We start from the raw sequence: 225,684 nt of genomic DNA on the forward strand, positions 1-225,684 counted from the left end.
CTGGGGCCCCAGCGCACCCGCGCCCTCTTCATGTTCCTGGAACCGGGCCGGCACCCCAACTACCCGGACGGCATCGAGGACACCACGCACTTCCTACCCGAGGGCGCCATCGCCTGCGCCCGGTTCATCGCGCACTCGCTCGCGCACCGGGCGATCGTGCCGCCGCACTGGGTGACCCGCCTCGATCAGGAACGCTTCCCGGAGCAGGTGTACGGCTGGCTGGAGGACTCCGTCCACGCGTCGCTGACCAGCGCCCGCACACGAGGCAAGGGGAACACGCTGTGAGTCGGCAGCCCGTCGCCGCCGCACGTCCGCCGCAGCCGGAGCAGTTCCTCCTCGCACGGGTCAGGGTGGCCCAGCTCGACACCCCGCAGATGTGCCTGACCGTCGAGCTGACGGCGAGCGCCGACCCGGCTCTGCCGGTGCGCCCCGGACAAGAGGTCGACTTCGCCCTCGCCCTGCTGCCCGAGGGAGGCGCGCACCGCTACTACGGCTACGTGATGGCGGCTCCCTTCGCGGAGGCGGCCTCCGTGGAGCGCCTCGGAGGGATGAGCCTGGTGGCCAAGGGGGACCGGTACGCCAGCTCCGTGGAGGCGGGTGGCTCCCGCGTCGCCCGCTTCACCGCCGTCGTCCACCAGGACGTGAGCGCCGGCGCCTGCCTGATCCCGGAGGTCCGCGCGGGCATCATCGCGCACGGCGGCTCCAGCCTGACGAGCAGCACCCACTCCGTGCGCCAGTCCGGCTACCGGATCGCGCCGTTCCCGCCCCTGGGCCGCGCCCTCCATCTGGCCCCTGGCTACCTGGGTGTCGTCAAGGACCTGCTGGACGGGCTCGGTGACGCCGCGCGCCTGGTGGGTGTCGGCCCGGCCCGGTACGGCGTGACGAGTGTCGAGCCGGACGGCGTCGTCACCTACACGCCCTTCAACGGGCACCACGGGTACGACCGCTTCTCGTACGCCATCGACGACGGATCCGGTCACCTGATGTCCGGTCAGGTCACCGTGCACGTCGGAGAATTGGGCGCCCCAGGGGTTCTCGGCGGCTGACGGCCGCAGTCGCCCAGGGGCCGTCAGACGTCTCCGCGAACGGCACGCGGTCCTACGCATCGCGCGCCCAACTCCTCCACGCGCCGCCGGAGTTCACGGTCGGCGGTCACGACGGTGCACGGCTGCCCACTCAGCTCCGCCACGATCTCCACGATGCGGTCGTCCCCGCTGCCGTCCGCCGACTCCACCCGCACCCCAGGCACGGGCTCCACACCACGGGCGGCGCCTTCGACCACGAGAACCACCTCGGCGCCCCTTCGCTCCGCGTACTCGACGAGCCGATCCCGCAGCCGCTCAGCGGCGCCACGCCGGTCCCGCCACCACCCGTCGGGCACGGAGCCGACCACATTCGCGCCGTCCACCACCACCACTTCACTCATGCGGCAAGGGTCGCATGGGCGGGTGCCGGCGGGACGCATACCGAACTGTGACGGCTGCCCACGAATATCTCGTAGGCAGCCGTCACAGTCACATCAAACGCGCACCACTACGCGGGGACCGAAGCCACCCCGGCCTCCAGGAACTTCTTCCCGGTGACCCGCTCGGAGACGCCCGCCCGGTCCAGGTACGGAGTGATTCCGCCCAGGTGGAAGGGCCAGCCGGCGCCGGTGATGAGGCAGAGGTCGATGTCCTGGGCCTCGGCGACGACGTTCTCGTCGAGCATCAGGCCGATCTCCTGGGCCACCGCGTCGAGGACGCGGTCGCGGACCTGCTGCTCGGTGAGGACCGTGTCGCCCTGCTTGAGCAGCGCGGCGACCTCCGGGTCGAGCTCCGGCTTGAAGCCGTTCTCGGCGGAGTACACGTAGAAGCCGCGCTTGCCCGCCTTCACCACGGCCGCCAGGTTCGGGGACACCGTGAAGCGGTCCGGGAAGGCGGTGTGCAGGGTCTCGGACACGTGCAGGCCGATGGCCGGGCCCACCAGTTCGAGGAGGACCAGCGGGGACATCGGCAGGCCGAGCGGCTCGACCGCCTTCTCCGCGACGGCCACCGGCGTGCCCTCGTCGATGACGTTCTGGATCTCGCCCATGAAGCGGGTCAGGATGCGGTTCACGACGAACGCCGGGGCGTCCTTGACCAGGACCGCGGTCTTCTTGAGCTTCTTCGCCACGCCGAACGCCGTGGCGAGCGCCGCGTCGTCCGTCTGCTCGCCGCGGACGATCTCCAGGAGCGGGAGGATCGCCACCGGGTTGAAGAAGTGGAAGCCGACCACGCGCTCGGGGTGCTTGAGCTTCGAGGCCATCTCGGAGACCGAGAGGGAGGACGTGTTCGTCGCCAGGATGGCGTGCGCCGGGGCGACCGCCTCGACCTCCGCGAACACCTGCTGCTTGACGCCGATCTCCTCGAAGACCGCCTCGATGATGAAGTCGGCGTCGGAGAAGCCCTCCGCCTTGTCCAGGACGCCGGAGACGAGGCCCTTGAGGCGGTTCGCCTTGTCCTGGTTGACGCGGCCCTTGCCGAGCAGCTTGTCGATCTCGGCGTGGACGTAGCCGACGCCCTTGTCCACGCGTTCCTGGTCGATGTCCGTGAGGACGACCGGGACCTCCAGGCGGCGCAGGAAGAGCAGGGCGAGCTGCGAGGCCATCAGGCCCGCGCCGACCACGCCGACCTTCGTGATCGGGCGGGCCAGGTTCTTGTCCGGGGCGCCCGCCGGGCGCTTGGCACGCTTCTGGACGAGGTTGAACGCGTAGATGCCCGCGCGCAGTTCGCCGCCCATGATCAGGTCCGCGAGGGCCTGGTCCTCGGCGTCGAAGCCGGCCTGGAGGTCACCCGACTTGGCGTTCGCGATGATGTCCAGCGCGCGGTACGCGGCCGGGGCAGCGCCGTGCACCTTGCCGTCGGCGATGGACCTGCCGCGCGCGACGGCCTGGTCCCAGGCCTCGCCGCGATCGACGTCCGGGCGCTCGACCTTGATGTCGCCCTTCACCACCTGCGCGGTCCACAGGAGGGACTGCTCCAGGAAGTCGGCGCCCTCGAACAGGGCGTCCGCGATGCCGAGTTCGTGGACCTGCACGCCCTTGAGCTGCTTGTTCTGGTTGAGGCTGTTCTCGATGATGACCGAGACGGCCTTGTCCGCGCCGATCAGGTTCGGGAGCAGGGCGCAGCCGCCCCAGCCGGGAACCAGACCGAGGAAGACCTCGGGGAGCGAGAAGGCCGGGAGGGCCTTCGAGACGGTGCGGTACGAGCAGTGGAGACCCACCTCGACGCCGCCGCCCATCGCCGCGCCGTTGTAGTACGCGAAGGTGGGGACCGCGAGGGCGGAGAGGCGCTTGAAGACCTCGTGGCCGCCCTTGCCGATGGCGAGCGCGTCGTCGTGCTTCTTCAGCAGCTCGACGCCCTTGAGGTCGGCGCCGACCGCGAAGATGAACGGCTTGCCGGTGACGCCGACGCCGACGATGTCGCCCTCGGCCGCCTCCTTCTCGACCTGGTCGATCGCCGCGTTGAGGTTCGCGAGCGAGGCCGGGCCGAAGGTGGTCGGCTTGGTGTGGTCCAGGCCGTTGTCCAGCGTGATCAGGGCGAACTTGCCCGCCCCGTAGGGGAGATCGAGGTGGCGTACGTGCGCGGACGTGACGACCTCGTCCGTGAAGAGGGCCGATGCGCCCTTCAGGAGCTCAGCGGTGGTGGTGCTCACTTGTCGCCTCCGGCGTCCTTGTGGTGCGGGTTCTCCCAGATGACCGTGGCGCCCATGCCGAAGCCGACGCACATGGTCGTGAGGCCGTAACGGACCTCCGGCTGCTCCTCGAACTGGCGGGCCAGCTGCGTCATCAGACGGACGCCGGAGGAGGCGAGCGGGTGGCCGTACGCGATGGCGCCGCCGTACTGGTTGACGCGCGCGTCGTCGTCGGCGATGCCGTAGTGGTCCAGGAAGGCCAGGACCTGGACGGCGAACGCCTCGTTGATCTCGAAGAGGTTGATGTCCTCGATCGACAGGCCGGCCTTCGCGAGGGCCTTCTCCGTCGCCGGGATCGGGCCGTAGCCCATGACCTCCGGCTCCACGCCCGCGAAGGCGTAGGAGACGAGGCGCATCTTCACCGGGAGGTTGTTCTCGCGGGCGAAGTCCTCGGAGGCGATGATCGAGGCCGTCGCGCCGTCGTTGAGGCCCGCCGCGTTCCCGGCCGTGACGCGGCCGTGGGTGCGGAACGGGGTCTTGAGGCCCGCGAGGCTCTCCAGGGTCGTGCCCGGACGCATCGGCTCGTCGGCCGTGACCAGTCCCCAGCCGGTCTCGCCGACCTCGGAGTTGGTGTTGCGCACGGAGATCGGGACGAGGTCCTGCTGGATCTTGCCGTTCGCGTACGCCTTCGCCGCCTTCTCCTGCGAGCGCACGGCGTACTCGTCGGCGCGTTGCTTGGTGATGTGCGGGTAGCGGTCGTGCAGGTTCTCGGCGGTCATGCCCATGAAGAGGGCCGACTCGTCGACCAGCTTCTCCGATACGAAGCGGGGGTTGGGGTCCACGCCCTCGCCCATGGGGTGGCGGCCCATGTGCTCGACGCCGCCCGCGATGACCGCGTCGTACGCGCCGAAGGCGATGGAGCCCGCGGTGGTGGTGACGGCCGTGAGGGCGCCCGCGCACATGCGGTCGATCGAGTAGCCGGGGACCGACTGCGGCAGGCCCGCGAGGATGCCCGCGGTGCGGCCGATGGTCAGGCCCTGGTCACCGATCTGCGTGGTCGCGGCGACGGCGACCTCGTCGATCTGCGCGGGGTCCAGGTTCGGGTTGCGGCGCAGCAGCTCCCGGATGGACTTGACGACCAGGTCGTCGGCGCGGGTCTCGTGGTAGATGCCCTTCGGGCCCGCCTTGCCGAACGGGGTGCGGACGCCGTCGACGAAGACGACGTCCCTGACGGTACGAGGCACGATGGCTCTCCTCCAGGTGCGGGAATGCGCTGCGAATACCGTCATGCTACTTGCGGGTAACCAAGTCTTGAAGCCCCCCCGGCCGGAGCGGCGAAGGTCACATGTGCGGCGGGGGCTTTGTTGCGGGTGGGGCACGGCTCCGTAGCGCCGGTGCTGCTAGATCAAGCCCCTGCGGCGATTGAGCAGCGGGGTCTGGGGCAGAGCCCCAGGGCGGAGGACGGTGGGCCGCCCCCTCACGGGTCCCGTAAACGCCGTACGCCCCCCGACCGGAAGTCGAGGGGCGTACGAAAGAGGGGACGGGTCAGGCGGTCAGCGCCGGGAGCAGGACCGGGGTCACCTGCTCCACCTGCCAGCGCCGCGCACCGTGCGAGGCCAGCGCCTCCGCGACGGACTCCGCGTCCACGACCGCCGGCGGCTCCCAGCACACCCGGCGCACGGTGTCCGGCGTGATCAGGTTCTCCTGCGGCATCGAGAGCGTCTCGGCGAGGGTCGAGACCGCCGCCCGCGCGGCCGACAGGCGGGCCGCCGCGACGGGGTCCTTGTCGGCCCAGGCGCGGGGCGGGGGCGGCCCCGTCGTGGCCTGGCCCGGCTGCGGCAGCTCGGACTCCGGCAGTTCCCGCACCCGGTCGACCGCCGCCTGCCACTGCTCCAGCTGGCGCCGGCCCATGCGGTGGCCGAAGCCGGGCAGGGCGGACAGCGCGTGCACATTGGGCGGCAGCGCGAGCGCGGCCTCGACGATCGCCGAGTCACCGAGAACCTTGCCCGGCGACACGTCCCGTCGCTGCGCGACCTGGTCGCGCGCCGTCCACAGCTCGCGGACGACCGCCATCTGACGCCGGCGCCGCACCTTGTGCATGCCGGACGTGCGCCGCCACGGGTCCTTGCGCGGGGGCGGGGGCGGGGCGGAGGCGATGGCGTCGAACTCCTCGTGGGCCCACTCCAGCTTGCCCTGCCGGTCGAGCTCCTTCTCCAGCGCGTCACGCAGGTCGACGAGGAGTTCTACGTCGAGCGCGGCGTAGCGCAGCCAGGGCTCGGGCAGCGGGCGCGTCGACCAGTCGACGGCGGAGTGGCCCTTCTCCAGTACGTAGCCGAGTACGTTCTCGACCATCGCGCCGAGGCCCACCCGCGGGAAGCCGGCGAGCCGTCCGGCCAGCTCGGTGTCGAAGAGCCGCGCGGGTCGCATGCCTATGTCGCGCAGGCACGGCAGGTCCTGGGTGGCGGCGTGCAGGTCCCATTCGGCGTCGCCGATGGCCTCGCCGAGCGAGGAGAGGTCGGGGCAGGCGACCGGGTCGATGAGCGCGGTGCCCGCGCCCTCGCGGCGCAGCTGCACCAGATAGGCGCGCTGCCCGTAGCGGTAGCCGGACGCGCGCTCGGCGTCCACCGCGACGGGGCCGCTGCCCGCGGCGAAGGCCGCGACGACATCGGCGAGCGAGGCCGCGTCGGCGATCACCGGCGGGATGCCCTCGCGGGGTTCGAGGAGGGGGGTGGGCGCACCGTCGACTGAACCAACAGATCCTTCAGCAGAAGATCCGCCGTCGTCCAGAGGGGCGCCTCCGGTGGTGCGCAGTGAGCTGTCTGCTGCGGTCTCTTGGGCGTCGGTCACCTGTCAAGAGTATCTGTGAACGCACGGCGCCCGTCGACGGAACGTTACGTCGACGGGCGCCGTGCGGAAGTAAACCGGACGAATCCGGCCACGGGTCGGTCAGTGGATGATGCCGGTACGCAGCGCGACCGCCACCATGCCGGCCCGGTCACCCGTGCCGAGCTTGCGCGCGATCCGGGCGAGGTGGCTCTTCACGGTCAGGGCGGACAGACCCATGGAGACGCCGATCGCCTTGTTCGACTGGCCCTCGGCGACGAGCCGGAGCACCTCCACTTCGCGTCCGGAGAGTTCGCGGTAGCCGCCCGGGTGGCTCGGGGCACCCGGGGGGCGACGGTGCATACGGGCGGCAGCGGCGCCGATGGGGGCGGCGCCGGGCCGGTTGGGCAGGCCGATGTTCGTACGGGTGCCGGTGACGACGTAGCCCTTGACGCCGCCCGCGAGGGCGTTGCGCACGGCGCCGATGTCGTCGGCGGCGGAGAGGGCGAGGCCGTTGGGCCAGCCCGCGGCTCGGGTTTCGGAGAGGAGCGTCAGGCCGGATCCATCGGGGAGGTGGACGTCGGCGACGCAGATGTCGCGGGGGTTGCCGATGCGGGGACGAGCCTCCGCGACGGACGAGGCCTCGATCACGTCACGAACACCGAGCGCCCACAGGTGGCGGGTCACGGTGGATCGGACGCGGGGGTCGGCCACGACCACCATCGCGGTCGGCTTGTTCGGGCGGTAGGCGACCAGGCTTGAGGGCTGCTCGAGGAGAACGGACACCAGGCCTCCTGGGGTGCGGGACGGAGCCGGCTCGGGGATGAAGCCGGGATGAACCGTGCTTTCAAGGTCACTGGGTCCTTCGGCATCAAACCCGTCCGCCTTTAGAGAATGATCACGATTTGGTGAGTAACAATGCGAGCAATTCGGACGCATTAGCGATCATTCGAAAGGGTGCCGAATAGTCACGAGTCGCATCCAATCGAACCAAATCAGACCCACCGGGGCCATTCCGAAAGGACCCGAAACAGCGGAAGGCCGCGTCGGAGTGGCTCCGACGCGGCCGAAAAAAGACCCCTGTGAAACGCGCTCAGGAAGGCCGCGGCCCCCGCCGCTGCGGCAGCGTCACCACCGCACCGTCAGGACCCTGCGACCCCGCCGCCGGCGGGAGGCCCGCGATCTGGCACAGCACCTCGCACCACGCCGCGAGATGCGCCGCCGTGTCCGGTACGCCGCCCAGGCCCTCGCGCGGCGTCCACGACGCCCGGATCTCGATCTGCGAGGCGGGCGCCCGGTCGCCGAGCCCGCCGAAGTAGTGCGAACTCGCACGGGTGACCGTGCCCGAAGGCTCCCCGTAGGAGAGGCCGCGGGCCTGCAGCGCGCCCGTCAGCCAGGACCAGGAGACGTCCGGGAGCAGGGGGTCGGCCGCCATCTCGGGTTCGAGTTCGGCCCTGACCAGGGTCACGAGCCGGAACGTGCCGTTCCAGGCCTCGTGCCCCGCCGGATCGTGCAGCAGGACGAGCCGGCCGTCGGCCAGATCCTCCTCGCCGTCGACGACCGCCGCCTCGAGCGCGTACGAAAAGGGGGCCAGGCGCTGCGGCGGCCGCGTCGGATCGATCTCGATCTCCGGGCGGAGCCGCGCGGACCGCAAGGCGTCGACCGCCGTGCGGAAGGCGGGCGGGGTGGGGTCTTGCTCCTGTGCAGCGTTCATGTCCCGAGCGTTCTGCCCCTCCCGCACCGATTCACTCTTCCCGTCCGTGTCGTCGTGGTCGTCGCGCCCGTCGTCCGACCGTCGTCCCTGAGCCGCAGCCATGCCGGGAAGGTTAAGCGGAGCGGGCGCCGCGCGCGGGGAGGGACACCCCTGTCGGAGCCCCCTTCCCCAGGTCCTTCACAGGCGGCGCCGCAGGCGTGCGAAACTTTCGGGTGTGAGTGCCAACACCCAGGCCACGGGCCAGCAGCCGTCAGCGACGTACCAAGCCACGAAGGCCGCCAAGGCCACCGAGAATTCGGCCTTCCTCAAGGCGTGCAGGCGCGAGCCCGTGCCGCACACGCCGGTGTGGTTCATGCGCCAGGCAGGACGCTCGCTGCCCGAGTACCACAAGGTGCGCGAGGGCATCGCGATGCTGGACTCCTGCATGCGGCCCGACCTGGTCGCCGAGATCACCATGCAGCCGGTGCGCCGGCACGACGTCGACGCGGCGATCTACTTCAGCGACATCGTCGTGCCGCTCAAGGCCATCGGCATCGACCTCGACATCAAGCCCGGCGTCGGCCCGGTCATCGCCAACCCGATCCGCACGCGCGCCGACCTCGCCCAGCTGCGGGACCTCACCCCCGAGGACGTCTGGTACGTCACCGAGGCCATGGGTCTTCTCACCGCCGAGCTCGGCGAGAAGCCGCTGATCGGCTTCGCGGGCGCCCCGTTCACGCTCGCCAGCTACCTCGTGGAGGGCGGCCCGTCCCGCAACCACGAGCACACCAAGGCGCTCATGTACGGCGACCCGCAGCTCTGGGCCGACCTGCTCGACCGGCTCGCAGAGATCACCTCCGCGTTCCTGAAGGTGCAGATCGAGGCCGGAGCCAGCGCCGTCCAGCTGTTCGACTCGTGGGTGGGGGCGCTCGCGCCCGCCGACTACCGGCGCTCCGTGATGCCCGCCTCGGCGAAGGTCTTCCAGGCCGTCGCGGACTACGGGGTGCCCCGGATCCACTTCGGTGTCGGCACGGGCGAGCTGCTCGGGCTCATGGGCGAGGCCGGCGCGGACGTCGTCGGCGTCGACTGGCGCGTCCCGCTCGACGAGGCCGCGCGCCGCGTCGGCCCCGGCAAGGCCCTCCAGGGCAACTTCGACCCGGCCATCCTCTTCTCCACGCCCGAGGCCGTCGAGACCAAGGCCCGCGAGGTCCTCGACGCCGCCGCGGGCCTTGAGGGCCACGTCTTCAACCTCGGCCACGGCGTGCCGCCGAACACCGACCCGGACGCGCTGACCCGGCTCGTGGAGTACGTGCACACGCAGACCGCCAAGTAGTCCACGCCGTCCGCGGGGGCCCTTCGGAATCGCCGAAGGGCCCCTGCGGAAAACGGCCATTGTTCGCGCCCGCCACCTCCGATTGCCTGTGCGGTGCGCCACCCCATCCGGTGGCGCGGGACCGTGGAGGTGGACGTGACCGCGCATGCAGCGTCGCAGGCGGCGGCAGGGGCAGGGACGGCGAAGAACGCGCCCGGGTTCCGTCGGGGCGTGTCGTCGGCGGACTGGTGGATCATCGGCCTGCTGCTGGCCTTCTTCACCCTCAACTTCGCCGACAAGGCGGCCATCGGGCTCGCCGCGCCCGACCTGGAGAAGGACCTCGGGCTCACCGCCGCCCAGTACGGCCTGATGTCGAGCGCCTTCTTCTGGCTGTTCGCGGCGGGCGCGGTCGTCCTCGCGCTGTTCTTCCGGCGGATCGGCTGGCGCTGGTCCGCGGCCGGGCTGATGATCGCGTGGGTGGCGAGCATGGCGCCGCTGACCGTGCCCACCACGGTGGGCGTCGTGATCGCGTCGCGGATGGTGCTCGGCTTCTTCGAGGGACCGGCGCACGCCCTGTGCCAGTCCGTCGTGGCCGACCGCTTCCCGTCCGAGCGGCGGGCGTTCGCGGGCGCGGTCGTCAACGCGGGCTCCTCCGTCGGCCCTCTGGTCGCCACGCCTGTGCTCACCTGGGTCATTGTCACCTGGACCTGGCATGCGGCGTTCGTGGTGCTCGTCGTGACCGGCGCGCTGTGGGTGGTCGTCTGGCTGGTCGTGACGCGGCGGGAGCCGGGGATGAGGCCTCGGGGCTCTGCCCCGGACCCCGCGCCTCAAACGCCGGCGGGGCTTGAGGGTGGTGACATCGACGTACCGCTCACCTCGCTCCTGCGCACCGGCAGCTTCTGGGGACTCGCCCTGCTCTCCTTCGCCGGGTACCTCATCTCCTCGCTCAAGGTGTCCTGGCTGCCGTCCTTCCTGCACGACGGGATGGGCTACTCGCGCGGCACCGTCGGGCTCCTCGCCACCCTCCCGTACGGGCTCGCGATCGTCGTGCTGCTCTCCGCCGGGCTGATCTCGGGGCGGATGCTGAAGGCCGGGCGCTCGGCGCGGGCCGCGCGCGGATTCCTGACCATGGGCTATCTCTGCTTCGCGGGCGTCGCCATGATCGCCTTCACGCAGGTACCCCCGGGCGGGCTCCAACTAGCCCTGGTGGTGGCCGCGTTCTCCATCAACAGCGTCGCGTTCTCCGTCGCCTTCGCGGGCGCCGCGGACTTTCTGCCCCGCAGGCACCGGCCAGGCTTCTTCGGCTGCATCATCGCCGCGTACAGCGTCGCGGGAATCGTCGCGCCATGGCTGCTCGGCGTCATCGTCGACGCCGCCGACACCGTCTCGCAGGGGTACGCCGACGGGTTCCTGGTCGTCGGCGTCACCATCTGCGTCTTCGCCGTCGCGGGCGGCCTGCTGCTGAACCCGGAGCGCTCGCGGCAGGCCCTGCTCGCCGAGACCGCGAAGCGCCGCGCCACCGCAGAGGAGGCCGCCCGATGAACGCTCTCGCAGGACTGCGCGTCCTCGACTTCGGGCAGTACATCGCCGCGCCCGGAGCCGGGCAGAACCTCGCCGACCTCGGCGCCGACGTCATCAAGGTCGAACCCCTCTCCGGCGACCAGGCACGCGGCATCGGCCCCTTCGGCACCGCGATGGTCCGCGCCAACAACCGCGGCAAGCGCAGCATCGCCGTCGACCTGCGCGCGCCCGAGGGCGAGGCCGTGGTCCGCGAGCTGCTCGCCACCGCGGACGTGCTGCTGCACAACTTCCGGCACGGCGTCAGCGAACGCCTCGGCCTCGGCCCGGACGCGCTGCTCGCCCGCCACCCGCGTCTCGTCTACGGCTTCGTCACCGGGTTCGGTACGCGGGGCCCCTCGGCGTACCGGGTCGGCCTCGACATCGCGGCGCAGGCCGAGTTCGCCGTCATGGACCTCACGGGGACGGCGGACGGGGATCCGCAGCGGGTGGGCTTCGCGGTGGCGGACGTACTGGCGGCGCAGGCGCTGACGTCCGGTGTGCTCGCCGCGCTGTTGCAGCGGGCGGGCACCGGCCGGGGCGACGTCGTGGAGACTTCGCTGATGGAGGCCGTCGTGCACGCGCAGGCGTCCACCTGGGCCGAGCACGAACTGAGCGGCAGCGTGCCGCGGCGGCGAGGCAACGGACAGGCACTGGCGGCGCCCGCCGCGGACCTCGTGCGGACCCGGGACGGCGGGGCGCTGGTGCTCTCCGCCTACACGGGGGAGAAGTTCGCGGCGTTGTGCGAGGTGATCGGGCGGCCGGAGCTGGCCGGCGACCCCCGGTTCGCGTCGAACCCGGAACGGGTGGCCCACCGCGCGGCGCTGCTCGATGTCCTGCACGACACGCTGGGGCGGCTCGACCGGGCGAGCGCGCTGGAGCGGTTGCGCGGCGCGGGCATCGTGTGCGGGGCGGTGCGGAGATTCGACGAACTCGCCGACGACCCCGACGTACAGGCCTCCGGGCTGATCGCGGACTGCGGCGACGGACACACCGCCCCCACCACCGCCTTCTCACTGGGCGGGCGCCGCCCCGCGAGTACGCCGCCGGCGCCGCGGACCGGCGAGCACACGGGCCGCATCCTGACCGAACTGGGCCGGGGCGAGGCGGAGATCCGCGCGCTGGTCGACGCCGGGGTCGTCTCGGCGGCGGACGTCGCGACACCACCACACCACAAGGAGGAACCCGCATGATCGACCCCGAGGTCCATGAGCTCGGATTCGAGGCGTACTTGGAGCGCGTGGCCCGCCTCACCGACGCCGTTCTCATCCCCGCGGAACAGGAGATGGTGGAAGCGGGGGAGGTCCCCGAGCACGTGGTGGAGGCGCTCGCCCACCACGGTCTTTTCGGCATCTCGATACCGCGGCGGTTCGGCGGGCTCGACTGGTCCATGAGCCAACAGGTGCGCCTGACCATGGAGTTCACCCGGGCGTCGTGCGTGTACCGGTCGCGGTTCTCCACCGTGATCGGGCTGTGCTCGCAGGCGATCCTCGACCACGGCACCGACGCGCAGCGCGAGAGCCTGCTGCCGAAGATGGCGGCGGGGGAGCACGTCACGGCGTTCGCGCTGACCGAGCCCGGCGCGGGCTCGGACGCCGGATCGCTGAGCACCACCGCGCGCCGGGCCGACGGCGGCTGGGTCATCGACGGGCACAAGCGGTACATCACCAACGCCCACTGGGCGGACGAGCTCGTGGTGTTCGCCCGTACCGGAGAGCCCGGCGAGAAAGCCGCGGGCGTCTCCGCGTTCCTCGTGCCGCGCGACACCGAAGGCGTCACGACCCGGCTGCCCACCCGCATGAACGGGCACGCCGAGGCGCCGGTCGCCGAGATCGACCTGGTCGGGGTGCGGGTCGCGGACTCCTCGCTGCTCGGCGGCGAGCTCGGCGCCGGGTTCAAGGCCGCGCTGCGCGGCATCAACCACGCCCGGCTGCACGTCGCCGCCACCTGCGTCGGGCAGGCCACCCGGATGCTGGAGGAGACCTCGCGGCACCTGTCGGGGCGGGAGCAGTTCGGTGCGCCCCTCGCCGACCTCGGTGCCGTCCAGGCCGACCTCGGGCGCTGCTTCGCCGACCTGGAGGCCGCCCGCGCGCTGACCATGGAGGCCGCCCGCGCCTTCGACTCCGGCACCGTGCCGCGCCACCGCATCGCCGCCGCCAAGCTGTTCGCCTCCGAGACGGCGAGCCGCGTCGCGGACCGCTGCGTCCAGCTCCTCGGCGGCGAGGGCATCGTCGGCGACCACCCCGTACCGCGCATGTGGCGCGACGTACGGGCCCTGCGGATCTACGAAGGGTCCTCACCGGTGCACGAGCGCAACCTCGGCCGGGCCGTGACCAGGCAGGTCGCCGTGGACGGAACGCTTCCGGACACTTACCGTGTCACCCGCGGAGCGGCCGCAGGGGCGTAGCACTTCGAGGGAGACCCGGTGGAGCTGAGGCAGCTGGAGCAGTTTCTGGCCGTGGTGGACCACGGCGGCCTCGGGCGCGCCGCCGAGCGCCTCTACCTGTCGCAGCCCACCGTCTCCGGGTCCATCCGGGCCCTGGAGCGTGAGTTGAAGGTCGAGCTGTTCCACCGCACCGCGCGCCGCCTCGTGCCGACCTCCGCGGGCCGGCAGCTGGTGCCGCTGGCCCGGCAGGTGCTCGACGACGTGGTCGCCGTCCAGGACGCGATGCGCAGCGCCCGCGAGGTCGGCGGGGGCGTCCTCACGGTGGTGTGCACGCCCGACATGTCAGGGGAGGCGGTGGCCTCCTGGGCCGGCGGGTTCACGCGCGCGTACCCGGCGGTCCGGCTCGACATCAGCGAGGTCGGCTCGCGGCACGAACTGGTGGCGGCGGTCGCCGACGGACGCGCCGAACTGGGCTTCACGCTCGCCCCCGACGAACTCCGCGGCGACCTCGACTTCATCGAACTGGGCGTGCAGCGGCTGCTGTTGGTACGCCCGCCGGGACACGGCGGGCCCGGGGCGGGCGCGCGGCGCGTCCCCCTCGCCGCGATCGGTGACCTGCCGCTCGCCCGCCGCCAGGTCACCCGCAACGAGGAGGACGCCGTGCAGGCGGCGCTGGCCGCGCACGGCGTCGACCCGACGACCGGCGCGACCGTGCCCAGCAGGAACGCGCAGCTGACGTTCGTGCTCCGGTCCGGGTTCCAGGCCTTCCTGCCGTTGCGGATGTGCGCGGCGGCGCTCGACGCCGGGGCCGAGGTCGTCGAGACCGACCCGCTCATCGAGTCGCCGTTCGGCGTGGTGCACCGCGCCGGTGAACTCGCCCCCGCAGCGCAGCAGTTCGTGTCCGATGTCCGCTCCGCGCTACGGGCCTGGTTCGATGCCATCGCGGCGGGGAGCGAGTCCGGGCTCGGCCTGGTGGACGCGGTCGCCGCGGCGCGCGAGGCGGCGCTCTGAACCCGTGGTCCGGGCAGGCGTCAGCCCTTCCGTACCGCCGCCACCGCCTTCCGCGCCGCCACGAGCACCGGGTCCCACACCGGTGAGAACGGCGGCGCGTACCCCAGGTCAAGCGCCGTCATCTGCTCCACCGTCATGCCCGCGGTCAGCGCGACCGCCGCCACGTCGACCCGCTTCGCCGCGCCCTCACGGCCGACGATCTGCACGCCGAGCAGCCGGCCCGTGCGCCGCTCGGCCAGCATCTTCACCGTCATCAGCGCCGCGCCGGGGTAGTAACCCGCCCTGCTGGTCGACTCGATGGTGACGGTCACGTACTGAAGGCCCGCACGGCGCGCGTCCTTCTCGCGCAGGCCCGTGCGCGCGATCTCCAGGTCGCACACCTTGCTGACGGCCGTGCCGACGACGCCGGGGAACGTCGCGTAGTCCCCGCCGACGTTGGCACCGATGACCTGCCCGTGCTTGTTGGCGTGCGTGCCGAGCGCGATGTGCCGCTCGGTCCCCGACACCAGGTCCAGCACCTCGACGCAGTCGCCGCCCGACCAGATGTTCTCGTGGCCGCGCACTCGCATCGACCGGTCCGTGAGCAGCCCGCCGTACGCCCCGAGCGGCAGACCGGCGGCTCGCGCGAGGGTCGTCTCCGGTCGCACGCCGAGACCCAGCACCACCACGTCCGCCGGGTATTCCGCGTCGTCCGTGGCCACCGCGCGGGCCCGGCCCCCGCTCCCGGTGAGGATCTTCGTCACCTCGGCGTCGTCGACCATGGTGATGCCCATGCCGGTCATCGCCTCGTGCACGAGGCGCCCCATGTCCGCGTCGAGCGTCGACATCGGCTCGGCGCCGCGGTTCACCACCGTCACCTCGTACCCGCGCTGGATCAGCGCCTCCGCCATCTCCACGCCGATGTACCCGGCGCCCACGACCACGGCGTGCCGGCCCTCGGTCGCCCGCAGCGTGTCGAGCAGGGCCTGACCGTCGTCGAGCGTCTGCACGCCGTGCACGCCCGGCGCGTCGATACCCGGCAGGTCGGGGCGGACCGGCCGGGCACCCGTCGCGATCACGAGCTTGTCGTACGAGGTCCAGGACTCGGCCCCGCCGTCGAGCTCGCGGGAGCGGACGCGCCGCCCCGGCACGTCGATCTCCATGACCTCCGTCCGCGTCCGCAGGTCGATGTCCCGCGCCCGGTGCTCCTCGGGTGACCGGGCGATCAACTCGTCCCGGTCGGTGACCTGCCCGCCCACCCAGTACGGGATGCCGCACGCCGAGTACGACGTGAAGTGTCCCCGTTCGAAGGCCACGATCTCCAGGTCGGCAGGGCCCTTGAGGCGGCGGGCCTGCGAGGCGGCGGACATGCCAGTGGCGTCGCCGCCGATGATCACGAGGCGCTCACGCGTGGTGTTGTCGGTGGTCATTTGTTCACGCTAACCCGGGGTCGCGGTCGCGGGGCTCTGCCCCGGACCCCGCGCCTCAATCTCCGGAGGGGCTTGATTTGGCCGGCCGGGCCCGACGTACGAAGCGTGTCAACAGGAATGCCGCCGCCCCCAGCACCGCCGCGAACGGCAGGATCGCCGCCAGGGCGATGCCGATCCATTTCAGTCCCGTGACGAAGGCGTTCCAGCCGCCCGACAGGGCGTCGAGAACGCTGGTGTCGTCGTCCGCCACCGGCGGTGTGGCCGGAGGCGTCTCCGTCAGGCGCATGGTGATCGTCGAGAGGGACGTGCGGTCCTTGAGGGAGTCCTGCTGCGCGAGCAGCGCCTCCAGCTCCGACTGCCGCGTGCCCAGCTCGCCCTCCAGGGTCACCACATCGCTCAACTTCTCCGCCCGGTCCATGAGTTCCCGCACCCGCGCCACGCTCGCCCGCTGCGACTTGATCCGGCTGTCGACATCCACGACCTGGTCCGTGACGTCCTTCGCGTTCTTGTCCAGCTCCAACAGGCGCCCGCTTCCCGACAGTTGGTCGAGCACGTCCTCGTACGACTCCTGCGGTACGCGCAGGGTCACGCGGGAGCGTTCGTGGCCGTGGGCGTCGCGGTCGGTCGTCTCGTCGCCGACCATGCCGCCCGCGTTCTCCGCGGCGGCGCGGGCCTTGTCGAGCGCGTCCGGGACGTCCTTGACGCGCACGGAGAGGTGCGCGGTGCGGATGACGTGGACGCCGGTGAGCTTCGGCGGCTTCTTGGCCTGCTGGGAGGAGGAGTCGGACCTGCCGCCGCCCGCGCCGCCGCCCGCGCCCGCGTCGCTCTTGGAGGCCGCCTTGTCGTCGGCGTCGGCGGCGCTCCCGCCGCCCGCGTCGCCGCCCCCGCCGGAACAGCCAGTCAGCGCGAGCACCAGCGCGAACAGTGCCGCGGCGAGCAGCGCCAGCGGGCGGCGTGGCCCGGTGCGTGTCTTCGTACCGGAAAGGTGCATGGACGTACCCCCGAGGGATGTGACGGTCATCGGACGCCCCTTCGACGCGCGAGTCCCCCGAACGGTGGTTGCCGACCGGTCCCGAACGGGTCACGGTCGGGACACGTCCACACGCGTCAATCTGAAGCTGACGTTCTGACAAAGTGGGGGCATGCGTGAAGCGGACACTGTGACGAAGACGGGTCGGGGCAGGCGGGGCAGGAAAGTCCTCGTCATCGGAGGCGGAATCGCCGGTCTCTCGGCCGCCCACCGACTGCTCGACGGGAGCGAGCGGGGCGGGCCGGTCCACGTAACCGTCCTGGAGGCCGACGAACGGCTCGGCGGCAAGCTGCGCACGGGCGAGATCGCCGGCGCGCGCGTCGACCTGGGAGCCGAGTCGATGCTGGCCCGCCGCCCCGAAGCGGTCGGCCTCGCCCGCGAGGTGGGCCTCGGCGAGCGGCTGCAGCCACCGTCCACGGCGACCGCCTCCATCTGGACCCGCGGCGCCCTGCGCCCCATGCCCAAGGGCCACGTCATGGGCGTGCCCGGCACCGCCGACGCGCTCGCCGGAGTGCTCTCCGACGAGGGCCTGCGGCGCATCCGCCGGGACGACCACCTGCCGCCCAGCCACATCGGTGACGACGTCTCCGTGGGCAAGTACGTCGCCGCGCGCCTCGGCCGCGAGGTCGTCGACCGCCTCGTCGAACCGCTCCTCGGCGGCGTCTACGCGGGCGACGCCGACCTGATCTCGATGCGCAGCGCGGTGCCGCAACTGTTCGAGGAAGCGGGCCGTCATGTGTCGCTGACGGAGGCGGTCCGAGCCATCCAGGAGCGCGCCGCGGCCAACCAGCAGACCGGGCCCGTGTTCATGGGCATCGACGGCGGCATCGGTACGCTGCCGGGGGCCGTCGCCGACGCCGTACGCGCCAAGGGCGGCGAGATCCTGCTCGGCGAGCGCGCCACGACCCTCACGACCCGTGGCCACACCGAGGGCGCCTCGCAGTGGCGCCTCGGCACCGAGTCCGGCCGCGTCTTCGAGGCGGACCAGGTGATCGTCGCGCTCCCGGCCCGCGCAGCCGCGAGCCTACTGCGCACGGCGTCCCCGATGGCCTCCCAGGAGCTGCGCCGCATCGAGTACGCGTCCATGGCGCTGATCACGATGGCGTTCCGGAAGGCGGACGCCGACCTCCCGGAGGGCAGCGGCTTCCTCGTCCCGCCCGTCGACGGCCACACGATCAAGGCCGCCACCTTCGCCTCCCGCAAGTGGGGCTGGATCGCCGAGCAGAACCCCGACCTGCTCGTCGTGCGCACCTCCGTCGGCCGGTACGGCGACGAGAAGGACCTCGCCCGTGAGGACACCGACCTCGTCGACCTGTCACGCCAGGACCTGCGCGAGGCGACCGGGCTGACCGCCGCTCCCGTCGACGCGCACGTCACGCGCTGGAAGGACGGACTGCCCCAGTACCCCGTGGGGCACGCCGCCCGCGTCGACCGGATCCGCGAGCACATCGCCGCCGTGCCCGGCCTCGCCGTGTGCGGAGCCGCGTACGACGGCGTCGGCATCCCGGCGTGCATCGCCAGCGCGAACGCCGCCGTGGACATGCTCGGCGGCGACACCGCCGCGCTCGACGAGCTGAAGGCCGACCCGGTGCAGAGCATGCACGGCGGCGCAGGAGAATGAGGACATGAGCGACGACACCCCCAACACCGACGCCGCGCGCGTACCGAACAAGGGCAAGCTGGCGAAGGACCTCAACGAGGTCATCCGCTACACCCTCTGGTCCGTCTTCAAGCTGAAGGACGTGCTGCCGGAGGACCGCTCCGGGTACGCGGACGAGGTCCAGGAGCTGTTCGACCAGCTCGCCGCGAAGGACGTGACCATCCGCGGCACGTACGACGTGTCGGGCCTGCGCGCCGACGCCGACCTCATGATCTGGTGGCACGCCGAGACGGCCGACCAGCTCCAGGAGGCGTACAACCTGTTCCGCCGCACCAAGCTGGGCCGCGCGCTCGAGCCGGTGTGGTCGAACATGGCGCTGCACCGCCCCGCCGAGTTCAACCGCTCGCACATCCCGGCGTTCCTCGCCGACGAGAACGCGCGCGACTACATCTCCGTGTACCCCTTCGTGCGCTCCTACGACTGGTACCTGCTGCCCGACGACGAGCGCCGCAAGATGCTCGCCGACCACGGCAAGATGGCGCGCGGCTACCCGGACGTGCGGGCCAACACGGTCGCGTCCTTCTCCCTCGGCGACTACGAGTGGATCCTCGCGTTCGAGGCGGACGAGCTGCACCGGATCGTGGACCTGATGCGGTTGCTGCGGGCGTCCGAGGCGCGGAGGCACGTCCGTGAGGAGGTTCCGTTCTTCACGGGGCGCCGTAAGTCTGTTGCGGATTTGGTGGCGGGGCTCGCCTGATTGGTGCGCCCACCCGGGGGCGGGGTCGCGGGGCTCTGCCCCGGACCCCGCTGGCTCTCGTCCGAAGAGCGGGCTCTATGTGCCCAGCGGCTTCGGTTCCTTGTGCGGCGCGCAGGACGCCGCACCCTCCTCCGGCAGCTCTCCGCTGAGGAGATACGCGTCCAGGCGGCCGTTCACGCACTTGTTGGGGCCCGCGCCGATTCCGTGGGTGCCGGCCTTGCGTTCGGTCACCAGGGCGGAGCCCGCCAGGCGGCGGTTGAGTTCCTGCGCGCCCTTGTACGGCGTCGCCGCGTCCCGCTCGGCCGCGAGGATCAGCGTCGGCGGGAGCTCGCCGGGGGCGGTGCGTACGTCGAGCGGCTGCCGGCGGGGAGTGGACCAGTAGGCGCACGGCAGGTTCATCCACGCGTTGTCCCACGTCTCGAACGGGGCGCGCTTCGCGAGGGCCGAGTTGTCGCGGTCCCAGGTGCGGAAGTCCGTCGGCCAGGACGCGTCGTTGCACTGGACGGCCGTGTAGACGGCGTTGCTGTTCTCGTCCTCCTTGGCGGACTCCCGGACCGGCGCGGCCTGGTCGACGAGCGGCTTCGGGTCGCCCTTCACGTAGGCGGACAGCGCGTGGGCGCGCAGCGGCCAGTAGTCGTCGTAGTACCCGGTCTGGAGGAACGCGGACTGCAACTGGGCGGGCCCGACCTTCCCCCCGGCCGGCTCGCGGGACACCTCGGCGCGCACCTTCTCGTACGCGGCCAGCACCTTCTCTGGCGTATCGCCCAGGTGGTACGTCTTGTCGTGGCGGGCGACCCACGCCCTGAAGTCGGCCCAGCGGTGCTCGAAGGCGGCGGACTGTTCGAGGTTGTTGGCGTACCAGATCCCCTCCGGGGACGGGTCGACCGCCGAGTCGAAGACCATCCGCCGCACGTGCGAGGGGAACAGCTCCGCGTACACGGCCCCGATGTACGTCCCGTACGAGGCGCCCATGAACGTCAGCTTCTTCTCGCCGAGCGCGGCCCGCAGCACGTCCAGGTCGCGGGCGTTGTTGAGCGTGTTGAAGTGCTCGATGTCCGGGTTCCGCTCGGCGCACCCGCGCGCGTACTCCTTCGCCTGCGCGACGCGCTTCTTCTTGTACGCGGCCGAGGGATGGGTCGGCGACTGCGTCGGGCCCTTCCGGGACTTCTTCGGGTCCTCGCACGACAGCGGCGCCGACCGGCCCACGCCCCGCGGGGCGTAGCCGATCAGGTCGTACGCGGCGCCGATGTGCTGCCACTCCGGCTGTGTTCCGGCCATCGGGAAGTACATGCCGTTGCCGCCGGGGCCGCCGGGGTTGAAGACGAGCGGGCCCTGCCGGGCGACCTTGTGCCCCTTGCCCTTGTCGATGTTCTTGCCGGTCGCCTTCGCGCGGCTGACGGTCAGCTTGATCTGCTTGCCCATCGGATGCGCGTAGTCGAGCGGGACCGTGACGGTCCCGCACTTGATCGGCTTCGGTAGGCCCTCGGCCTTGGGGCAGGTGCCCCAGTCGATCCCCGTGTCCGCGGCCCGCAGCGCGGCGATCGTGCTGCCGGCCGTCTCGGCGGCGGGCGGAGGCGTGGGCCCGGCGGCGCTCGCGGGGGCGGGGACCAGGGCCGAGAGGATCAAGGATCCCGCGGTGGCGCAGAGGACGGGGGCTGCTCGCATCGCTTGGACGTATCCCTTCGTCGGGGCCCGCGAACCCGGGCGGCGAAGCTGTTCGCGCGGCCGTGCGGCTCGCGCGCACAAAAGGGATCCTTGGGGCGGCAGTTGACGATGTAAAGCACCAGGTCGTCGGTGTCGGAACCATGACCCTGATGCGTGGTAACTGCCCTCATCGGCGTGCGCGGCGGCTCACTCGGTGGTATGCCGCCCCGTGCCGGTCAGCGCGGCGCGCAGCTGCGGGTCGTCGACCGCCCGCACCCCGCGCACCGCGACGGCGAGCAGACTGCCGGCGCCCAGCGGCCTGCCCGCGAGCAGCCGCTGCCCGGTCGGCGAGGCCCAGCGCGTGTACGGGTGGATCTCGACGCGGGCGAGCGTCAGACAGCTCAGCGTGAGCAGCAGTGGAAGCCCGAACCACAGCGCCACCGGCCCTCCTTGACGCCCGCTCTCGCCCGGCAGCAGGACCGCGAGCGCGCCGAGCACCAGCACGGCGGCCGCCGCCTGCCGCACCTGCCGCACCACGCCCGCGAGCGACGTCCGCTCCCCGTCCGGCACCGCGAGCCCGGCCGCGACCAGCCGCTCGGCGAGCACCCGCACCGCGTCCCCGGCCGCGGCGGCGGACCGCAGCGGCGCGATCCGCGCCTGCCCCTCGGGCCCGATCGCCCGGAGCACCGAACGCTCCATCGGGTCCTCGCCGACCGGGTCGACGACGGTCGCCCAGCCGGTGTGCGCGAGCAGCAGGCGCCGGCTGCGGGCCATCGACACGAGGGTCACCTCGGCGACTCGCTCGGGGCCGCCGGACAGGAAGGCGGTCTCGTACAGGGACAGTTCCTGACCCTGGCGCACGCCGATGTGCGTATCGAGGTCCGTCGCGCGTTCGCTCTCGGCGGCGCGTACGGCCGCGAGACACAGCCGCCCACAGGAGACTCCGGCGGCGGCGCAGGCGACGAGGAGGAACAGGACCCACAACATGCGCAGTTTCTACGACAGTTGCGCCGATGCCGCTACGCCTCGCCCACGATGTGGACAGCCTGTTACGCCTTCGGCCGGGACACGGCGGGCGGCAGGGGGAACGAGGGGGTGGCCGACGGCGAGACCGGGGTCGCGGAGCCCGGTACGGAGGTGGGTCCCGGCGGGGCGGGGGAGCGGGTGGCGGGCGGCGGGCTCGCGGTGGCCCCGTCGCGGGCGAGCGCGTCGAAGTCGACGAGACCGGTGGCCTCCAGGACCTTGATGTGGTCGAGGACGGTGGTGTTGGCGTCGTCCGCGAGTTGCCGTACGAGCGCGTTGCGGGTCGAGGCGCGCACCTGGGCGACCAGGGAGAAGACCTGTCCGTGGGCGCGGCGCAGAATATTGGCGAACCTCCGCTCGTAGTCCTCACCCTTCGCGGCGGTCAACTCCCTTAGCCAGCCCTGTTGTTGTGCGTTCGGCTGGCTGGGCAGCTCCAGGTTCATCCGGGCCGCGACCTCGCGCACCCGGGCGTCCAGGAACGTGTGCCCCTCGACGAGGTGCTCGCCCGCTGTCTCGACCGCCTTGCTCGGCGCCCGCTCCTCGGCCTGCTGCCCGGCGGGCAGCTCCCACAGTCCGGCGAGCCGCACCTTGGTGATGAAGACGCGGTCGGTGGCGGACAGCGGCCCGAATCTGGTGGAGACGGACTGTGCGTTGAGCTCGTCGAGTCCGGTGCCGGAGCGGTCCGCGTACGACCAGAGGGGGAAGACGAGTGCGGCCAGCGTCGCGACGAGTCCGGTGACGATGAGTGCGGTGCCGTTGAGGCGGATGTCGGTGGGCGGGGGTAATCGCATGGTGCCTCCTGGTGCGGCCTGCACGTTAGCCTCCGGCTGGGGTGTCGCGGCGGGCATTGACCGGGAGTACGTCGCCTGCGGTAGGCGTGTGTTGCGGTCGCGGGGCGCTGCCCCGGACCCCGCGCCTCAATCGCCGGCGGGGCTTGATTTGCCCACCCGCCGCAGGGGCTTGGTTTGCTCAATCGCCGGCGGGGTTTGATTTGCTCACCCGCCGCGGGGGCTTGATTGCTCACCCGCCGCGGGGGCTTGGTTTGCTCAATCGCCGGCGGGGTTTGATTTGCTCACCCGCCGCGGGGGCTTGGTTTGCTCAATCGCCGGCAGGGCTTGATTTGCTTACCCGCCGGGCGAGCGCTGCTGTCCGCAGGGCCCTGGTCATCGGGCGGTGCGTCAGTGGTTTGGGGCCGGAGCGGTTCAGCCACCAGTGGGTCAACTCGCGGCGCGTGCCCGGGTCCTGGATGCGCTGCGCGAGCAGCAGCGTCTCCGCGAAGTCGAGTGCGTCGCGTCGGTAGCCGCTCGTCATGGGCCGGCGTCGTGCGTAGCCGAGGAAGAGTGACCGGTACGCGGATTCGCCGAGGATCAGCGGGAGTTCGGGTGCCACCTTCGCGACGACGTCGGCCCGCTTGGCCGCGAGTGCCCGGCTCTGTACGGCGAGCCGCCCGCGGTCGAAGCCCTCAGGGGCGGGAGTGCCGGCGACGAGTGCGGAGAGCAGGGCGGCCTGGTCGAGCGCGAGCCGCTGCCGCGTGGCGTCGTCGACGGCTGGGGCGGCGGGTGCGGTCGCCCGGTGGGCCGGGGGCCGCGCGCGGGGGCCGGCCCCGGCCGCGACCGTCTCCCGGATGACCTCCACCTCGCGCCCCAACTCCCCAAGGTCCTCGGGGAAGTTGTCATCGCGTTCGAGCAGCACGCCCGGCGGGGTCACGCGCGAGGCCAGCTCGGACAGTACGTCGAGCACGGCCCGCGGTACGGGGTGGGCGTGGCTGTCGTGCCAGACGCCGTCCCGCTCGAAGCCGCCGGCGACATGCACGTACGCGATGGCCTCGACCGGCAGCTCGGCCAGCGCCTTCGCCGGGTCCTCGCCGCGGTTGACGTGGTTGGTGTGCAGATTGGCCACGTCGATGAGCAGCCGTACGCCGGTCCGCTCCACCAGCTCGTACAGGAACTGGCCCTCCGTCAGTTCCTCGCCCGGCCAGCCGAACAGGGCCGCGATGTTCTCCACCGCGAGCGGCACCGGCAGCGCGTCCTGGGCGATCCGCACGTTCTCGCACAGCACGTCGAGCGCGTCGCGGGTGCGCGGCACGGGCAGCAGGTGTCCCGCCTCCAGCGGCTGCGAAGCGGTGCGCTCACCCCCGGCCCGTACGAACGCGATGTGCTCGCTGACCAGCGGCGAACCCAGTGCCTCCGCGCATGCGGCGAGGTCGGCGAGCCGCCCCTCGTCGGGCCGGTCGGCGCCGCCGAGGCCGAGCGAGACGCCGTGCGGGACGACGGTGACGCCGCGCTCGCGCAGCCGCCGCAGGGAGTCCGGCAGATGCCCCGGACACAGATTCTCGGCGACGGCCTCGACCCAGTCGATGCCCGGCATGGCCTCGACCGTCTCCGCGATCTCGGGCCGCCATCCGATCCCGGTACCCAGCTCCATGGGACTCCCCCTCCTCCGCCCGCCTTCCAGGATTCCTGACCGCGGCGGCATGGCTCGAACCCCTGACCGGGAACGTTCAGAGCAACATTTGAGGTTTCACCCACCGGCCTCCGGGTGGGGAACCGACCCGGCCCCACACGGAGTGGGGTAGCCTTTCAAGTGGCCCCGGCCGTCCGTCATCCCCCGTGCGGACGGGCGGGGTCTTCTTCGTGTCCGGGGCTCAGAGGTGGGCGAGGCCGGACAGGAAATCGCCCGTCCGTGGCCCCTCGGACACGACGGTGTCGCTGGGCGGGATCTCCGTGAACCCGGCATCCCGTACGACGGGCAGCCCGCTCGTCGTCAGCGCCGGCCAGCGCTCCGGGTCGGCGGTGCGGACCGACAGCGGGAAGCCTGCCTCGCGCCACTCCTTGCGCTCCGCGTCGGACAGCTCCCACCAGGCGAGCTGAGCCCCGTGTCCGGCCTGCGCCATGGTCTTGCCCGCCGTCATGCCGAGGTCGGGGTTGAGCCAGAGGACCGGGGCCGAGGAGGCGGGGGCGGGCGGCTCCTCCGGGTCGTCGAGGTCCGTGCCGGAGACCTGGAGGCGGGCCAGGTCCTTGGGCCAGGCGTCGAGGGGGACCGGAGGGAAGACCCGTACCTCCGCGGAGCCGGTGGTGACCGTGATCCCGTCGAGGGCCTCCGCGCGCCGCCACTCCGCGCCCCTCGCCCGCCGCACCACCTTGCGGATCCGGGCGTCCTGCCAGTCGCGCATCGCCTGCGCCCACGGTCCTTCACCGGCCGAGCGCTCGTCCGAGAGGATCACCAACACCGCGCGCGCCGCGGCCTCCAGGGCGTCCGTACGCGCCGGGGGCGCGGCCCGCTCGATGCGTACGACGAGCGGCAGCACGAACTGCGGTGCCTCGTCGCGTGCGCTGGGCTCGGAGCGGAAGGGGGTGTCGGTACGGGGAGCGTCGCTGGTCACGGGTCCAGTCTGCCAGGCGGTCGGCCGCCCTCCACGTCACGGGCTTCGCCCCGGCCCCTGCCGCTGAAGGATCGCTGCCTTGGGTACGGGAACATGACCGCATGCACGTCACGCTGCGCGGCGCGGGCCGCCGCTACGGACTCGGTGGGCCCTGGGTGCTGCGCGGGGTCGACCTGGACGTGCCCGAGGGGGCCGTGTTCCGGGTGCGGGGGCCCAACGGCGCGGGCAAGTCCACGCTGCTGCGCCTGGTCGCCGGGATCGACACGCCCACCGAGGGCCGGGTCATCGGCCGCCCGCGCACGGCCTACGTCCCCGAACGCTTCCCGGCCGCCCTGCCGTTCACCGCCCGCGCCTACCTCACGCACATGGGCCGCATCCACGGCCTCGGCCGCCCGACGGCCGCGCGGCGGGCGGGGGAGTGGCTGGAGCGGTTCGGCGCGGACGCCCACGCCGGTTCACCCCTCGCCGAGCTGTCCAAGGGCAGCAGCCAGAAGGTGGCGGTGGCCGCGGCCCTGCTCGCGGAGCCGGAGCTGCTCGTCCTCGACGAGGCCTGGACCGGGCTCGACACCGCCGCCCGCGACACACTGGACGGCGCCGTCGCCGAACGCGCCGAAGCCGGCGCCGCCGTGCTCTTCGTCGACCACGACCCGCGCCGCCTCGCCGCCACCGCCGACGCGACGTACGAGGTGGAGGGCGGGGCCGTGCTGCGGAGCACCGGAGGCGGCGGCGCGACCGTGGTCGTCGACGCCGCCGGGCCCGCCGGGCACGAGCCCGCCCTGCCGCACCCGCACACCCACGTCCGCCTCGACCCCCGCACCGTACGGATCACCACGGACGCCGCGCACTCCGACGCCGTGCTGCGCACGCTGCTCGCCGCCGACCCGCCCTGGCACATCGTCGCTGTCCGCACGCCCGAGCCCACGGAGATCAACGGATGACCACGGCCCTGCTCACCTACCAGTCGGCCCTGCTGCTGCGCTCGCAGCGCTGGCTCGCACCGGTCGTCCTCTACGCCGCGTTCGCCGCCGTCGGTGTGCAGGCCGGGCAGCCGGTGCTCGACTCCCTCGCGTACACCGCCGCCGCCCTGCTGCCCGTGGGGGCCTGGCTGGCGCGGATATGTGTCACCAACGAGCCGCCCGCGGCCCGCAGTTGCACCGCCGCGGCGACGGCGCCGTGGCGCGCCCACCTGGCGAGCCTGGCCGCCGCGCTCCTCGCCACGGTGGCCGTCGGCGTCGTGGCGAGCGTGGTCGTGGCGCTGATCAGCGACGGGGTCAGCACCGATCGCCTGGTGCGCGTGGCCAGGTGGCCGGCCGCCGGGGCCGGGCTGCTCGCCGTGCTGGTGTGCGCCCTCGTCGGTGTCGCCGTCGGGGCCGTCACCACCTGGCCCGTGGTGCGCGGCACCGGCCTCGGCGTGGCCGCCTTGGTGTTGTGCGCGCTCGTCGCGCTGATCGCCCCCGGCTCACCGGCGAAGTCGGCGGTGAGCGCCCTGGTGACCGGTTCGCAGGACGGGGCGGTGCCGGTCCTGCTGCTGCCGCTCGCGGGGGCGGTGGCCGTCGCCGGAATCTGCGCGACCGCTGCCGGCGCCCTCGCGTCCCGCCGCTGACCGGCTCCAGCGGTTGGGCGTGGATCGAATGCGCTAGGGCCTGTCTTCAAACTCCCGTCGCCGCCCGCCGGGCAGGCGGGAGTTTGAAGACAGGCCCTAGCCGCGCGCCGTCCCCACCAGCTCCGACACCCGCACGAACCGGTAGCCCTTCGCCCGCAGCTTCGGCACCACCGAGCGCACCGCCCGCTCCGTCGTCGGCGCCGCGCTGCGCGTGCAGTGCATGACGACGACCGAACCGGGCCGCACCCCGTCGAGCACCTGCTGGGCCACGGCGTCCGCGTCCGTGGCGAACGCGTCACCGCTCACCACGTCCCACTGCACCGCCGTCACCCCGGTCGGCGTCAGCGCCCGCAGCGCCTCCCGGTCGTAGCAGCCGCCGGGGAACCGGAAGTACGGCACGACGCGCTCGACCCCTGCCTTCCGGAACGCGCCGAACGCGCGGTCGACGTCGGCCCGCATGCCCCGCGCCGGGACCCTCGGCAGTCCGTAGCAGTCCCCGGTGAAGGCGTAGTGGCTGTACGAGTGGTTGGCGACCTCGAAGAGCCGGTCCCGGCCGATGTCCTTGGCCTGCGCGGGATACTCCTCGGCCCAGCGCCCGGTCATGAAGACGGTGGCGGGGACCTTCAACTTCCGCAAAGTGTCGATCAGTTGAGGATTGTCGAAGTGTTCCCCGGACCGAGCCCGCGCCCCCTGGTCGGCCGTCATGTCGGCGTCGAAGGTGAGCGCGACGGTCCGCTCCTTCGTCGCCGCGCCGCGCTCGAAGACGGGGGTGGTGCCGCCCGGCCCGGGCGCGAGGGTGGGCTTGGGGGTGGCCCTCGCTTTCGGGGAGACCTTCGCGGAGGCCTCCGCGGACGCCTTGGGGGTGGCCTTCGGTGAGCTGTCCGCCGCGGGGTCGCCGCATCCGGCGAGGCCGAGAGCGAGCGCGCCCAGGGCGCAGGCCGCAGTAACGCGCCGTACGTGTCTGATCACGCGCCAACAGTATCGTCGGATTCACCGCAAATCGTGCAAATCGGAACGCCGGGGCGTGATCTCGTTCTGTGGGGTACTCGGCACCCATGACGACACCAATGGCTTTCCCCGACCTCTCGACCGCGATCGTCCCGTTCGTCGCCGGTCTGGTGATCGCGCTGGCCCTGATCTGGGCGGTCTGGATGGGCATCAGGTTCCGCCGCCGGGAACCGGGCCCTCCCGACCCGGCCGACCAGCCGAAACTCCCCCGTACGGGCCCGGTCCACGAGGTCCGCGAGGTGCGGGAGCCCGAAGAGATGCCGCACACGGACGACGGCGGCGCCCGTCTGACCCCGCACGAGCTGAACGGCTTCCGCAACGCGGGCAGCAAGCGCAGCAAGGACCAGCGGCCGCGCCGCTGGAGCCGGGGCAACAGCGGCTCGTTCGGCAGCGGCGGCCCGGGCAGCACGTGACGCTCTCGGCGCTACGGAGCGTGACGTCCCGGGCAGTCGTGCTGTCGGGCGTCACGCCGTCAGCGTGCGGCCTCGGCCCGCGCGCGTCGGCGCTCGGCGCGGAGCAGCCCGGCCCGCTCACTCTCGGAGGTGCCGCCCCAGACCCCCGTCGTCTGTCCTGTGGCGACGGCCCACCGCAGGCACTCCGCGATCACCGGGCAGCGTCGGCAGACTTCCTTGGCGGCCTCTACGTCGTCCATGGCGGGCCCGGTCGTGCCGACGGGAAAGAAGACCTCCGGGTCCTCCTCGGCACACGCCGCGCTGTCCAGCCACTCCATCTCCGTGGTCCTCACTGGTAACGGCATGCGGCGGCGGGTGCCCTCAACACCCGCACGGAAACGCGGAGTTTGAGCGGGGTGGCCGCGGGGACCCGGATCGCGGCCGGGTGGCCAGGGGAGTCGAAGGGAAGCCGGGGCGGGGGGATACGCACCCCCCGGCCCCGGCCTCGCTCTGCGACATGGGGCGGGAGGGGCTAGAACGGAACGGAAGCGAAGGGAGAGCCGCCATGCCGAGCGGATCGAATGCCAAGCGTGAGCGCCAGTACGAGAAGATCAAGGAGAGTGCCCAGGACCGGGGCGAGAGCACGTCGCGGGCCAAGGAGATCGCCGCCCGCACGGTGAACAAGGAACGCGCGAGGAGCGGCGAGTCCAAGCAGGCGAGCCGCACGTCGACGCAGGACATCTCCTCCAGCAGGCGCGGCGGTCTGCGTTCCCACCAGGGCTCCGGCGGTCCGACGAGGGACCAGCTCTACGAGGAGGCCAAGGACCGGGGCGTCGAGGGCCGCTCGAAGATGAACAAGTCCCAGCTCGCCAAGGCATTGGGGCGCTGATCACCCCATGGACAGGGAACCGGACGCCGTCCCGAGGGACCTCCCCGACCAGCAGGCCGACGCCGACGACACCGAAACCGCCGAGCCGCAGACCGGGGCCGCCGCTGAGGATGCCCCGGCGGACGAGACCGCGACCGACGTCTCCGTCCCCGACTCGGACGTGGCGGGCACCGGCCGCACCGGCGCACCCCACGCCCCGGGCACCCACCCGGACCAGCCCGTCCCGGACGAACCCGCCGACTAGGTCGACAGGGCCTCCCCGTACGTAGCCCTAACGCCCCCGCAGCGCTCCCGCCATCTGGTCGAAGAGTGCCGCGTGGGCGCGGGCGCTGGCGGGGACCTCCGGGTTCCACGGCAGTACCGGGGCCCGTTCGGCGACGGACGCCCAGTGCGGGTCGGCCGCGTACTGTTCGCGCGGCGCCGCGTTGGCGCGCGCGTCCGACAGGATGACGTCCGGGGCGAGTTCGGCGACATCCCGCCACGTCCCCGTGTACCAGTTGGCGCCGGGCCCCTCGGGCGGCGCCACCATGCCCACCCCCAGCCCGCCGAGCGCGCTCAGGTCGGGCCACTTAGTGGGTCGGGCCAGATGTACCGCGTCCGCCCCTGCGGCCGAGAGGGCCAGCACCCTGACGTTCCGCGCCCCGCGGGCCGCGACCCCCAACTGCCGCTCGGCGCGTGCCAGTTCCTCCCGCGCCGCCGTCGGCTCCGAGGCCCCGAGCGAGCGCCCGAGCTCCGCGAAGCGCTCCCGTACGCCGCCCAACGTGCGGCCCTGCCCCACGTCGATCACGGCGACGGGGACGTGCTCCTCCAGATGCTTCGCCGTATCGGGCTCGACCCCGTACACCTGCCCGCCGCCGTACGTGAGCGCCACGACCAGGTCGGGGCCGGCCGCGAGTACGTCGTCCAGGCCGAGGCCGGCTCCCGCGCCCAGATACGCGAGGTCGTCCAGCGGCAGCGCGCCGGACTTGGCGTGATCGGGCTCGTCGCCGTCATGGAACGAGCCGAAGATCCCCACCGGGCGTAAGCCCAGATCCCACAGGCTCGCCGCGGCCTGTATATAGGCGACGACGCGCCGTGGCGTCTCGCTCGCGGACGTCAGGTGTCCGCGGTCGTCGGTGAACTCCCAGGCTGTGGTTGACCGTTCTTCCATGGGGGGACCTTGCCCAGGGCACTCGCCCGGCACGCGGCACGCCACCCGTGAAAACCGGCCACGCGAACGGCCGTCCCCTCGAACGAGGGAACGGCCGACCGGTCATGCGCGAGCGGACCAGCGCGCTAGGCCACGGTCCCTAGTGCCACGGTCCCGTCACCGCGAACGTGGTCCCCGGCGTATAGCAGTTCACGAACATCGTCTCGCCGTCCGGTGAGAACGTGACCCCGGCGAACTCGCCCCACTCGGGCTCGTCGGCCGTCCCGATGTTCTGCCGGCCGCGCGCCATGGCGTACACCTCGCCCTTGCGCGTCACGCCGTACACGTGCTGCGCGCCCTCGCCGTCCTCGCACACCATCAGGCCACCGCTGGGTGCGAGGCAGATGTTGTCGGGCTCCTCGCCCGGGAGCTGGACGTCCGTGTCGGGGCCGAAGACGATGACCAGCGTCAGACGGCGCGACGACGGGTCGTAGCGCCAGATCTGCCCGAAGTGGTCGGCGGCCGAGCCCTCGCGGCTGCGGGCGTACGACGAGACGAAGTAGACGCTCGACCCGCCCCAGTAGCAGCCCTCCAGCTTCTGCGCGTGGGTGATGCCCTTCGGGCCGAAGTCCTGGTTGCGGATGGGTGTCTGGGCGGCCAGCGGGTCCGGCACGTCGACCCATTCGATGCCGCTGAACGTGGCGCCGGTCTCCTGGACCGCCGACAGGTCCGGCACGCCGGGCACCCGCATAGCCTGCAGCTTCCCGCCCGCGCGCAGTGAACCGAGGCCGCCCTTCGTGTTCTTGGGCAGGAAGCGGTAGAAGAGGCCGAAGGGCTTGTCGAAGGCGTCCTCCGTCTCGTAGACGACACCGCGCTTCGGATCGACGGCGATCGCCTCGTGCTGGAAGCGGCCCATCGCGGTGAGCGGGACGGCGCCCGAGCGGTGCGGGTCGACCGGGTCGACCTCGAAGATGAAGCCGTGGTCCTTGGTGTAGCCGTTCGTACCGGCCTTGTCCTCGGTCTCCTCGCAGGTCAGCCAGGTACCCCACGGCGTGGGCCCGCCCGCGCAGTTGACCGCCGTGCCGGCGATGCCGACCCGCTCGGACACGACGTTGTTCTTCCGGTCGACGGTGAGCGCGGTACAGCCGCCCTTGCCCATCGGGTCGTACGTCAGACCCTCGACGGTCGGTACGCCGATCTTCCCGGTGACCCGGTTCTCGTGGTTGCGTACGAGGTGTACGCGGCCCTGTCTGCCGGCGAAGGCCGCCATGCCGTCGTGGTTCGACGGCACCTTGCCCTCGCCGGAGCGCAGTGGCTCCCCCTCCCGCGACAGGACCTTGTAGCGGAATCCCTTCGGGAGGTCGAGAAGACCGGCCGGGTCGGGCACCAACGGGCCGTATCCGGCGCGTCCTTGGGCGGCGGCCGAGCCGGCGAACAGCTCGGAGAGGTTCCCCGCGAACGCGATGCCCACTCCCAGGGCGCCGGTACGGGCGAGGACCTGACGCCGGGTCGCCGGCTGTCGTGCGTCTGCTGCGTCTGTGGTGCCTGCTGCGTCTGTGGTGTCTGCGGTGCGTGACATGGGTGCAACCTCCTGCTGGCGGACAGGAACTGTGACCCGGCTGTGTTTATCACGTGCCTTTCGCCGCGGGAACCACGCGCGTAGCGCCCGCGTTTCGTGCACCCACCCACGTAACGCCTCACCTGGGGGTTACTCGTGCACGAGACCCTTCGCGTCACGCGCGAGCGCGGTCAGCCGGGAGATCGCCCGGAAGTACTTCTTCTTGTAGCCGCCGTTCAGCATCTCCTCGCTGAACAACTGGTCGAACGGGAGCCCGGACGTGAGCACGGGTATCTCCCGGTCGTAGAGCCGGTCCGCCAGGACGACGAGCCGCAGCGCGGTCGACTGGTCGGGCACCGCCGCCACATCGGTGAGGCAGACGGCCTTCAGGTCGTCCGTCAGTGCCCCGTACCGGCTCGGGTGCACGCGCGCGAGGTGCTCCAGAAGGTGCGGGAAGTCGTCGAGCGAGGCGCCCTCGGTGGCGTACGCCGCCTTGGTGACCTGCTCGTCGGTGAACGGCGAGGGGGCCTCGGGGAGGCCGCGGTGCCGGTAGTCCTCGCCGTCGATGCGCAGCGGCCTGAAGTGGGCCGACAGGCCCTGGATCTCGCGCAGGAAGTCGGCGGAGGCGAACCGGCCCTCGCCGAGCTTGCCCGGCAGCGTGTTCGACGTCGCGGCGAGCGCGACACCCGCCTCGACCAGCTTCCCCAGGAGGGACGACACGAGCACCGTGTCCCCCGGATCGTCCAGCTCGAACTCGTCGATGCACAGCAGCCGGTGCCCGCTGAGCGTCCTGACGGTCTGCTGGAAGCCGAGCGCGCCGACGAGGTTCGTCAGCTCCACGAACGTGCCGAAGGCCTTGTACTCGGGCTCCGCGGGCGTCGCGTGCCAGAGGGAGGCGAGGAGGTGGGTCTTGCCGACGCCGTAGCCGCCGTCGAGGTAGACGCCGAGCGGTCCGGTCGGGGCGGCGGGCTTCTTGCTGAACCAGCGGCGCTTGCCCGCGCCGGACGCGTGCGCCCCGCCGAGGCCGGCCGCGAACGAGCTCAGGACCTGCACGGCCTCGGGCTGGCTGGGCTGCTTCGGGTCCGGTATGTACGTGTCGAAGCGAACGGAGTCGAAGCGGGGCGGCGGCACCATCTCGGCGACCAGGCGCTCCGCGGGGACATGCGGCTCGCGGGCGCACAGGGACAGCGGCGACGGGTCGGGTATGGGGCTGATGCCCATCTGGCTGGACTCCCGGGAGTCGGTGGCTTCGAGGGATGACGACACAGCCACCCAGCTTAGTCGCCGTGCCACACTGCACGTCATGCGACGCCTGTTCCCTGTGACGTACGAAACAGCAGATGGCAAGGGGTACGAGGGGAGGGAGGCGAGCCCCGAGGGGCATGAGTGGAGCCTCGACGAGCTCGCCGACGCCTACGCCTACCCGCCCGAGGCCGGGCACGCGCCGTGGCTGCGGGCCAACATGGTCTCCACGCTCGACGGCGCGGCCCAGCACGACGGCCGCTCCCAGCCCATCTCCAACGCCACCGACATGCGGGTCTTCGGCATGCTGCGCGGCCTCGCCGACGTCGTCGTGGTCGGCGCGGAGACGGTCCGCCTGGAGGGCTACCGCCCGGCCCGCGCGCGCGAGGCGTTCGCGGCGCGCAGAGAGGCGGCCGGGCAGGGCCCCGCCCCGCAGATCGCCGTGATCAGCGCCAGCCTCGACCTCGACTTCGGCCTGCCCCTGTTCACCGACCCGCTGGTGCCGACGCTGCTGCTCACCGGCGCGGGCGCATCGGCCGACCGGATCGCGGCGGCGCGCGGAGCGGGCGTGGAGGTGCTGATCGCCGGCGACGGCGCGGCGGTCGAGCCGGACCGCGCTGTGGCGGCGCTCGGCGAGCGGGGCCTCAAGCGCCTGCTCACCGAGGGCGGGCCGAGGATGCTCGGCCAGTTCGTGGCGGGCCGGGCACTCGACGAGCTGTGCCTGACCGTGTCCCCGGTGCTCACCGCGGGCGACGCCCAGCGGATCGCGGGCGGCTCGACCCTGGCCGTGCCGGAGCGGTTCGAACTGACGTCCCTGCTGGAGGAGGACGGATTCCTCTTCAGCCGTTACGCCAGGCCGCGGGGCGCACAGTAGCCGCTGTCGCCGAAAGCACGGCGACATTCGGCGGAATGAGTCGTTCCGTTTAGCTTTGGCTGGGCACACTAAATCTCGCAGACCCCGTGCGAATGCGGGGCAGGATGGTTTCCGCAGGTCCGCTGGTCCACCCGGAGGGTCGTCGTCAGTCGGCCCACGGTAGGAGAAGAAGGGCGCCCGTCGTGTTCACGAGCGTATTGATGATCGAGAAGGCTCTGACCTCCGCCGACGTGGAGTTCGTCACCACCTTGCACGGTGAGGAGGACGTCTCCTTCCACGTGCTGCTCCAGCCCCGCGGGGACCAGGCGGACCGCCTGCTGCGGGCCATCGACGACGTCGCGATGGGAGAGTTCGACGAGGCGGGCAGGGAGAGCGAGGTGCCCGAGGGCGACGAGGCCAAGGGCCCGGCGGAGAAGGCCCTCGCCGTCTCCCTCGCCGCGCTGCACCAGGCGGGCAGCGAGGCGGTCGGCCGCCTCATCGAGGACCACCCGCTGAGCGCCCTCAAGGCCCTCGTCGACGAGGTGCGGGCGGACGAGGTCATCGTGCTGACCGATCCGCACTACGTCGAGGAGTTCTTCCACCGGGACTGGGCCTCGCGCGCCCGCCACCAGGTCGGCGTACCGGTCCTGAAGCTGTTCTCGCACAGCAAGGCGTAACAGCAAGGCGTAACAGGGAGAGGTGCGGGGCGGCACAGGCCGAGGCAATAGGCTGGGGCCCGTGCCGTGGTCGTCGTGATCACGGATCAGGACATCCGAGAACCCCAGGGGAGACCACGCATGGCACCCGGCCTGCCGCAATCCGTCGCCGACATGGACCGACCGCACTTCATCGGCATCGGCGGCGCCGGCATGTCGGGCATCGCCAAGATCCTCGCCCAGCGCGGCGCGCGGGTGGCGGGCAGCGACGCCCGTGAGTCCGCGACGGCGCAGGCGCTGCGCGAGCTCGGCGTGAGCGTGCACATCGGTCACGACGCCGCGCACCTCGCCTCGGACGCGACCTGTGTGGTCGTCTCCTCGGCCATCCGCGAGGACAACCCGGAGCTGGCCCGTGCCAAGGAGCTCGGCGTTCCGGTCGTGCACCGCTCCGACGCCCTCGCCTCCTTGATGGACGGCCTGCGCCCGATCGCGGTGGCGGGCACGCACGGCAAGACGACCACGACGTCGATGCTCGCGGTGTCCCTGAAGTCCCTCGGCCTTCAGCCCTCCTACGCCATCGGCGGCGACCTGGACGTCCCCGGCTCCAACGCCGATCACGGCGAGGGCGAGATCTTCGTCGCCGAGGCCGACGAATCGGACCGCAGCTTCCACAAGTACGCGCCGGAAGTCGCGATCATCCTCAACGTCGAACTCGACCACCACGCGAACTACGCGTCCATGGACGAGATCTACGAGTCCTTCGAGACGTTCACCGGGAAGATCACCCCCGGCGGCACCCTCGTCATCGCCGCGGACCAGGCGGGCGCGGCCGAGCTGACCCGCCGGGTCCGGGACACGACGTCCCTCAAGGTCGTCACGTACGGCGAGTCCGAGGGCGCGGACATCCGCATCCACAAGATCACCCCGCGCGGCCTGGCCAGCGAGGTGACCGTCCTCCTCGACGGCAAGCTGCTGACCTTCACGGTCTCCGTCCCCGGCCGCCACTACGCGCAGAACGCGGTGGCCGCGCTCGCGGCGGGCGTCGCGATGGGCATCCCGGCCCGGAACCTGGCCTCGGCGCTCAAGTCGTACACGGGCGTCAAGCGCCGCCTCCAGCTCAAGGGCGAGGAGAGCGACGTGCAGGTCATCGACTCCTACGCCCACCACCCCACGGAGATGGCGGCCGACCTGGAAGCCATGCGCTCGGCGGCCGCCGACACCCGCAGCGGCCGTGTCCTCGTCCTCTTCCAGCCCCACCTCTTCTCCCGCACCCAGGAGCTGGGCAAGGAGATGGGCGCCGCCCTCGCGCTCGCGGACGCCTCGGTCGTCCTCGACATCTACCCGGCCCGCGAGGACCCGATCCCCGGCATCACCAGCGCCCTGATCATCGACGCCGCGGTCGAGGCGGGCGCCGAGGTGCAGGCCGCCGCCGACAAGGACACGGCGGTCGCGGCGATCGCGGGAATGGCCAAGCCCGGCGATCTCGTTCTCACCATGGGAGCGGGCGACGTCACGGAGCTCGGCCCGCGGATCCTGGACCAGCTGAGGGGTTGAGAGACATGTCGTACGACGTCGAGAAGCCGGACGAGCAGTGGCGCACGGAGCTGACTCCGGCGGAGTACGCGGTGCTCCGCCAGGCCGGCACGGAGCCCGCGTTCCGCGGTGAGTACACCGACACGAAGACGAAGGGCGTCTACGGCTGCCGGGCCTGCGGCGCCGAGCTCTTCACGTCCACCGAGAAGTTCGAGTCGCACTGCGGCTGGCCGTCCTTCTACGACCCGAAGAACACCGACGCCGTGGAACTCATCGAGGACCGCTCCCACGGCATGCTCCGCACCGAGGTGCGCTGCGCGCGCTGCGGCTCGCACCTCGGCCACGTCTTCGAGGGCGAGGGCTATGCGACGCCCACGGATCAGCGGTACTGCATCAACTCGATCTCGCTCACGCTGGCGTCGGACGAGGACTGACCGCGACCGGCCCACCCCTGAACGCATGCTGCCCACACAGATATTTCTGTGTGGGCAGCATGCGCCGCGCGGTGAAAGTCGAACGGCGCGATGCTGTCCGTGAGATCGAGATCCACCGTGGGGAAGCGCTGCTTGAGAGGGCGTGGGACGGCGATGATGTCCCCGTGACCGCACACGTGCTCTGTGACTCCATGGCGGGCCACCTCACGGCAGAACCGAGTGATCGGGATGTACGGCATTGACGGGTCGAGCTTCAGAGCCCCGGAGGCGAAACCGCTGAGTATCTCGCCGACGGCGATACTCAGCCGGCCGTCATAGGCACTCTGATCGGAGTGGCAGGCTGCGATCACCCAGACGCGACGGCGTTCCGGCCGGACCAGCGACCGCAGGTGCTCCGTCACCACCGACCCGGAGTGACACAGGTCGAGGATCAGCAGGACGGCAGGATCGCCGGTGCCGTCCGCTGCCTGGGCCTCTGCCATGGTGACCCAGCGGGTGAGCGGCTCGGCGAGGTGGTGAAGTCGGCCTTGCTCTTGACCGCCTGCGTGAGAGCGTCCTCCAGCGGAACGTAGCTGTTGCCATTGCGGGGGCGAATCCTCGGCGGAGTCCACGGCGGGTCCTTTGACCCCGACCACCAACACCTGATGCCGCATTGCACATCCCGTCCCCGTCAACTCGGGCGACGGCCGGCTCGGAACGTGACTTGAACCCTCGTAATACGCGTCATACGATGACGGTATGGCGAAGACGCGGATCAGTATCAGCCTCGATCAACGGCAGGCCGAACGCATCAAGGAGCACGCGGAGCGGGCGGGCATGGATGTTTCGGCCTACCTGGTGCATGCCGCGACACGGCAGATGGCCGAGAGCGACGCCATAGAGGAGCAGTTCGCCGGGGTGGACGCTCTGATCGCCAAGGCGGAGCGGGAGGCCGGTGGGATGACCGGTGAGTCGGCCGCGGAGTCGGTGGAGCTGACGGAGCAGGAGCGCCGGGAGGTCGAGGAGGCGCTCGGCCTCGTTCACGGCCAGGGTCGGCAGGGACACAATCCGGGGTATGCCGCGTGAGTGCTCGGGTGCCGGTCTACGACTCCGGCATGCTCATCGCGCTCGCCGACCGAAAGGCGAAGGCGGTGGCGCTGCACGAAGGGGTGCGGTCGGCTCCGCATCGGGCGCTGGTGCTGGGGCCGGTCCTCGCACAGGTGTGGCGCCCACGTCCGGCGCTGGTGCACTCCCTGTCAGGGGTGCTCAAGGGCTGCACGATCCCACAAGCCCGTACCTCGGAGCCCGCGATGCGTGAGACGAAGGTGGGCCGCCCGGAGTGCCTGGCGTGTGCGGCTGGCCCCGATCTGGCCGACTGGCGGCGTGTCGGTACGGCCCTGGGGCAGGCGGCGCTGCCCGTGAAGAAGCGGCCCGACGCGGTGGACGCGTGGGTGGCGCTCGCCGCCGCCAGGCACGGCAGCGCGGTGATCTTCACCAGTGATCCGGACGACATCCGTGCGTACTTGGCGGTTCTGGCACCGCCGGACGTGCATGTGGTGGCCGTCTGAGAGCGGAACTCACGTGAGTCCGTGTGCTCCGGACGCATCGAGGCCGCTCTCTCGGCGGGATCCGTTTACCGCACCGTCACGGGCCGGAAGCCCGGGTTGCTCACGCAGTCCGACATGCTCTCGGTGTTGGTCTCCTTGTTGATCGGGCAGGCGCCGATGACGAAGCGCGACGCGACACCGCCGGGGAAGGCGACCTCGACCTGGTCGGCGAACTTGTGCGTGTCGCCGATCGTCTCGTTGACGTCGATGCCGTTCGGGGCGTCGATGTAGTAGTTGTACGCGCCGCCCTTCATCCACTTGGTCCACTTCTTAAAGAGGTCGTGGTCACGCGTGGTGGAGACGAACGGCGACGGCTGGTTCTTGAGGACGTAGCTCTCCAGGTCGTACTGCCCGTACTTGACGTCCTTCGGGGCGAAGCCCTCCTTGAAGATGACCGCTGGCGCGCGGCCGTCCGCCCGGTACAGCGTCTGGCAGTCGTTCCGGTACTCCGGTTCCGGCGAGATCTTGTCGAGGGGGACGCGGTCGACGGCCGCGTAGAGGCGGTCCGGGACGACGGGGCAGGAGGCGGGCGCGGCCTTCGCCACGGAGGCGGCGGACTTCGCGGTGTCGGCGTCCGGGGCACTGGCCGTGGCCGACGGAGCGGACGCGAGGGCCAGTACGGACACCGCGGCGGCGGGCAGCGTGGCGAGGCGGCGTGCGGTGCGGGGGATCTTGTTGATCATCATGAGCAGAACCATCGGGGGCCGCGATCAAGATCCCCGCCAATCACCGGATCGTGGGCGTGTGCGGGTGCGTGTCCGGGTGCATCCGTAGTTCCTTGATCCCGTTGATGAAGTTCGACACGAGGCGCTTCGGCGGGGCCGCGAGCGTCAGGGCCGGGAGCGTGCGGCCCACCTCCTCGTACAGCGCCCGGAGTTGAAGACGGGCGAAGTGGGCGCCCAGGCAGACGTGCGGACCGTCTCCGAAGGAGACGTGGGGGTTGGGGGCGCGGGCCAGGTCCAGGGTGAACGGCGCGGGGAAGACGCGTTCGTCGTGGTTGGCGGAGGCGTGGAAGACGACCACCTTGTCGCCGCGCTTGATGGGGGCGCCCGCCAGGGTCGTGTCCTCGGTCGCCGTGCGGCGGAAGGTCAGGACCGGTGGGTGGCGGCGCAGGAGTTCGTCGAGTGCGGGCGCCCATTCGGCTTTCCCTGTGCGGAGTTGCTCGTACGCGGGCGGGGAACCGGCCAGCAGCGCCAGGCCGCCCGGGGCCGCGCTGCGGACCGTGTCGTTGCCGGCGATCGTCAGCAGGAAGAAGAACATCTGGCGTTCGGGCGGAGTGAGATCGGGATCCGTGGCGAGCGTCGACATGATGTCGTCGGCCGGGTGGGCGCGCTTGTGGGCCGTCAGTTCGTCGGCGTACGCGAACATGTCGGCCAGCGCGGAGGGGGAGCGCGGGTTCACCGGTGGGCCGGTGGGCACCGTGGTCTCGTCCGGGTCCTGGTAACCGATGACGCGGCGGGTCCAGTGCAGGAGCAGCGCGCGGTCGGACTCCGGCACGCCCAGGAGGTCGGCGAGGTTCAGGAGGGCGTAGTCGTCGGTGACCGTGGCGACGAGGTCCACCGTGTCCGTGTCCGTGTCCGTGTCCGCGTTCTCGTTCTCGTTCTCGTGAAGTGCCTTGTGCAGCAGGGTTCTTGCCCGGTTGCGTACCGACTCCTCGAACGCCTCCACGCGGCGCGGCGTGAACGCCCGGCTCACCAGGCGGCGCAGCCTGCCGTGGGCCGGCGGATCCTGGTTGAGCATCATGCCGCGGATGAACGGGAGGTCCGCCGGGTCCGGATCACGGATCTGGGTCGCGCCCAGGTACGAGGAGTACACCGACGCGTCCTTGAGGACCCGGACCACGTCCGCGTGCCGGGTGACCGCCCAGAAGCCGGGGCCCTCCGGCCAGCCCAGGACCGCGGGCTCCGGCTGCCAGGCCACCGGGTGGTGGTCGCGCAGCGCCTGGTAGCGGTCGTGCGGGACACCACGCGCGTACACGCGCGGGTCGAAGACGTCGGGAACGGCAGGGGTCACGAACCGTCCGCCCGCAGGAAGTCCTCCATGACGCGGATCAGTGCGAGCGGCGCCTCGTCCATCGCGTAGTGACCGCACACCGGGAGGTCGACGAGCTCACCGCGGGTGAACCAGGTCAGCCACGTCGAGCGGATCAGGGGCGCGGCCAGCGCCGGGTCGAGCTGTCCGGTGACCGCGAGCGCGGGGATCGTACAGGGCTCCAGGTCCGTGTGGAAGTCGTCGCCGGTCCACGAGTCGAGCCACGCCCGGAACGCCTTGGCGTCACTGCACGCGAGCGAGCGCTCCACCATGCGGTCCAGCCACGCGGCGGGGCGTACGCCGCCCGTCGTGACGTCGATGATCGCGCGGCGGTTGGCGGGCGAGGCGTCGGCCGTCGCGAACAGCTCCCACTGCTCGGGCGTCATGGGCAGACCGGACGCCGGAACCGGGGACACCCCCACGATGCGCCGCACCCGCCGCGGCGCGTTCGCCACCACGCGCTGTGCCACGCTGCCACCCATGGAGTGTCCTATCAGCGAGAACCGCTCCCAGCCGAGCCGGTCCGCGAGGTCGAGCACGTCCGCGGCGGCCTCGGCCGTCGTGTACGCGCCCGCCGTCTGCTTCGCCTCCCCGTAGCCGCGCAGGTCCACGAGCGCGTACTGGAAGGTGGTGCGATCCAGGTCGGGCACGATCGGCGCGTAGGCGGCGCGGTCGGCGAACCAGCCGTGCACCGCGATCACCTTGTGCGGGCCGTCACCGTGCAGTTCGTACGGCAGGACGAAGGACGAGGCCACGTCGACTCCCCAGGGTGTGGAACTTCAGGCGGTGCCGGACGTCTCCAAGGTGGCGCGGGGCCGGGCCCGGCCACAAGGGGGCGCACGCGCGCGTGACCGCGTGCGCTGTGTCCCATCGGCGACAATGTACGGGTGACCTCCCCACAAGCCCCTCCTGACCGCCCCGACCTGCGCGCCGATTGCGCGGACTGCTTCGGCCTGTGCTGCGTCGCCCTCCCCTTCGCCAAGTCGCACGACTTCGCGCACAACAAGAACGCGGGCACGCCCTGCCGCAACCTTCAGGACGACTTCCGCTGCGGCATCCACACCAGGCTGCGTGACGAGGGCTACCCCGGCTGCACCGTCTTCGACTGCTTCGGCGCGGGGCAGAAGATCTCCCAGGTCACCTTCGAGGGCGTCAGCTGGCGTGAGCGGCCCGAGACCGCCAGGGCCATGTACGAGGTCTTCCCGGTCATGCGTCAACTGCACGAACTGCTCTGGTACTTGAGCGACGTACTGGAACTGGACGCCGCCGGTGCCGTGCACGGGGACGCCCGGCGGGCCCGCGAGGACATCGAGCGCCTCACCCGCGCGCGTAGTGACGAACTCGTCGCCGCCGACGTGCCGGCCATCCGCAGCGACGTGAACGCCCTTCTACTGAAGGCAAGCGAACTGGCACGCGCCGACGTGCCCGGCGCCCTGGGCCGCAAGAAGAACCACCGGGGCGCCGACCTTGTAGGCGCCCGTTTCAAAAAGGCCGACCTACGGGGCGCCAATTTGCGCGGCGCCCTCCTTGTAGCCGCGGATCTGACCGGCGCCGACCTCCGCTCGGCGGACCTGATCGGCGCGGACCTGCGCGACGCACGGCTCGCGGGCGCCGACCTCACCGGGGCGCTGTTCCTCACCCAGGCGCAGGTGAACGCGGCCCGCGGTGACGCCGCCACCCGCATCCCGGCGGGCCTGCGGCGCCCCGCGCACTGGACGTAGGCGCCACGGCACCGGACGTGGACCTCAGGAGGCGCACACCGAAGGCAGCGCCCGCGCGAGGCCCTTGAGGTGCAGTGCGTCGAACCCGCGCGCGTGGGCGTCATGCAGCGCCGCCGCCGTCAGCAGTGGCCCGCAGGCCGGAGAGGTACGCGTGGGGGCCACCGCCCGCAGTGCGTCCAGGAGCCGCGTCGTGATCCGGTCGAGCTGCGGGCGCACCTCCGTCGCCAGGTCGGGGCGCTCGGTCGGGCGCTGCTCGGGGTGAGCGTCCCAGCGGGCGTACAGGCCGCTCTGCACCACCTTGTTGGCCTCGATCTGGTCCCGGAAGACGGACTGCGCGAACGCCGGATCGATGCCGAGGCCCGCCGAGCGCTCCGCCACGTCGTCGAGGATCTGCCGCTCGCGCGCCGGGTCGTCGATCGGCGTGTCCGTGCCGTACTTCGCCGCCGCGACCTTGTCCGCGAGGGCGAGGCGCTCCGTGGCGAGCGAGGAGATCGCGGCGAGGGCGCGCGGATCGGCGTGAGCGGTCTGCGACGCGGCGGTGGGCGCGGCCGGGGCCGCGGATGCCGGGAGGGCCGCCCCGCCGAGGGTGAGCGCGGCGGCGGCGCCCAGGGTGATCAGGCAGCGGGCGGCGGTCGACGTGGTCCGGATGCGCAACGTGGGTCCTTCGTTTCGTACGGGCAACGGGCGTGCGTTTCCCCGAACGTACGTCGAACAACCCCCGGTTCACACGATGGTGCGATCATGTTCCGCCCCGTGGATGCCGGTTGACGGCCACGGGTAGGGCGGCGCCCATGACACACGAGTCCACGCAGCCCTTCCACCTGCCGCGCTTCTACATGCCGTACCAGGCACGGCTCAACCCGCACCTGGACGAGGCGAGGGCCCATTCCACGGTGTGGGCCCGCGAGATGGGCATGCTGGAGGGCAGCGGTGTCTGGGACCAGGGCGACCTCGACGCACACGACTACGGCCTGTTGTGCGCGTACACGCACCCCGACTGCGACGGCCCGGCGCTCTCTTTGATCACCGACTGGTACGTGTGGGTCTTCTTCTTCGACGACCACTTCCTGGACATGTACAAGCGCACGAACGACCGCGCGGCCGGCAAGGCGCACCTGGACCGGCTTCCGCTGTTCATGCCGATGGAGCTCGACACCCCCGTGCCCGAGCCGCAGAACCCGGTCGAGGCGGGCCTCATCGACCTGTGGCGGCGCACCGTGCCCGCCATGTCGATGGCCTGGCGGCGCCGCTTCGCGGAGTCGACCGAGCACCTCCTGAACGAGTCGATGTGGGAACTGTCCAACATCAACGAGGGGCGGATCTCCAACCCCGTCGAATACATCGAGATGCGCCGCAAGGTGGGCGGCGCCCCCTGGTCGGCAGGCCTCGTGGAGTACGCGACCGCCGAAGTCCCCGAACCCGTCGCGCAGTCGCGGCCACTGCGCGTCCTCATGGAGACGTTCGCCGACGCGGTGCATCTGCGCAACGACCTCTTCTCCTACGAACGCGAGGTCATGGACGAGGGCGAACTCTCCAACGGAGTCCTGGTGTTGGAGACCTTCTTCGGCTGTACGACACAGGAGGCGGCGGAGGCCGTCAACGACGTGCTGACCTCGCGGCTGCACCAGTTCGAGCACACCGCGCTGACCGAGGTGCCCGCCCTCTCCGTGGAGAAGGGGCTCACACCCGACCAGGTCGCCGCGGTCGCCGCGTACACGGGCGGACTTCAGGACTGGCAGTCCGGCGGCCATGAGTGGCACATGCGGTCGAGCCGCTACATGAACAAGGAGGCGGCCGCGCAGACCGCCCGGCCACTGGGCGGGCCGAGCGGGCTCGGGGCCGGATCCGCGGACGTACGGGCACTGCTCGACGGGGCCGGTGCCGAGCGCCTGCGCGCGTACACGCACGTGCCGTTCCAGAAGGTCGGTCCTTCCCTGATCCCCGACATCCACATGCCGTTCGCCCTGAGCCTCAACCCGGAGCTCGACAGGGCCCGCGCGCGGCTGCTCCCCTGGACGCACCGCATGGGCATCCTGGGGGAGGGCGTCTGGGACGAGGACAAACTCCGCGCCTACGACCTCCCGTTGTGCGCGGCGGGGCTCGACCCGGACGGTTCCGCGGAGGCGCTCGACCTCAGCTCCCAGTGGCTCGCCTGGGGCACCTACGGGGACGACTACTACCCGCTGATCTTCGGGCACCGGCGTGACCTGGCCGCCGCCAGACTGTGCACCGCGCGGCTCTCCGCCCGCATGCCCGTGAACGGCGAGGAGACACCGCCGCCCGCCAACGCCATGGAGCGCGCCCTCGCCGACCTGTGGCGGCGCACCACGGCCGACATGACCCCCGAGCAGCGGAGCACCCTGAAGGACGCCGTGGAGGTCATGACGGAGAGCTGGGTGTGGGAGGTGGCCAACCAGCTGCAGAACCGCATCCCCGACCCCGTCGACTACCTGGAGATGCGCCGCGCCACCTTCGGCTCCGACCTCACCCTGAGCCTGTGCCGGATGGGCCACGGGCCCGCCGTGCCGCCCGAGATCTACCGCACGGGCCCGGTGCGCGCCCTGGAGAACTCGGCGATCGACTACGCGATGCTGCTCAACGACGTGTACTCGTACCAGAAGGAGATCCAGTACGAGGGCGAGATCCACAACGCGATCCTGGTCGTGCAGAACTTCTTCGGAGCCGACTACCCGACGGCCCTCGGTATCGTGAACGACCTCATGACGCAGCGCATGCGGCAGTTCGAGCACATCGTCGAGCACGAACTGCCCGTCCTCTACCAGGACTTCGGCCTCGGCCGCGATGCGCGTGCGGCCCTCGACGGCTATGTCGAGGACCTGCGGAACTGGACGGCGGGCATCCTCAACTGGCACGCGAACGTCGACCGCTACCGCGACGACTGGCTCGCGAGTCGCGCCCACGGCTTCGTCCCCGGCCGCGTTCCGGCGCCTCCGGTTCCGATTGGTTTCAACAACTGCACGTCCGGATGGGGCGATTCGGGGAACTTCGCTGGGGCGCCAGCCGTCTTGTGAGGTGAGACGGCCGTGCAAGGCCGCGACAGGCCGGCCGTTCGCGGCCGTGCAACGGGGAAGATGTGAGAACACACGGGGGTGTTCTTTTCATGACCGAATTTTTCGAGCGCATCACGGACAAAATCACCGGGGTCGAGGAGGCCGCGAGCGAGATCGCCGCGGCCGCCATGGGGGAACTGGCGCCGTACGTGGCGCCGTTGACGGTGCCGCCGGTGCTGCGGCCCGACTCCGATGACGTACTACAGGAAACGGAGATCGCGCTGCGGCCCACGTGGCAGCGGCTGCACCCGCAGCTCCCGCCGACGCTGATGTGGGGCTACGAGGGGACGGTGCCGGGCCCGACGATCGAGGTGCGGCGCGGGCAGCGCGTCCGCATCGCCTGGACGAACCGCGTTCCGAAGGGCAGCGAGTACCCGGTGACGTCGGTGGAGGTGCCCAATCCGCCGACCGAGCCGGGGCAGGACCCGCCGCCCCCGCCGACCACGCAGCCCGGCCGCGGCGGCGTCCCGGCGAACGAGGACGTGGCGGCGCTGCCCGCCTGGACCGTGACGCACCTGCACGGCGCGCAGACGGGCGGCGGCAACGACGGCTGGGCGGACAACGCGGTGGGCTTCGGCGACGCCCAGCTCTCCGAGTATCCGAACGACCACCAGGCGGTGCAGTGGTGGTACCACGACCACGCCATGAACATCACCAGGTGGAACGTGTACGCGGGCCTCTACGGGACGTACCTGGTCCGGGACGACGAGGAGGACGCCCTCGGGCTCCCCTCCGGGGAGCGGGAGATACCGCTGCTGCTCGCCGACCGGAACCTGGACACGGACGAGGACGGCAAGCTGAATGGCAGGCTGCTGCACAAGACCGTGATCGTCGACCCGGCGAACGAGGAGACGGGCAAGCCCGTCTCCATCCCGTTCAGCGGCCCGTACACGACGGTCAACGGGCGGATCTGGCCCTACGCGCAGGTGGACGCGGGCTGGTACCGATTCCGCCTGGTGAACGCGTCGAACGCGCGGATCTACAACCTGGTGCTCGTCGACGAGGACGGCGACCCGGTGTCCGGCGTCATGCACCAGATCGGCAGCGACGGCGGACTGCTGCCGCGGCCCGTCCCGCTCGACTTCGACGACGCGCTGCCGACGCTGCCTGTCGCGCCCGCCGAGCGCATGGACCTGCTCATCGACTTCGCGGCCCTCGCGGGCAAGCGGGTGCGCCTGGTCGACAAGGGGCGCAATGAGGCACCGGGTGTGCCGGACGTGCCGGGCGATGTGCGCTTCCCGCACGTCATGGAGTTCCGCGTGGGCGAGTGCGGCGACACCGACCCGTTCGTGCTGCCCGAGGTGCTGTCCGGGTCCTTCCGGAGGCTCACGCACGACATCGAGCACGGCCACCGGCTGATCGTCCTGACGCCGCCCGCGACCAAGGGCGGCGGCGGACACCCGGAGATGTGGGAGATGGTGGAGGTCACCGACGACACCGAGGGCGCGGAAGGGGCCGACGACATCCAGGTCCCCACCGACGGCGTCATCCAACTCGTCGACGACAAGGGCCAGTTGAAGACCTACCGGCGGACCGCCCGGACCTTCAACGACGGGCTCGGCTTCACCATCGGAGAGGGCACCCACGAGCAGTGGAGCTTCCTCAACCTCGCGGTGAACCCGCCGGTCGTGCACCCGATGCACATCCACCTCGCCGACTTCCAGATACTCGGCCGGGACGTGTACGACGCCTCCGGGTTCGACGTCGAGGTGGGCGGCACGGTCAAGCCGGTCGCGTTCGACCCGAACGCGGTGATCCCGCTGCCGCCCAACGAGCAGGGGCACAAGGACGTGTTCCGCGCCCTGCCCGGCCAGATGCTGCGCGTCATCGGCAAGTTCGACGGGGCGTACGGCCGGTTCATGTACCACTGCCACCTCCTGGAGCACGAGGACATGGGCATGATGCGGCCCTTCGTGGTGCTTCCGAAGGAAGCCCTGAAGTTCGACCACGGGGCCGGGCACGGCGGTGACCACGGGGGTCACACCGGCTGATCGGCCGACCTGACGATTCGGGAGGTGCACGGGGTGCCGGGCGCCGGCGTTCGAGCCGGCCCCGGCACTCTCACTCGTTCGTGGATCGTCGTGGGCGTGCGCGGAGGGTAGGGCTCTGGCCGTGGCCGAGTGGGCCAGGGACCGGAGGTGGGCGACCCATGGAACAGACTGCGCTGCGTCCCAGGTCGATGCCGGGGTCCGGGGGCCGGGCATCGACCGCGACGCCTAGGCCGGAGCCGTCGGCCGACCCGCTGACGAGACCCGCACCCGCACCGGCACAGAAGCCCGGCAGGCCGCACGCCGCCGCCCGGCGGCGCGGCAGGCGCCTGTGCAGCGTGCTGTGCGGGCTGCTGTGCGCGGTCCTGCTCGTCCTCGCGGGCATCGGCCTCGGCACCGTCGGAGCCACCGTCATCGGCATGAGCAAGCTCGCCGAACTGAAGAGGCAGACCCCGCCCTCCGTACGGCCCGCGGACCCGTCGCCGAGCAGCCCCGCCCCCACACCGGGGCCCACCACGGCGCCCGCGCCGCCCGCGCCCCCCTTGTCGAGGGGCGGGCTCGGCGTGGAGGTCGTCGACGCCCCCAAGACGCCGGGCGCGCTCGTCGTGGCCGTGCACATCCCGGGCCCCGGCTACACCGGCGGCCTCGTCCGCGGCGACGTCCTGGTGGCCCTCGGCGCCCGGCGCGTCGGCTCCGCCCTCGACCTGGCGGCGCACGTGGCCGACGTCGCGGACAACCGGCCGGGACGGCAGGTCGTCGTCACGGTCCGGCACGCGAACGGGGAGCTGCAGAAGCTGGCGGTCACACCCGGGGTGCTCACGTGACGTCCGCGTTCGCCGCGCGCCCCGCCCACGGCGCCTGAAATCATGGGCAGAGGTCGGTCTCGCGCCGCCCCGCGCCGCCGGGCAGGATGGCTGCCCGTACGACGCCGCACTTCCGTAGGCGCCCACCCGTACGAAAGGCCAGGACATGACGACCGGTACACCCGCGCCCTTCACCGCCGCCGACTACAAGGCCCGCATGGACCGTGCCGCGCAGTCCGCCGCCGCCGCGGGGCTCGCAGGGGTGCTGGTCGCGCCGGGCCCCGACCTCGTATGGCTCACCGGTTACCACGTGCCGGCCGACACCGAGCGGCTCACGCTTCTCGTGCTGGCGGCCGACCAGGAGCCCACGCTCGTCGTACCGACCCTGGAGGCGCCCGACGCCGCCAAGGCCGCCGGCGCGGACGCGATGACGCTGCGCGACTGGACCGACGGCAAGGATCCGTACGACGTCACGGCCCCGCTGCTCGCCATGACGGGCCGCTTCGGGGTGAGCGACAACGCCTGGGCGATGCATCTGCTCGGCCTGCAGAAGACACTCCCGGAGACGTCATACGTATCACTCACCGAGGCCCTGCCGATGCTGCGCGGCGTGAAGGACGCCGCCGAGCTGGAGCGCCTCGCCGCCGCGGGCGCCGCGGCGGACGCCACGTACGAGGAGATCAAGAAGGTCGCCTTCGCGGGCCGCCGCGAGAACGACATCGCCGGTGAACTGTCCGAGCTGCTGAAGCGGTTCGGGCACTCGCAGGTCGACTTCACCGTCGTCGGCTCGGGCCCGAACGGCGCGAATCCGCACCACGAGGCGAGCGACCGCGTCATCCAGGACGGCGACATGGTGGTGCTCGACTTCGGCGGCCTCAAGCACGGCTACGGCTCCGACACCACCCGTACCGTGCACGTCGGCGAGCCGACCGACGAGGAGCGCGAGGTGCACGACATCGTCCGGGAGGCGCAGACCGCGGCCTGTGACGCGGTGCGGCCGGGCATCGCCTGCCAGGACGTCGACCGGGTCGCCCGCAAGGTCATCACCGACGCCGGGTACGGCGAGTACTTCATCCACCGCACCGGGCACGGCATCGGCGTCACCACCCACGAACCGCCCTACATGATCGAGGGCGAGGAGCAGGAGCTGGTGCCGGGCATGTGTTTCTCCGTCGAACCCGGCATCTATCTGCCGGGCCGGTTCGGCGTCCGCGTCGAGGACATCGTGACCGTCACCGAGGACGGCGGCCGACGCCTCAACGCGACGGCGCGCGAGCTGGCGATCGTGGGCTGAGCGGCCATGCCGTCGACGCCCCGGCAGCCCACTGCCGACGCCGTGCGCCGCGTCCTGGAGGCGATGCTTCCGGACGCGGGCGCTCCCCAGGTGCGTCCCGTCACGGAGGGCGGCGAGCACTCCACGTGGTGGGTGGGCAAGGCGCACGTGCTGCGCCTCGCCACCGACGGGGCGATGTCCGCGCGGCTGCGGCGCGAGGTGCGCCTGCGTGATCTCGTACGCCCCCACGTCCCGGTCGCCGTGCCCGCCTCCGTGGCGACGGGGGAGTGGGCGCCCGGCCTCGCCTGCACGCTCGACAAGCGGCTGCCCGGGGAGTCCGCTGAGGTCAGGGACGTCACCGCGGCCGGCGAGGAGGACCTCGGCGGGCTGCTCGCGGGGTTGCGCGCGGTGCCGGTCGCGCGGACCGTGCCGATCGGCGTGCCGAAGGTGCCGCCGCGCTCGCTGGAGAGCCTGCGCCGCGAGGCGGGCGCCGCGGCCCTGAAGCTCGACGCGGACGGCGAGTTCGAGGCCGAGCGGCTCGACCAGCTCGCCGCGCGGGCCGTCGCACAGCTCGTCCCGCAGCCCGACCCCGTGCTCGTCCACCACGACCTGAAGGGCGAGCATCTGACGGTGTCCGCGGACGGCCGGGTGCGCGGCGTCCTCGACTGGGCCGACGCGGTCGTCGGCGACGCCGCGGAGGACATCGCCGGGCTCACGATCGCGGTGGGCGCGCGTGCCGCGGTCCGCTCCGCGACGCTGGCGGGATACGGACCGCGGTCGTGCCTGAGGGGGCTGTGGCTGGCCCGGTGCGACGTCCTGGTGCGGCTCGGGGACCGGCTGTACGGCGCCGACGACAGCCCCGAGGGACTGCTGCGGGTGCAGCTGGAGCGGGCATGGGAGGCGATCCTGCTGGAGCTGGTGTCGGAGGGCTGAACCCGCCTCCCGTCCGCCCTTACGACGCTACGACGCTACGGCGCTACGACGCTACGGCGCCACCGCGATCACGCAGGACTCCGCCGGGACCGTCAGCACCCCGTCCCTGCCCGGCAGTTCCACCGGCTCCCACGCGGCGAGCAGCCGTGCCACGGGCCGCCCCAGCGGAATCGACACCGGTACGTCCGACAGGTTCACCGCCACCCGAAGATCGCCGCGCCGGTAGGCGATCCACCGTGCCCGCTCGTCGTACGCGACCTTGACCGCGGCCAGATCCGGGTCCTGGAGGTCCGCGCGGGCGCGGCGCAGCGCGATGAGCTCGCGGTACCAGGCGAGCACGCGCGCGTGGTGGCCCGTTCCGCGCTCTTCCCAGTCCAGGCAGGAGCGCTCACGGGTGGCCGGGTCCTGCGGATCGGGGACGGAGTCCTCGGCCCAGCCGTGCGCCGCGAACTCCCGCCGCCTGCCCTTGCGTACGGCGTCGGCGAGAGCGGCGTCGGTGTGGTCGGTGAAGAACTGCCAGGGCGTGCTCGCGGCCCACTCCTCACCCATGAACAGCATCGGTGTGAAAGGACCGGTGAGTACGAGCGTCGCCGCGCACGCGAGCAGCCCGGGGCCGACGAGCGCGCCGAGTCGCTCGCCCCGCGCCCGGTTGCCGACCTGGTCGTGGGTCTGCGTGTAGGCGAGCAGCCGGTGCGCGGGGACGGTGGCGCGATCCAGCGGGCGACCGTGGTGGCGGCCGCGGAACGTCGAGTACGTGCCGTCGTGGAAGAAGCCGTGCGCGAGCGTCTTGGCGAGCGCGGCCATCGGCTGCCGCGCGAAGTCCGCGTAGTAACCCCGGCGTTCACCGGTGACGGCCGCGTGCACGGCGTGGTGCACGTCGTCGTTCCACTGCGCGTGCAGTCCGATCCCGCCTTCCGAGCGCGGGGTGACGACGCGCGGGTCGCCGAGGTCGGACTCGCCGACCAGGAACAGCGGCCGGCCGAGGTCCTCGGCGAGCGCGTCCACGGCCGTCGAGAGTTCCTCCAGGAACGGCAGGGCGCGCTGGTCGTGGAGTTCGTGGATCGCGTCGAGCCGCAGTCCGTCGATGCGGTAGTCGCGCAGCCAGGCGAGCGCGCTGCCGATCAGGTACGCGCGTACTTCGTCGGAGCCGGGCGCGTCCAGGTTCACCGCGCTGCCCCACGGAGTGTGATGGGTGTCCGTGAAGTACGGGCCGAACGCGGGCAGATGGTTGCCGGAGGGGCCCAGGTGGTTGTGCACGACGTCGAGCACGACACCGAGGCCGTGCTCGTGCGCGCTGTCGACAAAGCGCTTCAGTGCCTCGGGCCCGCCGTACGGCTCGTGCACGGCCCACAGGTCGACCCCGTCGTAGCCCCAGCCGTGCCGCCCCGGCATGGGGCACAGCGGCATCAACTCCACGTGAGTGACGCCCAGGTCCGCGAGGTGGCCGAGCCGCCCCGCCGCGGCGTCGAGCGTGCCCTCCTTCGTGTACGTGCCCACATGGAGCTCGTACAGGACCGCTCCGGTCAGTCCGCGTCCCTGCCATCCGCCGCGCCACGCGTACCGCCTGTGGTCGACGACGGCGCTCAGCCCGTCCGGGCCCTCGGGCTGCCGTCGCGAGCGCGGGTCGGGCAGCACCGGACCGTCGTCGACCGCGAACCCGTACCGCGTGCCGTCGGCGGCATCGGCCTCACCGGACCACCACCCGTCTCCTCGATACGGGTCACGCGACAACGCGCGCGTGGTGCCCTGTTCGTCCTCGGCGCCCCGTGTGTGGAGCGTTACCTGTTCGGCCTGTGGTGCCCATACCTCGAACTGCACGGACCGTTCCCCCTTGTGACCGGATGCCTGCCGACAGTGACGGATGGTTCCCATGGTGCGCCAGTTGTGATCGTCGCGGGGCCGTTTTGCCTCGCTGGGTCGCGCGTCACACGAAGTCCAGGGCCACGGGCCGCTCGCCCACGCCCCCGGTATTCTGGACACTTCGGCCTCCGCTGCCCGACAATTCCCGTTGTGACGTCCTCTTTTGAACACCACACGCACCCGGCTCGGCTCTCCGATGCCGAGCGGGACCGTGCGCTGAAGGTGCTCAGGGACGGCGTCGCCATCGGCCGGCTCTCTCACGACACGTTCGTGCGCCGCATGGAGTTGGTGTTCGCCGCCCGGAGGACCGAGGACCTCGACCGGCTCACCGCCGATCTGCACCAGGAGAACCGCTGGTCGCGGGCGCTGTTCGGCACCGTGGGCGCGGTCTCCGGGTTCACCGTGCGGCTGCGCAGGGCGTGGACCGTGGAGCGGCTGCCGAAGCTGCTCCTGCCGCCGCCCGCGTCCCCGTACCCGCTGCGCATCGGCCGCGACCCCGCCAACGGGCTGCGGCTGAGCCACGACACCGTCTCGCGGGTGCACGCCGAGCTGAGCCGGCAGGCCGGGATGTGGGTGCTGCGCGACCTCGGCTCGACCAACGGCACGTCGGTGAACGGGCGCAGGGTGATCGGCGCGGCGGTCGTCCGGGACGGCGACCAGGTCGCCTTCGGGCGGATGTCGTTCCGGCTGTCCGTCGACTGACCTCAGGTCGCGTGCTCACCCGCGCGCGTACTGACCCGCCCTCGTGCGTACTCACCCGCGCGCGTGCCGCACCGCCGCCACCGTCGTCCGCGCCTGGTGCTCGATCTGGTGGGCCACCGGCACCCACCGCGCCCCGAACCGCTCGGCGTACGCCTCGCACCACCGGGTGACGAGGGCGTCGAGGCGGGGCGCCGCCACGTCGTCGGCCTCCTCCAGGACCCGCAGGAGCATCGCCGCGGCCCGCAGCGGAAGCCGCCGGGCGAACGCGTCGATGCTGCCCACGTACGCCATCGTGGCGCCCGGCGGCGGCGGTTGGACCCAGTCGTCCGCGAGCCCCGGCACCAGGCCCAGGGCCCAGCAGGCGGCCCCGAGGAGCGGGCCGCCGGTGTCCGGGAGCCGGGGCATGGCCTCCGTGAGGATCTCCTCCACGAGCCGGGTGTCGCGGCTGAGCCGGGCCGACAGGCGCCGCAGCGCCCGCTCGGGCGCCGGATGCGGTGCCGGGTCGTCCACCAGGTCGCTGGCCCACATCGGGACCTCCACGATCGCCGTGGAGCCGCCGTAGCGGTGCGCGTGGTGCCACGTCGACAGGCGGGCGTCGTCGGGCAGGCTCGGGAACGCGGCCTGCGCGTCCAGGTCCGGCATCACATGCACGCCGCGCCCCGACGTCGGCCAGCCCGCCGCGTCCGAAGCCCCGGTCTCCACCGGTATGTGCAGCTCGGCGGCCGACTTGGCGAAAGGCTCGGCGAGCCCCGGTATGTCCCGCGTCAACTGCACCCAGCTGCCGCCCAGTTCGGTGCCGTGCAGGGACACCTGGAGGTAGGGCCGCACCTCGTCGATCACGCCGACCAGGGTCCTCGTCTCCGGAGGGAGCCGGTCCGGGGGCAGCACGGACGGCGACCACTCGGGCTGCTCCGCGCCAGTGGGCCTGAAGAAGCCCCGGTGGTAGTCGAGCAGCGAGTGCGGCTCCGGAGCGTTGTGCAGGGCCGCGCCGTCCGGGTCCGCGCACAACAGGAAGTGCCACGACCGGTCGGTACGCAACTCCCGGTCGAACAACGCCTTTTCGGCCAGGTGCAGCGCCGTGGAGCCCCCTGTGGGCTCATTGGCGTGCGCCCCCGCCACGATGAGCGTGGCGCGCCGGTCGTGCCCTACGGACAGCAGATGCAGGGGGCGCCCCCCACGCGACGTACCGACCTGGCGTAGGTGACACAGGTCAGGCCGGTGAGACGCCAGCTCCCGCGCTGACTGGACCAACTCGGCCGAGGTGGGGTACCGCTGCTCCGTCAGGTGACTCACCCCCGTTGGTGCTCCCGGCGTCAGCAATCCGCAGTACCCCATGCTCCGCTCCATGTGTCAAGAAGGCCTATACAGCGGCCCCGGGCCGCTCGGCAGGGGAGAGTTCACGCCACCGAGGCCCCGCGCAGGTCAGACCCGCGCGTCACTCTGAGTCACCGCTGTCACTCGTACGGTGGAACGGAGGCTGCGTGACGAAGGCCTCGATGGTGCGCTGGGAAGAGCCGCGCGCAGCGACCGGTGCGCGCCCCGGTACAGAGTGGAGTCCCGCGGTGCTGTGCCCTTCCGGACCGGTCTCGTATCCCGACGCACCGGGCTCCTACCCGCGCGCGGGCGCTGCGACGCAGCTCCCGAGCCTCGCCTCCCCGCGGACCGCCCACGATCCGTTCCCGCTGTACCGCACCCTGCGGGCCACCCACCCGCTGCACCTCGACGAGCCCTTCGGCGCGTGGCTCCTCAGCCGCTACGTGGATGTGCGCACGGCGCTCGCCGAACCCCGGCTGGTCGCCCCGCCGCCCGGCCGCACCTTCGCCCACCTGGAATCGGACACGCACACCGCACAGCGCGCGCTCCTCGCACCGGCCCTCCAGGGGCGCGCGCTGGCCACCCTGAAGGCGAGCGTCGAACGCACCGCCTACGTACTCGCGCGCCGCCTCACCCGGCGCCACGAGGTCGATCTGGTCGAGGAGTTCTGCCACTGGCTGCCTGCCGTGGCCGTCGTCCGCGCGCTGGGCCTGCCCTACGAGGGCACCGCCCACGTCGCCGCCCTGTGCCGCGCTGGGCTCACCCACCTGGGCGGTGCCCCCGACGCCCTGGACGTCTTCCTGCGCCCGCAGATCGCCCGCCGCCGCGCGCACCCGAAGGACGACCTCCTGGGCGCCCTGTGCGCCGCGCGGGCCGACGGGCGGCCGCTGTCCGACGACACGGTCTCCGGGCTCGCCGCGACGCTCCTCGGCGCGGGCGGGGACGCCACCGCCAGGGCCCTCGCCGCGCTCCTCGCCAACCTCCTCGACCACCCCGAGCAGTTGGCGCTGGTGCGGACCCGCCCCGAACTCGTCGACGCCGCCTGGGCCGAGTCGCTGCGCCGCGACCCCGCCGCGCACGTCGTCCTGCGCAGGGCCCTCGCGCCGGTCCCGGTGAGCGGCGGCACGATACCGGCGGGCGCCACGGTCGCGTGTCTGGTGGGGGCGGCGGGCAGGGACGCGACCCGGTTCGCCGACCCCGACCGCTACGACCTGTTCCGCGCGGCCCCGGGCCAGTTGGCCCACGGCACCGGGCGGCACCGCTGCCCGGGCGTCCAACTCGCCCGCCTCATCGCCGACGCGGGCCTGCGCGCCCTGCTGGCGGCGCTGCCGTCGATGGCGTGGGCGCCGGGCTTCAGACCCGCCTACGAGGGCCTGCTCACCCGGTCCCCGGCGGCGCTTTTCGTACGTCTGCGGTGAGGGTGCGCAGGTCTTTGTCCTCGTGATCGTCGGCCTCGTGGTCGTCGGCACGGACGAGGAGCGCCACCGGGAGGTGTGCGAACAGTTCGGCCATGCGTGCGTGCCCAGCGAATCGCTGCTCCGGGACGAGCAGGTCGACCCATTCGCCTTCGGGGAGGGCGAGTTGTGTGGTCCGCCAGCCGCCGTCGTCGGCGAGCCGCAGGGAGAGCCGGGTCGCTGCCACGACCACGCGGCCGGAGCGTGTGTAGGCGACGCAGTGCGCCTGGGCGGGGCCTTCGGCGGGCAGCGGCTGGTAGGTGGCGGCGCCGCCGAACCAGGCGGGGTGCGCGCGGCGCAGGCGCAGTGCGCGCCGGGTGAGTTCCGCTTTGGTGCTGTGCTCCTTGGGGGTGAGGGAGGCGGGTGTGCGGTTGTCGGGGTCGACCAGGGCGCGGTACTCGTGCTCGGTGCCCTGGTAGAGGTCGGGGACGCCCGGCATCGTGAGGTGGACGAGGGCGGCGCCCAGGATGTTGGCGTGCACGTGGGGCGCGAGGCGGTCCATGAAGCGCAGTACCTCGTCGCCGGGCGGTCCGCACGGTCCGGACGCCACGAAGTCGGCGACCGCTCGTTCGTAGTCCGCGTTCTGCTCCGTCCACGTCGTGAACAGGCCCGCCTCACGCGCGTGCTTGAGCATGGCGTGTTGCAGTCGGGCCGGATCGGCGGGGCCGAGTCCTGCGACGGTCTGCCAGGCGGCCCAGGCCAGTTGCGCGTCGGGCGCGCTCGCGCCGCCGCCGCGCGCGGTCTGTTCGGTGACCTCCCCGAGGAGGTCCTCCCATTGGTCGGGGCACTGGGTCAGGACGGAGATTCCCGCCCGCACGTCGGCGCTGCGCTTCGTGTCGTGCGTCGACAGGACCGTCGACGTGTAGGGCCAGTCGCGCTGGATGCGCGCGCAGTACGCGTGGAACGCCTCCACGGACACCGCGGGGTCCCCGGGTGAGCCGCCCACTTCCAGGGCCGACAGGAGCGGCGTGTGGCGATAGAAGGCGGTGTCCTCCACCGATTTGGCGCGCAGTGCGGAGGCGGTCTGGGCGAACCGGGCGCCAAACGCGGTGTGTGCGGGGTCCGTGCCGTGCTGGCCGAGTGCCAGCTCCCGTACGGTGTCGACGGCGCGGGCCTCTTCGGGCACCGTGAACGCCGCCTTCGTCTCGCGGGCCGCGGATGCCGTCAGGACGGTCTCGGGGGCGGCGCCGCCGGCCGCGTAGGGCCGGTAGACCGGGACCCGCACCAACAGCTCGCACAGCGCCGTACGCAGCGCCCACGGCGCGTGGTCGCGCAGCTGCGGGTCCCGGGCGCACAGCGCGGCGGCTTCGCGGGTCAGGCGGCTCACCTCGGTGGCCAGTTCGTGGGTGACGACGTGGTGCGCGGCACGCCGTACGGTCGTCGGCCAGTGCCCGCCCCGGTCTGCGGAGGCGCCCGTGAACCGGCGGAACAGGCCCAGGAGCTGACCGGCTCCCGCCGGGTCGGTGAACAGGCCGTCGATATGGCGCAGCGCGTCGTAGCCGGTGGTGCCGGCCACCGGCCACGACGCGGGCAGCCGTTCCCCGTCCTCCAGGATCTTCTCGACCACCGTCCACCGGCCGCCCGCGGCCTCGCTCAGACGCTCCACGTAGGCACCGGGATCCGCGAGTCCGTCGGGATGATCGATCCGCAGCCCGTCGATCACGCCCTCGGCCAGCAGTGCGAGCACCGTGCCGTGTGTGGCCTCGAAGACGTCCGGGTCCTCCACCCGCACGGCGATCAGGTCCGAGATGGTGAAGAAGCGCCGGTAGTTGAGCTCGGTGCGGGCCAGGCGCCACCAGGCGAGGCGGTACCACTGGGCTTCCAGCAGCTCCGGGAGCGGGAGGGTTGCGGTTCCGGCGCGCAGCGGAAACGCGTGCTCGTAGTAGCGCAGGGTCTCGCCGTCGACCTTCAGGTGCGCCAGTTCCTCGCCGAGCGGGCGGGCCAGCACCGGCAGCAGCACCCGGCCGTCGTGGGCCTGCCAGTCGATGTCGAACCAGCGCGCATACGGGGAGGCGGGACCGTTGCGCAGCATGTCGCGCAGGGGGCGGTTGTGGGACACGGCTGCCGCCATGTGGTTGGGCACCAGGTCCACGACCAGGCCCAGTCCGTGCCCGCGCGCCGTGCGGGACAGGTGGCGCAGGCCGTCCTCGCCGCCCAGTTCCGCGCGTACGCGCGTGTGGTCCACCACGTCGTAGCCGTGCGTCGAACCCGGCACCGCCTCCAGGACCGGCGACAGATGCAGATGCGAGACCCCCAGGGACGCCAGATACGGCACCGCCACCGCCGCGGCGGCGAACCCGAAGTCCGGTTGCAACTGCAGCCGATACGTCGCCGTCGGAGTCGAAGGCGGCGAAGTCGCAGTCGAAGGCGACGTCGGCGACGAAGGCGCGGGCGGCATCGGGGCTGGAGGCGTCATACGAACCTACGTACCCGCGCCGCCGCCTTTCGTGTCATCACCGCATGCATACGTGCACGCGTGCCTCGTTAACGTCGGACGATGCCTGGTACATCCAACAAGGCCGGTGGAACGCTCGACGCGTACCGCAGGGTGCTCGCGGCGACGGGGCGCCCGCTGCCCGTCGTGTCGTTCCTCGGGCGGCTGCCGGTCGCGGTGATCCAGTTCGGCAGCGTCCTCCTGGTGACCCGCACCAGTGGCTCCCTCGCCACCGGAGGCGTCGTCGCCTGCGCCCTCGCGCTCGGCCAGGTGGCCATGGGGCCCTTCGTCGGGAGGCTCGCGGACCGGCGCGGCCAGCGCCCCGTCGTCCTCACCCTCGCGCTGCTCAACGGGCTCGCGATCGCCGTCTACACGCTGGGCGCTCTCGCGGGACTGCCGACGGCCGCGCTGATCGCGCTCGGCATCGTCGCGGGCGCCACCGTCCCCGGCATCGGGCCGCTCGCGCGTGCCCGCGGCGTCGCCCTCGTGCGCCGTGAGGGCGGCGACGAACGGGTGGTGAACGCCGTGCTGTCCCTGGAGTCCACCATGGACGAGCTCAGCTTCGTCCTCGGCCCCGCGCTCATCGGGATCGCCTCCGTAGTGGCGCACCCCGCCTACGCCTTCGGCGCGGCCGCGCTCCTGGTCGCGGTCTGCGGCGCCGCGTTCGCACTGCACCCGTCCGCCACGGCGGTACCGCCCGCCCCGGCCGGCACGCGGCCACGCGCGCGTGCGGACCGGCCACGGCTGCCGCGCCAGGTCCACGTGGTGCGCGCCGGGCTCGTCCTACTCGGCATCCTGCTCGGCGGTTGCGGTGCCGGAATCACCGCGCTCACCGAGGAGTTGGGGCACGGCGACCAGGCGGGACTCGTGTACGCCGCCATGGGTGTCATGAGCGCCGTCGTCGGCCTGTCCATGGCGGCGGTGCCCGCCCGGTTCACACTGCGGAACCGCTGGCGCGTCGCTACTGCGGCCGCCGCCCTCCTGTCGCTCCCGCTGATCGTCACGCACTCCATGGCGCTGCTGTACGTCGCGGTGACCGTCTTCGGCGCGCTGTTCGCCCCCAACCTGATCACCGGGTTCGGGCTCACCGAACAGGCCGTGCCGCGCGAACGGCTCGGTGAGGGCATGACGGCCGCCGTGAGCGCGTTCGTCGGCGGGCAGGCCGTCACGCTCGCCGTGGCGGGCCGTCTCGCGCAGGCCCACGGGGCCGCTGCCGCCTTCGCGGTGGGCAGCGTGGCCGCCGGGCTCGCCTTCCTCGTCGCGCTGCGCGTACGGCCCCTCCAGGCGACCGGCGAGACGGCTACGCCGGCCGTTGCAGCACCGTGAGGCTGCGGCCCTCCAAGGTCACCCGGTCACCGGCCTGCACCTTCTGGCCCTCGCCCGCCGAAAGGCCCTCGGGCAGCGCCGTGTCGACCACGGCCTGCCACTGGCGCCCGTGGTCGACCGGGACCACGAACTCCCTCGGCTGCGGCGAGGCGTTGAACAACAGCAGGAACGAGTCGTCCTGAATGTGCTCGCCGCGCGCGCCCGGCTCCGAGATCGCGCTGCCGTTCAGGAACACGGACAGGGCACGGGCCTGCGCCACACCCCAGTCCCGCTGCGTCATCTCCTCGCCCTCCGGGGTGAACCACGCGATGTCCGACAGGTCGTCGTGCGTGCCCTCCACCGGGCGGCCGTGGAAGAAGCGCCGCCTGCGGAACACCGGATGGTCTCTGCGCAGCCGCACCATCGCGCGCGTGAACTCCAGGAACGGATCCGGCGAGGCGTCGGGATCGGCCCAGCGCACCCACGCCACCTCGTTGTCCTGGCAGTAGGCATTGTTGTTGCCGCCCTGGGTGCGCCCGAACTCGTCTCCGTGGCTGAGCATCGGGACGCCCTGCGACAGCATCAACGTAGCGATGAAATTGCGCATTTGGCGGCTACGTAGGTCAAGCACCGCCGCGTCGTCGCTCTCGCCCTCGGTGCCGCAGTTCCATGACCGGTTGTGGCTCTCGCCGTCGCGATTGCCCTCCCCGTTGGCGTCGTTGTGCTTGTCGTTGTACGACACCAGGTCGCGCAGGGTGAAACCGTCGTGGCAGGTCACGAAGTTTATGGACGCGAGCGGGCGGCGTCCGTCGTCCTGGTAGAGGTCCGAAGAGCCGGTGAGGCGGCCCGCGAACTCGGCGAGGGTGCGCGGTTCGCCGCGCCACAAGTCCCTTACGGTGTCGCGGTACTTGCCGTTCCACTCGGTCCACAAGGGCGGGAAGTTTCCCACCTGGTAGCCGCCCTCACCGACGTCCCAGGGCTCCGCGATCAGCTTCACACGGGAGACCACCGGGTCCTGCTGCACCAGGTCGAAGAACGACGACAGACGGTCCACTTCGTGGAACTGCCGGGCCAGGGTGGCCGCCAGGTCGAAGCGGAACCCGTCGACGTGCATCTCCTCGACCCAGTAGCGCAGCGAATCCATGATCATCTGGAGTACGTGCGGGGACCGCATCAGGAGCGAGTTCCCCGTCCCCGTGGTGTCCATGTAGTAACGCGGATCGTCGGTCAGCCTGTAGTAGGACGCGTTGTCGAGGCCCTTGAAGGACAGCGTCGGACCCAGATGGTTTCCTTCGGCCGTGTGGTTGTAGACCACGTCCAGGATGACCTCGATGCCTGCCTGGTGCAGTGCCCGGACCGCGGACTTGAACTCCAGGACCTGCTCGCCGCGGTCGCCCCACGACGCATACATGTTGTGCGGAGCGAAGAAGCCGATCGTGTTGTAGCCCCAGTAGTTGTTCAGCCCCATCTCGACCAGCCGGTGGTCGTTGACGAACTGGTGCACCGGCATCAACTCCAGTGCGGTGACACCCAGTTCCGTGAGGTGGTCGATGACCGCCGGGTGGGCGAGCGCGGCGTACGTGCCCCGCAGCTCCTCCGGCAGCGAAGGATGCCGCATCGTCAGGCCCTTCACATGCCCCTCGTAGAGCACCGTCTCGTGGTACTCCGTGCGCGGCAGCCGGTCGTCGCCCCAGTCGAAGTACGGATTGACCACCACCGACGCCATCGTGTGCGGCGCCGAGTCCAGGTCGTTGCGCTCGTCCGGTGAGTCGAACGGATAGCCGTACACCGACTCGTTCCAGTCGATCCGCCCGCTGATGGCGCGCGCGTACGGGTCGAGGAGCAGCTTCGCCGAGTTGCAGCGCAGGCCGCGCGCGGGCTCGTACGGGCCGTGCGCCCGGTACCCGTAGCGCTGCCCCGGCATGACCCCCGGCAGATAGGCGTGCCGCACGAAGGCGTCGGCCTCCCGCAGCTCCACCGCGGTCTCCGAGCCGTCGTCGTGCAACAGGCACAGCTCGATACGGTCGGCGGCCTCCGAGAAGACCGCGAAGTTCGTCCCGGCGCCGTCGTACGCGGCACCCAGTGGATACGCCTGTCCAGGCCAGACCTGCATGCTGACGACTCTTCCTTCCCGAGCTCAACTACGTATGAGCAGGGGATACCCCATTGGCCCGGCGGTCCGGGCGGCATCGGACACTCTCTGCCCGAAAGTGAGGCAACCACACGGGAGTTGGCGCCCTCTTACAGGCCGACCACGTCGGTCCGGCACGCCCTTGACCGGGGCTGCCGGGGAAGTTGGGGGAAGATGTGCGCACAACTGTAAGACGCCATCTCGGGAAGCTGATGGCGGTGGGGGCGCTCGCGGTCGCGGGCTGCGCCGTCGCGGTCGGCGTGACACTGCCGGATGACGGCGGGAGCGACATGACCAGGGCGGGGGCCGCAGGGCGGGACGCGGTGGCTCCGGAGGGCACCGTGGAGCCCGCACCCGCACAAGAGGCGAAGGGGGTGGGGCGCGATCCGCTCACGGACGCCGAGATGGAGCGCGCCCAGAAGCTGGCGACGGCGGGCAACGGACTGCGGATGGACGCGCGGGACGTGGAGGGCGACCGAGGCCCTCAGCGCCTGTCGACGAACCTGACAGAGGTCGACCCCGGCCTCAGCGGTGCCGCCGCCGGCGAACGCCGTGCCGACGTCGTGTACTACGACTACAAGAGCGACTCCGTCGTCACGAAGACGGTGAACCTCGACACGGGGAAAGTCGAGGACAGCAGGACCGACCAGGGCGTACAGCCGCCGCCCAGCCAGGACGAACTGACAGAGGCGGCCCAGCTGTTGATCGCGGACCCGCTGGGCGCCGACCTGTTGGGTGACTACAAGGACGCCACCGGCAAGCAGCTCGCGAAGCCGGACCAACTGCAGCTGAGCGGCATGGTGTTCCGCAAGAAGACCGTCGCGGACGTCCCCGCAGGACTCAAGGAGTGCGGCGAGCACCGCTGCCTGCGTGTCATCACCAAAGTCGTCAACGGGCCGTGGATCGACACCCGCGACCTCGTCGTCGACCTGAGCGCCCGCACCGTCTCCCGCCTCGGCTGAGGACTTCGCCGACCCCTCCTCCATGAAGGAGCGCTTCCGTATGCACGTCAACAGAGTTCCGCGCGCCCGCACAAGGCCCGCACTCGCGGTCACGGGCCTCGCGGTCACCGCGCTGCTCGCCGGCCTCTTCGCCACCGCACCCGCCGCCACGGCCGCCCCGCCACAGGCGCCCGCGGCCGCCGCGCCCGCCTGCTCGGACGCGTACCGCATCGAGCAGACCCTCGACGGCGGCACCACCTGGCGCATGTGCTGGCACTACAACACGCTGGCAGGGCTCGTCCTGGACGACGTCAGCTACCAGCCCAAGGGCGAGGCCCAGCCGATCCGCGTCCTCACCAGCGCACGGCTCGCACAGGTCCACGTCCCCTACGACGACGGGGAGGCCGAGTACGACGACGTCACCGGCACCGACTTCGGGCAGGCCCTCCAGAACCTCAAGCCCGCGGAGTGCCCCGGCGGCACCATCAAGACCGTCAAGGTCCCCGACATGGGCAACGTGAAGGGGCTGTGCACCACCACGCGTGCGCGTGGGCACGCGTACCGGCTGAGCGACGACTACTCGACCGGAGGCAGCGGCAAGGTCTACAGCGCCCAGGGCAAGGACCTGCTCGTCTACACGGTCAACAAGGCGTCCTGGTACGAGTACATAACCGAGTGGCGCTTCGCCTCCGACGGCACCATCACGTCCAACGTGGGCGCCACCGGCAGCCTCTCCCCGTACGACTACGACGGCACCGACGGCAAGGGCTGGCCCATCGGCAAGGGCGCGAGCGCCTACGCCGAGAGCCACAGCCACAACGTCTTCTGGAGGCTCAACTTCGGCCTGGACGGCTCGCCCAAGGCCAAGGTCGAGCAGTACGACTCCAAGGTGACGCCGCCGCAGGGGGACGGATCACCCACGACGAAGACGACCCGCACCCCCGTCACCAAGGAACTCGCGGGTGACGTAAAGGACATGCGGTGGTGGCGCGTGGTCTCCACCGCGGGCAAGAACAAGGACAACCACCCCAGGTCGTACGAGTTCGTGCCGGGCCGCTCCAACAGGTTCCCCGGACGCGCCTTCACCAAGCACGACGTCTACTTCACCGAGTACAAGAAGTGCGAGAAGTACGCGAGCGACAATCCGGCGGCGAACTGCGGGGGCACGAGCGTCAACAAGTGGGTGAACGGTCAGACCCTCAAGCACCCGATCACCTGGGTCAACATCGGGTTCCACCACATCGCCCGTGACGAGGACCAGCAACCCATGCCGGTGCACTGGCAGGGCTTTTCACTGGCCCCCAGGGACGTGACCGCTATGAATCCGCTCACTCCCGCCGACCTCGCGGGACAGAACGGCGTTCCCCGAAACGGTAGTTGAGAAACTGGCGGCTTCATCCGGCTGCATCGCCACCCGCTCCCGGAGTACCCTTCCTTGATCGTTGCTGGGGGCTGTGCTCTTCGAGTTCGGGCTCTTCACATTCGGGCTCGACAAACGCGGGGGAGCGGAAGGCGGTGCGGAGCGGGTGAGCTCGGGAGGGCTGGAGCTGCCCCCTGGTGACGACGGTCACGAGGGCCAGGACAGCCAGGAGGCAGCCTCCACGGAGATCCCGCCCGGAGCGGTGTCGCTGGCCAGGCCCATGGACGTCATGTCCCAGATCGGACCGGAGCTGGACTGGGGCGCCGACGCCTGGGGCGAGGTCCGTACGCGCGCGCAACGCGCGGGGCGGGCCTACATCTGGCTGAACCTGGTGGAGCAGCGGCTGCGCGCCGTCGTCGCCGCCGTGCTCCGCCCTGTCTACGCACCCGTACACGGTGAGGACTGGGTGGTCGCGGCGGCCGGACCCGCCGGGCAGGAGTGGGTGCAGCGGGCCGTCGCCGTGCGCGAGGTCAGCCGCCGCAAGGGCTATCTCCTCGACCCGGCCGACGACAACGTCCTGTCGTTCCTGACCCTGCCGCAGCTGCGCGAGCTGATGGTGCAGCACTGGCCGTGCTTCGAGCCGTACTTCGACGACCGCCGCGACGTCGAGCTCGCCCTGGACGAGCTGGAGGTCACGCGCAACGTGGTCTCCCGCAACCGCGCCCTCTCCGAGACGGTCCTCGCCCAGGCCGAGCGCGCCTCCTCCCGCCTCCTGGACATACTCGGCGCCGGATCCGACGTCCCCTCGGCCCGCCGGCTGCCCGTCGACGCCGTCGAGGAGCTGGTCGGCGACCGGTACGCGGACGTGGTGGGGGTGCACCCGGACCGGGTCAGGCTGCTGCGCCAGTTCCCTGCCGAGGATCTCTTCGGCGGGGCGCGGCGCCTGGACGCCATCGGCATAGGCCTCAACCTGCTCGCGCAGAACTTCTCGGGCCGCCGCCTGGTCCGCCTCGCCGAGTCGGGCTGCCGGATACGGCTCCTCTTCCTCAACCCGGCGTCCAGCGCGGTCAAACGGCGGGAACGGGAACTCGGGCTCAAGCGCGGCGAGTTGAGCCGCTCCGTCGAGATGAACATCCTGCACATGCGCCGGGTGCGGGCCCGCCTCAGGGACCCGGACGCCTTCGAGGTCCGCGTCTTCGACGAGACGCCGCGCTTCAACGCCTACCTCGTCGACGGCGACGGCTCGGACGGCATCGCCGTCGTCCAGGCCTATCTGCGCAGGACGCGGGGGATGGAGGCGCCGGTCCTCGTGCTGCGCGGCGGAGGGCGCGTCGTCAAGGCGAGCGCGTCGACGGATACGGGGGAGAACGGCCTTTTCGTGACGTACCGCGACGAATTCGAGCAGGCCTGGGCGGACGCGCGGCCGGTGTCGTAGCGGCCTCGGCCGGGCCCTGACGGGCGTCCGGCCGGATTGTCAGTGGGGCGTGCGAAGGTGGTGGTCACTGGGGGAACGCACCACGAGAAGGGGGCTGCCATGGGCTGGCACCGCGAGCTGCTGATCGGCTTCGACCTGGAGACGACCGGGACCGATCCGCGCGAGGCGCGCATCGTCACCGCCGCCGTCATAGAGGTGAGGGACGGCGCCGTCCTCGGCCACCGGCAATGGCTGGCGGACCCCGGAGTGCCGATCCCCGAAGAAGCCATCGCGGTGCACGGTGTCACCAACGAGCGGGCGGCCGCCGAGGGCGAACCGGCCGACCGGGTCGCCGACGCCCTCGCCGAGATACTCGTGGGCTACTGGCGCACGGGAGTCCCCGTGGTCGCGTACAACGCGACGTTCGACCTCACCCTGCTCTCCGCCGAACTCGCCCGGCACGGACTGCCGTCCCTGCGTGAGCGCCTCGCGGGGATGGAGCCAGGACCGGTCGTCGACCCGTACACGATCGACCGCAGCGTCGACCGCTACCGAAGGGGCAAGCGCAACCTCGAAGCGGTCTGCACGGAGTACGGCGTCCCGCTCGACGCCGCGCACGACGCCTCGGCGGACGCGCTCGCCGCGGCGTTGCTCGCCCGCGCGATAGGCGAGCGGCACGCGAAGGTCGCGCAGCTCGGAGTGGCCGAGCTGCATCGCAGACAGGTGGAGTGGTACGCCGAGTCGGCGGCCGACTTCCAGAACTTCCTGCGCCGGAAGGGGAATCCGGACGCGGTGATCGACACGGTGTGGCCGATGCGTCAGATCCCCATATCGAGCCCGTCCGGCGATTGAGACCCGGTGGTCCGGGGGCGAAGCCCCCGAGCCTGCCGCAGGCACGACGACCTCAGAACGGATACCACCGCACCGCGGGATCCCCGTCCCGGAGCGAAGCGACCCGCCGCCGGAACTCCGCCAACGCCTTCGGGTTGGACGGCGCGTGCTGCGAAACCCATGCGCAGGACGCCGTCTCCCGCGCCCTGCGCAGCACCGCACATCCCTTCCACTCCCGCACGTCCCACCCATACGCGGACACGAACCCGTCGTACGCGGCCGCGGGCAACCCGTACCGGTCCCGCGACAGGGCCATGACGACCAGGTCGTGCTCCCGCAGATCGGAGGAGAACGTCTCGAGATCGACGAGCACGGGTCCCTCGGGCCCGATGTGCACATTGCGCGGCAGGGCGTCACCGTGGATCGGCCCGGCCGGCAGGTGCGGGGTCAACGCCGCGGCGGCGGCCGCGAATCCGTCCCGCCGTTCGCGCAGATAGTCCGCGTCGGCCGGGTCGATCGCGTCGCCCGCGAGCCGCAGCCAGCGCTCGACCCCGCTGAGCAGCTCCCGCCGCGGCAGCTCGAAACCGGTCGGCGCGGGCAGCGTGTGCACGAGCGTGAGCAGCTCCGCCAGATCGCGCGGTTCGGCCGGGCGGACGGCCGCCGGGATCCGGTGCCACACGGTCACCGGGTGCCCGTCCACGACGAGCGCCTCGTCCTGCGCGGCGCGCACCGCGGGGACGTCGTGCGCGGCGAGGTAGGAGGCGATGGCTAGTTCGCGGCGGGCGCGGTCGAGCAGTTCGGCGCCGCCGTGCTCGACGCTGCGCCCGATCTTGACGACGAGGTCGCCGACTCCGAACACGGCGTTCTCGCCGAGCGCGAGCAGCTCCGCGGCACCCGCCGCACGCGCCGTTCCGGCGGTGCCGTCCGCGACGTCCGCCTGCGCCAGCACGTCCCGTGCCCGTGCCTCGTCCATGCTGTGCCTCCTGCGTCTCACCTGGTACGGGAGTCAGTCTCGCACTCGCGTCGATTCGGTGAACGGGGGTGCCGGGTCCGGCTCGGGCGCCGGATAATCAGTTGCACGAGACGTCTCGTCTCGCTTACGGTGGGGGCATGACGAACCCGAACCACGGCAAACGTGCCCATATCGCCATGTTCTCCATCGCCGCCCACGGGCACGTGAACCCGAGTCTCGAAGTGATCCGGGAGCTCGTCGCCCGCGGGCACCGCGTCACGTACGCGATCCCGCACCTGTTCGAGGAGAAGATCGCCGAGACCGGCGCGGAGCCGGTCCTCTACCGCACCACGCTCCCCGGCCCCGACGACGACCCGTCGGCGTGGGGGACGACGCTGCTCGACAACGTGGAGCCGTTCCTGGACGAGGCGATCCAGGTGCTGCCCCAGCTCATCGAGGCCTACGAGGGTGACGGCGCGGGGGAGGGTGGGGTCGGCGTTCCCGACCTCGTCATCCACGACATCACCTCGTACCCGGCCGGCGTCCTCGCCCACCGCTGGGGTGTGCCCGCGGTGACGCTCTCGCCGAACCTCGTCGCCTGGGAGGGATACGAGGAAGAGGTCGCGAAGCCGATGTGGGAGGAACCCCGCAAGACGCCGCGCGGCCAGGCCTACTACGAGAAGTTCGACGCGTGGCTCAAGGACTCCGGCGTACCGAAGACCGCCGACGAATTCTGGGGCTCCTACGACCGCACTCTCGTCCTCATTCCGAAGGCGCTCCAGCCGAATGCCGACCGGGTCGACGAGAAGAAGAACACCTTCGTCGGCGCCTGTCAGGGCGACCGGTCCGCGCAGGGCGACTGGGAACGCCCCGCCGTCGCCGAGCGCGTGCTGCTCGTCTCGCTCGGCTCGTCGTTCACCAAGCAGCCCGATTTCTACCGGGAGTGCGTGAAGGCGTTCGGCGATCTGCCGGGCTGGCATGTCGTGCTCCAGGTCGGCAAGCACGTCACCGCCGATGACCTCGGGGCGGTCCCCGGCAACGTAGAGGTGCGTCAGTGGGTGCCGCAGCTGGCGATCCTCAAGCAGGCCGATGCCTTCATCACGCACGCCGGTGCGGGCGGCAGCCAGGAAGGCCTGGCCACCGCGACGCCGATGGTCGCCGTGCCGCAGGCCGTCGACCAGTTCGGCAACGCCGACATGCTCCAGGGCCTGGGTGTCGCCCGGCACGTACCCATGGAGGAGGCGAACGCGGAGACGCTCCGCGAGGCCGTCCTCGCGCTCGTCGACGACCCGGAGGTGGCGCGGCGCCTCGCCGCCGTTCAGCGCGACATGGCCCAAGAGGGCGGAACGCGACAGGCGGCCGACCTCATCGAGGCCGAACTGCGGCCCTGACCTCTGGGGTGGGGTAGACGCGATTTTTCACGGAACGGTTCCACCGTTCCGTGAAAAGCGTGTGCCTAACAGATAACGAAATTGACTCGCCTGTGAGGTACGACCGATACCCCCCGGAAAAGGTTGCGTTCGTACGTTCTTGAACTTCTCGAGAACGGATTCTTACGGTGAGGTGAACCTACTTTTGAACAAGGAAAGCTGGCGCGCCTCATGCCCCGAGACATACCGTCGTTGCCCGAAGTGCGGCGCATCACCCAGAAAAAGCGCGACGCGTGGTGGACCGTGATGCTCGTCGACCCGATCGCCACACCTCTCGTACGGGTCACGGCGCGCTGGACGCGCATCACGCCGAACCAGATCACCTGGGGAGCCCTGATCCTGGGGCTGGGTGCGGCCGGCTGTTTCGCGATGGGGGACTGGCGCTGGCTGATCGCCGGAGCCCTCATCTACCACCTGAGCTTCGTGCTCGACTGCATGGACGGCAAGGTCGCCCGGCTGACCGGGCAGGGCTCCGTGTTCGGCGCCTGGCTCGACTACATCTTCGACCGCGTCCGCGTCATGGCCTGTGCCGTGGCGCTGATGGGCGGCCAGTTCCACCGCACCGGCGACCTGATCTACGTCTGGCTCGCCGTGGCCGTCGTCTTCCTCGACGGGCTGCGCTACATCAACTCGCTGGAGATCTTCAAGACCCGGCACACGATGCGCAAGCAGATCAAGGCGCGCATGCGGGCGGCCCGGCGCGCGCAGAACGCGGACGACATCGCGTTCATGGAGGACCTGCTGCGGGCCAACCCGTCCGCGGACATCGAGCAGGACCTGCACGGCGCGGCCGCCGCCACCGAAGAGCACGACGGCGACACGCAGTCGCAGCTCCAGGAAGTGGAGCCCGCGCCGCGTCCCAAGGTCGTCGACCTGCACCAGGAGTTCCGCAGCCGCTTCCCGGTCTATCTGCGCTTCCGGTCCTTCCTGCTGCGCCACCGGATCCGTACGCACCTGGTGAGCGGCATCGAGTTCCAGATGGCCGTCTTCATCGTCGGGCCGCTGCTCGACCAGGTGATCGGGGCGACCGTCGTGGCCGGCGTGCTGCTGCTCGTCTTCGAACTCGCCATCGTCTACAAGCTGCTGCTGTCCACGCGCGACTTCGGCCGCACGCTGGAGGCCTTCGAGCGGGGCACCGTCGACGAGGAGAACGAGAAGGGCCTGTCCACCGCCGCGTGACGCGAGCGGTGAACAGGCCATGGGCCCGCGGGGCCGGGGCGCGCCGTCAGACGCGCACCTCCTCGCCGCCCTCGCTCGGGACCGGGGCGGGCTCGATGCCCGCCTCGTCGTGCGTCAGGTCGGGCAGCCGGTGCAGCCACTTCGGCAGATACCAGTTGCGCTCCCCGAGCAGCGACATCACGGCCGGGAGCAGCACGCCGCGGATGACGGTCGCGTCGATCAGGATCGCGGCCGCGAGGCCCACGCCCATCTGCTTCATGGACTGCATGGACAGCGTCCCGAAGATGCTGAACACGGCGACCATGATGACGGCCGCGCTGGTGACGACGCCCGCGGTGGTGACGACGCCGTGCCGGATCGCGTCGCGGTTCGTACGCCCTTGAAGGCGCGCTTCCTTGATCCGGGACACCACGAACACGTGGTAGTCCATCGACAGGCCGAACAGGATCACGAACAGGAACAGGGGCAGCCACGTGATGATGGCGCCCACCCCCTCCGCGCCGACCAGCGAGGCGCCCCAGCCGTGCTGGAAGATGGCGACGAGGACCCCGTAGGCGGCGCCCACCGACAGCAGGTTGAGCACGATCGATGTGATCGCGACCGTCAGTGAGCGGAACGAGAGCAGCATCAGCAGGAACGCGAACGCGACGACGAACACAAAGACCGGGACGACGGAACCGACGATCTGGTCGTTGAAGTCCTTCGACCCCGCGACCTGCCCGGTGATCGGCGCCTCGACGCCGCCGACCTCGCCGAGCGTGTCCGGCCGCACCTGGTCGCGCAGCAGCGCCAGGCTCTTCTCGGCCTTCTCCTGATCGGATCCGCCCACGAGCGGTACGTCGATGACCGCCACGTTCTCGTCCCGGTGCACGGTGACCTCGACCGGGCCGCGCGAGGCACCCGAACTCACCGCCTGCGCACGGAAGTCGGCGAGTGCGGCGCGCACACCGGCGGCGTCGATGTCGTCGGCCCGCACGACCACCTCGGCCGGATCCGAGCCGCCGGGGAACGCCTCGTTGACCCGGTCGTACGTCGCCACGATCGGCAGCGAGTCGCCGAACTCCTGGTCAAGGGTGAGGTTCTGGGTCTTCATGCCGAGCGCGGGCGCGGCGATCGCGAGCAGCGCGCCGACCGCGACGACGACGGAGACGACGGGCCGTGCCAGTACGACGTTCAGCACCCGGCTCCAGAACCGGCTGCCGCTCTCGCCGTTGCCGTTGCCCCGCCGTTTCGTCGGGTGCAGGAACGGGATCCGCCCCTTCTCCACCCGCTCCCCGAGCAGCGAGAGCAGCGCGGGAAGCACGGTCACGGACCCGACCATCGCGACCGCCACCACCATCAGCGAGGCGAGGCCCATCGCCTGGAACTCGGCGAGCCCGGTGAACATCATGCCCGCCATCGCCACGCACACCGTGACGCCGGAGACGATGATCGCCCGGCCGCTGGTGGCCGCCGCGACGCGCAGCGCCGTCTGCGGATCGTGCCCCTTCATCCGTTCCTCGCGCTCGCGCCGCAGATAGAACAGGCAGTAGTCGACGCCGACCGCCAGACCCACGAGCAGCATCACCGAGTTGGCGGTCTCGCTCATCGGCTGCAAGTGGCTGACGAGGCCCATCAGGCCCATCGTCGCCATGATCGCTGTGACGGCGAGCGCCACCGGGACCAGCGCCGCGACGAGCGCGCCGAACGCGATCAGCAGGATGCCGAGCGCGACCGGCACCGCCGAGTACTCGGCGCGCTGGAAGTCCTCACCGAACGCGTCGTCGAAGGTCTTGTTCATGCTCGCCGCGCCGATCTCCTCGATCCGCAGCGCTTCATGGTCGTCCGCGACGCCCGCGACGGCCTTCTGGACCGGTTCGACCCGGTCGGCCGCGGTGTCGGGGTCGCCCCGCATGTCGAACTGGACGAGCGCGGCGCGGCCGTCCTTCGAGATGGTGCGGGTGTCGGCGGCGTACGGCGAGCGCACGGCGGTCACCTCGCCCGTGCCCTCGACGGCCTTCACCACGTCGGCCACCGCGGCCCTGAACTCCGGTGCGGTGGCCCGCGGTCCGCCGTTCCTGCTCTGGACGAGCACCGTCTCGCCCGCCGGTTCGTCGATGCCCGCGTCGTCGATGATGCGCGCGGCCTGGCTCGTCTCGCCCTTGAGCTGGTCGTCCTCCGAGACGTCCACCCGTCCCGCGACGGACCCCAGGCCCATCGCCACCACGACGAACAGCACCCAGATCCCCACCGCCGCCCACCTGTGCCGGGCGCTCCAGCCGCCGGCCCGCGCCGCGAATCCGCGCACCGGGCGCTCCCGACGTTCCCCGTTCCTCGCCATCACGTCACCTCCGGAATTGAAGGTATGGGAGGGATAAAGCGGGTTCGTCGTGCTGTTCGGTGACGTGCGGCAGGCAGGGATCCGCGCGGAGGATGAGCGAAGTCCCCTACATCTATCGGGGGTTGAGCCTCACGGGGATGAACCGGTGAGCCTTGACCCGACCTTGATCCGAATCTCCGGAACCGTCCGATTTGTTATTACGAAACCTTGTTGAGCACGTCACAGGTTCATGTAGGTCTTGATCTGACCGCGTCAATCGGTCAGGGTTTCGTCTCAACCCCCGGACATCTTCCGGAGTTTGACAACCTTCGCGAAGGTTCGTCCTGGGGCGCTGGCATTCCCCCCACAGCACTGAGGAGACCCCTCTTCATGGCAACAAACCAGCATGCGCGCACGATGAAGCTCACCGCGGCGATAGCCACGGCGGCTACAGCAGTGGGCGTCACCATGTTCGGCGGCTTCTCCGCCACCGCGGCCCCCGCCGAGGGCAAGGTCTACGGGCAGGACGCCAAGGGCGCCGTGTCCGGCAGCTACATCGTGCTGCTCGACCAGAAGGCGAACGCCTCCGCGAAGAAGGACCTGGCCAAGAGTTACGGAGGCACGCTCAAGCGCAACTACGGCTCCGCCGTCAACGGCTTCTCGGCGAACGGCCTCTCGGACACCGAGGCGAAGCGGCTCGCCGCCGACGGCTCCGTGTCGAAGGTCGTCCAGAACAAGAAGTTCCACATCGACGCCACCCAGGACAACCCGCCGTCGTGGGGCCTGGACCGCATCGACCAGGCGGACACCGCGGGCGACAGCAAGTACACGTACCCGGACAGCGCCGGCGAGGGCGCGACCGCGTACGTCATCGACACCGGGGTCCGGATCAGCCACAAGGACTTCGGTGGCCGCGCCTCCTCCGGCTTCGACGCGATCGACAACGACGACAACGCCGACGACGGCAACGGGCACGGCACGCACGTCGCCGGCACCATCGCCGGTGACGCGCACGGCGTCGCCAAGAAGGCGAAGATCGTCGCCGTCCGCGTCCTCGACGACCAGGGCTCTGGCACCACCGAGCAGGTCGTCGCGGGCATCGACTGGGTGACCGAGAACCACGAGGGCCCCTCCGTCGCCAACATGTCGCTCGGCGGCGGCGTGGACGAGGCGCTCGACGCGGCGGTCAAGAAGTCCATCGACTCCGGTGTCACCTACGCGGTGGCGGCGGGCAACGAGTCGGCGGACGCCTCCCAGTCCAGCCCCGCCCGGGTCCCGGAGGCCATCACGGTCGCCTCCTCCACGAAGGACGACGAGCAGTCGGACTTCTCCAACTACGGCTCCGTCGTCGACATCTACGCACCTGGATCGGACATCACGTCCGACTGGAACACCGGGGACGACGCCACCAACACCATCTCCGGTACGTCGATGGCGACACCGCACGTCGTCGGCGCGGCCGCCGTCTACCTGGCCGGTCACAAGGACGCCGCTCCGGCCGACGTCGCCAAGGCGCTCACCGACGGGGCCACCCCGGACGCCATCAAGAACGCGTCCGACGGCACCGCGAACAAGCTCCTGAAGGTCGTCGAGTAAACGTTTCGGCTCGATGACCGGCGGCCGCCGTGCCCACCCCCACGGGGAACGGCGGCCGCCTTATCGTGTGCCCATGACACAGGGGACCTCGGCCGAGGGCTACGCCGCGCTACTGCGCGGCATCAACGTGGGCGGCAACAAGAAGGTGCCGATGGCCGGACTGCGTCCGGTGATCGAGAGCCTGGGCCTCAGCGACGTACGCACCTACCTGCAGAGCGGCAACGTCGCGTTCACCGCGCCGGACGGTAGCGACGAGGAATCCCTCGCGGCCACGCTCACCAAGGCGATCGCCGACGAGTTCGGCTTCACCGTCGACGTCCTCGTGCGCGGCCACGCCTACCTGAAGGCGATCATGGCCAACTGCCCGTTCCCGGCCGCCGAACTGGAGGCCAAGCAACTGCACGTCACGTACTTCTCGCAAGCCGTGACCGCCGAGCGGTTCGCCGCGGTGGACCCGGCCGCGTACGCACCCGAGGAATTCCACCTCGGCGACCGCGCCCTCTACCTCTACGCACCCCAGGGCCTGGGCGTCTCGAAGCTCGGGGCCCAGCTGTCCCGTCCGGCGCTCAACAAGGGCCTGATCGCGACGAGCCGCAACTGGAACACCGTGAAGAAACTGGTGGAACTCACCGCCCCACAGTGAGCACGTCCGTGAAAAGGTCTGTGTATGCGCTACGTAATCATCGGAGCAGGAGCGGTCGGCGGCGTCATCGGCGGACGGCTCGCACAGTCCGGGCACGGTGACGTCGTGCTCGTCGCGCGCGGCAGGCAGTACGAGGCGCTGCGCGACAACGGGCTGCGCGTCGAGACGCCCGACGGGCCGCACACCCACCAACTCCCGGTCGTCGACGGGCCGGAGGCGCTCGGCACGCTGCGCGCCGACGACGTGCTGATCCTCGCCGTGAAGACGCAGGACAGCGCGGCGGCGCTCGCCGCGTGGGGCCCGCGCCCCGTCGAGGGCGGCGGCACGGCGGCGCTGCACCTGCCGCTGGTCTGCGCGCAGAACGGCGTGGAGAGCGAGCGGCTCGCCCTGCGCACCTTCCAGCGCGTGTACGGGATGTGCGTGTGGCTGCCCGCCACGTTCGTGGAGCCGGGCGTCGTCCGCGCCCCGGGCACCCCGCTCTCCGGCATGCTGCACCTCGGCCGCTACCCGTCGGGCAGCGACGAGACCGCGCGGGCGATCTCCGCCGACCTGGAGAAGGGGCTCCTCGAAGCGCCCGTCGTCGACGACGTCATGCGCTGGAAGTACGCCAAGCTCCTCTCCAACCTGGCCAATTCGATCGAGGCGGTCTCCGGGGTGCTCACCAGCGAGGAGGGCGTCGGTCTGTTCCGCCGGGCCCGCGCCGAGGGCGAGGCGGTGCTCGACGCGGCCGGTGTCGCGTACGCGAGCCAGGACGAGGAGAAGGCCATCCGCGCCGACAAGATCACCTTCGAACCCTTCGACAGCTCCCCGCGCGGCGGAGGCTCCTCCTGGCAGTCACTCCAGCGCGGCGCCGGCAGTATCGAGGCCGACTACCTCAACGGCGAGATCGCCCTGCTCGGCCGCCTGCACGGCGTGCCGACACCGGTCAACGACGTCCTCCAGGAGCTCGCGAACGAGGCGGCGCGCGCCGGGCGTTCGGCGGGGGAGACGAGCGTGCCGGACCTGCTGGCCGCGGTGGACGCGCGCAGCACCTCGTAATCCCCCGCCTGTCTGTCGCGTTTGTTCAAGAGGAGCGGGTACCGGTCGCCGTAGCGTCGGCGGCATGAACGAACTCCGCATGGACACCGTGTACCCGTACCTCACCGAAAGCGCCGCCGAGGCCGCCCGTGTCGCGGCCGGCGTCAAACCCGACCGGCTCGACGCGGCCTCGGGCTGCGGCGACTGGGACGTGCGGACGCTTCTGAACCACTGGGCCGTGTACACCTCGCACGGCATGGAACACCGGGCACTGCGCACCCAGCTGCCCGAGGAACTGACCGCGCGCGACCTCACGGCCGACGAGGACTGGGCGGCGACGTACGCCACCGACCTCGACCGGGCGGTCGCCGCCTGGGCCGAACCGGCCGTCTGGGAGGGCGAGATCGACCTCGGCTTCGCCCAGCAGCCCGCCGCCGAGGTCGCCGCACTGCTGTGGGCCGAACTCGTCCTGCACGGCTGGGACGTGGCCCGCGCCACCGGCCAGGAGTTCCACGTCTCGGACGGCGCGGCGGCCCTGCTCCTCCAGGTCGTAACGGCGAACGCCGAGCTGTACCGCCAGTACGAGGGCTTCGCCGCCCCCGTCGACCTACCGGACGACGCATCCGTCTACGCGCAGGCCGTCGCCCTCAGCGGCCGCGACCCACGCTGAGCGGCGAGCGCCGCCCCGTAGCGCTCGACCAGGACCCGCGCGACCTCCGGCGCGGGGCCCAGTACACCGGCGAGCACGTCGGCCCCGGCCGAACCCGCGGCGATCCGGTCGGGGAGGCGGCCCGGGGCGAGGACGTACGGGGCGACCGCCACGCGCTCGCAGCCGAGGGACCGTAGTTCGCGCACGGCGTCCTCCGTGCGCGGCAGAGATGCGGAGGCGAACGCAGGTCGCACGGCGCACCAACCGGTGTGCCGCCACTCCCGCGCGATTTCAGCGATCACTGCGATCGCCTCCGGGTCGGATGAGCCCGCCGAGGCCAGGACGACCCCGGTCGTGGGCTTGTCGGCGGGGCTGAGGCCCGCCTCGTACAGGCGTCGTTCGAGGGCCGAGACCAGCAGCGGGTCGGGGCCCAGGACCTCCGCCTGGTGGATGCGCAGCTCGCGGGGTGCCGTGCGCAGCACCGCCGGGATGTCCGCCTTCGCGTGGAAGGCGCGAGTCAGGAGGAGGGGGAGGGTCACCACGTCCCGTACGCCCTCCGCCGCGAGGGACTTCAACACCCCTTGCACGGAAGGGACGTTGAAGTCCAGGAACGCCGTCTCCACGCGCAGACCGGGACGCTGCTCCCGCACCTCGCCCACGAGGGCGTGCACGGTCGCGGCATGGCGCGGGTCGCGGCTGCCGTGGGCTATGACGAGGAGTACCGGCTCGTGCATGAGTGAGATCGCTCAGTTCCGTGGGGAGGGGGTCAGAAGTCCCAGCCCTCTTCTTCGACAAGGGACTTGGGGTCCTCCGCCGAGGCGAAGGACTCGCCGGCCATGCCCGCCGCGAGCGTCGTGCCGTCCGACGGGTCGACCAGCAGGAACGAGCCTGTGCGGCGCGAGTCCGCGTAGGAGTCGATGGCGAGCGCCTCGGCGAGCCGGACCTTCACCCGGCCGATGTCGTTGGCGACGAGCCGACCGGGGGAGGGGTGCTGGGAGAGGTCGTCGAGCGTGAGCCGCGACGGGATCTCCTTGACGATCGCCTTGACCGTACGGGTGGTGTGCTTGAGCAGCACCCGCTGGCCGACGGCGAGCGGGGTGTCGGCCACGTGGCACACCGTCGCCTCGATGTCCTGAGAGGTGGCGGGCGCGTCATGGCTCGGCACGATCAGGTCGCCGCGCGAGATGTCGATGTCGTCCTCCAGGCGGAGGGTGATCGACTGCGGCGTCCAGGCGACGTCGACTTCCGTGCCCAGCAGGTCGATTCCGGCGACCTTCGACGTACGGCCCGAGGGCAGTACGGTGACGGACTCGCCGACCCGGAACGTGCCCGCCGCGATCTGCCCCGCGTAGCCCCGGTAGTCCGGGAGCTCGGCGGTCTGCGGGCGGATCACGTACTGGACGGGCAGTCGCGCGTGGCAGCTGGTGAGGTCGTGGCTGACCGGCACCGTCTCCAGGTGCTCCAGGACCGTCGGGCCGCCGTACCAGTCCATCTTGGCGGACGGCTCCACGACGTTGTCGCCCGCGAGCGCCGAGATCGGGATGGCGGTGATCTCCGGGACGCCCAACTGACCGGCGTACGCGGTGAATTCCTCGGCGATCTTCGCGAAGACCTGCTCCTCGTAGTCGACCAGGTCCATCTTGTTGACGGCGAGGACGACGTGCGGGACGCGCAGGAGGGCCGCGACGGCGGCGTGCCTGCGGGTCTGCTCGATGACGCCGTTGCGCGCGTCGACGAGGACCACGGCGAGGTCGGCGGTGGACGCGCCGGTCACCATGTTCCGCGTGTACTGCACGTGGCCCGGCGTGTCCGCGAGGATGAAACGGCGGCGCGGGGTCGCGAAGTAGCGGTACGCGACGTCGATCGTGATGCCCTGCTCGCGTTCGGCGCGCAGGCCGTCCGTGAGGAGGGCCAGGTCGGGTTCGGCCGCGCCGCGCGAACGCGAGGCGAGCTCGACGGCCTCCAGCTGGTCGGTGAGGACCGACTTGGAGTCGTGCAGCAGGCGGCCGACGAGCGTGGACTTGCCGTCGTCGACCGAACCGGCCGTGGCGAACCGCAGCAGCGTCGTCGCCGAAAGCCCGGCCAGCTCTTCGGCGGCGGAGGTGGTGGTGCTCATGTCTAGAAGTACCCTTCGCGCTTGCGGTCTTCCATCGCGGCCTCGGACATCTTGTCGTCGGCCCGGGTGGCGCCCCGCTCGGTGAGCCGGGACACGGCGATCTCGGCGATGACCTTGTCGATGGTCGTGGCGTCCGAGTCGACGGCGCCGGTGCAGGACATGTCGCCGACGGTGCGGTAGCGGACCTGCCGCGTCTCGACCGACTCGTCGTCCTTCGGGCCGCCCCAGTCGCCCGCGGTCAGCCACATGCCGCTGCGCTTGAAGACCGGGCGCTGGTGCGCGTAGTAGATCTCGGGGAGTTCGATGTTCTCGCGGGCGATGTACTGCCACACGTCCAGCTCGGTCCAGTTGGACAGCGGGAAGACGCGGACGTGCTCGCCCGGGGCGTGCCGGCCGTTGTACAGCTGCCACAGTTCGGGGCGCTGGCGGCGCGGGTCCCACTGGGAGAACTCGTCGCGCAGGGAGAACACGCGCTCCTTGGCGCGGGCCTTCTCCTCGTCGCGGCGGCCGCCGCCGAAGACGGCGTCGAACTTCTCCTGCTGGATCTTCTCGGTCAGCGGCACGGTCTGGAGCGGGTTACGGGTCCCGTCCGGACGCTCGCGCAGCTTTCCGGCGTCGATGTACTCCTGCACGGACGCGACGTGCAGGCGAAGCCCGTGCTTCTCGACGGCGCGGTCGCGGTAGTCGAGGACCTCGGGGAAGTTGTGCCCGGTGTCCACGTGCAGGAGCGAGAAGGGGATCGCGGCCGGGGCGAACGCCTTGAGCGCCAGGTGCAGCATGACGATGGAGTCCTTGCCGCCGGAGAAGAGAATCACCGGCCGCTCGAACTCGCCCGCCACCTCGCGGAAGATGTGCACCGCCTCGGACTCAAGGGCGTCCAAGTGGCTCAGCGCGTAAGGGCTGTCGGTCTCCTCGGAGCCCTCGGAGACGGAAGAAGCTACGGTCGTCATGCGGCGAGACCCCTCTCGGTGAGCAGCGCACGGAGCGCTGCCGCGGACTCCTGCACGGTCTGGTTCTGCGACTCGATGCGCAGGTCGGGCGATTCGGGTGCCTCGTACGGGTCGTCGACCCCGGTGAGGCCTTCCAGCTCACCGGCGGCCTGCTTGGCGTACAGGCCCTTCACATCACGTACGGAGCACACGTCCACGGGCGTGGCCACGTGCACCTCCAGGTATCCGGTGCCGCCGGTCTGGTGGCGCTTGCGGACGGCCTCACGGCTGTCCGCGTACGGCGCGATGACCGGGACGAGCGCCAACACGCCGTTGCGGGCGAGGAGTTCGGCGACGTAGCCGATGCGCTGGACGTTGGTGTGCCGGTCCTCCCGGCTGAAGCCGAGGCCCGCCGAGAGGTACTCGCGGATCTCGTCGCCGTCCAGCACCTCGACCTTGCGGCCCTCGGCGCGCAGCGTGTTCGCCAGCTCGTACGCGATGGTGGTCTTGCCGGCGCTCGGCAGACCCGTGAGCCAGATGGTGGCTCCGGTCACTTGGTTCTCCAAAGTCTGTGTCTTGTCCATGAGTTCGGGCCGCCTCAGCCGTGCAGTCCGCACTCGGTCTTGGCCTGGCCCGCCCACCGTCCGGCGCGCGCGTCCTCGCCCTCCAGGAGGCGGCGGGTGCACGGGGCGCAGCCCACGGAGCCGTAGCCGTCCATCAGGAGCGGGTTGGTGAGCACGCCGTGCTCGGCGACGTAGGCGTCGACGTCGTCCTGTGTCCAGCGGGCGATCGGCGAGACCTTGACCTTCTGCCGCTTCTCGTCCCAGCTGACGACCGGGGTGTTCGCGCGGGTCGGGGACTCGTCGCGGCGCAGTCCCGTGGCCCACGCGGCGTACCCGGCGAGGCCCTCTTCCAGGGGCTTGACCTTGCGCATCGCGCAGCACAGGTCGGGGTCGCGGTCGTGCAGCCTCGGGCCGAACTCGGCGTCCTGCTCGGCGACGGTCTGCCGCGGGGTGAGCGTGATGACGTTGACGTCCATCACGGCCTCGACGGCGTCCCGCGTGCCGATCGTCTCCTCGAAGTGGTAGCCGGTGTCGAGGAACACGACGTCCACTCCGGGCATCGCGCGGGAGGCGAGGTGGGCGACGACCGCGTCCTCCATGGACGAGGTCACGCAGAACTTCTCGCCGAAGGTCCGCGCCGCCCACTGGAGGATCTCCAGCGGGGAGGCGTCCTCCAGGTCGCGCCCGGCCTGCTCGGCGAGCGCCTTCAACTCGTCTGTGTCCGTGGGGGTTTGAGCCGTGGTCATATCTGTTCCCCTCCACCGTCGTTGCGCTGAACCCCCCGGGCGAGAAGCCCGAGGAACTTCAACGTGAAGGCTCGGTTGCAGGCCGCGCATTCCCAGGCGCCGTGGCCTTCTTCGTTCGGACGAAGGTCCTCGTCGCCGCAGTAGGGGCAGAAGAACGGGGCCGCGCGCTCACTCATGAGAGGGCCTCCGCGGACGCGCGGGCCGCCCAGGTCGCGAAGCGCTCGCCGTCCTCGCGCTCCGCCTCGTAGTTCTTGAGGACGCGCTCGATGTAGTCCGGCAGCTCGTCCGAGGTGACCTTCAGGCCGCGCACCTTGCGGCCGAACCCGGCCTCCAGGCCGAGCGCGCCGCCGAGGTGCACCTGGTAGCCCTCGACCTGGTTGCCGTTGTCGTCCAGGACGAGCTGTCCCTTGAGGCCGATGTCCGCGACCTGGATACGGGCGCAGGCGTTCGGGCAGCCGTTGAGGTTGATGGTCAGCGGCTCGTCGAACTCCGGGAGACGCTGCTCCAGTTCGTCGATCAGCTGCGAGCCGCGCTGCTTCGTCTCGACGATCGCGAGCTTGCAGAACTCGATGCCGGTGCAGGCCATCGTGCCGCGCCGGAACGGCGAGGGCTTGACCTGGAAGTCCATGGCCTCAAGACCGGCGACGAGCGACTCGATCCGGTCCTCGGTGACATCGAGGATGATCATCTTCTGCTCGACGGTGGTCCGCAGCCGGTCCGAGCCGTGCGCACCGGCCAGATCGGCGATCTTGGCGAGCGTGGTGCCGTCCACCCGGCCGACGCGCGGCGCGAACCCGACGTAGAAGCGGCCGTCCTGCTGCTGGTGGACGCCGATGTGGTCGCGCCACTTCTGCGCGGGCTCCTTGGGGGCGGGGCCGTCGACGAGCGCCCGCTTCAGGTACTCGTCCTCCAGGACCTGGCGGAACTTCTCCGCGCCCCAGTCGGCCATCAGGAACTTCAGGCGGGCGCGGTTGCGCAGGCGGCGGTAGCCGTAGTCACGGAAGATGCCGACCACACCGGCCCAGACGTCGGCGACCTCGTCGAGCGGCACCCATGCGCCGAGGCGCTGCGCGAGCTTGGGGTTGGTGGACAGGCCGCCGCCGACCCAGAGGTCGAAGCCGGGGCCGTGCTCGGGGTGCTCGACGCCGACGAAGGCCACGTCGTTGATCTCGTGGACCACATCCTGGACAGGGGAGCCGGAGATCGCGGTCTTGAACTTGCGCGGCAGATTGGAGAACTCCTTGCTGCCGATGTACCGCTCGTGGATCTCGTCCACGGCGGCGGTGCCGTCGATGATCTCGTCGGCGGCGATCCCGGCCACCGGGGAGCCGATGATCACTCGCGGGCAGTCGCCGCACGCCTCGGTCGTGGACAGGCCCACGGCCTCCAGCTTCTCCCAGATCGCCGGAACGTCCTCGATGCGGATCCAGTGCAGCTGGATGTTCTGCCGGTCGGTGATGTCGGCGGTGCCGCGGGCGTACTGCTCGGAGACCTCGCCGATCGCGCGCAGCTGCGGCACGGTCAGCCGGCCGCCGTCCACGCGCACCCGCAGCATGAAGTACTCGTCGTCCAGCTCCTCCGGCTCAAGGACGGCCGTCTTGCCGCCGTCGATGCCGGGCTTGCGCTGGGTGTAGAGACCCCACCAGCGCATGCGTCCGCGCAGGTCCTGGGGGTCGATCGAGTCGAAACCGCGCTTGGAGTAGATCGTCTCAATACGTGTCCGTACATTGAGACCGTCGTCGTCCTTCTTGAACTGCTCGTTGCCGTTGAGCGGAGTGAAGTGGCCCACGGCCCACTGGCCCTCACCACGGTGACGGCTCACCTTGCGGCGGGGCGTGGCGGAGACAGGTGTTTCTGGGGTAGCAGCCATGGAGAATCGTCCTTCAGACAGGCTTAGGCGGCTCTGACCTGCACACTTCGCGCAAGAGGCGCGGCGGTGCGCAGGAGGTCAGATGTGACGAGAGATCGGCGGTGCTGGAGAGATCAGCGCGCCGGACAGATGGCGCTGGACATGCGGCCGAAGTCGACGTGACGTCGACTCACCAAGGCGGTTCCAGCTGTAGACATGACGAAAGCGTGTCACGGGACTTTGGGCCCGGTCCACCATCGTCCGCAATCTGGACGAGATTGTCTCGGATGGTGGACGACAGTGGCGTCGGTCACAGTGATGGGGTGGCGGTCGAACCGCTCAGGCGGCGGGGAACGCTCCCGGCCACGGGCCCGCGGTCGGGAGATCCGGCTCCTCCTCGGTCGCCGTGTGGAACACCTTGAACCCGCGCCGCTCGTAGTTCGCCATCGCGTGCTCGCCGTCCTTGCTGCAGGTGTGCAGCCACACCCGCTTCGTGGGCGCCCGCCCCGGCCACCGCTCGGCCAGGTCCCAGGCGCGCGCGACCGCGTACGACAGGAGGTGGCCGCCGATCCGCCGCCCGCGGAACGCCGGGATCAGGCCGAAGTAGACGACCTCCACCACCCCGTCGTCCTGCGCGTCCAGCTCCACGTACCCGGCGGGCGTGCCCTTCTCGTACGCGACCCATGTCTCGGCACCCGGACGCGACAGCTGCTCCTGCCACCGCGCGTAGGTCCAGCCGAGCCGGTCGAGCCAGCGGATGTCGCTGCCCACGGACGCGTACAGGAACCGGCTGAACTCCGGGGAGGGGACCTCGGCGCGGGCGACGTGCACCCGGTCGCCCTCCGGCGGGTCCGCGGGGTGCAGATCGGAGGGCGCGGTCTGCTCCAGCGACCACGTGGTGACGGTGAGGGTGTTACTGCTGCTCATGCGGCACATCGGATCACGGCCGACGGGCTGTGGCCAAGGGTGTTCAGGATGCGGGAGGATCCGCCGGCTCAGTCCGTGTCACGGCCCCGGGCGAGGCGCCCGGGCCACCATGACTTCGGGCCGATGTCCCGGACCAGCGCCGGGACCAGCAGTGACCGTACGACCAGGGTGTCGAGCAGGACGCCGAAGGCCACGATGAACGCGATCTGCACCAGGAACGCGAGCGGGATCACGCCGAGCGCGGCGAACGTCGCGGCCAGCACGACACCGGCCGAGGTGATCACGCCGCCCGTCGCGACGAGCGCCCGCAGGATCCCGTCCCGCACCCCGTGCTCCAGGGACTCCTCGCGGGCCCTCGACATCAGGAAGATGTTGTAGTCCACGCCGAGCGCGACCAGGAACACGAACCCGTACAGCGGTACGGACGCGTCGGTGCCGCTGAAGCCGAACACGTGCTCAAAGACGAGCCCCGAAATGCCCAGCGTCGCAACGAAGTTGAGCGCCACCGTCGCCACCAGGAGCAGCGGCATCATCAAGGACCGCAGCAGCCCGACGAGGATCACCAGGATGATGGCGAGGACCACGGGAACGATCAGCGTGCGGTCGCGTTCGGCGGTGTGCTGGGTGTCGTACTGCTGCGCGGTGTAGCCGCCGACGAGGGCGTCGGCGCCGTCGACGGAGTGCAGCGTCGTGCGCAGCCCGGAGACCGCCTCCTTGGCGGCGTCACTGTCGGCCGGGTCCTTCAGCGTGACGTCGACGCGGACCTTGCCGTCCACGACGCGGGGCGGGCCGCCGCCGGGGCGGCCCTGCTCACTCAGGACCGTCGCGCTCGCGACGCCTTCGGTCTTCTCGGACCGCGAGACGACCTCGTCCGCGTGGCCGGCGTCCGCGATCACCACGGCCGGGTTGCCGGAGCCGCCGGGGAAGTGCTCGGCCAGCGTGGCCTGGGCGGCGACCGAGGGCGCGTCGTTGACGAAGATCTCGTCGAGCGGTACGCCCTTGGAGTCGAGGGCGGGAGCGAAGGCCGCGCAGGCCAGCAGGCCGGCGAGGGCGATCGCCCAGATCCTGCGCGGCGCCCGCTCCACCGCCCGTGCGACGCGCCGCCACACACCGTGCCCCGCGCCCGAGCCGTCGTCGGTGCGCACCTTCGCGGGCCAGTACGCGGCGCCGCCGAGCAGTACCAGGGCGGCGGGCAGGAACGTGAGGGTGCTGAGGACGGCGCAGACGATGCCGATGGCGCCGACCGGGCCGAGCGCCCGGTTGTTGGTGAGGTCGCTGAGCAGCAGGGCGAGCAGGCCGAGCGCGACGGTGGCGGCGCTGGCCACGATCGCCCCGGAGGAGCGGCGCAGCGCGGCCCGCATCGCGGTGAACCGCTCGGCGCCCGAGGCGAGTTCCTCGCGGTATCGGGCGGTGAGCAGCAGCGCGTAGTCGGTCGCGGCGCCGATGACGAGGATCGACAGGATGCCCTGCACCTGTCCGTCGACGCGTACGACGTCGTGGTCGGCGAGCGTGTAGACGACGGCGCAGGCGGTGCCGAGGGCGAGGACCGCCCCGATGATGATCACGAAGGGGAGCAGCACGCTGCGGTAGACCAGGATCAGGATCAGCAGGACCGCCACCAGCGCGACCGACAGGAGCAGCCCGTCGATCCCGGCGAAGGCGTCGGACAGATCGGCCTGGCTCGCCGCGGGGCCCGCGACGGCGACCGTCGTGCCCGGCACCTTCGACGCCGCGGACTCGATCTCGTCGAGCGTCGGGGCGAGTTCGTCCCCCAGGTCGGGGCGGAGCTGCACCACACCTTGCAGGGCCTCGCGATCGTCCGACGGCAGGGCGGGCGACACCTGTCCCACGATGCCGGGATCGCCCTTCAGGCCGGCCAACGCGCGGGTGGCGGCGGCCTGTTGGCCACTGTCTATGCGGCCTCCACCGTCGGCGGTCCAGACGACCACCGCGGGGAGCGTCTCGTCCTCGCTGAAGGCGCGTTGCGCGTCGATCACGCGGGTGGACTCCGCGTTGCGCGGCAGGAACGCCGCCTGGTCGTTGGTGGCGACCTCGCCGAGCTTGCCGGCGAAGGGACCGAGCGTGCCGCCGATGGCGAGCCAGCCGAAGAGCAGGACGATCGGCACGAGCCAGCGGGCGCGTCGGTGGGTGCGGGGCATGGTTCTCCCAGGGAAGGCGGCCGGACAATCTCAATCGGAAAGTATCTCAATGGTTGAGTTAACCGGGATGGTGGCATACGACCTTCCTTCTCTCGGAACCGGGCCCGCGGATGCGGTCGGTGGGGCGGCCTGTCGGGGCCTACGCCCGAGGGCTCTCCACCGCGGCCAGCTCCTCGTTGAGCGAGCCCAGGAACCGCACCACCACGTCCAGTTCCGCCGCGCTGAAGTCGCCGCGCACCCGGTCTGCCGCCTCAGCCAGCGGCCCGAAGTACTGACGCGCCCGCGCCTGCGCCCCCGGCACGTACTGGAGGTGCACCACCCGCCGGTCCTGGCTCTCCCGCACCCGCCGCAGATGGCCGGCGCGCTCCAGCCGGTCCACGCAGGCGCTCACCGCGCCGGACGTCAGCCCGAGGCGGCGGCGCAGCACGCTCGGTGTGACGGGTTCCGTGGAGTCCAGGACGACGGCGAGCGCCTGCACGTCCGTGGGGTGCAGGCCCTGACCGGTGGCGAAGCTGTGCACCACGCGCGCGATCTCCCCGTTGAGGCGGCGCAGCTCCACCCCGAGGTGCCGCAGATCGGAGGACGCGGAAGCGACCCCTTCGTCGCCGTCCCCGGCCCGTCCGCCCACGCCCACCACGACTTCTCTTCCACTTGAATCTGTACGAGGGTGCGTCAGCTTACTCGGGCCGCAGGTCGGGGCGGCGGATGACGTCCAGCGGCGCCCGGTGCCATGGGCTCTTGCGGTTCGCCGGGTCGAGCAGGGACTTCACGTGCGCGTCCGCGACGTCCCGCGGCGCGAGAAGCGACTCGGCGGGCGTCCCCTCTACGCCTTCGCGCCAGACCGAGAGGCCGAGCAGGTAGTGGTCGGCGTACTCCTGCCACGTGTTGTACGTGCCCGCCACCTGCGGCACCACGTTCTTCAGCAGGTTCCACGCGTCCGCCTCGGAGAGCAGCCCGGCGGCGAAGCCGCACCGCGCGGCGTCCGCGTACAGGGCGATGTCCCAGGCCAGCGGCTCCACGCCCACCCGGGCGCGGACCTGCCCCCGAAACCCCGACCGCGCCAACGCACCGAGCCGCCCGAGCAACTCGTCCCGCGTCCCGGCCTCCCACTGCCCGGCCAGCCGACGCCGCGCCTTGTCTCCGTCGACGCGGGTGAACGGATAGAGCGTGGTGCGCGACGCGCCCTTGCCCGGATGCACGGGCGCGCTCAGGGACACCATCCAGAGTTGGTGCAGGGTGAGGGGTGCCCGGTGTATGCGCCGTGTCCTCGGCTTGATGCGTGTGAAGAACATGAGTGCGGAGCGTACAGAACCGGTGCGTCCCGGGGGCCCCGGTCGGGTGGGGTACGGGAGGCGGTGCCGCTCGGGCAGTTCGAGCCTCGCTCCGGTGCGGGAGGGGGTGGTGCTCGGGCAGTTCGAGCCTCGCTCCGGTGCGGGAGGGGGTGGTGCTCGGGCTGTTCCGGCCTCGCTCCGGTACGAGTGGGGGTGGTGCTCGGGCAGTTCGAGCCTCGCTCCGGTACGAGTGGGGTGTGGTGCTCGGGCTGTTCCAGCCCCGTTCTCGCGTGAGTGGCGGCGGGGTCGGGCAGTTTCAGCCTCGCCCCGGTGCGGGAGGGGACGGGGCCGGGCTGTTGCAGCCCTGTTCCGGCGTGAGAGGTAGCGGCGCTCGGGCAGTTCAAGCCCCGTTCCGGTACGAGAGGGGGGTGACGCTCGGGCTGTTCCAGCCCCGCTCCGGTGCGAGTGGCGGCGGGGCCGGGCAGTTCAAGTCCCGTTCCGGTACGGGAGGCGGTTGGGCCGGGCTGTTGCAGCCCTGTTCCGGTGCGGGAGGGGGTGGGTCGGGCAGTTCAAGTCCCGTTCTCGCGTGAGTGGCGGCGGGGTCGGGCTGTTCCAGCCTCGCTCCGGTGCGGGAGGGGGCGGGTCGGGCTGTTCCAGCCCCGCTCCCGCGTGAGTGGCGGCGGGGTCGGGCTGTTCCAGCCTCGCTCCGGTACGGGAGGGGGCGGGTCGGGCAGTTCGAGCCTCCCCCTCCCGTGTGAGAGGTGGCGGCGCCCGGGCCGTTCCAGCCCCGCTCTTGGGCGAGAGCCCGCGGGGGCCGGGGCGGAGCCCCGTGGCGTGGGCGAGGTCGGTCGGCTCACCCTTTAGCGCCGCGCCAGCCGGACCGCCAGGTCGAACGCGTTGCGGATCGACCCCGTGTTCGCGGCCCCCCGCCCCACCAGGTCGAACGCAGTGCCATGCGCCGGTGTGCAGATCGGGATCGGCAGGCCGCCCGCGATGGTCACCCCACCGTCGAAGCCCATCAGCTTCATCGCGATCTGCCCCTGGTCGTGATACATCGTCAGCACACCGTCGAACTCCCCGGCGCGCGCCTTCAGGAAGATCGTGTCGGAGGGGAAGGGGCCGCTCAGGTCGAGCCCCGCCTCGCGCAGAGCGCCGATCGCGGGCGTGATGATGTCGAGTTCGTGGCGGCCGAAGTGGCCGTTCTCGCCCGCGTGCGGATTCAGCGCGCACACTCCGATACGGGGCGCCTCGACACCCGCGCCGCGCAGCACCCGGTCCAGGAGCCGGCCCGCCGCCGTCACCCGCTCGGGCGTGATCCCGGCGGCGACGTCCGCGATGGAGACGTGCGAGGTGACGCGCGCCGTCCACAGACCGGGCACCACGTTCAGCTCGGACGTGAAGGCGTGGACGCCCAACTCCTCCTCGAACCAACGGAGTTCATCGCTCTGCGTCATCCCGGCCAGATGCAGCGAGGACTTGTTGAGCGGGGCGAAAAGTATCGCGCCGACCTCGCCCGCGCGCGCCAGGTCGAGCCCGGTCCTCAGGCGGTCGAGCGCCCAGCGACCGCCCTCCGCCGTCGCCGCCTTGCGCTGGAAACCACCGCCCGGCCGCTCGGGCGCTGCGCCGGGATGCAGCAACTCCCGTGCCCAGCCGAGGTCCACGCCCGCATCCTCGCCCGCCGAGCGCAGCTCCTCCTCGTCGGCGAGGAGCACGAGGTCGGCGGATTCGCGGGTCTTCGGGTCGGCGAGGAGCCGGGCGACCAGCTCGGGTCCGATCCCGGCCGGATCACCGAACGTGACGGCCACGCGCGGGAGTTCACGGGTCTGCTCGACAAGTTGCGTACTCATGACGTCTTCTCCGGGGTCTTGGGTTCGGTGGCCGGCGCGGCGGCCTCGGGAGTGGTACGGGCCCGGCGCAGCCGCCGCGCCACCGGCGGCCCCGCCACCAGCACCACGGCGAGCGACAGAATCGTCACCGCGGCCGGGCTGTGCAGGATGAGAGCTGAGTCCTCGCCCGACAGCGCCGACGTCTGCACCAGCGCCTTCTCGAACAGCGGGCCGATGACCAGGCCGAGGACGAGCGGGGCCACGGGGAAGTTCAGCCGCTTCATCGCGTAGCCGACGAGCCCGAAGAACAGCACGATCCAGATGCTGAACATGCTGTTCTTCACCGAGTACGCGCCGATCAGCGAGGTCACGATGATGAGCGGGTACAGGAACGCGTAGCGCACGCGCAGGAGTTGGGCGAAGACCGGCGCGAGCGGCAGGTTGAGGATCAGCAACAGAAGGTTGCCGATGAAGAAGGAGACGAGCAGGCCCCACACCAGCTCCGGCTGGTTCTCGAAGAGCAGCGGGCCCGGCTGGATCCCGTACACGAGGAACGCGCCGAGCAGGACCGCCGTCGTCGCGCCGCCGGGGACACCGAGGACGAGGGTCGGCACGAAGTTGGCGTTGGACGCCGAGTTGGTGGCCGCGTCGGGGGCGACGACGCCCTCGATGGCGCCCGACCCGAGCTGCTTACGGTTACGGGAGAACCGCTTCTCCGCCCCGTACGCCATGAACGAGGCGAGCGTCGTGCCCGCGCCCGGCAGGCAGCCGAGGAGGAAGCCGAGGACGGTGCCGCGCGCGGTGGGCGCTGCGGCGCGCTTGAGGTCCTCCTTCGTGAGGAGCAGATCGCGGAAGCGGGCGCGGATCGGTTCGGCCATGCCGATGTGCAGCTGGTTGAGCAGCTCGCCGATCGCGAACAGGCCGATCATGACCTCGACGAACGGGATGCCCCCGAACAGGTCGATCTGCCCGAACGTGTAGCGGGGTGTGCCGCTGCCGCCGTCCACGCCGACGCACCCGATCAGTACGCCGGTGAGGCCGAGCGCCATGCCGAGCAGCAGGTTGCGGCCCGAGAAGACGACGATCGTGCACAGGCCGAGGATCATCACGGCGAGCATCTCGGGCGGCCCGAAGTCGAGCGCGAGATTCGCGAAGAACGGGGCCACCGCCATCAGCGCGACCAGCGACACCATCGCCGACACGAACGCGCCGAGCGCCGAGATCGCGAGCGCGGGCCCGGCTCTCCCGGCCCGCGCCATGCGATAGCCGTCGAGGGTGCTGACCACCGACGACGCCTCGCCGGGCGTCGCGATGAGGATCGCGGTGATCGTCGCCCCGAACTGGGCGCCGTGGTAGATCCCGGCCAGCATGATCAGCGCGGTGAGCGGCGAGAAGGTGAGCGTGACCGGGATCAGGATGGCGACACCCGTCGCGGAGCCGAGCCCCGGCAGAATCCCGATGACGGTGCCGAGCAGCACGCCGACGAAGCACCAGAGCACATTCTCCGGGCTGAGCGCCGCACCGAATCCGGTGACGAGATGGTCGATCACAGCTGGCTCCAGACGGCGGGGTCGAAGAGACCGAACGGCAGCGGAATGCTGAGGATCGTGACGAACAGCAGGTAGGACACCGCGAACACGAGCACCGCCACGAGCGCACTGCGCGCGAGCGGCTGACGCTCCACGACCGCCGTGAGGAACAGGGTCATCAGCGTCAGCGCGGGCAGCAGCCCGAGGAACGGCACGAGCAGCGCGGTGACCACCATCGTCACCACGACCACGATCAGCTTCGTGCGGACCCGCCGCGCCTCCTCGGCGCCGACCTCTGCGGCCTCCTCGACATGCCCGTCACCCTCCAACACCGAACCCGTACGCAGTTCCTGACGTACCAGCAGCAATCCGAGGACGGCAAGCAGCAGGCCCGCCGTGCGCGGCATCACGCCCGCGCCGATGGTGCCGTCCTCCGGCTGCGTCCACGGATAGGCGAAGGAGCCCACGAAGAACAGGGCGCCGAGCGCGGTCAGCGCGCCGTACGCGAGGAGGACCGGGCGGCGCGCCCTTGAAGACGTGGGAATGGCGGGGGTCGTCACTTGAGGTCCTCCTTCACCTGGGCGTCGTACTTCTTGAGGTACGCGGCGAACTCCGGGCCGCTGCGGTGCGCGGGCGTGAGCATGTCGGCCTTCAGGTACTCGTGGTACGCCTTCGACTTCATGGCCCGCTCCAGCGACCTGATCCAGTACCGGCGCTGTACGTCGTCGATCCCGGCGGGCGCGAACACCCCGCGCCACAGGGTGACTTCGGCGTCAAGGCCCTGCTCTTTGGCGGTCGGAACCTTGCCGAGGACAGGGTCGTCATAGCGCTTCGCGGTCATGGTGCACAGCGCCCTCATGTCACCGCTCTGCAAGTACGGCTTCGCCGACGAGGCACTGGAGGGCGCGATGTCGATCTGCTTACCGAGCAGCCCGGTCAGCACCTCGCCGGTCGAGCCGTAGGGCACGACCCCGAACTTCCCGCCCTGCTTCTTGAACTTGCCGATCACCAGCGCGTCGGCGCCCGTCTTGCCGCTCGACCCGGTGACGACACGCTTCTCACGCGCGGCCCGCACCACGTCCGGGCACGTCTTGTACGGGGAGTCCTTGCGGGCCACGACGATCCGGGAGTCCTCCGCGAACATCATCAGCGGCGTGAACGACTTGTACGTGAACGGCACGTCGTAGACGAGCGGGAGCGTGTTGAGGGCGCCCTCCGCGACGAGCAGCGCGTTGCCGTTGCCCTCCTCCGCGAGGAAGCCGGCCCAGCCGACGGCGCCCGAACCGCCCTCCTTGTTCTCGACGTTGACGTGGTAGCCGCCGTCGAGCTCGTTCAGCCCCTGGGCCATCACGCGCGCTGAGCGGTCACTGCCGCCGCCCGGCGCGAACGCGACGAGCGCGGAGACCGAACCGCGCGGGTGCCAGTCCTTCGGCACCTCCGGTGTGGCGTTGAGCAAGGTGCACGAGGTGAGTGCGGTGACCAGTGCCGTGGTTCCGGCGAGACGGCGCGCCGCACGCAGTGGTGACGTCATCGTCGACCTTCCTGCGGATCCGAGATCCTATGGGATATGGCCGTGACCGTAGGTGCGCCGAAGGAGCCATGACAAGAGGCATGCGTGAATTGCCGCCACGCGGCCCGAAGTTGATCCCCATCAAACCCGCGGATGCGCTCCGCCGCGCTACGCGTCGTCGAGCGAACGCCGCTCGACACCCTCCAGGTGCGTACGCATCGCGCGGGCCGGCGCCTCGGGGTCGCCCGACTCGAACGCGGCGAGGATCGCCGTGTGCTCGGCGATGGCCTGGTCGATGTCGAACGTGCCGTGGTCGACGGTCTGCCGCATCCGGTGCACATGCGCGCTCAGCGACTCGGCCATCGCCGCCATGAACCTGTTCTGCGCCGCCTGGATGATCAGCAGGTGGAACGCCCAGTCGGCGGCGAAGTACTCGCGCAGGTCGGAGTTGTCGGTGGCGGTCGCGTCCCCGCCGCGCAGCTTGCGCACGCGGTGCGCCGCGAGCACGTGCCGGGCGTGCGCGGCCCGCAGCTCGGGCACCAGGTCGTCGGCGTGCGCGAGGGCCCGCTCCACCGCACCGAGCTCCAACATGATGCGGGCGTCGAAGAGTTCGGTGACCTGCTCGGGGGAGAGCGGCGGCGCCACCTTGTACCCCTTGAGCGCGACCCGGTTGACCAGGCCCGTGTGCTCCATCTGAACGAGGGCCTCGCGCACGGGAGTCGGCGAGACGCCGAGCTCGCGGGCGAGCGAGTCGATGCCCAGGGAGGAGCCGGGCGGCGTCGAGCCGTCCAGCAGCTTCTCCAGGATCGCGTCGTAGACCCCGTCGCGCAGCGCGCGGCGTGCCACGAGCGGGGAGTTGGGGCTCTGTGGGTGCGTGCTCTTCGGGCTCATCTCGCCGTCCAGGTTATCCGAGGAGGAGGTGCGGACAGTCTGTCGCAGACCGGATAGATCCTATAGGGTCTACGATTCAGTGAGGACCGTTCAGGCCGACGAGGGAGTCGCCCATGCCGCCCACCGTCCACCGCACGTCGCCCCGCACTTCCCGTGACTGGCCCATCGGTGCCGCCCTCCTCCAGTTCCCCGACGCCCACAACGCGCCTACGAAGCAGTGGAGTTCGGTTTTCGACGAGGTCGCGGGCGAAGGCTTCGACCACGTCGACCTCACCGACAGCTGGGTACGCCCCGGCGACCTCGACGCCGACCGCAGAGCCGAACTGTCCTGCGCCCTCAAGGAGTCCGGCCTCGGAGTCACCGCGATCTCCGCGATCCGCCGCAGCGTCATCGACCCCGACGAGGACGCGGCCCGCGCCCACCTCGCGTACCTCCTGCGCACGATCGACGCCGCGTCCGACCTCGGCATCGGAGTCGTATCGGTGGGCCTGCACCGGGAATTGACGGAGACTCAGCAACAGGCACTGTGGTTCTGGCACGAACAGGGCGCCACCGACCCGGCCGGCGACACCCGCTCCTGGAACCTCGCGGTCACCCGCCTGCGCGCACTCGGCGAGCGCGCCGCCCAGTACGGCATACGCCTCTCGCTCGAAATGTACGAGGACACCTACCTCGGCACCGCCGACAGCGCGGTCGCCCTGGTCACCGACATCGGCCTGCCGAACGTCGGCCTCAACCCCGACATCGGCAACCTCATCCGGCTGCACCGCCCGGTCGAGGACTGGCAGACCATGCTGCGCAAGACCCTCCCGCACACCAACTACTGGCACATCAAGAACTACTACCGCGACCACGACCTCGCCACCGGCGCCTACTTCACCCACCCCGCGCCCTGCGAAGGCGGCCTCATCGACTACCGGCGCGCCCTCGCCATGGCCCTGGAGTGCGGCTTCGACGGCCCGATCTGCGTCGAGCACTACGGCGGCGACGGCCTCGGCGTCTCCGCCGCCAACCGCGACTACCTGCGTCGCGTCCTGCGCGCCCGCCTCGGGGAGTGATCCGCGTGAGCCGCTGGATCGGGACCAGCTTCAAGATGACCAAGACCCGTTCCGAGGCCGCGAGTTACGCGGCGCGCGTACGGGACGCGGTCGGCGACGGCATCGACGGTGTGCACCCCTTCCTGATCCCTTCGGCGACCGCCGTCTCCGCCGTCGCCGACACCCTCGGCCCCGGCTCTCCCGTCCTGACCGGCGTACAGAACGCCCACTGGGACGACGAAGGCGCCTGGACCGGCGAGATCTCGGTGCCGCAGGCCGCCGACGCGGGCGCCCGGCTCGTCGAGATCGGGCACTCGGAGCGGCGCGCCCACTTCGCCGAGACCGACGACACGGTCCGCCTCAAGACGGCCGCCGCCCTGCGCCACGGCCTCACCCCGCTGGTCTGCGTCGGCGAGTCCGCGGCGGCGAGGGACGCGGGGCGAGGCGCCGACGTCGTACGCGCGCAGGCCGAGGCGGCGCTCGAAGGGCAGTCGGACCCGGGAGCGGTGCTGCTCGCCTACGAACCGGTCTGGGCGATCGGCGAACACGGCAGGCCGCCCCGCCCCGAGGAGATCGCCCCCGCCCTCGCGGCCCTCGCCGAACTCCCGGCGCGCGCCGTGCTGTACGGGGGGTCGGTCGACCTGGGGAACGCGAAATGGCTGCTTGAGCTTCCGGGGGTGCAAGGGTTGTTCGTGGGGCGGGCGGCTTGGGATGTGGATGCGTTCTTGGAGTTGGTGGCCTTGGGACTGTGACGCCGTACTACGACACGCTCGTAGTTCGACGTCACAGCCCCGACCCGGCCTCCCGAGCAGCCACCACCGCCGGCGCGACCGAGTACGGAAGCAGGTCCCGCGGATGCTCCGGCAGCAGCACGCCCACGTCCGCGTCGTCCGCGAAGCGGTACGGGCGGTGCGCGAGGAGGGCGCCGAGGTAGCGGCGGACGCGGGACATCTCGGCCCGCACCGTCACCGTGCGGGTCCGGTCGCCGAACAGGTCGTCGGCGAGCGCGGACGCGCTGCGTCCCGCCGGGTGCAGCGCCAGGACGTACAGCAACTCGGCGTGCCGCGGGCTCAGTTCGTGGGACCAGGTGGCCGCCGCCCCGGACACCTCCAGGGACCAGTGGCGCGGGCGGCTCACGTCGAGCGCGATACGGGTCGCGCCGAGCGGCCGCGGCTCCTCGTCCACCATCAGGAGCCAGCCCCCGGCCAGCGGCGTCACGTTGCAGGACCCGAGCGCAGGGACCCAGCAGCTGCCCTCCGCGAGGGACTTGGGCAGCGCCACCCGGTCCACGGGCGGCATCCCGGTGACCGCCGCCGCCCAGCCGAACTCGTCGACCGCGAGCGCCCGTCCGCTCATCCGGGCGAGGACGGGCGCGGCGACCGAACGCAGCTGCTCCAGGCTTCCCTGCAACTGTTCGCGCAGCCGGGCCTCGGCGAGCTGAGCCACCGAGTGCACCCACGACAGCGTCGCCGGATGCAGCGTGTCCATCGGCCCGCTGACGTCCACGACCCCGAGGAGCCGCCCGTCGCGCGGATCCGTCACGGGGGCGCCCGTGCAGACCCACGGGTGCTGCGACTGCACGAAGTGCTCGGCGGAGAAGACCTGTACGGGACGGCGGGCCACCAGCGGCGTACCGATCCCGTTCGTCCCGACGACGTCCTCCGCCCAGTGCGCGCCCAGCTCGAAGCCGAGCCTGTCGGCCATGCGCAGCACGCCCGGGTGCCCCTCGCGCCACAGGATCCGGCCCTCGGCGTCGCTGATCACCATGATGTGCTGCGCCGCGTCGGCCACCGTCACCAGCGCTTCGCGCAGCATCGGAAGGAGCGGGAACAGCGGCGAGGCCCGCCGCTTCTCCTCCAGCGCCTCCGTGGTGAGCAGCCCCGCGCGGACGTCGTGGTCCGGGTCGACGCCGTCCCGCAGCATCCGCCGCCAGGAGTCGTCGATCACCGGCCGCGGTCGCACGCGCGGGCGCAGGCCGGAGAGCGTCGCGTCGCGGACCCCCTTGAGGAGGTGGGACGAGTGCGCCACATCCATGGCGGACAACCGTGCGAGGTCGATCGTCGAGTCCTTGTTCATGGGGGAACCTCGGTTGTGGGGAGTTGCGTCCATCCTGCCCTGAGGGACCGGGCAGGCGTGGGCCTTCCCGAGGAACGTTGCAACCCCCTGCAACCCTGGTGAACATTCGTACGGGGTTTGAAGATGGGAACAACGCCGCTGCTGCGGCGTTCGAGCTCCTCTAGGGGCCTGATGAGCGGGGATGGTGCCGTGTCGGCGCAGCACCATCCCCGCGTCAGTATCCGGACCCCGAGGCAGGCTCAGACCTGTGGGCGTGCCCGTTCCGCCAGTGACGCCAGGTCCAGCGAGTGCGGCAGCGTTCCGAAGCCCGCGCCCCGGTCCCCGCCGAACCTCCCCGCACAGAACGCGTCCGCCACGTCGTCGGGGCCGTACCGCACCAACAGCGAACCCTGGAGCACCAGCGCGATCCGCTCCACCAGCCGCCGCGCCCGCGTCTCGATGCCGTCCAGGTCTCCGAGTTCCGTCAGCAGATCCTTCACCGCCGCGTCGAGCCGGTGATCGGCGCCGCGCGCCTTGCCGACCTCGATCAGGAACGCGTTCAGCGCCTGCGGCTCCCGCTGCAACGCCCGCAGGACGTCCAGGGCCTGTACGTTCCCCGCGCCCTCCCAGATCGAGTTCAGCGGTGACTCGCGCAGCAGCCGCGGCATGCCGGACTCCTCCACGTACCCGTTGCCGCCGAGGCATTCGAGGGCCTCCGCGACCAGTGGCGTACAGCGCTTCGTCACCCAGTACTTGGCCGCAGGCACCGCGATCCGCAGGAAGGCCGCCTCCTGCTCGCCCCCGTCCTCGTACGCGGCGGCGAGCCGCAGCGCGAGCGTCGTCGCGGCCTCCGACTCCAGGGCCAGATCGGCCAATACGTTGCTCATCAGCGGCTGGTCGGCCAGTTTCGCGCCGAACGCCTCGCGGTGCGCGCAGTGGTGGGTCGCCTGCGCCACGGCCTGCCGCATCAGGGCGGCGGAGCCGAGCACGCAGTCGAGCCGGGTCGCCGACACCATCTCGATGATGGTGCGCACCCCGCGCCCCTCCTCGCCGACCCGGCGGGCCCACGTCCCGTCGAACTCGACCTCCGCCGACGCGTTGGACCGGTTGCCCAGCTTGTCCTTCAGGCGTTGGAGGGCGAAGGGGTTGCGCGTGCCGTCCTCCAGGACGCGGGGGACGAGGAAGCACGTGAGCCCCGCGTCCGTCTGCGCCAGCACCAGGAAGCCGTCCGACATCGGCGCGCTGCAGAACCACTTGTGGCCGGTGAGCGCGTACGCCCCGTCCTCGGACAGGGGTACGGCCCGCGTCGTATTGGCCCGTACGTCGCTGCCGCCCTGCTTCTCCGTCATCGCCATGCCGAAGAGCACCCCGGCCTTCCGCGCCGCGGGTCGCATCCCGAAGTCGTAGACCGTGGACGTCAGTCGGGGCTCCCACTCGGCTGCGAGCTCCGGGTCCGTGCGCAGCGCGGGCACCGCCGCGTGCGTCATCGACAGCGGGCACAGGTGCCCCGCCTCTACCTGCGACCACACCAGGAACGCGGCGGCGCGCCGCAGATGACCTCCCGGCCGGGTCCATGCCGACGTGAGCCCCGCCGACGCACCCTTGCCCAGGAGCCGGTGCCACGCCGGATGGAACTCCACCTCGTCGATCCGGTGGCCGTAGCGGTCGTGGGTGCGAAGGCGTGGCGGGTTCTCGTTCGCGAGCCGGCCCCACTCCTGCGCCTGCGCCGACCCGGCGGTGCGGCCGAGAAGTGTGAGGTCCGCGAGGGTCTCGTCCAGAAGTGCCGGGTCCAGATGCCGCTTCAGACCCTGCGTCAGGGCCGGGTCGGCGGAGAAGACGTCGTACCCGACGAGCGGAGGGACCTGGTTGGTGACGGTATGCGTGCTGCCTGCCATGTCTGCCGAACCTACCCGCGACACCGCAAACCCCACCACAGGCCGGGCCTGACGTCGGACGGCGTCCTTCCCGACGGATACCGTTGAGACGTGCAGCCAGCAAGTGAATCCCCCCGATCGCCGTCCGGACGCCTTCACCGGGCGCGTGTTCTGTATCACAACGTCTCCAAACGGAAGACGGCCTGGCTGCTCCTGAAGGACACCGTCAACTCCTGCATGGAGTACCGCATCCTGGGCCTCGCGGCCGAGGCGGCGTTCTTCACCCTCCTGTCGGTCCCGCCGCTGCTGCTGTCCCTGGTGGGACTGCTCGCGTACGTCGACACATGGACGGGCGCCGACACCATCGCGGGCGTCCGCGACAACATCCTGGAGGCCTCACGCACGGTCCTCACCGACCAGGGCGTGAAGGAGATCGCAGAACCGATTTTGGACGACGTCATCAAGGGCGGCAGGCCCGACGTCATCTCCATCGGCTTCCTGCTCTCGCTCTGGTCCGGCTCGCGCGCGGTGTCGACGTTCGTGGACACGGTGACCGTGATGTACGGACTCGACGGCGTACGCGGCATCGTGAAGACGCGGCTGCTCGCGTTCCTGCTCTTCCTGGTGGGGCTGCTCCTCGGCGCGATCGCGCTGCCGCTGATGATCGCGGGCCCGGACGCGGTGATCGGCCTCGTGCCCTGGTCCCAGTCCCTCGTCCAGATCTTCTACTGGCCCGTGGTCCTCATCCTGTCCATCGCGTTCCTGACGACGCTGTACCACGTGTCCGTGCCGGTGCGTTCGCCGTGGATCGAGGACGTGCCGGGCGCCCTCGTGTCGCTCGCGATGTGGATCCCCGGCAGCTTCCTGCTGCGCCTCTACCTCACCAACACCATCGAGGGCCCGACCATCTACGGCTCCCTCGCGGCGCCGGTCGCCGTACTGCTGTGGATCGGCATCTCGGCGTTCGCGGTGCTCGTCGGCGCCGCGGTGAACGCCGCGATCGACCGGGTGTGGCCTTCGGTCGCGACGGCGGCGGCGCGCGCCGCGAACGAGCGGGTGCGCAGGGCGGCCGCCACCGAGCAGCTGGCGCGGGCGGCCGCACTGGGCTTCCCGGACGACCCGGACGACCCCGAGGACCCGGACGACGGCGACGACCCCGGCATGCCGTCCGAGTTCCCGGAGCGCTGGTCGAAGTTCCTGCCCCCGGAGGACGTCACGTCCCGCCTGCGCACGCACGTCCGCAAGAACGGTGACGGGGCGGGGGACGAGGAGGACAAGGACTGACCGGGGCGCTCACTTCCAGGCGCCGGCCGCCGCCTCCCGTTCCGCGAACTCCCCGAACGTACGCGGGCCGCGCCCGAGCACCCGCCGTACGTCACCGGTGACCGAGGCGTTGCGCCCGTCGAGCAGCGTCGCGAACAGCTCCACCAGGAACGCCACTTCCTCCTCCGGCACCCCGAACCCGCGCAGCGTCGCCCCGTAGTCGGGCAACGGCACGTACCGCTTCTCGGTACCCGTGGCCGCCGCGACCGCCGCGACCGCCGCGAGCGCCTCGCCCCACGTCAGCAGCTCGGGCCCGGTGAGATCCAGGACCTCGCCCTCGTACCGCCCCGACGGCTCGCGCAGCACCGCGACCGCGACCTCCGCGATGTCCGTCGCGTCGATGAACGGCTCACGCAGCGCCTCCGGCGCCGCGAACGCCAGTTCCCCGCTCCGCACCTGGTCCGCGAGCGGGCCCTCGCTGTAGTTCTGCTGGAACCAGGCGCACCGCAGCACGGTCCACCGCGCCCCCGACGCCCGCAGCGCCTCCTCCGCCGGCAGCGCCTGCTCCTCGCCGCGCGCCGACAGCAGCACAAGGCGCCGCACCCCGAGCTCCACCGCCCGCCGCGCCAGCGCCCCCACCAGGTCCGCGGCGTCCGGCGCCCCGATGTCCGTGGGGAAGGCCAGATACGCCCCGTCGGCGCCGCGCAGCGCCTCGTCCCAGGTCCCGGGCTCCTCCCAGTCGAACCGCACCGCGCCCGACCGGGAGGCGGCCCGCACGCTCAGCCCCGCGGCGCGCGCCGCGTCGGCGACCCGGCGCCCCGTACGCCCGGTGGCGCCGGTCACCAGCACCGTCCGTGTGTTCCGTTCCGCCTGTGTGTTCCGCTCCGTCTGTGTCATGCCTCCACTCAACCGCCGCACGCCACCCGCCGACATCGCCGAGCCGCTCACCGCCATACGCGTCCGTCTACGCTGATTTCATGGACGTACTCGCAGGGCTCCTCGAAGGGCCGAGGGCGCGCGGGGCCTTCATGATCCGGGCCTGCTTCGAGCCGCCGTGGGCCGTGCGGATCGCAGACGGGGCACCGCTCTCCGTGATGATCATGGTGGAGGGTGAGGCGTGGATCCTGCCGGAGGGCGGCGACGGCGGGGCGGACAAGCCACAGCACATCCGCCCCGGCGACATCGCCATCGCCCGCGGCCCGGCCCCGTACGTCTGCTGCGACGACCCGGACACCGAGCCGCGCGCCGAGATCGGACCGGGTCAGGAGTGCCGCCCGCTGGGCCCCGCGCACGTCGGCCGCTACAAGGATCTCGGCGTACGGCAGTGGGGCGAGTCGCCGGACGCCCCGGCGAAGATGCTCATCGGCACGTACCAGATGCGCGGCGAGCTGACCGCGCGGCTGCTCGACGCGCTGCCCGCGCTGCTCGTACTGCCCACCGAGGTGTGGCGCTGCCCGCTCACCCCGCTGGTCGCGGAGGAGATCGTGCGCGACGAGCCGGGCCAGGACGTCGTCCTCGACCGCCTCCTCGACCTGCTGCTGATCGCCTCGCTGCGCGCCTGGTTCTCCCGCCCCGAGGCCGACGCGCCCGCCTGGTACCGGGCGATGGGCGACCCGGTCGTGGGCCGCGCGCTGCGGCTGATCCAGGACGATCCCGCCCGCCCCTGGACGGTCGTCGCACTCGCCGAGCGGTCCGGGGTCTCGCGGGCCGCGCTCGCCCGCCGCTTCACGGAGCTGGTGGGCGAGCCCCCGATGGCGTACCTGACCGGCTGGCGCCTCGCGCTCGCCGCGGATCTGCTGCGCGAGGGCGGGTCGACGGTCGCGGCGATCGCCCGGCGCGTCGGGTACGGCAGCGCGTTCGCCCTGTCCACCGCGTTCAAGCGGCAGTACGGAGTGAGCCCGCAGGAGTACCGGACATGACCGGGGGCTACGAGGAGCGGGCGGCGCGGGTGCCGGGCGCGACCGTGTGGACCCGGACGGTCGCGCGCGGCGGGGGAGCGGCCGCCCCGGTGCTGCCCGACGGCTGCATGGACCTGATCTGGAGCGAGGGCCGGCTCTTCGTCGCCGGACCCGACACCCGCGCCCACCCCACGGGCTCCGGCGAAGGCCGCCGCTTCGCGGGCATCCGCTTCGCGCCCGGCACGGCGCCCGGCTACCTCGGCGTACCGGCACACGAACTCCGGGACACCCGCGCGGAGTTGGCTGACCTGTGGAACGGCGGCGAGGTCCGGCGGCTGACCGAGCGGCTCGACGCCTCCGCCGACCCCGCGACCGACCTTGAGGCCCTGGCGGCCCGCCTCGCCCACGTCGCGGGACCGCCCGACCCGCTGCTCACCCATGTGGCGCGGGCGCTCGACGCGGGCCGCAGCGTCACGGCCGTCGCCGACGAGACGGGCCTCGGTGCCCGCACCCTGCACCGCCGTTCACTGGCCGCGTTCGGCTACGGCCCCAAGACCCTCGCCCGCGTCCTGCGCCTGCAACGGGCCCTGGCGCTCGCCCGCGCCGACGTCCCGTTCGCCGAGGCCGCGGCCCGCGCCGGATACACGGACCAGGCCCATCTGGCGCGCGACGTAAGGGACTTGACGGGTACGACGCTCGGCGAACTGGTTACGTAGGGCGGTTCACGTCGGACGGTTCACGCGAGAGGCGCGAACAGGTCCACCTGGTTCCCGTCCGGGTCGAGCACGACGGCGTACCGCTGCCCCCACGGCGCGTCCCACGGCTTGGCCTCGCCGTGGTGCCCCGCCCCGGCCAGCTCCTCGTACACGGCGTCGACCCCGGCGGCGTCCCCGCAGTGGAACGCGAGCACGACGCGGCCCCGGCCGGCATCCTTGGCGTCCGGTACCGGGTCGAACATCAGCCGGATGCCGCCCGCCAACTCGGCTTCCACGTGCGGGAGTTGCTCGGCACCCTCGGGGAACGTGAGGCCGAGACGGCGGTAGAAGGCCAGTGAGGCGGCCAGGTCGGTGGTGGCGACGCCGATGGCGTCCATACGGATTCGGATCTCGTTCATGCGGCCCACGGTAGACAGCGGCGCAGGCCGCGGTCTTGTACGAAACGGACACCGGCCCTCCTCCTTGCGGGCGCCCCGAAACCGCCGTACACGAGGCTTATGACCGACCACGAGACTCTCGTAGCGAGCGTGCGGCCGGCGAGCCCGGTGACTCTGGAAGCCGATTACGACGCCGCCGTCTCCCGGTGGCTGTGGCTGGTGAAGTGGCTGCTCGCGCTGCCGCACTACCTCGTCCTCGCCGTCCTCTTCATCGGCTCGGCCCTCGCCACCCTCGTCGCCCTGTTCGCGATCCTGTTCACGGCCCGCTACCCGCGGCTGCTCTTCGACTTCAACGTCGGTGTGATGCGCTGGTCCTGGCGCGTCGGCTACTACACGTACGGAACTCTCGGCACCGACCGCTACCCGCCGTTCACGCTCGGACCCGCCCCCGACTACCCGGCCCGCCTCGACGTCGCCTACCCCGAGCGGCTCTCGCGCGGCCTGGTCCTGGTCAAGTGGTGGCTGCTGGTGCTGCCCCAGTGGCTGATCGTGTCGCTGCTCGTGGGTGGCTCCGGTTCGGCGGGCGGCGTCGCGGGACTGCTCACGTTCTACGCGGCCGTCGCCGTCCTCTTCACCGGTACGTACCCGCGCGGCATGTACGACCTCAACATCGGCCTGCACCGCTGGGCGGCGCGCGTGGCGGCGTACGGGGGACTGATGACGGACACGTACCCGCCGTTCCGCCTGGACCAGGGCGAGCGCGAGCCGTACTAGCCTCCGGGCATGCCCGTCGCGACGCTCGTGTACACCCGCACCACCGGCTACCGCCACGACTCCATCCCGCACGCCGTCCGCGCCCTGCGCACGTTCGGCCTCGCCGTGCGGCACACCGAGGACCCGGCCGTCTTCGAGCGGGCCCTCGACGCCCGCCCCGACGCGGTCGTCCTCCTCTCCACCAGCGGCGACGTCCTCACCCCTTCCGGGCGCGAGCGGCTCGCGGCGTACGTCGACGGGGGCGGCGGCTTCGTCGGCGTCCACGCGGCGGCGTGCACGGAGTACGGGTGGCCGTACTACGGGAACCTGCTCGCGGCCCGCTTCGACCGCCACCCCGCGTACCAGCCCGGCCGCGTCCGGATCGCGGACCACGACCACCCGGCGACCCAACACCTGCCGCCCTACTGGGAGTTCACCGACGAGTGGTACGACTTCCGCTCCGACCCGCGCGACGACCCCACCGTGCGGGTCCTCGCGTACGCCGACGAATCCTCGTACGAGGGGGCGACCATGGGCGGCGACCACCCGCTGGTGTGGTGCAGGGACCCGGAGCGGCCGGGGCCGGGGCCGGGCCGGATGTTCTACACATCCCTCGGCCACGCCGCCGAGGCCTACGCCGACCCGGCGTTCCGGTCCCACTTGGCGGGAGCGATCCACTGGACGGCACGCCACTCTTGAGGTCTGGCGACTCTTAAGGCGGCCTATCGGCCGAGCGCCCCCGCGATCCCCGCCAGGGCCCCCGGCCCGACACGGCAGCAGCCGCCGACCAGTTGGGCCCCGGCGTCCCGCCACGCGGTCACCTGGTCCGGCGCGAACGTGGCGCGGCCCGCCCAGGCGCGCGCCTCGGCGTCCCACTCCTCGCCACTGTTGGGATAGACGACGACGGGCTTGCCGGTGACACGGACGGCGAGACGCACGGCAGCCTCGACATCCCGCGGAGCACAGCAGTTGACGCCGACCGCGACGATCTCCTCGGCGTCGGCAGCCACCGCGAACGCCTCCTCCAACGGCTGCCCGGCACGCGTACGGGCCCCCTCCACGCTGTACGACAGCCAGGCCGGCACCCCGAGCCCCCGCACCGCCCGCGCCAGCGCCCGCGCCTCGTCCGCGTCGGGCACGGTCTCCAGGGCGAACACATCGGGCGCGGCCCCAGCCAGCACCTCAAGCCGCGGCCGATGAAACGCGTACAACGCTTCCTCGCTCAGCCCGTACCGCCCCCGGTACTCGGACCCGTCGGCGAGCATCGCCCCGTACGGACCCGCGGAAGCGGCCACCCACAGAGGCCGCCGAACGCCGGCCTCCCGACTCGCCCTACGCGCCAACTCCACACTCGACCGCATGAGTTCGGCGGCCCGCACCCGCCCGATGCCACGCCGCGCGAACCCCTCGAAGGTGGCCTGATAACTGGCCGTGATGGCGACATCCGCCCCCGCTTCGAAGTACGCCCGATGCGCCGCGACGATCGCCCCGGGCTCCTCGTCAAGCAACCGGGCCGACCACAGCTCGTCACTCAGATCGTGCCCGGCGGCCTCCAACTGATTGGACAGCCCGCCGTCGAGCACGAGGACGCCGCTGGTGAGGGACCGAGTGAAGGAATCGCTGGTCATACGGTCAACGCTAGCCGACCGACACCGAAGCCGGGCGCCCTACCGCACCGTGAGCACGAGCTTCCCGGTCACCCGCCCCGTGTCGCCCTCCGCGTGCGCCTTGGCGGCCTCGGCCAGCGGATACGTGTCCGCCACGTGCACCGTGAGCCCGCCCGACTCGACGAGTTCGGCGACGGCGCGCATGCCCGCCTGATCGTGCTCGACGAGCATGGGCGTGGCCCGCACCCCCAACTCCCGTGCTCGCGCGGCCACTTCCTCGAACTGAACCGGCAGCAGCGAGACGAGAATGCCACCCGGCCTCAGCACGTCAAGGGAGCGCAGCCGGTCCTCGCCGCCGAGGGTGTCGAGGACGACGTCGACGTCGCGGACCTCGGCCGCGACATCGACGGTGCGGTAGTCGATGACCTCGTCGGCGCCCAGCCCCCGCACGAACTCGTGCTTGGCGGCCGACGCCGTCCCGATGACGTACGCGCCGCGCGCCTTGGCGATCTGCACCGCCACATGCCCCACGCCACCCGCCGCGGCCTGCACCAACACCCGCTGCCCGGAGCGCAGTTGGGCGATGTCGACGAGGGCCTGCCAGGCGGTGAGCCCGACGAGCGGCAGCGCGCCCGCCTCGATGTGGCCGACACCCTCCGGCTTCGGCACGAAGGCGCGGGCGGGCCCGGCCACGTACTCGGCGTGCGATCCGGCCCCGTACGGATAGGGCAGCATGCCGAACACCTCGTCGCCCGGCTCGAACAGGGCGACGCCGAGCCCCACCGCCTCGACGACCCCGGACACGTCCCAGCCGAGCGTGAAGGGCGGCTCGCCCAGGAAGAGCCCGGAGCCGCGGTGCTTGTAGTCGGTCGGGTTGAGGCCCGCCGCGTGCACGGCGACCACGATCTGCCCGATGCCGGCCTTCGGCCGCGGCACCTCGACCTCCCGCAGCACCTCGGGCGGCCCGAGGGTGTCCTGGCTGATGGCCTTCATGGTGGCGGTCACGGTGGTGGATCGGTTATCGCTCATGACACCACCCTGCGCCCACGCGACCGACACGGACAATGGCAAGATGGCCATCCAGCGATAGAATCGTGCCATGAGTGGAACGCCCAGTGGAACGCCCGAGGGTTCACCGCATCGCGTGGTCGTGCTCGCGCTGGACGGGGTCTACCCCTTCGAGCTCGGCATCCCGAAACGCGTCTTCGGCTCGGCGGGCGACGTCTACGAGGTCGTGACCTGCGCCGCGACACCGAGCCGCACCGTCCGCACGGACGCCGACTTCACGATCACCGTCGCGCACGGCCCGGAGGCGCTGGAGACCGCGGACACCGTGATCGTCCCGCCGTACGACATGTCACGCATCGCCGACCCGCTGCCCGCCGCCGAACGGGCCGCGCTCGCCCGGATCCGGCCCGGCGCCCGCACCGTCTCCATCTGCACGGGAGCGTTCGCGCTGGCGGAGGCCGGGATGCTCGACGGCCGGCGCGCCACCACGCACTGGGCGCTCGCGGACCGCTTCCGCCGGATGTTCCCGCACGTCGCCCTGGACCCGGACGTGCTGTTCATCGAGGACGGCGACGTACTGACGTCCGCGGGCGCGGCCTCCGGCCTCGACGTCTGCCTGCACCTGGTGCGCTCCGACCACGGCAGCGCCCTCGCCAACTACGTGGCCAAGTGCTGCGTCGTCCCGCCGTGGCGCGAGGGCGGCCAGGCCCAGTACATCGAGCAGCCCGTCCCCGACGAGGGCGAGAGCGGCACCGCGTCGGCCCGCGCCTGGGCACTGGAGCGCCTCGACCGGCCGCTCGCCCTGCGGGAGTGGGCCGCGCACGCCCGGATGAGCCCGCGCACGTTCGCGCGCCGCTTCCAGGAGGAGACGGGCACGAGCCCCGGCCGCTGGCTGATCCGCCAGCGCGTACACCGCGCCCGCCACCTCCTGGAATCCACGGACCTCCCGGTGGACCGCATCGCGACGGAGGTCGGCTTCGCCACCGGCACGTCCTTGCGCCAGCACCTGCACGCCACCATCGGAGTCACCCCGCAGGCGTACCGCCGCACCTTCCGGGCGGGCCCGGTGAGCGTGGCGTGAGCGGGGGACTGTGACGCCTGGCCACGATATTTCCGTAGTCAGACGTCACAGTCCCCCGCACACCCCAGGGCTCACGCCCCCTCCGGCCACTCCCACCGCTCCAGATCCGCCAGCCACACCCGCGCGTTGCCGTCGGACGGGGCGCGCCAGTCGCCGCGCGGCGAGAGCGAGCCGCCGGCCGAGACCTTCGGGCCGTTCGGCATCGCGGAGCGCTTGAACTGTGCGAACTGGAAGAAGCGGCGGCAGAAGTACTCCAGCCAGTGCCGGATCTCGGTGAGGCTGTACGCGCCGCGGTCCTCCTCCGGGAAGCCGGGGGGCCAGGCGCCGGCCTCCACGTCGCGCCAGGCGTGCCACGCCAGGAACGCGATCTTCGAGGGGCGGAAGCCGTGCCGCAGCACGTAGTAGAGCGTGAAATCGTGCAGCGCGTACGGGCCGATCTTCGACTCGGTGGACTGCAGCTCCTCGCCGGGGACCAGCTCGGGGCTGATCTCCGTGTCGAGGATCGCGGTGAGGATCTTCCCGGCCTCGTCGCCGAACTGGTCGCTGCTGACGACCCAGCGGATGAGGTGCTGGATGAGCGTCTTGGGCACGCCGCCGTTGACGTTGTAGTGGCTCATCTGGTCGCCGACGCCGTACGTGCACCAGCCGAGCGCCAGCTCGGACAGGTCGCCGGTGCCGAGGACGATGCCGCCGCGCTGGTTGGCGAGGCGGAACAGGTAGTCGGTGCGCAGGCCCGCCTGGACGTTCTCGAAGGTGACGTCGTACGCCGGCTCGCCGTCCGCGAAGGGGTGGTTCATTTCGCGGAGCATCAGACGGGCCGTGTCCGTGATGTCGAGTTCGGCGGCGGTGACGCCGAGCGACTTCATGAGCGCGTGCGCGTTGGACTTGGTGTGCTCGCCGGTCGCGAAGCCCGGCATCGTGAAGGCCAGGATGTCCGTGCGGGGGCGGCCCGCACGGTCCATCGCGCGGGCCGCGACGATCAGGGCGTGCGTGGAGTCGAGGCCGCCGGAGACGCCGATGACGATCTTGGGGCCGCCGATCGCGCCGAGCCGCTGCATCAGGCCGGAGACCTGGATGTTGTACGCCTCGTAGCAGTCCTGGGCGAGGCGCTCGGTGTCGGCGGGGACGAACGGGTACCGCTCGACGTGGCGCTTGAGGCCCAGGTCGGTGCTCGTGGGCGGGTCCAGGTGGAAGTCCACACGCCGGAAGCCTGCGGTCCGGTCCGCGTGCGTGCGGCGGTTGTCGTCGAATGTGCCCATCCGCTGGCGCTCCTGGCGCAGCAGGTCGAGGTCGATGTCCGCCACTGCGTGCTGGTCGCCGAGTGGGAAGCGGTCGGTTTCGGCGAGCAGGGACCCGTTCTCGTAGATCATGGTCTGGCCGTCCCAGGAGAGGTCGGTCGTCGACTCTCCTGCTCCTGCCGCCGCGTAGACGTATGCGCTCAGGCAGCGGGCCGACGCGGAGCGGCACAGCAGCTTGCGGTCCTCGGCGCGGCCGACGGTGATGGGGCTGCCGGAGAGGTTGAGCAGGACCGTCGCGCCGGCGAGGGCCGCTTCCGCGCTGGGGGGCACCGGGACCCACATGTCCTCGCAGATCTCCGCGTGCAGCACCAGCCCGGGGGCGTCCTCGGCCGCGAAGAGGAGGTCCGTGCCGAAGGGGACGTCCGCGCCCTTGATCCGGATCGTGCCGCCGCGTTCGTCGTCGCCCGCCGCGATCTGGCGCTTCTCGTAGAACTCCCGGTAGGTGGGGAGATACGACTTGGGTGCCACGCCGAGGATCCGGCCGCGGTGCACGACGACCGCGCAGTTGTAGATGCGGTTGCGGTGGCGCAGGGGAGCGCCGACCACGAGGACCGGGAGGAGGTCGGCCGATCCTGTGACGATGGTGGCGAGGGCCTCCTCCACTTCGTCGAGGACCGGGTCCTGGAGGACCAGGTCCTCGATGGAGTAGCCGCACAGGCCCATCTCCGGGAAGAGGGCGACGGCGACTCCGTCCTCCGCGCAGCGGCGGCCCTGTCGCAGGACGGCCTCCGCGTTGGTGCGCGGGTCGGCGATGGCGGCGTGGCCGGTGCACGCGGCGACCCGCGCGAAACCGTGACTGTAGATCGACCGGAAGTTCACCCGCCCATGATGTCAACCGGGGCGGTGGCATGCGCGGCGGGGCTTGGCCACATTCTGATCGTGGCGTGAGCGAAGTGGTTCCGGTGGGTTCTCGTTCGGGGAGACTTAACCGTGATTCGCGTATGCGCTACGGGAGTTGTGCGAGCGTCTTCGCGATGTGCACGGGGAGCATGCGGGCATGCGGACAGGGGGAAGCGTGGAGATCAGGTTCTCGGCTCCACAGGGCGAGGCGGGCGACGAAGAGTTGCGGTCGCTGCGGGACTGGCTGGAGGAGGACGACCAGCTGCGGTCCGCGGGGGTGCGCATTGAAGGCGCGTACCAGGAGCGGCCCGGTGCGATGGGCGACGTTCTCGAATGGTTCGGCGTCGCCTGCGGCGCGGCGTCCCTGGCGATCGAGGTGACGCACAGCGTCCGCGGATGGTGGCGCAGCCGCGGGCATGAGGACGAGGACGAGCTCACGTTCGTCGTGCGGGGCGGGGACATCGAGCGGATCGGCGGGCTGTTGCGCGACATCGGCCTGCGTGAGGGCGGGCGTGCGGACGAGCGTGACGACGGAGACCCACGATGACGGAGGTCGTGCCCGGCGAGGGCGGCGGCCCGCATCGCGTCGACCCGAAGAAGTCCGCGTGTCTGCTGATCGGCGTCAACGACTACCGGCACGAGACGATGGAGCGCCTCGACAGCGTCGAGCGCAACCTGGAGCAGCTGAAGGCGGTGCTGCTCGACCCGGACATCGGCGGTTTCACGGACGACCGGGTGCGGGTGCTCGGCAATCCGGTCGCGGCGCGCCAGGTGACCGCTGCCATCGAGGCCGCCGGAAAGCTCGCCGCCGAGGACACGCTGATCGTCTACTACGCGGGCCACGGCATGCGCGACGGCGAGGACAACCGGCTGTTCCTGACGCTGCCCGACACGGAGCGGGGGCAGCCGGAGACCTGCGTCGACACCAAGTACGTACGCAAGGCCATCAGCCGCTCGCCCGCTCCCAGGACCGTGCTCATCCTGGACTGCTGCTACAGCGCCCAGTGGACGCGCGACGGCTCGATGTCCGGGGGAGAGAGCGGAGGCGAGGTCGCCGCGCGTTCCGTCCGCGACCTCAAGGGCCTCTATCTGATGGCCTCGTCGCCGCACAACCGCGCCTCGCACGCCCCCGACCCGGCACACTGCTCCGTGTTCACCGGCGCGCTGGTGCAGGTGCTCCAGCAGGGCGACTCCGAGGCGGGCGAGTCGATCCGCCTGAAGGACGTCTTCGACCGGGTGCGTACGCGGGTCGAGGAGTGGGTGGCCCGCCAGGAGCGGAGCGACGCGTCGGCCCCGCTGTCCATGGACGAGAACGGGCTCGGCGAGTACGCCTTCGTACGCAACGCCGCCCGCAGGCCCGCCCCCGACCCGCCCGCCGCCCCGTCGCCGCCACCGAACCGGGGGCGCACGCACCCTGGCCATCGGCATCGCGGTCGGCCTCGCGCTCGGGCTCACCGCCGGATTCGGCGGCCCGTACGTCGAGCACAAGCTGGACAGGCCCGCCCACAAAGAGGCACGCGGAGCGTGCTCACCCCGCGCGGCCCTGCTCGACCACTCGGACGAACTGGACAAGGACGAGGTCGACAACGAGCCTGTGGCGGGTCTCTCCGGTCTCGCTCACGCGCCCGACGACCCGGAGCTGGTCTACGCGGTGGCCGACAACGACGCCACGCGGATCTTCCCGATCGGGCTCCGCTCGCCCGGTGACCTGGCGCCGCGGGCCCAGCGGGCGCGCACCCTGCGCACGGCCGGGGGCGCCTCGCTCGGCGACTGGTTCGACGCCGAGGCCATCGCCGTGGAGAAGGGCGGGCGGACGGCGCTCGTCGCCGGTGAGACCGGCCCCTCCATCCGCCGCTTCGACCTGCGCACGGGCCGCCAGAAGGGTGACCCGCTGCCGCTGCCCAAGACGTTCGAGATCTACCCGAAGGGCGCCGCGACGGCCGGCCGCACCATCGAGTCCATGACCCTGTCGCCGGGCGACAGGTACCTGTTCGTCGCGCTGGAGACGCCGCTCGCCGCCGACGGCGACGAACGAGGCCGCAGCCTCCTGCGCATCCAGCGCTACGAGCGGCACGCCGACGGCGGCTTCGAACCGGATGTCCAGTACGCCTACCGGGGCGACGAGGGGCTCGGCCTCGCGGACCTCGTCGCCGTGTCCGAGACCCGGCTGCTCGCCCTGGAACGGCAGTACGTGGGCGGCCTCGGGAACGCGATCCACGTCAAGGACCTCTCGCTTGCCGACGCCCAGGACGTGACCGACACGAAGCAGCTGTACGGGGCGCCCGCCGACGTCTACGTCACGAGCCGGCCCCTCTTCGACCTGGCCCGCTGCCCCGCGGGCAGCCCCGGCGAGGTGAACGCCGACGGGAACACCCAGTCGAACCCGCTCCTGGACAACGCCGAGGGCATGACCCTCGGCGACACCATCACCACCGGCCGGTACAAGGGCCGCAGGCATCTGCTCCTCGTCTCGGACGACAACCGCAACAAGGAGCAGACCACCCGCCTCTACTCGTTCGCCGTCAAGCTGTGACCGGCCCCAACTGCTCGAAGGCGAAGGAGAATTCGGTCCGCTCGGGCGTCAGCCGGTACTGCGGGAGTACGCCGGGTCCGCACGACTGCGAGCCGATGCCCTGCTGCGCGTGGTCGAGGTGCACCCACAGCGTGTCGCCGGGCGTCAGGTCCGTACGGTGCGTGGCCGCGTCGAGCTGCTGTGTCGTCCAGCGGCGGGCCGTGAGGGTGTAGGCGGGCTCGCCCTCGATCCGCAGGCCACCGAGCTCCGCCCAGCGGACGCCGACCCGCGCCCCGTTCTCCTGGGGCCGCACGTACGGGGTGTGCAGGGCGTCCACGTCCGACTCCCAGCGGCCGAGCCGCGCCGCCTCTCGCGTGTCCGGGTACGCCTCGCCGGGTCCGCCGCCGAACCAGCGCACACCCAACTCCCCTACGGGGAGCCCGAGTCGGACGCCGAGCCGGGGCAGCGGGATCCGCCAGTCGCCCTCCGGGGCGACGGACACGGTCAGCCGCAGCCGCCGCTCGTCGGCCGTCCAGCGGTAGCTCGCGCGCAGCCCGATGTCACGGCTGGCGGGGCCGACCCGCGTACGGACCGTCAGCGCGTTCCCGTCCAACTCCACGCCGTCCACGCGGTGTCGCATGCGGTGCAGGCCGAGCTTCCGCCACAGCAGGCCGAGCCGCTCGTCGTTCTGCCAGCTCGCACCGTCGTCGTTGTCCGTGGGGGCGCGCCACACGTCGAGGCGGGGAGCGGAGGTGAGGGTCACGTCGCCGATGGCGCGCAGGGCCCCGGTGTGCGCGTCGAAGGTGGCCGGGCCGAGCGTGAGGAGGCCGCCGGTGGCGTTCACGCGCCCACCAACTGCCGTGGCCATGAACGACTTTCGTGGCGGCGGAGCGCTCTGGCCCCACGCCACCTCGTGTCCGTCGTCGTCCAGGGCCCGGATCGTCCAGTAACCGTCACTGGCCGCGGGCGCCGACAGTTTCACGTCCGCGGACTCGCCGGGGAGGAGCGGCGGCACGGTGAGCGTGCCGCGCTCCACGGCCTCGCCCTCCACCTCGTACGCCCAGTCGAAGGCCAGGTGGGACAGGTCGCGGAAGTCGTAGCGATTGGTGATGCGCACCGCTCCGGCCGCCCCGTCGACGGTGATGTGTACGGGCTCGATCACCTTCTTGAACTCGATGAGCCCCGGCGACGGCGTCCGGTCAGGGAACAGCAGCCCGTCGCAGACGAAGTTCCCGTCGTGCAGCTCCTCGCCGAAGTCGCCGCCGTACGCGTACCCGTGGCGCTCGTCGGCGACGCCGTGGTCGATCCACTCCCAGACGAACGCGCCCTGGAGCCGGTCGTACTTCTCGAACAGCCGCTGGTAGTCGGCGAGTCCACCGGGGCCGTTGCCCATGGCGTGCGCGTACTCGCACTGGATGAAGGGCAGGCGGCGCCGACGCTCCGGGCCGCCGTCGAGTCCCTGGCCGATCCGTTCGACCTCGGCGTGATCGGCGTACATGCGTGAATAGACGTCGGTGTCACGGCAGTTGATGTCGCCCTCGTAGTGCACGAGGCGCTCGGGGTCGCGCGCGCGGATCCACTCGGCCATGGCGGTGAGACCGCGCCCCGTGCCCGCCTCGTTGCCGAGGGACCACAGCACGACGGACGGATGGTTCTTGTCGCGCTCGACCATGCGGGCGGCCCGGTCGAGCAGCGCCGGGGTCCAGCGTTCGTCGTCGACCGGGTTGTCGCGCCAGCCCTGCTCGACGAAGCCGTGGGTCTCCAGGTCGCACTCGTCGATGACCCACAGCCCGTACTCGTCGCACAGGGAGAGGAAGGCCGGGTGCGGCGGGTAGTGGGAGGTGCGGACGGCGTTGATGTTGTGGGACTTCATCAACTCGACGTCCTGGCGCATGGTGTCGAGGTCGAGCGCGCGGCCGTGCTCCGGGTGCCACTCGTGCCGGTTGACGCCCTTGAAGAGGATCGGCGTGCCGTTGACCTTGATCAGGCCGTCGGACAGCTCCACGGTACGGAAACCGATCCGCAGCGGCACCCGCTCACCGGCCGTCACCAGCTCACCGTCGTACAGGCGCGGCGTCTCGGCCGTCCACGGCTCGACGGCGACGGTCACCGGCTCCCCGGTCGCGACGTCAACTCCCAGCTCGGGCATGGTGATCCGCCCCGCGACATCACTGTCGACGCGGAGCGTGCCGAGGCCGGTGGTGTGCTCGTACGAGGCGTGCGTGAAGAAGTCCCGGACGCTGCCGGCGGGGCGGTGCAGGAGGGTCACGTCGCGGAAGATGCCGGGCAGCCACCACTGGTCCTGGTCCTCCAGGTAGGAGCCCGCCGACCACTGGTGCACGCGGACCGCGAGCACGTTGCCCGTGGGGGCGAGGAGGTGGCCGACCCCGAACTCGTGCGGCAGCCGGCTCCCCTTGAACTCGCCGAGCTCCGTTCCGTTCAGCCACGCCTTCGCGCAGGACTCCACGCCGTCGAAGCGCAGCACGGCGGTGCCGTCGGCGGGCCAGTCGCCGGGCAGATCGAAGACGCGCAGGTGGTCCCCGGTCGGGTTCTCGTCGGGAACGCGCGGCGGGTCGACGGGGAAGGGGTAGAGGACGTTCGTATAGGCCGGTGCACCGTGAGCCCCGTCCCCCTGAAGCACCCAGTGCCCGGGCACGGCCACCTGCCCCCAGCCCTCGGCGTCGTATCCGGGCGCGGCGAAGGATTCGTCGTGCGTGTCGGCACGCGCCGACAGTCGGAACTCCCAAGTCCCGCCGAGCGGAAGCGACTTGGCGGACGAGTCGGGGTACCAGGCGCGGGGCGGGAGTGCGCCGTGGCCGGGGGAGGGGTCGGTTACGTAGGCGATGGACGTGGATGTGGGCATGGAGCTCCTTACGTCGAGATCGGCAAATCAAGCCCCGCCGGCGTTTGAGGCGCGGGGTCCGGGGCGGAGCCCCGTGGCGTCAACCCCGTTGCGGCCCAAGAAACCCTCCAGCGCAAACGTCGCCGCACCCAAACTCACCGGATCCGTAGGAACAGGTGAAAGAACGATCTCCGCCGCGGCGAACGGCCCGGCGAGCGCATGCCGGGCCACCACCCCCCGAACCTCGCTCACCAGGGGACCGCCCAGCGCAGCGGCGACCCAGCTGCTGAGCACGACGACCTCCGGGTTGAGCAGATTGACGAGATCGGCGATCGCCGCGCCGAGATACCGCGCGGTCTCCCGCACCACATCGAGCGCCTGCGCCGACCCCTCGGCAGCCGCACGCCCGATCGCCTCGATCGTGGCCGTCTGGTCGTCCGCGTGGAGAAGCGGCGAACCGGGGTGCAGCTCCCGCAGGCTGCGCATGATGCCCGGCGCCCCCACGTACGCCTCCACACACCCCCGGTCACCGCAGTGGCACGGCCGCCCGTCGAGCACGAGCGTGGTGTGCCCCCACTCGCCCGCGCTGTTGGTGACACCCCGATGCAGCGTGCCGCCGAGGGCGAGCCCCGCACCGACACCCGTGCCGAGGTTGACGACGACCGCGTCGTCCCGCCCGCGCGCCGCCCCGAACCACAGCTCGGCGACGGTGGACGCCCGTAGCGGATTGTCCAGGTAGAGAGGTACGTCGAGGTGCTGGGCCAGGAGTTCACGCAGCGGCACCGCACCGTGCCAGCCCCAGTTCGGGGCGTACACGCTGATGCCGCCCTGCCGGTCGACGAGCCCCGGCATGCAGACTCCGGCGCCGAGCACGGTGCCGCCGGTGTCGGAGTCGAGAAGGGCCCGGACCGCGTCCGCGATCACCGTGACCACGTGCCCGGGATCGTGCGCGCCGGGCCGCAGTCGGCGGTCGGCGCGGGCGACGACGTGCAGGTTCAGGTCGAAGAGCTCGGCGTGCACATACGTCTCCGCGACGTCCACGCCGACGAGCGAACCGCGGTCCGCGTCGACGGAGACGAGGCCGCGCGGCCGCCCGCCCGCCGATTCCACGAAGCCGCCCGCGACCAGGATCCCCAGGTCGAGCAGCTCCCCGACGAGCGTGGCGACGGTCGCCGAGCTGAGGCCCGTCTCTGCGGCCAACTCCTGCCGGGAGACGGCGGGCCGGTCGAGGCAGCGGCGCAGCACCTCGTACCGGTTCGCCGTCCGTATGTCGCGGGACGTGCGCTTCATGCCGTCAGGCTAGGAGCGCCTGACGGACTTCGACAAGGGGTTGGAGAAAGGGCTTTCCGAAGTCACCCACACACCCCCTCACGCGCCGCGGGGCAGCAGCCCCCGTACGAACGCATTGCTGAACTTCCCTTCCGGGTCAAGGCGTTCGGCCAGCGCCACGAAGTCCGCCGCACGCGGATACCGGGCGGCGACGCGCGCCGGGTCCGCCGTGAAGACCTTCCCCCAGTGCGGCCGCGGCCCGAACTCCCGCAGCCGGTCCTCCACCAGCGAGACGACCGGAAGCACCCGCTCCGCGTCCCCCACCCACGTGAAGTGGAACGCGACCGTGTCCCGGCCGTACGCCGGACTCAGCCACTGCGCGTCCGCCGCGACCGTGCGCACCTCGCAGACCTGGACCACCGGGGCGATCCGCGTCCGCACCGCGTCGAGGGCGTGCAGCGCGGCCACGGTGTGCTCGCGCGGCAGCAGGTACTCCGACTGCAACTCGTCGCCGCTGCTGGGCGTGAACTCGGCCCGGAAGTGCGGCAGTCGCTCGTGCCACGGCCCCGGCACCCCGAACTGCTCGGTGCAGTGCACGGCGGACATCCCCGGCACCGGGTGCCGTGCCTCGACGGCGGTCTCGGCCCACGGGAAGTGCAGCGCGTCCGGCATCCGCCGCTTCACCCACACCTGGTCGAAGCGCGGCCCGCCCCAGTCGGTGAACAGGCTCACGCTGTACGCCGCCGACGACACGGCGTCGAAGTCCAGCCCCTGGAAAGGGAGTTCACGGAACACGTGCTGCGCGACATCGAACGACGGCTCCACGTCCAGCGTCAACGACAGCACCACACCCAGCGCGCCCAGCGAGACGACCGCCCCCTCGAAACCGGCCTCCCCGCGTGCGAGCGTGACCAGCTCCCCGTCCCCGGTCAGGATCTCCACGGCCCGCACGGCCTCGGCCAGCGACCGGTTGCCGTTGCCCGAACCGTGCGTGCCGGTGGCCACCGAACCGGCGACGGAGATGTGCGGCAGCGAGGCCATGTTGGGCAGCGCGAGCCCGTGCGTGTGCAGCGCGCCGGCCAGCTCGGCGTAGCGCACACCCCCGCCGACCCGGACGGTGCGCTCCGCGGTGTCGACGTCGATACGGCTCGGCAGCGCGCCCAGCGACACGAGCACCCCGCCGCGCTCCGCGTCCACATCGGCGATCCGGTTGAACGAGTGGCCGCTGCCGAGCACCCGTATGTGCGCGCTCTTGGCGACGGCCGTACGCAACTCGTCGACGGTGCCCGGACGGTGCAGCCCGTCCGCGGCGAAGGTGATGTTGCGGGCCCAGTTGGTGATTGCAGGCACGGGACGCCTTTCTGAGAGTCCGGATTGCCGAGAATTGGACCACGGCGCTTCAAGCCCACCTGGTGAACTGCGGCTGAACACCCGGGAGTAGCGTTCCTGCGCATGACGTACACCGACACCGACGACTCACGCACCCTGCCGCAGACCGAGCGGACCACGCACCGGAGGCTGCGGGAACAGGGCAGTACCGACCGCGCCGATCTGGAAGCGATCCTCGACGCGGGCTTCGTGTGCCATCTCGGGGTCATGGTCGACGGCGCCCCCGTCGTCGTACCGACCGTCTACGGGCGTGACGAGCGGTGGCTGTACGTGCACGGGTCGGTGGCCAGCCGCAGCCTCGCGGCCGACCCGGGCGCGGCGGTGTGCGTCACCGTGACCCACGTCGACGGCCTCGTCCTCGCCCGCTCGGTCTTCGAGCACGGCGTGAACTACCGCAGCGCGATGGTGCACGGTGTGCCGCGCACGATCACCGACGAGGCCGAGAAGCTGGAGGGCCTGCGGCGCCTCACCGAGCACGCGACCCCCGGCCAGTGGACGTACGCGCGGCAGCCGAACCGCAAGGAGCTCGCCGCCACCACGCTCCTCGCGCTCTCCCTCGAAGAGGCCTCCGTGAAGATCCGGTCCGGCGCGCCCGACGACGGTGCGTCGGCCGACGCGGAGCTCGGCCTCTGGGCCGGGACCCTGCCGCTGAACGCCCGCTGGGGCGCTCCCACGGCCGATCCGCTGCTGCCCACCGGCATCACCGCGCCCGCCCACGTCGTGGCCCGAGCGGGGACCCGGCACGGCTGACCGGCGGCCGGGGCGTACCGTGAGGAGTCGAGAAACCGTAGAAGACGCAGATCGTCAGAGGGTCGAGGAGTAACGGGATGCAGAGCCGAACGGCGCTGGTAGAGGACCTGATGGAGCGCTTCCCGCACGTTCCGAAGGAAGCGGTCTTCAAGGAGGACCTGCTGCGCGGCGGTGTCGCCTTCGACGCGTCCGCGCTCAGTGACAACGAGGACGGCGAGGTCAAGCCGAAGTCGTACTTCATCTTCTCCTTCGACCACGGCACGCTCCCCGAGCTGGGCGAGGCCGCGCTGCGCCGCCCGCCCGAGGAGATCGTCCTCACCGGCGGCCCCTACGACCTGCGGCGCACGGTCGTCTCGGTCCGGGTGAACCCGAAGTCCCCGTACCGCGTCGCCGCGAACGAGGACGGCATGCTCGGCCTGTACCTCGACGGCAAGCGGATCTCCGACGTCGGCGTGCCGCCCATGCCGGAGTACTACCGGCACAAGCTCTCCAACGGGAAGTCGGTCATGGAGGTGGCGCCCACGATCCAGTGGGGCTACCTGATCTACCTGACCGCGTTCCGGGTCTGCCAGTACTTCGGCGCCAAGGAGGAGTGCCAGTACTGCGACATCAACCACAACTGGCGCCAGCACAAGGCGGCCGGCCGCCCGTACACGGGCGTGAAGGACGTCGACGAGGTCCTTGAGGCCCTGGAGATCATCGACAAGTACGACACCGCGAAGGCGTCCAAGGCGTACACGCTCACCGGCGGCGCGATCACGACGAAGGTCCAGGGTCTGGACGAGGCGGACTTCTACGGCCGGTACGCCAAGGCCATCGAGGAGTACTTCCCGGACCGCTGGATCGGCAAGGTCGTCGCCCAGGCGCTGCCCAAGGACGATGTGCAGCGCTTCAAGGACTACGGCGTGCAGATCTACCACCCCAACTTCGAGGTGTGGGACGAGTACCTGTTCAAGATGTACTGCCCCGGCAAGGAGCGCTACGTCGGCCGCGACGAGTGGCACAAGCGGATCCTCGAATCGCGTGACGTCTTCGGCGCGCGCAACGTCATCCCGAACTTCGTGGCGGGCGTCGAGATGGCCGAGCCGTTCGGCTTCAAGACCGTCGACGAGGCCATCGCCTCCACCACCGAGGGCCTGCGCTTCTTCATGTCGAACGGCATCACGCCGCGCTTCACCACGTGGTGCCCCGAGCCGACGACGCCGCTCGGCAAGGAGAACCCGAACGGCGCGCCGCTGGAGTACCACATCCGGCTGCTCGACGCCTACCGCTCGACCATGGACGAGTACGGCCTCTCCTCGCCTCCCGGATACGGTCCGGCGGGCGCGGGCCGGGCCGTGTTCTCGGTCAGCTCGTTCATGGACAGCCTCGCGCCCAACCAAGAGGCCATGGAGTTCTGAGTTACGCGTTCTGAGCTACGTGTTCTGAGCTACGCGTTCTGAGTTACGCGGCTGCCTGCTCGCCGGATGCATCCCCACCGGCGGCGGGCAGTGCGCCCGGCGCGTCGATCAGGCGGCCGAGCAGGTCGGGACGGTCGGCGGCGGAGACATCCGCCAGCAGCGCGGCCAGGACGGCGATCCGGGTCTGGCCCGCGCGCAGCGTGCCGCTGAGCACGGCGCCCGCGGCGACCAGGTCCACGGCGCCGCCGCCCGTGTAGATCTCGGCGAGCGGGCCCGCGGATACGCGCGTAGAAACGGCGACGAGGACTCCGCGGCGTACGGCGGAGGACACCGCGTCGGCCAGCTCCGGCGTCGCGTTCCCCGCGCCCGTGGCCACCAGGACGATGCCGCGCGCGCCCGCGGCGACGGCCGCGTCGAAGAGTGTGGCGTCGGCGTCGCTGTGGTGCATGACGATGTCGACGCGCGGTATCGCCGTGCCGGCCGGCGGCGCGGGCAGCGGGGCCGGGCGGCTCGGCTTGTGGCGCAGGTCGACGCGGCCGAAGCCGAGCCGGCCGAGCGGGCCCGCGGACGGGTCGGCGAAGGCGTCGGCCGCGAGAGTCTGCGTCTTCACGGTGCCGCGGGCCGCGTGCACCTTTCCGTCGAAGGCGATGAGCACGCCCAAGTCCGTCGCGTTCGCGGCGAGTTGGAGCGCGTCGTACATGTTCCCCGGGCCGTCGCCCTCGGCCTGGCCGAGCGGCTTCTGGGCGCCGGTGAAGACGACCGGGCGCGGGTCGTCGTGGTGCAGGTCGAGCAGGAACGCGGACTCCTCCAGGGTGTCCGTGCCGTGCGTGATCACGATGCCGTCGACGGCCGGGTCGGCGAACACCTCGCGCACCGTGCGCAGCAGCGTCAGCTGAAGCTCCGTCGTCATCCGCGAGCTGTTCACGTTGAACAGGTCGACGACGTTCACCTCGACACCCTCAGGCAGCGCGGCCGACGCCAGCACCGTGTCCCCGCCGGCGTCGGCGGCGTAGCCGGTGCCCTGCCAGCGGCTGGCGATGGTGCCTCCGGTGCTGATGAGGGTGATGCGTGCCATGAGACCTGCCTGCCTGTGGGAGCGTATGTTCGATCTCCAGCAAGGATAAATCGCGATCTGCGCAATCGGATTGCGAATCCTGGCCGATGATCGGCGAAAGCGTGGTGCATGATTGCGCCATGGACCGGATCGACCTGCATATCTTGCGCGAGCTCCAGGAGGACGGCCGCCTGAGCAATCAGGACCTGGCCGCGCGCGTGGGCCTCAGCCCCTCCCCGTGCATGCGCCGCGTGCGGCAGCTGGAGAAGGACGGCGTCATCCAGGGGTACCGCGCGATCGTCGACCCGGACGCCGTCGGCCGCGGCTTCGAGGTCCTCGTCTCCATCGAGGTACGCCGCGACCGCGCCTCCGTCGAGGCCTTCGAGCACGCGCTCCAGGACATCCCCGACGTCATCGAGGCCTACCGCCTCTTCGGCAGCCCCGGCTGCCTGCTGCGCATCGCGGTCGCCGACCTCGCCGCGTACGAACGCCTGTGGATCGAGGAGCTCACCGCGCTCGACGGGGTCACCGAGGTGAACTCGCAGATCATCATGAAGCGCATCAAGGAGCCGAAGGGGCTGCCGGTCTAGCGGATCCAGGACGGCCGACAGCCCCTACGGGCCCGGTCCTACTGCTCCCGCAGGCCCAGCACCAGCTCGCGCGGCAGCCCGTGGGTGTCGTGCAGATAGTGCAGGTCGTCCTCGTCCAGCGGGCCCGAGAACCGCGGCCGCGACAGGACCTTCCTGCCGCGCTCCAGGAGCCGGTCGAAGCTCAGCTCCTCGTCGAGCAGCACCTGGCGGACGTGACTCGGGTCGACGTCCTGCCGGAAGTGATCCAGGGTGTGCCGGATCAGCTCGACCGGCAGGTCCCCGAGCGTGCGGGTGGGGTCCTCGCGGCGCAGCACGGTCAGCACCCGCCGGAGCAGCCGCCGCAGCACGTACCCGCGCCCGGTGTTCGAAGGCCGCACCCCGTCGCCGACGACCACGACGGACGAACGCAGATGGTCGCCGACCACCCGGAACGACGGCTCGTCCAGCGGCCACAGACCCGGCAGCAGCCGCCGCCACGGATCGAAGACGTCGCAGTCGAACACGGACGTCCGGCCCTGCAGCAGCGAGGACAGCCGCTCCACGCCGAGCCCGGTGTCGACGTTGCGCTGGGGGAGCGGCACCAACGAGCCGTCGTCGAGGCACCGGTAACGCATCGTCACGTGGTTCCACACCTCCACCCACCGCTCGTCCGTGGTCGGCGTCGACCGCGGCGGGGTGTCACCGGTCCACAGGAAGATCTCCGAGTCGGGACCGCACGGACCGGTGGGTCCGTTGTCCCACCAGTTGTCCTCGACGGTCTCCTCGACCGGCACCCCGAGCCGCTCCCACACCTCCCGCGAACCGGTGTCGGGTCCTGTCCGTTCGTCGCCGCCGAACACGGTCACGTACAGCATCCGCGGATCGATGCCGAAGCCCTCGGTGAGCAGCTCGTACCCCCACTCCAGGCTCCGTGGCCCCTCGTAGTCGCCGAGTGACCAGGTGCCGAGCATCTGGAAGACCGTCAGATGCGTGGGGTCGCCGACCTCCTCCAGGTCCGTGGTCCGCAGACACCGCTGAACGTTGACGAGCCGCCGGCCCAGCGGATGGGGGCGGCCCTCCAGATACGGGATGAGCGGGTGCATCCCGGAAGTGGTGAACAGGACGGGGTCGCCGGGCGGCGGCAGCAGTGACGAGCCGGTGATGCGGCGGTGGCCCCGGTCCTCGTAGAACTCGGTGAACGTGCGGATGACGTCGTCGGTGCGCATGGGGTGACTCCTTCGCGTGATGCGGGCGGGAGGCACCGGAAGCGGCCGGACGGAGCTTCAAGAGTCCAGGTGGGACAACCAAAAAACCGGCGGCCGTTTCCGGTCGCCGGTGGAGAGGTGAGTACGTCAGGCGGCGGCAACCGGCGAGCTGGTCGCTCGCGCGGTCGCGGTGGTGAAACTACGGCCCATGACGTTCATGGGGCCGAGGATAACGCGGGCCGCCGTGCCGGTGCCAGGCATTTTCGTGGGCCCCGGTCAGTAGCGCCGGACCGCGCCCCGCGCCACCGAGGACAGCAGGGAACCGATGGCGATGCCGATGACGAGATACACCCCGGCGGTGCCCAGCTTCGCCTGCCACGTCAGGTCCGCGGTGAACGGCAGGAGCACCATGACCGCGGTCGCGAGGCCGATGATCCAGGTGAAGAACCGCTCGGGCCGCGGGGTCGCCACGATCAGCAGGTGGAGGAGGACGGTCGCGGCGATCGCCGCCACCGCGGCGCCGCCCGCGAGCGCCCCGGTCGTCGCGTTGCCCATCAGGCCCGCGCCCTCCGGAGCGAACACCGGGACGCCGAGCACGCCCCGTACGAGGAGGAGCGCGACCACCGCCGTGAGGGCGGCGATCACGGCGGTCATCAGCCCGCCCGCCCACAGCTTTCCGGCGTCGAGGCGGGGCTGTGGCTCGGGCGCGGGCGCGTAGCCGGGTTCGGGCGGGCCGTAGGACTGGCCATAGGACTGGCCGTAGGACTGCTGGCCGTAGGGCGAGTTCTGTGGTTCCACGATGAGGCTTTCCGATCGGGTTGCCGGGAGCGGCCTGCCTGGCCCGTTGCTGTCGGTGCAGTATCACCCGCCCCTTCTGCCCCCGCATTTCACGGCCGAGGACGCCGTCACCCGTCTGGCGCCGTCCGTCTCGCCCGTCCGCGGCGCAGCGGTTCCCCTGGCAACAGCGCGCCGCAGGCGTGCCGAGAGGGAGGCAATGGTGGCGGAGGACATGGCGCCCATGGGGCCGGCCGAGCAGACCGAACTCGCGCGGCTGCGGGGCCGGGTGGCCGAGCTGGAGGCCGAGCGCGGGGGACGGCGCCACCGGGGGCGGTCGTTCCTCGCCGTCGTCCTCATCGTGATCGGCTGCATCCTCGCGCCGCTCGGCCTCGTCGCGTCCTGGGCGGCCGACACGGTCGGCGACACCGACCGCTATGTCGGGACCGTCGCCCCGCTCGCGTCGGACCCCGACATCCAGAACGCCGTCGCGACCCGGGCCACGAACGAGATCATGAGCCGGATCGACCTGAAGTCCCTGCTGTCCGAAGTGCCCACCGACGACCGGCCGCTCGTCGAGAAGTCCCTGGGCAAGCTGGGTGACTCCCTGGAGGGCGCGGTCCGCAGCTTCGTCCACGACAAGGCGCAGGGGGTCGTCTCCTCCGACGCCTTCGAGAACATCTGGGAGCAGACCAACCGCAAGGCCCACAGCTCCCTGAAGAAGGCGCTGACCGGCAGCGGCGACGGTTCGGTCAAAGTCGAGGGCGACACCGTCACCCTCGACATCGGGCCGCTCGTCGATCAGGTCAAGCAGCGGCTCGTCGACTCGGGCCTCACCGTCGCCGAACGGATCCCCGAGGTCCACACCGACTTCACGCTCGTCACGAACGACAACATCGGCAAGGTCAAGACGTATCTGCGGCTGCTTCAGGTGATGGGCAACTGGCTGCCGGTCCTCGCCCTCGTCCTCGTCGCCGCGGGCGTGCTGCTCTCCGTACGGCGCCGGAGGTCGCTCGTGGCCACCGCGCTCGCGGTCGCCGTGAGCTGCGGTCTCCTCGGCATCGGGCTTCGCGTCTTCCGCGTGATCTACCTCGACCGGCTGCCCGCAGGCGTCTCGCAGGACGCGGCCGCCGCGGTCTACGACACCATGACGCACTCCATGTTCACCATGGTCCGGATGGTGGTCGCGCTCGGCGTCGTCGTCGCGCTCGGCGCGTGGCTCACCGGGCGCGGCAGGCGGGCGGGCCTGGTGCGCGGACTGTGGATCTCCGGCATCGACGCGGCGCGGCTCACCGCGGACCGGGCCGGGTTCCGTACGGGGCCCGTGGGCCCGTTCGTGCGGAGGTACCGGACGTGGATCGTCTGGATCCTGATCGCGGGCGCGCTCCTCGTCTACCTGCTGTGGTCGTACCCGACCGGTTGGGTGGTCGTCGGAATCGTCCTGTGTCTGCTGTTCCTGCTGGCGGTGGTGGAGTTCCTGGGGGCGGAGAGCACCCCGCCCGACCCGCCCACGCCGGCCACCGTCTGAGGCGGGAACGGTGATGACGAAGACGATGGGGAAGGTCGACGCGGCCACGGTCCGGCGCATGACGGACACCCTGTTCATCGAGCGCTCGTGGAAGAGTCCCGGCTCGACCCGGTTCTGGGGCCTGCTCGTGCTGGCGGCGGTGATCGCGGCCGCCGGTGTGGTGGGCGACTCGACGGCCACGGTCATCGGCGCGATGATCGTCGCCCCGCTGATGACGCCGATCCTCGGCAGCGCGCTCGCGCTGGTCCTCGCGGACCGCTCACAGGTCGTACGGTGCGTGCTGCTCGTGCTCGGCGGGGCGCTCGCGGTGGTGGCGATCGGGATGCTGCTGGGGTGGATCGCGGCGCCGCCCGACGACTTCGCGTCGAACTCGCAGGTGTCGTCGAGGATCAGCCCACGCCTCATCGACCTGCTGGCGGCGCTCGCCACGGGCACGGTGGGCGCGTTCGCGCTGGTCCGCGCCGACATCTCCGACACGCTGCCGGGCGTCGCCATCGCCATCTCGCTGGTGCCGCCGCTGGCCGTCGTGGGGCTGCTGATCACGGTGGGCCGGTTCCACGACGCGTTCGAGTCGGGGCTGCTGTTCGCCACGAACGTCGCCGCGATCGTGGCGACCGGGACGGTGGTGTTCCTCGTGTACGGGATCCGGGGCGCGGCCCAGGAGTCCGAGCGGTACGTGGGGGAGTTCCACGGTCGTACGTTGGTGGCGGTGGTCGGGGTCCTGGTGCTGATCGCGGTGCCGCTGACCACGGGAACGGTGTCGGTGTGGCGGGACCGTAACCTCGCGGCGGACGCGCGGCCGGTCGCGGAGGAGTGGGCGGAGACGGGGAAGTGGCAGATCGCGTCCGTGGAGGCGCGCCAAGGGGTGGTGGTGATCGGCGTCCTCGGCCTGCCGCCGCAGCCGGCCCCCACGGGGTTGCGTGCCGCGCTCGACCGGAACGGTATGTCCGACGCGGACCTGGAGCTTCACCTGGTGGGCGGGCGTACGCATTGGTGTGCGGCGGGAGGGGTGACGTGTGAGGTGAAGGGGGTGGGGTGAGGGTTTGAGGTTGTCGGGGGGCCGGGGTTTTGGGGCGGTGTGGTGGGTGGGGTTGTGGTGCTGGTGCGCGGGGCCGGGGGGGCGGTTCTGTGTCGTGGTTGAGGCTGTGGTGCTGGTGCGCGGCACCGGCGCTTCTCCGGCTGCGCCGACGCCCGGTCACCTCCCTCCCACCCGCCCCCTCCGGGGGCTTCGGCCTCCCGGGGCCGGGTTGGTGTGTCGGGGGTGGGGTCCGACGCGGGGCGCGGGGTGCGTGTGCCGGGGGTGGGGCGGTCGTTCGTGGTGTGCGGCGTTGTGGGCTGGGGCTCGCCGGGAGCGGCGCGTCACGTGATTGGTACGGCACCGGTGTCTTTGCGGCGGTACGGGGTGTCTACCGGGTGACGCTCGTCTCCCGCCGCCCGCCCCCTCCGGGGGCTTCGGCCTCCCGGGCCCCGGTCGCTGCGCCGGGGGCGGTCCCCGTTGTGTTCATGGCGCGGCACCGGGGCGCCGCCTTGCCCACGCTGCCGCCCCAGGCGGCAGTTTGCCGAAGGCGGTGGTGGTTGGCTGCAACGGGTGGGGTTGTCCTGGCGGCGGGTTGGCCGGGGTGGTGGCTGTCCCGGCGGCAGCTTGTCCAAGGCGGTGGTGGTTGGTCGCAACGGGTGGGGCTGTCTTGGTGGCGGGTTGCTCAAGGCGGTCGGTTGGTCGCAACGGGCGGCCGAACTGGTGGCGGATCACCCGAAGCGGCGTTCCGGTACCCCGTCGGGCCGACGCCCCCGGAGGGGGCGGGTGGGTGGGACATGGGCGGGGAGGGGGTGCCCCGGGGCGGGAGTTGGCCTGTGCGGGGCGGACGTCGACTGTCCCCGGTAGACGGCGGGTTCGCGGGGCTGGGGCACGGTGCCGTGTTGGAAGCACCTGGTGGTGGTCACGGCATGCCAGGGGAGCACGCTGCCGTGCCGGAGATCCCGGTGGGTGGTGGTCACGGCAAGCCCAAGCCACCGCACCGCGCCGGAGGCCCCCGTGGGTGGCGGTCACCGCATGCCCAGCCCACCGCGGCACGCCGGAGGCCCCCGCCCCGGCCCCCCCGGAAGGGGCTACGCCGGCAACCGGTCCAGAATCGCCCCGAAGTCCGTCGACGGCGGGAGCGTGCCGAAGGCGAGGCCGTGGTCGCCGGCCAGGCGGGTCGCGCAGAACGTGTCGGCGACCGCCGGCGGCGCGTGGCGGACCAGGAGGGAGGCCTGGAGGACGAGGGCCGCCCGCTCGATGAGGCGGCGGGCGCGGAGCTGCGCGTTCTCGGGCGAGGCCAGTTCGGCCTGGAGTTCGCGCCACGCCGTGTCCAGGCGGACATCCGCTCCGGACGCCGCCTCGATCTCCGAACGGAATGCCTCCAGGGATTCCGGCTCGCGGGTCAGCGCTCGCAGCATGTCGAGGGCGTTGACGTTGCCCGAGCCCTCCCAGATCCCGTTGAGCGGCGCCTCCCGGTACAGGCGCGGCATGCCTGACGCCTCGTCATAACCGTTGCCACCCAGGCATTCCAGGGCCTCCGCGACCGCCACCGGCTGCCGCTTGCACACCCAGTACTTGCCCACGGCCGTGGCGAGGCGGAGGAAGGCCCGCTCACCCGCGTCCCCGCGCTGGGCGCGATCCGCCGCACCCGCGAGACGCAGCCCGAGCGTCGTCGCGGCCTCCGACTCCAGGGCCAGGTCCGCGAGGACGTTCCGCATCAGCGGCTGGTCGATCAGCTTCGCGCCGAACACCGAGCGGTGGCGGCTGTGGTGGGCCGCCTGCGCCAGTGACTCGCGTACGTGTGCCGCGGAGCCGAGGACGCAGTCGAGGCGTGTCATCGTCACCATGTCGATGATGGTGCGCACCCCCTTGCCCTCGTCCCCGACGAGCCAGGCCACCGTGTCGTCGAACTCCGGCTCGCTGGACGCGTTCGACCGGTTGCCGAGCTTGTCCTTGAGGCGCTGGATGCGGAACGTGTTGCGGGAGCCGTCGGGCAGGACGCGGGGGACCAGGAAGCAGGAGAGCCCGCCGGGCGCCTGCGCCAGGACCAGGAACACGTCGTTCATCGGCGCCGACGTGAACCACTTGTGGCCGCGAAGGCGCCACGTGCCGTCCGGCCGCTCGACCGCGGCCGTCGTGTTCGCGCGCACGTCCGTGCCGCCCTGCTTCTCCGTCATGCCCATCCCGGCGAGCAGACCGGGCTTGTCGGCGGGGGTGCGGAGCCCGGCTTCGTAGACGGTGCTCGTCAGCAACGGCTCGTAGACCTTGGCGAGTTCGGGCGCGCGGCGCAGCGCGGGGACGACGGCGTACGTCATGGAGACCGGGCACATGTGGCCCTGCTCCAGCATCGTGGCGAGCATGAAGGTGCCCGCGCGGGCCACGTGCGCGCCAGGGCGTTCGTCCGCCCACGCGGAGCCCGCCGCGCCCGCCGCCACCGTCGCGCGCATCAGCGAGTGGTACGAGGGGTGGAAGTCGACCTCGTCGACGCGGTTGCCGTAGCGGTCGTGCGTGCGCAGCTCGGGCTCGTGCCGGTTGGCCTGGTCGGCCCAGAGGCGGGCCTCCTCGCTGCCCACGTAGCGGCCGAAGCGGTGCAGTTCGTCGATGTGCCAGGCCGCGCCCTCGCGACGTATGCCCTCCAGGAGGACCGGGTCGTCGGCGGCGTCGTGGCCGGTCAACGGCGGTGCCTGGTTGGTCACTTCGTGCGTCGCCGATGGGTTCGAGTGCATGCTGCCTCCGTAATGTGTCATGCGGTCGGTGCGCCCGCGCAGCGCAGCGCCATGGCGGTGAGGTCGGCGATCAGTTCGCCGCCCGCGGCCTCGTCGTGGGTGGCGAGCGGGTCGGCGAGCACCTCGCCGATCGCGCCGGTGAGCGCGGCGGCGGTGATCTCGCCGTTCTGCTTCGGCAGCAGGCCCGCCGCCATGCCCTCGTGCACGACCTCGGCGAACAGGGTGTGGTAGCGGCGCCGGTAGTCGATGCGCTCGGCGCCGACCTTGGGGTCGGCGGGGGCGACGAGCAGGGCGTGGGCGAGGCCGCGGTTCTCCAGGGCGCGCCGGGCGAAGACCTCCACTCCGCGCCGGAGCCGGACGACCGGGTCGCCGTCGGCCTGAAGCACCTCGCCGATCACGGTCACCTCCCGCGCCGCGGCCCGCCGGAAGACCTCGACCGCGAGCGCCCCCTTCGACGGAAAGTGCTGGTAGACCGAGCCTGCCGCGATCCCGGCGGCGTCGGCGACCGCCGTCACGGAGGCCTGCGCCCAGCCCACCTCGGCGACGACGGAGGTGGCGCACGCGACCAGGTGTTCGCGGGCCGCTTCGAGGCGACGAATTTCGGCGGGGGTCTTGCGGTAGGCCATGCAAGCAGTGAACCATCATTCAGAGTTTCCCGCCATGGCCGGTTCCGCACCGGCGAGGCCGTCAGGAGAACGTGATGCACCTCAGTGCCCTGCTGGACAGCGCTGTTCGCTCGGGCAGCACCAAGGAAGCCGTCGTCTATCGCGAACAGCGGTGGAACTACCGGGAGTTGGGTGACGACGCGCGGCGCGCCGCCGCCGTGCTGCGCGGGGCCGGTCTGGGGCCCGGCGACCGGCTTGCCGTGATGACGCACAACACCCCGGCCTTCCTTTTCGCGGCCTTCGGTGCCTGGTCTCTGGGCGCGACCCTCGTGCCCGTCAACCACAAGCTGCAGACGGCTGAAGTGGCGCGCCAGCTGAAGCACTGCGGGGCGCGCGTCGCCCTCGTCGACGCGGAGATCGGCGACCGCGCGACCGCCGCCGACCCGGGCGTGCGCTGGCTGATCAGCCACCCGGACACCCCGGCGGACGAGCTACCGGCCGACGCCTTCGAGGCGCTCGTCGCCGCCGCCGAACCGTGGGCGGGTGAGGAGCGCCCGGACAGCGACGTGGCGGAGATCCTCTATACGTCGGGCACATCGGGCACACCCAAGGGCTGCGTCCACTCGCACCGCACCGCCGCCCTGACCGCCGCGTACTCCGCGGCGACGATGTCGCTGCGAGGCGACGAGCGCTTCCTGATCTGCATGCCGATCTGGCACGCGGCGCCGCTCAACAACATGACCCTCGGCACCCTGTTCGCGGGCGGCACGGTGGTGTTGCAGCGCGAGTACGAGCCCCGCGGCATGCTGGAGACCATTCGGCGTGAGCGGATCACCGCGCTGTTCGGTGCGCCCATCGCGCTCATCGCCCCGCTCCAGGCGGTCCCGGACTACGCGGACTACGACGTGTCGTCCGTCCGCGCCTGGCTCTACGGCGCGGGCCCGCTCGACGCGGACACCGTGCGCCGCCTCATGAAGGCGTACGGCACCGAGAACTTCCAGCAGGTGTACGGGATGAGCGAGACCGGGCCCGCGGGCGCCTCGCTCCTCCCGGCCGAGCACGCGGACAAGGCGGGCGCGATCGGGCGCGGCGGCATGCCGGGCGTGGACCTGCGCGTCGTACGCCCCGACGGGAGCGACGTCGAGGCCGGTGAGAGCGGCGAGATCTGGCTGCGTACGGACACCCGGATGCTCGGTTACCTGGACGACGAGGCGGCCACCGCCGAGGTGTTCGCCGGCGACTGGTACCGCAGCGGTGACCTGGGCCGGATCGACGAGGACGGTTATGTCACGCTCGTCGACCGGATGAAGGACGTGATCATCACCGGCGGCGAGAACGTCGCGTCGCAGGAGGTCGAGGGCGCGCTGCGGGGCCACCCGGACGTGCTCGACGTCGCCGTCGTCGGCCGCCCGCACCCGCAGTGGGGCGAGACCGTGGTGGCCTTCGTCGTGCCGCGTGAGGGCGCCGGGCTCGACCAGGCCGGGATGCGGGCGTGGCTCGAGGAGCGGATCGCCCGCTACAAGGTGCCGCGCGAGCTGATCCTGCGCGACACCCTTCCGCGTACGCCCTCGGGAAAGATCACCAAGCATGTGCTGCGGGCCGAACTGGCCTGAGCTGCGCGGCTGTAGGGTCTCGGCATGGCCGATGAGCAGGTACAGCAAGCGCGCAGGGGGCCGGGTCGGCCGCGTCAGGAGCATGTCACCAGGGCCGTGCTGGAAGCCGTCGTCGAGCTGGTGGCGGAGCAGGGCATGGGCGCGCTGACCATGGACGCCGTCGCGACGCGCGCAGGGGTGAGCAAGCCGGCCATGTACCGGCGCTGGCCCACCAAGCAGGACCTGATCATCGCCGCCGCCGAGTCCCATGTCGGGACGCTGACGGTGCCCGACATGGGGGACTTCAGGGCCGAACTGCGCGCGGTCCTCATGGAGCGTGTGCGTGCCTACCGGCAGCCCGGCGTCGGCCGCCTGCTCGCCGGTGTGATCAGCGCGGCGGCGGAGGCGGGTGCGGGGCGTGAGGCCTTCCGGGCGTACGTGACGCGGGTGACGAGCGAGACGCGGCATGTGCTGGAGCGCGGTATCGCCCGCGGCGACGTGCGGCCCGACGTCCCGATCGCCGATGTCACGACCCTCATCGCGTCGTCGCTCGTCTTCCGGCTGGTCGCCGAGCAGCGGGCGCCGGAGAAGGGGCTGGTCGATTCCGTGGTGGACCTGATCGGCAGGGCGGTCGACGTCCGGCCGTGAGGAACGGCGTCAGCATCCGCTGACCACCAGTCATTTCTCGTACGTGCCGGGCCAGTTGTCGCCGGGTGCGGCTTTTGTGCTGCCTGTGGGCGTCTCGTGCGCCCCGCGGAACATTCCTGAAATCCATCGCCCCAGACCCCTTGCCCCGGCGCGATTCAATATCGATACTGCCGGTTACGTAATAAGCGTTCGCTGTTGGGAGGACCCCCCATGCACGACGTCGCGACGGCCCCCGTCGAGAACCCCAAGCCCGTACTGGACAAGCCCCTGATGCGCTACGGGCGCCGCGTCCTCGACCGGCTCGCGCCCGGCGCGGAGCAGGTGGCCTACAAGCTGTTCGAGGTCGAACCGCTCACCCCGCACTTCGGGGCCGTGCTCAGCGGCGTCGATCTGACGAAGCCGATCACCGAGGAGCTCGCCGACGAGCTGCGCGCGGCGCTCCTGGAGTGGAAGGTGATCTTCTTCCGGGGGCAGACCGGCTTCAACTCCGAGAACCACATGGCGCTTTCGGGCCTCTGGGGCCCGCCGGAGCCCAACCCGTTCTTCGGGAAGACCGACACCGTCGGCATCTCCCGGCTCGCCAAGGACGCCAAGGCGGCCGGCAACAAGAACATCTGGCACAGCGACCACTCGTTCATGGTCAACCCCTCGCTCGGCGCCGTGCTGCGCGCCGTCGAGGTGCCCGCCGCGGGCGGCGACACGATGTGGTGCGACATGGGCGCCGCGTACGACAACCTCCCCGACGACCTCAAGGAGCGGATCGAGAACCTCGTCGCGGTCCACGACTGGGAGGCCAGCTGGGGCGCGCTCATGAACGACGAGCAGAAGGCCGCCTTCCGTGCCGACTGGCCGCAGGTCGAGCACCCCGTCGTCGTGCGCCACCCGCGCAGCGGCCGCAGGACCCTGTACGTGAACGAGCCGTTCACCCGGTACATCAAGGGCCTGTCCGAGGAGGAGAACCGCGAGCTCCTCGACATCCTCGTGCTCCAGGCGCGCATCCCCGAGTTCCAGATCCGCTTCCGCTGGGAGCCGGACTCGATCGCGATCTGGGACAACATCGCCGTCCAGCACTACGCGGTCAACGACTACTTCCCGGCCAAGCGCGTCATGGAGCGCATCGCCATCGCCGGAGTGCCGCTCTCCTGAGCCGGTTCCGGCCCGCACCGCCCGCCGGCTGTGGTGCGGGCCGGCCCCTCACCCACCCCTGCCCTTTCCTCCTGGAGGCCCCATGACCGCGGCACCGACCCTGCCCCAGCAGCCCGCTGGGAGCGTCGAGGTCACCCGTGGCAGCAGTGCCCGCGCATGGACGGTGACCGCGCTGCTCGTGGTCTTCATGATGATCAACTTCGCGGACAAGTCCGTCCTCGGCCTCGCCGCCGACGAGATCCGCGCCGACCTGCACCTGAGCGCCACCCAGTTCGGGCTCGCCAACAGCGCGTTCTTCCTGCTCTTCTCCGTCGCCGCGATCGTCGTGGGGATGGCCGCGGACCGGGTCTCGCCCAAGCTGCTGCTCCTGGTGATGGCCGTGCTCTGGTCCGTGGCGCAGGTGCCCGCGGCCATCGGCGGGGGACTGGCCGTCCTGATCGGCTCGCGGATCTTCCTGGGCGCCGCGGAGGGCCCGGCGTTCCCCGTCGCCCAGCAGGCCACGCTGTCGTGGTTCCCCAACGACAAGCGGAACCTGCCCGGCGCGCTGATCACCATCGGCATCACGCTCGGCGTGATCATCTCCGCGCCGAGCCTGTCCTGGGTGATCCAGAACCACGGCTGGCGCTCGGCCCTGTGGGTGCTCGCCGCGATCGGCGTGGTGTGGGCCGTGCTGTGGTCGGTGTTCGGCGCGGACAGCCCGCGGGCCCGCGCCACGGCGACCACGAAGGCCGCCGAAGGGCCCGCGCCCACGGTCCCGTACCGGAAGATCTTCGCCAGCCGTACGTGGATCGGCACCACCCTCGCGTACTTCATGAGCTACTGGTCCGTGGCGCTGATGCTGGTGTGGATGCCGTCGTACCTGCGCAACGCGCTGGACTACTCGGCGTCCACCGCGGGCAAGCTCGTCGTCCTGCCCTGGGCCGTCGGCGCCGTCGTGCTGCTCGGGCAGGCCGCGCTCACCGGCCGTCTCATGCGGCGCGGCGTCGTCAGCAGGAAGGCCCGCGGCTGGGTCGGCGGATTCATGCTCGCGATCGGCGCCGTCTGCTGTCTCCTGACGCCGTTCGTCGACTCGGTGCCCGCGCAGACCGTGCTCGTCGCCCTCGGCTTCGGCTTCAGCGGCTCGTACGCCACCGTGGCCGCGACCACCGTCGCCGAACTCGCCCCGGCCTCCCGCAGCGGCGGCTCCCTCGGCCTGATGAACGCCCTCGTCACGGTGTCCGGGCTGCTCGCGCCCGCCGTCGTCGGCGCTCTCGTCGACGCGCAGGGCGACGCGGGGTACCAGCACGCCGTGCTCGTGACCGGAGTCCTCGTCGCGATCGGCGCCGTGCTCGCCTTCGCCCTGATCGACCCGGAGCGCGACCGGGCCCGGCTGACCGGTTGACCCGCTGAGCATCCGTCACGCAGCCTGCCCTTACCGGGGGTTACCCCCGGATGACATGATCGACGGCACGACCCCCCTCCATTCCCCCCGCGTTTTCCAAGGAGTTGACCGTGAGCGCCGCAGCAGCACTCGACACCTCACCGCTGGACCAGGCCGTCCGCGACCTGCGCGAGCACGCACCGACCTGGACCGCGACCCCGCTGGACGAGCGCATCGCGCTCCTGGAGCGCACGCTCCCGCGGATCTCCGAGGGCGCCGCCGCGATGGTCGCCGACGCGGCCACCGCCAAGGGCTACGCCGAGACCTCGGAGTGGGCCGCCGAGGACTGGATCACCGCGCCGTGGGCCCTCGCCCAGACGATCACCGCGTACCTGCACGTCCTGCGCCGCCTCGCCGCCGGACAGGAACCGGTCGACCCCAAGTCCGTGCGCAGCCACGAAGGTCGCACCGTCGTCGACGTCTTCCCCACCCTCACCTCCGACCGGCTGCTGCTCAACGGCTTCACCGCGCAGGTGTGGACGCTGCCCGGCACCACCCGTGAGCAGGTCCTTTCCCGTGCGGCGGGGGAGTACCGGGGCCGCCCGGCCGAGCCGGCCGTCTCCTTGGTGCTCGGCGCGGGCAACGTCGCGTCGATCACCCCGCTCGACATCCTCCAGAAGCTGTACGCGGAGGGCGAGGTCGTCATCGCCAAGATGAACCCCGTCAACGCCTATCTGCGCCCGCACTTCGAGAAGGTCTTCGCCGAGTACGTGGAGCGCGGCTGGGTCCGCTTCGTCGACGGCGGCGCCGCCGAGGGCGCGTACCTCACGGGGCACGACGACATCGACACCATCCACGTCACCGGCAGCGAGCGCACCCACGACGCGATCGTGTGGGGCACCGACGAGCAGGCCGAACAGCGCCGTGCGGCAGCCGAGCCGCTCAACGACAAGCCGTTCACCAGTGAGCTGGGCGGCGTCAGCCCCTGCATCGTGACGCCGGGCCCGTGGAGCGACGCCGACTTCCGCTTCCAGGCCGAGCACATCGTCACCAGCAAGCTCAACAACTCGGGCCACAACTGCATCGCCACGCAGGTCCTCGTCGTACCCCGCGAGTGGGACGGCACGGAGAAGCTCCTCACGGAGATCCGCAAGGTCCTGCGCGAGCTGCCGGCCCGCCCCGACTACTACCCGGGCGCGGCCGACCGCGTCGCCAAGGTCACGGACGCCCACCCGCAGGCCGAGAAGCTCGGCATCGACAACTCCTGCCGCGTCCTCGTCCCCGAGATCGACGGCATGGACGACGTCCTGATCACCGACGAGGTGTTCGCCAGCGCCCTCGGCGTCGTCCGCCTCCCCGGTGCCGACGTGCCGCACTTCCTCGCCGCCGCCACGGAGTTCGCCAACGACAAGCTCCCCGGCACCCTCGGCGCGACGCTGCTCGTCCACCCGAAGACGGAGCGCACCCACTCCGGCGCGGTCGCCGACGCGATCGCCGCGCTGCGCTACGGCACGCTGGGCGTCAACGTCTGGTCGGCCTTCGGCTTCCTGCTCGGCTACACGCCGTGGGGCGCCTTCCCCGGCAACACCCGCGAGGACATCGGCAGCGGCATCGGCTTCGTGCACAACGCGTTCATGCTGGAGGACATCGAGAAGACGGTGGTGCGCGCCCCGTTCGCCCCGTCCCCGCGCGGCCTGTTCACCGGCTCGCCCTCGCTCTCCCCGCGCCCGCCGTTCTACGTCACGAACCGCACGGGCCTGACGACGATCAAGCGCCTCACGGACTACACGACGTCCCCGTCGATGGCGAAGCTCCCGGCCATCTTCGCGTCGGCGCTGCGCGGCTGACCCTTTCAAGCCCCTGCGGCGGGCATTTCAAGCCCCTGCGGCGTTTGAGCAGCGGGGTCCGGGGCGGAGCCCCGAGGCCGGCGGACGGTCGGCCGCAACAGAAACTCCGGCCGGCTCACCGTGTGGGGCGGTGGGCCGGCCGGTTCGTACAGGTGGATGCGCTCACCCGTTGAGAACGCGCGCCTTCTCCGCCGCGAACTCCTCATCCGTGAGCAACCCTTGCGCCTTCAACTCCGCAAGCGCCTGAAGCTGCGACACCCGGTCCGTCCCACCGGACGCCGCCGGAACCGGCGGAGCCGCCGGCGCCTGATACGCCGCCTCGGCATCCATCTGACGCCGCAAGTCACGTTCGGACATCCGCCGGTTGACCCCACGGGAGACCGCCGTGTGGGTGCCGGAGATGACCGCCGTGCGGGCGAGGGTGCCAAGGAGTCCGGGCCGTCCGAATCGTTGCGGCATGCTGACCGTCCTCTTCGTTCTCTTGCGTTCGTTCGTTTACGTAGGTGTGCCGTCAGGCCGTGGCGAGGGCCTCGATGGCCTCGTCGACGCTCTCTCTCGGGATCCGCTCCAGCATCAGCACCTGCCCGTTCGAGTTGCGCACGGCCGTGCCGAGGCGGGCGGCCCAGGTGTTCTCCCAGGCCAGGACGAGCGCGGAGGACGAGGCCGGAAGGTTGTCGGAGACCGTCTTCAGGTCCTCGTCGCTGAGCAGGTCGAACCGTACGTCGGCCACCTCCTGGAACAGCTCGGTGACCTCGGGGTCGCCGAGCTCGACGACATCGACGGACCCGTCGGCCGCCTTCCGGATGAAGCACAGGTCGAGGATCCGTACGGTCCCGTCCTTCTGGAGGTCACGCAACGCGGGCGCGACATCGCCGCTGAAGCGGTTGCCGTCGAAGGCGAGCACGGCGACGTCCACAGGACCGACGGTGTCGGCGTTGAGACCACTGGCCACGGGCGAGCACCTTCCCTAGGTTGCTTTATCTGAACAAAACAGATGAATCAGACGAAACGGATACTAGGGCGAGGGTACAGCGCGAGCGAGCCCGGCGTCCCGGCTCACTGACGCGACGCATACACGGTCTGCGGGGACTGCGAGTCCAGGAGTTCGGCGAGGCCCCGGCGGGTGGCGGCGAGGACGACGCGGTCGGTGGACCGCAGCACGTAGCCGGGGTCCATCTCCCAGACCGGCCCGGGCGCCGGGTCCGACTCGTCCTCCTCCGGAGCCGTCCCGGGGTCGGTCCGCCGCAGGCCGGGCGCGGTGGAGTCGACGGCGACCACCCGCCAGGCACCGGCCCGGAACGACGCGGCGACCGTACGCCCCTCCAGGTTCGGGTGGCCCGCCACGTCCAGCGCGGCGAACAGCAGCACACGGCGCTCGACCGGGATCGCGCCGAGGACCTGGCGGCCCATCATCGCCCCCGCGAAGGCGGGCGCCGCGAGGGTCGTGACGCTGCGGCTGCGGGTGAGGGCGCGCGGATGGGCGGCGCGCAGCGTGCGGTAGACGGCGGTGGCGAAGGCGTCGTCGTACAGGCGCAGGCTCACTTGCAGGTCCGGCTTGACCGAGCGGGCGTAGAGCGCGGCCTCCAGGTTGGTGGTGTCGAGGCTGGTGAGGGCGAGCAGGGCGTGCGACCTGGACACCTTGGCGGCCTCCAGGACACCCTCGTCGCGTACGTCGCCGATGACCGTCGGCACGCGCAGCCGGCGGGCGAGCGGGATGCCGCGGGCCTCCGGATTCTCCTCCACGCACACGACGGGGACGCCGAGTTCGTGCAGCCGGGCCAGGACGCGGGTGCCGATCTTGCCGAGGCCGAGAAGGACGATGTGCCCGGACAGGCCGCGCGGCGGGCGGCGCAGCGCGGAGGCCGTACGGAAGGTGCCCATCGCCTCCAGGACCGCGGCCATGAGCACGGGCAGCAGCAGCAACCCGGCGAACCCGGTGAGGAGTTGGATGATCTGCCGGGCCGCGGGCTCGCCGATCGCCGGGTCGTCGATGGCGAACAGGTCGAGCATGGTGAGATACCCGGCCCGCCACGGGTTCGACTCGGTCGTCGCCCACGTGGCGAGCGCGAGACCGAGCACGCAGACCACGAGCACGGCCAGGGACCAGCGCACCCGGCGCGAGAACAGCGAGCCGAGCGGCAGCGCCCGCGCGGCGAGGCGCCGCGGGGGCAGTGCGGATTCCGACGGCGTCACGGTGTCGAGGACGACGCTGCCGCGCCCGACCGCCGCGGCGATCTCCCCGTCGTCCGGCAGCAGCAGCGGCTCCTCCTGGCCCGAGGTGTCCGACCCCTCCGTGTCCGAAGGGTCGTTGTTCGACGAGGAGAGGATCGCGAGCGTGCACAGACCCGGGGCGACGGGGGCGCGGCCCCGGCCGAGCGGGGCGCGCTCGATCGCGCGCAGCAGCAGCCCGTCGGCCTGCACGACCTTGCCGGTGCCCGCCACGGCGGTCGCGGCGAGCGCCGGCGCGGCCGTGTCCGCGTCGGACAGGATGGTGGTGGACGTGTCGAGGGACTCCGCGGCGAGGTCCGGCTGAGCGAGCGCGGCCGCCTGGTCGAGGAGCTGCGCCAGGTGCTGGCCGAGCTTGCGGTCGAAGAGCCGGATGACGAGGCGCAGGCGGGGATTGAGGCGGCGGGCCGCCAGCGCGGCGCGGATATTGGTCTCGTCGTCGTCGTGCACCAGGGCCAGCGCGTCCGCCCGCGCCACTCCCGCCTCCGTCAACGTGTCCTCGCTGAGCACCGCGGCCTCCATGACGCGCGGCGCCTGACCGGCGAGCGAGTCGTCATCGGCCGGCGAGAGCCGGCCCATCGCGGCCTGCACCCGGCTCAGCAGCGCGGCGGCCCGCATCCGGCCGCCGCCCTGCGCGGGTTCGCCCGCGGTGCGCGTCGACGGTACGACGATGGTGACCTGGGCGCGGTACAGCTCGCGCAGTTCGGTGCCGAGCCGCTCGGCCAACGCGTCGTCGCCGCACACGACCATGTGCCGCGGCAAGGGCGTCTGTGGGAACTGCTCGGGCTCTTCGGGCTGCTGGGGCTGGTGGGGAAGTGACACCGTGTCATGGTGGGTGTTCGATGCGTGCGGCGTCCACCGACACCGGGGTTGCCCCCGTGAAAAACCAGTGGCGGGTGCATGGGTGCTGTGGTTATCGTCGTCGGTGTTGGGGCGGCCACGGCCGCCGTGGAGCGTGCACCGCGTGTGCGCCGAGTGCGTGATCGAGGAGGTGTCGACCGATGGCTGTCGTTGAGATGGGCGCTGCCCACATCCGGAAGTTCATCAAGTCCACCTCTGTGGCCACCGGCTGACCTCACCCTTTTCTTCGCGGTCTTCGCGTTTCCTGTGCCGGGGCCACCCTCTGAAGGGTCACCCCTTGTCTTCCTCTTCTTCTGGTTCCACCTCTTCTGGTTCCACCGCCGCTCTCGACGCGTACGGCTGGGACGCCGACTGGGCGGACGCGTTCGCCTCCTATGCCGAGCGCGGCCTCGTGCCCGGCCGGGTGCTGCGCGTCGACCGCGGGCGCTGCGACCTCGTCACGCCGGAAGGGGTCGTGCACGCCGACACCGAGTACGTCGTGCCCCGCGACCCCATGAAGGTCATCTGCACCGGCGACTGGGCCGCCGTCGACCCGGCCGGCGCCGACCCCCGCTACGTGCAGGCGTATCTGCCGCGCCGGACCGCCTTCGTGCGCTCCACGTCCTCCAAGCGGTCCGAGGGGCAGATCCTCGCCGCGAACGTGGACCACGCGATCATCGCGGTCTCCCTCGCGGCCGAGCTCGACCTCGGGCGGATCGAGCGGTTCCTCGCCCTGGCCTGGGAGTCAGGCGCCCAGCCTTTGGTCGTCCTCACCAAGGCCGACCTCGTGCCGGACCCGGTCGGCCTGTCGTATCTCGTCTCCGACGTCGAGACGACCGCGCCCGGCGTGCAGGTGCTGCCCGTCAGCGCGCTCGACGGGGCCGGTACGGAGGTGCTGCGGGCGGTCGTCGCCGACGGTACGTCCGTGCTGCTCGGCCAGTCGGGGGCCGGGAAGTCGACGCTGGCCAACGCGCTGATGGGCGCGGACGTGATGGACGTACAGGCCGTCCGTGACATGGACGGCAAGGGCCGCCACACCACGACCACCCGCAACCTGTTCGCCCTGCCGGGCGGCGGCGTGCTCATCGACACGCCGGGGCTGCGCGGGGTCGGCCTGTACGACGCCGAGGGAGGCGTCGGGCAGGTCTTCGCGGAGATCGCGCGGCTGGCGGAGGACTGCCGGTTCCACGACTGCGCGCACACGGTCGAGCCCGGGTGTGCGGTGCTGGCCGCGCTGGAGGACGGTTCGCTGCACGAGCGGCGTCTCGACAGTTACCGCAAGCTGCTGCGGGAGAACGAGCGGCTTGCGGCGCGGACGGATGCGAGGTTGCGGGCGGATCTGCGGAAGGTGTGGAAGCAGAGGGGGGCCGAGGGCCGGGCCGCGATGGAGGCCAAGCGGGGTGGCCTCCGGTAGCTCGTTCGGCCTGCCCGGGGTCGCGGCCTCGGGGCTCCGCCCCGGCCCCCGCTGCTCAATCGCCGCAGGGGCTTGATTTGCTCACCCGTCGCGGGGGGCTTGAAGGTAGTGCCGCGTCCGATTTCCGCCAGCCGGGTGGGGTGGGGCGCGGCACACTTGAAGCGTGATGACCGATGAAGACACGCGCTACGAAGCCGTGCGCAGCCGCGACGCGCGGTTCGACGGGGAGTTCTTCTTCGCCGTCGAGACGACCGGGATCTACTGCCGGCCGAGCTGCCCCGCGGTCACCCCGAAGCGGCGCAACGTCCGGTACTACGCCACGGCCGCCGCGGCCCAGGGCTCGGGCTTCCGGGCCTGCCGCCGCTGCCGCCCCGACGCGGTGCCGGGCTCGGCCGACTGGAACGTGCGCGCCGACGTCGTGGGCCGCGCGATGCGGCTCATCGGCGACGGGATCGTCGACCGCGAGGGCGTCGGCGGGCTCGCCGTCCGGCTCGGTTACAGCGCCCGCCAGGTGCAGCGCCAGCTCACCGCCGAGCTGGGCGCGGGCCCGGTCGCACTGGCCCGCGCCCAGCGCGCCCACACCGCGCGTGTCCTGCTCCAGACGACCCCGCTGCCGGTCACGGAGATCGCGTTCGCGGCCGGGTTCGCGAGCGTCAGGCAGTTCAACGACACGATCCGCGAGGTGTACGCCCGCACCCCCACGCAGCTGCGCGCAGAGGCGCCCGACAAGCGCCGCGCCGTGGCTCCGGCCGCCGGAATCCCGCTGCGCCTCGCCCATCGCGGTGCCTATCAGGCGGGTCCCGTCTTCGATCTACTGGAGAGTCAACTACTTGACGGTGTCGAGGAGTTGACCGGACGACCCGGCGCGCGCAGCTTCCGGCGCGCGCTGCGGCTTCCGTACGGCACCGGTGTCGTACGCGTCGACGAGACCACGCACGACCAGCCCGGCGCGCAGGCCGAGCACCGGGGCGGCTGGCTCGACGCACGCCTCCAGCTGACCGATCTGCGTGATCTGACCACCGCCGTCGGCCGCCTGCGCCGCCTCTTCGACCTCGACGCCGATCCGTACGCGATCGACGAGCGGCTCGCTCTCGACCCGCGGCTCGCCCCCCTGGTCGCGGCCCGGCCGGGCCTGCGCTCGCCCGGCGCCGCCGACCCCGACGAGCTGGCGTTGCGCCAGGTCGCCGGGGTCGCGGAGGCCGCGCGGCTCGTCGAGCGGTACGGCAAGCGGCTCGACGCGCCCAGTGGCACCGTCGACCGGCTGTTCCCCGCCCCTGACGACCTGGCCGACGAACCGGGCACGCTCGGCGCGCTCGCCCGCGCGCTGCACACCGGCGCGCTCCGCCTCGACCCGGGCGCCGACCGGGACGACGCCGAAGCGGTGCTGCGCGCGCTGCCCGGCATGCCCCCGCGCACCGCCGCCCTGATCCGCCTGCGTGCTCTGGGCGACCCGGACGTGGGCGTGCCCGACGACTCCGTGACCGATGACGCGTGGCGCCCCTGGCGCTCGTACGCGCGTCAACACCTCCTCGTAGAAGGACAGTTGTGAACACCGAAGACCGCACGACCTACTACACGACTCTCGCCGGCCCCCTCGGCGAACTCCTGCTCACCGCCGACTCCTCCGGCGCGCTCACCTCCCTGTCCGTCCCCGGGCAGAAGGGCGGCCGGGTCGTCGGTGACGGATGGGTGCGCGACCCCGCGCGGTTCGCCGCGGCCGAGCGGCAGCTCGCCGCGTACTTCGCCGGTGAACTCAAGGAATTCGAGCTGGAGTTGAAGCCCGAGGGCACCGAGTTCCGGCGGCGGGTCTGGGACGCGCTCGACGACGTGCCGTACGGGGCCACCACCACGTACGGCGAGGTGGCCGCCCGCATCGGCGCCTCGCGCGCCGCGGTCCGGGCCGTCGGAGGCGCGGTCGGCGCCAACCCGCTGCTGATCGTGCGGCCCTGCCACCGGGTGATCGGCGCGGACGGCTCGCTGACCGGGTACGCGGGCGGCCTGGAGCGCAAGATCGAGCTGCTGACGCTGGAGGGTTCGCTCCGGCAGCGGCCTTAGGCTCCCGGGTCGACCGCGACCGCCGCCGTGTACCCCTCGGGCATCGGTACGTCGTGCAGCGACCAGCCGTCCGGTGCGCCGGGGGAGTCGGCCCGTACGCCCACGTAGTCGCGGTCGGTGCCGCGGGACAGGCCCGTGCCGAGGCCCTTCAGGTAGGCCTCCTTGCGGACCCAGGCGCGGGCCACGCCGAGCCGGCGCTCCCGGGGTCCCGCGAGCGCCGCCAGCTCGGCGCGCTCGCGCGGGTGCAGCACCGCCGTGAGCTCCTCGGCGACCTTGGGTGTGGGCAGCTCCTCCACATCGGCGCCGACCGGCGCGGGTGCCAGCGCCACCAGGGCCAGGTCACCGCTGTGGGAGAGGGAGAAGTGCGGGCCGGGGACGTCCGCGAGGGCCGGGCGGCCGTGCGGGCCGCCGCAGCCGGGGCAGGGAAGGCGCGTGAACCGTACGTCGCCGGGGGCCCGGCCGAGCCGTTCGCCCAGGATGGCGCGGAGCGCGAGATGCGCGGAGACGTAGCGCACCCGGTGCCGTTCGAAGTGGAAGGCGGCGGCGCGGCGCGACTCCTCGGCGTCGAGGATGTCGGCGGCGTCCCCGGTTGGGGGGCTCCCCGGGCCCGTCGTGGCGAGCCACAGGCGGACCGGCCCGGAAGCGGGCAACTCCCGTACGTCGTCCACGCGTCAGGCCTCCAGATAGCGCAGGGCCACGAGCCTACCGGGGGACCTTCGGCCGGCGGTCCCGGTCCCGGTGGCGGCCCCGGCCGCGCAGCCGCACCGCCAGGTACGCCACCAGTGCGACGACCGCCGCGGCGAGCACCACCTTGGAGATCACGCCCACGTACGTCTCCACCAGGTCCCACTGATCGCCCAGCCAGTAGCCGGCGAGGATCAGCACCGAGTTCCAGACCAGCGAGCCGACCGCCGTCAGCGACAGGAACACCGGCAGCGGCATCCGCTCGACGCCCGCCGGGATCGAGATCAGGCTGCGGAAGATCGGGACCATCCGGCCCAGCAGCACCGCCTTCGTGCCGTGCCGCTGGAACCACGCCTCCGTCTTCTCCAGGTCGGAGACCTTCACCAGCGGAAGCCGGCCCCACAACGCGTACATGCGGTCACGGCCGATGACCCGGCCGATCCAGTAGAGGACCGCCGCCCCGACGACGGAGCCGAGCGTCGTCCAGAACAGGGCCGAGGCGAGGGATATCGCGCCCTGGCCCGCGGCGAAGCCGGTCAGCGGCAGGATGACCTCGCTCGGCAGCGGCGGGAAGAGGTTCTCCAGCGCGATCGCGAGGCCCGCTCCCGGGCCGCCGAGCACATCGACGAGATGGGCCGCCCAGCCCGCGATGCCGGTGGTCGGCTCCGCGGCGGCGGCCGAGGTCACGAGGTGCATACGAGGTCTCCAGGCAGGGGCGTCCCGGTACCGGCGTCGCGGCACCGGAGATGTCCAAGCCAGGAACCGCAGCTCATGGCCACTACGAGGGTAACCGTTTGGCAAAGTGCGGTGATCCGCACCCCCGGTCCCGCGGTTTTCCGCGGGGCCTCGCCGCTCATCCCCAGATGACCGCGCCCAGCCACGCCCCCACGATCAGCAGGCACGCGAACAACTCGACCAGCACGTTCGAGCCGCCCGCCCGCATGGCCGTGCGTGTCGACGTGCGTGCGTCCCCGTGGCTCCCGAGCCGCAGCCGCTCCGATACGTAGATCCCGCCCATGTACCCCGGCACCGCCCCGATCACCGGCACCACGAAGAACCCGATCACCGCGCCCGCGCCCGCCCAGAGCTCCAGGCGGCGGGTCGCCCCCGCCTGCCGGAACCGGCGCGGTGGCAGCTGCCAGCGCAGCACCTGGGAGGCCAGCAGGACGGCGGTGGCGCCGACGAGGATGCCCCAGGCCAGGCCGTCCGGATCCCGCAGCGCCCACACGGCGACCGCGGCCCACACGAGCCATGAACCGGGCACTCCCGGCACCAGCACCCCGTAAAGGCCGAGCGCCATCACGGCGCCGACCAGGAGGAGTTCCCACGCTCCCATGTGCACAGGGTCCCCCAGGTGCGGCGAAAGCGCAGGTCAACAGAGTCTCAATGAGGACTCATCGAGCCACCCAGTCCCGTTCGTACGCATGCCACCCGAGCTGCAGCCTGGTGGTCACGCCCGCCAGCTCCATCAGCCGTTTCACCCGTCGCTGCACCGTCCTGAGCCCCAGGTCCAGCTGCTTGGCCACGCTCGCGTCGGTCAGACCGGCGAGCAGCAGCGAGAGGATCTCCAGGTCGAGGCCGTCGGGCCCCTCCGTGCCGACCTCCTCCACCGCGCCCGCCGCCCCGAGGCGCAGCGGCAGCGCCTGCCGCCACACCGCCTCGAAGAGCCCGTTCAGCGTTTCGAGCAGCCCGCTCGCGTGCACCACCAGGGCGGCGGGCTCGGCGGCGTGCCGGGTCAGCGGCACCATGGCGAGCGCCCCGTCGGCGATCACCAGCTTCGTCGGCACCCGGTCCACGACCCGCACCTGCTCGGCCCGGCCGATCGCCGCCGACAGCTCGGTCAGGCCGGCCGGCATCGTGAGCACCTCGCGCTCCAGGACGACGCGGTAGCCGACGCCCCGGCTGACGGCCTGTTCCTCCGCGTCGTTCTCCGTGGCGGACACCGCGATCGGGTTGCCGGTGACGAGGGCGCACACCTCCTCGGTCGCGCCGAGCTGGATCTGCAGGAACCGCTGGGCCGCGGCCGCCGCCCCGGTCACCACCTCGACCAGGTCGTGCGCGGCGGGCTCGGTGGCCTGCGCCCGGAACTCCGCGGCGAGCCGGGCCGCCGCCAGCTCCGCCTCGTCCAGCTCGTGCCGCCGCTGGGTGAGCAGCGCGCCGAGCGCGACCCCGGGCGGCGCCGCGACCCAGCGTCCGGCGCGCGCGGACGACTGGGCGGCGAGCCCGTGCTGCTCCAGGCGGCGCAGCGCGTGCTCGGTCTCGGGCTCGCCGCGGGTGAGCCGTCGTGCCAGGTCGGGGACGTCGGCCGCGCCCACCGCGACGAGCGCCCGGTAGGCCGCCTCGTGCCCCTCGTCCAGACCTATCGCGTGCAGCATGCGGCGATCCCCTCCCCAGTGAACCGTTCCAACACCCCCTCGTGGCGGGAAACGGCCACGGCACATTCCCGCCGCCTCCCATCTTCCCTGTACCGGCCATCACTCTGCCAATGTGGCGCCACCGCAGCACCAACACCCGCTGGGAATGCGGCCTTTGGCCCGTATTCACCCGCGCTTCTACTTGAGGAGAGCGATGCGCCCGATATCGCGTGCGGCCCTGGGCACGGCGACCGCCGTCGTCCTGGGCGTCACCGCGGCCGTCCCGTCCGGGGCCCAGGAGGGGAAGGTCCCGGACGGCGGCCGGCCGCTCGTCGGCAGCTCCGCCGCCGCTGCCGCCGCCAAGAGCTCCGCGACCACGGTCACGCTGGTCACAGGCGACCGCGTCGTCGTCACCACCGACGCCGAAGGACGCCCCACGGCCGCTGCCCTGCCCACCGCCGACGGCAGCACCCCGCTGCTGCAGACCAGGCAGTCCGGCAAGGACCTGTACGTCTACCCGGACAGCGCCGCCAAGGCGCTCGCCGACGGCCGCGTCGACGAGGAACTCTTCAACGTCACCGGACTGATCCGGCAGGGCTACGACGACCGGCACAGCGCGACGCTGCCGCTCATCGCCACCTACGACACGTCCGTCGACGTCGCCCGCGGCGCGCCCGCCGCGCCGCGCGGCGCGAAGCGCGGCCTCGTCCTCGACCCCGTCGACGGCGTCGTGCTGAAGGCCGACAAGAAGAAGGCCGCCGACTTCTGGGCCGACATCTCAAGTCCCCGCTCCCGCGCGGCCGGTGACCTGAAGAAGCTCTGGCTCGACGCCAAGGTGAAATCGCTGCTCGCCGACTCCACGAAGCAGGTGCGCGCCGACGAGGCATGGGCCGCGGGCTACGACGGCAAGGGCACCAAGGTCGCCGTCCTCGACACCGGCGCCGACACCGGACACCCCGACCTCAAGGGCCGCGTCGCCGAGTCGAAGAACTTCACCGACTCCGCCGACGCCGACGACCACCAGGGGCACGGCACCCACACCGCGTCCACGGTCGGCGGCTCCGGTGCGGCGAGCGGCGGCAAGGAGAAGGGCGTCGCCCCCGGCGCCACCCTGCTCAACGGCAAGGTCCTCGACGACGGTGGCTCCGGCGCCACTTCGTGGATCATCGCCGGCATGCAGTGGGCCGTCGAGAAGAAGGCCGACGTGGTGTCCATGTCCCTTGGCAACCCGGGCGAGCTGGACTGCTCCGACCCCATGTCGCAGGCCACGCAGGAACTCGCGCGGTCCTCGAAGGACACCCTCTTCGTCGTCGCGGCCGGAAACACGGGACCCGCCGTCAACACGGTCTCCTCGCCGGGCTGCGTACCCGAAGTGCTCACCGTCGGCGCCGTCGACAGCGACGACGAGACGGCGAACTTCTCCAGCCGCAGCCCCGTGCGGCGCACGCACACCCTCAAGCCCGAGATCGCCGCGCCGGGCGTCGCCATCAAGGCCGCAGCCGCGGGCGGCCGGGGCGTCTACGCGTACCAGTCCATGAGCGGTACGTCGATGGCGACGCCGCACGTCGCGGGCGCCGCCGCCCTGGTCAAGCAGCGCCACCCCGACTGGACCGCGCGGCAGATCAAGCAGGCCCTCGTCGCCTCCGCCGACGCCGACATCCCCGGCGACGTACGGGAGGCCGGCGGCGGCAGGCTCGATGTGAAGGCCGCCGTCGACCAGAAGGTCCTCGGCGCGGACGCCGTACAAGGCGGCACCTTCAACTGGCCGCAGGACAGCAGCGACCGCACCACCGTTCAGGTGCCGTACACCAACACCACTGACAAACCAGTGAAGTTGAGCCTCGCCGTCGACGGTGTCACCGGCAACGACGGCTCCACCGTGAAGTCCTCGGTCGCCAGGCTCGGCGCGCGTACGGTCACCGTCCCGGCGGGCGGCACCGCCCAGGTCCCGCTGGCCGTCGACCCGACCGCACACCTCAAGAAGGCCCAGTACGGCGACGTCACCGGCCGCGTCCTCGCCACGGGCCCCGGCGGCGTACACCTCAGCACCCCGTTCTCGCTGTACGTCCAGGCGGAGACGGTCACCCTGCGCGTCAAGGTCGTCGACCGTCAGGGGAACCCGGCCACCGCCGGCTCCTCGCTCGACCTCGTCGGCACCGACGACGCGTCCGGCGAGCGGCGCGTGAACGACGGCGCCGCCGACCAGACGTACCAGGTCAGACCGGGCGCGTACGCCCTGTCGGCGTTCGTCGCGACGCCGGAGACCGAAGGCGCCATGATCGGGTCCGCGACGTTCCTGGGGCGTCCGCAGCTGAACCTCACCAAGGACACCACCGTCGTCCTCGACGCCCGCAAGGCCCACAGACTGAGTGTGAAGACGGACCGGGAGAGCGAGGTGCGCGGCGCCACCCTCGGGTTCGCGCGCACCTTCGGTGAGGACAACTGGCTGCACGCGGCCAGCATCCAGGGCTCGCGCACCGTGCGCGGCTACTACGCGGACGTCCAGGGCGAGGTCCGCGACGGCGACTTCGAGTTCGACAGCTTCTGGCGCGCGGCCGCCCCGCAGATCAGTGAGTTCGGCGTGGTCGACGGACCCGAGCTGCACCCGGTGACCGGCTCCACGAACTCCTCGAACCTCGACGGCACGGGGACCTCCGAGATCGTGTCGGCGGGAGCCGGAACGGCCGATGAACTGGCCGCGGCAAAGGGCAAGTTGGCGCTGGTGAAGCTGCCCGACGGCGGCTCCCCGAACACCGTCGCGCAGGCCGCGATCAAGGCGGGCGTCAAGGGGGTCGTCCTGTACCGGGAGGCCGCGGGCCGCTGGTACCCGACCGTCGGCTTCGTCGGCGCGCCCATCCCGATGCTCGCGCTGGAGACGGCGGAGGGCGCGGCGCTTGCCGAGCGGGTCGCGGCCGGGACGACGACACTGCGCTGGAAGGCGACGGCCAAGAGCCCGTACGTCTACACGCTCGCGTTCCCCGAGGCCGGGCAGATCCGCGACGACCGCACCTACAGGACGGCGGACCGGAATCTCGCCACGAACAAGGCCACCTACAAGGCGATGGGCGCCACCACCGACTACATCGACCTGCCGTCGGTGTCCCGCCCGAACGGCCTGACGACCTCCTTCGGAGACCTCGCGGTGGTCGCCGCGCCGGCCACCCGCACCGAGCTGTACTCGCCCGGCACCACCGGCTATGGACACCAGGTGTCCAGCAGCTTCCCCTGGGGCGAGTTCATGATCGACCCGGTGCGGACGTACGAGAAGGGCGAGAAGCGCACCGAGGAGTGGTACGGCGGCGCGATGGCTCCCACCGCGCCGCTCGACGACTCCGGCGAGCAGGCGCTCGCCGCGGAACGCCAGGGCAATCTGATCGGTGTCGCGCCCGGATTCTGGGGAGACGGCCAACACCTGGGCGTCCAGGGCTCGTTCGGAGACGTCGGCAGCGTCGAGCTGAAGCGGAACGGTGAGACGGTCGGCTCGTCCGGCTGGCCGTTCGGCGTCTTCACGGTCCCGGCCGAGGACGCGGCGTACGAACTCACCCTGAACACGATGAAGTTGAACGGCGGCAAGACCTGGCTCCGTTCCCCGCGGACCACGACCACGTGGTCGTTCCGCTCGCACCTGGAGGAGGACACTTACTCTCAGGGCATTCCGCTGCTCTTCCCGCGGATGACGTTCCCCGAGGACGGCATGAAGACGCTCGCGGCGCGGGACGGCCAGAAGATCGCCCTGACGGCGACGGGCCACGCGGGCTACGAGCCGGGCGCCCTGACGAAGGCCGCGCTCTCGTACTCGTACGACGGCGGGGAGACCTGGACCGAGGCGAAGACCTCGAAGCAGGACGGCGAGTGGACCGCGACGGTCGCCCACGCGGGGGCCTCCGGCGAGCAGGTCACCCTCAAGGCCGAACTGACGGACGCGAAGGGCAACTCGGTCACGCAGACGGTGAACCGGGCGTACGACGTGCGGTAGGCCCGAGGCCCATTTCGGTGGGCTTTTCCCGATGCCCCGTTTTCGTACGGCCCGTGCCGTGGACAATGAGGGCATGAGCCAGCAGGGGGAGAGGCCCACCGGTCACCCGGCCCAAGGGGACGACTGGTGGGGGAAGTTGTACGACAACGAGACCGCCGCCGAGGACACCGGGCCGACCCCGGCCCCGGACACCCTGGACGACCGCTTCACTTCAGCGGGAGCGGTTGCGTCTCCGAGCCCGGCGGAGGACCTGGGGGCCGACGCCCCCGGCCCCGAGCCGAGCCCCTCGGCACCTCCGCCCGAAGCCGCGGTGTACCCGGAGACGCGGAGCGTCTGGGGCACCGCGGGCCCGCCGGAGGCGCCCCCGGCGGCAGCACCCCCGCCCGGCGCCGCGCCGGCACCACCGCAGGGCCCTCCGCCACTGCCGGACGCGCCCCGGATCCCGCCCGAAGCCCTCCCGCCCCCGCCGGAGGCGCCCCGGCTCGACTACGTAGGAGACGGGCCGCCCACCTATGAGGCCGAGCCCACCGCGCTTCCGCTCGCTGATCCCGAGGGGCTGGGTGAGCTGGTCGCGGACACCGTGCTCGACGGGGCGCGGTGCGGGGTGTCGACCTTGCGGGCCGTGTCCGTGCGGGGGGACTCCGCGCGGTACCGGGGAGAGCCGCGGCGCGACGGTCTGCTCACCGCGCGGTTCGGGAGCGGGTCCACGGCGCTGATCCTCGTGGCGATGGCCACCGGCGTCCGCGCCACGCCCGGCGCGCACCGCGCCGCCGCCGAGGTCTGCGAGTGGATCGGGCGGGCCGTCGGGCTCAGCCACACGCGGCTCGCGGAGGACGTGCGGGCGGGCCGCCGCGGCGACCTCAAATCCGGCCTGCACCGGCTCACCGACCGCAGCCTCGGCAAACTGCGGGCCGGCGCCACCGAACAGGGCCTCGACCCGGAGGAGTACGCGGCGACACTGCGCTGCCTGCTGCTGCCCGCCGACCCGGCGTGCCGCACCCGCGTGTTCTTCGGCGTCGGCGGGGGCGGCCTCTTCCGGCTGCGGGACGGGGAATGGCGGGACATAGAGCCGAGCGCCACCGAGCAGAGCGGCGCACCCGTCGTCGGCTTCGGCTCGTCGCCGCCCCCCGGTGCGGGCACCGGCTCCACCGGAGCGGCCGACGCCGCGCCCCCTTTCGCGGACGACGACCGGCTCACCATGGACCTCAACATCACGACGCCCCCGAGCCCCTACGAGCCCGCGCCCCCGCCACCCCGCGACGCCTTCCGGTTCCGCGCCTCCGTCGCCCGACCGGGGGACACGCTGCTGCTGTGCTCACCGGGCCTCGCCGAACCGCTCCGCGGCGAGCCGGACCTCGCCCGCCACCTGGCGAACAGGTGGGCGGACGCCGACCCTCCGGGCCTCGCCGCGTTCCTCGCGGACACCCAGGTCCGGGTGAAGGGATACGCCGACGACCGAACGGCCGCGGCCGTCTGGGAGGCGTGAGCACGCTCCGTATGAATTCATGGAACACGGAAGAGTTGAGAAGCATCGAGGAGACCGGGTTCCGAAAGGGCGCGTGAGTCATGGCCAAGCAGAACGTCGCCGAGCAGTTCGTCGACATCCTCGTCCGCGCGGGCGTCGAGCGCATGTACGGAGTCGTGGGCGACAGCCTCAACCCGGTCGTCGACGCGATCCGGCGCAACGACGCGATCGACTGGGTCCACGTACGGCACGAGGAGACCGCCGCCTTCGCGGCCGGCGCGGAAGCCCAGATCACCGGAAAGCTGACCGCGTGCGCCGGGTCCTGCGGGCCCGGCAATCTGCACCTCATCAACGGGCTCTACGACGCCCACCGCTCGATGGCCCCCGTGCTCGCCCTCGCGTCGCACATCCCGTCCAGCGAGATCGGCCTCGGCTTCTTCCAGGAGACCCACCCCGACCGGCTGTTCTCCGAGTGCTCGCACTACAGCGAGATGATCTCCAGCCCGAAGCAGCTGCCGCGCGTCCTGCAGACCGCCATCCAGAACGCGATCGGGCAGTCGGGCGTCAGCGTCGTGACACTCCCCGGCGACGTCGCCGACGAAGCCGCGCCCGAGACATCCATCGAGACCGCGATCGTCACCTCCCGGCCCAGCATCCGCCCCGGCGACAGCGAGATCGAAAAGCTCGTCGAGCTGATCGACGAGGCGGGCAAGGTCACGCTGTTCTGCGGCAGCGGCACCGCGGGCGCGCACGCCGAGGTCATGGAGTTCGCCGAGAAGATCAAGTCCCCGGTCGGCCACGCTTTGCGTGGAAAAGAATGGATTCAGTACGACAACCCCTATGACGTGGGGATGAGCGGACTGCTCGGCTACGGCGCCGCCTACGAGGCCACCCACGAGTGCGATCTGCTGATCCTGCTCGGCACCGACTTCCCGTACAACGCGTTCCTGCCGCAGAAGGACGTCAAGATCGTCCAGGTCGACGTGCGGCCCGAGCACCTCGGCAGGCGCTCGAAGCTGGACCTCGCGGTCTGGGGCGACGTACGCGAGACGCTGCGCTGCCTCACGCCGCGCGTGAAGCCCAAGTCGAACCGCAAGTTCCTCGACCGGATGCTGAAGAAGCACGCCGACGCGCTCGAAGGTGTCGTGAAGGCGTACACGCGCAAGGTCGAGAAGCACACACCCATCCACCCCGAGTACGTCGCCTCCGTCGTCGACGAACTCGCCGCGGAGGACGCCGTGTTCACCGTCGACACAGGCATGTGCAACGTCTGGGCGGCCCGCTACATCTCGCCCAACGGGCGGCGCCGCGTCATCGGTTCGTTCTCCCACGGCTCGATGGCGAACGCGCTGCCGATGGCGATCGGCGCCCAGTTCACCGACAGGAACCGGCAGGTCGTCTCCATGTCGGGCGACGGCGGCTTCTCGATGCTGATGGGCGACTTCCTCACCCTCGTCCAGCACGACCTGCCGGTGAAGGTCGTCCTCTTCAACAACTCCTCTTTGGGGATGGTCGAGTTGGAGATGCTGGTGGCCGGCCTCCCCTCGTACGGGACCGACAACAAGAACCCCGACTTCGCCGCGATCGCCCGCGCCGCAGGCGCCTACGGCGTCCGTGTCGAGAAGCCGAAGCAGCTCGCGGGCGCGCTGAAGGACGCGTTCAGGCACAAGGGACCCGCGCTCGTCGATGTCGTCACCGACCCCAACGCGCTGTCCATCCCGCCGAAGATCAGCGCCGAGATGGTCACGGGCTTCGCCCTCTCCGCCTCGAAGATCGTGCTCGACGGCGGAGTGGGCCGGATGGTGCAGATGGCCCGCTCCAACCTGCGCAACATGCCGCGTCCTTAAGGCACTTCGGCTCGGATCACACCGGTCGCAGCCGCAGCGTCAGGATCTGGAACGGGCGCAGGGACAGGGCGAGACCGGTGTCGGAGGTGTCGGCCGCGCGCAGCGGGCGCTCCAGGAGGTCCGTCTCGTCGGCGCCCGCCACCGGGAACGCCGCCGTGAGCGTCGCGTCCGCGCGCCCGCCCCGCGACTCGTAGAGCCGCACCACGACATCCCCGCTCCGGTCCTCCGCGAGCTTCACGGACTCCACCGTCACGGCCGGGTCGTCGACCGTGACCAGCGGCGTCACGGCGGGGGCGGGCGCGATCCGCAGCGGCAGGTTCAGTGCGAGCCCCTCCGCCACCGCGTCGCCTGTCGTCGCGCCGGGGAGAAGCGCGTACGTGAAGCGGTGCGTGCCGAGATCCGTCTCGGGGTCGGGGGAGTGCGGGGCGCGGAGCAGCGTCAGGCGGACCGTGGTGCCGAGGCCCTCGTCGTGCGCGGCGCGCGTGACGTCGTGGCCGTACGTGGAGTCGTTGACGACGGCGACCCCGTAGCCCTCCTCCGCGACGCGCAGCCAGCGGTGCGCGCAGATCTCGTAGCGGGCCGCGTCCCAGCCGGTGTTGGCGTGCGTGGGCCGGTTGACATGGCCGAACTGGATCTCGGCCGACGACCGCTCCGCGTGCACGTCCAGCGGGAACGCCGCCTTGAGTACCTTCTCCGACTCCTGCCAGTCGATCTCCGTGACCACGTCCAGGCGCCGGCTGTCCGCCGCGAGCCGGTACTCCTGCGTGATCCGGGACGTGCCGAAGGAGCGGGTGACGCGCACGGAGACCCGCAGCGGCCCCTCCTCGACCAGCTCCACCGACTCGGCCTCCGTGAGGTCGGTGCGGGTGTGGCGGTAGTGGGCGTCCAGGTCCCAGGCGTCGTACTGCGTGGGGTGGTCGGGGTGCAGTTGCAGCAGGTTGCCGCGGCTTCCGGGGGCCAGCACCTCGCGTCCCGCGTGGTTCAAGTCCCGTACGGAGGTGAGGAGTCCGTCGCTGTCGATGGTGACGGTGAGGTGCTCATTGGCGAGGACGATCGAACCGGTCTCCCGCGTCGCCGCCGCGTGGGCGCCGGGGCCGTGCGTCCGCCCGGAGGCCTCGGCGAGGGAGCGTGAGCCGAGCCCGGCGACGTTCACATGAATCAACTCGCCTTCGTGGGCGACTACTTCACTGCGCGCATACGGTGAGGCGTTGAGCGCGGACGGTTCGGTGCCGCCGAGGTGGCGTACGGCGTCGGCGGTGATCCCGTCCAGTTCCGTGAGCACCTGGGCGTAGGTCTCCCGTGCCTCGCGGTGCACCCAGGCGATCGACGAGCCCGGCAGGATGTCGTGGAACTGGTGCAGCAGCACCGTCTTCCAGATCCGGTCGAGGGCGTCGTACGGGTACGCGTACGACGGGTCGTGCAGGGCGGCGGCCGTGCACCACAACTCGGCCTCACGCAGGGCGTGTTCGGAGCGACGGTTGCCCTGCTTCGTCTTCACCTGCGTGGTGTACGTGGCGCGGTGCATCTCCAGGTACAGCTCGCCGGACCACACGGGGGCCTTGGCGCCGTACTCCTCGTGCGCCGCCTCGAAGAACGCGGCCGGTTTCTCGATGTCGACGCGCGGCGAACCCTCCAGGGAGCGCAGTCGGCGCGCCTTCTCCAGCATCTCGCGGGTCGGGCCGCCCCCGCCGTCGCCCCAGCCGAACGGGACGAGGGAGTGGGAAGCGCCGCCCTTCTCCGCGAAGTTCCGCTCGGCGCGGGCCAGTTCGTTGGCATGGAACTGTGCGTTGTAGGTGTCCACGGGCGGGAAGTGGGTGAACACCCGAGTGCCGTCGATGCCCTCCCACCAGAACGTGTGGTGCGGCATCTTGTTCGTCTGGTTCCAGCTCAGCTTCTGCGTAAGGAACCACTTGGCTCCCGCCAGCTTCGCCAACTGCGGGAAGGCGGCGGTGTATCCGAAGGAGTCCGGCAGCCAGATCTCCTCCGTCTCCACGCCCAGCTCCTCCTGGAAGAACCGCTTGCCGTGCACCAGTTGGCGCGCGAGGGCCTCGCCGCCGGGCATGTTGGCGTCGGACTCCACCCACATCGAGCCGACCGGGGACCAGTTCCCGTCCGCGACGGCCTTCTTGATGCGCTCCCAGATGTGCGGCTGGTGCTCCTTCACCCACGCGTACTGCTGGGCCTGTGAGCAGGCGAAGACCAGCTCCGGGTAGTCACGGGCCAGCGCCGTGACGTTCGCGAACGTACGCGAGGCCTTGCGGACCGTCTCGCGCAGCGGCCACAGCCACGCCGAGTCGATGTGCGCGTGCCCGGTCGCCGAGATCCGGTGCGCGCTCGCGTGCGCGGGACGGGACAGCACCTCGGCCAGCTCGGCGCGCGCCGCCGACGCCGTGCCGGGGACGTCGTGCAGATCGAGGGCGTCCAGCATCCGCTCCAGGGCGCGCAGGATGTCGTGGCGCCTGGCCCGGTCCGCGTCCAGCTCGTGCATCAGCTCCGAGAGCACCTCGATGTCGAGCACGAGATGCCATACGTCCTCGTCGAGTACGGCCAAGTCGGCAGAGCGGAATCGGTAGTTGGGGCGATCTCCTGCGGTCAGTACGTCGCCTAGGAAGGTCGGCTCGAAGTCCCGGAGCACCGTCGGGTTGGCCGCCGCTTCGAGGAGCAGACGCACAGGCTCGCCGCCGGCCGCACGCGCCGCGATCGTCAGATGCCGGTTGCGCGGGTGGATACCCTTGAGGGGTACGCCCGACGCGTCGTGCAGCAGCCCCTCCGCCTGGAACCCCGGCCCCTGCCCGGAGAAACCGGGATCGACGACCGCCTCGACGTGCCGCCCCTGCCACTCCTCGGGCACCCGCCCCTCAAGGCGGAACCAACTGGTCGACCACGGCTTTCCCCAGGCGGTGCCGGTCTCGAAGGGCTCGTACGTGCCCTCCAGGGCCTCGGCCACCGGCACCGGTTCCCCCGGTGCGTGCCAGACGCTCATGCTCAGCGGGACCCGCGCCCCGTACTGCGCGGGCCGCACGAACTGGCGCATCGCCCGGTCGAGTCGGCCTTCGACGAGGTGTCGGTCGTCGTGCACGGCGTCTCCTTCAGTGCTCCTGCGGTGCTGTCCGGTGCTCGTACTGTGCCCGTCGCTGTGGCGTCCCCACGCTTCCTTCCCCGGCGCGGCGCCGGACACCCGGCAAGTGGTGGACCAATCAACAAGCGTGCCGATCAGGCAGCGGGGCATTCATCCCCGTGTACGCGTTCGAAGAGCAGGCCGAGCAGAAGAAGCCAGCCGGAAAGGCATGGGATCGGCGTGTGGGCGGGGGCCATGAAACGGCAGTCACGAGGGGGCGCCCCAATGGGCGACACGGGCTCAATGACGTTCGAGAAGGGAGTCGCGGCGGCGCGCGCGGATCCGGAGGACGAGCCGCCGCGGCAGCTCAAGCGCAAGCTGGGCAAGGCGGACCTGCGGGCCGTCCCGGAGACGAGGCGCGCGCTGCGCGAACTCCTCGTGCGCTGGGGCAGGCCCGGGAGATCGGAGGTGGCGGAGCTGCTCACCAGCGAACTCGTGACGAACGCGCTGGTGCACACGGACTGCGAGGCGGAACTCACGGCGACCGTGGGAGCGCGGTCCCTGAGAGTCGAGGTCCGTGACTTCGTCTCGCAACGGCCCGAACCACGCGTACCGCACGCCGACGACGGTACGAACGGCACCAGCGGGCGCGGCCTCATCCTGGTGCAGTCCCTCGCGGACGCCTGGGGCGTCGCGGCGCTCGGCCCGGATGCCACGGGCAAGGTGGTCTGGTTCGAACTGGACGGCGGCGTCGCGTGATCCCGCGACGCCGCCGTACCACGGACGGGCTCAACCGAGCTGCTGCTCAAGATCCTTGAGCTTCTGCTCCAGAGAGTCGAGCCGGGGCAGCGCCTGCGTGTCGTCCTCCGTCGTCAGATCGACGGTGACGGGCGCCTTCTGGTCACGGTCACGGGACCTCCGGATGCCCTTGACGGCCTGGAGGGAGGGGCGGGCGCGCAGCGGAAGCTGTTCCGGTGCGGGCGCCGCCTGCGGTAGTTCCGAGGGCTGGGCCGACGCCGATATGGCGGACTCCGGGCCGGCCTGCCCGGCGCCACCGGCCTCCACCTGCCGGGGGTCGTGTGTGCTGAAACCCCGGCTCAGCGCCTTCAGTTGGGCACGCTCCAGCTTCTGGTGCTCGCGCTGGCGCATCCGGTTCTGCGTCTTCTCCCGCTTGTCCTCGCGCACCTCGTCCACGGCCTCGTCGAGGGTGCGCACATTCTCCAGGAGCATCAACGACCAGGCGTTGTACGTCTCCAGGGGTGCGCGCAGCCAGCGCACGATCCGGATCTGCGGCAACGGCCGTGGCACCAGGCCCTGTTCGCGCAGCGCCGCGCGGCGCGTCTGCTTCAGGGCGCGGTCGAAGAGGACGGCGGCCGAGAGGGACATCCCCGCGAAGAAGTGCGGGGCGCCCGCGTGGCCCAGGCCCCTCGGCGCGTGCACCCAGTTGAACCAGGCGGCGGCTCCGGCGAACGTCCACACGAGTATCCGGGAGCCGAGCGCGGCGTCGCCGTGGCTGGCCTCGCGCACCGCGAGCACCGAGCAGAACATCGCGGCGCCGTCGAGCCCGAAGGGGACGAGGTACTCCCAGCCCCCGGACAGGTTCAGGTTCTGCTTGCCGAAGCCGACAAGGCCGTGGAAGGAGAGGGCCGCGGCGACGGCCGCGCAGCAGAACAGCAGCACGTACGAGGCGGTGCCGTACACGGCCTCCTTGCGCCTGCGGCGCTCCTCGCTGCGCTCCCATGAATCGTCGGAGAACATTCCTGCGTCCTTCTTGGCTCCCCCGGCGCGCCTGCCGCGCGCGAGCACTGCGACCGCCGCCAGCATGCCCAGGAGCAGTACGGCGCCCGGAAGCAGCCAGTCCAGCGATATGTCGGTCAGTCTCATCTGGGGTCCCTTGCATCGCGATAGGGCGTTTCGGCCGCCATATTGGCCCAGCCGTCCGACCCCGCACGGGGGTTTCGGGGCAAGAGAACGCCATTGGAGTGCGAGGGGGCGCGTAAAGCGGCCGTACGCTCGAACTCCCAGAGGAGAAAGGGAAGTTGGGTTCGAATTACGTCACTCGAACGGGTGGTTCAGGCCGCCGCGGTCGCGGTGAGCCTGCCGACCCGGTCCGCGTCACAGGTGCGCGGACACGTCACGCAGGTGTCCTCCGGGCGCAGCGTGTAGAACATGCAGCAGCTCGCCCGGTCCCTGGTGGGCAGCAACTCCCCGTCGGGGCCCGTGAGTTCGCGGAACGCGGCCTTCCCGACGTACGGCTTCGTGGCGCCGGGCAGCAGCGCCTCCAGGTCGGCCATGGCACGCCGCTCCTCGCCGAGGAGGTGGCCGAGGTACCAGAGGGACTCGACGATCTCGTCCGTCGCCATGCCCCACAGGGCGCGCGGGCCGCGCCGCATCCGCGGTCCGAAGCCCGCGAGCACGGGCTGCAGGTGCTCGGCGACGGCCGCGCGGACCTCGGCGCGCAGGGCCTCCTCGTCGGGGACGACGCGGGCGCCGGGCAGATCCGCCGCCGGGTCGCCGGGGAGGCAGGCGAACTCGGTGACATGGACCGCGAGGCGGCCGAGCGTGCGCTGGAAGGCGACCTCGGAGGCCGGGAAGCGGGGCACGCGGCGGTGCAGGAACCAGGGGAGCGTGATGAGCAGACACGCGGGCCAGGCGTAGCGGTGCAGGCCGAAGCTCGCGATGACGTCGGGGCGGGCGCCGGTGCCGTAGTCCTTGAGCACCTGTGCGTTGTCCCACGCGAGGAAGGCGTCGAGCGCGGCGCCGCCCTCGGCGAGCCGCTCGGCGTGCACCCAGCCCGCACCCTCGGGCAGCGCCTCCCCCGCGGGTACCTCGGTGACACCCAGGCCCGGAAACACCTCGGTGAGGCGGGCGTACGCGGCCGAGACCGCGCTGGGAGGCGCGCCGAGCGCCGACGTGGTGAGGGGCATGCGTGGACCGCCGATTCACGATCGTTTACAGGTAAGCCTTACCTTACCCGAACGAGGTGGGGTTTGAACTGTCGGCCCGGCCCTCTATCGTGCGTCGTTGAGCTTCGGACAAACAGCAAGGAACGGCGGCGAAGGGGATGACCGGGGTGGAGCGGACGAGGCCACGTGAGGCAGGCGACTCCTCCATAGGAGTGCCGGAGCAGCGGTCGATGCCGGCGTGGGCGCCGCGGCCTCCCGCGCCCGTGTCCGCGCCGGCCTCCGTTCCCGAGCAGAGCCGTGGTGAGCACACCCACAGCGAGCCGCCCGCGCCGGGGCTCATGGCGCGCGCGGTGGTCGAGCGGACGTCCGTGCGCGGCCAGGTGCTCGACGCGCTGCGGGCCGCGCTGGTCTCCGGCGACCTCGTGCCCGGCGAGGTGTACTCCGGTCCTGCCCTGGGGGAGCGCTTCGGGGTCTCGGCGACGCCGGTGCGCGAGGCGATGCAGCAGCTGGCGCGCGAGGGCTCGGTCGAGGTCGTGCCCAACCGGGGGTTCCGGGTGACCCGGCGCTCGGACCGCGAGCTGGCCGAGCTCGCGGAGGTGCGGGCGCTCGTCGAGGTGCCGGTGGTGACGCGGCTCGCCCGCACGGTGGCGCCCGCGCGGTGGGCCGAACTGCGGCCGCTGGCCCGTGCGACGGCCGCGGCCGCGGCGGTGGGGGACCGGGCGGGGTACGCGGAGGCGGACCGTGCCTTCCACCGGGCCCTTCTCGCGTTCGCGGGCAACGACCAGGTGGTCCGGGTCGCCGACGATCTGCATCGGCAGGTGGGGTGGTCGACGTCGGACCTCGTGGTGGACGCGAAGCAGCACGTGGTGCTGCTGGATGCGTTGGTGGCGCAGGACTGTGCGGCGGTGCGTGTGCTGGTGGAGCGTCACATCAGCGGTTGACCGGTCCTACGCCGCGGGGCTCTGCCCCGGACCCCGCGGGCTCTCGTCCAAAAGCGGGGCTTGTTGTATCGGCAGTATCCCCGCCAACCACGTCGGCACACCGTCCAGCAGCCGGAACAGCCGACCCGCCTCCGCGCGCAGCCGCGCCTTCGTGTCCGGGTCCGGTTCGGCCTCCGCGAGAGAGACCAGTGCCGGGGCCGTGCCCACCAGGTAGCCGAGTTCCTCGCGGATGCGCAGGGACTCCGTGAAGCCGTGCCGCGCCTCCACCAACTCGCCCTCCCGCAGGGCGAGTCCGGCGAGGTGGCGCCAGGTGAAGGAGAGCAGGAGCGCGTCGCCGTGGGCCGTCGCGCCCGCGTGGGCCCTGCGGTACGCCGCGCGCGCCGCCTGTGGCGAGTCCGCCAGGTTCTCCGACATCAGGCCGCGCCGGAAGTCGAGCAACGCACGCCCTGCCGCACCCGGAGCGATGAGCGCCGCCGCCCTGCCGAACGCCGAGCGTGCCTCGTCGGACCGGTCCCGCGTCTTCAACAACGTGGCCGCGTACGCGAGTTGCCCCCGCTCGCAGGCCGCCGCGCCCCGCTCCTCGTCCGTGTGGGCCAGCGCCTCCGCCGCGCGGAGCGCGTCCTCCGCGTCCGCCCACCCCTGCTCCGTGTACAGGCACCGCTCCACCAGCAGCGCCGCCCGTTGCAGGGCCGCCCCCGCGTCCGTCGTCGCATGATGGTCCAGGAGTGCCGCCGCGTCGGCCCAGCAGCCGCGCGAACGCAACCGCCATACCGCGGTCTGGAGTGGATCGTCCGCTGTGTTCGTTCCGGTACCAGACATGGCGGTATGCGCCACATTGCCCTCCGAGCACGCCATCGAGCCGAGTTGCCGTGGGGCATCTCAGCACGGATCAAGGTGCCCGGCCAAGGGGGTGGGTGAAAGATTTCACAAAGGGATGGGGTTCCCAAGCGCTCCCAAGATCGCTAAGAGGGTGCCCCTGGGGTTGATGGGGCGTCAGCTCATGCGCAGGGCCAGGAAGAAGTCCAACTTGTCCTCCAGGCGCGACAGATCACGACCCGTCAGCTGCTCGATGCGGCCCACGCGGTACCGCAACGTGTTCACGTGCAGGTGCAGCCGCGACGCGCAGCGGGTCCACGATCCGTCGCAGTCGAGGAACGCCTCAAGCGTCGCGATCAGCTCGGCGCGGTGCTTGTGGTCGTAATCGCGGAGCGGGTCGAGCAGCCGGGCCGTGAACGCCCGCCGTACGTCGTCGGGGACGAAGGGCAGCAGCAGGACGTGGGACGCCAGCTCCTGGTGGCCCGCCGCGCAGACCACGCCCGTGCGGGCGGCCGCCACGCGCCGTGCGTGCCGCGCCTCCTCCAGGGCGCCGCGCAGCCCCTCCGCGGAGTGCACCGCGGCGCTCACGCCGATCGCCAGGCGCCCGTAGTCGGCGAGCCCGGCCGCGAGGGGTTCACGTACCGCGGTCAGTAGCGTGTCCGCGAGCAGGCCCTGCTCCGAGCCGTCGTGCTCCGCCGCCACGGCGGGCAGCGGCACCAGGGCGATCGCCTCGTCCCCGCTGTGCGCCACGGCGATCCGGTCGGACGGCTCGGCGGTGTCGGGGCGCGCCCCGGCCTCCGGGGCGATGAGGATCTCCTCCAGGAGCGACTGGGCCACCGCCCCGCCCTCGGCCTTCTCGCCCTGCTGGTCCGTCCACTCCACGCGCGCCACGACGACCTGCCAGTGCGGGGCCGCGCCGAGCCCCGGCAGCAGCACGGGCGCCGCGACGCGAAGGCGTGCCGCGATCTCCGCGGGGGCCGCGCCCGCCTGCACCAGCTCCAGGACCTCCTGCGCGAGCCTGCGTCGCACCGTGCGCGCCGCGTCCCGCCGCTCGCGCTCCACCGAGATCAGCTGTGTGACGCCCTGCAGCAGGTCGAGCCGCTCCTCCGGCCAGTCGCCCGCGTCCGCCTCGACGATGAGCAGCCAGTCCGCGAGGGCGCTCGCCCGCACGTCGGAGGAGGGCGCCGCGGCGGCAGGACCGTCCTTCGGCGCCGAGCCGATCGGGAACAGCGAGTACGTGACTCCCTCGACCGTCACCCGGTGCGGGCTGCGCCGCCCCGTGCGCAGGGCCGCCAGGTGCTCGGCCGCGAGCCGCGTACGGATCCCCGCGGGCAGTTCGGGCCCGGCCGCCGACGAGCCCGCGATCGCGCGCCCCGTCGGGGAGAGCACCCAGGCCCGCAGGTCGAGGTCGCTGCCGAGCAGGTCGAGGACGACGTCCGGGCCGCCGCCCGCGGGACCCGAGGTCATCAGGCGCCGGTGCCGGTCGACGACCGCCGCGAGGTCCCCGGCGCGCTCGCCCGAGACCTGACGTACGACGTGCTCGGTGATCGTTCCGAAGGCCACCGACTGGGCCACCTCGAACAGCGGGACGCGGTGCCGGGCGCAGGCCTCGACGAAGTCCTCGGGGACGTAGCCGAACTCGGCGGTGCCCGCGGCGACGGCGGCGACGCCCGCCGTCGCCATCAGCCGGGCGAAGGGCTCCGAATCGGCCGGCTCCCGGTGCCAGGCCAGGCCCGTGAGGACCAGCTCACCGCCGGACAGATAGCGGCTGGGGTCCCGCAGGTCCGTCGTCATCACGCCGCGGACCGTGCGGTCGAGCTCCTCTTCGCCGCCGAGGAGCCTGAGGCCCAGCGCGTCCGTGTCCAGCAATGCGCGCAGCCGCATGTGTTCGTCGCCGCCGATCTGTCTCGAAGTGTGCCCAAGTGGAACCCCGCAGACCTGTGGCCTGGGTTTCCGGGAAGAAACGGTGAGGCCACTGATGCCACCCGTTCATACGAATCTACAAGACACCCCGGCGGGCCAGCCAACGCGTTCATGTTTTCCGTGACTGACACTGCCGGAGCACAGGCGGTGTACTGGCCTCACTCCGCGTGAACAGCACATGAACGAGCCCCTGTGATCCGCACATCCCGTGGCTCGAACGCATCGCATCGACCCCGCACGACACGACGCACGAACCACGCACGATCCCTGCCCGATCCACGAACCTCACGGAGAAGAGAGCCGTTATGGACTTCCTTCGCCCCGGCAGCTGGGAGGAGGCGCTCGCCGCTAAGGCCGAGCACCCCACAGCCGTGCCGATCGCAGGCGGCACCGATGTCATGGTCGAGATCAACTTCGACCACCGCCGCCCCGAGTACCTCCTCGACCTGGGCCGCATCAATGAGCTGAGCGAGTGGGAGGTGGGCGGAGGGCCCCGGAACGACACCGTCCGGCTCGGCGCCTCCGTCCCGTACACCAAGATCATGGAACATCTGCGGACCGAGCTGCCGGGTCTGGCGCTCGCCTCGCACACCGTCGCCTCGCCGCAGATCCGCAACCGCGGCGGCGTCGGCGGCAACCTCGGCACCGCCTCGCCCGCCGGTGACGCCCACCCGGCGCTGCTCGCCTCCGGCGCCGAGGTCGAGGTGGAGTCGGTCCGCGGCTCCCGGCGCATCCCGATCGACGACTTCTACACGGGGGTCAAGCGCAACGCCCTCGCCGAGGACGAGCTGATCCGCGCGGTGCACATCAAGAAGGCCGAAGGGCCGCAGCAGTTCTCCAAGGTCGGCACGCGCAACGCGATGGTCATCGCCGTGTGCGCCTTCGGACTCGCCCTGCACCCCGAGACCCGGACCGTGCGCACCGGCATCGGCTCGGCCGCGCCCACGCCGGTCCGCGCCAAGGAGGCCGAGCAGTTCCTCGCCGCCGCGCTCGACGAGGGCGGGTTCTGGGACAACGGAAAGATCATCACCCCGTCGGTCGCCAAGCAGTTCGCCACGCTCTGCTCCGGCGCCTGCAACCCGATCGACGACGTGCGAGGCACCGCCTCGTACCGCCGTCACGCGGTCGGCGTCATGGCGCGCCGCACGCTGACCTGGGCCTGGGAGTCGTACCGCGGCTCGGGCGTTCGCACGGAGGGAGCCGCGTAATGCGCGTCAATGTCACGGTCAACGGCCGTAAGCAGGAAGCCGACGACGTCTGGGAGGGCGAGTCCCTCCTCTACGTGCTGCGCGAGCGGATGGGGCTTCCGGGATCGAAGAACGCGTGCGAGCAGGGCGAGTGCGGATCCTGCACCGTCCGGCTCGACGGTGTGCCCGTGTGTTCGTGTCTGGTGGCTGCCGGGCAGGTCGAGGGCCGGGAGATCGTCACCGTCGAGGGGCTCGCCGAGCACGCCAAGTCCCGTACGTGTGCGTCCCACGAAGGCGGTACGACGCTTCAGGACGCGCAGGGCTGGTCCGCCAAGGGCACCGACTCGCAGACCGGTGAAGGCGGTGAACTCGCCCCGATCCAGCAGGCGTTCATCGACGCGGGCGCCGTCCAGTGCGGCTTCTGCACGCCGGGACTGCTCGTCGCGGCCGACGAGATGCTGGAGCAGAACCCGAACCCGTCCGACGCGGACATCCGCGAGGCGCTCTCCGGGAACCTCTGCCGCTGCACCGGCTACGAGAAGATCATGGACGCGGTCCGGCTCGCCGCCGCGCGCCAGACGCAGCCCGAGGGAGTCTGAGCAGCATGGGTACGACAGGAATCCCCGGCAAGGTCACCCAGGGGTCGCAGACCAAGGGCGGCATCGGCGAGTCCACGCTCCGTCCGGACGGCACCCTCAAGGTCACCGGCGAGTTCGCCTACTCCTCCGACATGTGGCACGAGGACATGTTGTGGGGCCACATTCTGCGCTCCACCACGGCGCACGCCGAGATCGTGTCCATCGACACGGCCGAGGCGCTCGCGACTCCCGGTGTCTACGCGGTCCTCACCTACGAAGACCTCCCCGCCGAAATGAAGAACTACGGCCTGGAGATCAAGGACACCCCCGTCCTCGCGCACGGCAAGGTCCGCCACCACGGCGAGCCGGTCGCCTGCATCGCGGCCGACCACCCGGAGACCGCGCGCCGCGCCGCCGCCAAGATCAAGGTGGAGTACCGCGAGCTGCCCGTCATCACCGACGAGGCCTCCGCGACCGCCCCGGACGCGATCCTCGTCCACGAGAACCGCGACGACCACCACATCGGCCACGTCCCGCACCCGAACATCGTGCACCGCCAGCCGATCATCCGCGGCAACGCCGAAGAGGCCGCCAAGAAGGCCGACTTCATCGTCTCCGGCGAGTACACCTTCGGCATGCAGGACCAGGCCTTCCTCGGCCCCGAGTCCGGCCTCGCCGTGCCGGCCGAGGACGGCGGCGTCGACCTCTACGTCGCCACGCAGTGGCTGCACTCGGACCTCGGCCAGATCGCCCCCGTCCTCGGCCTGCCCGAGGACAAGGTGCGCATGACGCTCTCCGGCGTCGGCGGCGCGTTCGGCGGTCGCGAGGACCTGTCGATGCAGATCCACGCGTGCCTCCTCGCGCTGCGCACCGGCAAGCCCGTCAAGATCGTCTACAACCGATTCGAGTCCTTCTTCGGGCACGTCCACCGCCACCCGGCGAAGCTGTACTACGAGCACGGGGCGACGAAGGACGGCAAGCTCACGCACATGAAGTGCCGCATCGTCCTCGACGGCGGCGCCTACGCCTCCGCCTCCCCGGCCGTCGTCGGCAACGCCTCGTCCCTCGCCGTCGGCCCGTACGTGCTCGACGACGTCGACATCGAGGCCATCGCCCTCTACTCCAACAACCCGCCCTGCGGCGCCATGCGCGGCTTCGGCGCGGTCCAGGCGTGCTTCGCGTACGAGGCGCAGATGGACAAGCTGGCAGACATGTTGGGCATGGACCGCGTCGCGTTCCGCCAGCTCAACGCCATGGAGCAGGGCACCATCATGCCGACGGGCCAGCCCGTCGACTCGCCCGCCCCGGTCGCCGAACTGCTGCGCCGCGTCAAGGCGATGCCGCTGCCGCCCGAGCGTCAGTGGGAGTCCAGCGAGGGCGCCGACGTGCGCCAGCTGCCCGGCGGCCTGTCCAACACCTCGCACGGCGAGGGCGTCGTACGCGGGGTCGGCTACGCCGTCGGCATCAAGAACGTCGGCTTCTCCGAAGGCTTCGACGACTACTCAACTGCCCGCGTACGCATGGAAGTTGTCGGTGGCGAGCCGGTGGCCACCGTGCACACCGCGATGGCCGAGGTCGGCCAGGGCGGCGTCACCGTGCACGCGCAGATCGCCCGCACCGAGCTGGGTGTCACGCAGGTGACCATCCACCCGGCCAACACCCAGGTCGGCTCCGCCGGTTCGACGTCCGCGTCCCGCCAGACATACGTCACCGGTGGCGCCGTCAAGAACGCCTGCGAGCTCGTCCGTGAGAAGGTCCTCGACCTCGGCCGCCGCAAGATGGGCACCTACCACCCGGCGTGGGCAACCGCCGAACTCCTCCTGGAGGGCGGCAAGGTCGTCACCGACGGCGGCGAGGTCCTCGCCGACCTCGCCGAGGTGCTCGAAGGCGAGGCCGTGGAGGTCGAGGAGGAGTGGCGGCACCGCCCCACCGAGGCCTTCGACCTGCGCACCGGGCAGGGCAACGGGCACGTGCAGTACTCCTTCGCCGCGCACCGCGCCGTCGTCGAGGTCGACACCGAACTCGGCCTCGTCAAGGTCGTCGAGCTGGCCTGCGCCCAGGACGTCGGCAAGGCGCTCAACCCGCTGTCCGTGATCGGCCAGATCCAGGGCGGCACCACGCAGGGCCTCGGCGTCGCGGTGATGGAGGAGATCATCGTCGACCCGAAGACCGCCAAGGTCAGGAACCCGTCCTTCACGGACTACCTGATCCCCACGATTCTCGACACGCCGACCATCCCGGTCGACGTGCTCGAACTCGCCGACGACCACGCCCCGTACGGGCTGCGCGGCATCGGCGAGGCACCGACCCTGTCGTCGACCCCGGCCGTCCTCGCGGCGATCCGGAACGCGACGGGCCTGGAGCTCGACCGGACGCCAGTTCGTCCCGAACATCTGACGGGAACGGGTTCCGCCTAGTCCGTTTCCGCCCGGCCCCGGCGGGGCCGGGCGGAAAGAGAGAAAGATTCCGGGGGACTTCGTCCCCCGGGCCCCCTTACGTCTCGGGCCGTCCCCCGGGTCGTGCAGCCATCCCAAAACCCGTGTGCCGTAAGGCAGTTCACGGGAGCCCCTTTGAACCTTGGGAAACGAGGCACCATGACCCACCAGTCCGTGGAGCCGAAGACCACCGCCGACGACGCGGGCGCGGGCTCGCGCCAGCCCGCCGGCAGGTCTTGGCTCGACCGCTACTTCCACATATCCGACAGAGGATCGACGTTCGCGCGCGAGGTGCGCGGCGGCATCACCACCTTCATGGCGATGTGTTACATCCTCCTGCTGAACCCGCTGCTGCTCGGCGGCCCCGACGCGGCGGGCGACAAGCTCAGCCACGCCGGACTCATCACGGCGACCGCGCTCGCCGCCGCCGTGTCCACCCTGCTGATGGGCTTCCTCGGCAAGGTGCCGCTCGCGCTCGCCGCGGGCCTGTCCGTCTCCGGTGTGCTCGCCGCCCAGGTCGCGCCCAACATGACGTGGCCGCAGGCCATGGGCATGTGTGTGATGTACGGCGTGGTGATCGTGCTGCTGGTCGTCACCGGCCTGCGCGAGATCATCATGAACGCGATCCCGCTCGCCCTGAAGCACGGCATCACCATCGGCATCGGCATGTTCATCGCGCTGATCGGCCTGGTCAACGCCGGCTTCGTCGGCAAGGGCAACCCGGTGACGCTGGGGACGGGCGGACAGCTCAAGGGCTGGCCCGTCCTGCTCTTCGCGATCACCCTCCTCCTCATCTTCATGCTCCAGGCCCGCAACATCCCCGGCGCCATCCTGATCGGCATCGTCGCCGGCACGGTCCTCGCGGTCATCGTCAACGCGGTCTTCGACCTCAGCCCGAAGGTCTGGGGCGGCAGCCCGCCCGAGCTGACCGGCAGCGCAGTCTCCATGCCCGACTTCTCGCTCTTCGGGCATGTCGAGTTCGGCGGCTGGGACTCCATCGGCGGCCTGACCGTCGGCATGATCGTGTTCACGCTCGTGCTCGCAGGCTTCTTCGACGCGATGGCCACCATCATCGGCGTCGGCACCGAGGCCGGGCTCGCCGACGAGAAGGGCCGTATGCCGGGCCTGTCCAAGGCGCTGTTCATCGACGGCGCGGGCGGCGCGATCGGCGGTGTGGCGGGGGCCTCCGGGCAGACCGTCTTCGTCGAGTCCGCCACGGGTGTCGGCGAGGGCGCCCGCACCGGCCTGTCGTCCGCCGTCACCGGCATCCTCTTCGCGCTCGGCCTGTTCTTCACGCCGCTCGCGCAGATCGTGCCCGGCCAGGTCGCCGCCGCCGCGCTCGTCGTCATCGGCGCGATGATGATGCAGAACGCCCGGCACGTGGACTGGTCCGACCGGGCCGTGGCCGTGCCGGTGTTCCTCACGGTCGCCCTGATGCCGTTCACGTACTCCATCACCGCCGGTGTCGGCGCCGGAGTCATCGCGTACACGGCGATCAAGGCGGCGCAGGGGAAGTTCCGCGAGATCGGCGCCTTCATGTGGGTGCTGACGCTCGTCTTCATTGTGTACTTCGGCCTGCACCCGATCGAGAGCTGGATGGGCGTCAAGTAGCCCTGCCACCCTGCCCATCCCCTGAACCGTCGAGGAGACCGAGACATGCTGGACATCGCCGAAGAGCTGCACCGGTGGGTCGAGCAGGGACGCGACTTCGCCGTGGCCACCGTGGTGGCCGTCGGCGGCAGCGCGCCCCGGCAGCCGGGCGCGGCGCTCGCCGTCGACAGCGAGGGCACCGCGATCGGCTCGGTCTCCGGCGGCTGCGTGGAAGGCACGGTGTACGAGCTGTGCGGACAGGCCATCGAGGACGGGCAGCCGGTCCTCGAACGGTTCGGCTACAGCGACGACGACGCCTTCGCCGTGGGACTCACCTGCGGTGGCGTCATCGACATCCTCGTCACGCCTGTACGTGCGTCCGACACGGCCGTACGTGGGGTGCTCGCGCAGGCGCTGGACGCCGCCGCCACGGGGGAGGCGGCGGCGCTCGCGCGCGTCGTGTCGGGACCGGCGGGCCTGCTGGGGCGGGCGCTCCTCGTCCGCCCCGACGGCTCGTACGAGGGCGGGTTCGGGGCCCATCCGGAGCTCGACCGCACGGTGGCGGGGGAGGCGGGCGCGTATCTCGATGCGGGCCGCACCGGCACGCTGGAGATCGGCGAGCAGGGCTCACGGTGCGGTTCGCCGCTGACGGTCCTGGTCGAGTCGTCCGTCCCGGCCCCGCGCATGATCGTGTTCGGCGCGATCGACTTCGCGTCGGCCCTTGTGCGGATGGGCAGGTTCCTCGGCTACCGGGTCACCGTGTGCGACGCGCGGCCCGTGTTCGCGACGGCGGCGCGGTTCCCCGACGCCGACGAGATAGTCGTCGAGTGGCCGCACAAGTACCTGGAGCGGGTGGCGGCTGAGGTCGACGGCCGCACGGTGCTGTGCGTACTCACCCACGACGCCAAATTCGACGTACCGCTGCTCCAGCTCGCGCTGCGGCTCCCGGTCGCGTACGTCGGGGCGATGGGCTCGCGCCGCACCCACCTGGACCGCAATGAGCGCTTGCGCGAAGTGGGCGTCACCGACCTGGAGTTGGCACGCCTGCGTTCCCCGATCGGCCTCGACCTGGGCGCCCGTACGCCGGAGGAGGTGGCGGTGTCCATCGCCTCCGAGATCGTGGCGGGCCGGCGGGGCGGCACGGGGCTGTCCCTGACGGGGGCGCACACCCCGATCCACCACGAGCCGACCCCCGCGCGACGGGTCGATTCGGTGGCGTGAATCAACCAAGCCCCTGCGGCGTTCGAACAGCGGGTTCCGGTATTTCAAGCCTCGCCGACGGTTGAGGCGCGGGGCCCCGGTCTTTTGGCCGGCGGCGGTGTGGGTTCCGGTATTTCGAGCCTCGCTGGCGTTTGAGGTGCGGGGTCCCGGTCTTTTGGTCGGCGGCGGGGCGGGGTCCGGAATTTCAAGCCTCGCCGGCGTTTGAGGCGCGGGGTCCGGGGCGGAGCCCCGTGGCGTAGGCAACGACGGGCGACACCAAGACGCGGCGTACTTGACGTTCGGGGCGCCCCGGTCGACTCTCTGTGGGAGCGCTCCCGCAAGGTGGCGGGAGCCTCCCGCAAGGCCGACCGCGCCCCGCCCGACCGGACCCAGGAGTCACCGTGCGAAGACCCCTCAGACGCGCCGCAGCCACAGCCGCCGCAACGCTCGCCCTCCTCCTCGCCGCGCCGCAGGCCTTCGCCGCCGAGCAGTCGGCGGATGCCGGCCACAGCGCGAAGCTCTACACCCCCGACCCCAACCCGGACGCCGTCCGGCAGATCGCGGGGCTCGTCAAGGCCGGCCAGTACCGCGACGCCGTCCGGGTCACCGCGATGATCGCCACGCCGCAGGCCGTCTGGTTCGGCGACCAGAGCCCCGCCGAGGTCGAGAGGCTCGCCCGCGACGTGGTCAGGGACGCCGACCGGCGCGACGCCCTCCCAACGTTCGCGCTCTACAACATCCCGGGCCGCGACTGCTCCAACTACTCCGCGGGCGGCGCCGCCACCACCGCCGAGTACCAGGCCTGGATCGACGCCGTCGCCCGCGGCATCGGCTCCCGCGACGCCATGGTCGTCCTCGAACCCGACGCACTGGCCCTGCTCCCCGCCGACTGCGGCCAGGACGATGCCCAGGGCACCAAGACCGCCGCGCGTTACACCGAAGTCAACTACGCGGTCGACCGACTGGAGCCACTGCGCGGCACCCGCGTCTACCTCGACACCGGCCACCCCGGCTGGCACAGCGTCAACTCCATCGTGCCGCGCCTGATCAAGGGCGGCGTCGAGCAGGCCGCCGGCTTCTACACCAACGCGTCGAACTACTTCACCGACGACGCCAACTCCTGGTACGGCAAGCTGATCTCGTCCTGCATCGCGTACGTCGAGAAGTCCTCCGGGGACGCCGCCGACTGCCCGAACCAGCAGACCCCGCGCGCCGAGGCGCAGACCTGGATCGACGCCCACGTGCGGGTCCCGGCCTCCCGGATGGCGCACTTCGTGACGGACTCCAGCCGCAACGGCAGGGGCCCGTGGACCCCGCCCGCAGGCAAGTACACCGACGCACAGGACTGGTGCAACCCGCCGGACCGCGGCCTCGGCGCCCGCCCGACCCTGCGTACCGGCGACCCCTTGCAGGACGCCCGCCTGTGGATCAAGACGCCGGGGGAGTCGGACGGCCTGTGCCTGCGCGGCACCGAGGGCCCCGAGGACCCGGAGCGGGGCACGGTCGACCCGAAGGCGGGGGACTGGTTCCCGCAGCAGGCGCTCGAACTGGCGCGGTACGCCAAGCCGCCGCTGCTGCCCGGGAAGTGACGCTCACCCGGTCACTGCCGGTGCCGTGACGTTTCTTCGGTGCCGCTCTCGTCGGTGCCGCTCTCGTCGGTGCCGCTCTCCTCGGCGTCGCCCTCTTCGGCGTCGTCGAGGAGACCGTCCACCGCCCGCCCGAAGACCCACCGCCCCGCCGCCGCGACCACCCGGTCCGCGGCGCGGGGCACTCCGCGTACCCGCAGCTCCTCGCGCCACTCCACGCGCGAGCCACCGTCGCCGAGCGCCCGCACCTCGAACTCGGCCCAGCCGGTGACGACACGGCCGCGCTTCTCCATCCGGCAGCGGCGCGGCGGCTGCCAGGCGACGACCTCCATCGGGTCGTCGAAGCCGCACCGGCCCACGCCGGTGCGCGCCACGAACACCGTGCCCGCCGCGTCCGGCGGCGGGGTCGTCACCGTGACACGGGTGAGCGGCACGGAGTCCCCGTGCCGCTCCCAGTCGGTCAGCCGCCGCCACGCCTCGGAGGCGCGCAGCGACGTGTCACGGACGATGCTGATATGGGCGGTCATGTCGTGATGGTATGCACACGTCCGGGTGCGGGGGCCGCGCCGGGGTCCGGGCGGCGTGTCGCGCGGGGCTCCAACTCGGAGCCCAGCGCGCCCAGTTGCCGTACCGCTGGCCGGTCGGTCCCCGGGTTGGCTACTTGTGACCGATTGACAGGCGGGGTCCCGCACCCGATCGTTTGCTTCGGGGTGTGACACCTGACGGTTGGGGGACCGCGATGAGGTGGCAGGGGGGCGCGTCGTCCGGCGACGCGGAGCAGCAGGGGAGCGGTGCGTTCGGACCGCCTCCGCAGATGCCATCGGCACCGCCGATACCAGGGTTTCCGCCGGTGCCGCCGGGGCCGCCCGGCTTCGGTCCGGCGCAGGAACTCGGGTCCGGGCCGCCAGCACGGCCGCCCGCCGGGCCCGCCGATCCGGTGCGCGCCGTCGCGGCGGGGCTGCTCAACCTCAGCGGGCTCGGCCTGGGGTACGTCCTCGTACGGAGCCGGCTGCTCGCGCTGCTGTGCGTCGCCGCCACGGCCGCCCTGCTCACCCTCGCGCTGCCCGCCGACCCGGACGGGGTGCCCGGATGGGCGCTGATCGGGTACGCGGCGCTGCTGCTCGCCGCGGTGGCGGACGGCGCGCGGCGCGGGCTCCGGGCACCCGCAACTGCCGTACAGATCAAGCCGGTTGTGGCGATCGTGCTCGGCCTCGCGCTGCTCGCCGTGCCCGCGGGGGGCGCCGTCGCGTACGGCGGTCTGCGCGACGACGCCGTCGAGGAGATGCTGCTCGACCGGCTCGACCGCGCCGACGCCCTCGTCCAGAAGGCCTCCGGCCGCGACTTCGCCGAGGCCCGCGCCGACTACCGCACGGCGCTCGGCCGGTACCGCGACCTCGCCGAGGACCACCCGGACTCCCGGGCGGCGCACCGCGTGCACGACAGCCTCGACGCCTACTACAAGGCGGTGTCCGCGCCGTACACCGACGGCGAGCACTGCGCCGCCGTCGCACCCCTCGAACACCTGCGGACGGTGCCGGACACCGTCGACCGCGCCGTCCTCGGCTCCCTCGCGGCCTGGCCCGACAAGCCGCTCGCCGCCTCGCTCCTGAAGTGCGGCACGGGAAAGCTCGGCGCCGCCGGGTCCGACGGCCGGGGCGGCGAACTGGGCCAACTCCTGCGTACGTTCCCGGAGTCGGCGCAGGCGGACCAGGTGGAGCCCGCCGTGCGCGCGGCCGTCGAGCGGCGCGCGGGCGAGCTGAAGGGCGCGGAACCGTGCGCCGCCACCAGTGCGCTGCGCCGCATCGGCGACACCGCGAAACAGCTGCCCGCGCCCGCACCCGCGCACCTGCGCGGCGGGGTCGCGACGGCCGTGGAGGACGGGGCGTACGCCTGCGGCATCGACCAGTTCGAGGACAAGAAGTTCGGTGCGGCGCGCACGTCGCTCACGGACTTCGCGGGCACGTACAAGAGCGACAAGCGGCGGGCCCGCGCCCAGCAGGTCGCCATCGCCGCCGAGATCGCGCGGCTGCGTCCCGCCGCGGGCGACAGGCTGCCGCCGAAGGGCACGGCGGGCGGCTCCCGTATGGAGATGGTGATCAGCAACGACGGGCCCGACCCGGTCGAGGTCCTCTACACCGGCCCGGTCACCGGCCGGATCACCATCGCCGCCTGCGGGTCCTGCAAGACGTATCCGACGGAGGCGGCGGGCCGCGGCAAGGCGTGCAAGGCGAGCGGCAAGAGCTACCCGAAGAAGACGCTGCGGCTGCCCGCGGGCACGTACCACTTCCTGCACAAGCCGGGCGGCCGCAGCGCGACGGCGCTGGGGCGCGCCGCCGGCGGCAGCATCACGTCGGGCTTCTCCTACACACAGTGCAGCTACGTCGTGCGCGACGACCTGGGAGGCCGGGTCTGACCCGGAACTGACGGTGAACGGGACGCCGGGACGTGGTGCCGGTCACCTTGGCCATCGCTCGCCCGGTGGGTGAGCATCGGGAGGGAGGCGAGTTCAGAGCCAGTCCCTCCGCTTGAAAATCACATACAAACTGACACACACCACACCCATCAGGCCGACCGCGAACGGATACCCGAAGCCCCACCCCAGTTCCGGCATGTTCTCGAAGTTCATCCCGTAAATCGTTCCCACCAACGTGGGAGCGAACAAGATGGCCGCCCACGACGAGATCTTCTTGATCTCCTCGTTCTGCTCGAAGCCCGCCTCCGCGAGCGCCCGCATCTCCGCGTTCTGCTGCTGGGTGACCAGCGTCGCGTTCACCGTGAGGATGTCGGCGAGGGCCTGGCGGAAGACGTCGACGCGTTCGCTGGTGTGGGTGACGTGGTCGGCCACGTCGCGGAGGTAGCGCTGGAGTTCCTCGTCCGTGCCGTATTTCGCGAAGCCCGCCATCAGGGCGTGCAGCATGCCGACCAGGGGACGGGTCGCGCGCTGGAACTCGACCATTTCGCGGGAGAGTTCGTAGATGCGGCGGGAGACCGCGGGGGCGCCGGAGAAGACCTCCGTCTCGATCTCGTCGACGTCGTTCTGGACGCCGGACACCACCGGCGCGTAGCCGTCGACGACCGCGTCCAGGATGGCGTAGAGGACCGCCTCCGGGCCGAGTCGGAGCAGATCGGGGGTCGACTCCATGCGGCCGCGGACCGCGGAGAGGTCGGGGGCCGCGCCGTGCCGGACGGTGATGACGAAGTCGGGGCCGACGAATACGTGCAGTTCGCCGAACTCGACCTCCTCCGGCGCGTCCAGATAGCGGGCCGCGCGCAGGACGACGAAGAGGGTCTCCCCGTAACGCTCCAGTTTCGGCCGCTGGTGTGCCTCCATCGCGTCCTCGACGGCGAGTTCGTGCAGGTCGAACTCGGCGGCCAGCGACTTGAGTTCCGAGTCGGAGGGGCGGGCCAGGCCGATCCACGCCATCGTGCGCGGCTTCTCGCGCAGCTGCCGATAGGTGTCCGTGAGGGTCTCCGGAGTCGCGACCCGCACCCCGTCCCGGTACAGCGCCGCGTTCACCACACTGTCCTGGTCCTGCGGCGCCGGGGCGCTCGCGGGCGCGGTCGGCGGATCGGCGGGCGGGGGCGCCGGGTCGGCCGACCTGCGCCAGGAGTAGCGGCGCGCCCCACCGTGCTCGTTGCGGCCGGCTCGTCCCTGCCGTCGTGGCATCGCCGCCTCCCTCCGTAGTCGAGTGATTGACGCTGACGGGTCCCCGGCAGGGTAACCAGCGAAGGTGACACCACGGTGCAGCGCATCGCGGCATCGGCGGTAAAGCGGTCAGCATCTGGCCTAGTTCCCCGCTACCTTCCCCGTATGACGACGAAGCCGATGACCGCCCGCGCCCTGGGGCGCGCCACCCTGGAGCGCCAACTCCTGCTCGAACGGCGGCCGCTGAGCGTCGAGGACGCCGTCGACCGGCTGCTCGGGCTGCAGGCGCAGGAGGTCAGGCCGCCGTATCTCGCGCTCGCCGCGCGCCTCGCCGACTTCACCCCCGCCGCGCTCTCCACCGCCCTGGAGCGGCGCCGCGTGGCCCGGCTCGTCACCATGCGCTCCACCATCCACCTGCACACCGTGGACGACTGCATGACGCTGCGCCCCCTCGTGCAGCCCGCCCGCGACCGGGAGTTGCGGATGTTCCGCAAGGGTCTCGTCGGCGTCGACCTGGACCGGCTCACCGAGCTGACCCGGCGGTACGTCGAGGAGGAGCCGCGCACCCCGAAGGAGATCCGGGAACTGCTCCTGCGGTACTGGCCCGAAGCCGACCCGCAGGCCCTCACCATCGCGGCCCGCGGCTGCCTCCCCCTCGTCCAGGTCACACCGCGCGGCCTGTGGCGGCGCAGCGGCGGGGTGCGGCTGACCACCGCCGAGCAGTGGTTCGGCCGGCCCGCCGAGCCGACGCCCGCCCCCGACGACACGATCCTGCGCTACCTCGGCACCTTCGGGCCCGCCTCCGTAAAGGACTTCCAGCAGTGGGCCGGCATCACCCGGACCAAGGAGGCCTTCGAGCGGCTGCGGCCCCGGCTCGTGACCTTTCGCGACGATCGCGGCGTCGAGCTGTTCGACCTGCCCGACGCTCCCCGCCCCGACGAGGACACGCCCGCGCCGCCGCGCCTGCTCGCCGAGTTCGACAACCTTCTCCTGTCGCACGCCGACCGCACCCGGGTGATCCACGAGGCCGACCGGGGCCGCAACTGGCAGGTGAACACCGCCTACTTGACGTTCCTCGTCGACGGATTCCTGGCCGGTCTGTGGACTCTCAAGGAGAACGGGGAGGCGGGCAGCGTGCTCACCCTTGAACCCTTCCGACAGCTCACGCGGGCCCAGCGCGAGGAACTCGTCGCCGAAGCGGAGCGCACCACCGCGGTCCTGGAGGCGCCCGGCCCGGTCACCGTGGACTTCGGCACCGTCCGCACATGAACCTCAGTCCGCGCGGCCCGTCGCCGCCACCGTCACGCCGAGGCCTATCAGTGCGAAGCCGCCCGTCCCGCCGATCATCGACAGCCGCCGGTCCGAGCGCGCGAACCAGGTGCGCGCTGCCGACGCCGTGAGCCCCCACAGTGTGTCCGTGACCAGGCCTATGGAGATCGGGACCAGGCCCAGCAGGAGCATCTGCGTCGTGGCGTGACCCGCGTCCTGGTTCACGAACTGCGGGAGCACCGCGGCGAAGAAGACGATGCCCTTCGGGTTCGTGACACCCACGAGCACCCCGTCGACCACCGTGCGCAGATCACCGCGCGCGGGTCCCGCCGGGCCCCGAATGTCCGAGGCCTTCAGGTCACGCCGGTGCCGGAACGCCTGCACGCCCAGATATATGAGGTACGCCGCGCCCGCCAGCTTCACCGCCAGGAACAGCCCCGCCGACCGCTCCACGAGCGCGCCGACCCCGAGTGCCACCGCCACCACCAGCAGGTACGAGCCGACAACATTGCCGAGCGCCGTCGCCACCGCCGTCCGCCGCCCGTGCGCCAGCGCCCGGCCGATCACGAACAGCACGCTGGGTCCCGGAATCACGATCACCAGCAGCGACATCGCCGCGAACGCCAGGTACCGGTCCATCGACACCATGTCAGTCACCGTTCCTCACCCCCGCCGACCATTCAAGCCCACGCCACTGACAATCACCCGGCCCCCGGCGCCCCTACGGCAATATCCCGGCCCGCCTCGCCGCCACCACGGCCTCTCCCCGCGTATGCGTCCCCAACTTCCGCATGGCGGAGCGCAGATACCCCTTCACGGTCTCCGGGCGAAGACCGAGCCGCTCGCCCGCCCCCGCGTTCGTCGCCCCCACCGCCACGCACGTGAGCACATCCACCTCCCGCGGCGTGAGCGTCACCGGCGCCTCCGCGGGCCGCACCGGATCCGACGCCAAGGACAACTTGCCGCACACCGCGAGGAGTTCGGAGCGCAGCGCCGGGTCGACGAGCTTCGGCGCGAGCGCCCGCAGCGCCCCGTGCGCCTCCCGGACCTCCTCCCACGCCCCGGCGTCCTCGGCGGCCGGGGCCCGCGTCACGGCCAGCAGGGCCTTGACCTCGTCGCGCACCACGAGCGCCTGCTCCACGTCCCGCGCCGCCGCCATCGCCGCGTCGAGCGCCCGGTCACCGAGCGGCCGGGCCGTGCGCAGCGCCCCGTACAGGACACCCCGTACCCGGCGCCGCACGACGACGGGCACGGCGAGGACCGAGTGCAGGCCCTCGGCCGCGACCGCGGCGTCGTACTCGTGGCTGATGTGCCGCGAGCCCTGGTAGTCGGTGACGGCGCACGCCCTGGCGAGGCTGAGGGCCTTGCCGCCCAGGCCGTTGCCCGCGGCCACGCCGAGGCCGCGCAGCGCGCCGGTCGCCGCGCCGCTGAACTCGGCGATCCGCACCCGCCCCGCGTCGGCGGTCAGCCCTCCGAACGCCACCGGAAGCCCCGTGCCCCGGCGCAGCCGCACCAACGCGGCCCGCATCTCGACCGCATCGGCCGTTCCCGCGCTCACCCGTCCATCACCTCGCCGCGCACTGTTCACCCCCGTATGGGGGTGGTGAGACCTGTGTCACTGCCTACACGATGGCAGACACGGCCCGCGACGGTACGACTGTGAAGAGGCGACGACCATGCGTGTACCCATGACGATCACGGATTTCCTGGAGCGGGCGGAACTCGGCTTCAGGGACAGCGTCGGCGTGGTGGACGAGCCGAGCCAGCCCGCGGCCGTCGTCCCCACGGCGACGTACGGGACGTTCGCCGAGCGGGTCCGGGCCTGGCAGGCCGGGTTCGACGCGTTGGGTGTGGGAGAGGGTGAGCGGGTGGCCGTGGCGAGCCACAACTCGTCCCGTCTCCTTGAGCTGTTGTTCGCGCTCCCGATGAGCGGGCGGATCTGCGTGCCGCTCAACTTCCGTCTGAAGCCGGACGAGGTCGAGTACATGGTGCGGCAGAGCGGCGCGTCCGCCTTCCTGGTCGATCCGGAACTGGACGGTGCGCTGTCGGGCGTCAAGGCGCGGCACCGTTTCGTACTCGGCGAGCAGACGGAGACGGAGCTGATGCGCTTCGGCGTCGAGCCGCGCCCGTGGTCAGCGCCCGACGAGGACGCGACGGCGACGATCAACTACACGTCCGGCACGACCGCCCGCCCGAAAGGCGTGCAGCTGAACCACCGCAACATCTGGGTCAACGGCCTGACCTTCGGCCTGCACACCCGGGTGTGGGAGCGGGACGTCTACATGCACACGCTGCCGATGTTCCACTGCAACGGCTGGGGCATGCCGTACGTGATGGCCGGCCTGGGCGTGAAGCAGGTGGTGCTGCGGAAGGTGGACGGCGGGGAGATCCTGCGCCGGGTGGACGAGCACGGGGTCACGTTGATGTGCGGGGCGCCGGCGGTGTGGAAGGCGGCTCTGGATGCGGCGGCGGACTGGCAGGGGCCGGTTCCGGGCCGGGACCGGGTGCGGGTCGTGTGCGCGGGCGCGCCGCCGCCGAGCAGGCTGATCCAGCGCGTGGAGGAGGAGTTGGGCTGGGAGTTCACGCAGATCTACGGCCTGACGGAGACGTCCCCGCTGCTGACGTTCAACCGCACGCGCCCGCAGGACGCGCACCTGCCCGGTGAGGAGCGGGCGCGGAAGCTGGCGCGGGCGGGACTGCCCGCGCTCGGCGTGAAACTGGACGTCTCCGGCACGGGCGAGGTGCTGGCCCGGTCGAACACGGCCCTGGAGGGCTACTGGGACAAGCCGGAGGAGAGTGAAGTCGCCCTGGAGGGCGGCTGGTTCCACACGGGCGACGGCGGGACGGTCGACGAGACGGACGGCCACCTGACGATCTCGGACCGGAAGAAGGACGTGATCATCACCGGTGGTGAGAACGTCTCGTCGATCGAGGTGGAGGACGTGATCTTCCGGCATCCGGCGGTGGCCGAGGTGGCCGTGATCGGAGTGCCGAGCGAGAAGTGGGGCGAGACGATCAAGGCGCTGGTGGTCCTGGCGGAGGGCGAGCCGGTCTCGGAGGCGGAGATCGTCGCGCACTGCAAGGAGCGGATGGCCGGATACAAGGCGCCGACCAGCGTGGAGTTCCGGGACTCGATCCCGCGGACGGCCACCGGCAAGATCCAGAAGTTCAAGCTGCGGGAGCCGTACTGGGATGGGTGGGAGCGGGGCGTGAACTAGGTCGTGTTTCGCAACACGACCTGGGGTGCGGGCACGCGCGGCAGGCGCCTGGCTGCGGCGGTCCGGCCGGTTGGTCCTGGTCCTGATCCTGCTGAGGAGCGAGGAGCTGAGTACGCCCGGTCGGCCCGCGTCCGGCCCGATGGGGTGCGCGTTGTGCGGGCCGCACAGGCCGCGGGCATCGCGGGCGGCGCCGTCCTGCTGAGGCAGGACGGATACGTCGTCCGGGCGGCAGTGGGCGGGCCGCTGGAGAGCGTGCCGAGGTCCTGGCTGGGGCTGGGGCGCGAACCGTGGGCGCCGGGCAACCGGCCCGGCACGGCGTGCGCGTGCTCCCGCTGCCGAGCGGACGCGTCCGCTTCGCCTCGCACCGTGAACACGACATGATCTCGGTGATCCGGGCCGTCGCCGCCCTGACCACCGTCGCGGCGGCGCACCACGACGCCGGCCACCGGACCAACCCGAACACCCTGGAGGGGACATGACGAAGACGCCACCGCGCGAGCTCGCGCAGCGACTGCGCGACACCCGAGCCCGCCTGGAGAACGACGTCGACCTGTGGGCCGCCACTTCGAGCGCACAGGGCGACACCCACCTAATTCCGCTGTCCTTCCTGTGGGACGGCTCCGCGCTCCTCGTCTCGACCCCGCGGGCCTCCATCACCGGCCGCAACCTGCTGGCCGACAGCCGGGTACGTATCGGCGTGGGGCCCACCCGGGACGTCGTCCTCATCGACGGCGACGCCCAGCCGGTGGAGGTCGCCGAGCTCGGTGCGCAGACCGCCGACGCCTTCGCCGCCAAGACCGGCTTCGACCCGCGGGAGGAGACCGACGCTCCGTACCAGTACTTCCGCATCGTGCCGCGCCGCATCCAGGCCTGGCGCGAGTCGAACGAACTGGCGGGACGGACGCTCATGCGGGACGGCGATTGGCTCGGCTGACCGGGCCCCGCCCGGCCCGCCGCCCGCGGGAAGGGGCGACGGCCGAGCAGTGCCCGGTGCATGCTGGAGCCGATGCCGCGAGACGAGAGGCCACCACCGAGGAGGCGGCCGCCACCTACCACGAGGAGGACTTCCGGTGACCGCACTCTCCTACGCGCACGGAACCAGCGAGGCGCCGCTCCTCGGTGACACCGTCGGCCGCAACCTGCGGCGGGCCGTCGAGGCCTGGCCCGAGCGCGAGGCGCTGGTCGACATGGCCGACGGTCGCCGCTGGACGTACGCCCAATTCGACGCCGATGTAAGGGAGTTGGCGCGCGGACTGCTCGCCCGTGGGGTCGCCAAGGGGGACCGCGTCGGCATCTGGGCGGTCAACTGTGCCGAGTGGGTGCTCGTGCAGTACGCGACCGCGCGGATCGGCGCGATCATGGTGAACCTCAACCCCGCTTACCGGGCGCACGAGTTGGCGTTCGTACTCAAGCAGTCGGGTGCCTCGCTCCTCGTCTCGTCGACCGGGCACAAGGGCACGGACTATCGCGAGCTCGTACGGCAAGTGGCTCCCGAATGCCCGGAGTTGCGCGACCAGGTCTTCATCGGAACGGGCAGCTGGGACGCCCTGGTGGCGGCCGGGAGTAGCGTCCCGGACACACAACTGGCGGCTCGCGAAGCCGAGTTGTCCTGCGACGACCCGGTCAACCTCCAGTACACCTCCGGCACGACCGGCTTCCCGAAGGGCGCCACGCTCTCCCACCACAACATCCTCAACAACGGGTACTGGGTGGGGGAGACCGTCGGCTACACCGAGCAGGACCGGGTGTGTCTGCCCGTGCCCTTCTACCACTGCTTCGGCATGGTGATGGGGAACCTCGGTGCCACCTCGCACGGCGCCTGCATCGTCATCCCCGGCCCGTCCTTCGAACCGGCCGCCACCCTGCGCGCCGTGCAACAGGAGCGCTGCACCTCGCTGTACGGCGTACCGACCATGTTCATCGCGGAGTTGAACCTGCCGGACTTCGCGACGTACGACCTGAGCAGTCTGCGTACGGGCATCATGGCGGGCTCCCCGTGCCCGGTCGAGGTGATGAAGCGGGTCGTCGCCGAGATGCACATGGCCGAGGTGTCCATCTGCTACGGCATGACCGAGACGTCCCCCGTCTCCACGCAGACGCGCCGCGACGACGACCTGGAGCGCCGCACCGGGACCGTCGGCCGCGTCCTGCCGCACATCGAGGTCAAGGTGATCGACCCGGTCACCGGCGTCACGCTGCCGCGCGGCGAACCCGGCGAGCTGTGCACGCGCGGGTACAGCGTGATGCTCGGCTACTGGGCCGAACCGGAGAAGACCGCCGAGGTCATCGACGCCGGCCGGTGGATGCACACGGGCGACCTCGCTGTCATCCGCGAGGACGGCTACGCGCAGATCGTCGGCCGCATCAAGGACATGATCATTCGTGGCGGCGAAAACTTCTCCCCGCGCGAGATCGAGGAGTTCCTCTACGGGCACCCGAAGATCGCCGACGTGCAGGTCGTGGGCGTGCCGCACGAGAAGTACGGCGAGGAGGTGCTGGCCTGTGTGATCCTGCGCGACCCCGCGGACACGCTGACCCTCGACGAGGTGCGTGCCTACTGCCGCGACCGGCTCGCGCATTACAAGATCCCTAGCCGGCTGCGCCTTCTCGAACGGTTCCCGATGACCGTCAGCGGGAAGGTCCGGAAGGTGGAACTCCGAGAGGGGTACGGGGAGTTGTAGAACGGACAACCGTAGTAAGGGGGCTCACGCTCACAGTTCCCTTCGCATGCACACCCTGGGCCACCGGTCCAGGCCGTGCTCGGCCTCGGCCGCGCGGATCGCGCGCAGCCCGGGTGTGAGCGCGGCCCCGGAGAGCCGGCGGAAACCGAGGCGCTCGTAGTACGGGGCGTTCCAGGCGACGTCGGCGAACGTGGTCAAGGTGAGACCGGTCAGGCCCTGGTCGCGCGCGCAGTCGGCGGCGCACGCGATCAGGGTCTGACCCACGCCGCGGCGGGCGGCATCGGGGTGCACGGTGACCTGCTCGACGTGGAAGGCGTCGTCGACGACTTCGGCGACGAGGTAGGCGACCACGGTCCCGGTGTCCTCGGCCGCGACCCAGGCGTGCCCCGCCCGCCGGAACCGGTCGAGTTCGGCGATCGTGGGCGGCGCGTCGTCGGCGACCGCGTCCATGCCGACCGTACGGAAGATCTGGCCCGCGGCCGTCTCGATCGCCTGGAGGCGGGGGAGGTCGGCGGGTTCGGCGCTACGAATGATCACCTGGAGAGTATGCCGGGGTGCGGGGGCCCGCTCACCGCGATTACGTGCCGCCCGCGATCAGCTCGTCCGCCGGGCTGTTCACGGGCTGCGGCACCCCGGCCAGGTCGAGGACGAACAGCGGGACGCCGAGGGCGTTGGCGCGGGTGCCGGCCTCGTCCGCGTAACCCGCCAGTGAGAAATAGGCGCAGGCCGCGGATTCCGTCATCGACTGGAGCCACAGGCACTCCACGTCGCGCAGCGTCGCGGGCCGCACCGACGGCTCGACCTGGGCGATGACCCCGCTCGCGGCGAGGGCTATGCCGGAGGGCGGGCGCTGGTCGGCTCTGCGGACGTCGTCGTAGCCGAGCCAGCGCAGATACAGCGCCACGGCCGTCACGGCGTCGCGCGCGGTGCGGATGGCGACGGGCTGGAACGCGGGGCGCGGGGGCGCGGCCGTGCGCGGCAGCGGGATGTGGGCGGGCGCGGGGGCCTGGTCGTCGTGGACGGGGAGGCGCAGCAGCGAGCCGCAGGCGCAGCCCAGCTCGGGGCGGGGCCACCGGTCGTGCCGTCCGCACATCGGGCAGCGCAGCGTCACCCAGTCGTCGTCCCAGGTGCGCTCGGAGACGGGGACGGGTGCGGCGCCGCGCACCATCGGGGGCGCGACGGGCGCGCCGCAGGCGCAGGGGAGGGCCTGGGGCGCGTACAGATGCTCGCGCCGGCAGGTGGGGCAGCGCAGGTGGGCGGGCTCGGCCATGACAACTCCCCCTCGGTTCTGCCCGGAAACGGATCGACGTGAGTCTCATCATCCACCTTGACGGCCTCCAAAGCGCCCCTCTACATTGCTTCCATATAGCAGAACCTGGTTTCCGCATCGTGAAAGTCGATCGGATGACTGGGTGACGGAATTCAGAGCTCGCCGCGGGGCGCGACGGGAGCGCGAATCCGACAGCCGTAGCCGTAGCCGTACACAGTCACAGCAGAAGTCGGGAGCACTCATGGCTCGAATGACCGCCGCCCGCGCGGCCGTTGAGATCCTCAAGCGCGAGGGCGTCACGAACGCGTTCGGCGTGCCCGGTGCCGCCATCAACCCCTTCTACAAGGACCTCAAGGCGAGCGGTGGCATCGACCACACGCTCGCCCGCCACGTCGAGGGCGCCTCGCACATGGCCGAGGGCTACACCCGGGCCAACCCGGGCAACATCGGTGTCTGCATCGGCACGTCCGGTCCCGCCGGGACCGACATGATCACCGGTCTGTACTCCGCCACGGGCGACTCGATCCCGATCCTGTGCATCACGGGGCAGGCCCCGAGCCACCTCCTCCACAAGGAGGACTTCCAGGCCGTCGACATCGCCTCGATCGCCAAGCCGGTCGCGAAGATGGCGGTGACGGTCCTGGAGGCCGCGCAGGTCCCGGGCATCTTCCAGCAGGCCTTCCACCTGATGCGGTCGGGCCGCCCGGGCCCCGTCCTCATCGACCTGCCGATCGACGTCCAGCAGACGGAGATCGAGTTCGACCCGGAGACGTACGAGCCGCTGCCGATCTACAAGCCGGCCGCGAGCCGCGCCCAGATCGAGAAGGCGGTCAAGCTCCTCGTCGAGTCCGAGCGGCCGCTGATCATCGCGGGCGGCGGCATCATCAACGCGGACGCGAGCGAGCTGCTCGTCGAGTTCGCCGAGGTCACCAACACGCCTGTCGTTCCTACGCTGATGGGCTGGGGCACGATCCCCGACGACCACGAGCTGAACGCGGGCATGGTGGGCCAGCAGACCGGTCACCGGTACGGCAACGCCACGTTCCTGGAGTCGGACTTCGTCCTCGGCATCGGCAACCGCTGGGCCAACCGGCACACCGGGTACAAGCTCGACGTGTACCGCGAGGGCCGGAAGTTCGTGCACGTCGACATCGAGCCGACGCAGATCGGCAAGATCTTCGCGCCGGACTACGGGATCGCCTCCGACGCCAGGTCCGCGCTGGAGCTCTTCGTCGAGGTGGCGAAGGAGCTGAAGGCCGCGGGCGAGCTGCCGGACCGCTCCGCGTGGGTCGCCTCGCACCTGGAGCGCAAGGAGACCCTCCAGCGTCGTACGCACTTCGACGACATCCCCATGAAGCCGCAGCGCGTCTACGAGGAGATGAACCGGGCGTTCGGCAAGGACACCCGGTACGTCACGACGATCGGCCTCTCCCAGATCGCCGGCGCACAGATGCTGCACGTCTACAAGCCGCGCCACTGGATCAACTGCGGCCAGGCGGGCCCGCTCGGCTGGACCATCCCGGCCGCGCTCGGCGTCGCCAAGGCCGACCCGGACACGCAGGTCGTGGCGCTCTCCGGTGACTACGACTTCCAGTTCATGATCGAGGAACTGGCCGTCGGCGCGCAGCACCGCATCCCGTACGTCCATGTCCTGGTGAACAACGCCTACTTGGGCCTGATCCGCCAGGCCCAGATCGGCCTCGACATGAACTTCCAGGTCAACCTGGAGTTCGAGAACCAGAACAGCCCCGAGCTGGGCGTCTACGGCGTCGACCACGTCAAGGTCGCCGAGGGCCTCGGCTGCAAGGCGATCCGCGTGACGGACCCGAGCGAGCTGGCGTCCGCCTTCGAGCAGGCCAAGAAGATGGCTCAGGAGTTCCAGGTCCCGGTCGTCGTCGAGGCGATCCTGGAGCGCATCACGAACATCTCGATGAGCCCGACCGCGGACATCAGCGCGGTCAAGGAATTCGAGGAGCTCGCTACGGAGCCGGGGCATGCGCCTACGGCGATCCTGCCGCTGAAGGTCTGACCCGTACGTCTCCCAGGGCGGGCCGCCGGTTCCACGAGAACCGGCGGCCCGCCCTGGGTTGTACCGGGGGCACCGACCCGTCGCTTCCGGGGGGCTTCGGCACTGTGGGTAGCGTGATGGGTGTGCGACGCCGGTCTTCGTCCGGCCGCGCCGGCGCCCGCTGAATTCCCAGCGCCCCGCCGCTTCCGCGGGCTTCGGCCCGTGCGCAGCACTTTGCCGTCGCCCGCTCACCTCCCACCCACCCGCCCCCTCCGGGGGCTTCGGCCGTCCGCGGCTCGGGAGGGGCGGTGATGGGCGTGCGGCGTCGGTTCTTCGCCGGGGAGCGGGCTCGGCCCCCGCTCCCCGGGCTGCGCCGGGCCGTGGTTGGCGCTTTGCCGGGGGCGGGCTTCATGGATGGCATAGGCCGCTGCCCTCTGACTCACAACTGCGGGGCTTCGGCCCGGGGTTGTACCGTCCCGCAGCGGTCGACCAACCGCTCCCCGGCCCACCGGCACCCGGGCTGCCCACTCGGCACGGCCTACCGCGTCGGCCTCGCCTCCGGCAGGGCCGATCGAAGCGCCCCCGCCAGACCGTGACATCGGCCGGCCCAGCCCTCGGCACGGCGCCCAGCCCCGGCGAACCGACGCCCCCGGAGGGGGCGGGTGGGTTGGAGCTGAGCAAGGAGGACGGAAGCGGCGCGATGCGCGCGGAGACGAAGCTGAGCCGGTCGGAGTGAGCGGCACGTCCCAGCCGTGGAACGGGACGCCCCCGCCCGGGCAGCCCGCCCCACCGTGGAACGGGACGACCCCGTGACGTTCGGTCCGGGCGGCGTGACGCTTCCGTGCAGCCCGGAGGGCAGAGGCGTGGGAGAGCCCCGGGTACGGAGTCGTACCCGGGGCCCTGGTTCGCTCCGGAGGAGGGTTGTTGCCGTCCGACGGCGCGCGACTGGCGGAACATGCATGCGCGCCACCGGACGGAGATCGGGGAAACCGAAACCCCAACGGGTGGACCCCGTCGGGGGATTGGCTGGGACCGCGGCGGCTGACGTACGACGGTTCTCCGTTCCCCTCCCTCAGGTCGAGAGGGGAGCGGAGGAACCTTCACCACCGCACTGGCTCGTACGCTGCACAAGCCGCCGCGGTCCTCGTCCGCCCGCAACCCTTCGCACGACCACCCCTCATCCGGGTCGTGCGAACGGCGCGGGGCCTTGCGTACGGGGGAAGACCTCCCGTCAACCCTCGTACGCAGTCTGGGGGTTACCAGTAAGAGGCTCAGTCCTCGCGCAGGGCGCGGACCGCCTCCTCCACGCGCTTGCCGTAGTCGGCGTCGGCGGCGTGGAAGTGGGCCAGGTTCTTCTCGACGATGTCGTCGCGCGAGACCTGGGAGAGGCCGCCCGCGATGTTCGCGACCAGGCGTCCCTTCTCGTCCTCCGACATCAGGCGGTACAGCTCGCCCGCCTGGAAGAAGTCGTCGTCCTTCGTGTGGGCCGGGGCCTCGTGCGTACCCGTGTGACCGTTGACCGCGAGCGGCGCGGCCAGCGGGCGGCCGGTCTCGACCGGGCCGTCGAAGGAGTTCGGCTCGTAGTTCTTGCGGCTGCGGGCGTACGCGTTGGCGGCCATGGCACCGTCGCGGCCGTAGTTGTTCGCGCCGTCGGCGACACCCTTGGGGGCGTTCACCGCGAGCTGGGTGTGGTTGACGCCCAGGCGGTAGCGGTGCGCGTCCGCGTAGGCGAACAGGCGGCCCTGGAGCATCTTGTCGGGGGAGGGGCCGATGCCCGGAACGAAGTTGTTCGGGGAGAAGGCGGCCTGCTCGACCTCGGCGAAGACGTTCTCGGGGTTGCGGTCCAGGACCAGGCGGCCCACGCGCTGCAGCGGGTAGTCCTTGTGCGGCCACACCTTGGTGAGGTCGAACGGGTTGAAGCGGTAGTCCGCCGCGTCGGCCGCCGGCATCAGCTGGACGTGCACGGTCCAGGACGGGTTCACGCCGCGCTCGATGGCCTGGAGCAGGTCCGTCTGGTGCGAGTTGGCGTCCTTGCCCGCGAGCTCGGCGCCCTGCTCGGCCGACAGCGAGCGGATGCCCTGGTTCGTCTTGAAGTGGTACTTGACGAAGAAGGCCTCGCCCTGCTCGTTCGTCCACTGGTAGGTGTGCGAGCCGTAGCCGTTCATGTGGCGGTAGGACGCCGGGATGCCGCGGTCGCCCATCAGCCAGGTGATCTGGTGCGTGGCCTCGGGGGCGTGCGCCCAGAAGTCCCAGACGTTCTCCGGCTCCTGCTTGCCCGTGAACGGGTCGCGCTTCTGGGAGTGGATGAAGTCGGGGAACTTCAGCGGGTCCTTGATGAAGAAGACCGGGGTGTTGTTGCCGACGAGGTCGTAATTGCCCTCTTCGGTATAGAACTTCAGCGCGAAGCCGCGGGGGTCACGGACGGCGTCCGCGCCACCGAGGTTGTCGGCCACGGTCGAGAAGCGGAGGAACACCTCGGTGCGCTTGCCGACCGTGTTCAGGAAGTCGGCGTACGTGTAGTCGGTGACGTCGTCCGTCACCTCGAAGTAGCCGTACGCGCCGGAGCCACGGGCGTGCACCACGCGCTCCGGGATGCGCTCGCGGTTGAAGCGGGCGAGCTTCTCCAGGAGGTGCTGGTCCTGGAGCAGGAGCGGGCCACCGACGCCGGCGGTGGCGGAGTTCTGGTTGTCGGCGACGGGGGCGCCGGACTCGGTCGTAAGCACGCGCTTCGACATCGTGACCTTCCGTGCTGTGACTGCTGAGGTGTTCGGAGCGTAAGTACCTCTGAACTGCTACGTCAACAGTTTGTTGAAGTTATGGGTATGCGAATAAGGGTTCCGGGCCGCGGCGACGCCTGGGCGCGACAGGACAGGTGTCAGCGCCGCCACGGCCCGGAAGTCTGGGGGCGGGGCCTACTTGGGCTGGTCGCCGGAGAGGCGCTCGACCGCGCGCAGCAGCGCCGAGTGGTCGAGGCCGCCGTCGCCCTGGGCGCGCAGCGAGGCGACCAGCTGGGCGACCGTGGCGCCCACGGGCAGCGAGGCACCGACATTGCGGGCGGCGTCGGTGACGATGCCCATGTCCTTGTGGTGCAGGTCGATGCGGAAGCCCGGCTTGAAGTCCCGGTTCAGGAAGTTGTCCTTCTTGCGGGTCAGCACGGTGGAGCCGGCAAGGCCGCCGTTCAGGACGTCCAGGGCTGCCTTGAGGTCCACGCCGGACTTCTCCAGGAAGACCACGGCCTCGGCGCACGCCTGGATGTTCACGGCGACGATCAGCTGGTTGGCGGCCTTCACGGTCTGGCCCGAGCCGTGCGGACCGCACAGCACGATGGTCTTGCCCAGCGCGTCGAGCAGCGGCTTGGCCTCGTCGAAGTCGGCCTGCTCACCGCCGACCATGATGGACAGGACGGCCTCGATCGCGCCGGCCTCACCGCCGGAGACGGGGGCGTCCAGGACGCGAATTCCCTTGCCCTTGGCGGCCTTTGCGAGGTCGACCGAGGTCTGCGGGGTGATCGAGGACATGTCGACGAGCAGGGCGCCCGACTTCGCGTTCTCCAGGATGCCGTCCGGGCCGTAGGCGATGGCCTCGACCTGCGGGGACGCCGGAACCATCGTCACGACGACATCGGCGTCCTTGACGGCCTCGGCGATCGACTTGGCGGCGGTGCCGCCCGCGGTCGTGAGGCGGTCCAGCTTGTCCTGCTCCAGGGTGAAGCCCGTGACGTCGTAGCCGGCCTTGATCAGGTTCTCCGACATGGGCGAGCCCATGATGCCGAGACCGATCCACGCGACCTTGGGGAGGTTGTTGCTCATGAGGGATGCTCCTAAGGCTTAGCTGCAACGCTGTGGCCATAGCTGTGACGCTGTAGCCGTAACAGCGGGATTACGTCGATGAGTTGGCGTCGTCCGTGGGCTCAGGCGGCGCGGTGCTCGCGCGGCAGCCACTCGAAGGACTCGGCGCTCGGGGCGTCGCCCGGCTTGTACTCCAGGCCGACATAGCCCTCGTAGCCGGCCTTCTTCAGCCGGTCGAGCAGCTCGTCCAGCGGCAGCGAGCCGGTGCCGGGGGCGCCGCGGCCCGGGTTGTCGGCGATCTGCACGTGCGCCGTCTTGTCGGCGTAGGCGTCGATGATCGCCGGCAGGTCCTCGCCGTTCATGGACAGGTGGTACAGGTCCATCAGGAACTTGGCGTTGCCGAGGCCGGTCGCCGCGTTCACCTTGTCCACGATCTCGATCGCCTTGGGGGCGCTCACGATCGGGCACTTCGGCGACTCGGGCGCGTTCAGCGCCTCGATCAGCAGCACGGCGCCGACGCGGTCGGCCGCGCGGGCCGCGAGTACCAGGTTCTCCAGGGCGAGTTCGTCCTGCTCCTGCTCCGAGGCGCCTTCGACGCGGTTGCCGTACAGCGCGTTGAGCGCCGTGCAGCCGAGGGACTGCGCGAAGTCGGCCGCGACGTCGATGTTCGCGCGGAACTTCTCGCTCTCCTCGCCGGGGATCGACAGGGCGCCCCGGTCCGGTCCCGGCAGCTGGCCCGCGTAGAAGTTCAGCCCGGTGAGCTGGACCCCCGCGTCCTTGATCGCGGCGCGCAGGGCGTCCAGCTCGGACTGCTCGGGGGTGGGGGCGTCGACCCAGGGCCACCACAGCTCGACCGCGGTGAAGCCCGCCGCGGCGGCGGCCGCGGGGCGCTCCAGGAGCGGGAGCTCGGTGAAGAGGATCGACAGGTTGACGTTGAAGCGATGGTCGGCAGCTGTGCTCGATCCGAATACGGGCATCGGGGTCGGCGCTCCCTTCAGGTTTGAATTCGGCGAACTTTCGCATTACGGAAGTTCGTTTCTGCGTGATGGAAGATTGCCTCCAGGTCCAGGTGGCTGTCAAGGGGGCCGGTCGAAATTCGCCCCGCCCGCCGATCTCCACGGCGGCTCCCGGCGACCGGCCCGCGCACGTTAGGTTGAACGCGTGCGATTGAGAGTGGAGTTCACGACGGAGCCCTTCGACCTGGACGAGGCGCCCGAGCACGCGCTCGCGGCACGCCGGGTCATCGAGGCGGCCGATCTCGACGAGGTCGACGTGGGGCCGTTCGGCAACACGGCGGAGGGCGGCGCGGACGAGGTGCTGACCGCGGTCGACGCCCTGCTGCGCAGCAGCCTCGCGAACGGGGCGACGCGAATCTCGCTGCAGGTCAACGTGGCGGGGGACCCCACGGGGAAGGGTGACGACGCGTGAACGACACCGGGGACGCCTTCATCACGGCGGTGAAGCCGCTGGTCGACGCCATGGGCGGGGAGCTGATGCCGCCGGAGGGCGCGGGCCCCGACGATGTCGTGCTGGCGTGGCAGGGGGCCGATGTCGTGGCCGTGCGCCTGCCCCAGTTGGCGGACTCGCTCGACCACATCCTGGCCGCCATGGAGCGCACCAAGGGAATGCCGCTGTCCGCGCTGGAGCGCAGGCAGAAGCAGGAGGTCGTACGGCTCCTGGAGGCGCGCGGAGCGTTCTCCGTACGGCACGGTGTGGAGACGGTGGCCGGCGCCCTCGGCGTTTCCCGCTTCACCGTCTACAACTATCTGAACCGGGACAAGACCCCCTGACCTGGGACGATGTCGATCCTGCCGCAGGCCTCCACGCCGCCGTCCGATATCCGGACGGCGGTTTTTTGTCGCTCCGAGTTTTCAACAAAGTGTTGACGTGGTGTTTCCCGGGGCGTTAGCTATCTGCAGCCCGTCCAGCACAAGGCCACGGAGGCACCCCGTGACTTCAGGTTCGCCAGCTATTCATCGGGGGATCACCCGGTTCAACGCCTCGGACGAGAGCGCGGCGCAAGCCGAGCTCCACGAGGTGTGTGCTTCATCGGCGTGGGGGAGCAAGCTTCTCGCCCAGCGCCCCTTCGCTTCAGCAGAGACCCTCTTCACCGCCAGTGACGCCGCCATGGCGGAGCTGACCGCCGACGACCTCGCAGAGGCGATGGCGGGGCATCCGCCGATCGGCCGCCCGAAGCCCGGCGACCCGACGTCCTCGCGCGAGCAGCGCGGCATGGCGGGGGCCTCCGAGGAGCTCAAGAAGGAGATGCTCGAACTCAACCTGGCCTACCAGGAAAAGTTCGGTCATGTCTTCCTCATCTGCGCCACCGGCGCGAGCGCGGAGCAGCTGCTCGGTGCCCTCAAGGAGCGCATCGACCACACGCCCGACCAGGAGCGGGAGATCGTCCGCACCGAACTGGGCAAGATCAACCGCATTCGCCTGACGAGCCTGATCGAAGAGGAAGCACGATGAGCACCGAAACGACCGCATCGGTGTCCACGCACATCCTGGACACCAGCATCGGACGCCCCGCCGGGGGCGTCACCATCTCCCTTGCGGCGCGCGCCGGTTCGGACGCCGCATGGGGCGCGCTCGGCGGCTCGGCCACCGACGCGGACGGGCGTTGCAAGGACCTGCCGGCGCTGCCGGAGGGCACCACCCACGTACGCCTCGACTTCGAGACCGAGGCGTACTTCGAAAAGAAGCAAGCCGATGCGCAGCAGGACGCCCCCGCGAATCGGGACAGCGGCGCGTTTTTCCCCGAGGTTGCCATCACCTTCGCGGTGAACCCGGGTGAGCACTACCACGTGCCGCTGCTGCTCAACCCGTTCGGCTACTCCGTTTACCGAGGGAGCTAGCAGACATGCCCACGATCCTGGGTTCCAACCAGTACGGCAAGGCAGAGAACCGAGTCGTAAAGATCACGCGGGACGGCGACACCCACCACATCAAGGACCTGAACGTCTCGGTCGCTCTCAGTGGTGACCTCGACGACGTCCACCTCACCGGGTCGAACGCCAACTGCCTGCCGACGGACACCACCAAGAACACCTGCTTCGCCTTCGCCAAGGAACACGGCATCGAGTCGGCGGAGCAGTACGGGATCGAGCTGGCCCGGCACTTCGTCGACAGCCAGCCGCCGATCCACCGGGCGCGCATCCGCATCGAGGAGTACTCCTGGGAGCGCATCGCGGGATCCGACGCGGGCTCCAATTTCATCGGCTCCGACGAGGTCAAGCACTCCTTCGTCCGCAAGGGCCAGGAGACCCGCCTCGTACAGGTCACGTATGACGGCGAGAAGTTCGAAGTCCTCAGCGGGCTCAAGGACTTGACCGTGATGAACACCACGAACTCCGAGTTCTGGGGCTACATCAAGGACAAGTACACGACGCTCAAGGAGGACTACGACCGCATCCTCGCGACGTCGCTGTCGACCTGGTGGCGGCACAACTGGACAGGCGTCGACGACGAGCGCACGCCCAACTGGAACAAGTCGTACGAGCAGTCGAAGAAGCACATCCTCCAGGCCTTCGTCGAGACGTACTCGCTGTCGCTGCAGCAGACCCTCTTCCAGATGGGTTCGCGCGTCATCAACAACCGCAGCGAGATCGACGAGATCCGCTTCTCCGCGCCGAACAAGCACCACTTCCGGCAGGACCTCTCGGCCTTCGGCCTGGAGAACGAGGCGAAGGACGGCGCCGTGTACTGGGCCGCCGACCGCCCCTACGGCCTGATCGAGGCCACCATCCTGAGGGACGGCGCGGACCAGCGCATCCCGGTCGACATGACCAACCTCTGACGCCTCAGGCGTACTTGACGCGGCTGCGCGCCCCCGTCCACCCGCAGGAGACGGGGGCGCGCCTGCACCCGGAGGGAACATAAAGCAATGGCAGTGCCAGCAAAGGGGCCGGCTGAAGCCGAAGGCCCGTGTTCCACCCCACCGGAAAGCACCAGCACCGCTTCACAGGTGCACCCGGTGGACGAGAAGCTCCACCCGTCGCGGCTCGCGCCCGCCGCACTCCAGCACATCGCCGCCATGTACGCCGGCGTCGTCACCCCGCCGCTCATCATCGGCCAGGCCGTCGGCCTCGACACCGCGGGCCAGACCCGGCTGATCGCGGCGTCCCTGCTCATCGCGGGTCTCGCCACCCTGCTCCAGACGCTCGGCGTCAAGGGCTTCGTCGGCAACCGGCTGCCCTTCGTCAACGCCGCGTCCTCCGCGGGCATCGCACCGATGCTCGCCATCGCGGAGACGAACGCCCAAGGCGACCAACTCCCCGCGATCTACGGGGCAGTTATGGTCGCCGGCGTCTTCTGCCTCGCCGTCGGTCCGTTCTTCGGCCGGTTGTTGAGGTTCTTCCCGCCGCTCGTCACCGGCGTCGTCATCACCCTCATCGGTGTGACCCTGATGCCCGTGCCCGTCGGCTGGGCCCAGGGCGGCGACAAGACCGCCGCCGACCACGGCGACATGCGCTACCTCGCCCTCGCCGCGTTCACGCTCGTCGTCATCCTGCTGATCCAGCGCTTCGGCAAGGGCTTCGTCAAGCAAGTCGCCCTGCTCTTCGGCATGTTGATCGGCACGCTCGCCGCGATCCCCTTCGGCATGGCGGACTTCAGCTCCCTCAAGTCGGCTCCCGTGGCCGCGCTCCCGACGCCGTTCGCCTTCGGCGCCCCCGAGTTCCAGCCCGCCGCGATCATCTCGCTCTGCCTCGTCATGCTCGTCCTGATGACCGAGTCGAGCGCCGGCATGCTGGCCATCGGCGAGATCTGCGAGCGCGAGTGCGACGGGAAGACCATCACCCGGGGCCTGCGCACCGACGGCATCGCCACCTTCATCGGACCGATCTTCGGCGGCCTGCCGACCTCGGCGTTCGCCCAGAACGTCGGCGTCGTCTCGCTGACCAAGGTGCGCAGCCGCTACGTCGTCGCCGTCGCGGGCGGCACCCTCCTGATCCTCGGCATCTTCCCGATGCTCGGCGCGGTCGTCTCCATGGTCCCCATGCCGGTCCTGGGCGGCGCGGGCATCGTACTGTTCGGCTCGATCGCCGTCAGCGGCATCCGTACGCTCTCCGAAGCGGGCCTCGACGACAGCTCCAACATCATCCTGGTGGCCGTCTCGCTCGGCGCGGGCATCATCCCGCTCGCCGCACCGAGCTTCTACGCGGACTTCCCGGCCTGGGCGCAGACCGTGCTCGGCTCCGGAATCAGCGCGGGCGCACTCGTCGCCGTCTCGCTCAACCTGTTCTTCCACCATCTCGGCACCCGTGGCGCACCTGCCGCGGCACTCAAATCTTCCTAGGGTCCTGCCGTGCCCACACGTCACACCGACTGAAGGAAGCACCATGGCTCCTGCCACGGCAAACCGCATTGTCATCGAGAACGTCGCCATCGCGACCGTCGATGCGCACGACACCGAGCACGCCTCGGGCCACATCGTCGTGGCGGACAACAAAATCGAGTCCATCGGCGCGGGCAGCGCGCCCGAGGGCCTCGACAACGTCGTCCGCCGGATCGACGGCACCGGCCACCTGGCCACGCCCGGCCTCGTCAACACGCACCACCACTTCTACCAGTGGATCACCCGTGGCCTGGCGACGGACCACAACCTGTTCAACTGGCTGGTGGCGCTGTACCCGACGTGGGCGCGCATCGACGAGCAGATGACATACGCGGCGGCGCAGGGCTCCCTCGCGATGATGGCCCGCGGCGGTGTCACCACCGCCATGGACCACCACTACGTGTTCCCGCAGGGCTCCGGCGACCTCTCCGGATCGATCATCCGGGCCGCCTCGGAGACCGGCGTGCGCTTCACCCTGGCGCGCGGCTCCATGGACCGCAGCGAGAAGGACGGCGGACTGCCGCCCGACTTCGCCGTCGAGACCCTCGAAGGCGCCCTCGCGGCGACCGAGGAGACGGTGAAGAAGCACCACGACGACTCCTTCGACGCGATGACGCAGGTGGCCGTGGCCCCCTGCTCACCGTTCTCCGTGTCCACCGAACTCCTCAAGCGGGGCGCCGAGTTGGCGCGCCGCCTCGGGGTCCGCCTTCACACACACGGCAGCGAGACCGTCGAGGAGGAGAAGTTCTGCCACGAGCTGTTCGGCATGGGCCCCACCGACTACTTCGAGTCGACGGGCTGGCTCGGCGAGGACGTGTGGATGGCGCACAGCGTCCACATGAACGACTCCGACATCGCCGCGTTCGGGCGTACGAAGACGGGTGTGGCGCACTGCCCGTCCTCGAATGCCCGGCTGGCAGCGGGAATCGCCCGCGTACCCGACATGCTCGCCGCCGGCGTCCCGGTCGGCCTCGGGGTCGACGGCACCGCCTCCAACGAGTCGGGCGAACTGCACACGGAACTGCGCAACGCCCTCCTCATCAACCGCCTCGGCGCGCACCGCGAGGCGGCCCTGAACGCCCGTCAGGCGCTGCGCCTCGGGACGTACGGAGGCGCCCAAGTCCTCGGCAGGGCAACCCAGATCGGGTCGCTCGAAGCCGGCAAGCTGGCCGACCTGGTGCTGTGGAAGATGGACACCCTCGCCCACGCATCGATCGCCGACCCGGTGACCGCGCTCGTCTTCGGCGCGGCCGCACCGGTCACCCTCTCCCTCGTCAACGGCAAGCCGGTGGTCGAGGACAGCCGCCTGCTGCACGTCGACGAGGACGCCATCGCCCGCTCCACGCGGTCGGAGGCGCAGCGACTCGCGCGGATCGCCGCCGAGAGCTGAGTTTTTGAGACTCCGGTCAGGGGGGACGGCCTCTGACCGGGGGCTCGAGCTGCCGAGCGGGCTGCTCGAGTGCCGCCCCGGGAACGTGGCCCAAAGCTTCACGTTCCCGGGGCGGCCAGTAGTACCTGGGCGCACAACAACCGAATATCGCAGCACCACCAGTACGACCTTGCACCTTGCACCACCTCCTTGAAGCGAAAAGCGCCGGCGGCCTGCCGGGGCTGGAAAACAACCGGAGGAGCCGCAGTGGCGACGAAGCCCAGGTTCACCAAGCAAGGCACGACCCCCGCGGAGGAATCCGCGGGGCATACCAAACATCCGGTCGACGAGAAGCTGCCGCCGCTGAAGATGGCGACGACGGGACTTCAGCACGTGGCGGCGATGTACGCGGGCGTGGTCGCGCCCCCGCTCATCGTCGGCGCGGCGATCGGTCTCAGCGCGAAGGACCTGACCTTCCTGACGGGCGCCTGCCTGTTCACGGCGGGTCTGGCGACCTTCCTACAGACCCTCGGCATCTGGAAGATCGGCGCCCGGCTGCCGTTCGTGAACGGAGTGACCTTCGCGGGCGTCGCCCCGATGCTCGCCGTCGTCGGCTCGACGAAGGACAAGGACGACGCGCTGCCCGTCATCTTCGGCGCGGTGATCGTCGCGGGGGTGCTCGGCTTCATAGCCGCACCCTTCTTCTCGAAGCTGGTCCGGTTCTTCCCACCGGTCGTCACCGGCACGGTCATCACGCTCATCGGTATCTCGCTGATGCCGGTCGCGTTCGGCTGGGCACAGGGACCCGACGCGAAGGCGCAGGACTACGGCTCACTGAAGAACCTGGCGCTCGCCGGGATCACACTCGTGATCGTGCTGATCATCCGTCGCTTCACGACGGGCTTCGTCAAGCAGATCGCGGTGCTGCTCGGCCTGGTGGTCGGCACGCTGATCGCCATCCCGTTCGGTGTCACGGACTTCTCGCCGGTCGGCGAGGCGGCCGTCGTCGGTTTCCCGACCCCGTTCCACTTCGGCGCCCCGCAGTTCGCGGCCGCGGCCATCGTCTCGATGTGCGTCGTCATGGTCGTCTCGATGACCGAGTCGACCGCCGACATGCTCGCGCTCGGTGAGATCGTCGACCGCCCGGCCGACGAGAAGACCATCGCGGCAGGACTGCGCGCCGACACCCTCGGCTCCGCCGTCAGCCCGCTGTTCAACGGCTTCATGTGCAGCGCGTTCGCCCAGAACATCGGCCTCGTCGCGATGACGAAGATCCGCAGCCGGTACGTGGTCGCGGCAGGCGGCGGCTTCCTCGTCCTGATGGGCCTGTGCCCGATGGCGGCCTCGCTGATCGCCGTCGTGCCGCGCCCGGTGCTCGGCGGAGCGGGCGTCGTCCTGTTCGGCTCGGTCGCGGCCAGCGGAATCCAGACCCTGGTCAAGGCCAACCTGGACAAGGACAACAACGTCCTCATCGTCGCCGTCTCGCTCGCCGTGGGCCTGATCCCCATCGCGGTGCCGGAGTTCTACCACGCGTTCCCGGAGAACGCGAAGATCATCCTGGACTCGGGCATCTCGACGGGCTGTGTCGCGGCGGTCGTGCTCAACCTGCTGTTCAACCACATCGGCAAGGGGCGCGACGCCGACGACGTCACGCATCCGATGGAGTCGGGCAGCGACATCGCGGAACAGCGCACCGAGCCGACAGCGGCAGGGGCGCACTGAGCGACGCGGCGGGGGTGGCGCGGTCGGCGGCGCCCCCGGACGGGCCTGTATCGGGTGGTGGTGCGACGCCGCACCACCACCCGATACAGGCCCTCACGCGTCAACTGCCGCACACGTGCGCCGCCTTGAGGTACCCCCCGAGATTCTCGTCGTCCGTGCCGAGCAGCGCCCGGCCCTGGGCGCCCTCGCCCGGCAGGCACTCGACCGCCTCGATCTTGCGGCCGTCGAACCGGTCCGACGCGCTGCGCCAGGCGGCGATCCGCAGTGTCGCCCCGGTGCCCGACGCGTTCAGCGACACCCGGCCCGCCTCGCTCACCGAGGAGGCGAACGGTCCGTCGTCGCCGGCGTCCGAGGCCGAACTCACCATGATCCGGCCGGACTTGGTGAGCGAGATGTCGGAGACGTGCCGCACATCCCCCTTCGGGTAGGCCGCGCGGAACTTCGCCTTGCTCACGCTCCCGAACTCCGCTTCCCCGTACTCGCTGACTTCGAACGGCGCCGCGAACACCGTCGCGGGGCGGTCGGCGCCCGCGCCCCGGTCCGCCCACACCGCGACCGTCCTGCCGTGCGCCGACGTGCCCAGCGCGAAGGCCTCGAAGTCCGCGCCCTCGGGGATCGCGGGCAGTGGCGCCAGGTCGAGCACGCGCGCGGTGTCCCCTTCGAGCTGAAGCCGGTACACGAGCCCTCTGCTGGCCAGCGCCATGAACTCGCCGTCCGTGCCCGGCACCGCCTCGATCGCCTCCAGGTCCTTGGGCTCCATGCCGTCCCATGCGACCGGGGTGACCGTCGTGTCCTTCGGTGCGGACGGGTGGAAGGTGATGCGGCTGATCCGCGCCTCACCGGGCTTCTTGTTGTCGTGGACGACGAGGGCCTTCGTGGCGCCGTCGGCGGCGGCCTCGCCGGTGAGCGCGAGCCCGCTGACCCCGGCCTTGGAGTTGTCGCCGACCTGCTGCCAGCCGTCGGCCTCCGGCGCGGGTTCCGCGGGGGCTCCCGCGCGGGCGGGTGCGGCGAGCGCCAGTGTGACAAAGGCGGCCGAGAGCAGGGACTTGTGGCGCAACTGCATGGGCGGAACCTCTCGCGTAGGGGTGGTGCCGTGTACGGTGTTGACGCGCGTAGACAATGGGTCTGGCGGGACCGTAGCGATCTTTACGGGGCGGGGCAAGACACCCCGCGCTTACGGTTTTCGCCGAGCCCCGGGCTCCCGGGCGCCGACCCGTCAGGATCCGGAAGTGCCGGGCCCAGCAAGGGACTTGGCGTAGAAGCGGCTGTCGTCGTAGGCGCGGAACGGGCCGAACGGCGGCGTCGGGCGGTAGCCGTCCGCCTCGTACAGGCCGATCGCCTCCGGCAGGTGCACGCCCGTCTCCAGGACCATCCGCGTACGGCCCGCGACCCGTGCGCTCTCCTCGAGCGCGGCCAGGATCCGGCGCGCGAGGCCCCGGCCGCGCGCCCGCTCCACGACGAACATGCGCTTCAGCTCGGCGTCACCGTCCGCATAGCCCTCGCCGTCGCACTCCTGCGCCCGCCAGCCTCCGCAGGCGACCGGGTCCCCGGCGTCGTACGCGACGAGGAACAGGCCCTGCGGCGGGTCGAAGTGGCCGGGGTGCAGATCGGTGAAGTCGTCGTACCCGAAGCGTTCTCTGTACTCGGCCTGCACCTGGTCGCTGAGCGAGACCGCGTCGGGGTGGCCGTAGGAGCGGCTGTCGATGTTCATGGGCGGGGGAGCGGTGGCGCGCCGCTCAGAGGCCGAGGGCGGTCGGGTCCGAGGCCAGCTCCTTGAAGACGTCCCCCGGGTTCTTCACCAGCTTGCGCTCGGTGAGGTCCATGACGCCGCTCACCGCGGACACTTCGGCCGCCACCGAGCCGTCGGCCCTGCGGATCGTCTGGTGCACGCGGAACACCTTGCCGTCGCCGAACTCGAAGGCGCAGCTCACGTCGACGACATCGCCGGCGTGCAACTCCCGCAGGTACCGGATGTTCGTCTCCAGGACGACCGGGCCCACCCCGCGGTCGAGCAGGGCGCCTTCGTCGAGGCCGGCGCGGCGCAGGAGCGACCAGCGGGCGTGCTCCGCGTACTGCAGATAGACGGCCTGGTTGAGGTGTCCGTTGACATCGATCTCGTACCCACGGACCTCGACCGGTACGGAAAACTGCTCTGCCACGACGTTCCTCTCGATGGCTCGACGGTGGGGCGTTGTGCCGATCATGCCAACAGGCGGGTGGGGGAGGGGATTCCGGCCCCCGTGAGGTGCGTTACGTCCGTCTCGGTGACGCCAGCAGATAGCGGGCCCCGCCGCGCGCCTGCGCGTGCTCGCTCACCTGCCAGCCCGCCTCGTGCAGCGCCGCCGCGCACGCCGCGAGCCCGGCCCGCTCCGGATGCCGTACGGCGACGGCCTCAGGCTGCGGGGTGTCGAGCACGCGGTAGCCCGGAGTGCTGTCGCCCGCGGGGACGCAGCCCGCCGCCTCCAGGGCGAGCGCGGCGGACGGCGCGAGCCGCCCCCGCTCCCAGGCGCACGGCCGGTCCGTCGCGCCGTCGGGGTTGGTCATCCGGCGTATCTCCAACAGGCCCTGCCACGCCGTCCGCACCTCGCGCGCCCGCGCGGGGCCGCCTGTGTCGGCCTCCGGCTCCCCGCCGAGCCGGGCGGCGAACAGGCCGCCCGGCGCGGCCGGTTCACCGGGTGGCCCGGCCGCCGGTGGCCCGTCCCCGGCCTCGCGCACCCGGTGCCCCGCAGGTGTCAGGAAGTGGTCGTGCGGGGGACGCGGATGCCGGAACGCCAGCTTCAGTACGACGAGCCGGGCCAGCAGGGCCGGGCTGCCGGAGACACGGCCGGTCTCCGGATCGGCGGCTTCGATGATGCGGCGCTGCGCGGCAGTCGGCGGTCTGGTCATGGCGTGCCTCCCGTCCGGTCCGGTGCTCCCTCTCCCGTAGATGGTGCATGACGGGTCTGACAACGGGCCGGGGCCAGGGCGACGGATCTTGCTGGGGTCGCGGGCCCTGGCACGCACTCCCCCAAGCTCTTGAGGAGCAGGGGACCCCCCTCGGTGTTGTCGTCGGTTGCCAGCGCTCCGCGGTGACGCCCCCTCCGCCTTGCAGCTGCACGCACCAGAACCCACTCGCCTGCACCGCCCATAGAGGCCATCCGCGCCCAGCCTGATCCATCAGAAGGGCCCTAGGGCCTGTCTTCAAACTCCCGCCTGCCCGGCGACGCCTGGCACGCACGCTCGCTGCGTTGCCGAAAAGCCCGAGTAGCTCCGCTACTAGGACTTCCCGGCGCCTTGCGATCGCACGCACCAGACGCCGCCGCGCCGCCCTTGGGGCGACGACGGGAGTTTGAAGACAGGCCCTAGCGGGCGGACGGGCTCAGGGCCGCAGGTTCCAGCCGGAGATCACCGGTCTGCCGTGCTCATAGGTGAGGCGGCTGACCGTGCCCGTCGCCAGCAGGAAGTGCGAGCCGCCCGACGGGGGGAGGCCCAGGCGCCGCGCGGTCAGGACGCGCAGGAAGTGACCGTGCGAGACGAGGACGACGCTGCCCTCGTTGTTGGAGAGCGCCGCGTCGACCTTGGACAGCATCCGGTCGGCCCGGTCGCCCACCTCTTCCGGCGTCTCGCCGGGATGGTCGGGCGGCCCCGGCGGTACCCCGTCGTCGAACAGGTACCAGTCGGGCCGGGTGCGATGGATCTCCCGGGTGGTGACGCCCTCGTACGCGCCGTAGTCCCACTCGTGCAGGTCCGAATCGATGGTGTAGCGCCCCAGGCCGGCGAGCTCGGCGGTCTCGCGGGTGCGCTGGAGGGGGCTCACGAAGACCGCCCCCACGTGGTAGCTGCCGACGAGGGGCGCGACGCGGCGCGCCTCCTCCCGGCCGTTGTCGGTGAGCGGGATGTCGGTGAGGCCGGTGTGCTGCCCGGTCAGGGCCCATTCGGTCTCGCCGTGCCGGACGAGAAGCAGATCACCCAAGGTTCGCGCCTGTTCGCTTGGAGGTGGGCAGAGTCAATGGCCATTGTCTCCGGGCCGGGGCGCGCGGGCCCGGCGGGCGGGGCGGGGCGGGCGGTCCCGGGCGTGCGGCAAGCCGGGCAGTGGGCCTGGGATCAAGGATTGTCAGACCCGGCCCGTAAGGTCTTAGGGGTCGTCGGGGCCTGAGCGAAGAGCCTGAGCGGAGAGAGGGAAGGGAGGTGGCGTGAGCGTGCCGGAGCTGTCGGGTGTCCCGCTGAGCGCTGCCGCCGTCTTCCTGCCCGATCCGCTGCCGCGTGCGGGGCGGATCGCCTTCTGGTCCCCGGACGCGTCGGACAAGGACACGCCGGACGAGCCGGGCGGACAGGGGTGGCAGGGTTGGCCGGGCTCGCAGGGCGGGCCGGGCCTTACCGGGGCCGACGACGAGCTGACCGTCGTGCGGGCGTACGGCTCCACGGTGCGCAGCCGCAAGGTCCCCGCCCTCGTGCTGCCGGTCCTCGACGCGCTGCCGCTGCTCCTGCGGGCCCGCCGCACCCGGGGCGCGCACCCGGCGGCCGCCGCCTGGGGAGCCGCCGCGGCGCACGCCCTGCACCTGGTGGCGCGGGGCCGCCTGCTGCCGGGCCTCACCGCCTCCGACCACGACGCGTGGCGCGCGGGCCCGCTCGACGAGGACGACGTGGCGCAGGTGCGGGGCATCGCCGCCGCCCTGCCGCCCGAGGGATACGCGACGCCGGTGCCGGGGAGCAGGCCGCTGCGGGTCCCGCAGCCGGAGGCACTGGTGCGGGCGCTGCTCGACGCCGTGGCCGACGCCCTGCCGCGCACCCCGGCCGCGGCGCACGCGGCGGGCGCGCCGTTCGCGGCGGCGGCCGCCCAGCACATTCCGCGGGCCCGCCCCTGGGCGGTCGAGGCGGCGGCCGGGCTCGACGCGGGCGTGAAGGTGTCGCTGCGGCTCGACCTGTCGCAGGCCGCACTGTTCGACGGCGAGGAGGACGGCGACGCCGAGGAAGGCACCGGAGCCCGCCGCGCGGGCGCCGCCATCGTCCAGGTGCACAGCCTCGCCGACCCCTCGCGCGTGGTCGACGCCGCGGGACTGTGGGCGGGGGAGGCCGGTGAGCACTTCGGACCGCGCGCCCGGATCGACGCGGTCCTCGCGGTGCGGCGGGCCGCGCTCGCCTGGCCGCCGCTCGGCCGCCTCCTGGAGCAGGACGTGCCGGACGTGCTGGCGCTGTCCGACAGCGAGCTGGTGGACCTGCTCGGGCCCGGCGCGGCGCGCCTCGCCAAGGCCGGCGTCACCCTGCACTGGCCGCGCGACTTCGCCCGCTCCCTCACCGCGACCGCCGTGGTGCGCGCACAGTCCGCGCCCGGCTCCGCGACCGACGGGACGCCGTTCTTCGACAGTGAGGAACTGCTGAAGTTCAACTGGCAGGTGGCGCTCGACGGGGACCCGTTGACCGAGCGCGAGATGGACCTGCTCGCCGAGTCGCACCGCGCGGTGGTGCGGCTGCGCGACCAGTGGGTGGTCGTCGACCCCGACCTCGTCCGCAAGGCCCGCAAGCGGGAGTTGGGCCTGCTGGAGCCCGTCGACGCGCTGGCCGTCGCGCTGACCGGCGAGGCCGAGATCGACGGCGAGCGGGTCGCGGCCGTGCCCGCGGGCCGCCTCGCCGAGCTGCGCGACCGGCTGACCCGGGGCATCGACACGGTCGAGCCGCCCGAGGGCCTGCACGCGACACTGCGCGACTACCAACTGCGCGGCCTCGCCTGGCTCGACCTCATGACCTCGCTCGGCCTCGGCGGCTGCCTCGCCGACGACATGGGCCTCGGCAAGACCGTCACCCTCATCGCGCTGCACCTGCGCCGTGCCCGCCCCGCGCCCACGCTCGTGGTCTGCCCGGCGTCGCTGCTCGGCAACTGGCAGCGGGAGATCGAGCGGTTCGCCCCCGGCGTCCCGGTGCGCCGCTTCCACGGCGTGGACCGCACCCTGACCGGCGTCGAGGGCGGCTTCGTCCTCACCACGTACGGCACCCTGCGCACCCGCGCCGCCGAACTCGCGGGACACACCTGGGGCATGGTCGTGGCGGACGAGGCGCAGCACGTGAAGAACCCCAACTCGGCGACGGCGAAGGCGCTGCGCACGATCGGGGCCCCCGCGCGCGTGGCGCTCACCGGCACGCCGGTGGAGAACGACCTGTCGGAGCTGTGGGCCCTGCTCGACTGGACGACACCCGGGCTGCTCGGACCGCTCAAGGCGTTCCGCGCCCGGCACGCGCGCGTGGTCGAGGGCGAGGTGCCGCTCCAGGGCCAGGGCGGGACCAACCCGGAGGCGATCGAGCGGCTGGCCCGCCTGGTGCGTCCGTTCATCCTGCGCCGCAGGAAGTCCGACCCCGGCATCGTCCCCGAACTGCCCCCGAAGACCGAGTCCGACCACCCCGCACCGCTCACCCGCGAGCAGGTGTCGCTCTACGAGGCCGTGGTGCGCGAGTCGATGGCGCAGATCGAGGAGGCCGAGGGCATCGGCCGACGCGGCCTGATCATGAAGCTGCTCACGTCGCTGAAGCAGATCTGCAACCACCCGGCGCAGTACCTCAAGGAGGGCCAGAGCGACGGTTCCCGCCCGCGCCTGGCGGGCCGCTCCGGCAAACTCGCCCTCGTGGACGAGCTGTTGGACACGATCGTCGCCGAGGACGGCGCCGTCCTGGTCTTCACCCAGTACGTCTCCATGGCCAAGCTCCTCGCCACACACCTCACCACCCGCGGCATCCCCAGCCAGTTGCTGCACGGCGGCACCACGATCGTCGAGCGCGAGCGCATGGTCGACCGTTTCCAGTCCGGCGAGGTGCCCGTCTTCCTGCTCTCCCTGAAGGCGGCCGGCACCGGACTCAACCTCACGCGCGCGGGGCACGTGATCCACTTCGACCGCTGGTGGAACCCGGCCGTGGAGGAGCAGGCCACCGACCGCGCGTACCGCATCGGGCAGACCCAGCCCGTGCAGGTCCACCGGCTCATCACCGAGGGCACGGTGGAGGACCGGATCGCCGAACTCCTCGCCGGCAAGCGGGCGTTGGCCGACGCGGTCCTCGGCACCGGCGAGGCGGCGCTCACCGAGCTGACCGACAGGGAGCTCACGGACCTCGTGACGCTGCGCAGGGAGGCGACGCGATGAGCCCGACGAGCAGGCCCCACAGGACGCACCGGCCCCATGTGCCGGGCCGCGCGGGCGCCGACGAGCAGGCGCGGGCCCGGAACCTGGACGCGCGCCGCACCTTCCCGCCGCTGCCGCCGCGGGCCGAACCGGGCGGCAGCTTCGCCCTCACCTGGTGGGGCAACGCGTGGGTGGACGCCTTGGAGGACTCGGCCCTCGACCAGGGCCGCCTCGCGCGCGGTCGCGCCTACGCGGACCGGGGCCACGTCGACGCGATCACCGTCACCCCCGGCCGCGTCCTCGCCTACGTGCACGGCTCGCGCCCCCGCCCCTACCGGGCCGAACTGCGCCTGCGCACCCTGCCGGACGACGCGTGGGACCGTTTCCTGGGCACGGCCGCGGCCCGCCCCGAACATCTGGCGTCGCTCCTGGACAAGGACGTGCCGCACGCGCTGGCGGCGGCCGCCGACCTGCTGCCCACGGTCGACGACCTCACCCCCGAGTGCACCTGCCCGGACCGCGGCCACCCCTGCAAGCACGCGGCGGCGCTCTGCTACCAGACGGCCCGGATCCTCGACGAGGACCCGTTCGTCCTGTTCCTGTTGCGCGGCCGCGGCGAGCAGGAGCTGCTGCGGGAGCTGACCCGGCGCAGCTCGGTGCACGAGGCGGAGGAGCGTTCCAAGGCACGGGCCCCCGAGCTCGGCTCGCTCCCCGCGAAGGACGTGTACGCGAGCGCGCGCAGCGGTCAACTGCCGCAACTGCCACCGGAGTTCCCGCCCCCGCAGTACCCCGAGCGCCCGCCGTCCTACCCTCAGGCGCCGGACGCCCCCGACCCGATCGCGCTCGACCTCCTCGCCACGGAGGCGGGGGTCCGCGCCCACGCGCTGCTCACCACCGGCGCCGACCCGATCGCCCCCCTGAGCCCGTGGCAGGACGCGGTCCGCCTCGCCGCGGCCCACCCCGGCTCGGGCCTCACGGCGGCGACCCGTGCGCTGTACGCCTCGCTGTCCCGCGGTACCGGTCGTACGCCCACGGATCTGGCGCGGGCCGTCGCGGCCTGGCGGCAGGGTGGGCTCGAAGGGCTCTCGGTGCTTGAGGAGGAGTGGGATCCGCCGGCGGGGCCCTTCGACCGGGCGCGGCCCGCGCTGCTTGCCATGGGGCAGCCGGAATTCCGGCCCCACCGTAACCATCTGTCGACGTCGTCCGTTCAACTCCGGCTGGGGCGTGACGGCTGGTGGTACGGGTACGAGTCCGAGCCGGACCGCGACGACTGGTGGCCCCGAGGCGAGCCGGGCCGTGACCCGGTGGCGGCGTTGGACTCCGTCCTGGGCGGCGGCTGACATCTGGGCGGGCGCCCCTGGCCGCGGGTCCGTCCTCCGGCCGCGGGGCTCCGCCCCGGACCCCGCTGCTCAATCGCCGCAGGGGCTTGATTGGCCCCGCTGGCCCCGCTGGCCCCGCTGCTCAATCGCCGCAGCGGCTTGATTGGCCCGCTGGCCCCGCTGCTCAATTGCCGCAGGGGCTTGATTGGCCCGCGGTCACTTCGCGCCCACCGGAGGTGTCAGGGGCTTGATTGGCTCGTCCCCGCGGTCAGTGACATGCCGCGCCCCGCGAAGAACTGCTCGAAGCGCTCGACCGGCAGGTCCGCCGTGCGTGTCGTCGCGTCCGTGCCGGACGGGTTGTGGAAGTGGTAGCCGGAGCCGTCCGGTGTGCGGGCCGTGACGAGGACCAGGTGGCCGCCGCGGCCGGGGGACGGCTCGTGCGGGCGGCGGATCGCGTAGTGCACGGAGGCGATCACCAGGCGGCCCGCGTCGAGCAGTTCGCCGATCCCGGCCGCGCCCAGGGTGCGGTGCACCGCCGCGTCGACGCCGTGCACCTCCCGTACGTACTCCACCGCGGGCGCGTAGATCATGCCGCGGATCTCGCCCTCGGCGTCCACCCGGTACGCGCCGAACTTCAGCGCCCCGTCGCGCAGTTCGAAGAGCGAAGGTGCGTCGTCGCCGAGTGCCATGCGCAGGCACGTCGCCCCGCACAGATGCCCGCACCAGCGCGCGTAGTCCTCGACCGTCGCCGCGCCCGACTGCCGCCACGCGGGATCCCGCGCCCGGTCGAACCGCCCGGACACGATGGGTCCGACTAGGTCGGGGGACGCGAACTGCGTGTGGCTGGGGTGCCCACAGGCACCGCACGTCGTCGAAGTGATCACGTCACTGACGGTATCCGCTCAGGAAGCGCCCGATCCGGCTGATCGCGGCATCGAGGTCGTCGGCGTGCGGGAGCGTGAGGATGCGGAAGTGGTCCGGGTGCGGCCAGTTGAAGCCGGTGCCCTGGACGACCTGGATCTTCTCGCGCAGCAGCAGGTCGAGGACGAACTTCTCGTCGTCGACGATTTTGTGCACCTTGGGGTCGATGCGGGGGAAGGCGTACAGCGCGCCCTTGGGCTTCACGCAGCTGACGCCGGGGATCTCGTTCAGCTTCTCCCAGGCCTTGTCGCGTTGTTCGAGCAGTCGGCCGCCGGGCGCGGTGAGTTCGCGGATCGACTGGCGGCCGCCGAGCGCGGCCTGGATGGCGTACTGGGCGGGCGCGTTCGGGCACAGGCGCATGGAGGCCAGCATGGTCAGGCCCTCCAGGTAGTTCCTCGCGTGCTGCCGCGGGCCCGTGACCACCATCCAGCCGGAGCGGAACCCGGCCACGCGGTACGTCTTCGACAGGCCGGAGAAGGTGAGGACGACGAGGTCGGGGGCGAGCGTTGCGGCGGTGTGGTGCACAGCGTCGTCGTAGAGGATCTGGTCGTAGATCTCGTCGGCGAACACCATCAGGCCGTGCCGGCGGGCGAGATCGAGGATGCCCTCGATGATCTCCTTCGGATAGACCGCGCCGGTCGGGTTGTTCGGGTTGATGATGACGACCGCCTTCGTGCGGTCGGTGATCTTCGACTCCATGTCGGCGAGGTCCGGGTACCAGTCCGACTGCTCGTCGCAGAGATAGTGGACGGCCCTGCCGCCGGCGAGCGTGGTGACCGCGGTCCACAGCGGGAAGTCCGGGGCCGGGATGAGGACTTCGTCGCCGTCCTCCAGGAGCGCCTGGATCGCCATCGAGACCAGTTCGGACACGCCGTTGCCGAGGAAGACGTCGTCGACCCCGACGTCCAGGCCGAGCGCCTGGTAGCGCTGGGCGACGGCGCGGCGGGCGGAGAGGATGCCGCGCGAGTCCGTGTAACCGTGCGCCTGCGGGAGCATCCGGATCATGTCCTGGACGATCTCCTCCGGCGCCTCGAAGCCGAACAGCGCCGGGTTGCCGGTGTTCAGGCGCAGCACGCTGTGGCCCGCCTCTTCCAGCGCGTCGGCGTGCTCGATCACCGGGCCGCGGATCTCGTAACAGACTTCGCTCAGCTTGCTCGACTGCCGGAACTCCATGCGCTTGCCCTCCAGGCGGACCAGGTGCCACTGTGCTGAACCGTTGTTGCTTGGTTTTACCAAGTGGTCGCTTGGAAAGTCCAACAAGTTGCATAGACTGCGCGCCATGCCACGCCGAAGCTACGACCAGTACTGCGCCGTCGCCCGCGCGCTCGACGTCGTCGGGGACCGCTGGACGCTCCTGATCGCGCGCGAACTCCTCGCCGGGCCGCGCCGCTACACCGATCTGCACACCGACTTGCCGGGTGTCAGCACGGACATGCTGGCCACGCGGCTCAAGGACATGGAGCGGGACGGCCTCGCCGAGCGCCGCCGGCTCCCCGCGCCCGCTTCGGCGTACGTTTACGAACTCACCGAGCGGGGGCGCGGATTGCTGCCCGTGCTTCAGGCGCTCGGCGAGTGGGGTGCGCCGGGCCTCGCCGAGCGGCGGCCCACCGACGCGGTGCGGGCGCACTGGCTGGCGCTGCCGTTGTCGCGACAGTTGGAGGGACTGGTCGAGGAAGGTGTGCCGGGCACCGTGGAGGTCCGGGTCGACGAGGGGGTCTTCCACGTACGGGTGGGCGGGGCGCCCGTATATGGGGACGGCGTGTACCCGGACGGGGAGCCGGACGCGCGGCTGACGCTCGGGGAGGAAGTGTGCGGCGAGGTCGCCCGAGGGGCGGTCGGTCTGGCCGAGGCGGTGCGCGGCGGACGCGTGACCGTGACAGGGGAGGGCGCGCTGGCGAAGGCGCTGCGCGACGCCACCTCCTGAAACCTCTGCACATAGGCGCCCCGCGAGGAACGACGGCAATGTCCGGACCGTCCCGAGGCGCGGCGTGACAAGAGTCGCAACATCATCCACGGTCACACGCCGCACTCATGTGTGAAGGCCCCATGAACTCGGGCCCGACCGTCCGTCAGCCCCGTCAAATCGCGCCAATTCCGCCTCCGATCAAGCCCCCACCTGCGTGTTAGCGTCCCGGTCGACCGGGGGGCCGATGTGAAGAGTGAGAGGGACCCGTAGCGAATATGGGGCACATGCACCACATGACAGGCGGCTGGATCACTCCGCTCCTGTCGTACGTGATGGCTGTCGTGGGATCCGCTCTGGGCCTGCGCTGCACCGCACGCGCCCAGGCCGCGGGGCAGAGATCCAAGCGGAACTGGCTGTTGACCGCGTCCGTCGCGATCGGCGCCGGGATCTGGACGATGCACTTCATCGCCATGCTCGGCTACGCCGTCGACGGCACCGCGATCCGCTACGACATCCCCCGCACCCTCCTGAGCCTGCTCGTGGCCATCCTGGTGGTCGGCGCCGGCATCTTCGTCGCCGGATACGGCACCTCCCGCGCCCTCTCCGTCGTGCTCGGCGGACTCGGCACCGGGCTCGGCGTCGCCGCGATGCACTACATCGGCATGACGGCGGTGCGGCTCAACGGGTCCCTGTCCTACGACCCCGCGCTCGTGGCCGTCTCCGTGGTGATCGCCGTCGTCGCCGCGTCCGCCGCGCTGTGGGCCGCGCTGTCCGTGCGCGGCCCCGTGGCCGCCGCCGTAGCCGCCCTCGTGATGGGCCTCGCGGTGAGCAGCATGCACTACACCGGAATGGCCGCCGTGAAGGTCGGCGTGCACCCGGGGACCGCGCCGCTGTCCGGCGCCACCGCGACCGCCTTCATCCTGCCGCTGGCCGTCGTGCTCGGCTCGTTCCTCTTCCTCACCTGCGCGTTCGTCGCGCTGTCGCCGACGGCCGACGAGCGCGCGCGGAGCGTGGCCGCGGCCCGTCCGCTGCACGAGGTCGAACTGCCGGCCGCGTAGGCGCGTTTCCCACCTCGCGACACCTCACAACACCTCCCCACACCTCCCCACACCACTCAGGCCCGGCCGAGGAGCTGTCCCCATGCCCGCGCGCTTTCCGCTGCCCGAACGGCTGCGCTCCAAATCGATCAGAGCCAAGGTCGTCACCCTGCTCACGGTCCCCGTCGTCTCCGTGATGGCGCTGTGGGGCCACGCCGCGGTGACCACGGCGTCCCAGATATCCGACAAGGAGCAGCTGAAGGAGGTGAACTCGGCGCTCGTCACGCCGATCTCACGGTTCACCGTCGCCGTGCAGGACGAGCGCTCGGCCGCCATGAAGTACCGCGCCGCCCACGACGCCACGACCCGGCAGGACTTCACCGAGGCGACGTCCCGCACCGACAAGGCGGTCGGCACGCTCAACGCGGGCCTGCGCTCCATCAGCACCGACCTCGCCGACCTCGACGCGTCGCTGCCCGAGCGCATCCAGCAGTTCAAGTTCAGCGCCGACTCGCTGTCAGGGCCGCGCCAGAAGGCCGGGGCCCAGGGCGGCACGGAGGCCATCGGCGGATACGACACCGCGGTCCAGCGCGCCCTGTCCGTACGGGCCGGACTCGCCGCGGCCGACAGCGGCACAGCCCGCACGCTGCTCCAACTCGCCCGCGCCCGCGACGCGTTGAGCCGCCAGGATGCGCTGCTCGGCGCCGCGCACGCGGCCGAAGGAGGCATGGCGCCCGTCCAGTACCGCGACTTCGTGGGCGACGTGGCGGTGCAGCGCAGCCTCACCGAGGCCGCGCTGCCCGACCTGCCGGACCGCGACGCCGCCGCGTTCCGCGCCGCGCTCGGCACCGAGGGCGCCAAGGACCTGAACCACGTGCAGGACATGGTCCTCGCCGCAGGCGCCAAGCACGCCGTGGACGCGGTGCCCGCCAAGCGCTGGCAGTCGGACGCGCACACCACCCTGACCGCCCTGGACAAGGCCGAGTCGCGCGCGATCGACGAGGCCGCGGGCGCCGAACCGTACTCCCTCTCCTCTCTGGGCAGTTCCGGCATCGCCGTCGTCCTCGGCCTGCTCGGTGTCATCGTGTCGCTGCTCCTGTCCGTACGGATCGGGCGCGGCCTCGTCGCCGACCTCACGGGCCTTCGCAACGCCGCGCTCGACATGGCGGCGAACCGGCTGCCCGCCTCCATGCGGCGCATCCACAACGGCGAGGACGTCGACCTCGACAAGGAGGCACCGCTCGACGAGACGCCGCACAGCGACGAGGTCGGGCAGGTCGGCGCGGCCCTCACCACCGTGCAGCGCGCGGCGCTGCGCGCGGTCGCGGACCGGGCCGCGGTCCTCACGGGTGTCTCCGGTGTGTACGTGTCGCTGGCCCGCCGCAGCCAGGTGCTGCTGCACCGCCAGCTCGACCTCCTCGACGCGATGGAGCGCCGCACGGAGGACCCCACCGACCTCGAAGACCTGTTCCGCATCGACCACTTGACGACGCGCATGCGCCGGCACGCCGAGTCGCTGCTCATCCTCTCCGGTTCGGCCCCGGGCCGTGCCTGGCGCAATCCGGTGCCGCTGATCGACGCCGTGCGCGCGGGCCTCGCCGAGACGCCCGACTTCGACCGGGTCCAGCTCCACGACATCCCCGACCTTCTCCTCGCGGGTTCGGCCGTCGCCGATGTGGTCCACCTCGTCGCCGAACTCGCCGAGAACGCCTCGGCGTTCTCGCCGCCGCACACGCCTGTGGTGGTCCGCGGTGAACCGGTCGGGGCGGGGGCCTGTCTGGAGATCGAGGACCGGGGGCTCGGTATGAGCGACGAGGCGCTGGCCGATGCCAACGCGCGCATCACGGCCAGTGACATCGACCTGCTCGATTCCCGCAAGCTCGGGCTCTTCGTGGTCAATCGGCTTGCGGAGCGGCAGCGTCTTGATGTCACGTTGCGGCGCTCCATCTACGGGGGCATCACCGCGGTCGTCTTCATCCCGCAGAACCTCCTGGAGGCGCCCCACCCGGGGTTGCGCCCGTCCCCGACGCCGCCGGAGACGCCCCTCCCGCAGAGAACTGCCACCCCGACGGCCCGGGTCGACCGCACCACGCCCCGGGGCTCCGCCCCGGACCCCGCTCCTCAATCGCCGGAGGGGCTTGATTTGCCCACCCGCCGTGGGCAGTTGCCGGAGGGGGCTGACGTGCAGCCCGCCCGCCTTGGGCAATCTGCCGCCTTGGGCGGCAGGGTGGGCAAGGCGGCACCCCGGCGCGGCGTGCCCGATGCGGAAGGCGTCGACCCCGGTACCGCGGAGACCCCGGTGCAGCGCACCCGCAACCAGGACGCCGACCCCGGCGCGGAAGATCTGCCCCGGCGCGTACGGCAGGCCAGCATCAGCCCGGAGTTGCGGGACGCCGCACCCGCACAGGGCAACGCGGACGGCACCGGCACCCGTTCCCCGGAGGCCGCCCGCGCCACCATGACCTCGCTGAGCTCGGGCCGCAGACGCGCCCGCGCCGCCCGCGAACCGAACGACGGAGGACACCGATGACCCCGACGTACAACGTCACCGGCCTGGGCGGCGAGCACGACCACCGCATGGGCATCGACTGGCTCCTCGACGAACTGGCCGCCCGCGTCCTCGAAGTCCGCTACGTGGTCATGCTCTCCGGCGACGGCCTCTGCGTCGGCGCCTCCACCGGCCTCGGCCGCGACGAGTCGGAACGCTTCTGCGCGATCGCCTCCGGCTTCCACTCCCTCGCCAAGGGCGCGGGCCGCCACTTCGACGCGGGCGGCGTCGTCCAGACGATGGTCGAACTCGAAGGCGGCTTCCTGTTCGTGGTCGCCGCCGGCGAGGGCTCCTGCCTCGCCGTGTTCACCGACGGACACGCCGACATCGGCCTCGTCGCGTACGAGATGGCGCTGCTCGTGGACCGCGTGCGCGAACACCTCGGCGTAGCGACCCGCTCGGACGGCGATATCGCGTGACGTCACAGCCCCCCGACCGCATGGACGCCTGGTCCGACCGCTACGACGAGGACGCCGGGCCCCTGGTCCGGCTCTACGCCATGACCTCCGGCCGCGCCCGCACCGGCAACGGAGCGGAACGCATGGACCTCATGGCCATCGTCCGCCCCGCCCACACCAGGCCGGACGGGCCACTGCCGCCCGAACAGCGCGAGCTGCTCGCCCTGTGCCTGCGCGGCCCGCGCCCCCTCGCCGACCTGGCCTCCGACTCCGGCCTCCCGCTGGGCGTCGTACGCGTCCTGCTCGGCGATCTGGCCGCGAAGTCCCTCGTCGCGATCACGCCGCCGGACACCTCCGCGCCCGATCCCGCCACGGGTGAACCCGCCGCCTACGCCCGCCCCGACACCCACCTCCTCCGAGAAGTGATCAATGGCCTTCGCGCACTCTGACCCGACCGCCCGCGCCGACTTCACGGCCCTGAAGGTGCTGATCGCGGGCGGTTTCGGAGCCGGAAAGACCACGATGGTGGAGTCGGTCAGCGAGATCCGCCCGCTGCGCACCGAGGAGGACCTCACGGTCGCCTCGCGCGGTGTGGACCATCTCGACGGCGTCACCACCAAGTCGACGACGACCGTGGCCATGGACTTCGGCCGCATCACGCTGCGCGAGAACCTCGCGCTGTATCTGTTCGGCACGCCGGGCCAGGACCGGTTCTGGTTCCTGTGGGACGAGCTGGCGACGGGCTGCCTCGGCGCGGTCGTCCTCGCGGACACCCGCAGGCTCGCCGACTGCTTCCCCGCGGTCGACTACTTCGAGAGCCGCGACATCCCGTTCATCGTCGCCGTGAACTGCTTCGACGGCATACGGTCCCACTCCTCGGAAGCGGTCTCCCGCGCCCTCGACCTCGGCCCGGACACCACCGTGCTGCTGTGCGACGCCCGCGACCGGGAGTCAGGCAAGGAGACGCTGATCTCGCTCCTGGAGCAGGTGCTGCGCCGGGACGCGTGACCGGTCCCGACCGCTCCGTACTAGCCTGACCTGGTGCCCAGGCTCAGAGAAATCACCGCGACCCGCTATGTGAACCCGCTGCGCACCGGCGGCTCCGTCCCCGGTGTCGTCGAGGCGGACGACCTGGGCACGTACGTGCTCAAGTTCACCGGGTCCGCGCAGGGCGTGAAGGCGCTTGTCGCGGAGATCGTCGTGGGCGAGTTGGCGCGCGCGTTCGGGTTGCGCTTCCCGGAGTTGGTGCTCGCGCACTTCGACCCGGCGCTCGGCGCCGACGAGCCGCACCAGGAGGTCAAGGAACTCCTCGAGGTGAGCGCGGGTCTCAACCTCGGGATGGACTTCCTGCCGGGCGCGGTGGACTTCACACCGGAGATCGCGGAGTCCTTCCCCGTCGACCCGCTGGAGGCGGGCCGCATCGTCTGGCTCGACGCGCTCACCGTCAACGTGGACCGTACGGTGCACAGTTCGAACCTCATGGTCTGGCCCACCCTCGGCATCGTCGAGCCGAAGCTCTGGCTCATCGACCACGGCGCGGCGCTCGTCTTCCACCACCGCTGGGACGGCGCGGACCCGGCGAAGTCCTACGACTTCCGGCACCACGCGCTCGGCGGCTACGGCCCCGACACGCGCGCGGCCGACGCGGAACTCGCGCCCAAGGTTACCGAGGACCTGCTGCGCGAGATCCTCGCCCTGGTCCCGGACGCCTGGCTCACGGACTTCGCCACACCGGACGAGGCGCGCGACGCCTACGTCACGTACCTCCTGGCCCGCGCCCGCTCCTCCGCCTCCTGGCTGCCCACGGACTTCCCGTCCCGCGACGAGCTGGCGGCGGCGGACGCGCAGCGCGCGGCGGCGACGGAGCGGGGCCGCCCCGCCTGGCTGAAGCGCGTCCCCGACCTGCACGGGAAGCCCCCGGCGGAGCAGGACTGGTCCGGCCACGTGGGGTGACCGCCCGGCGGCCACGCACCTCACTTGCAACCTTTCCGTTGCGGGTTGCGTCGCCATGTGCAACCCTTGAGTTGCAGGATGAGTCGTAGGGAGGACCCCATGTCCGACGCACACGCCACCCACACCGAGGCCGAGCTCGCGGAGCTCGACCGCATCGCCCGCCGCATCGACATCGACGCCCCCGCCGAGCGGGTCTGGGAGCTGGTCGTACGCCCCGGCTGGTACATCAACGACGGGGCCGTCGAGGCCGAACCCGACATCCGGTACGAGGGGGAGGTCGCCGTCGTGCGGCACGCCTCGCTGGGCGAGTTCCGGTTCCGCACCGTCGAGCTCGACAAGCCCCGCTACGCCGCCTTCCGCTGGATCGGCACCCCGTCCCGGGGCGAGTCGACGGGCTCGACGCTCGTCGAGTTCTGGATCGACGAACGCGCGGAGGGCGGCGTGACCCTGCGCGTCGTCGAGAGCGGCTTCTCGGGCCTCGCCGACGACCCGGCCGTGTGGCTGAAGGAGCGCGAGGGCAACGACAAGGGCTGGCTCGCCGAACTCGCCGCGGCGAAGGCGTTCGTCGAGGCCCGAGCGTGAGCGCCGCGGCCCCCGTCGTGTGTGCCGCGCTCGGCGACGCGACCCGCTGGGAGATACTCACCCGGCTCGGGCAGGGCCCCATGTCGGCGTCCGCGCTGGCCCGCGAGCTGCCCGTGAGCCGGCAGGCCATCGGCAAACACCTTGAAGTGCTGCGCGAGGTCGGGCTCGTCGAGTCCGAGCAGCGCGGCCGCGAGGTGGTCCACATCGCCGTCGGCGCCCGGCTCGGCGCGCTCGCCCGCGAGCTCGACCGGATCGGCCGCTCCTGGGAGACCCGCCTGCTGCGCATCAAGGAACTGGCCGAAGGGCCGGACGCACGAAGGGAGAAGGAGTCATGACCGACCGCGCCCCGGCGCTGCCGCCGGTGACCGACCGGGCCGCCTTCGAGGCGGAGATCGACAAGCTGCGGGTACGCGAGAAGGCCCACACCCGCGAGGGCGACGCGATCGCCGCCGCCCGGCGGCGGCTGCCCATGGTGGAGGTGGACGGAGGCCTGGAGCTGACCGGACCCGAAGGGCCGCTCACGCTGCTCGACGCATTCGAGGGCCGCCGCCAGCTCCTCGCGTACTACTTCATGTGGCACGAGGGCCACTCGGCCGCCGAGCAGTGCGAGGGCTGCACCTGGTGCGCGAGCCAGGTCGCGGAGCTGTCGTACCTGCACTCGCGCGACATCACGTACGCGGTGCTGTGCCAGGGCCCGTACGACGAGAGCAGGCGCTACCGGGACTTCATGGGCTGGGACATGCCGTGGTACTCGGCGCTCCCGTCCCTGGACCGACTCCTGGTCGGCCGCCACGTCGGCATGATGCACCTGGTGAGCTATCTGCGGGACGGCGACCGGGTCTTCGAGACCTGGTGGACCACGCTGCGCGGCGTCGAGCAGATGGACAACAGCTACCGGCTGATGGACCTCACGGCCTACGGCCGCCAGGAGCTGTGGGAGGACTCCCCGGCGGGCTGGCCGCAGGGCCAGGGCGAACCGGCCGAGGACATCCGGCTGCGCTCCAACGGCCGGCCCATCCCGCACTGGCCGCGCCTCGCGGCGGGCCACAGCGACGACCTGGGCTGAATACGGAGCGGGGCCCGGCGCCACCCCTGGCGCCGGGCCCCGCTCACCGCGCGGGCGTCAGCCGAGCTGCTCGTACGCAGGCAGCGTCAGGAAGTCCGCGTAGTCCGCGTCCAGGGAGACCTGGAGGAGGAGGTCGTGGGCCTGCTGCCACTTGCCGGCCGTGAAGGCCTCCTCGCCGACCTCGGCCTTGATGTTGGCCAGTTCCTCGGAGGCGACCTTGCGGGCCAGTTCGGCGGTGACGGTCTCACCGTTGTCGAGGACGACGCCCGCGTTGATCCACTGCCAGATCTGGGAGCGGGAGATCTCCGCGGTGGCCGCGTCCTCCATGAGGTTGAAGATCGCGACGGCGCCGAGGCCGCGCAGCCACGCCTCGATGTAACGGATGCCGACCTGGACGGCGTTGACCAGGCCGTCGTAGGTGGGCTTCGCGTCGAGGGAGTCGATGGCGATCAGGTCACCGGCCGCGACCGAGACGTCCTCGCGCAGGCGGGACTTCTGGTTCGGGTTGGTGCCGAGCACCTTGTCGAAGGACTCCATGGCGATCGGCACCAGGTCCGGGTGCGCGACCCAGGAGCCGTCGAAGCCGTCGCCGGCCTCGCGGTCCTTGTCGTCGCGGACCTTCGCGAAGGCCACCTTGTTGACCTCGGCGTCGCGCCGCGACGGGATGAAGGCCGCCATGCCGCCGATGGCGTGCGCGCCGCGCTTGTGGCAGGTGCGGACGAGGAGTTCGGTGTACGCCCGCATGAAGGGGGCCGTCATCGTGACCAGGTTGCGGTCAGGGAGGACGAACTTCTGGCCGCCGTCACGGAAGTTCTTGACGATGGAGAAGAGGTAGTCCCAGCGCCCCGCGTTCAGGCCGGAGGCGTGGTCCCGGAGCTCGTAGAGGATCTCCTCCATCTCGTACGCGGCCGTGATCGTCTCGATCAGGACGGTGGCGCGCACGGTGCCCTGGGGAATTCCGACGTAGTCCTGCGCGAAGACGAAGATCTCGTTCCAGAGGCGGGCCTCCAGGTGCGACTCCGTCTTCGGGAGGTAGAAGTACGGGCCCTTGCCGAGCTCGATCAGCTTCTTCGCGTTGTGGAAGAAGTAGAGGCCGAAGTCGACGAGCGCGCCGGGGACGGCCTTGCCGTTCTCGTCCACGAGGTGACGCTCGTTCAGGTGCCAGCCGCGCGGGCGCATGACGACCGTGGCGAGCTCGTCGGCGGACTTCAGCGCGTACGACTTGCCGGAGCGCTCATCCGTGAAGTCGATGGCGCGGTTGTAGGCGTTGGTGAGGTTGAGCTGGCCGCCGATGACGTTCTCCCACGTCGGGGCGGAGGCGTCCTCGAAGTCGGCGAGCCAGATCTTCGCGCCGGAGTTGAGCGCGTTGATCGTCATCTTGCGGTCGGTCGGCCCGGTGATCTCGACGCGGCGGTCGTTCAGGGCGGCCGGGGCCTCGGCGACCTTCCAGGTGTCGTCCGCGCGGACGGCGGCGGTCTCCGGGAGGAAGTCGAGCGTGGAGGTGCGGGCGATCTCGGCGCGGCGCTCCGTGCGGCGGGCGAGCAGCTCGTCACGCCGGGGCGTGAAAAGGCGGTGCAGCTCGGCCACGAAGGCGAGGGCCGCTTCGGTGAGCACCTCGCCCTGTCCGGGCAGGGTCTCGGCGTCGACGATGGCCAGCGGGGACGGCGCTGGTGCGGACATGTGGCTGTCACTTCCTTCAGCGAGCGAACGGCCCCTGCGGCACTGGGTGCCGGGGCCGCCTGGGTATGGCTGCTGGCCCCGCTTTGGGGGACCGGCCCTTCTCAACAGTGGATATTAGTTTCCTCATTGTGGAAGTTCAATGGTTTGTTGACGTCGAGATTCTCAGAGTCGACAGAACGTGGCTCCGCGTGCCACGCACTGTTACTCAAGGTGCTTGAGATCCGCTGCCGTGTCGATGTCGTACGCCTCGGCGATGTCCCCGCACTCCACGAGCTCCAGCACCCCCGCACGCTCCTTGAGGTACGCGCGCGCCCCGCGGTCGCCGCTCGCGCTCGCCGCGATCCCCGCCCAGTGGTCCCGGCCGAACAGCACCGGATGCCCGCGCTCCCCGCCGTACGCGGCCGCCGCGAGCGAGGCGGGGGAGCCGTACGCCGCGAGCACCCGCGCCACCGCCGCCGCGCCGATCCCCGGCTGGTCCACCAGGAGTACGAGCGCGGCGTCCGCCTCCGTGTCCGCGAGCGCTTCGAGCCCCGCCCGCAGCGAGGACCCCATGCCCTCCTCCCAGTCCGGATTCTCGGTCACCTGGCACCCCTCCAGCACGGCCCGCTCCCGTACGTCGCCGGCCGCCGCCCCGAGTACCACGTGCACCCGGTCGCATCCCCCCGCGCGCAAGATCCGTACCGCGTGCTCCACGAGCGGACGCCCGCGGTGCTCAAGGAGTGCCTTGGGCCGGCCGCCGAGCCGCCGGCCGCCACCCGCGGCGAGCAGCAGCCCTGCCACCGCGCCTGTGCTCTTCGTCGTCATGCTCCCTGCATACCGCACGCAAGGCGCGATCGAAGTCGTTCGGAATTTCACAGTTGCCTTGCGCAACGGACTGGCGAAACGCTTGCGTGTGGCGTTAACTGGGCGGCCACAAACCCGAGTTGGACGCCCGACCGACGCTCCGGCCGGGTTACGCGGTAGTAGGAATCAAGAAGTACCTGAGCAGGACAACAGCAGGACAACACACGCACAAGGACGTGCGAGGGGGAGAAACTGTGTTGCGGAGCGTGGAGCAGAGGCTTGTGACCGGGAGCGACGTGGACCCGCGGGTGGACGAGTTGCGAACCGCCGTGTCCCGGCTGCGCCGGGAACTCGCCGCGCACCCGGTCGAGTTTCCCGACCGGGGCATCGCCGAGGACGAGCTCGCGGCGCTGGACGCGATGGCCGGCGGCGGCAGGCCCGAGGTACCGAGGCTGCGCCGCTCGCTGTTGCTCGTGGCGGGGGCGGTCGGCTCGGTGAGCGCGCTGTCCGGGGCGCTGACCCAGGTCAGGGGAGCGGTGGAACTGTTCGGAGGGCCGCCCTCGCAGGGCTGAGGTTCGCGCGAGGTCGGGGCCGCACCGCTCGGTGCGGCCCCCTTCGTTTTCCGAGGAGCCCCACAAAGAGCCCTACGCCACCCAGTGCGGCCGCCCCGGCTCCTCGCCCGCCCCGCCGAGCCCGCCGACCGCGTCGTCGATGGACGCCGCGATCCGCCGCACCGCCTCCTCCGCGACCTCGACCGGCTGGACGTACGGGACGCGCAGCCGGTGCTCGAACGTGCCGGGGTCCGCGCCGAACCGCGACCCGCCCTCGATCCGCACCCCGCGGCGCAGCGCCGCCCGCCCGAGCGCGGAGGCGATCGGCCGCCCCAGATCCACCCACAGGGAGAGCCCGCCGGGCGGCAACTGCCAGCGCCAGTCCGGGAACTCGCGGCCGAGCGCCTCGGCGAGCCGGTCGCGGCGCTCGCGCAGCACCGGGATCCGGCCGCGCAGAATGCTCTCCTCGCGCATCAGCAACCGGCCCGCCACCAACTGGTCGAGGACCGAGCCCGACATGTCCGCGGTGACCCGCAGCGTCGTCAGCTCGGTGATCAGGCGGGTGCCCGCACGCACCCAGCCGACCCGGAGCCCGCTCCAGTGCCCCTTGCTCAACGAGCCGACGGTGACGATCTGTTCGCCCCCGCCGGGCGGGGCCAGGGAGGCGAACGGCGGCTCCGTCGCCCCGTCGAGCGCGATGTCCGCGATCGTCTCGTCGATGACCAGCCAGGTGCCGGTCGCCCGCGCGGCGGCGATGATCTGCCGCCGCTGCTCGCTCGGCATGAGCCGCCCCGTCGGGTTCTGGAAATCGGGGATCAGATACGCGAGCCGGGGCGCCGACTGCCGCAGCGTCGCGCCGATCAGGTCCACGTCCCAGCCGTCCTCGGTGACCGGCACCGGCGCGGTGCGCATCCCCAACTGCCGGATCACCGACAGGGCGTTGGCGTACGAAGGGTTCTCCACCAGGATCCGGTCGCCGGGCCTGCCGAGCAGCGTGAGGGTGAGTGACACGGCCTGCTGGGCGCCCGTCGTGACCAGGATCTGCTCGGGCAGCGTGGGCAGCCCGCGCCGCGTGTACCGATCGGCGATCTGGGCGCGCAGCTCCGGCAGGCCGTAGGGGTGGTAGCCGTTGGTCACCGCGTGCCGGGCGACGTCCGGGGCCGCGGCGGCGTACGCGGCCGACAGCTCGTCCTCCAGGAACCCGGGCGCGGCGACCGCCAGATCGATCACGTCGTCCCCCGCGGCGGGCGTCGCCACGACCGTCGGGCGTGCGCCCTCGGGCAGCTCGGTCCACGTCCCGGAGCCGCGCCTGCTGCGCGCGTACCCGCTCTCGCGGAGCAGGTCGTACGCGGCCGTGACGGTGGCCCTGCTGACCCCGAGCGAGGCCGCGAGCTCGCGCTCCGCGGGCAGCCGCGTGTGCAGCGCGATCCGCCCGTCGAGCAGCAGCGTCCGCACGCCCTGCGCGAGCGCGCGGTAGCCGGGGCGCTCCCCGGCCACACCGGTCACGAGCGCGCCGAGGCGCCTGCCGCCGACCACGCTGCGGACCACCGCCCTGTCATCCATGCCACAACTCCGTGATTGGCCCTGCTGTCCAGGCCAATCAGCGTACAGAGTGGGCGCGGTCGATGAGGGGTGGCCTGGAGGCGGCCGCGTTGCGTGCACGAGGAGGAGTGTCATGGACGGCGAGCGGTTCGGTGGTCGCGTGGTGGTCGGGGTCGGCGGTTCACCGGCGAGCCTGGCCGCGTTGCGCTCGGCGGTCGACGAGGCCCGGCGGTCCGGCAGGGCCCTGGTGGCGGTGCTCGCGTGGGAGCCGCCGGAGGGGGAGGCCATGTACCGGCGGTGGCCGGACGCGGCGTGGGCCCGGCACTGGTACGAGGAGGCCCGCGCCCGGCTGGCGGCGGCGTTCGACGAGGCGCTCGGCGGACTGCCGCGCGACCTCGACGTGACGCTCCGCGCGGTGCGCTCCCGCCCAGGACCCGCCCTGGTCGAACTCGCGGCGCGCCCCGACGACCTGCTGATCGTCGGCGTACGTCCACGAAGCCTGCGCCGCGCCGCCCACCGCCACGTACGGCGGCACGCGCTGTGCCCGGTGCTCACGGTGCCGGTGCGGCCGCTGCAACGGGCGGAGCTGCGGGCGCTGCGGCGGGTACGGGCGGCGGACTTCGAGGTGACGCGCTGATGGACGTCCGCTAGCGGCGCCGCAGCAGCCCGTCCCGCGTCGCCCGCGCGACCGCCGACGTACGCGAGTCGACTCCCAGCTTCGCGTAGATGTGCACGAGGTGGGACTTGACCGTGGCCTGGCTCAGGAACAGCTCGCGGGCGATCTCCGCGTTGGAGAGGCCGTCGCGCACGTGCCGCAGCACCTCCAGCTCGCGCCGGCTCAGCGCCTCCGCGGGCGCCCGCATCCGGTCCATCAGCCGGTCGGCGACGGCGGGCGCGAGTGCGGACCGCCCGGACGCCGCGGTGCGGACGGCCGCCGCGAGCTCCTCCGGCGGCGCGTCCTTCAGCAGATAGCCGGAGGCCCCCGCCTCCACGGCCGCGAGGATGTCCGCCTCGGTGTCGTACGTGGTGAGGACGAGAACGCGCGGCCCGCCGTCCAGGGCGGCGATCCGCGCGGTGGCCTCGGCGCCGTGCATCGTCCCCGCCCCGAACTGCAGGTCCATGAGGACGACGTCCACGTCCCCCGCCAGCTCCACCGCCCGCTCGGCCGTCGAGGCCTCCGCGACGATCACGAAGTCCGCCTCCGCGTCGAGCACGGCCCGCAGCCCGGCGCGTACGACGGGATGGTCATCGGCAAGCAGCAACCGAATCATGCGGCGCCTCCGGCGGGCAGTGGTGTCCGTACGGCGATGCGGCTCGGTGTCGAGCGCGGGGCGGTGGTGCCGATGCGGAGCGCCCGTGGCCCGATCATGCGGCGCCTCCGGCGGGCAGTGGTGTGCGTACGGCGGTGGGTGTGTCGCGGCTCGGTTTCGAGCGCGCGGCGGTGGTGCCGTTGCGGAGCGCCCGTGGCCCGATCATGCGGCGCCTCCGGCGGGCAGCGGTGTGCGTACGGCGGTGGGTGTGTCGCCGCCTGGTGTCGAGTAGACGGCGGCGGTGGCGCCGTTGCGGAATGGGGCCCGTGGCCCGCCGCGCCGGATCATGCGGCGCCTCCGGGCGGCAGCGGCGTGCGTACGGCGATGGGTGTGTCGCGGCTCGTTGTCGAGCGCGGGGCGGTGGCGCTGATGCGGAACGCCCGTGGCCCGATCATGCGGCACCTCCGGCGGGCAGCGGCGTGCGTACGGCGGTGGGTGTGTCGCCGCCTGGTGTCGAGTAGACGGCGGTGGAGCCGATGCGGAACGCCCGTGGCCCGATCATGCGGCGCCTCCGGCGGGCAGCGGTGTCCGTACGGCGACGGGTGTGTCGCCGCCCGGTGTCGAGTGCACGGCGGTGGTGGCGCCGAGTCGGAACAGGGGCCGTGGCCCGCCGCGCCGGATCATGCCGCACCCCCGGCGGGCAGTGGCAGCGTCACCGCGACGGCCGTGCCGCCGTGGCCCGGTTCCGACTCCACGGTGAACGTGCCGCCGAGTTCGCTCACGCGCGAGCGCATCGCGACGAGCCCGAAGCCGCCGTCGCCGCCGTCCGGCGCCCGGTCCGGGTCGAAGCCTTCGCCGTCGTCCACCACGTCCAGGGCCACCGAGGTCTCCATGAAGCTGAGGGTGATCTCCACGCGGCGCGCCCGCGCGTGCCGCACCGTGTTGGCGAGCGCCGACTGGGCGATGCGCAACAGCGCCACCTCGTACGGCGTGGGGAGTTCGAGCGGGGTGCCGCTCACCGAGAAACGGGCGGTGAGGCCCGGCGCCGTGGCGCACAGCCGGTCGAGCGCCCCGGCGAGCGAGCCGACGTCCAGGTCCGGCGGGGCGAGGGCGCGCACAAAGCGGCGGGCCTCCGCGAGGTTGCCCTGCGCCGTGGCCCTGGCCTGCTCGACGTGCCCGGCGGCGGGGGAGCCGGCGGGCAGTTCGCGCCCGGCCGCGACCAGCAGCAGCTGGATCGAGGACAGGCCCTGCGCCAGCGTGTCGTGGATCTCCCGGGCCAGCCGCTCCCGCTCGGCGAGGGTGCCGCCCGCGCGCTCCGCCGCCGCGAGTTCCGCGCGGGTGGCGACCAGCTCCTCGATCAGCTGCTGCTTGCGCTCGCTCTCCCGGTACAGCGTCTGGTAGCCGAGCACGGTCGCCACGGCGACGGCCGCACCGAGCAGCGGCCCTATGAACGCCCCCGGATTCACCGCCCCGTCATGACTGACGTACGAGCAGATGGCCGCGCCCGCCGCGAGCGCCACCGCGGGGACGCCCCAGCGCGCGGGCAGCAGATGCAGCAGCAGGAAGTACAGCGGGAACGCCAGCCACAGCCCGTCCGGCGAGAGCACGAGCAGCAGCGCCCATACGGCACCCAGTGCGGCGAGCCACCACGCGGCGCCCGCACGCGTGGACCGTACGACCGGCAGCACGGCGCCCGCCCCGTAGACGGCGCCCATCGCCCCGGCCACCGTCACCACCGCCGCGACCGGCTCCGCGGAGTGGCCGGTGAGGGCCCGTACGACGACGAGCGCGAGCAGGCCCGCCGTCAGCAGATGCAGACAGAGGCGCAGCGCGCGCAGCGCGGGGGTGAGCGAACGTGGATCCATACCGCTCACCAGCGTACGAAGCCGGGGGACGGAACCGGTCAACCGAAAGTTTGAAAGGCGGGTCCCTCCTTCGATTCGGGTGAAGCGTGCTGTGGCGCGATGCCCGCGAGGGCCCCGCAGCCGCAGGCTTGGCCGCATGTTCGTTGCATGGAGAGATCTACGGTTCGCCAGAGGCAGGTTCGCCCTGATGGGGACCGTGATCGTACTGATCACGCTGCTCGTGGGACTGCTGTCGGGACTGACGGCGGGGCTCGCGCGGGACAATACGTCGGCGCTCACCGGGCTGCCCGCCGACCACCTCGCCTTCGCCCGGCCCGCCGACGGCCAGTCGGTGTCGTTCACGGCGTCCACGGTCCGCCCCGAGCAGTGGCGCGAGCTCGCGGCGCAGAAGGGCGTCGAGAGCGCGGAGCCGATCGGCATCGGCACGGTGAACGCCGAGGCGGGCCGCCAGACCGCGGCGGTCTCCGCGTTCGGCGTCCGCCAGGACTCAGGCCTCGCACCGGACGCGACGGCGCCCGGCACGGCGGTCCTCTCCACCAAGGCGGCGAAGGAACTGGGAGCCGCCACGGGCGACAAGCTCACCCTCGGCGGCACGCGCCTCACGGTCGCGGCGGTCTCCGGCGACGCCTCGTACAGCCACACCCCGGTCGTCTGGACACACCTCGACGACTGGCAGCACACCACGCCCACAGGCGGGACCGGCGAACGCGCGACGGTGATCGCACTGCGCACGGGAGCAGGCGCCGACCTCAAGGCGGCCGACAAAACCGCGGGCACGGACACGACCACCATCGACGGCGCCCTGTCCGCCATAGGGTCCTACCAGGCCGAGAACGGCTCGCTACAGCTGATGCGCGGCTTCCTCTTCGCCATCTCGGCGCTCGTCGTCGGCGCCTTCTTCACGGTCTGGACGATCCAGCGCAGCGCGGACATCGCCGTCCTGAAGGCCCTCGGCTCCTCGACCCGCTACCTCCTGCGGGACGCGCTCGGCCAGGCGGTCCTGATGCTGGTCGCCGGCACGGCGATCGGCACCGGCCTCGCCACCCTCGTCGGGGCCTTCGTCCCGGACACGGTGCCCTTCGTCCTCGACCCGCTGACCGCGCTCGGCCCGGCCGCCGTCATGACGGTCCTCGGCCTCGCGGGCGCCGCCCTCTCCATCCGGCGGATCACCTCCGTCGACCCCCTCACCGCACTCGGGAGCGCCCGATGACCCTGCTGCTCGACGACATCACCCTGACCTACGCCGACGGGGACGGCCGCCTCACGGCCCTCGACCGGGTCGGCCTCCGGGTCCCGGCCGGCGGCCTCACGGCCGTGGTGGGCCCGTCCGGCTCCGGCAAGTCCAGCCTCCTGGCGGTGGCGGCGACGCTCGTCACCCCCGACAGCGGCCGCGTGGTCGTCGACGGAACCGAGGCCACGACCCTGACCCGCACGGAATCGGCGGAACTGCGCCGCCGCGCGATCGGCATCGTCTTCCAGCAGCCGAACCTGCTGCCGTCGCTGACCGCGCTGGAACAACTCCAGGTGATGGCCCACCTGGAGGGCCGCAAACCACGGGAAGTACGCGACAGGGCACGCGAGTTGCTCGACGCGGTCGGCCTGTCCGCCCAGTCCCACCGCCGCCCCCACCAACTCTCGGGCGGCCAGCGTCAACGCGTGAACATCGCGAGGGCCCTGGTCAACGAGCCCCGCGTCCTCCTGGTCGACGAACCCACGAGCGCACTGGACCACGAACGCGGCGCGGCGGTACTGGACCTGCTCCGCAAGCTGACGAGAGAGCGCAGCACGGCAACCGTGCTCGTAACCCACGACAAGGCCCACCTGACGGTGGCGGACGAGATCCACGAGATGCGAGACGGCGCGATCGTCGCGCCGGTCAATTTCGGCGGCGGCTGAGCAGATCAAGCCCCGCCGGCGCTTGAGGCGCGGGGTCCGGGGCGGAGCCCCGAGTCCTTACGCACTGTGCCCAGAACTGGCCAGCGCCACCGACAACTCACGCGCCACCTGCTGCAGCACCGGCACAATCTTGTCCGTCGCCGCCTCGGTCACCCGCCCCGCAGGCCCGGAAATCGAGATCGCCGCAGCGGTGGGCGAATCCGGTACGGACACCGCGAGGCACCGCACCCCGATCTCCTGCTCGTTGTCATCGACGGCGTACCCGGCCTGCCGGACGTCCTCGAGCGCGTCGAGGAAACCCTCGGGCGTGGTGAGCGTCTTCTCGGTCGCGGCCGGCATCCCGGTCCGCCCGAGCAGCGCCCGCACCTCGTCGGCGGGCGTGTACGCGAGGAGTGCCTTGCCCACGCCGGTGGAGTGCGGCAGCACCCGCCGCCCGACCTCGGTGAACATCCGCATGGAGTGCTTGGACGGCACCTGGGCGACGTACACGACCTCGTCGCCGTCGAGGAGCGCCATGTTCGCGGTCTCGCCGGTCACCTCGACGAGGCGCGCGAGGTACGGGCGCGCCCACGTGCCGAGCAGCCGGGAGGCGGACTCGCCGAGCCGGATGAGCCGCGGGCCGAGCGCGTAGCGCCGGTTGGGCTGCTGGCGTACGTAGCCGCAGGCGACGAGCGTGCGCATCAGGCGGTGGATCGTCGGCAGCGGGAGCCCGCTGCTGGCGGAGAGCTCGCTCAGGCCGACCTCACCGCCCGCGTCGGCCATCCGCTCGAGCAGATCGAAGGCGCGCTCAAGGGACTGGACACCGCCGGTGGGTGCGGACTTGGCGGTCTCAGTGGTGCTGGCGTCGGGCGTCGGCACAGCGCGTTCCTTTCGGGGTGACAGGCAGAACTGAAGCCTACCGGCGGGGTCCCGCGCAGTGATCCCTTGACCTATAAGTTCGTCGGTAGCTACGTTCTGCGTGCCGGAATTCTAATTCCACTTTGTGGAAACGTCCAGGGTCTGCGGGTCTGCCGTGCGGGTCTTGACGGTTCCCGAAGTCTGAGTGAAAGTCCTTCAACAGAACGTTGAAGCTTGAGGAGGCCCAGGTGTCGGACGCCGAAGTCCAGATCGAACTCGTGCTGCGCTCGACGCGCGTCATCACCCCCGAAGGTACGCGCCCCGCCTCGGTCGCCGTCGCCGAGGGGAAGATCGTCGCGGTGCTCGCGCACGACGCGCGGGTCCCGGCCGGGGCCCGCCTTGAGGACTTCGGCGACGACGCCCTGCTGCCCGGCATCGTCGACACGCACGTCCACGTCAACGACCCGGGGCGCACCGAGTGGGAGGGCTTCTGGACCGCCACCCGCGCCGCGGCGGCCGGCGGCATCACGACCCTCGTCGACATGCCGCTCAACTCCCTGCCGCCGACCACGACCGTCGACAACCTTCGTACGAAGAAGGACGTGGCCGCCTCCAAGGCGCACATCGACGTCGGCTTCTGGGGCGGCGCGCTGCCCGACAACGTCAAGGACCTGCGCCCGCTGCACGACGCCGGGGTCTTCGGCTTCAAGTGCTTCCTTTCGCCCTCCGGTGTCGACGAGTTCCCGCACCTGAACGCCGACCAGCTCACCGCCTCCATGGCGGAGATCGCCGGCTTCGGCGGCCTGCTCATCGTGCATGCCGAGGACCCGCACGAGCTGGACGTGGCGCCCCACAACAGCGGCCCCAAGTACGACGACTACCTGGCGACCCGCCCGCGCGTCTCCGAGGACGTCGCCATCAAGGGCCTGATCGACACCGCGAAGCGGATCGGCGCCCGTATCCACATCCTGCACCTGTCGTCCTCCGACGCGCTGCCGCTGATCGCCGCCGCGAAGGCCGAGGGCGTCGAGCTGACCGTCGAGACCTGCCCGCACTACCTCACGCTCACCGCGGAGGAAGTCCCGGACGGGGCCAGTGAGTTCAAGTGCTGCCCGCCGATCCGCGAGGCCGCCAACCAGGACCTGCTGTGGCAGGCGCTCGCCGACGGCACCATCGACTGCGTCGTCACCGACCACTCGCCGTCCACGGCCGACCTGAAGACC

At 71.6% G+C, this 225,684-nt stretch carries 199 protein-coding genes and 1 pseudogene (2 of these 200 only partly in view); 106 read left to right on the forward strand and 94 right to left on the reverse strand.

Annotated features, from left to right (window positions below; all coding sequences use genetic code 11):
* Both ACFYWS_RS14175 and ACFYWS_RS14180 read left to right on the forward strand, forming a co-directional pair.
* Positions 1-285, forward strand: partial view of a rhamnogalacturonan acetylesterase gene (locus tag ACFYWS_RS14175; protein WP_389274658.1) — the 3' portion only. The gene continues 522 nt to the left of window position 1, outside the view; the window shows 285 of its 807 coding nt (coding positions 523-807); its start codon lies off the left edge, out of view; the stop codon is at positions 283-285.
* Positions 282-1,046: an Ig-like domain-containing protein gene (locus ACFYWS_RS14180; protein ID WP_389274661.1), complete on the forward strand. Its 765-nt coding sequence runs from the start codon at positions 282-284 to the stop codon at positions 1,044-1,046. Before ACFYWS_RS14175 ends, ACFYWS_RS14180 begins: the two co-directional genes overlap by 4 nt.
* Positions 1,047-1,069: 23 nt before the next feature.
* Here ACFYWS_RS14180 and ACFYWS_RS14185 read toward each other — a convergent pair whose 3' ends face one another.
* The 6 genes from ACFYWS_RS14185 to ACFYWS_RS14210 form a co-directional block, all read right to left on the reverse strand.
* Positions 1,070-1,426, reverse strand: a complete 357-nt coding sequence (locus tag ACFYWS_RS14185) for an NYN domain-containing protein (RefSeq protein WP_389274664.1) — start codon at positions 1,424-1,426, stop codon at positions 1,070-1,072.
* A gap of 107 nt (positions 1,427-1,533) precedes the next feature.
* The gene (locus tag ACFYWS_RS14190; protein ID WP_389274667.1) at positions 1,534-3,675 is read right to left on the reverse strand and encodes a 3-hydroxyacyl-CoA dehydrogenase NAD-binding domain-containing protein; all 2,142 of its coding nucleotides are present in this window, start codon (positions 3,673-3,675) and stop codon (positions 1,534-1,536) included.
* Positions 3,672-4,898, reverse strand: a complete 1,227-nt coding sequence (locus tag ACFYWS_RS14195; RefSeq protein ID WP_389274670.1) for a thiolase family protein — start codon at positions 4,896-4,898, stop codon at positions 3,672-3,674. The genes ACFYWS_RS14190 and ACFYWS_RS14195 overlap by 4 nt, the downstream gene beginning before the upstream one ends.
* Before the next feature lie 301 nt (positions 4,899-5,199).
* The gene (locus ACFYWS_RS14200) at positions 5,200-6,501 is read right to left on the reverse strand and encodes an HRDC domain-containing protein (RefSeq protein WP_389274674.1); all 1,302 of its coding nucleotides are present in this window, start codon (positions 6,499-6,501) and stop codon (positions 5,200-5,202) included.
* Positions 6,502-6,600: 99 nt separating this feature from the next.
* A complete protein-coding gene (locus tag ACFYWS_RS14205; protein WP_389274677.1) occupies positions 6,601-7,263 on the reverse strand; it encodes a LuxR C-terminal-related transcriptional regulator in 663 nt (220 codons plus the stop codon).
* A 307-nt stretch (positions 7,264-7,570) separates the two neighbouring features.
* The gene (locus ACFYWS_RS14210) at positions 7,571-8,191 is read right to left on the reverse strand and encodes a DUF3000 domain-containing protein (protein ID WP_389275669.1); all 621 of its coding nucleotides are present in this window, start codon (positions 8,189-8,191) and stop codon (positions 7,571-7,573) included.
* 214 nt (positions 8,192-8,405) lie between these two features.
* Between ACFYWS_RS14210 and hemE the strand changes: the two genes are divergently transcribed.
* From hemE to ACFYWS_RS14235, 5 genes are all read left to right on the forward strand, one after another.
* On the forward strand, positions 8,406-9,503 hold the full coding sequence (gene hemE, locus ACFYWS_RS14215; protein ID WP_389274680.1) for a uroporphyrinogen decarboxylase: 1,098 nt from the start codon (positions 8,406-8,408) through the stop codon (positions 9,501-9,503).
* 135 nt (positions 9,504-9,638) lie between these two features.
* Positions 9,639-11,024 carry an MFS transporter gene (locus tag ACFYWS_RS14220; RefSeq protein WP_389274683.1) on the forward strand — a complete coding sequence of 462 codons (1,386 nt, stop codon included), beginning with the start codon at positions 9,639-9,641 and terminating at the stop codon, positions 11,022-11,024.
* Entirely contained in the window at positions 11,021-12,232 is a 1,212-nt protein-coding gene (locus ACFYWS_RS14225) for a CaiB/BaiF CoA transferase family protein (RefSeq protein WP_389274686.1), read from the forward strand. The genes ACFYWS_RS14220 and ACFYWS_RS14225 overlap by 4 nt, the downstream gene beginning before the upstream one ends.
* The gene (locus tag ACFYWS_RS14230) at positions 12,229-13,446 is read left to right on the forward strand and encodes an acyl-CoA dehydrogenase family protein (RefSeq protein ID WP_389274687.1); all 1,218 of its coding nucleotides are present in this window, start codon (positions 12,229-12,231) and stop codon (positions 13,444-13,446) included. Before ACFYWS_RS14225 ends, ACFYWS_RS14230 begins: the two co-directional genes overlap by 4 nt.
* 18 nt (positions 13,447-13,464) lie before the next feature.
* Positions 13,465-14,436 carry a LysR family transcriptional regulator gene (locus ACFYWS_RS14235; protein WP_389274690.1) on the forward strand — a complete coding sequence of 324 codons (972 nt, stop codon included), beginning with the start codon at positions 13,465-13,467 and terminating at the stop codon, positions 14,434-14,436.
* A gap of 20 nt (positions 14,437-14,456) precedes the next feature.
* Here the strand turns inward: ACFYWS_RS14235 and ACFYWS_RS14240 are convergent, their stop codons facing one another.
* Entirely contained in the window at positions 14,457-15,845 is a 1,389-nt protein-coding gene (locus ACFYWS_RS14240) for an FAD-dependent oxidoreductase (RefSeq protein WP_389274693.1), read from the reverse strand.
* 55 nt (positions 15,846-15,900) lie between these two features.
* A complete protein-coding gene (locus ACFYWS_RS14245) occupies positions 15,901-16,866 on the reverse strand; it encodes a DUF4349 domain-containing protein (protein ID WP_389274696.1) in 966 nt (321 codons plus the stop codon).
* A 121-nt stretch (positions 16,867-16,987) separates the two neighbouring features.
* Between ACFYWS_RS14245 and hemG the strand changes: the two genes are divergently transcribed.
* On the forward strand, positions 16,988-18,496 hold the full coding sequence (gene hemG / locus ACFYWS_RS14250; protein ID WP_389274698.1) for a protoporphyrinogen oxidase: 1,509 nt from the start codon (positions 16,988-16,990) through the stop codon (positions 18,494-18,496).
* A 4-nt stretch (positions 18,497-18,500) separates the two neighbouring features.
* Positions 18,501-19,232 carry a hydrogen peroxide-dependent heme synthase gene (gene hemQ / locus ACFYWS_RS14255; protein WP_389274701.1) on the forward strand — a complete coding sequence of 244 codons (732 nt, stop codon included), beginning with the start codon at positions 18,501-18,503 and terminating at the stop codon, positions 19,230-19,232.
* 75 nt (positions 19,233-19,307) lie between these two features.
* On the opposite strand, the gene ACFYWS_RS14260 is transcribed toward hemQ, so the two are convergent.
* The 5 genes from ACFYWS_RS14260 to ACFYWS_RS14280 all read right to left on the reverse strand — a co-directional run bounded on the left by ACFYWS_RS14260 (position 19,308) and on the right by ACFYWS_RS14280 (position 25,281).
* Positions 19,308-20,897, reverse strand: a complete 1,590-nt coding sequence (locus ACFYWS_RS14260) for an alpha/beta hydrolase (RefSeq protein ID WP_389274704.1) — start codon at positions 20,895-20,897, stop codon at positions 19,308-19,310.
* Positions 20,898-21,083: 186 nt separating this feature from the next.
* On the reverse strand, positions 21,084-21,863 hold the full coding sequence (locus tag ACFYWS_RS14265) for a TIGR04222 domain-containing membrane protein (protein ID WP_389274707.1): 780 nt from the start codon (positions 21,861-21,863) through the stop codon (positions 21,084-21,086).
* A gap of 62 nt (positions 21,864-21,925) precedes the next feature.
* Positions 21,926-22,690 carry a DUF4142 domain-containing protein gene (locus tag ACFYWS_RS14270; protein WP_389274710.1) on the reverse strand — a complete coding sequence of 255 codons (765 nt, stop codon included), beginning with the start codon at positions 22,688-22,690 and terminating at the stop codon, positions 21,926-21,928.
* Between the two features lie 307 nt (positions 22,691-22,997).
* A complete protein-coding gene (locus ACFYWS_RS14275) occupies positions 22,998-24,323 on the reverse strand; it encodes a DUF692 family multinuclear iron-containing protein (protein WP_389274713.1) in 1,326 nt (441 codons plus the stop codon).
* Positions 24,324-24,543: 220 nt separating this feature from the next.
* Positions 24,544-25,281, reverse strand: a complete 738-nt coding sequence (locus ACFYWS_RS14280) for a peptidyl-tRNA hydrolase (protein WP_389274716.1) — start codon at positions 25,279-25,281, stop codon at positions 24,544-24,546.
* 101 nt (positions 25,282-25,382) lie between these two features.
* Between ACFYWS_RS14280 and ACFYWS_RS14285 the strand changes: the two genes are divergently transcribed.
* Together ACFYWS_RS14285 and ACFYWS_RS14290 are read left to right on the forward strand one after the other, a co-directional pair.
* Complete coding sequence (locus ACFYWS_RS14285) at positions 25,383-26,219, forward strand: ATP-binding cassette domain-containing protein (RefSeq protein ID WP_389274719.1); 837 nt, start codon at positions 25,383-25,385, stop codon at positions 26,217-26,219.
* Positions 26,216-26,884 (forward strand): ABC transporter, encoded by a 669-nt coding sequence (locus ACFYWS_RS14290; RefSeq protein WP_389274722.1) that lies wholly within the window; start codon positions 26,216-26,218, stop codon positions 26,882-26,884. Before ACFYWS_RS14285 ends, ACFYWS_RS14290 begins: the two co-directional genes overlap by 4 nt.
* A gap of 96 nt (positions 26,885-26,980) precedes the next feature.
* Here ACFYWS_RS14290 and ACFYWS_RS14295 read toward each other — a convergent pair whose 3' ends face one another.
* A complete protein-coding gene (locus ACFYWS_RS14295; protein WP_389274725.1) occupies positions 26,981-27,853 on the reverse strand; it encodes a polysaccharide deacetylase family protein in 873 nt (290 codons plus the stop codon).
* A gap of 86 nt (positions 27,854-27,939) precedes the next feature.
* Between ACFYWS_RS14295 and ACFYWS_RS14300 the strand changes: the two genes are divergently transcribed.
* Positions 27,940-28,305, forward strand: coding sequence for a DUF6479 family protein (locus ACFYWS_RS14300; RefSeq protein WP_389274728.1), 366 nt, complete (start codon positions 27,940-27,942; stop codon positions 28,303-28,305).
* Positions 28,306-28,364: 59 nt separating this feature from the next.
* Here the strand turns inward: ACFYWS_RS14300 and ACFYWS_RS14305 are convergent, their stop codons facing one another.
* The gene (locus tag ACFYWS_RS14305; RefSeq protein WP_389274731.1) at positions 28,365-28,622 is read right to left on the reverse strand and encodes a WhiB family transcriptional regulator; all 258 of its coding nucleotides are present in this window, start codon (positions 28,620-28,622) and stop codon (positions 28,365-28,367) included.
* A gap of 227 nt (positions 28,623-28,849) precedes the next feature.
* Between ACFYWS_RS14305 and ACFYWS_RS14310 the strand changes: the two genes are divergently transcribed.
* Both ACFYWS_RS14310 and ACFYWS_RS14315 read left to right on the forward strand, forming a co-directional pair.
* The gene (locus ACFYWS_RS14310) at positions 28,850-29,173 is read left to right on the forward strand and encodes a plasmid stabilization protein (RefSeq protein ID WP_389274734.1); all 324 of its coding nucleotides are present in this window, start codon (positions 28,850-28,852) and stop codon (positions 29,171-29,173) included.
* Between the two features lie 7 nt (positions 29,174-29,180).
* Complete coding sequence (locus ACFYWS_RS14315; protein WP_389274737.1) at positions 29,181-29,417, forward strand: hypothetical protein; 237 nt, start codon at positions 29,181-29,183, stop codon at positions 29,415-29,417.
* A gap of 27 nt (positions 29,418-29,444) precedes the next feature.
* On the opposite strand, the gene ACFYWS_RS14320 is transcribed toward ACFYWS_RS14315, so the two are convergent.
* From ACFYWS_RS14320 to zapE, 3 genes are all read right to left on the reverse strand, one after another.
* The gene (locus tag ACFYWS_RS14320; RefSeq protein ID WP_389274740.1) at positions 29,445-30,323 is read right to left on the reverse strand and encodes an ABC transporter substrate-binding protein; all 879 of its coding nucleotides are present in this window, start codon (positions 30,321-30,323) and stop codon (positions 29,445-29,447) included.
* 139 nt (positions 30,324-30,462) lie between these two features.
* Positions 30,463-31,881: a PhoX family protein gene (locus ACFYWS_RS14325; protein ID WP_389274743.1), complete on the reverse strand. Its 1,419-nt coding sequence runs from the start codon at positions 31,879-31,881 to the stop codon at positions 30,463-30,465.
* A 129-nt stretch (positions 31,882-32,010) separates the two neighbouring features.
* Positions 32,011-33,081 (reverse strand): cell division protein ZapE, encoded by a 1,071-nt coding sequence (gene zapE, locus ACFYWS_RS14330; protein ID WP_389275672.1) that lies wholly within the window; start codon positions 33,079-33,081, stop codon positions 32,011-32,013.
* An 82-nt stretch (positions 33,082-33,163) separates the two neighbouring features.
* Here zapE and ACFYWS_RS14335 point away from each other — a divergent pair, with 82 nt between their 5' ends.
* From ACFYWS_RS14335 to msrB, 4 genes are all read left to right on the forward strand, one after another.
* A complete protein-coding gene (locus ACFYWS_RS14335; protein ID WP_389274746.1) occupies positions 33,164-33,976 on the forward strand; it encodes a pyrimidine reductase family protein in 813 nt (270 codons plus the stop codon).
* A gap of 182 nt (positions 33,977-34,158) precedes the next feature.
* The gene (locus ACFYWS_RS14340; protein ID WP_389274749.1) at positions 34,159-34,632 is read left to right on the forward strand and encodes an indole-3-glycerol phosphate synthase; all 474 of its coding nucleotides are present in this window, start codon (positions 34,159-34,161) and stop codon (positions 34,630-34,632) included.
* 120 nt (positions 34,633-34,752) lie between these two features.
* Positions 34,753-36,165, forward strand: coding sequence for a UDP-N-acetylmuramate--L-alanine ligase (gene murC, locus ACFYWS_RS14345; protein WP_389274752.1), 1,413 nt, complete (start codon positions 34,753-34,755; stop codon positions 36,163-36,165).
* 5 nt (positions 36,166-36,170) lie between these two features.
* Positions 36,171-36,578 carry a peptide-methionine (R)-S-oxide reductase MsrB gene (gene msrB, locus ACFYWS_RS14350; protein ID WP_389274755.1) on the forward strand — a complete coding sequence of 136 codons (408 nt, stop codon included), beginning with the start codon at positions 36,171-36,173 and terminating at the stop codon, positions 36,576-36,578.
* Here the strand turns inward: msrB and ACFYWS_RS14355 are convergent.
* Positions 36,524-37,189, reverse strand: coding sequence for a hypothetical protein (locus ACFYWS_RS14355; RefSeq protein WP_389274758.1), 666 nt, complete (start codon positions 37,187-37,189; stop codon positions 36,524-36,526). The genes msrB and ACFYWS_RS14355 overlap by 55 nt on opposite strands.
* Positions 37,190-37,316: 127 nt before the next feature.
* On the opposite strand from ACFYWS_RS14355, the gene ACFYWS_RS14360 reads away from it, so the two are divergent.
* Together ACFYWS_RS14360 and ACFYWS_RS14365 are read left to right on the forward strand one after the other, a co-directional pair.
* Complete coding sequence (locus ACFYWS_RS14360; RefSeq protein WP_389274761.1) at positions 37,317-37,643, forward strand: plasmid mobilization protein; 327 nt, start codon at positions 37,317-37,319, stop codon at positions 37,641-37,643.
* Complete coding sequence (locus ACFYWS_RS14365; protein ID WP_389274764.1) at positions 37,640-38,125, forward strand: hypothetical protein; 486 nt, start codon at positions 37,640-37,642, stop codon at positions 38,123-38,125. The genes ACFYWS_RS14360 and ACFYWS_RS14365 overlap by 4 nt, the downstream gene beginning before the upstream one ends.
* A 65-nt stretch (positions 38,126-38,190) precedes the next feature.
* On the opposite strand, the gene ACFYWS_RS14370 is transcribed toward ACFYWS_RS14365, so the two are convergent.
* Genes ACFYWS_RS14370 through ACFYWS_RS14380 form a run of 3 tightly spaced genes read right to left on the reverse strand, consistent with a single transcriptional unit; the run spans position 38,191 to position 40,950 of the window.
* Positions 38,191-38,847, reverse strand: coding sequence for an ADP-ribosyltransferase (locus ACFYWS_RS14370; protein ID WP_389275675.1), 657 nt, complete (start codon positions 38,845-38,847; stop codon positions 38,191-38,193).
* A 43-nt stretch (positions 38,848-38,890) separates the two neighbouring features.
* Entirely contained in the window at positions 38,891-40,177 is a 1,287-nt protein-coding gene (locus tag ACFYWS_RS14375) for a cytochrome P450 (RefSeq protein ID WP_389274767.1), read from the reverse strand.
* Positions 40,174-40,950: an alpha/beta fold hydrolase gene (locus ACFYWS_RS14380; protein ID WP_389274770.1), complete on the reverse strand. Its 777-nt coding sequence runs from the start codon at positions 40,948-40,950 to the stop codon at positions 40,174-40,176. Before ACFYWS_RS14380 ends, ACFYWS_RS14375 begins: the two co-directional genes overlap by 4 nt.
* Positions 40,951-41,082: 132 nt before the next feature.
* Between ACFYWS_RS14380 and ACFYWS_RS14385 the strand changes: the two genes are divergently transcribed.
* Entirely contained in the window at positions 41,083-41,916 is an 834-nt protein-coding gene (locus ACFYWS_RS14385) for a pentapeptide repeat-containing protein (RefSeq protein WP_389274773.1), read from the forward strand.
* Between the two features lie 24 nt (positions 41,917-41,940).
* Here ACFYWS_RS14385 and ACFYWS_RS14390 read toward each other — a convergent pair whose 3' ends face one another.
* Entirely contained in the window at positions 41,941-42,570 is a 630-nt protein-coding gene (locus tag ACFYWS_RS14390; RefSeq protein WP_389274776.1) for a chorismate mutase, read from the reverse strand.
* A 137-nt stretch (positions 42,571-42,707) separates the two neighbouring features.
* Here ACFYWS_RS14390 and cyc2 point away from each other — a divergent pair, with 137 nt between their 5' ends.
* The 5 genes from cyc2 (at position 42,708) to ACFYWS_RS14415 (ending at position 49,984) form a co-directional block, all read left to right on the forward strand.
* Positions 42,708-44,948: a germacradienol/geosmin synthase Cyc2 gene (gene cyc2, locus ACFYWS_RS14395; RefSeq protein ID WP_389274779.1), complete on the forward strand. Its 2,241-nt coding sequence runs from the start codon at positions 42,708-42,710 to the stop codon at positions 44,946-44,948.
* A gap of 89 nt (positions 44,949-45,037) precedes the next feature.
* On the forward strand, positions 45,038-46,978 hold the full coding sequence (gene phsA, locus ACFYWS_RS14400; protein WP_389274782.1) for an O-aminophenol oxidase PhsA: 1,941 nt from the start codon (positions 45,038-45,040) through the stop codon (positions 46,976-46,978).
* 158 nt (positions 46,979-47,136) lie between these two features.
* Entirely contained in the window at positions 47,137-47,799 is a 663-nt protein-coding gene (locus ACFYWS_RS14405; protein WP_389274785.1) for a PDZ domain-containing protein, read from the forward strand.
* Positions 47,800-47,944: 145 nt separating this feature from the next.
* On the forward strand, positions 47,945-49,072 hold the full coding sequence (locus ACFYWS_RS14410; RefSeq protein WP_389274788.1) for a M24 family metallopeptidase: 1,128 nt from the start codon (positions 47,945-47,947) through the stop codon (positions 49,070-49,072).
* 6 nt (positions 49,073-49,078) lie between these two features.
* The gene (locus ACFYWS_RS14415; protein ID WP_389274791.1) at positions 49,079-49,984 is read left to right on the forward strand and encodes an aminoglycoside phosphotransferase family protein; all 906 of its coding nucleotides are present in this window, start codon (positions 49,079-49,081) and stop codon (positions 49,982-49,984) included.
* Positions 49,985-50,035: 51 nt separating this feature from the next.
* On the opposite strand, the gene treZ is transcribed toward ACFYWS_RS14415, so the two are convergent.
* The gene (treZ, locus tag ACFYWS_RS14420) at positions 50,036-51,802 is read right to left on the reverse strand and encodes a malto-oligosyltrehalose trehalohydrolase (protein WP_389274794.1); all 1,767 of its coding nucleotides are present in this window, start codon (positions 51,800-51,802) and stop codon (positions 50,036-50,038) included.
* 192 nt (positions 51,803-51,994) lie between these two features.
* Here treZ and ACFYWS_RS14425 point away from each other — a divergent pair, with 192 nt between their 5' ends.
* Positions 51,995-52,546: an FHA domain-containing protein gene (locus ACFYWS_RS14425; protein WP_389274797.1), complete on the forward strand. Its 552-nt coding sequence runs from the start codon at positions 51,995-51,997 to the stop codon at positions 52,544-52,546.
* 51 nt (positions 52,547-52,597) lie between these two features.
* Here ACFYWS_RS14425 and ACFYWS_RS14430 read toward each other — a convergent pair whose 3' ends face one another.
* On the reverse strand, positions 52,598-53,839 hold the full coding sequence (locus tag ACFYWS_RS14430; protein ID WP_389274800.1) for a M14 family zinc carboxypeptidase: 1,242 nt from the start codon (positions 53,837-53,839) through the stop codon (positions 52,598-52,600).
* 188 nt (positions 53,840-54,027) lie between these two features.
* Between ACFYWS_RS14430 and ACFYWS_RS14435 the strand changes: the two genes are divergently transcribed.
* Positions 54,028-55,278 (forward strand): cytochrome P450, encoded by a 1,251-nt coding sequence (locus ACFYWS_RS14435; protein WP_389274803.1) that lies wholly within the window; start codon positions 54,028-54,030, stop codon positions 55,276-55,278.
* Here the strand turns inward: ACFYWS_RS14435 and treY are convergent.
* A complete protein-coding gene (treY, locus tag ACFYWS_RS14440; RefSeq protein WP_389275678.1) occupies positions 55,238-57,712 on the reverse strand; it encodes a malto-oligosyltrehalose synthase in 2,475 nt (824 codons plus the stop codon). The two genes, ACFYWS_RS14435 and treY, sit on opposite strands and share 41 nt — an antisense overlap.
* A 99-nt stretch (positions 57,713-57,811) precedes the next feature.
* Here treY and ACFYWS_RS14445 point away from each other — a divergent pair, with 99 nt between their 5' ends.
* The gene (locus ACFYWS_RS14445) at positions 57,812-59,074 is read left to right on the forward strand and encodes an MFS transporter (RefSeq protein WP_389274806.1); all 1,263 of its coding nucleotides are present in this window, start codon (positions 57,812-57,814) and stop codon (positions 59,072-59,074) included.
* Here ACFYWS_RS14445 and glgX read toward each other — a convergent pair.
* Entirely contained in the window at positions 59,049-61,166 is a 2,118-nt protein-coding gene (gene glgX, locus ACFYWS_RS14450; RefSeq protein ID WP_389274809.1) for a glycogen debranching protein GlgX, read from the reverse strand. The genes ACFYWS_RS14445 and glgX overlap by 26 nt on opposite strands.
* A 194-nt stretch (positions 61,167-61,360) precedes the next feature.
* Here glgX and ACFYWS_RS14455 point away from each other — a divergent pair, with 194 nt between their 5' ends.
* The 4 genes from ACFYWS_RS14455 (at position 61,361) to ACFYWS_RS14470 (ending at position 65,751) form a co-directional block, all read left to right on the forward strand.
* The gene (locus tag ACFYWS_RS14455; RefSeq protein WP_389274812.1) at positions 61,361-62,146 is read left to right on the forward strand and encodes a Tat pathway signal sequence domain protein; all 786 of its coding nucleotides are present in this window, start codon (positions 61,361-61,363) and stop codon (positions 62,144-62,146) included.
* 40 nt (positions 62,147-62,186) lie between these two features.
* Positions 62,187-63,506: a copper amine oxidase gene (locus ACFYWS_RS14460; protein WP_389274815.1), complete on the forward strand. Its 1,320-nt coding sequence runs from the start codon at positions 62,187-62,189 to the stop codon at positions 63,504-63,506.
* 145 nt (positions 63,507-63,651) lie between these two features.
* Positions 63,652-64,920 (forward strand): SAV2148 family HEPN domain-containing protein, encoded by a 1,269-nt coding sequence (locus ACFYWS_RS14465; protein ID WP_389275682.1) that lies wholly within the window; start codon positions 63,652-63,654, stop codon positions 64,918-64,920.
* 99 nt (positions 64,921-65,019) lie between these two features.
* Positions 65,020-65,751: a 3'-5' exonuclease gene (locus ACFYWS_RS14470; RefSeq protein WP_389274818.1), complete on the forward strand. Its 732-nt coding sequence runs from the start codon at positions 65,020-65,022 to the stop codon at positions 65,749-65,751.
* A 52-nt stretch (positions 65,752-65,803) separates the two neighbouring features.
* Here ACFYWS_RS14470 and ACFYWS_RS14475 read toward each other — a convergent pair whose 3' ends face one another.
* Positions 65,804-66,703 (reverse strand): phosphotransferase enzyme family protein, encoded by a 900-nt coding sequence (locus ACFYWS_RS14475; RefSeq protein WP_389274821.1) that lies wholly within the window; start codon positions 66,701-66,703, stop codon positions 65,804-65,806.
* Positions 66,704-66,840: 137 nt separating this feature from the next.
* Between ACFYWS_RS14475 and mgt the strand changes: the two genes are divergently transcribed.
* Positions 66,841-68,073, forward strand: a complete 1,233-nt coding sequence (gene mgt, locus ACFYWS_RS14480) for a macrolide-inactivating glycosyltransferase (RefSeq protein ID WP_389274824.1) — start codon at positions 66,841-66,843, stop codon at positions 68,071-68,073.
* Between the two features lie 210 nt (positions 68,074-68,283).
* Positions 68,284-69,291 carry a CDP-alcohol phosphatidyltransferase family protein gene (locus tag ACFYWS_RS14485; protein ID WP_389274827.1) on the forward strand — a complete coding sequence of 336 codons (1,008 nt, stop codon included), beginning with the start codon at positions 68,284-68,286 and terminating at the stop codon, positions 69,289-69,291.
* Positions 69,292-69,337: 46 nt separating this feature from the next.
* On the opposite strand, the gene ACFYWS_RS14490 is transcribed toward ACFYWS_RS14485, so the two are convergent.
* Complete coding sequence (locus ACFYWS_RS14490; protein WP_389274830.1) at positions 69,338-71,611, reverse strand: MMPL family transporter; 2,274 nt, start codon at positions 71,609-71,611, stop codon at positions 69,338-69,340.
* Positions 71,612-71,980: 369 nt separating this feature from the next.
* Here ACFYWS_RS14490 and ACFYWS_RS14495 point away from each other — a divergent pair, with 369 nt between their 5' ends.
* The 4 genes from ACFYWS_RS14495 (at position 71,981) to ACFYWS_RS14510 (ending at position 75,516) form a co-directional block, all read left to right on the forward strand.
* Complete coding sequence (locus ACFYWS_RS14495; RefSeq protein ID WP_389274833.1) at positions 71,981-73,186, forward strand: S8 family serine peptidase; 1,206 nt, start codon at positions 71,981-71,983, stop codon at positions 73,184-73,186.
* Between the two features lie 73 nt (positions 73,187-73,259).
* A complete protein-coding gene (locus ACFYWS_RS14500) occupies positions 73,260-73,829 on the forward strand; it encodes a DUF1697 domain-containing protein (protein ID WP_389274836.1) in 570 nt (189 codons plus the stop codon).
* A 24-nt stretch (positions 73,830-73,853) separates the two neighbouring features.
* A complete protein-coding gene (locus ACFYWS_RS14505; protein WP_389274839.1) occupies positions 73,854-74,867 on the forward strand; it encodes a ketopantoate reductase family protein in 1,014 nt (337 codons plus the stop codon).
* Between the two features lie 64 nt (positions 74,868-74,931).
* A complete protein-coding gene (locus ACFYWS_RS14510; protein ID WP_389274842.1) occupies positions 74,932-75,516 on the forward strand; it encodes a TIGR03086 family metal-binding protein in 585 nt (194 codons plus the stop codon).
* On the opposite strand, the gene ACFYWS_RS14515 is transcribed toward ACFYWS_RS14510, so the two are convergent.
* The 16 genes from ACFYWS_RS14515 to ACFYWS_RS14590 form a co-directional block, all read right to left on the reverse strand.
* A complete protein-coding gene (locus ACFYWS_RS14515; RefSeq protein WP_389274845.1) occupies positions 75,474-76,229 on the reverse strand; it encodes a sirohydrochlorin chelatase in 756 nt (251 codons plus the stop codon). The two genes, ACFYWS_RS14510 and ACFYWS_RS14515, sit on opposite strands and share 43 nt — an antisense overlap.
* 32 nt (positions 76,230-76,261) lie before the next feature.
* Positions 76,262-77,611 carry a sulfate adenylyltransferase subunit 1 gene (locus ACFYWS_RS14520; protein WP_389274848.1) on the reverse strand — a complete coding sequence of 450 codons (1,350 nt, stop codon included), beginning with the start codon at positions 77,609-77,611 and terminating at the stop codon, positions 76,262-76,264.
* 2 nt (positions 77,612-77,613) lie between these two features.
* The gene (gene cysD / locus ACFYWS_RS14525; RefSeq protein WP_389274851.1) at positions 77,614-78,561 is read right to left on the reverse strand and encodes a sulfate adenylyltransferase subunit CysD; all 948 of its coding nucleotides are present in this window, start codon (positions 78,559-78,561) and stop codon (positions 77,614-77,616) included.
* Positions 78,558-79,124: an adenylyl-sulfate kinase gene (cysC, locus tag ACFYWS_RS14530; protein WP_389274854.1), complete on the reverse strand. Its 567-nt coding sequence runs from the start codon at positions 79,122-79,124 to the stop codon at positions 78,558-78,560. Before cysC ends, cysD begins: the two co-directional genes overlap by 4 nt.
* 14 nt (positions 79,125-79,138) lie before the next feature.
* Complete coding sequence (locus ACFYWS_RS14535) at positions 79,139-79,849, reverse strand: phosphoadenylyl-sulfate reductase (RefSeq protein WP_389274857.1); 711 nt, start codon at positions 79,847-79,849, stop codon at positions 79,139-79,141.
* Positions 79,846-80,025 carry a hypothetical protein gene (locus ACFYWS_RS14540; protein ID WP_389274861.1) on the reverse strand — a complete coding sequence of 60 codons (180 nt, stop codon included), beginning with the start codon at positions 80,023-80,025 and terminating at the stop codon, positions 79,846-79,848. Before ACFYWS_RS14540 ends, ACFYWS_RS14535 begins: the two co-directional genes overlap by 4 nt.
* Positions 80,022-81,719 carry a nitrite/sulfite reductase gene (locus ACFYWS_RS14545; protein WP_389274864.1) on the reverse strand — a complete coding sequence of 566 codons (1,698 nt, stop codon included), beginning with the start codon at positions 81,717-81,719 and terminating at the stop codon, positions 80,022-80,024. The genes ACFYWS_RS14540 and ACFYWS_RS14545 overlap by 4 nt, the downstream gene beginning before the upstream one ends.
* Before the next feature lie 318 nt (positions 81,720-82,037).
* Positions 82,038-82,625, reverse strand: a complete 588-nt coding sequence (locus ACFYWS_RS14550) for a GNAT family N-acetyltransferase (protein WP_389274867.1) — start codon at positions 82,623-82,625, stop codon at positions 82,038-82,040.
* Between the two features lie 68 nt (positions 82,626-82,693).
* Positions 82,694-84,784 (reverse strand): MMPL family transporter, encoded by a 2,091-nt coding sequence (locus ACFYWS_RS14555; RefSeq protein ID WP_389274870.1) that lies wholly within the window; start codon positions 84,782-84,784, stop codon positions 82,694-82,696.
* 139 nt (positions 84,785-84,923) lie between these two features.
* Positions 84,924-85,418: a MarR family winged helix-turn-helix transcriptional regulator gene (locus ACFYWS_RS14560; protein WP_389274873.1), complete on the reverse strand. Its 495-nt coding sequence runs from the start codon at positions 85,416-85,418 to the stop codon at positions 84,924-84,926.
* 43 nt (positions 85,419-85,461) lie between these two features.
* Positions 85,462-86,076, reverse strand: coding sequence for a DUF1266 domain-containing protein (locus tag ACFYWS_RS14565; protein ID WP_389274876.1), 615 nt, complete (start codon positions 86,074-86,076; stop codon positions 85,462-85,464).
* An 839-nt stretch (positions 86,077-86,915) separates the two neighbouring features.
* A complete protein-coding gene (locus ACFYWS_RS14570) occupies positions 86,916-87,902 on the reverse strand; it encodes a 4-hydroxythreonine-4-phosphate dehydrogenase PdxA (RefSeq protein WP_389274879.1) in 987 nt (328 codons plus the stop codon).
* Positions 87,899-89,431 carry a tripartite tricarboxylate transporter permease gene (locus ACFYWS_RS14575; protein WP_389274882.1) on the reverse strand — a complete coding sequence of 511 codons (1,533 nt, stop codon included), beginning with the start codon at positions 89,429-89,431 and terminating at the stop codon, positions 87,899-87,901. Before ACFYWS_RS14575 ends, ACFYWS_RS14570 begins: the two co-directional genes overlap by 4 nt.
* Positions 89,428-89,970: a tripartite tricarboxylate transporter TctB family protein gene (locus tag ACFYWS_RS14580; RefSeq protein ID WP_389274885.1), complete on the reverse strand. Its 543-nt coding sequence runs from the start codon at positions 89,968-89,970 to the stop codon at positions 89,428-89,430. Before ACFYWS_RS14580 ends, ACFYWS_RS14575 begins: the two co-directional genes overlap by 4 nt.
* A complete protein-coding gene (locus ACFYWS_RS14585; protein WP_389274888.1) occupies positions 89,967-90,941 on the reverse strand; it encodes a tripartite tricarboxylate transporter substrate binding protein in 975 nt (324 codons plus the stop codon). The genes ACFYWS_RS14580 and ACFYWS_RS14585 overlap by 4 nt, the downstream gene beginning before the upstream one ends.
* A 147-nt stretch (positions 90,942-91,088) precedes the next feature.
* A complete protein-coding gene (locus tag ACFYWS_RS14590) occupies positions 91,089-91,811 on the reverse strand; it encodes a GntR family transcriptional regulator (RefSeq protein ID WP_389274891.1) in 723 nt (240 codons plus the stop codon).
* Positions 91,812-91,924: 113 nt separating this feature from the next.
* Here ACFYWS_RS14590 and ACFYWS_RS14595 point away from each other — a divergent pair, with 113 nt between their 5' ends.
* Entirely contained in the window at positions 91,925-92,869 is a 945-nt protein-coding gene (locus ACFYWS_RS14595) for a sugar phosphate isomerase/epimerase family protein (RefSeq protein ID WP_389274894.1), read from the forward strand.
* A gap of 5 nt (positions 92,870-92,874) precedes the next feature.
* A complete protein-coding gene (locus tag ACFYWS_RS14600; protein ID WP_389274897.1) occupies positions 92,875-93,600 on the forward strand; it encodes a triose-phosphate isomerase in 726 nt (241 codons plus the stop codon).
* A gap of 31 nt (positions 93,601-93,631) precedes the next feature.
* On the opposite strand, the gene ACFYWS_RS14605 is transcribed toward ACFYWS_RS14600, so the two are convergent.
* Both ACFYWS_RS14605 and ACFYWS_RS14610 read right to left on the reverse strand, forming a co-directional pair.
* Positions 93,632-94,924, reverse strand: coding sequence for a GAF domain-containing protein (locus ACFYWS_RS14605; RefSeq protein WP_389274900.1), 1,293 nt, complete (start codon positions 94,922-94,924; stop codon positions 93,632-93,634).
* Positions 94,925-95,163: 239 nt separating this feature from the next.
* Positions 95,164-96,798 carry an acyl-CoA dehydrogenase family protein gene (locus ACFYWS_RS14610; RefSeq protein WP_389274902.1) on the reverse strand — a complete coding sequence of 545 codons (1,635 nt, stop codon included), beginning with the start codon at positions 96,796-96,798 and terminating at the stop codon, positions 95,164-95,166.
* Positions 96,799-96,888: 90 nt separating this feature from the next.
* Here ACFYWS_RS14610 and ACFYWS_RS14615 point away from each other — a divergent pair, with 90 nt between their 5' ends.
* On the forward strand, positions 96,889-98,061 hold the full coding sequence (locus ACFYWS_RS14615) for a YihY/virulence factor BrkB family protein (protein WP_389274905.1): 1,173 nt from the start codon (positions 96,889-96,891) through the stop codon (positions 98,059-98,061).
* Positions 98,062-98,070: 9 nt separating this feature from the next.
* On the opposite strand, the gene ACFYWS_RS14620 is transcribed toward ACFYWS_RS14615, so the two are convergent.
* Positions 98,071-98,937 carry an NAD(P)H-binding protein gene (locus ACFYWS_RS14620; protein WP_389274908.1) on the reverse strand — a complete coding sequence of 289 codons (867 nt, stop codon included), beginning with the start codon at positions 98,935-98,937 and terminating at the stop codon, positions 98,071-98,073.
* 80 nt (positions 98,938-99,017) lie between these two features.
* Between ACFYWS_RS14620 and ACFYWS_RS14625 the strand changes: the two genes are divergently transcribed.
* Together ACFYWS_RS14625 and ACFYWS_RS14630 are read left to right on the forward strand one after the other, a co-directional pair.
* Positions 99,018-99,959, forward strand: a complete 942-nt coding sequence (locus ACFYWS_RS14625) for an AraC family transcriptional regulator (protein WP_389274911.1) — start codon at positions 99,018-99,020, stop codon at positions 99,957-99,959.
* Complete coding sequence (locus ACFYWS_RS14630; protein WP_389274914.1) at positions 99,956-100,654, forward strand: helix-turn-helix domain-containing protein; 699 nt, start codon at positions 99,956-99,958, stop codon at positions 100,652-100,654. The genes ACFYWS_RS14625 and ACFYWS_RS14630 overlap by 4 nt, the downstream gene beginning before the upstream one ends.
* Before the next feature lie 20 nt (positions 100,655-100,674).
* On the opposite strand, the gene ACFYWS_RS14635 is transcribed toward ACFYWS_RS14630, so the two are convergent.
* Entirely contained in the window at positions 100,675-101,052 is a 378-nt protein-coding gene (locus tag ACFYWS_RS14635; protein ID WP_389274917.1) for a VOC family protein, read from the reverse strand.
* A gap of 99 nt (positions 101,053-101,151) precedes the next feature.
* Here ACFYWS_RS14635 and ACFYWS_RS14640 point away from each other — a divergent pair, with 99 nt between their 5' ends.
* A complete protein-coding gene (locus ACFYWS_RS14640; protein WP_389274920.1) occupies positions 101,152-101,805 on the forward strand; it encodes a DUF4389 domain-containing protein in 654 nt (217 codons plus the stop codon).
* Positions 101,806-101,814: 9 nt separating this feature from the next.
* Positions 101,815-102,483 carry a ThuA domain-containing protein gene (locus tag ACFYWS_RS14645; RefSeq protein ID WP_389274923.1) on the forward strand — a complete coding sequence of 223 codons (669 nt, stop codon included), beginning with the start codon at positions 101,815-101,817 and terminating at the stop codon, positions 102,481-102,483.
* A gap of 23 nt (positions 102,484-102,506) precedes the next feature.
* Here the strand turns inward: ACFYWS_RS14645 and mmuM are convergent, their stop codons facing one another.
* The gene (gene mmuM, locus ACFYWS_RS14650) at positions 102,507-103,412 is read right to left on the reverse strand and encodes a homocysteine S-methyltransferase (protein WP_389274926.1); all 906 of its coding nucleotides are present in this window, start codon (positions 103,410-103,412) and stop codon (positions 102,507-102,509) included.
* Positions 103,413-103,451: 39 nt separating this feature from the next.
* Positions 103,452-104,420 carry an NADP-dependent oxidoreductase gene (locus ACFYWS_RS14655; RefSeq protein ID WP_389274930.1) on the reverse strand — a complete coding sequence of 323 codons (969 nt, stop codon included), beginning with the start codon at positions 104,418-104,420 and terminating at the stop codon, positions 103,452-103,454.
* 70 nt (positions 104,421-104,490) lie between these two features.
* Here ACFYWS_RS14655 and ACFYWS_RS14660 point away from each other — a divergent pair, with 70 nt between their 5' ends.
* Complete coding sequence (locus ACFYWS_RS14660) at positions 104,491-105,480, forward strand: GlxA family transcriptional regulator (RefSeq protein ID WP_389274933.1); 990 nt, start codon at positions 104,491-104,493, stop codon at positions 105,478-105,480.
* Positions 105,481-105,551: 71 nt separating this feature from the next.
* On the opposite strand, the gene ACFYWS_RS14665 is transcribed toward ACFYWS_RS14660, so the two are convergent.
* Positions 105,552-107,597 (reverse strand): NAD(+) synthase, encoded by a 2,046-nt coding sequence (locus ACFYWS_RS14665; RefSeq protein ID WP_389274936.1) that lies wholly within the window; start codon positions 107,595-107,597, stop codon positions 105,552-105,554.
* A 178-nt stretch (positions 107,598-107,775) separates the two neighbouring features.
* Here ACFYWS_RS14665 and ACFYWS_RS14670 point away from each other — a divergent pair, with 178 nt between their 5' ends.
* The 3 genes from ACFYWS_RS14670 to ACFYWS_RS14680 are packed head-to-tail and all read left to right on the forward strand — an operon-like array spanning position 107,776 to position 110,151.
* Complete coding sequence (locus ACFYWS_RS14670; protein ID WP_389274939.1) at positions 107,776-108,165, forward strand: hypothetical protein; 390 nt, start codon at positions 107,776-107,778, stop codon at positions 108,163-108,165.
* On the forward strand, positions 108,162-109,325 hold the full coding sequence (locus ACFYWS_RS14675; protein ID WP_389274941.1) for a caspase domain-containing protein: 1,164 nt from the start codon (positions 108,162-108,164) through the stop codon (positions 109,323-109,325). The genes ACFYWS_RS14670 and ACFYWS_RS14675 overlap by 4 nt, the downstream gene beginning before the upstream one ends.
* The gene (locus tag ACFYWS_RS14680) at positions 109,270-110,151 is read left to right on the forward strand and encodes an esterase-like activity of phytase family protein (RefSeq protein ID WP_389274944.1); all 882 of its coding nucleotides are present in this window, start codon (positions 109,270-109,272) and stop codon (positions 110,149-110,151) included. Before ACFYWS_RS14675 ends, ACFYWS_RS14680 begins: the two co-directional genes overlap by 56 nt.
* Here the strand turns inward: ACFYWS_RS14680 and ACFYWS_RS14685 are convergent.
* From ACFYWS_RS14685 to ACFYWS_RS14695, 3 genes are all read right to left on the reverse strand, one after another.
* Positions 110,141-112,993, reverse strand: coding sequence for a glycoside hydrolase family 2 TIM barrel-domain containing protein (locus ACFYWS_RS14685; protein WP_389274947.1), 2,853 nt, complete (start codon positions 112,991-112,993; stop codon positions 110,141-110,143). The genes ACFYWS_RS14680 and ACFYWS_RS14685 overlap by 11 nt on opposite strands.
* 27 nt (positions 112,994-113,020) lie before the next feature.
* Positions 113,021-114,262: an ROK family protein gene (locus tag ACFYWS_RS14690; protein ID WP_389274951.1), complete on the reverse strand. Its 1,242-nt coding sequence runs from the start codon at positions 114,260-114,262 to the stop codon at positions 113,021-113,023.
* A 78-nt stretch (positions 114,263-114,340) separates the two neighbouring features.
* On the reverse strand, positions 114,341-115,591 hold the full coding sequence (locus ACFYWS_RS14695; protein ID WP_389274954.1) for an FAD-binding protein: 1,251 nt from the start codon (positions 115,589-115,591) through the stop codon (positions 114,341-114,343).
* A 102-nt stretch (positions 115,592-115,693) separates the two neighbouring features.
* Between ACFYWS_RS14695 and ACFYWS_RS14700 the strand changes: the two genes are divergently transcribed.
* Together ACFYWS_RS14700 and ACFYWS_RS14705 are read left to right on the forward strand one after the other, a co-directional pair.
* The gene (locus tag ACFYWS_RS14700) at positions 115,694-116,380 is read left to right on the forward strand and encodes a pyridoxamine 5'-phosphate oxidase family protein (RefSeq protein ID WP_389274957.1); all 687 of its coding nucleotides are present in this window, start codon (positions 115,694-115,696) and stop codon (positions 116,378-116,380) included.
* A gap of 77 nt (positions 116,381-116,457) precedes the next feature.
* Complete coding sequence (locus ACFYWS_RS14705; protein ID WP_389274959.1) at positions 116,458-117,780, forward strand: radical SAM protein; 1,323 nt, start codon at positions 116,458-116,460, stop codon at positions 117,778-117,780.
* A gap of 43 nt (positions 117,781-117,823) precedes the next feature.
* On the opposite strand, the gene ACFYWS_RS14710 is transcribed toward ACFYWS_RS14705, so the two are convergent.
* Positions 117,824-118,855: an asparaginase gene (locus tag ACFYWS_RS14710; protein ID WP_389274962.1), complete on the reverse strand. Its 1,032-nt coding sequence runs from the start codon at positions 118,853-118,855 to the stop codon at positions 117,824-117,826.
* A gap of 119 nt (positions 118,856-118,974) precedes the next feature.
* Here ACFYWS_RS14710 and ACFYWS_RS14715 point away from each other — a divergent pair, with 119 nt between their 5' ends.
* Positions 118,975-119,424: an Lrp/AsnC family transcriptional regulator gene (locus tag ACFYWS_RS14715; protein ID WP_327656838.1), complete on the forward strand. Its 450-nt coding sequence runs from the start codon at positions 118,975-118,977 to the stop codon at positions 119,422-119,424.
* Between the two features lie 38 nt (positions 119,425-119,462).
* On the opposite strand, the gene ACFYWS_RS14720 is transcribed toward ACFYWS_RS14715, so the two are convergent.
* Both ACFYWS_RS14720 and ACFYWS_RS14725 read right to left on the reverse strand, forming a co-directional pair.
* The gene (locus tag ACFYWS_RS14720; RefSeq protein WP_389274966.1) at positions 119,463-120,629 is read right to left on the reverse strand and encodes an alanine--tRNA ligase-related protein; all 1,167 of its coding nucleotides are present in this window, start codon (positions 120,627-120,629) and stop codon (positions 119,463-119,465) included.
* A 255-nt stretch (positions 120,630-120,884) separates the two neighbouring features.
* Positions 120,885-121,406: a DUF6069 family protein gene (locus ACFYWS_RS14725; RefSeq protein WP_389274969.1), complete on the reverse strand. Its 522-nt coding sequence runs from the start codon at positions 121,404-121,406 to the stop codon at positions 120,885-120,887.
* Between the two features lie 211 nt (positions 121,407-121,617).
* Between ACFYWS_RS14725 and ACFYWS_RS14730 the strand changes: the two genes are divergently transcribed.
* Both ACFYWS_RS14730 and ACFYWS_RS14735 read left to right on the forward strand, forming a co-directional pair.
* Positions 121,618-122,910, forward strand: coding sequence for a hypothetical protein (locus ACFYWS_RS14730; protein WP_389274972.1), 1,293 nt, complete (start codon positions 121,618-121,620; stop codon positions 122,908-122,910).
* A gap of 13 nt (positions 122,911-122,923) precedes the next feature.
* The gene (locus tag ACFYWS_RS14735) at positions 122,924-123,949 is read left to right on the forward strand and encodes a TIGR00341 family protein (RefSeq protein ID WP_389274975.1); all 1,026 of its coding nucleotides are present in this window, start codon (positions 122,924-122,926) and stop codon (positions 123,947-123,949) included.
* A gap of 1,067 nt (positions 123,950-125,016) precedes the next feature.
* On the opposite strand, the gene ACFYWS_RS14740 is transcribed toward ACFYWS_RS14735, so the two are convergent.
* Together ACFYWS_RS14740 and ACFYWS_RS14745 are read right to left on the reverse strand one after the other, a co-directional pair.
* Complete coding sequence (locus ACFYWS_RS14740) at positions 125,017-126,654, reverse strand: acyl-CoA dehydrogenase family protein (protein WP_389274978.1); 1,638 nt, start codon at positions 126,652-126,654, stop codon at positions 125,017-125,019.
* 17 nt (positions 126,655-126,671) lie between these two features.
* Positions 126,672-127,280, reverse strand: coding sequence for a TetR/AcrR family transcriptional regulator (locus ACFYWS_RS14745; RefSeq protein ID WP_389274981.1), 609 nt, complete (start codon positions 127,278-127,280; stop codon positions 126,672-126,674).
* A gap of 74 nt (positions 127,281-127,354) precedes the next feature.
* Here ACFYWS_RS14745 and ACFYWS_RS14750 point away from each other — a divergent pair, with 74 nt between their 5' ends.
* From ACFYWS_RS14750 to ACFYWS_RS14770, 5 genes are all read left to right on the forward strand, one after another.
* Positions 127,355-128,872 carry a class I adenylate-forming enzyme family protein gene (locus tag ACFYWS_RS14750; protein WP_389274984.1) on the forward strand — a complete coding sequence of 506 codons (1,518 nt, stop codon included), beginning with the start codon at positions 127,355-127,357 and terminating at the stop codon, positions 128,870-128,872.
* Between the two features lie 24 nt (positions 128,873-128,896).
* Positions 128,897-129,499, forward strand: a complete 603-nt coding sequence (locus ACFYWS_RS14755) for a TetR/AcrR family transcriptional regulator (protein WP_389274987.1) — start codon at positions 128,897-128,899, stop codon at positions 129,497-129,499.
* Between the two features lie 210 nt (positions 129,500-129,709).
* Positions 129,710-130,645 (forward strand): TauD/TfdA dioxygenase family protein, encoded by a 936-nt coding sequence (locus ACFYWS_RS14760; protein ID WP_389274990.1) that lies wholly within the window; start codon positions 129,710-129,712, stop codon positions 130,643-130,645.
* Between the two features lie 82 nt (positions 130,646-130,727).
* Positions 130,728-132,026 (forward strand): MFS transporter, encoded by a 1,299-nt coding sequence (locus ACFYWS_RS14765; RefSeq protein WP_389274993.1) that lies wholly within the window; start codon positions 130,728-130,730, stop codon positions 132,024-132,026.
* 110 nt (positions 132,027-132,136) lie between these two features.
* Entirely contained in the window at positions 132,137-133,852 is a 1,716-nt protein-coding gene (locus ACFYWS_RS14770) for an aldehyde dehydrogenase family protein (protein WP_389274996.1), read from the forward strand.
* Between the two features lie 162 nt (positions 133,853-134,014).
* Here the strand turns inward: ACFYWS_RS14770 and ACFYWS_RS14775 are convergent, their stop codons facing one another.
* The 3 genes from ACFYWS_RS14775 to ACFYWS_RS14785 all read right to left on the reverse strand — a co-directional run bounded on the left by ACFYWS_RS14775 (position 134,015) and on the right by ACFYWS_RS14785 (position 136,828).
* Positions 134,015-134,311 (reverse strand): SHOCT domain-containing protein, encoded by a 297-nt coding sequence (locus ACFYWS_RS14775; protein WP_389274999.1) that lies wholly within the window; start codon positions 134,309-134,311, stop codon positions 134,015-134,017.
* A gap of 52 nt (positions 134,312-134,363) precedes the next feature.
* Positions 134,364-134,804: a DUF6325 family protein gene (locus tag ACFYWS_RS14780; RefSeq protein WP_389275002.1), complete on the reverse strand. Its 441-nt coding sequence runs from the start codon at positions 134,802-134,804 to the stop codon at positions 134,364-134,366.
* A 104-nt stretch (positions 134,805-134,908) separates the two neighbouring features.
* The gene (locus ACFYWS_RS14785) at positions 134,909-136,828 is read right to left on the reverse strand and encodes an NAD-binding protein (protein ID WP_389275686.1); all 1,920 of its coding nucleotides are present in this window, start codon (positions 136,826-136,828) and stop codon (positions 134,909-134,911) included.
* Between the two features lie 388 nt (positions 136,829-137,216).
* On the opposite strand from ACFYWS_RS14785, the gene rsgA reads away from it, so the two are divergent.
* The 3 genes from rsgA to ACFYWS_RS14800 all read left to right on the forward strand — a co-directional run bounded on the left by rsgA (position 137,217) and on the right by ACFYWS_RS14800 (position 140,387).
* Positions 137,217-138,332, forward strand: coding sequence for a ribosome small subunit-dependent GTPase A (rsgA, locus tag ACFYWS_RS14790; protein WP_389275005.1), 1,116 nt, complete (start codon positions 137,217-137,219; stop codon positions 138,330-138,332).
* Positions 138,333-138,498: 166 nt separating this feature from the next.
* Complete coding sequence (locus ACFYWS_RS14795) at positions 138,499-139,881, forward strand: Ada metal-binding domain-containing protein (RefSeq protein WP_389275689.1); 1,383 nt, start codon at positions 138,499-138,501, stop codon at positions 139,879-139,881.
* Positions 139,878-140,387, forward strand: a complete 510-nt coding sequence (locus tag ACFYWS_RS14800) for a methylated-DNA--[protein]-cysteine S-methyltransferase (RefSeq protein ID WP_389275008.1) — start codon at positions 139,878-139,880, stop codon at positions 140,385-140,387. Before ACFYWS_RS14795 ends, ACFYWS_RS14800 begins: the two co-directional genes overlap by 4 nt.
* Here the strand turns inward: ACFYWS_RS14800 and ACFYWS_RS14805 are convergent.
* The 4 genes from ACFYWS_RS14805 to ACFYWS_RS14820 all read right to left on the reverse strand — a co-directional run bounded on the left by ACFYWS_RS14805 (position 140,384) and on the right by ACFYWS_RS14820 (position 143,446).
* Positions 140,384-141,055 (reverse strand): 4'-phosphopantetheinyl transferase family protein, encoded by a 672-nt coding sequence (locus tag ACFYWS_RS14805; RefSeq protein ID WP_389275011.1) that lies wholly within the window; start codon positions 141,053-141,055, stop codon positions 140,384-140,386. The two genes, ACFYWS_RS14800 and ACFYWS_RS14805, sit on opposite strands and share 4 nt — an antisense overlap.
* 34 nt (positions 141,056-141,089) lie before the next feature.
* Positions 141,090-141,767, reverse strand: coding sequence for a DedA family protein (locus ACFYWS_RS14810; RefSeq protein ID WP_389275013.1), 678 nt, complete (start codon positions 141,765-141,767; stop codon positions 141,090-141,092).
* A 157-nt stretch (positions 141,768-141,924) separates the two neighbouring features.
* Positions 141,925-142,407 carry a DUF456 domain-containing protein gene (locus tag ACFYWS_RS14815; RefSeq protein ID WP_389275016.1) on the reverse strand — a complete coding sequence of 161 codons (483 nt, stop codon included), beginning with the start codon at positions 142,405-142,407 and terminating at the stop codon, positions 141,925-141,927.
* Positions 142,408-142,465: 58 nt separating this feature from the next.
* On the reverse strand, positions 142,466-143,446 hold the full coding sequence (locus tag ACFYWS_RS14820; RefSeq protein WP_389275019.1) for a helix-turn-helix transcriptional regulator: 981 nt from the start codon (positions 143,444-143,446) through the stop codon (positions 142,466-142,468).
* Between the two features lie 193 nt (positions 143,447-143,639).
* On the opposite strand from ACFYWS_RS14820, the gene ACFYWS_RS14825 reads away from it, so the two are divergent.
* The 3 genes from ACFYWS_RS14825 (at position 143,640) to ACFYWS_RS14835 (ending at position 150,713) form a co-directional block, all read left to right on the forward strand.
* Complete coding sequence (locus tag ACFYWS_RS14825) at positions 143,640-147,401, forward strand: S8 family serine peptidase (RefSeq protein WP_389275022.1); 3,762 nt, start codon at positions 143,640-143,642, stop codon at positions 147,399-147,401.
* Positions 147,402-147,474: 73 nt separating this feature from the next.
* Positions 147,475-148,887, forward strand: coding sequence for a protein phosphatase 2C domain-containing protein (locus ACFYWS_RS14830; RefSeq protein WP_389275025.1), 1,413 nt, complete (start codon positions 147,475-147,477; stop codon positions 148,885-148,887).
* Between the two features lie 80 nt (positions 148,888-148,967).
* Complete coding sequence (locus ACFYWS_RS14835; protein WP_389275028.1) at positions 148,968-150,713, forward strand: pyruvate dehydrogenase; 1,746 nt, start codon at positions 148,968-148,970, stop codon at positions 150,711-150,713.
* Positions 150,714-150,729: 16 nt separating this feature from the next.
* On the opposite strand, the gene ACFYWS_RS14840 is transcribed toward ACFYWS_RS14835, so the two are convergent.
* Complete coding sequence (locus ACFYWS_RS14840; protein WP_389275031.1) at positions 150,730-153,792, reverse strand: alpha-mannosidase; 3,063 nt, start codon at positions 153,790-153,792, stop codon at positions 150,730-150,732.
* Between the two features lie 282 nt (positions 153,793-154,074).
* Between ACFYWS_RS14840 and ACFYWS_RS14845 the strand changes: the two genes are divergently transcribed.
* On the forward strand, positions 154,075-154,530 hold the full coding sequence (locus ACFYWS_RS14845) for an ATP-binding protein (RefSeq protein WP_389275034.1): 456 nt from the start codon (positions 154,075-154,077) through the stop codon (positions 154,528-154,530).
* Positions 154,531-154,560: 30 nt separating this feature from the next.
* Here ACFYWS_RS14845 and ACFYWS_RS14850 read toward each other — a convergent pair whose 3' ends face one another.
* The gene (locus ACFYWS_RS14850; protein ID WP_389275037.1) at positions 154,561-155,655 is read right to left on the reverse strand and encodes a DUF2637 domain-containing protein; all 1,095 of its coding nucleotides are present in this window, start codon (positions 155,653-155,655) and stop codon (positions 154,561-154,563) included.
* Positions 155,656-155,843: 188 nt separating this feature from the next.
* On the reverse strand, positions 155,844-156,698 hold the full coding sequence (locus ACFYWS_RS14855; protein ID WP_389275040.1) for a (2Fe-2S)-binding protein: 855 nt from the start codon (positions 156,696-156,698) through the stop codon (positions 155,844-155,846).
* 137 nt (positions 156,699-156,835) lie between these two features.
* Between ACFYWS_RS14855 and ACFYWS_RS14860 the strand changes: the two genes are divergently transcribed.
* Complete coding sequence (locus tag ACFYWS_RS14860) at positions 156,836-157,618, forward strand: GntR family transcriptional regulator (protein WP_389275043.1); 783 nt, start codon at positions 156,836-156,838, stop codon at positions 157,616-157,618.
* A 6-nt stretch (positions 157,619-157,624) separates the two neighbouring features.
* On the opposite strand, the gene ACFYWS_RS14865 is transcribed toward ACFYWS_RS14860, so the two are convergent.
* Both ACFYWS_RS14865 and ACFYWS_RS14870 read right to left on the reverse strand, forming a co-directional pair.
* The gene (locus ACFYWS_RS14865; RefSeq protein WP_389275047.1) at positions 157,625-158,437 is read right to left on the reverse strand and encodes a hypothetical protein; all 813 of its coding nucleotides are present in this window, start codon (positions 158,435-158,437) and stop codon (positions 157,625-157,627) included.
* Between the two features lie 174 nt (positions 158,438-158,611).
* A complete protein-coding gene (locus ACFYWS_RS14870) occupies positions 158,612-160,318 on the reverse strand; it encodes a PucR family transcriptional regulator (protein ID WP_389275049.1) in 1,707 nt (568 codons plus the stop codon).
* Positions 160,319-160,662: 344 nt separating this feature from the next.
* On the opposite strand from ACFYWS_RS14870, the gene ACFYWS_RS14875 reads away from it, so the two are divergent.
* From ACFYWS_RS14875 to ACFYWS_RS14900, 6 genes are all read left to right on the forward strand, one after another.
* Positions 160,663-161,565, forward strand: a complete 903-nt coding sequence (locus tag ACFYWS_RS14875) for an FAD binding domain-containing protein (RefSeq protein ID WP_389275052.1) — start codon at positions 160,663-160,665, stop codon at positions 161,563-161,565.
* On the forward strand, positions 161,565-162,143 hold the full coding sequence (locus tag ACFYWS_RS14880) for a (2Fe-2S)-binding protein (protein ID WP_389275055.1): 579 nt from the start codon (positions 161,565-161,567) through the stop codon (positions 162,141-162,143). The genes ACFYWS_RS14875 and ACFYWS_RS14880 overlap by 1 nt, the downstream gene beginning before the upstream one ends.
* A 5-nt stretch (positions 162,144-162,148) precedes the next feature.
* Positions 162,149-164,539 (forward strand): xanthine dehydrogenase family protein molybdopterin-binding subunit, encoded by a 2,391-nt coding sequence (locus ACFYWS_RS14885; protein WP_389275058.1) that lies wholly within the window; start codon positions 162,149-162,151, stop codon positions 164,537-164,539.
* 177 nt (positions 164,540-164,716) lie between these two features.
* The gene (locus ACFYWS_RS14890) at positions 164,717-166,168 is read left to right on the forward strand and encodes an NCS2 family permease (RefSeq protein WP_389275061.1); all 1,452 of its coding nucleotides are present in this window, start codon (positions 164,717-164,719) and stop codon (positions 166,166-166,168) included.
* Between the two features lie 45 nt (positions 166,169-166,213).
* The gene (locus ACFYWS_RS14895; protein WP_389275064.1) at positions 166,214-167,368 is read left to right on the forward strand and encodes an XdhC family protein; all 1,155 of its coding nucleotides are present in this window, start codon (positions 166,214-166,216) and stop codon (positions 167,366-167,368) included.
* Positions 167,369-167,748: 380 nt separating this feature from the next.
* The gene (locus ACFYWS_RS14900; RefSeq protein WP_389275067.1) at positions 167,749-168,936 is read left to right on the forward strand and encodes a glycoside hydrolase family 6 protein; all 1,188 of its coding nucleotides are present in this window, start codon (positions 167,749-167,751) and stop codon (positions 168,934-168,936) included.
* Positions 168,937-169,043: 107 nt separating this feature from the next.
* On the opposite strand, the pseudogene ACFYWS_RS14905 reads toward ACFYWS_RS14900, so the two are convergent.
* Positions 169,044-169,460: pseudogene (locus tag ACFYWS_RS14905) on the reverse strand (SRPBCC family protein); the annotation flags it as partial.
* A 323-nt stretch (positions 169,461-169,783) separates the two neighbouring features.
* Here ACFYWS_RS14905 and ACFYWS_RS14910 point away from each other — a divergent pair.
* On the forward strand, positions 169,784-171,346 hold the full coding sequence (locus ACFYWS_RS14910) for a hypothetical protein (RefSeq protein ID WP_389275070.1): 1,563 nt from the start codon (positions 169,784-169,786) through the stop codon (positions 171,344-171,346).
* A gap of 93 nt (positions 171,347-171,439) precedes the next feature.
* On the opposite strand, the gene ACFYWS_RS14915 is transcribed toward ACFYWS_RS14910, so the two are convergent.
* The gene (locus ACFYWS_RS14915; protein WP_389275073.1) at positions 171,440-172,600 is read right to left on the reverse strand and encodes a magnesium and cobalt transport protein CorA; all 1,161 of its coding nucleotides are present in this window, start codon (positions 172,598-172,600) and stop codon (positions 171,440-171,442) included.
* Positions 172,601-172,744: 144 nt separating this feature from the next.
* Between ACFYWS_RS14915 and ACFYWS_RS14920 the strand changes: the two genes are divergently transcribed.
* Entirely contained in the window at positions 172,745-173,848 is a 1,104-nt protein-coding gene (locus tag ACFYWS_RS14920; RefSeq protein ID WP_389275076.1) for a winged helix DNA-binding domain-containing protein, read from the forward strand.
* 3 nt (positions 173,849-173,851) lie between these two features.
* On the opposite strand, the gene ACFYWS_RS14925 is transcribed toward ACFYWS_RS14920, so the two are convergent.
* Both ACFYWS_RS14925 and ACFYWS_RS14930 read right to left on the reverse strand, forming a co-directional pair.
* Complete coding sequence (locus ACFYWS_RS14925; RefSeq protein ID WP_389275692.1) at positions 173,852-174,496, reverse strand: LysE family translocator; 645 nt, start codon at positions 174,494-174,496, stop codon at positions 173,852-173,854.
* A gap of 73 nt (positions 174,497-174,569) precedes the next feature.
* Positions 174,570-175,376 (reverse strand): response regulator transcription factor, encoded by an 807-nt coding sequence (locus tag ACFYWS_RS14930; RefSeq protein ID WP_389275695.1) that lies wholly within the window; start codon positions 175,374-175,376, stop codon positions 174,570-174,572.
* A 148-nt stretch (positions 175,377-175,524) separates the two neighbouring features.
* Between ACFYWS_RS14930 and ACFYWS_RS14935 the strand changes: the two genes are divergently transcribed.
* The 4 genes from ACFYWS_RS14935 (at position 175,525) to ACFYWS_RS14950 (ending at position 179,747) form a co-directional block, all read left to right on the forward strand.
* Positions 175,525-177,066, forward strand: coding sequence for an AMP-binding protein (locus ACFYWS_RS14935; protein WP_389275080.1), 1,542 nt, complete (start codon positions 175,525-175,527; stop codon positions 177,064-177,066).
* Positions 177,067-177,353: 287 nt separating this feature from the next.
* Positions 177,354-177,545 (forward strand): hypothetical protein, encoded by a 192-nt coding sequence (locus ACFYWS_RS14940; RefSeq protein ID WP_389275083.1) that lies wholly within the window; start codon positions 177,354-177,356, stop codon positions 177,543-177,545.
* Positions 177,542-178,000 (forward strand): pyridoxamine 5'-phosphate oxidase family protein, encoded by a 459-nt coding sequence (locus tag ACFYWS_RS14945; RefSeq protein ID WP_389275086.1) that lies wholly within the window; start codon positions 177,542-177,544, stop codon positions 177,998-178,000. Before ACFYWS_RS14940 ends, ACFYWS_RS14945 begins: the two co-directional genes overlap by 4 nt.
* Before the next feature lie 136 nt (positions 178,001-178,136).
* Positions 178,137-179,747 (forward strand): AMP-binding protein, encoded by a 1,611-nt coding sequence (locus ACFYWS_RS14950; RefSeq protein ID WP_389275089.1) that lies wholly within the window; start codon positions 178,137-178,139, stop codon positions 179,745-179,747.
* 30 nt (positions 179,748-179,777) lie between these two features.
* Here ACFYWS_RS14950 and ACFYWS_RS14955 read toward each other — a convergent pair whose 3' ends face one another.
* Both ACFYWS_RS14955 and ACFYWS_RS14960 read right to left on the reverse strand, forming a co-directional pair.
* The gene (locus ACFYWS_RS14955; RefSeq protein ID WP_389275092.1) at positions 179,778-180,284 is read right to left on the reverse strand and encodes a GNAT family N-acetyltransferase; all 507 of its coding nucleotides are present in this window, start codon (positions 180,282-180,284) and stop codon (positions 179,778-179,780) included.
* A 40-nt stretch (positions 180,285-180,324) separates the two neighbouring features.
* Positions 180,325-181,017 carry a hypothetical protein gene (locus tag ACFYWS_RS14960; RefSeq protein ID WP_389275095.1) on the reverse strand — a complete coding sequence of 231 codons (693 nt, stop codon included), beginning with the start codon at positions 181,015-181,017 and terminating at the stop codon, positions 180,325-180,327.
* A gap of 241 nt (positions 181,018-181,258) precedes the next feature.
* Here ACFYWS_RS14960 and gcl point away from each other — a divergent pair, with 241 nt between their 5' ends.
* Positions 181,259-183,046 carry a glyoxylate carboligase gene (gene gcl / locus ACFYWS_RS14965; RefSeq protein ID WP_389275098.1) on the forward strand — a complete coding sequence of 596 codons (1,788 nt, stop codon included), beginning with the start codon at positions 181,259-181,261 and terminating at the stop codon, positions 183,044-183,046.
* Between the two features lie 1,250 nt (positions 183,047-184,296).
* Here the strand turns inward: gcl and ACFYWS_RS14970 are convergent.
* The 3 genes from ACFYWS_RS14970 to ACFYWS_RS14980 form a co-directional block, all read right to left on the reverse strand.
* On the reverse strand, positions 184,297-185,760 hold the full coding sequence (locus ACFYWS_RS14970) for a catalase (protein ID WP_389275101.1): 1,464 nt from the start codon (positions 185,758-185,760) through the stop codon (positions 184,297-184,299).
* Between the two features lie 177 nt (positions 185,761-185,937).
* The gene (locus ACFYWS_RS14975; RefSeq protein ID WP_389275104.1) at positions 185,938-186,834 is read right to left on the reverse strand and encodes a 2-hydroxy-3-oxopropionate reductase; all 897 of its coding nucleotides are present in this window, start codon (positions 186,832-186,834) and stop codon (positions 185,938-185,940) included.
* 101 nt (positions 186,835-186,935) lie between these two features.
* Positions 186,936-187,790, reverse strand: coding sequence for a TIM barrel protein (locus ACFYWS_RS14980; RefSeq protein WP_389275107.1), 855 nt, complete (start codon positions 187,788-187,790; stop codon positions 186,936-186,938).
* 184 nt (positions 187,791-187,974) lie between these two features.
* Here ACFYWS_RS14980 and ACFYWS_RS14985 point away from each other — a divergent pair, with 184 nt between their 5' ends.
* The 8 genes from ACFYWS_RS14985 (at position 187,975) to ACFYWS_RS15020 (ending at position 195,242) form a co-directional block, all read left to right on the forward strand.
* A complete protein-coding gene (locus ACFYWS_RS14985; protein ID WP_389275110.1) occupies positions 187,975-188,241 on the forward strand; it encodes a hypothetical protein in 267 nt (88 codons plus the stop codon).
* A gap of 50 nt (positions 188,242-188,291) precedes the next feature.
* Positions 188,292-188,603, forward strand: coding sequence for a helix-turn-helix domain-containing protein (locus ACFYWS_RS14990; protein WP_385762323.1), 312 nt, complete (start codon positions 188,292-188,294; stop codon positions 188,601-188,603).
* A gap of 160 nt (positions 188,604-188,763) precedes the next feature.
* Entirely contained in the window at positions 188,764-189,285 is a 522-nt protein-coding gene (gene uraD / locus ACFYWS_RS14995; RefSeq protein WP_389275113.1) for a 2-oxo-4-hydroxy-4-carboxy-5-ureidoimidazoline decarboxylase, read from the forward strand.
* A complete protein-coding gene (uraH, locus tag ACFYWS_RS15000) occupies positions 189,282-189,671 on the forward strand; it encodes a hydroxyisourate hydrolase (RefSeq protein ID WP_389275116.1) in 390 nt (129 codons plus the stop codon). The genes uraD and uraH overlap by 4 nt, the downstream gene beginning before the upstream one ends.
* A 5-nt stretch (positions 189,672-189,676) precedes the next feature.
* Positions 189,677-190,612, forward strand: coding sequence for a factor-independent urate hydroxylase (pucL, locus tag ACFYWS_RS15005; protein ID WP_389275120.1), 936 nt, complete (start codon positions 189,677-189,679; stop codon positions 190,610-190,612).
* An 87-nt stretch (positions 190,613-190,699) separates the two neighbouring features.
* Positions 190,700-192,112, forward strand: a complete 1,413-nt coding sequence (locus ACFYWS_RS15010) for a nucleobase:cation symporter-2 family protein (protein WP_389275123.1) — start codon at positions 190,700-190,702, stop codon at positions 192,110-192,112.
* Positions 192,113-192,155: 43 nt separating this feature from the next.
* Positions 192,156-193,541 carry an 8-oxoguanine deaminase gene (locus tag ACFYWS_RS15015; protein WP_389275126.1) on the forward strand — a complete coding sequence of 462 codons (1,386 nt, stop codon included), beginning with the start codon at positions 192,156-192,158 and terminating at the stop codon, positions 193,539-193,541.
* Positions 193,542-193,889: 348 nt separating this feature from the next.
* Entirely contained in the window at positions 193,890-195,242 is a 1,353-nt protein-coding gene (locus ACFYWS_RS15020; RefSeq protein WP_389275699.1) for a nucleobase:cation symporter-2 family protein, read from the forward strand.
* A 100-nt stretch (positions 195,243-195,342) separates the two neighbouring features.
* Here ACFYWS_RS15020 and ACFYWS_RS15025 read toward each other — a convergent pair whose 3' ends face one another.
* The 5 genes from ACFYWS_RS15025 to ACFYWS_RS15045 all read right to left on the reverse strand — a co-directional run bounded on the left by ACFYWS_RS15025 (position 195,343) and on the right by ACFYWS_RS15045 (position 199,194).
* Positions 195,343-196,305, reverse strand: a complete 963-nt coding sequence (locus tag ACFYWS_RS15025; RefSeq protein ID WP_389275129.1) for a hypothetical protein — start codon at positions 196,303-196,305, stop codon at positions 195,343-195,345.
* A gap of 153 nt (positions 196,306-196,458) precedes the next feature.
* Positions 196,459-196,953: a GNAT family N-acetyltransferase gene (locus ACFYWS_RS15030; RefSeq protein ID WP_389275132.1), complete on the reverse strand. Its 495-nt coding sequence runs from the start codon at positions 196,951-196,953 to the stop codon at positions 196,459-196,461.
* Between the two features lie 25 nt (positions 196,954-196,978).
* A complete protein-coding gene (locus ACFYWS_RS15035) occupies positions 196,979-197,401 on the reverse strand; it encodes an acyl-CoA thioesterase (protein ID WP_389275135.1) in 423 nt (140 codons plus the stop codon).
* Between the two features lie 91 nt (positions 197,402-197,492).
* Entirely contained in the window at positions 197,493-198,128 is a 636-nt protein-coding gene (locus ACFYWS_RS15040; protein ID WP_389275138.1) for a hypothetical protein, read from the reverse strand.
* 472 nt (positions 198,129-198,600) lie between these two features.
* On the reverse strand, positions 198,601-199,194 hold the full coding sequence (locus ACFYWS_RS15045; RefSeq protein WP_389275141.1) for a histidine phosphatase family protein: 594 nt from the start codon (positions 199,192-199,194) through the stop codon (positions 198,601-198,603).
* A 220-nt stretch (positions 199,195-199,414) separates the two neighbouring features.
* On the opposite strand from ACFYWS_RS15045, the gene ACFYWS_RS15050 reads away from it, so the two are divergent.
* Together ACFYWS_RS15050 and ACFYWS_RS15055 are read left to right on the forward strand one after the other, a co-directional pair.
* Entirely contained in the window at positions 199,415-202,348 is a 2,934-nt protein-coding gene (locus tag ACFYWS_RS15050) for a DEAD/DEAH box helicase (RefSeq protein ID WP_389275144.1), read from the forward strand.
* Entirely contained in the window at positions 202,345-203,667 is a 1,323-nt protein-coding gene (locus ACFYWS_RS15055) for an SWIM zinc finger family protein (RefSeq protein WP_389275146.1), read from the forward strand. Before ACFYWS_RS15050 ends, ACFYWS_RS15055 begins: the two co-directional genes overlap by 4 nt.
* A gap of 218 nt (positions 203,668-203,885) precedes the next feature.
* Here ACFYWS_RS15055 and ACFYWS_RS15060 read toward each other — a convergent pair whose 3' ends face one another.
* Together ACFYWS_RS15060 and ACFYWS_RS15065 are read right to left on the reverse strand one after the other, a co-directional pair.
* Positions 203,886-204,527: a peptidase gene (locus ACFYWS_RS15060; protein ID WP_389275701.1), complete on the reverse strand. Its 642-nt coding sequence runs from the start codon at positions 204,525-204,527 to the stop codon at positions 203,886-203,888.
* 4 nt (positions 204,528-204,531) lie between these two features.
* Positions 204,532-205,740 (reverse strand): pyridoxal phosphate-dependent aminotransferase, encoded by a 1,209-nt coding sequence (locus tag ACFYWS_RS15065; RefSeq protein ID WP_389275149.1) that lies wholly within the window; start codon positions 205,738-205,740, stop codon positions 204,532-204,534.
* A 106-nt stretch (positions 205,741-205,846) separates the two neighbouring features.
* Here ACFYWS_RS15065 and ACFYWS_RS15070 point away from each other — a divergent pair, with 106 nt between their 5' ends.
* The 10 genes from ACFYWS_RS15070 (at position 205,847) to ACFYWS_RS15115 (ending at position 214,057) form a co-directional block, all read left to right on the forward strand.
* Positions 205,847-206,491 carry a winged helix-turn-helix transcriptional regulator gene (locus ACFYWS_RS15070; protein ID WP_389275152.1) on the forward strand — a complete coding sequence of 215 codons (645 nt, stop codon included), beginning with the start codon at positions 205,847-205,849 and terminating at the stop codon, positions 206,489-206,491.
* Between the two features lie 257 nt (positions 206,492-206,748).
* The gene (locus ACFYWS_RS15075) at positions 206,749-207,531 is read left to right on the forward strand and encodes an MHYT domain-containing protein (protein WP_389275155.1); all 783 of its coding nucleotides are present in this window, start codon (positions 206,749-206,751) and stop codon (positions 207,529-207,531) included.
* An 82-nt stretch (positions 207,532-207,613) separates the two neighbouring features.
* The gene (locus ACFYWS_RS15080; RefSeq protein ID WP_389275158.1) at positions 207,614-210,040 is read left to right on the forward strand and encodes a nitrate- and nitrite sensing domain-containing protein; all 2,427 of its coding nucleotides are present in this window, start codon (positions 207,614-207,616) and stop codon (positions 210,038-210,040) included.
* Entirely contained in the window at positions 210,037-210,477 is a 441-nt protein-coding gene (locus ACFYWS_RS15085; RefSeq protein ID WP_389275161.1) for a roadblock/LC7 domain-containing protein, read from the forward strand. Before ACFYWS_RS15080 ends, ACFYWS_RS15085 begins: the two co-directional genes overlap by 4 nt.
* A 20-nt stretch (positions 210,478-210,497) precedes the next feature.
* Positions 210,498-210,905 (forward strand): DUF742 domain-containing protein, encoded by a 408-nt coding sequence (locus ACFYWS_RS15090; RefSeq protein WP_389275704.1) that lies wholly within the window; start codon positions 210,498-210,500, stop codon positions 210,903-210,905.
* Positions 210,886-211,464 carry an ATP/GTP-binding protein gene (locus ACFYWS_RS15095; protein WP_389275164.1) on the forward strand — a complete coding sequence of 193 codons (579 nt, stop codon included), beginning with the start codon at positions 210,886-210,888 and terminating at the stop codon, positions 211,462-211,464. The genes ACFYWS_RS15090 and ACFYWS_RS15095 overlap by 20 nt, the downstream gene beginning before the upstream one ends.
* A 30-nt stretch (positions 211,465-211,494) precedes the next feature.
* Complete coding sequence (locus tag ACFYWS_RS15100) at positions 211,495-212,409, forward strand: HipA family kinase (RefSeq protein ID WP_389275707.1); 915 nt, start codon at positions 211,495-211,497, stop codon at positions 212,407-212,409.
* A 99-nt stretch (positions 212,410-212,508) separates the two neighbouring features.
* Positions 212,509-212,991: an ATPase gene (locus tag ACFYWS_RS15105; RefSeq protein ID WP_389275167.1), complete on the forward strand. Its 483-nt coding sequence runs from the start codon at positions 212,509-212,511 to the stop codon at positions 212,989-212,991.
* Entirely contained in the window at positions 212,988-213,326 is a 339-nt protein-coding gene (locus tag ACFYWS_RS15110; RefSeq protein WP_389275170.1) for an ArsR/SmtB family transcription factor, read from the forward strand. Before ACFYWS_RS15105 ends, ACFYWS_RS15110 begins: the two co-directional genes overlap by 4 nt.
* Entirely contained in the window at positions 213,323-214,057 is a 735-nt protein-coding gene (locus tag ACFYWS_RS15115) for a DUF899 family protein (protein ID WP_389275173.1), read from the forward strand. The genes ACFYWS_RS15110 and ACFYWS_RS15115 overlap by 4 nt, the downstream gene beginning before the upstream one ends.
* 57 nt (positions 214,058-214,114) lie before the next feature.
* On the opposite strand, the gene aceB is transcribed toward ACFYWS_RS15115, so the two are convergent.
* Together aceB and ACFYWS_RS15125 are read right to left on the reverse strand one after the other, a co-directional pair.
* The gene (aceB, locus tag ACFYWS_RS15120) at positions 214,115-215,737 is read right to left on the reverse strand and encodes a malate synthase A (protein ID WP_389275176.1); all 1,623 of its coding nucleotides are present in this window, start codon (positions 215,735-215,737) and stop codon (positions 214,115-214,117) included.
* Positions 215,738-215,938: 201 nt separating this feature from the next.
* Positions 215,939-216,541 (reverse strand): NTP transferase domain-containing protein, encoded by a 603-nt coding sequence (locus ACFYWS_RS15125; RefSeq protein ID WP_389275178.1) that lies wholly within the window; start codon positions 216,539-216,541, stop codon positions 215,939-215,941.
* Between the two features lie 233 nt (positions 216,542-216,774).
* Here ACFYWS_RS15125 and ACFYWS_RS15130 point away from each other — a divergent pair, with 233 nt between their 5' ends.
* On the forward strand, positions 216,775-217,092 hold the full coding sequence (locus tag ACFYWS_RS15130) for a DUF5955 family protein (RefSeq protein WP_389275181.1): 318 nt from the start codon (positions 216,775-216,777) through the stop codon (positions 217,090-217,092).
* A 72-nt stretch (positions 217,093-217,164) separates the two neighbouring features.
* On the opposite strand, the gene ACFYWS_RS15135 is transcribed toward ACFYWS_RS15130, so the two are convergent.
* Positions 217,165-218,634, reverse strand: coding sequence for a PLP-dependent aminotransferase family protein (locus ACFYWS_RS15135; RefSeq protein ID WP_389275184.1), 1,470 nt, complete (start codon positions 218,632-218,634; stop codon positions 217,165-217,167).
* A gap of 112 nt (positions 218,635-218,746) precedes the next feature.
* On the opposite strand from ACFYWS_RS15135, the gene ACFYWS_RS15140 reads away from it, so the two are divergent.
* A complete protein-coding gene (locus ACFYWS_RS15140) occupies positions 218,747-219,250 on the forward strand; it encodes a universal stress protein (protein ID WP_389275187.1) in 504 nt (167 codons plus the stop codon).
* Between the two features lie 10 nt (positions 219,251-219,260).
* Here the strand turns inward: ACFYWS_RS15140 and ACFYWS_RS15145 are convergent, their stop codons facing one another.
* The gene (locus ACFYWS_RS15145) at positions 219,261-219,884 is read right to left on the reverse strand and encodes a response regulator (protein ID WP_389275190.1); all 624 of its coding nucleotides are present in this window, start codon (positions 219,882-219,884) and stop codon (positions 219,261-219,263) included.
* A 659-nt stretch (positions 219,885-220,543) separates the two neighbouring features.
* Complete coding sequence (locus ACFYWS_RS15150) at positions 220,544-221,728, reverse strand: sensor histidine kinase (protein WP_389275193.1); 1,185 nt, start codon at positions 221,726-221,728, stop codon at positions 220,544-220,546.
* Positions 221,729-221,864: 136 nt separating this feature from the next.
* Here ACFYWS_RS15150 and ACFYWS_RS15155 point away from each other — a divergent pair, with 136 nt between their 5' ends.
* Positions 221,865-222,938 (forward strand): ABC transporter permease, encoded by a 1,074-nt coding sequence (locus tag ACFYWS_RS15155; RefSeq protein WP_389275196.1) that lies wholly within the window; start codon positions 221,865-221,867, stop codon positions 222,936-222,938.
* Entirely contained in the window at positions 222,935-223,624 is a 690-nt protein-coding gene (locus ACFYWS_RS15160) for an ABC transporter ATP-binding protein (RefSeq protein WP_389275199.1), read from the forward strand. Before ACFYWS_RS15155 ends, ACFYWS_RS15160 begins: the two co-directional genes overlap by 4 nt.
* A gap of 57 nt (positions 223,625-223,681) precedes the next feature.
* On the opposite strand, the gene ACFYWS_RS15165 is transcribed toward ACFYWS_RS15160, so the two are convergent.
* Positions 223,682-224,482: an IclR family transcriptional regulator gene (locus tag ACFYWS_RS15165; protein ID WP_389275202.1), complete on the reverse strand. Its 801-nt coding sequence runs from the start codon at positions 224,480-224,482 to the stop codon at positions 223,682-223,684.
* 227 nt (positions 224,483-224,709) lie between these two features.
* Here ACFYWS_RS15165 and allB point away from each other — a divergent pair, with 227 nt between their 5' ends.
* Positions 224,710-225,684, forward strand: partial view of an allantoinase AllB gene (gene allB / locus ACFYWS_RS15170; RefSeq protein WP_389275205.1) — the 5' portion only. It continues 378 nt past the right edge of the window; 975 of the gene's 1,353 nt are visible here — the first part of the coding sequence; its start codon is at positions 224,710-224,712; its stop codon lies beyond the right edge, outside the window.

Source organism: Streptomyces sp. NPDC002795, assembly GCF_042888725.1.
Taxonomy (GTDB): domain Bacteria; phylum Actinomycetota; class Actinomycetes; order Streptomycetales; family Streptomycetaceae; genus Streptomyces.

What these genes read in the sequence shown, in the direction of transcription:
- ACFYWS_RS15070 (WP_389275152.1), top strand. Translation starts at nt 205,847, where the DNA reads ATGCCACGCCGAAGCTACGACCAGTACTGCGCCGTCGCCCGCGCGCTC.
- ACFYWS_RS14630 (WP_389274914.1), top strand. Translation starts at nt 99,956, where the DNA reads ATGACCGGGGGCTACGAGGAGCGGGCGGCGCGGGTGCCGGGCGCGACC.
- ACFYWS_RS15115 (WP_389275173.1), top strand. Translation starts at nt 213,323, where the DNA reads ATGACCGACCGCGCCCCGGCGCTGCCGCCGGTGACCGACCGGGCCGCC.
- ACFYWS_RS14845 (WP_389275034.1), top strand. Translation starts at nt 154,075, where the DNA reads ATGACGTTCGAGAAGGGAGTCGCGGCGGCGCGCGCGGATCCGGAGGAC.
- ACFYWS_RS14745 (WP_389274981.1), bottom strand. Translation starts at nt 127,280, where the DNA reads ATGGCCTACCGCAAGACCCCCGCCGAAATTCGTCGCCTCGAAGCGGCC.
- ACFYWS_RS14890 (WP_389275061.1), top strand. Translation starts at nt 164,717, where the DNA reads ATGACCCACCAGTCCGTGGAGCCGAAGACCACCGCCGACGACGCGGGC.
- ACFYWS_RS14705 (WP_389274959.1), top strand. Translation starts at nt 116,458, where the DNA reads ATGCAGAGCCGAACGGCGCTGGTAGAGGACCTGATGGAGCGCTTCCCG.
- ACFYWS_RS14230 (WP_389274687.1), top strand. Translation starts at nt 12,229, where the DNA reads ATGATCGACCCCGAGGTCCATGAGCTCGGATTCGAGGCGTACTTGGAG.
- phsA (WP_389274782.1), top strand. Translation starts at nt 45,038, where the DNA reads ATGACCGAATTTTTCGAGCGCATCACGGACAAAATCACCGGGGTCGAG.
- ACFYWS_RS14305 (WP_389274731.1), bottom strand. Translation starts at nt 28,622, where the DNA reads ATGGAGTGGCTGGACAGCGCGGCGTGTGCCGAGGAGGACCCGGAGGTC.
- ACFYWS_RS14710 (WP_389274962.1), bottom strand. Translation starts at nt 118,855, where the DNA reads ATGGCACGCATCACCCTCATCAGCACCGGAGGCACCATCGCCAGCCGC.
- ACFYWS_RS15105 (WP_389275167.1), top strand. Translation starts at nt 212,509, where the DNA reads ATGTCCGACGCACACGCCACCCACACCGAGGCCGAGCTCGCGGAGCTC.
- ACFYWS_RS14210 (WP_389275669.1), bottom strand. Translation starts at nt 8,191, where the DNA reads ATGAACGCTGCACAGGAGCAAGACCCCACCCCGCCCGCCTTCCGCACG.
- glgX (WP_389274809.1), bottom strand. Translation starts at nt 61,166, where the DNA reads ATGCAGGTCTGGCCTGGACAGGCGTATCCACTGGGTGCCGCGTACGAC.
- ACFYWS_RS14225 (WP_389274686.1), top strand. Translation starts at nt 11,021, where the DNA reads ATGAACGCTCTCGCAGGACTGCGCGTCCTCGACTTCGGGCAGTACATC.
- pucL (WP_389275120.1), top strand. Translation starts at nt 189,677, where the DNA reads ATGCCCACGATCCTGGGTTCCAACCAGTACGGCAAGGCAGAGAACCGA.
- ACFYWS_RS14860 (WP_389275043.1), top strand. Translation starts at nt 156,836, where the DNA reads ATGACCGGGGTGGAGCGGACGAGGCCACGTGAGGCAGGCGACTCCTCC.
- ACFYWS_RS14535 (WP_389274857.1), bottom strand. Translation starts at nt 79,849, where the DNA reads ATGACCACGGCTCAAACCCCCACGGACACAGACGAGTTGAAGGCGCTC.
- ACFYWS_RS14475 (WP_389274821.1), bottom strand. Translation starts at nt 66,703, where the DNA reads ATGGACGAGGCACGGGCACGGGACGTGCTGGCGCAGGCGGACGTCGCG.
- ACFYWS_RS14700 (WP_389274957.1), top strand. Translation starts at nt 115,694, where the DNA reads ATGACGTACACCGACACCGACGACTCACGCACCCTGCCGCAGACCGAG.
- hemQ (WP_389274701.1), top strand. Translation starts at nt 18,501, where the DNA reads ATGAGCGACGACACCCCCAACACCGACGCCGCGCGCGTACCGAACAAG.
- ACFYWS_RS14645 (WP_389274923.1), top strand. Translation starts at nt 101,815, where the DNA reads ATGCCCGTCGCGACGCTCGTGTACACCCGCACCACCGGCTACCGCCAC.
- ACFYWS_RS14675 (WP_389274941.1), top strand. Translation starts at nt 108,162, where the DNA reads ATGACGGAGGTCGTGCCCGGCGAGGGCGGCGGCCCGCATCGCGTCGAC.
- cysC (WP_389274854.1), bottom strand. Translation starts at nt 79,124, where the DNA reads ATGGACAAGACACAGACTTTGGAGAACCAAGTGACCGGAGCCACCATC.
- ACFYWS_RS14590 (WP_389274891.1), bottom strand. Translation starts at nt 91,811, where the DNA reads ATGAGCCCGAAGAGCACGCACCCACAGAGCCCCAACTCCCCGCTCGTG.
- ACFYWS_RS14990 (WP_385762323.1), top strand. Translation starts at nt 188,292, where the DNA reads ATGGGCGGGGAGCTGATGCCGCCGGAGGGCGCGGGCCCCGACGATGTC.
- ACFYWS_RS14405 (WP_389274785.1), top strand. Translation starts at nt 47,137, where the DNA reads ATGGAACAGACTGCGCTGCGTCCCAGGTCGATGCCGGGGTCCGGGGGC.
- ACFYWS_RS14595 (WP_389274894.1), top strand. Translation starts at nt 91,925, where the DNA reads ATGCCGCCCACCGTCCACCGCACGTCGCCCCGCACTTCCCGTGACTGG.
- ACFYWS_RS14690 (WP_389274951.1), bottom strand. Translation starts at nt 114,262, where the DNA reads ATGAAGCGCACGTCCCGCGACATACGGACGGCGAACCGGTACGAGGTG.
- ACFYWS_RS14760 (WP_389274990.1), top strand. Translation starts at nt 129,710, where the DNA reads ATGCACGACGTCGCGACGGCCCCCGTCGAGAACCCCAAGCCCGTACTG.
- ACFYWS_RS14185 (WP_389274664.1), bottom strand. Translation starts at nt 1,426, where the DNA reads ATGAGTGAAGTGGTGGTGGTGGACGGCGCGAATGTGGTCGGCTCCGTG.
- ACFYWS_RS14895 (WP_389275064.1), top strand. Translation starts at nt 166,214, where the DNA reads ATGCTGGACATCGCCGAAGAGCTGCACCGGTGGGTCGAGCAGGGACGC.
- ACFYWS_RS14410 (WP_389274788.1), top strand. Translation starts at nt 47,945, where the DNA reads ATGACGACCGGTACACCCGCGCCCTTCACCGCCGCCGACTACAAGGCC.
- ACFYWS_RS14640 (WP_389274920.1), top strand. Translation starts at nt 101,152, where the DNA reads ATGACCGACCACGAGACTCTCGTAGCGAGCGTGCGGCCGGCGAGCCCG.
- ACFYWS_RS14485 (WP_389274827.1), top strand. Translation starts at nt 68,284, where the DNA reads ATGCCCCGAGACATACCGTCGTTGCCCGAAGTGCGGCGCATCACCCAG.
- ACFYWS_RS14550 (WP_389274867.1), bottom strand. Translation starts at nt 82,625, where the DNA reads ATGAGCAGCAGTAACACCCTCACCGTCACCACGTGGTCGCTGGAGCAG.
- ACFYWS_RS14445 (WP_389274806.1), top strand. Translation starts at nt 57,812, where the DNA reads ATGCCTGGTACATCCAACAAGGCCGGTGGAACGCTCGACGCGTACCGC.
- ACFYWS_RS14740 (WP_389274978.1), bottom strand. Translation starts at nt 126,654, where the DNA reads ATGCACTCGAACCCATCGGCGACGCACGAAGTGACCAACCAGGCACCG.
- ACFYWS_RS14415 (WP_389274791.1), top strand. Translation starts at nt 49,079, where the DNA reads ATGCCGTCGACGCCCCGGCAGCCCACTGCCGACGCCGTGCGCCGCGTC.
- ACFYWS_RS14785 (WP_389275686.1), bottom strand. Translation starts at nt 136,828, where the DNA reads ATGGTCGTGTGCGGCGACGACGCGTTGGCCGAGCGGCTCGGCACCGAA.
- ACFYWS_RS14715 (WP_327656838.1), top strand. Translation starts at nt 118,975, where the DNA reads ATGGACCGGATCGACCTGCATATCTTGCGCGAGCTCCAGGAGGACGGC.
- ACFYWS_RS14240 (WP_389274693.1), bottom strand. Translation starts at nt 15,845, where the DNA reads ATGACCACCGACAACACCACGCGTGAGCGCCTCGTGATCATCGGCGGC.
- ACFYWS_RS14850 (WP_389275037.1), bottom strand. Translation starts at nt 155,655, where the DNA reads ATGAGACTGACCGACATATCGCTGGACTGGCTGCTTCCGGGCGCCGTA.
- ACFYWS_RS14270 (WP_389274710.1), bottom strand. Translation starts at nt 22,690, where the DNA reads ATGCGATTACCCCCGCCCACCGACATCCGCCTCAACGGCACCGCACTC.
- ACFYWS_RS14660 (WP_389274933.1), top strand. Translation starts at nt 104,491, where the DNA reads ATGAGTGGAACGCCCAGTGGAACGCCCGAGGGTTCACCGCATCGCGTG.
- ACFYWS_RS15080 (WP_389275158.1), top strand. Translation starts at nt 207,614, where the DNA reads ATGCCCGCGCGCTTTCCGCTGCCCGAACGGCTGCGCTCCAAATCGATC.
- ACFYWS_RS14510 (WP_389274842.1), top strand. Translation starts at nt 74,932, where the DNA reads ATGAACGAACTCCGCATGGACACCGTGTACCCGTACCTCACCGAAAGC.
- ACFYWS_RS14320 (WP_389274740.1), bottom strand. Translation starts at nt 30,323, where the DNA reads ATGGAAGAACGGTCAACCACAGCCTGGGAGTTCACCGACGACCGCGGA.
- ACFYWS_RS14625 (WP_389274911.1), top strand. Translation starts at nt 99,018, where the DNA reads ATGGACGTACTCGCAGGGCTCCTCGAAGGGCCGAGGGCGCGCGGGGCC.
- ACFYWS_RS14885 (WP_389275058.1), top strand. Translation starts at nt 162,149, where the DNA reads ATGGGTACGACAGGAATCCCCGGCAAGGTCACCCAGGGGTCGCAGACC.
- ACFYWS_RS14925 (WP_389275692.1), bottom strand. Translation starts at nt 174,496, where the DNA reads ATGGTGTCGATGGACCGGTACCTGGCGTTCGCGGCGATGTCGCTGCTG.
- ACFYWS_RS15145 (WP_389275190.1), bottom strand. Translation starts at nt 219,884, where the DNA reads ATGATTCGGTTGCTGCTTGCCGATGACCATCCCGTCGTACGCGCCGGG.
- ACFYWS_RS14245 (WP_389274696.1), bottom strand. Translation starts at nt 16,866, where the DNA reads ATGACCGTCACATCCCTCGGGGGTACGTCCATGCACCTTTCCGGTACG.
- ACFYWS_RS15160 (WP_389275199.1), top strand. Translation starts at nt 222,935, where the DNA reads ATGACCCTGCTGCTCGACGACATCACCCTGACCTACGCCGACGGGGAC.
- ACFYWS_RS14730 (WP_389274972.1), top strand. Translation starts at nt 121,618, where the DNA reads ATGGCGCCCATGGGGCCGGCCGAGCAGACCGAACTCGCGCGGCTGCGG.
- ACFYWS_RS14300 (WP_389274728.1), top strand. Translation starts at nt 27,940, where the DNA reads ATGACGACACCAATGGCTTTCCCCGACCTCTCGACCGCGATCGTCCCG.
- ACFYWS_RS14520 (WP_389274848.1), bottom strand. Translation starts at nt 77,611, where the DNA reads ATGAGCACCACCACCTCCGCCGCCGAAGAGCTGGCCGGGCTTTCGGCG.
- ACFYWS_RS14260 (WP_389274704.1), bottom strand. Translation starts at nt 20,897, where the DNA reads ATGCGAGCAGCCCCCGTCCTCTGCGCCACCGCGGGATCCTTGATCCTC.
- ACFYWS_RS14875 (WP_389275052.1), top strand. Translation starts at nt 160,663, where the DNA reads ATGGACTTCCTTCGCCCCGGCAGCTGGGAGGAGGCGCTCGCCGCTAAG.
- ACFYWS_RS14540 (WP_389274861.1), bottom strand. Translation starts at nt 80,025, where the DNA reads ATGAGTGAGCGCGCGGCCCCGTTCTTCTGCCCCTACTGCGGCGACGAG.
- ACFYWS_RS15085 (WP_389275161.1), top strand. Translation starts at nt 210,037, where the DNA reads ATGACCCCGACGTACAACGTCACCGGCCTGGGCGGCGAGCACGACCAC.
- ACFYWS_RS14265 (WP_389274707.1), bottom strand. Translation starts at nt 21,863, where the DNA reads ATGTTGTGGGTCCTGTTCCTCCTCGTCGCCTGCGCCGCCGCCGGAGTC.
- ACFYWS_RS15135 (WP_389275184.1), bottom strand. Translation starts at nt 218,634, where the DNA reads ATGGATGACAGGGCGGTGGTCCGCAGCGTGGTCGGCGGCAGGCGCCTC.
- ACFYWS_RS14585 (WP_389274888.1), bottom strand. Translation starts at nt 90,941, where the DNA reads ATGACGTCACCACTGCGTGCGGCGCGCCGTCTCGCCGGAACCACGGCA.
- ACFYWS_RS14820 (WP_389275019.1), bottom strand. Translation starts at nt 143,446, where the DNA reads ATGCTGCACGCGATAGGTCTGGACGAGGGGCACGAGGCGGCCTACCGG.
- zapE (WP_389275672.1), bottom strand. Translation starts at nt 33,081, where the DNA reads ATGGGCATCAGCCCCATACCCGACCCGTCGCCGCTGTCCCTGTGCGCC.
- uraH (WP_389275116.1), top strand. Translation starts at nt 189,282, where the DNA reads ATGAGCACCGAAACGACCGCATCGGTGTCCACGCACATCCTGGACACC.
- aceB (WP_389275176.1), bottom strand. Translation starts at nt 215,737, where the DNA reads ATGTCCGCACCAGCGCCGTCCCCGCTGGCCATCGTCGACGCCGAGACC.
- ACFYWS_RS15150 (WP_389275193.1), bottom strand. Translation starts at nt 221,728, where the DNA reads ATGGATCCACGTTCGCTCACCCCCGCGCTGCGCGCGCTGCGCCTCTGT.
- ACFYWS_RS14830 (WP_389275025.1), top strand. Translation starts at nt 147,475, where the DNA reads ATGAGCCAGCAGGGGGAGAGGCCCACCGGTCACCCGGCCCAAGGGGAC.
- ACFYWS_RS15020 (WP_389275699.1), top strand. Translation starts at nt 193,890, where the DNA reads ATGGCGACGACGGGACTTCAGCACGTGGCGGCGATGTACGCGGGCGTG.
- ACFYWS_RS14610 (WP_389274902.1), bottom strand. Translation starts at nt 96,798, where the DNA reads ATGGCAGGCAGCACGCATACCGTCACCAACCAGGTCCCTCCGCTCGTC.
- ACFYWS_RS14310 (WP_389274734.1), top strand. Translation starts at nt 28,850, where the DNA reads ATGCCGAGCGGATCGAATGCCAAGCGTGAGCGCCAGTACGAGAAGATC.
- ACFYWS_RS14360 (WP_389274761.1), top strand. Translation starts at nt 37,317, where the DNA reads ATGGCGAAGACGCGGATCAGTATCAGCCTCGATCAACGGCAGGCCGAA.
- ACFYWS_RS14825 (WP_389275022.1), top strand. Translation starts at nt 143,640, where the DNA reads ATGCGCCCGATATCGCGTGCGGCCCTGGGCACGGCGACCGCCGTCGTC.
- ACFYWS_RS15140 (WP_389275187.1), top strand. Translation starts at nt 218,747, where the DNA reads ATGGACGGCGAGCGGTTCGGTGGTCGCGTGGTGGTCGGGGTCGGCGGT.
- cysD (WP_389274851.1), bottom strand. Translation starts at nt 78,561, where the DNA reads ATGACGACCGTAGCTTCTTCCGTCTCCGAGGGCTCCGAGGAGACCGAC.
- ACFYWS_RS14655 (WP_389274930.1), bottom strand. Translation starts at nt 104,420, where the DNA reads ATGAGCGATAACCGATCCACCACCGTGACCGCCACCATGAAGGCCATC.
- ACFYWS_RS15030 (WP_389275132.1), bottom strand. Translation starts at nt 196,953, where the DNA reads ATGAACATCGACAGCCGCTCCTACGGCCACCCCGACGCGGTCTCGCTC.
- ACFYWS_RS14325 (WP_389274743.1), bottom strand. Translation starts at nt 31,881, where the DNA reads ATGTCACGCACCGCAGACACCACAGACGCAGCAGGCACCACAGACGCA.
- ACFYWS_RS14975 (WP_389275104.1), bottom strand. Translation starts at nt 186,834, where the DNA reads ATGAGCAACAACCTCCCCAAGGTCGCGTGGATCGGTCTCGGCATCATG.
- mgt (WP_389274824.1), top strand. Translation starts at nt 66,841, where the DNA reads ATGACGAACCCGAACCACGGCAAACGTGCCCATATCGCCATGTTCTCC.
- cyc2 (WP_389274779.1), top strand. Translation starts at nt 42,708, where the DNA reads ATGACACACGAGTCCACGCAGCCCTTCCACCTGCCGCGCTTCTACATG.
- ACFYWS_RS14720 (WP_389274966.1), bottom strand. Translation starts at nt 120,629, where the DNA reads ATGCGCACCGACGACGTCATCCGCACGTTCACCGAGTTCTACGAGGAC.
- ACFYWS_RS14855 (WP_389275040.1), bottom strand. Translation starts at nt 156,698, where the DNA reads ATGCCCCTCACCACGTCGGCGCTCGGCGCGCCTCCCAGCGCGGTCTCG.
- ACFYWS_RS15055 (WP_389275146.1), top strand. Translation starts at nt 202,345, where the DNA reads ATGAGCCCGACGAGCAGGCCCCACAGGACGCACCGGCCCCATGTGCCG.
- ACFYWS_RS14505 (WP_389274839.1), top strand. Translation starts at nt 73,854, where the DNA reads ATGCGCTACGTAATCATCGGAGCAGGAGCGGTCGGCGGCGTCATCGGC.
- ACFYWS_RS14605 (WP_389274900.1), bottom strand. Translation starts at nt 94,924, where the DNA reads ATGAACAAGGACTCGACGATCGACCTCGCACGGTTGTCCGCCATGGAT.
- ACFYWS_RS14970 (WP_389275101.1), bottom strand. Translation starts at nt 185,760, where the DNA reads ATGTCGAAGCGCGTGCTTACGACCGAGTCCGGCGCCCCCGTCGCCGAC.
- ACFYWS_RS15025 (WP_389275129.1), bottom strand. Translation starts at nt 196,305, where the DNA reads ATGCAGTTGCGCCACAAGTCCCTGCTCTCGGCCGCCTTTGTCACACTG.
- ACFYWS_RS14565 (WP_389274876.1), bottom strand. Translation starts at nt 86,076, where the DNA reads ATGTTCTTCACACGCATCAAGCCGAGGACACGGCGCATACACCGGGCA.
- ACFYWS_RS14920 (WP_389275076.1), top strand. Translation starts at nt 172,745, where the DNA reads ATGACGACGAAGCCGATGACCGCCCGCGCCCTGGGGCGCGCCACCCTG.
- ACFYWS_RS15010 (WP_389275123.1), top strand. Translation starts at nt 190,700, where the DNA reads ATGGCAGTGCCAGCAAAGGGGCCGGCTGAAGCCGAAGGCCCGTGTTCC.
- ACFYWS_RS14545 (WP_389274864.1), bottom strand. Translation starts at nt 81,719, where the DNA reads ATGGCTGCTACCCCAGAAACACCTGTCTCCGCCACGCCCCGCCGCAAG.
- ACFYWS_RS15075 (WP_389275155.1), top strand. Translation starts at nt 206,749, where the DNA reads ATGGGGCACATGCACCACATGACAGGCGGCTGGATCACTCCGCTCCTG.
- ACFYWS_RS15015 (WP_389275126.1), top strand. Translation starts at nt 192,156, where the DNA reads ATGGCTCCTGCCACGGCAAACCGCATTGTCATCGAGAACGTCGCCATC.
- ACFYWS_RS14880 (WP_389275055.1), top strand. Translation starts at nt 161,565, where the DNA reads ATGCGCGTCAATGTCACGGTCAACGGCCGTAAGCAGGAAGCCGACGAC.
- ACFYWS_RS14815 (WP_389275016.1), bottom strand. Translation starts at nt 142,407, where the DNA reads ATGGGAGCGTGGGAACTCCTCCTGGTCGGCGCCGTGATGGCGCTCGGC.
- ACFYWS_RS14870 (WP_389275049.1), bottom strand. Translation starts at nt 160,318, where the DNA reads ATGCGGCTGCGCGCATTGCTGGACACGGACGCGCTGGGCCTCAGGCTC.
- ACFYWS_RS14750 (WP_389274984.1), top strand. Translation starts at nt 127,355, where the DNA reads ATGCACCTCAGTGCCCTGCTGGACAGCGCTGTTCGCTCGGGCAGCACC.
- ACFYWS_RS14685 (WP_389274947.1), bottom strand. Translation starts at nt 112,993, where the DNA reads ATGCCCACATCCACGTCCATCGCCTACGTAACCGACCCCTCCCCCGGC.
- ACFYWS_RS14490 (WP_389274830.1), bottom strand. Translation starts at nt 71,611, where the DNA reads ATGGCGAGGAACGGGGAACGTCGGGAGCGCCCGGTGCGCGGATTCGCG.
- ACFYWS_RS15040 (WP_389275138.1), bottom strand. Translation starts at nt 198,128, where the DNA reads ATGACCAGACCGCCGACTGCCGCGCAGCGCCGCATCATCGAAGCCGCC.
- ACFYWS_RS14620 (WP_389274908.1), bottom strand. Translation starts at nt 98,937, where the DNA reads ATGACACAGACGGAGCGGAACACACAGGCGGAACGGAACACACGGACG.
- ACFYWS_RS14930 (WP_389275695.1), bottom strand. Translation starts at nt 175,376, where the DNA reads ATGCGGGCCGCGTTGGTGCGGCTGCGCCGGGGCACGGGGCTTCCGGTG.
- ACFYWS_RS14765 (WP_389274993.1), top strand. Translation starts at nt 130,728, where the DNA reads ATGACCGCGGCACCGACCCTGCCCCAGCAGCCCGCTGGGAGCGTCGAG.
- treY (WP_389275678.1), bottom strand. Translation starts at nt 57,712, where the DNA reads ATGCCGCCCGCGCCTTCGTCGCCGACGTCGCCTTCGACTGCGACTTCG.
- ACFYWS_RS14335 (WP_389274746.1), top strand. Translation starts at nt 33,164, where the DNA reads ATGCGACGCCTGTTCCCTGTGACGTACGAAACAGCAGATGGCAAGGGG.
- msrB (WP_389274755.1), top strand. Translation starts at nt 36,171, where the DNA reads ATGTCGTACGACGTCGAGAAGCCGGACGAGCAGTGGCGCACGGAGCTG.
- ACFYWS_RS15065 (WP_389275149.1), bottom strand. Translation starts at nt 205,740, where the DNA reads ATGGAGTTCCGGCAGTCGAGCAAGCTGAGCGAAGTCTGTTACGAGATC.
- ACFYWS_RS14960 (WP_389275095.1), bottom strand. Translation starts at nt 181,017, where the DNA reads ATGGCCGAGCCCGCCCACCTGCGCTGCCCCACCTGCCGGCGCGAGCAT.
- ACFYWS_RS14500 (WP_389274836.1), top strand. Translation starts at nt 73,260, where the DNA reads ATGACACAGGGGACCTCGGCCGAGGGCTACGCCGCGCTACTGCGCGGC.
- ACFYWS_RS14835 (WP_389275028.1), top strand. Translation starts at nt 148,968, where the DNA reads ATGGCCAAGCAGAACGTCGCCGAGCAGTTCGTCGACATCCTCGTCCGC.
- ACFYWS_RS14635 (WP_389274917.1), bottom strand. Translation starts at nt 101,052, where the DNA reads ATGAACGAGATCCGAATCCGTATGGACGCCATCGGCGTCGCCACCACC.
- ACFYWS_RS15090 (WP_389275704.1), top strand. Translation starts at nt 210,498, where the DNA reads ATGGACGCCTGGTCCGACCGCTACGACGAGGACGCCGGGCCCCTGGTC.
- ACFYWS_RS14285 (WP_389274719.1), top strand. Translation starts at nt 25,383, where the DNA reads ATGCACGTCACGCTGCGCGGCGCGGGCCGCCGCTACGGACTCGGTGGG.
- ACFYWS_RS14555 (WP_389274870.1), bottom strand. Translation starts at nt 84,784, where the DNA reads ATGCCCCGCACCCACCGACGCGCCCGCTGGCTCGTGCCGATCGTCCTG.
- mmuM (WP_389274926.1), bottom strand. Translation starts at nt 103,412, where the DNA reads ATGACCAGCGATTCCTTCACTCGGTCCCTCACCAGCGGCGTCCTCGTG.
- ACFYWS_RS14980 (WP_389275107.1), bottom strand. Translation starts at nt 187,790, where the DNA reads ATGCCCGTATTCGGATCGAGCACAGCTGCCGACCATCGCTTCAACGTC.
- ACFYWS_RS14755 (WP_389274987.1), top strand. Translation starts at nt 128,897, where the DNA reads ATGGCCGATGAGCAGGTACAGCAAGCGCGCAGGGGGCCGGGTCGGCCG.
- ACFYWS_RS14945 (WP_389275086.1), top strand. Translation starts at nt 177,542, where the DNA reads ATGACGAAGACGCCACCGCGCGAGCTCGCGCAGCGACTGCGCGACACC.
- ACFYWS_RS14470 (WP_389274818.1), top strand. Translation starts at nt 65,020, where the DNA reads ATGGGCTGGCACCGCGAGCTGCTGATCGGCTTCGACCTGGAGACGACC.
- ACFYWS_RS14460 (WP_389274815.1), top strand. Translation starts at nt 62,187, where the DNA reads ATGCACGTCAACAGAGTTCCGCGCGCCCGCACAAGGCCCGCACTCGCG.
- ACFYWS_RS14315 (WP_389274737.1), top strand. Translation starts at nt 29,181, where the DNA reads ATGGACAGGGAACCGGACGCCGTCCCGAGGGACCTCCCCGACCAGCAG.
- ACFYWS_RS14865 (WP_389275047.1), bottom strand. Translation starts at nt 158,437, where the DNA reads ATGTCTGGTACCGGAACGAACACAGCGGACGATCCACTCCAGACCGCG.
- hemG (WP_389274698.1), top strand. Translation starts at nt 16,988, where the DNA reads ATGCGTGAAGCGGACACTGTGACGAAGACGGGTCGGGGCAGGCGGGGC.
- ACFYWS_RS14570 (WP_389274879.1), bottom strand. Translation starts at nt 87,902, where the DNA reads ATGAGTACGCAACTTGTCGAGCAGACCCGTGAACTCCCGCGCGTGGCC.
- ACFYWS_RS14370 (WP_389275675.1), bottom strand. Translation starts at nt 38,847, where the DNA reads ATGATCAACAAGATCCCCCGCACCGCACGCCGCCTCGCCACGCTGCCC.
- ACFYWS_RS14670 (WP_389274939.1), top strand. Translation starts at nt 107,776, where the DNA reads ATGCGGACAGGGGGAAGCGTGGAGATCAGGTTCTCGGCTCCACAGGGC.
- ACFYWS_RS15095 (WP_389275164.1), top strand. Translation starts at nt 210,886, where the DNA reads ATGGCCTTCGCGCACTCTGACCCGACCGCCCGCGCCGACTTCACGGCC.
- ACFYWS_RS14810 (WP_389275013.1), bottom strand. Translation starts at nt 141,767, where the DNA reads ATGCACCTCGTGACCTCGGCCGCCGCCGCGGAGCCGACCACCGGCATC.
- ACFYWS_RS14515 (WP_389274845.1), bottom strand. Translation starts at nt 76,229, where the DNA reads ATGCACGAGCCGGTACTCCTCGTCATAGCCCACGGCAGCCGCGACCCG.
- ACFYWS_RS15155 (WP_389275196.1), top strand. Translation starts at nt 221,865, where the DNA reads ATGTTCGTTGCATGGAGAGATCTACGGTTCGCCAGAGGCAGGTTCGCC.
- murC (WP_389274752.1), top strand. Translation starts at nt 34,753, where the DNA reads ATGGCACCCGGCCTGCCGCAATCCGTCGCCGACATGGACCGACCGCAC.
- ACFYWS_RS14795 (WP_389275689.1), top strand. Translation starts at nt 138,499, where the DNA reads ATGACCGATGAAGACACGCGCTACGAAGCCGTGCGCAGCCGCGACGCG.
- ACFYWS_RS15125 (WP_389275178.1), bottom strand. Translation starts at nt 216,541, where the DNA reads ATGACGACGAAGAGCACAGGCGCGGTGGCAGGGCTGCTGCTCGCCGCG.
- gcl (WP_389275098.1), top strand. Translation starts at nt 181,259, where the DNA reads ATGGCTCGAATGACCGCCGCCCGCGCGGCCGTTGAGATCCTCAAGCGC.
- ACFYWS_RS14935 (WP_389275080.1), top strand. Translation starts at nt 175,525, where the DNA reads ATGCGTGTACCCATGACGATCACGGATTTCCTGGAGCGGGCGGAACTC.
- ACFYWS_RS14275 (WP_389274713.1), bottom strand. Translation starts at nt 24,323, where the DNA reads ATGGAGCTGGGTACCGGGATCGGATGGCGGCCCGAGATCGCGGAGACG.
- ACFYWS_RS14495 (WP_389274833.1), top strand. Translation starts at nt 71,981, where the DNA reads ATGGCAACAAACCAGCATGCGCGCACGATGAAGCTCACCGCGGCGATA.
- ACFYWS_RS14915 (WP_389275073.1), bottom strand. Translation starts at nt 172,600, where the DNA reads ATGCCACGACGGCAGGGACGAGCCGGCCGCAACGAGCACGGTGGGGCG.
- ACFYWS_RS14290 (WP_389274722.1), top strand. Translation starts at nt 26,216, where the DNA reads ATGACCACGGCCCTGCTCACCTACCAGTCGGCCCTGCTGCTGCGCTCG.
- ACFYWS_RS14775 (WP_389274999.1), bottom strand. Translation starts at nt 134,311, where the DNA reads ATGCCGCAACGATTCGGACGGCCCGGACTCCTTGGCACCCTCGCCCGC.
- ACFYWS_RS14735 (WP_389274975.1), top strand. Translation starts at nt 122,924, where the DNA reads ATGACGAAGACGATGGGGAAGGTCGACGCGGCCACGGTCCGGCGCATG.